This is a genomic window from Endozoicomonas numazuensis, from assembly GCF_000722635.1.
Lineage (GTDB): Bacteria > Pseudomonadota > Gammaproteobacteria > Pseudomonadales > Endozoicomonadaceae > Endozoicomonas_A > Endozoicomonas_A numazuensis.
The window spans coordinates 283385-465244 of sequence record NZ_JOKH01000005.1; the positions used below are offsets into that span (position 1 = coordinate 283385).

The 181860-nt window shown below is 46.4% G+C and carries 154 protein-coding genes, 2 tRNA genes, 1 rRNA gene, 1 pseudogene and 1 other annotated feature; of the genes and pseudogenes, 78 read left to right on the top strand and 80 right to left on the bottom strand.

Going from position 1 to position 181860, the window contains the following annotated elements; translation table 11 throughout:
* Window positions 1-263: recombinase family protein (locus tag GZ78_RS31065; RefSeq protein WP_201772768.1), on the bottom strand; the 263-nt coding region annotated here is incomplete at its 3' end.
* Between the two features lie 456 nt (window positions 264-719).
* Between GZ78_RS31065 and GZ78_RS20190 the strand changes: the two genes are divergently transcribed.
* The 7 genes from GZ78_RS20190 to GZ78_RS20220 all read left to right on the top strand — a co-directional run bounded on the left by GZ78_RS20190 (window position 720) and on the right by GZ78_RS20220 (window position 5575).
* Window positions 720-1517 (top strand): hypothetical protein, encoded by a 798-nt coding sequence (locus GZ78_RS20190; RefSeq protein ID WP_034840147.1) that lies wholly within the window; start codon window positions 720-722, stop codon window positions 1515-1517.
* A 129-nt stretch (window positions 1518-1646) separates the two neighbouring features.
* Window positions 1647-3113: a protein adenylyltransferase SelO gene (locus GZ78_RS20195; protein ID WP_236631629.1), complete on the top strand. Its 1467-nt coding sequence runs from the start codon at window positions 1647-1649 to the stop codon at window positions 3111-3113.
* Between the two features lie 182 nt (window positions 3114-3295).
* Window positions 3296-3568, top strand: coding sequence for an oxidative damage protection protein (locus GZ78_RS20200; RefSeq protein WP_034840534.1), 273 nt, complete (start codon window positions 3296-3298; stop codon window positions 3566-3568).
* A gap of 192 nt (window positions 3569-3760) precedes the next feature.
* Window positions 3761-3979, top strand: coding sequence for a hypothetical protein (locus GZ78_RS20205; RefSeq protein WP_034840148.1), 219 nt, complete (start codon window positions 3761-3763; stop codon window positions 3977-3979).
* 169 nt (window positions 3980-4148) lie between these two features.
* A tRNA-Phe gene (locus GZ78_RS20210) sits at window positions 4149-4224 on the top strand.
* Between the two features lie 44 nt (window positions 4225-4268).
* Window positions 4269-4344, top strand: a tRNA-Phe gene (locus GZ78_RS20215).
* A 292-nt stretch (window positions 4345-4636) separates the two neighbouring features.
* Complete coding sequence (locus GZ78_RS20220; RefSeq protein ID WP_051786380.1) at window positions 4637-5575, top strand: NotI family restriction endonuclease; 939 nt, start codon at window positions 4637-4639, stop codon at window positions 5573-5575.
* 55 nt (window positions 5576-5630) lie between these two features.
* Here the strand turns inward: GZ78_RS20220 and GZ78_RS20225 are convergent, their stop codons facing one another.
* Window positions 5631-6878 carry a DNA cytosine methyltransferase gene (locus tag GZ78_RS20225; protein ID WP_152558849.1) on the bottom strand — a complete coding sequence of 416 codons (1248 nt, stop codon included), beginning with the start codon at window positions 6876-6878 and terminating at the stop codon, window positions 5631-5633.
* A gap of 516 nt (window positions 6879-7394) precedes the next feature.
* Here GZ78_RS20225 and GZ78_RS20235 point away from each other — a divergent pair.
* Window positions 7395-7583: a DUF2986 domain-containing protein gene (locus tag GZ78_RS20235; protein WP_034840152.1), complete on the top strand. Its 189-nt coding sequence runs from the start codon at window positions 7395-7397 to the stop codon at window positions 7581-7583.
* 21 nt (window positions 7584-7604) lie between these two features.
* Here GZ78_RS20235 and GZ78_RS20240 read toward each other — a convergent pair whose 3' ends face one another.
* Window positions 7605-8264, bottom strand: a complete 660-nt coding sequence (locus tag GZ78_RS20240; protein ID WP_034840154.1) for an XRE family transcriptional regulator — start codon at window positions 8262-8264, stop codon at window positions 7605-7607.
* Window positions 8265-8646: 382 nt separating this feature from the next.
* Window positions 8647-10194, bottom strand: a complete 1548-nt coding sequence (locus tag GZ78_RS20245; RefSeq protein ID WP_051786381.1) for a coiled-coil domain-containing protein — start codon at window positions 10192-10194, stop codon at window positions 8647-8649.
* Between the two features lie 782 nt (window positions 10195-10976).
* Between GZ78_RS20245 and GZ78_RS20255 the strand changes: the two genes are divergently transcribed.
* From GZ78_RS20255 to GZ78_RS20295, 9 genes are all read left to right on the top strand, one after another.
* On the top strand, window positions 10977-12746 hold the full coding sequence (locus GZ78_RS20255; protein WP_034840543.1) for a DEAD/DEAH box helicase: 1770 nt from the start codon (window positions 10977-10979) through the stop codon (window positions 12744-12746).
* Between the two features lie 70 nt (window positions 12747-12816).
* Complete coding sequence (locus GZ78_RS20260) at window positions 12817-13401, top strand: YceI family protein (RefSeq protein WP_034840158.1); 585 nt, start codon at window positions 12817-12819, stop codon at window positions 13399-13401.
* Between the two features lie 479 nt (window positions 13402-13880).
* Window positions 13881-15611 carry an ABC-F family ATP-binding cassette domain-containing protein gene (locus tag GZ78_RS20265; protein ID WP_034840159.1) on the top strand — a complete coding sequence of 577 codons (1731 nt, stop codon included), beginning with the start codon at window positions 13881-13883 and terminating at the stop codon, window positions 15609-15611.
* 226 nt (window positions 15612-15837) lie between these two features.
* Entirely contained in the window at window positions 15838-16650 is an 813-nt protein-coding gene (locus GZ78_RS20270) for a formate/nitrite transporter family protein (RefSeq protein WP_034840161.1), read from the top strand.
* An 18-nt stretch (window positions 16651-16668) separates the two neighbouring features.
* Complete coding sequence (locus GZ78_RS27745; protein ID WP_051786383.1) at window positions 16669-17697, top strand: hypothetical protein; 1029 nt, start codon at window positions 16669-16671, stop codon at window positions 17695-17697.
* Between the two features lie 104 nt (window positions 17698-17801).
* Window positions 17802-18146, top strand: a complete 345-nt coding sequence (locus GZ78_RS20280) for a hypothetical protein (RefSeq protein WP_152558850.1) — start codon at window positions 17802-17804, stop codon at window positions 18144-18146.
* Window positions 18147-18411: 265 nt separating this feature from the next.
* Window positions 18412-19632, top strand: coding sequence for an NAD(P)/FAD-dependent oxidoreductase (locus tag GZ78_RS20285; RefSeq protein WP_034840164.1), 1221 nt, complete (start codon window positions 18412-18414; stop codon window positions 19630-19632).
* 93 nt (window positions 19633-19725) lie between these two features.
* On the top strand, window positions 19726-20046 hold the full coding sequence (locus GZ78_RS20290; RefSeq protein ID WP_034840166.1) for a 2Fe-2S iron-sulfur cluster-binding protein: 321 nt from the start codon (window positions 19726-19728) through the stop codon (window positions 20044-20046).
* Between the two features lie 122 nt (window positions 20047-20168).
* Window positions 20169-22190 (top strand): coiled-coil domain-containing protein, encoded by a 2022-nt coding sequence (locus tag GZ78_RS20295; RefSeq protein ID WP_152558851.1) that lies wholly within the window; start codon window positions 20169-20171, stop codon window positions 22188-22190.
* Window positions 22191-22197: 7 nt separating this feature from the next.
* On the opposite strand, the gene GZ78_RS20300 is transcribed toward GZ78_RS20295, so the two are convergent.
* Window positions 22198-22455, bottom strand: a complete 258-nt coding sequence (locus GZ78_RS20300; RefSeq protein WP_201772769.1) for a hypothetical protein — start codon at window positions 22453-22455, stop codon at window positions 22198-22200.
* A 332-nt stretch (window positions 22456-22787) separates the two neighbouring features.
* Between GZ78_RS20300 and GZ78_RS20305 the strand changes: the two genes are divergently transcribed.
* Together GZ78_RS20305 and GZ78_RS20310 are read left to right on the top strand one after the other, a co-directional pair.
* Window positions 22788-22997, top strand: coding sequence for an EndoU domain-containing protein (locus GZ78_RS20305; protein WP_152558852.1), 210 nt, complete (start codon window positions 22788-22790; stop codon window positions 22995-22997).
* A 40-nt stretch (window positions 22998-23037) separates the two neighbouring features.
* On the top strand, window positions 23038-23475 hold the full coding sequence (locus tag GZ78_RS20310) for a hypothetical protein (RefSeq protein ID WP_034840172.1): 438 nt from the start codon (window positions 23038-23040) through the stop codon (window positions 23473-23475).
* 111 nt (window positions 23476-23586) lie between these two features.
* Here the strand turns inward: GZ78_RS20310 and GZ78_RS20315 are convergent, their stop codons facing one another.
* Complete coding sequence (locus GZ78_RS20315; RefSeq protein WP_051785764.1) at window positions 23587-25221, bottom strand: IS1182 family transposase; 1635 nt, start codon at window positions 25219-25221, stop codon at window positions 23587-23589.
* Window positions 25222-25349: 128 nt separating this feature from the next.
* On the opposite strand from GZ78_RS20315, the gene GZ78_RS20320 reads away from it, so the two are divergent.
* Together GZ78_RS20320 and GZ78_RS20325 are read left to right on the top strand one after the other, a co-directional pair.
* Window positions 25350-25751: a hypothetical protein gene (locus tag GZ78_RS20320; protein ID WP_152558854.1), complete on the top strand. Its 402-nt coding sequence runs from the start codon at window positions 25350-25352 to the stop codon at window positions 25749-25751.
* Window positions 25748-26305 carry an Imm42 family immunity protein gene (locus tag GZ78_RS20325; RefSeq protein WP_034840174.1) on the top strand — a complete coding sequence of 186 codons (558 nt, stop codon included), beginning with the start codon at window positions 25748-25750 and terminating at the stop codon, window positions 26303-26305. The genes GZ78_RS20320 and GZ78_RS20325 overlap by 4 nt, the downstream gene beginning before the upstream one ends.
* 24 nt (window positions 26306-26329) lie before the next feature.
* Here GZ78_RS20325 and GZ78_RS20330 read toward each other — a convergent pair.
* Window positions 26330-26691: pseudogene (locus GZ78_RS20330) on the bottom strand (GMC oxidoreductase).
* A 28-nt stretch (window positions 26692-26719) separates the two neighbouring features.
* Here GZ78_RS20330 and GZ78_RS20335 point away from each other — a divergent pair.
* Window positions 26720-27193, top strand: a complete 474-nt coding sequence (locus tag GZ78_RS20335; protein ID WP_034840178.1) for a hypothetical protein — start codon at window positions 26720-26722, stop codon at window positions 27191-27193.
* A gap of 45 nt (window positions 27194-27238) precedes the next feature.
* On the opposite strand, the gene GZ78_RS20340 is transcribed toward GZ78_RS20335, so the two are convergent.
* Both GZ78_RS20340 and GZ78_RS20345 read right to left on the bottom strand, forming a co-directional pair.
* Entirely contained in the window at window positions 27239-28843 is a 1605-nt protein-coding gene (locus GZ78_RS20340) for a GMC family oxidoreductase (protein WP_034840179.1), read from the bottom strand.
* Between the two features lie 59 nt (window positions 28844-28902).
* Entirely contained in the window at window positions 28903-30687 is a 1785-nt protein-coding gene (locus GZ78_RS20345; RefSeq protein ID WP_051786384.1) for an alkyl/aryl-sulfatase, read from the bottom strand.
* A gap of 124 nt (window positions 30688-30811) precedes the next feature.
* Between GZ78_RS20345 and GZ78_RS20350 the strand changes: the two genes are divergently transcribed.
* Together GZ78_RS20350 and GZ78_RS20360 are read left to right on the top strand one after the other, a co-directional pair.
* On the top strand, window positions 30812-31732 hold the full coding sequence (locus tag GZ78_RS20350) for a LysR family transcriptional regulator (RefSeq protein ID WP_152558855.1): 921 nt from the start codon (window positions 30812-30814) through the stop codon (window positions 31730-31732).
* Window positions 31733-32311: 579 nt separating this feature from the next.
* On the top strand, window positions 32312-32647 hold the full coding sequence (locus GZ78_RS20360; RefSeq protein ID WP_034840184.1) for a hypothetical protein: 336 nt from the start codon (window positions 32312-32314) through the stop codon (window positions 32645-32647).
* 529 nt (window positions 32648-33176) lie between these two features.
* On the opposite strand, the gene GZ78_RS20365 is transcribed toward GZ78_RS20360, so the two are convergent.
* The 3 genes from GZ78_RS20365 to GZ78_RS20375 all read right to left on the bottom strand — a co-directional run bounded on the left by GZ78_RS20365 (window position 33177) and on the right by GZ78_RS20375 (window position 35591).
* Complete coding sequence (locus GZ78_RS20365; RefSeq protein WP_152558856.1) at window positions 33177-33863, bottom strand: hypothetical protein; 687 nt, start codon at window positions 33861-33863, stop codon at window positions 33177-33179.
* Window positions 33864-34348: 485 nt separating this feature from the next.
* Complete coding sequence (locus tag GZ78_RS20370) at window positions 34349-34594, bottom strand: hypothetical protein (protein WP_034840187.1); 246 nt, start codon at window positions 34592-34594, stop codon at window positions 34349-34351.
* Window positions 34595-34682: 88 nt separating this feature from the next.
* Window positions 34683-35591, bottom strand: a complete 909-nt coding sequence (locus tag GZ78_RS20375; protein ID WP_034840189.1) for a DMT family transporter — start codon at window positions 35589-35591, stop codon at window positions 34683-34685.
* A gap of 163 nt (window positions 35592-35754) precedes the next feature.
* Here GZ78_RS20375 and GZ78_RS20380 point away from each other — a divergent pair, with 163 nt between their 5' ends.
* Window positions 35755-36639: a GMC family oxidoreductase gene (locus GZ78_RS20380; protein ID WP_269078784.1), complete on the top strand. Its 885-nt coding sequence runs from the start codon at window positions 35755-35757 to the stop codon at window positions 36637-36639.
* A 40-nt stretch (window positions 36640-36679) separates the two neighbouring features.
* Here GZ78_RS20380 and GZ78_RS20385 read toward each other — a convergent pair whose 3' ends face one another.
* From GZ78_RS20385 to rrf, 4 genes are all read right to left on the bottom strand, one after another.
* A complete protein-coding gene (locus GZ78_RS20385) occupies window positions 36680-39046 on the bottom strand; it encodes a hypothetical protein (RefSeq protein ID WP_152558857.1) in 2367 nt (788 codons plus the stop codon).
* Between the two features lie 50 nt (window positions 39047-39096).
* Window positions 39097-41115 carry a hypothetical protein gene (locus GZ78_RS20390; protein ID WP_034840192.1) on the bottom strand — a complete coding sequence of 673 codons (2019 nt, stop codon included), beginning with the start codon at window positions 41113-41115 and terminating at the stop codon, window positions 39097-39099.
* A gap of 325 nt (window positions 41116-41440) precedes the next feature.
* On the bottom strand, window positions 41441-42274 hold the full coding sequence (locus tag GZ78_RS20400) for a hypothetical protein (RefSeq protein WP_034840193.1): 834 nt from the start codon (window positions 42272-42274) through the stop codon (window positions 41441-41443).
* Between the two features lie 663 nt (window positions 42275-42937).
* Window positions 42938-43053, bottom strand: a 5S ribosomal RNA gene (gene rrf, locus GZ78_RS20410).
* Between the two features lie 230 nt (window positions 43054-43283).
* Window positions 43284-46726 (bottom strand) — a sequence feature (most likely nonfunctional fraction of RNA operon).
* Window positions 46727-47445: 719 nt separating this feature from the next.
* On the opposite strand from rrf, the gene GZ78_RS20420 reads away from it, so the two are divergent.
* Together GZ78_RS20420 and GZ78_RS20425 are read left to right on the top strand one after the other, a co-directional pair.
* On the top strand, window positions 47446-48015 hold the full coding sequence (locus tag GZ78_RS20420) for a PhnA domain-containing protein (protein ID WP_034840196.1): 570 nt from the start codon (window positions 47446-47448) through the stop codon (window positions 48013-48015).
* A gap of 191 nt (window positions 48016-48206) precedes the next feature.
* Window positions 48207-49169: a hypothetical protein gene (locus GZ78_RS20425; protein ID WP_152558858.1), complete on the top strand. Its 963-nt coding sequence runs from the start codon at window positions 48207-48209 to the stop codon at window positions 49167-49169.
* 91 nt (window positions 49170-49260) lie between these two features.
* Here GZ78_RS20425 and GZ78_RS20430 read toward each other — a convergent pair whose 3' ends face one another.
* From GZ78_RS20430 to GZ78_RS20475, 10 genes are all read right to left on the bottom strand, one after another.
* The gene (locus GZ78_RS20430) at window positions 49261-49686 is read right to left on the bottom strand and encodes a F0F1 ATP synthase subunit epsilon (RefSeq protein WP_034840200.1); all 426 of its coding nucleotides are present in this window, start codon (window positions 49684-49686) and stop codon (window positions 49261-49263) included.
* Window positions 49687-49746: 60 nt separating this feature from the next.
* Window positions 49747-51123 carry a F0F1 ATP synthase subunit beta gene (gene atpD / locus GZ78_RS20435; protein ID WP_034840201.1) on the bottom strand — a complete coding sequence of 459 codons (1377 nt, stop codon included), beginning with the start codon at window positions 51121-51123 and terminating at the stop codon, window positions 49747-49749.
* A 42-nt stretch (window positions 51124-51165) separates the two neighbouring features.
* Complete coding sequence (gene atpG / locus GZ78_RS20440; RefSeq protein ID WP_034840202.1) at window positions 51166-52026, bottom strand: F0F1 ATP synthase subunit gamma; 861 nt, start codon at window positions 52024-52026, stop codon at window positions 51166-51168.
* Window positions 52027-52086: 60 nt separating this feature from the next.
* Window positions 52087-53628, bottom strand: coding sequence for a F0F1 ATP synthase subunit alpha (gene atpA, locus GZ78_RS20445; protein WP_034840203.1), 1542 nt, complete (start codon window positions 53626-53628; stop codon window positions 52087-52089).
* A gap of 23 nt (window positions 53629-53651) precedes the next feature.
* Entirely contained in the window at window positions 53652-54185 is a 534-nt protein-coding gene (locus tag GZ78_RS20450; RefSeq protein WP_034840204.1) for a F0F1 ATP synthase subunit delta, read from the bottom strand.
* Between the two features lie 12 nt (window positions 54186-54197).
* Window positions 54198-54668 carry a F0F1 ATP synthase subunit B gene (locus GZ78_RS20455; protein ID WP_034840206.1) on the bottom strand — a complete coding sequence of 157 codons (471 nt, stop codon included), beginning with the start codon at window positions 54666-54668 and terminating at the stop codon, window positions 54198-54200.
* 190 nt (window positions 54669-54858) lie between these two features.
* Window positions 54859-55113, bottom strand: coding sequence for a F0F1 ATP synthase subunit C (gene atpE, locus GZ78_RS20460; protein WP_034840208.1), 255 nt, complete (start codon window positions 55111-55113; stop codon window positions 54859-54861).
* A 172-nt stretch (window positions 55114-55285) separates the two neighbouring features.
* Complete coding sequence (gene atpB, locus GZ78_RS20465) at window positions 55286-56167, bottom strand: F0F1 ATP synthase subunit A (RefSeq protein ID WP_034840210.1); 882 nt, start codon at window positions 56165-56167, stop codon at window positions 55286-55288.
* Window positions 56168-56221: 54 nt separating this feature from the next.
* Complete coding sequence (locus tag GZ78_RS20470; protein ID WP_051786410.1) at window positions 56222-56617, bottom strand: ATP synthase subunit I; 396 nt, start codon at window positions 56615-56617, stop codon at window positions 56222-56224.
* 324 nt (window positions 56618-56941) lie between these two features.
* Entirely contained in the window at window positions 56942-57844 is a 903-nt protein-coding gene (locus GZ78_RS20475; protein ID WP_034840214.1) for a LysR substrate-binding domain-containing protein, read from the bottom strand.
* A gap of 196 nt (window positions 57845-58040) precedes the next feature.
* Between GZ78_RS20475 and GZ78_RS29605 the strand changes: the two genes are divergently transcribed.
* Window positions 58041-58196 (top strand): hypothetical protein, encoded by a 156-nt coding sequence (locus GZ78_RS29605; protein WP_161787444.1) that lies wholly within the window; start codon window positions 58041-58043, stop codon window positions 58194-58196.
* 1099 nt (window positions 58197-59295) lie between these two features.
* Here GZ78_RS29605 and GZ78_RS20480 read toward each other — a convergent pair.
* The 6 genes from GZ78_RS20480 to GZ78_RS20500 form a co-directional block, all read right to left on the bottom strand.
* Window positions 59296-61227, bottom strand: a complete 1932-nt coding sequence (locus GZ78_RS20480; RefSeq protein WP_034840215.1) for a hypothetical protein — start codon at window positions 61225-61227, stop codon at window positions 59296-59298.
* Window positions 61228-61296: 69 nt separating this feature from the next.
* Entirely contained in the window at window positions 61297-63141 is a 1845-nt protein-coding gene (locus GZ78_RS20485; protein WP_161787445.1) for a DUF3604 domain-containing protein, read from the bottom strand.
* Between the two features lie 232 nt (window positions 63142-63373).
* Window positions 63374-63547 carry a hypothetical protein gene (locus GZ78_RS29610; RefSeq protein WP_161787446.1) on the bottom strand — a complete coding sequence of 58 codons (174 nt, stop codon included), beginning with the start codon at window positions 63545-63547 and terminating at the stop codon, window positions 63374-63376.
* A 117-nt stretch (window positions 63548-63664) separates the two neighbouring features.
* Window positions 63665-65638 carry a bifunctional 2',3'-cyclic-nucleotide 2'-phosphodiesterase/3'-nucleotidase gene (locus GZ78_RS20490; protein ID WP_034840221.1) on the bottom strand — a complete coding sequence of 658 codons (1974 nt, stop codon included), beginning with the start codon at window positions 65636-65638 and terminating at the stop codon, window positions 63665-63667.
* Window positions 65639-66070: 432 nt separating this feature from the next.
* Entirely contained in the window at window positions 66071-67711 is a 1641-nt protein-coding gene (locus tag GZ78_RS20495; protein WP_034840224.1) for a phosphoethanolamine transferase, read from the bottom strand.
* 9 nt (window positions 67712-67720) lie between these two features.
* Window positions 67721-68086 (bottom strand): diacylglycerol kinase, encoded by a 366-nt coding sequence (locus tag GZ78_RS20500; protein WP_034840226.1) that lies wholly within the window; start codon window positions 68084-68086, stop codon window positions 67721-67723.
* Between the two features lie 228 nt (window positions 68087-68314).
* On the opposite strand from GZ78_RS20500, the gene cptA reads away from it, so the two are divergent.
* Window positions 68315-70030: a phosphoethanolamine transferase CptA gene (gene cptA, locus GZ78_RS20505; RefSeq protein WP_034840229.1), complete on the top strand. Its 1716-nt coding sequence runs from the start codon at window positions 68315-68317 to the stop codon at window positions 70028-70030.
* Window positions 70031-70466: 436 nt separating this feature from the next.
* On the opposite strand, the gene GZ78_RS20515 is transcribed toward cptA, so the two are convergent.
* From GZ78_RS20515 to rsmG, 4 genes are all read right to left on the bottom strand, one after another.
* Window positions 70467-70952 (bottom strand): hypothetical protein, encoded by a 486-nt coding sequence (locus GZ78_RS20515; protein ID WP_034840233.1) that lies wholly within the window; start codon window positions 70950-70952, stop codon window positions 70467-70469.
* 488 nt (window positions 70953-71440) lie between these two features.
* Window positions 71441-72343 carry a ParB/RepB/Spo0J family partition protein gene (locus GZ78_RS20520; RefSeq protein ID WP_034840235.1) on the bottom strand — a complete coding sequence of 301 codons (903 nt, stop codon included), beginning with the start codon at window positions 72341-72343 and terminating at the stop codon, window positions 71441-71443.
* The gene (locus tag GZ78_RS20525) at window positions 72343-73149 is read right to left on the bottom strand and encodes a ParA family protein (RefSeq protein ID WP_034840556.1); all 807 of its coding nucleotides are present in this window, start codon (window positions 73147-73149) and stop codon (window positions 72343-72345) included. Before GZ78_RS20525 ends, GZ78_RS20520 begins: the two co-directional genes overlap by 1 nt.
* A 52-nt stretch (window positions 73150-73201) precedes the next feature.
* A complete protein-coding gene (gene rsmG / locus GZ78_RS20530) occupies window positions 73202-73846 on the bottom strand; it encodes a 16S rRNA (guanine(527)-N(7))-methyltransferase RsmG (RefSeq protein WP_034840237.1) in 645 nt (214 codons plus the stop codon).
* Window positions 73847-73998: 152 nt separating this feature from the next.
* Here rsmG and GZ78_RS20535 point away from each other — a divergent pair, with 152 nt between their 5' ends.
* Window positions 73999-74310: a hypothetical protein gene (locus tag GZ78_RS20535; RefSeq protein ID WP_034840240.1), complete on the top strand. Its 312-nt coding sequence runs from the start codon at window positions 73999-74001 to the stop codon at window positions 74308-74310.
* A 28-nt stretch (window positions 74311-74338) separates the two neighbouring features.
* Here GZ78_RS20535 and mnmG read toward each other — a convergent pair whose 3' ends face one another.
* On the bottom strand, window positions 74339-76213 hold the full coding sequence (gene mnmG / locus GZ78_RS20540; RefSeq protein ID WP_034840558.1) for a tRNA uridine-5-carboxymethylaminomethyl(34) synthesis enzyme MnmG: 1875 nt from the start codon (window positions 76211-76213) through the stop codon (window positions 74339-74341).
* Window positions 76214-77049: 836 nt separating this feature from the next.
* Between mnmG and GZ78_RS20545 the strand changes: the two genes are divergently transcribed.
* From GZ78_RS20545 to GZ78_RS27750, 4 genes are all read left to right on the top strand, one after another.
* On the top strand, window positions 77050-78063 hold the full coding sequence (locus tag GZ78_RS20545) for a Fe(3+) ABC transporter substrate-binding protein (protein WP_034840242.1): 1014 nt from the start codon (window positions 77050-77052) through the stop codon (window positions 78061-78063).
* Between the two features lie 128 nt (window positions 78064-78191).
* Window positions 78192-79919, top strand: coding sequence for an ABC transporter permease (locus GZ78_RS20550; RefSeq protein ID WP_081869963.1), 1728 nt, complete (start codon window positions 78192-78194; stop codon window positions 79917-79919).
* Window positions 79916-80974: an ABC transporter ATP-binding protein gene (locus GZ78_RS20555; RefSeq protein ID WP_034840245.1), complete on the top strand. Its 1059-nt coding sequence runs from the start codon at window positions 79916-79918 to the stop codon at window positions 80972-80974. The genes GZ78_RS20550 and GZ78_RS20555 overlap by 4 nt, the downstream gene beginning before the upstream one ends.
* A 72-nt stretch (window positions 80975-81046) precedes the next feature.
* Entirely contained in the window at window positions 81047-81484 is a 438-nt protein-coding gene (locus GZ78_RS27750; RefSeq protein WP_051786386.1) for a DUF1499 domain-containing protein, read from the top strand.
* 199 nt (window positions 81485-81683) lie between these two features.
* Here the strand turns inward: GZ78_RS27750 and mnmE are convergent, their stop codons facing one another.
* A complete protein-coding gene (gene mnmE / locus GZ78_RS20565; RefSeq protein ID WP_034840247.1) occupies window positions 81684-83060 on the bottom strand; it encodes a tRNA uridine-5-carboxymethylaminomethyl(34) synthesis GTPase MnmE in 1377 nt (458 codons plus the stop codon).
* Between the two features lie 169 nt (window positions 83061-83229).
* Between mnmE and GZ78_RS20570 the strand changes: the two genes are divergently transcribed.
* The gene (locus GZ78_RS20570) at window positions 83230-83604 is read left to right on the top strand and encodes a hypothetical protein (protein ID WP_034840250.1); all 375 of its coding nucleotides are present in this window, start codon (window positions 83230-83232) and stop codon (window positions 83602-83604) included.
* Window positions 83605-83681: 77 nt separating this feature from the next.
* Here the strand turns inward: GZ78_RS20570 and yidC are convergent, their stop codons facing one another.
* From yidC to rpmH, 4 genes are read right to left on the bottom strand one after another with little or no spacing between them, the layout of a single operon-like run.
* Window positions 83682-85361, bottom strand: coding sequence for a membrane protein insertase YidC (gene yidC, locus GZ78_RS20575; RefSeq protein WP_034840252.1), 1680 nt, complete (start codon window positions 85359-85361; stop codon window positions 83682-83684).
* The gene (yidD, locus tag GZ78_RS28500) at window positions 85337-85801 is read right to left on the bottom strand and encodes a membrane protein insertion efficiency factor YidD (protein ID WP_330217626.1); all 465 of its coding nucleotides are present in this window, start codon (window positions 85799-85801) and stop codon (window positions 85337-85339) included. Before yidD ends, yidC begins: the two co-directional genes overlap by 25 nt.
* A 12-nt stretch (window positions 85802-85813) precedes the next feature.
* On the bottom strand, window positions 85814-86200 hold the full coding sequence (gene rnpA / locus GZ78_RS20590) for a ribonuclease P protein component (RefSeq protein WP_034840260.1): 387 nt from the start codon (window positions 86198-86200) through the stop codon (window positions 85814-85816).
* A 13-nt stretch (window positions 86201-86213) separates the two neighbouring features.
* Window positions 86214-86348, bottom strand: a complete 135-nt coding sequence (gene rpmH, locus GZ78_RS20595) for a 50S ribosomal protein L34 (protein WP_034840262.1) — start codon at window positions 86346-86348, stop codon at window positions 86214-86216.
* 845 nt (window positions 86349-87193) lie between these two features.
* Here rpmH and dnaA point away from each other — a divergent pair.
* From dnaA to gyrB, 4 genes are all read left to right on the top strand, one after another.
* Window positions 87194-88756: a chromosomal replication initiator protein DnaA gene (dnaA, locus tag GZ78_RS20600; protein WP_034840265.1), complete on the top strand. Its 1563-nt coding sequence runs from the start codon at window positions 87194-87196 to the stop codon at window positions 88754-88756.
* Between the two features lie 84 nt (window positions 88757-88840).
* Entirely contained in the window at window positions 88841-89944 is a 1104-nt protein-coding gene (gene dnaN, locus GZ78_RS20605; protein WP_034840268.1) for a DNA polymerase III subunit beta, read from the top strand.
* Window positions 89945-90062: 118 nt separating this feature from the next.
* Window positions 90063-91217 carry a DNA replication/repair protein RecF gene (recF, locus tag GZ78_RS20610; protein WP_034840270.1) on the top strand — a complete coding sequence of 385 codons (1155 nt, stop codon included), beginning with the start codon at window positions 90063-90065 and terminating at the stop codon, window positions 91215-91217.
* Complete coding sequence (gene gyrB / locus GZ78_RS20615) at window positions 91210-93624, top strand: DNA topoisomerase (ATP-hydrolyzing) subunit B (RefSeq protein ID WP_034840273.1); 2415 nt, start codon at window positions 91210-91212, stop codon at window positions 93622-93624. Before recF ends, gyrB begins: the two co-directional genes overlap by 8 nt.
* Window positions 93625-93879: 255 nt before the next feature.
* Here gyrB and GZ78_RS20625 read toward each other — a convergent pair whose 3' ends face one another.
* The gene (locus tag GZ78_RS20625; protein WP_034840278.1) at window positions 93880-94170 is read right to left on the bottom strand and encodes a hypothetical protein; all 291 of its coding nucleotides are present in this window, start codon (window positions 94168-94170) and stop codon (window positions 93880-93882) included.
* A 263-nt stretch (window positions 94171-94433) separates the two neighbouring features.
* Between GZ78_RS20625 and lpcA the strand changes: the two genes are divergently transcribed.
* On the top strand, window positions 94434-95012 hold the full coding sequence (gene lpcA, locus GZ78_RS20630; protein ID WP_034840566.1) for a D-sedoheptulose 7-phosphate isomerase: 579 nt from the start codon (window positions 94434-94436) through the stop codon (window positions 95010-95012).
* A 55-nt stretch (window positions 95013-95067) separates the two neighbouring features.
* Here lpcA and GZ78_RS20635 read toward each other — a convergent pair whose 3' ends face one another.
* The 4 genes from GZ78_RS20635 to glyQ form a co-directional block, all read right to left on the bottom strand.
* On the bottom strand, window positions 95068-95808 hold the full coding sequence (locus GZ78_RS20635; protein ID WP_034840281.1) for a lysophospholipid acyltransferase family protein: 741 nt from the start codon (window positions 95806-95808) through the stop codon (window positions 95068-95070).
* 66 nt (window positions 95809-95874) lie between these two features.
* Window positions 95875-96420, bottom strand: coding sequence for a D-glycero-beta-D-manno-heptose 1,7-bisphosphate 7-phosphatase (gmhB, locus tag GZ78_RS20640; RefSeq protein WP_034840283.1), 546 nt, complete (start codon window positions 96418-96420; stop codon window positions 95875-95877).
* Between the two features lie 339 nt (window positions 96421-96759).
* A complete protein-coding gene (gene glyS, locus GZ78_RS20645; protein WP_034840285.1) occupies window positions 96760-98859 on the bottom strand; it encodes a glycine--tRNA ligase subunit beta in 2100 nt (699 codons plus the stop codon).
* Window positions 98859-99824 carry a glycine--tRNA ligase subunit alpha gene (gene glyQ, locus GZ78_RS20650; protein WP_034840287.1) on the bottom strand — a complete coding sequence of 322 codons (966 nt, stop codon included), beginning with the start codon at window positions 99822-99824 and terminating at the stop codon, window positions 98859-98861. Before glyQ ends, glyS begins: the two co-directional genes overlap by 1 nt.
* A gap of 506 nt (window positions 99825-100330) precedes the next feature.
* Here glyQ and GZ78_RS20655 point away from each other — a divergent pair.
* Window positions 100331-104914, top strand: a complete 4584-nt coding sequence (locus GZ78_RS20655) for a hypothetical protein (protein WP_034840289.1) — start codon at window positions 100331-100333, stop codon at window positions 104912-104914.
* A gap of 41 nt (window positions 104915-104955) precedes the next feature.
* Here the strand turns inward: GZ78_RS20655 and GZ78_RS20660 are convergent, their stop codons facing one another.
* From GZ78_RS20660 to GZ78_RS20685, 6 genes are all read right to left on the bottom strand, one after another.
* The gene (locus GZ78_RS20660; RefSeq protein WP_034840292.1) at window positions 104956-106404 is read right to left on the bottom strand and encodes a TrkH family potassium uptake protein; all 1449 of its coding nucleotides are present in this window, start codon (window positions 106402-106404) and stop codon (window positions 104956-104958) included.
* A 220-nt stretch (window positions 106405-106624) separates the two neighbouring features.
* Window positions 106625-107998 carry a Trk system potassium transporter TrkA gene (trkA, locus tag GZ78_RS20665; protein ID WP_034840294.1) on the bottom strand — a complete coding sequence of 458 codons (1374 nt, stop codon included), beginning with the start codon at window positions 107996-107998 and terminating at the stop codon, window positions 106625-106627.
* On the bottom strand, window positions 107995-109398 hold the full coding sequence (gene rsmB, locus GZ78_RS20670) for a 16S rRNA (cytosine(967)-C(5))-methyltransferase RsmB (protein WP_081869964.1): 1404 nt from the start codon (window positions 109396-109398) through the stop codon (window positions 107995-107997). Before rsmB ends, trkA begins: the two co-directional genes overlap by 4 nt.
* Window positions 109398-110363: a methionyl-tRNA formyltransferase gene (fmt, locus tag GZ78_RS20675; RefSeq protein WP_034840297.1), complete on the bottom strand. Its 966-nt coding sequence runs from the start codon at window positions 110361-110363 to the stop codon at window positions 109398-109400. Before fmt ends, rsmB begins: the two co-directional genes overlap by 1 nt.
* A 148-nt stretch (window positions 110364-110511) precedes the next feature.
* The gene (gene def, locus GZ78_RS20680) at window positions 110512-111021 is read right to left on the bottom strand and encodes a peptide deformylase (protein WP_034840300.1); all 510 of its coding nucleotides are present in this window, start codon (window positions 111019-111021) and stop codon (window positions 110512-110514) included.
* 284 nt (window positions 111022-111305) lie between these two features.
* Window positions 111306-111722 carry a hypothetical protein gene (locus GZ78_RS20685; protein WP_034840302.1) on the bottom strand — a complete coding sequence of 139 codons (417 nt, stop codon included), beginning with the start codon at window positions 111720-111722 and terminating at the stop codon, window positions 111306-111308.
* Between the two features lie 374 nt (window positions 111723-112096).
* On the opposite strand from GZ78_RS20685, the gene GZ78_RS20690 reads away from it, so the two are divergent.
* From GZ78_RS20690 to GZ78_RS20725, 8 genes are all read left to right on the top strand, one after another.
* Window positions 112097-113125, top strand: coding sequence for a LysM peptidoglycan-binding domain-containing protein (locus GZ78_RS20690; protein WP_034840305.1), 1029 nt, complete (start codon window positions 112097-112099; stop codon window positions 113123-113125).
* A gap of 6 nt (window positions 113126-113131) precedes the next feature.
* The gene (gene dprA / locus GZ78_RS20695) at window positions 113132-114262 is read left to right on the top strand and encodes a DNA-processing protein DprA (RefSeq protein ID WP_051786387.1); all 1131 of its coding nucleotides are present in this window, start codon (window positions 113132-113134) and stop codon (window positions 114260-114262) included.
* Between the two features lie 147 nt (window positions 114263-114409).
* Window positions 114410-114895 carry a 5-(carboxyamino)imidazole ribonucleotide mutase gene (gene purE / locus GZ78_RS20700; RefSeq protein WP_034840308.1) on the top strand — a complete coding sequence of 162 codons (486 nt, stop codon included), beginning with the start codon at window positions 114410-114412 and terminating at the stop codon, window positions 114893-114895.
* A 4-nt stretch (window positions 114896-114899) separates the two neighbouring features.
* The gene (locus tag GZ78_RS20705; RefSeq protein WP_034840311.1) at window positions 114900-116039 is read left to right on the top strand and encodes a 5-(carboxyamino)imidazole ribonucleotide synthase; all 1140 of its coding nucleotides are present in this window, start codon (window positions 114900-114902) and stop codon (window positions 116037-116039) included.
* Between the two features lie 237 nt (window positions 116040-116276).
* On the top strand, window positions 116277-116822 hold the full coding sequence (locus GZ78_RS20710) for an L-threonylcarbamoyladenylate synthase (RefSeq protein WP_034840314.1): 546 nt from the start codon (window positions 116277-116279) through the stop codon (window positions 116820-116822).
* A gap of 54 nt (window positions 116823-116876) precedes the next feature.
* Window positions 116877-117845, top strand: a complete 969-nt coding sequence (gene hemF / locus GZ78_RS20715; RefSeq protein WP_081869965.1) for an oxygen-dependent coproporphyrinogen oxidase — start codon at window positions 116877-116879, stop codon at window positions 117843-117845.
* A gap of 16 nt (window positions 117846-117861) precedes the next feature.
* A complete protein-coding gene (gene aroE / locus GZ78_RS20720) occupies window positions 117862-118698 on the top strand; it encodes a shikimate dehydrogenase (protein WP_034840317.1) in 837 nt (278 codons plus the stop codon).
* Window positions 118699-118878: 180 nt separating this feature from the next.
* Window positions 118879-119523 (top strand): YiiX/YebB-like N1pC/P60 family cysteine hydrolase, encoded by a 645-nt coding sequence (locus GZ78_RS20725; RefSeq protein WP_161787447.1) that lies wholly within the window; start codon window positions 118879-118881, stop codon window positions 119521-119523.
* 12 nt (window positions 119524-119535) lie between these two features.
* Here the strand turns inward: GZ78_RS20725 and speB are convergent, their stop codons facing one another.
* The 12 genes from speB to GZ78_RS20785 all read right to left on the bottom strand — a co-directional run bounded on the left by speB (window position 119536) and on the right by GZ78_RS20785 (window position 133258).
* A complete protein-coding gene (speB, locus tag GZ78_RS20730; RefSeq protein WP_034840320.1) occupies window positions 119536-120462 on the bottom strand; it encodes an agmatinase in 927 nt (308 codons plus the stop codon).
* A 4-nt stretch (window positions 120463-120466) separates the two neighbouring features.
* The gene (locus tag GZ78_RS20735; protein WP_034840321.1) at window positions 120467-121396 is read right to left on the bottom strand and encodes an adenosylmethionine decarboxylase; all 930 of its coding nucleotides are present in this window, start codon (window positions 121394-121396) and stop codon (window positions 120467-120469) included.
* Window positions 121396-123372, bottom strand: coding sequence for a biosynthetic arginine decarboxylase (gene speA, locus GZ78_RS20740; RefSeq protein WP_081869966.1), 1977 nt, complete (start codon window positions 123370-123372; stop codon window positions 121396-121398). The genes GZ78_RS20735 and speA overlap by 1 nt, the downstream gene beginning before the upstream one ends.
* On the bottom strand, window positions 123365-124243 hold the full coding sequence (gene speE, locus GZ78_RS20745; RefSeq protein WP_034840579.1) for a polyamine aminopropyltransferase: 879 nt from the start codon (window positions 124241-124243) through the stop codon (window positions 123365-123367). Before speE ends, speA begins: the two co-directional genes overlap by 8 nt.
* A gap of 630 nt (window positions 124244-124873) precedes the next feature.
* Entirely contained in the window at window positions 124874-125878 is a 1005-nt protein-coding gene (gene oppF / locus GZ78_RS20750; protein WP_034840322.1) for a murein tripeptide/oligopeptide ABC transporter ATP binding protein OppF, read from the bottom strand.
* Window positions 125875-126855 carry an ABC transporter ATP-binding protein gene (gene oppD / locus GZ78_RS20755; RefSeq protein ID WP_051786388.1) on the bottom strand — a complete coding sequence of 327 codons (981 nt, stop codon included), beginning with the start codon at window positions 126853-126855 and terminating at the stop codon, window positions 125875-125877. The genes oppF and oppD overlap by 4 nt, the downstream gene beginning before the upstream one ends.
* 12 nt (window positions 126856-126867) lie before the next feature.
* Window positions 126868-127788 carry an oligopeptide ABC transporter permease OppC gene (gene oppC, locus GZ78_RS20760; RefSeq protein WP_034840323.1) on the bottom strand — a complete coding sequence of 307 codons (921 nt, stop codon included), beginning with the start codon at window positions 127786-127788 and terminating at the stop codon, window positions 126868-126870.
* A 42-nt stretch (window positions 127789-127830) separates the two neighbouring features.
* Entirely contained in the window at window positions 127831-128757 is a 927-nt protein-coding gene (gene oppB, locus GZ78_RS20765; protein ID WP_034840584.1) for an oligopeptide ABC transporter permease OppB, read from the bottom strand.
* A gap of 157 nt (window positions 128758-128914) precedes the next feature.
* Window positions 128915-130555 (bottom strand): ABC transporter substrate-binding protein, encoded by a 1641-nt coding sequence (locus GZ78_RS20770; RefSeq protein WP_051786389.1) that lies wholly within the window; start codon window positions 130553-130555, stop codon window positions 128915-128917.
* A 716-nt stretch (window positions 130556-131271) separates the two neighbouring features.
* Window positions 131272-131862, bottom strand: a complete 591-nt coding sequence (locus GZ78_RS20775) for a YhgN family NAAT transporter (protein ID WP_407919814.1) — start codon at window positions 131860-131862, stop codon at window positions 131272-131274.
* Between the two features lie 172 nt (window positions 131863-132034).
* A complete protein-coding gene (locus GZ78_RS20780; RefSeq protein WP_034840330.1) occupies window positions 132035-132262 on the bottom strand; it encodes a hypothetical protein in 228 nt (75 codons plus the stop codon).
* Between the two features lie 441 nt (window positions 132263-132703).
* A complete protein-coding gene (locus GZ78_RS20785; RefSeq protein WP_034840335.1) occupies window positions 132704-133258 on the bottom strand; it encodes a gamma carbonic anhydrase family protein in 555 nt (184 codons plus the stop codon).
* Window positions 133259-133456: 198 nt separating this feature from the next.
* Between GZ78_RS20785 and prlC the strand changes: the two genes are divergently transcribed.
* Complete coding sequence (gene prlC / locus GZ78_RS20790) at window positions 133457-135505, top strand: oligopeptidase A (RefSeq protein WP_034840338.1); 2049 nt, start codon at window positions 133457-133459, stop codon at window positions 135503-135505.
* A 394-nt stretch (window positions 135506-135899) separates the two neighbouring features.
* Window positions 135900-136169 (top strand): YheV family putative zinc ribbon protein, encoded by a 270-nt coding sequence (locus tag GZ78_RS20795; RefSeq protein ID WP_236631630.1) that lies wholly within the window; start codon window positions 135900-135902, stop codon window positions 136167-136169.
* Window positions 136170-136365: 196 nt separating this feature from the next.
* Here GZ78_RS20795 and GZ78_RS20800 read toward each other — a convergent pair whose 3' ends face one another.
* The gene (locus GZ78_RS20800) at window positions 136366-137016 is read right to left on the bottom strand and encodes a hypothetical protein (protein ID WP_152558860.1); all 651 of its coding nucleotides are present in this window, start codon (window positions 137014-137016) and stop codon (window positions 136366-136368) included.
* Window positions 137017-138379: 1363 nt separating this feature from the next.
* Between GZ78_RS20800 and coxB the strand changes: the two genes are divergently transcribed.
* The 4 genes from coxB to GZ78_RS20820 are packed head-to-tail and all read left to right on the top strand — an operon-like array spanning window position 138380 to window position 142629.
* Window positions 138380-139543, top strand: coding sequence for a cytochrome c oxidase subunit II (gene coxB / locus GZ78_RS20805; RefSeq protein WP_152558861.1), 1164 nt, complete (start codon window positions 138380-138382; stop codon window positions 139541-139543).
* 11 nt (window positions 139544-139554) lie between these two features.
* On the top strand, window positions 139555-141153 hold the full coding sequence (gene ctaD / locus GZ78_RS20810; protein WP_034840341.1) for a cytochrome c oxidase subunit I: 1599 nt from the start codon (window positions 139555-139557) through the stop codon (window positions 141151-141153).
* On the top strand, window positions 141153-141722 hold the full coding sequence (locus GZ78_RS20815; protein WP_034840345.1) for a cytochrome c oxidase assembly protein: 570 nt from the start codon (window positions 141153-141155) through the stop codon (window positions 141720-141722). Before ctaD ends, GZ78_RS20815 begins: the two co-directional genes overlap by 1 nt.
* A gap of 10 nt (window positions 141723-141732) precedes the next feature.
* The gene (locus GZ78_RS20820) at window positions 141733-142629 is read left to right on the top strand and encodes a cytochrome c oxidase subunit 3 (RefSeq protein ID WP_034840348.1); all 897 of its coding nucleotides are present in this window, start codon (window positions 141733-141735) and stop codon (window positions 142627-142629) included.
* Between the two features lie 49 nt (window positions 142630-142678).
* On the opposite strand, the gene GZ78_RS20825 is transcribed toward GZ78_RS20820, so the two are convergent.
* On the bottom strand, window positions 142679-142894 hold the full coding sequence (locus tag GZ78_RS20825) for a twin transmembrane helix small protein (RefSeq protein WP_034840351.1): 216 nt from the start codon (window positions 142892-142894) through the stop codon (window positions 142679-142681).
* Window positions 142895-142954: 60 nt separating this feature from the next.
* On the opposite strand from GZ78_RS20825, the gene GZ78_RS20830 reads away from it, so the two are divergent.
* From GZ78_RS20830 to GZ78_RS20855, 6 genes are all read left to right on the top strand, one after another.
* Entirely contained in the window at window positions 142955-143716 is a 762-nt protein-coding gene (locus GZ78_RS20830) for an SURF1 family protein (RefSeq protein WP_034840354.1), read from the top strand.
* The gene (locus GZ78_RS20835) at window positions 143717-144346 is read left to right on the top strand and encodes a hypothetical protein (protein ID WP_034840357.1); all 630 of its coding nucleotides are present in this window, start codon (window positions 143717-143719) and stop codon (window positions 144344-144346) included. It abuts the gene before it with no gap.
* Between the two features lie 33 nt (window positions 144347-144379).
* A complete protein-coding gene (locus GZ78_RS20840; protein ID WP_051786392.1) occupies window positions 144380-145471 on the top strand; it encodes a COX15/CtaA family protein in 1092 nt (363 codons plus the stop codon).
* The gene (gene cyoE / locus GZ78_RS20845; RefSeq protein ID WP_034840360.1) at window positions 145468-146379 is read left to right on the top strand and encodes a heme o synthase; all 912 of its coding nucleotides are present in this window, start codon (window positions 145468-145470) and stop codon (window positions 146377-146379) included. Before GZ78_RS20840 ends, cyoE begins: the two co-directional genes overlap by 4 nt.
* 51 nt (window positions 146380-146430) lie before the next feature.
* Entirely contained in the window at window positions 146431-147093 is a 663-nt protein-coding gene (locus GZ78_RS20850; RefSeq protein WP_081869967.1) for an SCO family protein, read from the top strand.
* A 179-nt stretch (window positions 147094-147272) separates the two neighbouring features.
* Entirely contained in the window at window positions 147273-148568 is a 1296-nt protein-coding gene (locus tag GZ78_RS20855; RefSeq protein WP_034840366.1) for a MipA/OmpV family protein, read from the top strand.
* Window positions 148569-148641: 73 nt separating this feature from the next.
* Here GZ78_RS20855 and znuB read toward each other — a convergent pair whose 3' ends face one another.
* The 3 genes from znuB to GZ78_RS20870 form a co-directional block, all read right to left on the bottom strand.
* Window positions 148642-149424, bottom strand: coding sequence for a zinc ABC transporter permease subunit ZnuB (znuB, locus tag GZ78_RS20860; RefSeq protein WP_034840368.1), 783 nt, complete (start codon window positions 149422-149424; stop codon window positions 148642-148644).
* Window positions 149417-150178, bottom strand: coding sequence for a zinc ABC transporter ATP-binding protein ZnuC (znuC, locus tag GZ78_RS20865; protein WP_034840598.1), 762 nt, complete (start codon window positions 150176-150178; stop codon window positions 149417-149419). The genes znuB and znuC overlap by 8 nt, the downstream gene beginning before the upstream one ends.
* A gap of 128 nt (window positions 150179-150306) precedes the next feature.
* Window positions 150307-150786, bottom strand: coding sequence for a Fur family transcriptional regulator (locus tag GZ78_RS20870; RefSeq protein ID WP_034840370.1), 480 nt, complete (start codon window positions 150784-150786; stop codon window positions 150307-150309).
* Between the two features lie 188 nt (window positions 150787-150974).
* Here GZ78_RS20870 and GZ78_RS27755 point away from each other — a divergent pair, with 188 nt between their 5' ends.
* On the top strand, window positions 150975-151874 hold the full coding sequence (locus GZ78_RS27755; protein ID WP_051786393.1) for a CFI-box-CTERM domain-containing protein: 900 nt from the start codon (window positions 150975-150977) through the stop codon (window positions 151872-151874).
* 45 nt (window positions 151875-151919) lie between these two features.
* Here the strand turns inward: GZ78_RS27755 and GZ78_RS27760 are convergent, their stop codons facing one another.
* Window positions 151920-152330 carry a DUF2782 domain-containing protein gene (locus GZ78_RS27760; protein ID WP_051786394.1) on the bottom strand — a complete coding sequence of 137 codons (411 nt, stop codon included), beginning with the start codon at window positions 152328-152330 and terminating at the stop codon, window positions 151920-151922.
* Between the two features lie 203 nt (window positions 152331-152533).
* Between GZ78_RS27760 and polA the strand changes: the two genes are divergently transcribed.
* Window positions 152534-155272, top strand: coding sequence for a DNA polymerase I (gene polA, locus GZ78_RS20885; RefSeq protein ID WP_034840372.1), 2739 nt, complete (start codon window positions 152534-152536; stop codon window positions 155270-155272).
* 1667 nt (window positions 155273-156939) lie between these two features.
* On the opposite strand, the gene yihA is transcribed toward polA, so the two are convergent.
* Window positions 156940-157578 (bottom strand): ribosome biogenesis GTP-binding protein YihA/YsxC, encoded by a 639-nt coding sequence (gene yihA, locus GZ78_RS20890; protein WP_034840375.1) that lies wholly within the window; start codon window positions 157576-157578, stop codon window positions 156940-156942.
* A gap of 438 nt (window positions 157579-158016) precedes the next feature.
* Here yihA and GZ78_RS20895 point away from each other — a divergent pair, with 438 nt between their 5' ends.
* The 7 genes from GZ78_RS20895 to GZ78_RS20925 all read left to right on the top strand — a co-directional run bounded on the left by GZ78_RS20895 (window position 158017) and on the right by GZ78_RS20925 (window position 163114).
* Window positions 158017-158622 (top strand): c-type cytochrome, encoded by a 606-nt coding sequence (locus GZ78_RS20895; protein ID WP_034840378.1) that lies wholly within the window; start codon window positions 158017-158019, stop codon window positions 158620-158622.
* 402 nt (window positions 158623-159024) lie between these two features.
* A complete protein-coding gene (locus GZ78_RS20900) occupies window positions 159025-159723 on the top strand; it encodes a thiol:disulfide interchange protein DsbA/DsbL (RefSeq protein ID WP_051786395.1) in 699 nt (232 codons plus the stop codon).
* Between the two features lie 68 nt (window positions 159724-159791).
* On the top strand, window positions 159792-160655 hold the full coding sequence (locus tag GZ78_RS20905; protein WP_034840381.1) for an endonuclease/exonuclease/phosphatase family protein: 864 nt from the start codon (window positions 159792-159794) through the stop codon (window positions 160653-160655).
* 313 nt (window positions 160656-160968) lie between these two features.
* Window positions 160969-161568: an adenylyltransferase/cytidyltransferase family protein gene (locus GZ78_RS20910; RefSeq protein WP_051786396.1), complete on the top strand. Its 600-nt coding sequence runs from the start codon at window positions 160969-160971 to the stop codon at window positions 161566-161568.
* Between the two features lie 8 nt (window positions 161569-161576).
* Entirely contained in the window at window positions 161577-162191 is a 615-nt protein-coding gene (locus GZ78_RS20915) for an NUDIX domain-containing protein (protein ID WP_034840384.1), read from the top strand.
* Entirely contained in the window at window positions 162181-162762 is a 582-nt protein-coding gene (locus GZ78_RS20920) for a hypothetical protein (RefSeq protein ID WP_034840387.1), read from the top strand. The genes GZ78_RS20915 and GZ78_RS20920 overlap by 11 nt, the downstream gene beginning before the upstream one ends.
* Before the next feature lie 10 nt (window positions 162763-162772).
* Window positions 162773-163114, top strand: coding sequence for a hypothetical protein (locus tag GZ78_RS20925; RefSeq protein WP_051786397.1), 342 nt, complete (start codon window positions 162773-162775; stop codon window positions 163112-163114).
* A 5-nt stretch (window positions 163115-163119) separates the two neighbouring features.
* Here the strand turns inward: GZ78_RS20925 and GZ78_RS20930 are convergent, their stop codons facing one another.
* On the bottom strand, window positions 163120-163728 hold the full coding sequence (locus GZ78_RS20930; RefSeq protein ID WP_051786398.1) for a peptide deformylase: 609 nt from the start codon (window positions 163726-163728) through the stop codon (window positions 163120-163122).
* Window positions 163729-163901: 173 nt separating this feature from the next.
* On the opposite strand from GZ78_RS20930, the gene purU reads away from it, so the two are divergent.
* Both purU and GZ78_RS20940 read left to right on the top strand, forming a co-directional pair.
* Complete coding sequence (gene purU, locus GZ78_RS20935; RefSeq protein ID WP_236631631.1) at window positions 163902-164756, top strand: formyltetrahydrofolate deformylase; 855 nt, start codon at window positions 163902-163904, stop codon at window positions 164754-164756.
* A gap of 79 nt (window positions 164757-164835) precedes the next feature.
* Window positions 164836-165102, top strand: coding sequence for a hypothetical protein (locus GZ78_RS20940; protein WP_034840390.1), 267 nt, complete (start codon window positions 164836-164838; stop codon window positions 165100-165102).
* Between the two features lie 111 nt (window positions 165103-165213).
* On the opposite strand, the gene znuA is transcribed toward GZ78_RS20940, so the two are convergent.
* A complete protein-coding gene (gene znuA / locus GZ78_RS20945; protein ID WP_034840617.1) occupies window positions 165214-166143 on the bottom strand; it encodes a zinc ABC transporter substrate-binding protein ZnuA in 930 nt (309 codons plus the stop codon).
* Window positions 166144-166822: 679 nt separating this feature from the next.
* Between znuA and GZ78_RS20950 the strand changes: the two genes are divergently transcribed.
* Window positions 166823-168103: a hypothetical protein gene (locus tag GZ78_RS20950; RefSeq protein ID WP_034840393.1), complete on the top strand. Its 1281-nt coding sequence runs from the start codon at window positions 166823-166825 to the stop codon at window positions 168101-168103.
* 581 nt (window positions 168104-168684) lie between these two features.
* Here GZ78_RS20950 and GZ78_RS20955 read toward each other — a convergent pair.
* The 3 genes from GZ78_RS20955 to GZ78_RS27765 all read right to left on the bottom strand — a co-directional run bounded on the left by GZ78_RS20955 (window position 168685) and on the right by GZ78_RS27765 (window position 171536).
* The gene (locus GZ78_RS20955; RefSeq protein WP_034840396.1) at window positions 168685-168864 is read right to left on the bottom strand and encodes a hypothetical protein; all 180 of its coding nucleotides are present in this window, start codon (window positions 168862-168864) and stop codon (window positions 168685-168687) included.
* A gap of 237 nt (window positions 168865-169101) precedes the next feature.
* The gene (locus GZ78_RS20965) at window positions 169102-169953 is read right to left on the bottom strand and encodes a MurR/RpiR family transcriptional regulator (RefSeq protein ID WP_051786400.1); all 852 of its coding nucleotides are present in this window, start codon (window positions 169951-169953) and stop codon (window positions 169102-169104) included.
* 185 nt (window positions 169954-170138) lie between these two features.
* On the bottom strand, window positions 170139-171536 hold the full coding sequence (locus tag GZ78_RS27765) for an EAL domain-containing protein (protein ID WP_051786401.1): 1398 nt from the start codon (window positions 171534-171536) through the stop codon (window positions 170139-170141).
* Window positions 171537-171774: 238 nt separating this feature from the next.
* On the opposite strand from GZ78_RS27765, the gene uvrD reads away from it, so the two are divergent.
* Complete coding sequence (uvrD, locus tag GZ78_RS20975) at window positions 171775-173940, top strand: DNA helicase II (protein ID WP_034840401.1); 2166 nt, start codon at window positions 171775-171777, stop codon at window positions 173938-173940.
* A gap of 182 nt (window positions 173941-174122) precedes the next feature.
* On the opposite strand, the gene GZ78_RS29615 is transcribed toward uvrD, so the two are convergent.
* Window positions 174123-174275 (bottom strand): hypothetical protein, encoded by a 153-nt coding sequence (locus GZ78_RS29615; protein WP_161787448.1) that lies wholly within the window; start codon window positions 174273-174275, stop codon window positions 174123-174125.
* Between the two features lie 513 nt (window positions 174276-174788).
* Here GZ78_RS29615 and GZ78_RS20980 point away from each other — a divergent pair.
* A complete protein-coding gene (locus GZ78_RS20980; RefSeq protein WP_034840404.1) occupies window positions 174789-175904 on the top strand; it encodes a TRAP transporter substrate-binding protein in 1116 nt (371 codons plus the stop codon).
* A 45-nt stretch (window positions 175905-175949) separates the two neighbouring features.
* Here GZ78_RS20980 and murI read toward each other — a convergent pair whose 3' ends face one another.
* Window positions 175950-176747: a glutamate racemase gene (murI, locus tag GZ78_RS20985; RefSeq protein WP_034840406.1), complete on the bottom strand. Its 798-nt coding sequence runs from the start codon at window positions 176745-176747 to the stop codon at window positions 175950-175952.
* Between the two features lie 401 nt (window positions 176748-177148).
* Here murI and cdd point away from each other — a divergent pair, with 401 nt between their 5' ends.
* Together cdd and GZ78_RS20995 are read left to right on the top strand one after the other, a co-directional pair.
* Window positions 177149-178057 carry a cytidine deaminase gene (gene cdd / locus GZ78_RS20990; protein ID WP_051786190.1) on the top strand — a complete coding sequence of 303 codons (909 nt, stop codon included), beginning with the start codon at window positions 177149-177151 and terminating at the stop codon, window positions 178055-178057.
* Window positions 178058-178194: 137 nt separating this feature from the next.
* A complete protein-coding gene (locus GZ78_RS20995; RefSeq protein ID WP_034837254.1) occupies window positions 178195-178470 on the top strand; it encodes a hypothetical protein in 276 nt (91 codons plus the stop codon).
* On the opposite strand, the gene GZ78_RS21000 is transcribed toward GZ78_RS20995, so the two are convergent.
* Entirely contained in the window at window positions 178467-179846 is a 1380-nt protein-coding gene (locus tag GZ78_RS21000) for a hypothetical protein (RefSeq protein ID WP_236631568.1), read from the bottom strand. The two genes, GZ78_RS20995 and GZ78_RS21000, sit on opposite strands and share 4 nt — an antisense overlap.
* 209 nt (window positions 179847-180055) lie before the next feature.
* Here GZ78_RS21000 and GZ78_RS21005 point away from each other — a divergent pair, with 209 nt between their 5' ends.
* On the top strand, window positions 180056-181315 hold the full coding sequence (locus GZ78_RS21005) for an FAD-dependent monooxygenase (RefSeq protein WP_081869905.1): 1260 nt from the start codon (window positions 180056-180058) through the stop codon (window positions 181313-181315).
* The last annotated feature ends 545 nt before the right edge of the window (window positions 181316-181860 follow it).

Here is a 181860-nt window from a genome sequence, read left to right on the forward strand (position 1 = left end):
TGGTTCAGACCTTTCTTCCGGTAGTTCATGCCGGAGCCAAGATCACGGATCACTTGCGTTCGCCAGCCCTTGGCAGAGCAATAAGCCTCCAGTAGTTCTTGCTGTCTATCCAGATCGGCTTTTTGATCGTGGCTGGATACACGGCAGTAGCAAAGTGTAGGTGCAGCTTCGTTGCTGAATCCCATGAGTTCAGCCACGTCATAATACCGTGTACCGCCTTTGGTCTTTCTGGCTGGGAGCAACTCACCCGTGCTCTCCCACATTCTCAATCCACTTTCTCAATGTTGAGTGGTCAGTACCCAGCAAGCGAGCGGCTTCACCAATCTTAACTAATCTCTTATCCATGATGATAGATTGTGGTAGATAATAGTAGATTAATTAATACTGTTTCGAACCCTTTTTTATTCACTTCGACGTCTGAAAATCATTTCAGGCGTCAACTGTCTATCTACTCCAGATCAAAATATGAAACCTGAGCTACTTTATTAAAAGTAAACCTTCAGGCCGCTTTAAATTATGAGTGACCTCTCTCCTCTTAAAGTTATTCCGAGAATATAATCATGTTTCATCTCCCTTCATGGTATCGTGGTTTTCTTTTCATTCTCATCTTTACGACTAGCCAGCTTTTCGCAGACCCTTCGGGGAACTACAAACATTCTTGTAAAGACAGCAAGTTCGATGCAAACAGCACTCTGCTTACGGCCAACTGCACTTGCCAAATGGGAGATTGTGATCCTGACTTTGGTGGTGACTGGTATCGTGAAAATCATTTCTATCTAGCCACCTGTACACATCCGGTAGATAACCTTACTGTTGGAAACTCTTCCAGCGATACTTGTATGGGAACACCTGGTAATCGATGCTTCTCAGGTTATTTAGTCTGTAACAATAAAGACTGGAAGGTCTTTCATCCTCAGGAGTGCTCTGCTCAGGACTGTGATGAACCTGAATGCAGAATCAGCCAATACGAGCCAGATGGCCAGATCATGCATACTGCCTGTCGCTTTCAAGGCCCCTGGGGAGGAATCATGGGCCAGTCCCGTCAACGCACTCTTTCAGACTGCATAGGAGAAATGAAAAACGTATACGGTGAAATTTCCTGCTCAGGAGACCGGCCACTATACAACTCTGAAAAGACAGGTATTCTTGAGCAAGAAGTCGGTGTGATGGTTTGCAAGGATCATTCAATCTGCGTACTCAGTCAAAAAGGTTCTATGTTTTGTTCAGATACGTCCATCTGTGCTCATGGTAAAGATGTCGCTTGCCATACAAAGGATCAGGCAATCTGTAAAGCCTTGGGTGAAGTGACAGGGCCCTTTTATTCTGCCCAGAAGGAAGAAATTCTGAATCAAGAAACCGGCGTTATGGTTTGCAGGGGTGACTCTGAATGCCGCTTGAGTCATTCAGGAGAAATGTACTGTGCTGATAATGCACTGTGCAACTACGGTAGCAAGGTCACCTGTTATGATAGTGATGACGCCAGTTGCGAACAACCAAAGGAGAAAGCAGAGCTTTAAAGGGATTCTTCCTCAAGCCTGCCATACAAGTCCATTTCCTAGTAAAATGCTCAGGTATTCTTAACCGACGAAATGCCGCTCTGTAGAAGGGTGGCATTTCCGGCCTCTGGCTGTATGGAAAATACCTGAATGATAACAAGCCTGGATCAGCTCAATTTTAATAACCGCTTTGGCTCACTGCCAGAGGCCTTCTATACCCGCCTTCAGGCTACACCGCTGGAAAATCCCAAGTTGGTAGCTGTCAGCCAAAAAGCCGCTGATTTACTGGATTTGGAATTGAACGACTCCAGCACAGAGCAATTAACCCTCGTCGGAGGAGGCTCGAAAGTTTTAGAAGGTACCGATCCTCTGGCCATGATCTACTCTGGACATCAGTTTGGCAGCTATAACCCGCAACTGGGCGATGGTCGAGGTTTGCTGCTGGGAGAAATCACCAATAATAAAGGTGAAAGTTGGGATCTTCATTTAAAAGGGGCAGGCACCACACCCTATTCCCGATTTGGCGATGGTCGGGCTGTGCTGCGCTCCTGTATTCGTGAATACCTGGCCTCTGAAACCTTATTTCATTTGAACATTCCTACGACCAGAGCTTTATGTGTAGTCACCAGTGACACCCCTGTTTACCGTGAAACTGAAGAGCGCGGCTCTACCTTGCTAAGACTGGCAAAAACTCATATTCGTTTCGGGCACTTTGAATATTTCTGCTATACGAAACAACAGGATGCCCTTGAAGCCTTGGCTGAATTCACGATCCAACATTACTTTCCCGAACTGGCCGATCAAAACGACAGATACTGTTTATTCTTCAAAGCCGTCGTTGAAAAAACCGCAAACATGATTGCACTCTGGCAAGCCAACGGCTTTGCTCATGGGGTGATGAACACCGACAACATGAGCATCCTTGGTGAAACCTTTGATTACGGCCCCTATGGTTTTCAGGACGATTTCAACTGGAACTATATTTGTAATCATTCTGACCATTCCGGCCGCTATGCCTTCAGCCAGCAGCCCGACATAGGCTATTGGAACTGTGGCAGACTGGCACAGGCTCTGGTACCGCTGGTCGACGATGTATCTGCTCTGCAAACAACACTCGACACCTACCCCACTCTTTACTCAGCCAAATACCTTTCATTGATGAGTGAAAGACTGGGGCTGCGGAAAGAAGAGCCTGAAGATTCAGAGCTGATCAAGGATCTTCTGCAATTGCTCCATGAACAACATGTGGACTACACCCTGTTTTTCCGAGCATTGTCGGATTACACCGTTGGCCAGATATCATCAAAATTAACTGCGTTGTGCAGCGAGCCCAACTCTCTCAAAAACTGGCTGCAACGCTATGATGAGAGACTTCGTCGCAATCTTGAACCGGATCTTCAGCGCCAACAAAAAATGAAACAGGTCAATCCCAAGTACATTCTGCGAAACTATCTCGCACAAAATGCGATCGAGAAAGCAGAAAAAGGGGATTACAGTGAAATTGAACAACTCATGACAGTACTGCAGTCACCTTATGATGAGCACCCTGATCTGGAACACTATGCTCAAAAACCTCCAGAGTGGGGTAAAAAGCTGGAAGTCAGCTGCTCGTCCTGACTTATCGTTTCCTATACCGATTGGATTTCAAGATGCTACCAGGCGACAAGTGTTCGAAGCCCTGTGAGCCTACAAGTAGTTGGTGATCAGGGTGAGCGAACGCTGGCAACAACGTAGCATCTTGAAAGGCCATGGGTATATACCATGCCACCACATTGCTGATTTATAGAAAGGGGATATTTATGGCCCGTACCGTACATTGCGTAAAACTCAAGAAAGATGCCGAAGGTCTCACTGTACCACCTCTGCCTGGCCCAAAAGGCCAGTGGGTGTATGAAAATGTTTCACAAGCCGCCTGGACAGAGTGGCAGACTCATCAGACCCGTCTGATTAACGAAAAACACCTCAACCTTCTGGATCCGGACACCCGTAAATACCTGACAGAGCAAATGGACAAATTCTTTGCCGGTGAAGAGTACGACGCTGCGGAAGGTTTTGTACCTGAACAGAAGTAGCCTCAAACAAACGCCGGAAACACCTGCTTAAAGCTTCCGGCGTCCTTAGGCCCATACCCAAAATATCCACAAAGATTTCCCACTGGAAAACCTCCCTGTGCAGCTAATTCATTATTGAAGCTGCATAAATATAGCCGAGACCAAAAACCTCCCTTTATAATAAGCACAACTATCCCTTAGTAGTCTGAATTCATGAACATCAAAGATATTTCCATTTCAAACAACAAAAAGAAGCAGATTCTCTCTGCCATCAGTAACCACTCCGTCCTTTTCCAGGAAGAAAGTGGCGACATTGTTGTCAATACCAAGGCCTACCAGACCTATAAGGAAGAGAAGGGACAAGCGCCGATAGAAGAAATAACTGGACTAGAGTCCCTGGAGGATCTGGCTGACTATATCGTTTTTCAATGAATGCGCACTTTCTGATCACTTCATTGCATTCATAAACGATTGATCCAAGCGGCTTTTTTCATTGAAAAAGTGAAAAATCGATAGACCTGACTTGACTCCGAGAGATGAAATCCGTTTAATACGCCTCGCACGCACTCTCACGTAAAAAACACATGATGAGTCACGAGATGCCTGGATAGCTCAGTTGGTAGAGCAGCGGATTGAAAATCCGCGTGTCGATGGTTCGATTCCGTCTCTAGGCACCATTTTTTAATGGTACAAATCGTGGTTTTAAACGTGCAAAAATTTAGCCTGGATAGCTCAGTTGGTAGAGCAGCGGATTGAAAATCCGCGTGTCGATGGTTCGATTCCGTCTCTAGGCACCATATATATAAAGGCCTCGAAGGATTTTTTCCTCCAAGGCCTTTTCGTTCTACGGGCGTATGACGGGCAGAGACAACAAACTTTGCAGTACGCTCACCACTTCATCCCCAGAGCAAAATTATCCGCCTACTTTTTCTCATATTCGTATCAAAAAAAACCTACAGAACCATAGAGTCTTTTCCTACGGTCTGAAGTGACAGGGCTGGTTACATTTTCACCACACCCTCTTACCTATAGACCTTGTCTCTCTATACCAGTTAGCCTTAAGTCCCGTTTATCTATCTGGTTCGAAACATGCGAGCAGAAAAAAGAGACATTATAGAAATCTTCGGCCATGCTCCGGATGATGCATCACAGGAAGCTCAACAATTCTGGAATACCTCTACATGCCCATTTACCAAAACCAAATGTACAAAGAGCAATCATGAGAACACCATTATTTATGGTGTATGCAGTGTTTCCAATGGTGTGAAAAAAGACGATCCGGGTGTAATTGTTTGCCCTAAGCGATTATACCGGGACAATTATCAGGTACTTCAGGATGCCATTGATTGTGTTTGGAAGGAGTACAATACATCTCTTGTGGTTGGCGGAAGCCAAGAAGAGCTTATCCATAAAGCCTCTAGTCAAAATAGCCCCGCTATTGCTCTTGGTCAGGGGTCTGGTAGTGAGGTTTCGACCAAAACCGCAAACGGTAACCTATCAATGGACTGGGTTATACAACGTTACCTTAATGAGCATGGTCGCATCACTCCGGCTGATTATATTGGCATAGAAGTTCAGAGTATTGATATCACTGGGAACTACAAGGATGCTTGGTATGCATATAATGGCATGCATCATGGGAAAGAAGTTGACCATATTCCCAACTCTGGCCACGGTCTTAACTGGGCAAATGTTCATAAAAGACTAATTCCCCAGATCATTCGAAAAGGCCAAATATATAAAAAATCAAAAAGATGTTCAGGTTTTTTCTTCATTCTCCCTGAAATAGTTTTCTCAAAATTCGAAGAGCTACTGGGTGAAATAGACCACCAGCAATCCGCAAGCAAAAACAATTTATCCATTCTGACATACAAGCTAGATAAAGAAACCGGCGAAGGGTATATCAGACCAATATCACTGACTAAAGTCACCCATTATCGTTTAGATGATATTATTAAGGCCTTCAGTTCAACTGAAAGCTCAAAGCCTGCACTTGAACTTGACGAGAAATTAATGAGAATAAAATAAGGTGATTGGCAGCATGTGCTAATCATGCTGCCAGAACTGTTTTCATAAGTGCCATTTAGAATGCCAAAGCTTCTTGAAACCCTTTCATATGACTAATTCGGCTAGAATCTAGCTGCTTACCAAGCCTGTCAGCTTCCAAAAGATTCCTTATGCCCAGCCCAATACTTTCTGCAAATATAGGAGGAACAGCATTTCCTACCTGTTTATATTGGTCTGCAAGATTCCCAAAAAATTTACATTTATCTGGGAAGGACTGGATTCTCGCTGCTTCTCTAACACTTAAAACCCTATCTTGTGTCGGATGAATAAATCTTCCCCAATGGGGGTCACATTTAGTCAATATGGTACTTCCAATTCCATCTAACTCTAAGCGCCCATACCTTTGTGTATGATCTGACCGTTTCGCTCTCTTCATTCCTGCAGGCAACAAATCATGAGGTATATCTCTCCATGAGCCTCCTTGAGGAATGTAGGGTAATCGCTGAAGATTTGCCTTTCCCAAGCCTGCACATTGGTGGTTGAAAAGTATTTTTTGCCCCTTTCTGAGTTTATTTTGATAAGCTGTTTCTGGAGTTTGACAATAATCCATTTCTTGATTGCCTCCACGATTCAATATCTCAGGCAAATCACTGATAGCATCAGAAACGGATACAAAACCATCCTCGGCATTCTCGAAATTATGCTTTTGATAGACTAGAGACTGCTTATCTAGAGAAGTAGCAAAGTTTGCTCTGCCCTTGATATCAAAAAACGGTTCAGGAAACATGCTTAATGCAGGGGTATTTATTCGATTGGCAAGAAAGATAGTTCGCCACCGCATCTGTGGAACGCCAAAGTGAGGTGCATACAAGATTCGAATATCAGCGTTATACCCGAGGCTTTTCAAACTCTTGAGTATGGAACGAACCGTATCTCCATTTTCAAATGAAATCATTCCCGGCACATTCTCGATTAGCACCGTCTTGGGATTAAATTCCTCAACAAAACGCAAGTAATCCAAGAACAAATGATTCCTTTTATCATCCTTCGATCTAATAGGAGCATTGACACTAAATCCTTGGCAAGGAGGTCCACCCGCAATTAAGTCAAGCTCTCCCTGCTGTAGACCTAAAGATTTTCTAATTTTATGAGGATCTAGCTCCGTAATACTTTCTATCGAAACTTCAGTTCGAGGATGGTTATATTTTAATGATTCAGAAAATACTTCAGACACTTCATTAGCAAATAAAATGTCGAAACCAGCCAGCTCTAAGCCTGTACTCAGTCCACCCGCTCCTGCAAAAAGATCTATAGCTGTCAGCACAGTCTACCTCGAAAACACTGTATACAAGAACAGTATTTTAGCATAATAAGTTTAACCCAAGCCCCGCATTTTACTAGAGTTGGCATAAGACTCCGAGTACTGCCATAACGTGCATTATCCCTATAAAAAAGGAATAAAAACCTACCAACTAACGTGCTGATATGTGAATGCCGCCCATACATCCCATAATGCTTTAATATTTACCATATCCTTCATCTATGCTGACTACAACAAACACCTATAATAGCCTGTATTTCCAATACCACACCGCCGACTTCTCCATCTGTGAAGACATTCCAGATTAGCCCTCGAACTAACCAATGTGCTCAAGTACATATTCTTTCTTTGGTTACTATCCAAGGAGATAATCGTGCAAATCACAACCAACCCACACAGGCTCAATAGTCTGTCACTGCCCACTAAAATTCAACACAATCTGAGAGGGATAGTCATAGATGGACTCAGTGACCAATACGGCGCCGCAATATGGCATGAACCCGACTCTGAGATGGCATCATGAACCGCCGCAAGAAAGGCAACCAGATTTTAAAGACTAAGGCCAAAAGAGCTAAAGCCAAGCTGGCTCCCAAAAGCAACAAAACCAAGTACATCAGTAAAGCTGATCGTGCCAGGTTAGAAGCAGAAGCCAGTCAACATTCATCTATCAATGCAGAAGTTTCTGAAACAGACACTGATCAGCTTTGAGAAAAGGGTCATTCAGGGCAGTTAAACTGCCCTGGCACACCAGACAACCTTGCCCACAACCGGGTTTTCTTCCCGCTTCTTCAAATCCATGCTCCAGCTGGGATACTCAGGATTATCACTGCTTATTTTCAGCTCATGCTGCACCTGCCTGACTCGCTTAGCCATCAGACCGTCTTCAGTCTGAATAAGGTATACCGCTTCACTCTGAACTGACTTCCGAGACATATCCACCAGCACCTGATCACCCTCCTGAAAAGTGGGCAGCATACTGTCACCACTGATGGTAACAAACGCCAGGTTTTCACCAGAAACGCCTAATTGCCGACTCAGAAAAGCTTTATTGAAGGCAAAATAGTCGCTCACTTCTTCACCTTGAACAACTGCCCCCAATCCAGCACTGGCCTGTACATCAAACATGGGAGCAAAAACTATGTCTTTGCTCTCAGAAGAGTTAGATATTTGCCCGCTGTCGTTTTGGTCGCCCGTCAGCAGCCAGTTAAGGTCAACTCTGAATTCGTCATACAGACTTTCCAGATAAGCCATAGAAGGTCGACTGGTACCACGACAGATTTTATAGATATGAGAGGAAGATTTGCCTGTCATTTCGGCAAACTGCTTTTTGTTTCCCTGTGTCAGACGATCCACAATCAACTGAAAACGACGCGCGAAAGCGTTTGCCATACTTTGTTGTATCCTGGATGTGAATAAAGCATCGATTATACAGCAGCGGGTTTAATACTAGCCCGGAAATTTCATAAAGTGTCGAGCTTCTCGCTCTGCTATTTTTTCGGCTGACACATTTTTCCGACATATTCATGCTTATTGCATGGATCTGTTGGAAAAATGCTGTCATGGCGGGAAAAGAGCTAGCGAAAAGCCGACGAGCGATGTTCGTTTCTTTTCGTATACATCAGAAAGCGAACATCTCAGTATTTCAGCAGTCTTTTCCCTGATTAGAGCGGCTTTATGAATTTTCCGGGCTAGGAGGCTGTCAAAGACAGATAAGAAAAGAGCGGCCAAAACAGCCGCTCTTTTCTCTTTTTGACTAAAGTGACCGATTCACTCAGCAGGTGGTTGCCGCTTCAGCGGGTTTTTCTTCTGACTGAATCTGTCTTGAGGCTTTTTTCAGAGCTTCCTGAGCAAATTTTTCAGCCTTTTCTTCCTCTTCAGCGATTCTCATTATCTCGCGCTTGAGATAGAAGCCGGCCAGGCAAAGCATTACACCTGTTACAGACGCAATCAGTGCCAGAGAACCAAACCAGAGAAGCGCAATCACGCCCACCATTTTACGACTGACGTCAGTGGGTGACTCCTTACCATACGCGTACATGGCCAAACGATAAACCTGATTCTGGTTGATCAGACGATTGATTTCAGACTGAATATTTCGCTGATCGTTACGCAATAAAAATACCTTGTCTTCTATATCTACAACCTGAGTATTAATGACGCCCAACTCCTGCTGCTTGCCTTCAACGTACCCTGACAGCTCTTTCTCCTGATTCAGCTTGATGCTCATATAGCGTGAACGACTGTTCTCGGCACTGGCTACAACATCATTCTGAAGCTTCACGTTAGCCGCTTCACGACTCACAATTTCCTGCTTCTTGCTTTCAATACGCTCGTTGATATCAGCAATTCGACCTTCATACTTATTGTTGGTGAACTCGATCTGCTGCTTCATCTGATCTTCCATGTTCGCCTGCTTGGTCAGGGCATCCCCTCCCAGATAGCCTGTAGTAATCTGATCAACTTGTTTGTTCTTATCTGCGATCAGCTTACGGTATTTGCTATCAACAGCAGCACGGGTCAGGAAGTTAGCATCATCCAGCTCTCGAGCCATTTCTGCTTTCAGCGATGCTAACTCATCCAGTAACCGATCTTTTTCAGTTCGGCTATCTGACAGGTTATCCAGCAACAAAGCGGAGAAACGATCTTCAATGCCTTGGCGCTCAATATTCCAGTCTGCATAGTAGCCATCTCGCTGCTCTATCAGATCCTGAATTTCTGTATCCAGTTCTTCCCGGAAAGAATAATCAATACCTGACAGAATAGACTCGGTCTTGGCATTGACCGAATTGATACGGGTTCTGAATGACTCATCAATAGACAGCTGCTGCGACTCAACTTCCTGAGTTAAATCATCTTCTGTAAATACCTGAACCCGTTCCTGCCTTCTATTTAGCAGCGCTATTTCAGACTCAATATTTTCTATATCATTTTTACGGGTATCAATGGCGTAATTGAGGTTGGAAAAATTCCGTTCAAAGCCATTCAGCATGGTTTCAAAGGTGATCAGGCAGAGAAAAGCCACAAAGAAAAGGAACAAGCCTCGCCAGAGCACATTCTTCACCGCCATAAAGGCAAACGTCAGAGGGATCTTGCAGAGCTCGACCACAGCAATGAGCAGAAAAGGTAATCCAGCCACCAGCACGGAGGAATAGTTTCCAATCAGACTGCCCGAATCCTGGTTCAAATAGGAATCATTGGCTGAAATGGAGACAACAATGGAAATGGTTAAACCGATCAGTACGGCAATGACTTCAACAGTCCAAGCCAGACGAATCAAGAAATTTGCGTAGTTCTCATTATACTTCTTGGAAAAGTTCATTTTCTGAACAGCCCTGATTTTTATTGTTAAAATATCTTCCTTAATCTGACTGGGTTAGAAGTGGCTTACATCGCTGCAAATCGACATCTCTCACTCAGCAGTCCGCCCATTGTAACGGCTATCCTACTGATTTAAAGCCGGCTTTTTTTATCAAACCGTTTTTTTTATCAAATAGGTGTCGTGTGAACCTGTTACTACTTAAGTCGCTTGCAACACAAGGGATGACTGTAGACAGAAGAGATGGAACTTTTTTCAGGAAAATAAGACCAAGCCTGCAGAATGCTCGCCATAAGGAAGTGGAATTATGTACCAGACAATCTCATACCCCTGCCATGCAGACTCGAGTAAAAGCTCATTGATTGACCCGGCGAAAAAGCCCTCAACAACCTCCTCTCGTGAGAGTGCGGTGTTAAAACTCAGGCACAAGCTCATAAAGTGTGCGAAGTTGTCAGAGGAGCTGGAAAGCCTGACAGCCGAAGTCCTCTCAACTAAACCAACAACATAGGCTCAGCAAAAAGAGCAGAAAGACTACTTGCACACAGTCAGTGTCATGAAAAATGACTTAAGAGTTCATTCACGTTAGATCCAAAAACAGCTAAAGACTGCTATACCCATTGGATTTCAAGATGCTACTAGGCGACAAGTGAGCGAAGCCCTGTGAGCCTACAAGTAGTAGGTGATCAGGGTGAGCGAACGCTGGCAACAACGTAGCATCTTGAAAGGCGATGGGTATATAGCCATCAATGGTTCAGCCTTTCGCGGCTGGCAGATATAATCAGCCAATGACTTTCCAGCTACGCCCTTATCAAAAAGAAGCTGTCTCCAGTGTGATACAGCATTTTCGCAACAGTGATGACCCTGCTCTCGTGGTTTTGCCCACAGGTGCGGGCAAAAGTCTTGTGATCAGTGAATTGGGGCGTATCGCCCGAGGTCGTGTGCTGGTACTGGCCCATGTCAAAGAGCTGGTTGAGCAAAACCACGCCAAGTATGAAAGCTATGAACTGAAAGCCTCTATTTTCAGTGCTGGACTGGGCAGGAAAGAAGCCTCTGAGCAGGTTGTATTCGGCAGTATCCAATCCGTCGTTAGAAACCTGGATCAGTTTGATGACAACAACTTCACCCTGCTGGTCATTGATGAGTGTCATCGGGTTTCTCTGGAGAAAACCTCCAGTTACCACAAGGTCATTGGACACCTTCAAGCGCTCAATCCAGGGCTAAAAATACTGGGACTGACGGCAACGCCCTATCGCCTGGGTATGGGTTGGCTCTATCAACGTTATCTACCCGATGACAAGAAAGGCACCCAAAGAACAACAGAAAAGCGTTTTTTCAAAAGCTGTATTTATGAACTACCGCTGTCATACATGATAAAAAATGGTTATCTGACACCAGCAACATTGGTCGATGCGCCTGTTGTTTTCTACGACTTTAGTCTTTTATCAAGAGACCGTTTTGGTCGCTACAGTGAGGCTGATCTGAACAAGTTGCTGAAGGGTAAGGGGCGAGCGACACAGCAGATCATTACCCAGGTATTAAAAGAGTCGGAAGACAGAAAAAGTGTCATGATTTTTGCGTCTACCGTGGATCATGCCCGGGAAATCATGGGTTATCTGCCAGAATCTGAATCCGCTTTGATCATTGGTGATACGGCTACTCAGGACCGGGACAATCTGATTCAGGCTTTCAAGGCCCAAAAAATTAAATATCTGGTTAACGTTTCCGTTTTGACCACAGGCTTCGATGCACCTCATGTTGATTTGATCGCCATTCTTCGCCCTACTGAGTCGGTCAGCCTTTATCAACAAATCGTAGGTCGGGGGCTTCGTCTGGCAGATGACAAGAAAGATTGTCTGGTCATGGATTTTGCCGGTAACCGCTATAACCTGTTCAGTCCGGAGATAGGCAGTCCAAAGCCGGATTCAAAATCAGTCCCTGTCACAGTCCCCTGCCCGGCCTGCGGTCATGAAAACAGCTTCTGGGGCATTGTAGACAGTGATGGCGATCTGGTTGAGCACTATGGCCGCCGTTGTCAGGGAATAGAAGAGTTCGAAGGTGAAATCGTTCAGTGTGACTTTCGCTATCGGTTCAAAGAGTGCCAGGAATGCGGTGCCGAAAACGATATTGCCGCCCGAAAGTGTCATCAATGCAGCAAAGCGCTCATTGATCCGGATAAAAAACTGCGCGACGCTCTTAACCTTAAAGATTGCATGGTTCTGCGCTGCTCAGGTATGACGTTGGAATCTGACGCCAAAGGAAATACCTCCAGAATCAAGATCACTTACTACGACGAAGACGGTGCTGCCGTTAATGAGTTTTTCCGTCTGGACACTCCTGCCCAACAAGGTGCTTTTTACCATCACTTTGGCAAACATGCGCTGATTAACCGGGCTGAACCTTTCAGGGCAAAATCTGTGGACGCTGTTATCAGTCAACGAAAGAAATTTCGAAAACCGGACTTTGTGGTTGCTCAAAAAGAGAAACATTACTGGTCGGTCATCGATAAACTCTTCGACTATGAAGGTAATTACCGAAAGGCCTATGAGGCAGAATAAGCATTTTGTTACTTAATGTTTTCCTTCAAGATGAGGCTTCAACTGACTACCCAACCAGGGAGTAATCATTTTGAATGAGCTCAAAAAAATAGTTGTTGCTTCAGTACTGTCAGTTTCAACCACAGGACTTTCAGTGCAGGCCAGGGCTGATGATTACACCATTGATACCAGAGGGATCCATTCCTTCATAAATTTTAAAGTCAATCTACTTGGCTATAACTGGTTGCATGGCAACTTTACAAACTTTGGCGGTGACTTCACTTTTGATGGAGAAGATCCGTCAAAATCCAGGATGGATGTTATTATCAAAACGGCTTCTATCGACAGTCACCATACTGAACTGGACAAACATCTGCGTAGCAGTGAGTTTCTGGATGTCAGCACTTTTCCTGAAGCCCATTTTGTCAGTACTCACATTGAGTCCACTGATGGAAACAATGCCAGGATTTATGGCGACTTCACCCTGAAGGGCATTACCAAAGAAGTCATCATTGATGCCGTCAAGGAGAATGAGGACAAAGATACATCAGGTCACTATCGAACTGAGTTTAGTGGTACGACTACTCTCTCCCTGAAAGACTTCAAAGTGGTAAATCTGGGCCCGGTATCTCCGACTATAGATATCACTCTGGAGGTTGAAGGTATTCGTCAGTAACTCATGCTATACCCATTGGATTTCAAGATGCTACTAGGCGACAAGTGAGCGAAGCCCTGTGAGCCTACAAGTAGTAGGTGATCAGGGTGAGCGAACGCTGGCAACAACGTAGCATCTTGAAAAACGATGGGTATATGTCCCTAAACATATTTCTATTGGCGACCATGAAGGTAATTACCGAGAGGTCTATGAGTCTTAATAAGACTTGTGTCGTTCATTGGTTTACTTCAAGATGAAACGTCAATCTGTCATCAATCTATTGAAACAAGAGGAGGACCCACTTTATGTGTGAATTAAATTTTGCACACTTCTTTGGGCATAAAGGCCGCTCAAGCTTTACCGGTATCGTGCTGCGATAACCCTGCTTGAGCGGAATAAAAGACTGAAAAAGCACTAGAGTTCATTCCCTCTGGCTTACCAGGTTATCGTCAGCAATGTATGACGAAGGCATGCCTATGCCTGTAAATCTTGAGTAAGCAATGAGCACTTTACTATCTGCACAATCTATCTCCTATGATCTGACTTCCGGCCCACTGCTGGAGGCGCTTTCGTTCACCCTGAAAAAAGGCGATCGAATAGGTCTGATTGGCCACAACGGTTGTGGGAAAAGTACCTTATTAAAACTTCTGACCGGACAATTGTCTGCCCGTTCCGGGTCAATAGCCCTGTCGAAGCAATGCATTATGGCTGCTATTGAGCAGCATCTTCCGGATTCTGTTTGCCAGCTCACGTTGATTGATGTCATCAAGGCTCAGTTGCCAGAAGCCACCCGGGAAGATGATGCCTGGAAAGCAGAGCTTCAACTTTCGGAAGTCGGCTTTTCAGAACAAGACTGGTCATTACGAGCGGCCACTCTCAGTGGTGGCGAGCACACCCGGCTGATGCTGGCGCGGGCCCTGATTCTGGAACCCGATCTGTTGGTGCTGGATGAACCCAGCAACCACCTGGATTTACCGACTCTCCTCTGGCTCGAACAGTTTCTGAAACAGTGGCAAGGCAGCTTTGTACTGGTCTCTCACGATCAGAGATTACTGGATCAGGTGACCAACACTACCTGGATTCTCCGCGCAGGCCAGATACATTGTTTCCGACTTCCCTGCTCTCAGGCCAGACAGGCCCTGGAAGATCAGGATGAAGCGGATCGCCTGAAACGCCTGTCAGAACAGAAAGAGATCGACCGTATCGAAAGCAGTGCCAAACGGCTGGCTCACTGGGGCAAGGTATACGACAACGAAGATCTTGCTCGCAAAGCCAAAAGTATGGAGAAACGCATCGATCGTTTAAAAGATCAGCAAACCGATCAGCCAGCCATCTCACCCTGGCAGTTGAAGCTCAACGGTGAAGCCTTGAGAGCAAATCGATTGCTTGCTTTGAATAATCTGGATGTAAAACCTGCGATTGATGCCAAAACACTGTTCTCACTCCTGGAAAAGCAGGTCAAAAGCGGTGATCGGATAGCCATTATCGGACGAAATGGCTGTGGCAAATCCTCACTGATTCGTCAGCTCTGGTCGAGCTTTCATAATCACGGAAACGAAGCCATTCATCTGCATCCTCGCTGCCGACCCGGCTATTACGACCAGTCTCTTCAACAGCTCAAGGATGAAGACAATCTGATAGAAGCATTGCGTCAGTTTGCTCCATTACCTGATGAACAGCGGAAAATGGCTCTGATCAGTGCAGGATACGCCTATGACCGACACGACCAGAAAGTTTCTCAACTGAGTGGTGGTGAGCGTTCAAGGCTCCTGTTTATAGGTCTGTCTCTGGCTCAATACCATTTGTTGATGCTGGACGAGCCCACTAACCATCTTGATCTGGAAGGTAAAGATGAGCTGGCTGAAACACTGCAAGCCTTTGCCGGTGGCTTCCTGATGGTCAGTCATGATCGAGACCTGATAGAGAAAAGCTGTAATCGCTTCTGGCTGATCCATCAAGGCAAGCTGGAAGAATTTCATGACCCTGAGCAGGCTTATTCGACACTGATAGCTTCAGCATCAGATGTCGTTCAATCCTCTCAGAGGATTTCTTTTTCTGAGGAACAGACAAATCACTCGAAAGATGAAGAATCTCTTCTGGAACGATTGATAGAGCTGGAGACAAAACTTCAGGATGATCTGGCCAGAAAACCCAGACACCAGAAGCCTGAGAAACAACAGTCCTGGCAACAGGAAATCAGTCAGATTCAGCACCAGTTGAATCTGAATTAACCCTATGCGCCAGCGAACCGGCTGGCGCTTTTTTTCATCTTTGGTGCATTTTCATAAACAAACGCACCGAAGCACTTTCTTTCTCTACAATTTAATTCTTCCAGAATTAACCACCCAGCAAACAATTAACTTATTAAAAATCAGTAAGTTAAAAGAAAAATTAAAAGTTAGGCATCTTTTTTGCGTTTCAGGACTCGTCGAATAAGAAAAACAGCGAGAAGGAACTATGGCTTATATCGAACCCAATGAGTTTGTCACAAAAATGGTGGACTCTGGCGAATCCAAGGTCTTCATGTCGACCAAAGACACGTTTATCAGAGCCTTCATGGCAGGGGCTATTCTGGGTCTGGCCGCTATCTTCGCCATTACAGTCACTATCAAGACTGGCTCGCCACTGGTCGGAGCTCTGCTGTTCCCGATTGGTTTTATCATGCTGTACCTCATGAAGTTTGACTTGCTGACCGGTGTTTTCACTCTGGTACCTCTGGCGTTAATTGATAAACGACCCGGTGTGAATATGAACGGACTGCTCAGAAACTGGGGACTGGTTTTTCTGGGTAATTTCGCCGGCGCCCTGACCACCGCTTTTTTTGTGTCGTTTATTTTGACCTATGGCTACAGCATTGATGGCGGCGCAATTGCAGCGAAAGTCTCAGCTATTGGTGAGTCGAGAACGCTGGGTTATCAGGAACATGGTCTGGCAGGCTGGCTAACCATTTTTGTGCGGGGAATGCTGTGCAACTGGATGGTTTCCATGGGCGTTGTCGGCGCCATGATCTCAACCTCTGCAGGTGCCAAGATGGTAGCTATGTGGATGCCCATTATGCTGTTTTTCTTTATGGGCTTTGAGCATTCTATTGTCAATATGTTCCTCTTCCCCTTCTCCATGATCATGGGTGGTGAGTTTACTGTAATGGATTACCTGATCTGGAATGAGCTGCCGACCGCTCTGGGTAATCTGGCAGGAGGTTTTCTCCTGGTTGGCCTGCCATTGTATCTGACTCATGTCAGAACCAGCCCAGAACGCGAACTGGCTTAAAGTAGCGGAATATAAATCATGAATAAGCTGGAAATGACAGAAGCTATTGTGCTAGCCAAAGCTGAGAAACAACTGACCTGGGAGCAACTTGGGAACGACTTGAGTTGCTCTCCAGTTTGGCTGGCATACACTTGTCTGGGTATGAACAGTGCGCCAGAGGATAAAGCTCTGGCTATTGCGGAATACCTGGGGCTGGGTGCTGAAGTGGCAGAAGCTCTAAAAACTTACCGGGAAAATTATTTTTACCCTTTAAAGCTTGATCAACAAAGTCTGAAAGTCGAGTCGGGCGTTTCTATTATCAGTCTTGCTCTTAGCTACCATAATGGACAACCTCTCTACCTCTTTGCCAGTTCATCTACCAAAGATGAAAAATTTGCTCCCGCGCCAGTAAAAATGATCAGTTTGAGTGCTGACGGTAAACGGGCAGAGCGCCCGGATGAAGCACCATTTGCCAAAGTCCTCCAATTTGCCAGCCTCGACTGGGAAGCGAATGGAGCTCCAACGGGTAAAGGGTTAAAAGCTGACATTACCTACCTTTCGGCAGAAACCTTACCAGATATCAACGGAACTCTAGTTGGACACATGCATCATAACCACATTGGAGTCTTCCATGATTCCTACCTTGTCAGCGCCAATGTTGAAGAATGGATTAGAAATCTGGGTGGAGCAGAAAAGCTGTCACAGGCTAATTTTGGCCCAGAGAAATATAACGAGCTGTTTGAAAAATCAAGCCAGGATCAACTAACCCCTCCCATACTTCCCCTTCATAGCCAGATCACACGCATTGTAAACTTCGTCTACACCGAGGCGGCAAATATGCGGCCCAACTATTACAGTATTTACAGCCGTATCGTGAGCCCAATGATTGTAAAGGAAAAGCCCTCACCTAAAACGTTATGGTATGATCCATGCCAATGGCTATTTGCTATTGGCATGGTGTCATCTCACACCTTAAGTCAAAAAATCAGTTTCTTGACATATCCTGAAGAGATTTCTGCACTTTTACTGCAAATAGAAGAACAACACTGTCGTAGAATAAGAATATGATCTGGATTGTCGCTCTCATTGCTCTGATAATTATTGGTAACTTCATCTGGCTTTTACCTCCCAGGTCAGAAAGACGACGCATGAAGCTCAGGAACAAAGCAATCATGTCAGGCCTCACCTGCCGGGAAATCAAAGACAAAGATCTTTTGCCGGAGGCTGCCGATTATGAACAGGGACCCTGGCTTGAGTATTCCATTGTGTCTCTCACTGAAGACGATGACCCCACCATTGTTCTGGAAAAATCAGCCAATAATCACTGGCCAGAAAACAATGCCGTTAGCTCTGTAATACTTTCTAAACTCCCCCATTCCGCTGTCAGGGTGACCTTCAGGACTGGCTGTATAGCCGTACTCTGGAATGAAGATGGTGAACTGGAAGATGTTCAAAGCATTACTGATTTTCTGGTCAGCATTGCTGTCACAGAAGCTAAGCCTCAACCCCAGACATAAACATCTTCTGGTAAAACTTTTGCTAACGCTATTCGACGAGAAACCCAAAATCAGACATTCCGTTTATCGATAAGCGGGATGTTGCTTAAGAGCCTTTATGAGCTGCATTTTCGTGGTAAATCGTGCCTTTCAGCACTATTCGGGTTAAGGTACTGAACTTAAACAGCAATGAATAACAGGATTTTTTCATCCATCGTCCGGATGCAAAATTCACAATAAAAAAGCTGAAAACAAACACCAGAAGGAAATCAGTTCAGGATCCCTTATGAGTGAAGTCTGTGTCATCATTGGTGCCAGCCATGCCGCTGCGCAACTTTCAGCCAGCCTGAGAACCGAAGGTTGGGAAGGCGAAATTCTGGTTATTGGCGATGAAGCCTATCTTCCCTATCACCGCCCTCCTCTTTCAAAGACCTTTCTTTCCGGTGAAAAAACCATTGAGCAAATCCAGATTCGTCCAGCTGCTTTCTATGAAAAGCAGAATATCCAATTCAAGCTGAATACCCGGGTCGAAGCCATTGATCGGGAAAAGAAGTCCCTGACTCTCAATACCGGAGAAACGATTCAATACAGTAAATTAGCCTTATGCACAGGCTCTCGTCCAAGAATACTGCCATTAGAAGGAAGTCAGCTACCTGGCGTACATTATCTCAGGGCAGCGTCAGACATTGAGGGTATTCAATCCAATATTGCGTCAGGTAAAAAAGCGGTAATTGTTGGGGGTGGATATATTGGTCTGGAAACCGCTGCGGTACTCAGAACACTGGGTCTTGAGGTTACCATACTGGAAATGATGGACCGGGTTTTACAACGGGTCACCGCTCCGGAGATTTCAGCCTTTTATCACCGGATACACACCGAAGAAGGTGTGACAATCAAAACGGGCACTGCAATAAAAGCCATTGAAGGCAACGGCAAAGTAGAGAGTGTTATCTTAGATGACCAAAGTCGTCTTGAAGCCGATCTGGTTATTATAGGGGCTGGTATTGTGCCTAATGTGGAGCTCGCAGAAAAAGCAGGTCTGGAAGTCGATAACGGTATTCTGGTGAATGAGCTGGCTACAACATCGGACTCTGATATTGTGGCAGCCGGGGACTGCACCAACTTCCCAAACCCTCTCTTTAACAAGCGAATGCGTCTGGAATCGGTACCCAATGCGATGGAACAGTCCAGAAGTGCGGCGGCCTCTATCTGTGGGAAAGAAAAAGTCTATGCAGCTCAGCCCTGGTTCTGGTCTGACCAGTACGATATGAAACTACAAATTGCCGGTCTTAGCGAAGGCTACGAACAAGTTGTTATTCGGGGAGACTATGAACAGGGCAGAAGCTTTGTTGCCTGGTACCTGAAAGCAGGAAAAGTACTGGCTGCGGATTGTGTCAATCGTGGCAAAGAGTTCATGACTGCCAAAAAGCTGATCCAGTCAGGCGTCACAGTCGATGCCAGTAAACTGGCAGACGACGCCATTGACCCTAAAGAATTACTGCAATAACCAGCCAAGCGTATGTCTTCTTATGAGGGTGCTGCCAAAAAACCAAATGAGCGGCATTCTCATGATAAAGCGCTGATAGAGTGAGGATATCCGATGCCAATCATCAATTACGTAACCCATGACGGTAATCAGTTCGAAGCTGACGTTGATGTCGGTAAAACAGTTATGGAAGGCGCTACAGAGAATATGATCGACGGTATTCTCGCAGAGTGTGGGGGTGCCTGCTCCTGTGCTACCTGTCATTGTTATGTTGATGAGAAGTGGGGCCAGATCACTGGTACCGCCGATGGCATTGAAAAAGAAATGCTGGAAGTGGTCAATGAGCCCAAAGAAACCAGCCGTTTAAGCTGCCAAATGACCGTTACTGACGAGATGGACGGTCTGGTAGTCCACCTTCCAGAATCTCAGTACTGATTTTTTATATGGGCCCGGGAGACAATCCCAGGCTCTCATTTTTCATGCAGTGAGCATCCATCCTTGAGGCCCATTGAATCTGATCTACTCTGTAGGTTTTTTCTCAGATTCGATGGGTTTCAGTGCATCAAATTTTCACACACTCGTTCTACTTTCTGGTGATGACCTGCCTGACTCTGTTGTTGACATGCTCGGGTCAATTTGCGAATGCTTCTGAACAGCAGCCACCTGATTTTAAAAAGATTGAACATACGCTTCTGGACTATTTGATTGAAGAGAGTCTGGTTGAAGAAAAAGCGCCTTGGTTGGAAGAGTTCAGGGCGATCACTTCAAAAGGCAGTGTGGGGCAGCCTTTACTCTCTGATCTTGAAGATCTGGTTCACAGCTATTCAGCCCGATCCGATATTTTTGAGACGATTGCCCCACTCTATCTCATGCTCCTGTCTCCAGCTGACCTTTTTCGGGGCATTGATTTCTTTTCTCAATTAAAAGAGTTAGCAGCCCCCGTTCCTGACAGCATTTTCGCCTACCTTAATACGTTGTTTCAGGAAGAAGCCTGGTTATTGAGAACGCTTGATCAGTATCTTGTGCAGGAGGTGGCGGACTTTCCTGAAGAACAGGCTCTTCAATGGTTCCATGAAAAACTGCTGGAACAGAGACAGGTACTGTATGAGGGTATAACTACGCTGGAGCAGACATCTCATAGTGAAAATAAAGGCGCTCTACGCCACTTTCTAGTGGCGCTGTTAATGATCAGGCAGCCTTTTCTACGCTGGCCCGCAGCAGATCGTTACTTGTCAGATCAGCAAACGATCAGTCCAGATCACCTACGAACGCTAACGCTTTATCGTTCATTATTGCGACTCAGGTTTGCACCTCATGAAAAGGGTGCTAACCATGAAACGGATCGTAATTTCCTGGGTATGAAGCTGTTTGCATCGGCGGGTGAAATGCCAACACTTCAGGACGAGGTGGATCGTTTTCTGGAAAGGCTTGAGAGCATTGAGCAGAAGCAGGCTTCATGGAAAGAGCACTATGAAGCGATAAAGGATCAGCAACAGCACGTTCTTGAACAGTGCGAGGAACAGTCGAAGCTTCATGATGAACTCGATCAGCGTTGCAAAGAGGTCATAAGGGTCAACAATCAGCAGATTAACACCTGTAACGACGAATATGACCGAAATCATGCTCCTGGAATCAATGAATGCAACCAGCAAAATAAAAAGACAGCCGAAATAAACCGGATTGTAAGCCACAGAAATAAAGTCAAGGCAGAACGAAAAAACCTGATGTTTGACTGGTGGCAGCGTTGCAGTGGCTGGAATTACCCATGCCCCAATGGTCGGGCTCGAATCTGCTACCCCTTTGATATCCCCAATCACGGTTGCTGGCAATGGGCCGTCACGGAGCAATTGTGGCTGGATGAACACGGCGGATGGAAGACAGAGTACAATACCTGGCAATCAGAAGTCAGTTATTGGAGCCAAGTCTGTGACCAACGACGTAATGCACTGAGTACCTGGAAATCCCGATGTCTGGGCTTGGAATCGTCAGCCTCAAAACAAAATGCCCAATGTCGTGACGAGAAAAGTGTCTCGCAGGCATTATTGAAAGACTGCCAGAGTCGATTAAGTGATCTTTCAAAACAGAAGACAGAGCTGAATGAAGAAAAAGCAGACCTGAACAAAGACTATGAAACTTATCTTCAAGAAAAAAGCGATCTCAGAGCGCGCATAGTCACCCTGCAGGACGAGCTCGAGAGCATCCAGCCGGTAGAGGGACATTGTCGTGCTGATGACTGCCTGAAGCTGGGTTTTCCACAGGCGGAGTGGGATGATTTTGCCAATGTTGCCGGTGAAGTCTATTTGGCTATGGCGGGGCCAGGGGGTAAGCTGAAGGCTGCTTCAGCACTGCTCAGGAAAGTTATACAGACTGGGGGAAGGAAAATATTCCCACATACAGCCGACATACTGAATAAAAATCTGGGAAGAAATCTACCCCCTCGGGAGTGGGGTAGGGCACTTGAAAAGCTGAAAAATTGGGAACGGTTGCCACCAAAGCACCATGGAAAAATTTACGACAATGGAGACTATGCAGACGATGCAGGTAAAATACTGGGAAATATTGATGATTTCGTAAGATAGAGTACTATCACTGCGGTGGCACTTGGCCGGAAGACACCACTTTATATTGTTTATTTTCACCAACTCCTCGCTCCGACACCCAGCCTTCAGACAGATAAGACTGGTAATACTCGTCAAACTCAGCTTCTGTGTCAAATGAATAACCACGCCCATCAATGTTATCAAGAAGCTCTGTCCAGACAGCGATAGAACCAGATTCATGGTAGGTAATCTGGGAGACCTCCCAAGAGAAATAATCCCCAACTTCAGAGTTATTGAATTTCATATATTCGCCAATCCGGGGAATAGTCTGACATTCTATTACTTTCGTCAGCTGAGCCCACCGAGTTTTACTCGCCAGCCAGATACTGAACTCAATTCTATACATGCACTATCTCTAAACCAAAGGAAATCAACAAAGCCAGAATAAAAGGTGACATAGAAAGATCAAAACCTCCATTAAAAGAGCAAATAACTTTATGGTCCTGGTTCAGTCACTGCCATTCAGTGGCTGATGCGGTTGCTAAACTCAAACCCATCAACCTGCCATCATGGCGCAAAATTGAAATAAGGATTGATCATATTATATCTGGCCACCAGAAAGGCGGTGCCAGAATCATGAAAGGCTCAAACAAAAGTCTATTTCCTGAAACCATGTCAAGAGATGAAATTGAGAGAACCATCCGGCAGGCTTACCGGTACGGTAAACGTATCGAAACCCTGAAATCTGATGGTGATCGGATTCTCGTGCACGGCAATGGCATTGATATATGGATCGACAAAGCAACCAAGGCTATTACGACAGCATACCCGAAAATGAGAAATTAATATGAGCAGAATTTTAATATGTACAAAGCCAAGCTCTTATATGAGATTCAGTGACTTGACAACAGGTATCATTTTATTTGACCTTTCAGGTTATCAATTTCCTAGTAAAAACTGGGACGATTTCGTTGTTACTATTATGGGGTGGTGGCTTCGTGCAATTATTGACCTGAAAACAGGAGCTTCCAGAAAGGAAGAGCTGTATTTCATGGATGGTCCCTATTTAGTCACTGTGGAAAAACGGAATACATCCATGTGCAGTCTTTTTTTTATGGAAAGGGATATTGCCGTTTTAAAAACTGTTGACCTATATCCGCTCGATGACCTGGCAGACAGCCTGCTCTCTGCAGCACAACAGGTTTACTCAACTTGCCTGGAGCATCAGTGGCAAGACGAAGACAAGGATGTCAAATACCTGAAAGAGCGTATAGACCAGCTGTCAGAGCTATACCCTGACCTTGGAACTGAATGTCAGGCTTAGTCAGTTTACCCGAAAAACGGCCAATACTATGACGAGAAAATTCGGTTCTTTTACCTGTTTGCTGATCATTTCAGCCCCTCCTGCCTGAGAGGGTGTCTTAAAAGCCAAAATTCAAACCCAGTGAGGCGCTTTGCTCGGTGTAGAATGACACTTCATTGGGACTCTTTCCCAGCTGTCCATTTTTTCTATAAATGGGTGACACTTCTCAAACAACGCCCAGAGAAGCCAGTTGTACCATAAAATAGCGTAAATATTGGCCTTTACAGCCCTACTCAAGTTGTAAGCCAGCAAGTGCAAACCAAATTCCAGTTTAACCTTTTCCAGCCCCTTGCGACGGAAGCGGTTTAATCCCTGTACATCCCGTAAATAGGCAAACACAGGTTCAACCATCGCCTTCCTTTTGCTGAAAGACTTTTTGGCTTTCGGATGCTGCATAACCTGCCTCAGTGCATCTTTAGCATCATCCATTGCATAGCGCTTTATGCGCCGCCCCTTCTTATTGCTCGTGCATTTATCTTTGAGAAGGCAGCCTTCGCAAGGCCCATTGCCATATATCTTCTGCTCCTTTGTGCGAGCGCTCCCTTTTATCTTACCAATGGGAGTCAACTCTTTTCCTGCAGGGCAACGATAAACGTCATTGGTTTCATCGTAATAAAAATGTCCCTTCTGGAACTTTTTGGATTCTTTGGGTTTGCCTGGTTCTTTACCCTCAGGGCATAGCAGGCTGATATCGTGCTCCAGACTGGTTGCAATGACTTCATCATTAAAATAACCAGCATCCAATAGCATTTCATCGACTGGTTTACCCGTGATCTGCATTGACTGATCAAGCATTGGATTTACGACAGTAGTTTCATTGGTAGGGTCTACAGCCTGAGCCAGTACCACCCGCTTGTTATTAGCTAATACGGATGGCTTGTAACTCGTTGTGTACCCTCGCCCCCGTTTCATCTTTTGGACAACAGCTTCAGGCTCTGTAGGGCTTACGACAGCACTTTCTGACTTACCGTTCTTCTTTCGCTTCGCGTTGCGTTCAACGACTGCTTCGAGAGCACTGCTGGCCATCTCCAGATTCTTTTGGCTTTCAGGGCAATCTGGATGGTTGTCAGCTTGCGTTTGTGCTGCTTCATGCACCTGTTGCGCAGCTTCCTGCTTCATCAGGTTGTAATTTGAGCAAGCGGCTTCTATAACGGTCCCATCACCAGCCAGACAACTTCCATCGGAGTCTGTTTTTTTGAGAACGGCTCGTGTCAGGCTTTCAAAGAAAGCACCGGTCATGGACTCGCTGTGCATATTGATGAAGCGACCAATAATGGCATGGTCTGGAAAAATCCCTCCGGTAACCCACATACAGCCAAGATCGACACGGGCTAATCGTTCCAGAGTTCTCAACGAGGTAATGCCTTGCATAATGCCATAGAGAATCAAACCCATCATATTACGGGGTGAATAAGGAGGACGTCCTTCTAATGCATACCTTTGCTCAAAATCAGACCAGTCCTGTTCATCAAGAAGGGATGCAACGGTAAAAGGTGTTTTTTGACCGGTTAGTTCAAGGTGCTCTTTCAGGTTAGTGTTGCCAAGAGTGATTGCGTTGGGGTCAGGAGCAACAAAACGTCGTTTGCCTGTTTTGTTGGCTGATCTTTTGGATTCATCCTGTTTTTTGTGATCAGAACTACTGGCTGTACCTGAAAAAATATCGAGCTGTGGAGCAGTATTAATTTTTATTTGAGTTCTTGTCGTCATGCTGAAGCCGGTAAAGCTACTTGAATATACAGATTACCGGCTTGTAGTAGGTTTTGCGACACCCTCCTGAGGTAGAGGGACATTGTCGTGCTGATGACTGCCTGAAGCTGGGTTTTCCACAGGCGGAGTTGAATGATTTTGCCAATGTTGCCGGTGAAGTCTATTTGGCTATGGCGGGGCCAGGGGGTAAGCTGAAGGCTGGGAAGAAAATTGTTGAGCTGGTCAATAAACTACCTCGATACACAGGAATTAAACCTAAATATCATGTAAATAAAGCTCATGTTAAAGGTAGCAAAGAATTTAACACCAACAAGACTCCATTGCCTGATGATGCAGCTGATGTATACAAAAGATCAGTACCTGATGATCCAGTTAATGCAAGGCATTGGTATGGTTTAAACAAAAATGGTGTTATCTATAGATTCTCAAATGCAAATGATGGAACAATGCACTTTAGTGGAAGAAGTGATTCTGGTAACGGAATCAGAAGTATCACAAAGTATGCAGAGCAACGTTTGAGGGATTTATGATGACAATTGTTGGAAATAGTTCAATCTTTTCGATTGAATGGAGCTTAACTAAAAAATGTTGTGATGGAAATCAGTATGCAAATTTTTGCTTTTGGGTGAATAATCAAAAACTAGGAAACTTTGAAGAGGAAGTTATATTATCCTCAACGATAAAATATCTAGAAATCTTTTTGGATAATTGTTCAAACCGAACTATAAATTTTCTATCCGGGCTTACTAAAGAAGAAATTTTTGGCTATATATATGATGGAGTTATGCATACTCTCCCTTCAGGGGAAAATAAACTTCATGAATCTATTGCACGAGCTGAACCTGAAAAAATCGAAGACTATAGATACCTTAGTCAATTACGTAAAATTTTTCACTTAGATGATGTGGGTGGTTCAGCTTTTTGGGATAAGTATAATGTTATCCTGTTTAACGATTTGTATTTGAAGGTTCAACGTATAATCTGGAGAAATCTAAGTGATATGAGCTTGCATGAATTTACAATCCCAGAGCACTATTTTGATGATGTCGCCAGAATGTTTTTGTATGAATCAAATCGAATTTGAGAGATTGACAATCCCCAGCAACATTTATGCAGAAGCATCTAGTAAAACCCACTCAGCAGCTCGTTCGGCAATCATCACGCAGGCAGCATTGGTGTTTCCGGATACCAATGTAGACATGACAGAAGCATCTGCCACCCGCAACTTCTCACCCCATGCACTTTCAACTTAGATGAAAAAACCGCTTCAGGATCACTGCCCATTTTGCAGGTGCCTACCGGATGGTAAACACTGATGGCATGGGTGCGAATGTAATCCAGAATCTCGTCATCACTCTGAACATGTCCGCCAGGCAGACTTTCTCCTGTGATATGTTCAGCATGAAGTCTATTTTCTTGAAAAAAGAACCAATGATGGTAGGGGAGTTCGTTTAAATATGGATCATACATTCAAAACTTTTCTTGATTGAGGGATGGTATGAGTAATTTCATTGAGGTGGTTTTTGAAAATATAGATAAAAAATCTGTTAAACCATTGATAAAATTATTAGGTGATAGATCTTATAAAATTATTGCCATAAACTGTACTGAAGATATCAAAAACATGAAAAAAGATGAGATATCGAATGAGGCTCTTAATCATTTTTTAGAACTAAACTGCGATGCCAGTATCTCAATTAATGCAGAAGCACTTGTATTAGAAGAACTAGTCTTACCTGAAGTATTCATACGAGTAGTGAAATATGAAAGTAAATACGATATTGATTTCAGTTTTAATTCTAATGAAATTGAAAATATAAGTATCTCAACTTTTATTAATGAGTTACATGAATGTGCGAAAAATCTTTCTTATAGATATTGTGTAGAAAACGTCTACGGGGGTATGGAACCAGCCTCAGACGAAAAGACTCGCTTTTTCACCGGTTCTAAACCAGGTCCTTTAATGCCCTGAACAACTATTGTTAAATTCTTGACCCACTACCGCAACAATAATCGATCAAGAAGCATCCTTTAGAGCCCACTCAGCAGCCCGTTCGGCAATCATCACGCAGGCAGCGTTCGTGTTTCCGGATATCAGAGTTGGCATGACAGAAGCATCTGCCACCCGCAACTTACTCACCCCATGCACTTTCAACTTTGAAGAAACAACCGCGTCAGGGTCCTTACCCATTTTGCAGGTGCCTACCGGATGGTAAACACTGATGGCATGAGTGCGAATGTAATCCAGAATCTCGTCATCACTCTGAACATGTCTGCCAGGCAGACTTTCTCTTGTGATATGTTCAGCCACTGGCTGCTGGGCGAAGATCTTCCGCTGCCATTTCACGGCCTCAATCATGGTTTTACGATCATGCTCCGTACTCAGATAATTGGCTCTGATTTCAGGATGGTTCAGCGGGTCACCATTGATAATATTCACTGAGCCCCGACTTTCCGGCCTGAGCTGGCAAGCCGTCGAAGTAATGGCTGGAGTTTTCGACGGCACGACCTGACCTTTTGCATTGGTCGTTCCGGAAGCCGGGGCAAAGTGAATCTGAAGATCAGGACGAAGCTGATCTGGTGTGCTTTTTACAAAGGCCAGGCTATGAGCCGCAGCCATGGACAAAAATCCCTGCCTTTTAGTGACATAACGGAACAGTTCACGGATAAAGTTCAGAGGTTTCAGATTGTCATTGGCGGTTCCAATGGCTCCTACGTCTGTTACTACATCGACTGTCAGGTGATCCTGAAGGTTCTGACCCACCCCCTTGAGTGCATGCTTTACTGAAACACCGGCCTTTTTCAGCACTGCCTCAGGACCAATACCCGACAACTGAAGTATTTGGGGGCTGTTAATAGAGCCCGCACTTAAGATCACTTCTTTACTGGCAGAAAAATTCAGGGTCTGCCCTTTTCGTGTACATCGAACCCCCTGAACTTCATGACCTTTAATCTCCAGAGCCTCTACCTGAACCCGGGTCAAAACCGTCAGGTTCTTCCTGCTCAGGGCAGGTGTCAGAAAACTTCTGGAACAGCTGGCTCTGCGCCCTTTCTCATCAATATTAAACTGTCCATAACCAATACCTTCCTGCGCTTCGCCATTAAAATCCAGATTCTCAGTGAGTCCGGCTTTCATGGCTGACTGGCAGTAAAGTTCTGTCAGTGGGTGATGGAAAGTACCGCCTCTTACAGAAAGCTCTCCATCTGTCCCGTGGTATGCGTCCCTTCCACGACTGTTTCGCTCACTGACTTTGAAGTAGGGCAGCACCTCGTCGTAAGACCAGCCTTCACAAGGCTCACTCCACCGATCGAAGTCTTCTTTCTGACCCCGGATATAAATCATGCCGTTAATAGCACTGCATCCTCCCAGCACTTTTCCTCGAGGCCAGGATATACGACGATTGTCTAACTGAGCTTCTGGCTGGGTGCTGTAACCCCAACCCAGAGAAGGAATGGACATTGCCTGCGTGAACCCCAGAGGCAAGTGAATCATTGGATTCGAATCCTTACCCCCAGCTTCCACCAACAGCACCTGAAAACGTCCACAAGCACTGAGGCGATTTGCTAGTACGCAACCGGCACTGCCTCCTCCCACTACGATAAAGTCATACTGCCGCTGCATACTCACCCCACTCTCACATCAACACTCAAATCAGCACTCGACTCAATCAACAATATCTCTCAGTGCAAACTCACCGGGATTTTGTCCCAGGGAATCGCCCGGTCAAAACCAGCAAAGAATTGAGTTGCAGCTTTCTGGTCACCCGAGATACTCAGAGCTTTAACCGCCACCAGCTGATCTACGGTTCTCATGCCTAAAGTCAGCCCCAACAAAGGCCTCTTGGCTGCTTTCACAGTAAAATCAACTTTCTCTGGTACCTGGTTGTGAAACTGTACGACACTTCTCCTCAGTTCCAGTGCATACTTTTCACCGGATGGCAGTTCAAAAGCACCGGTAATTTCCAGCTCGGCTGTTTTGACAGGATCAACCCTAACGGCCATGTGCTGCAGAACAACGCTGGCTGGCATTGCCGCCATAACACCACTGGAGCGGGTATTTAAGGGCCTTGGAGCCTTACCTTCCATTTCAAGAGCAGAGCTGAGGTAGAAGTTTCTCCAGTTCACATTGATCTGATCGAACGCCAATGGACGGAATGCCTTAGCCTTCAACTGACGTGCCGTCATATCGTCTTTGTTCAGTGTGATCAGGTAGCTGGTGACTTCTGCAACCCAGCGGAAATCACCGTCATCAAATGCTTTCTCAGCACTTTTCAAGACAGCCTCTCTACCGCCCATGGCTTCCACATAACGTTTAGCTCTCTCTTGGGGGGGTAATGGATCGAGAGTTGCCGGGTCGCCGTTAAACCAACCCAAATACTGGTTGTATATGGCTCTTACCGAGTGTTTTACAGTTCCGTAAAACTCCTGAAGATCGGGATTATCACGAAGATGAGGAGGTAACTGATCGATCACCGTGACAATTTCATCCGGGGTATACCCCTTATTGATGTAACGAACAGTCTGATCATGCACATATTGGATAGCATCACGGTAAGCGGTCAGTGTATTAGCAACCTTCTCTTTCCCGACAATAGCCCGGCCATGACTACGAACCAGAATTTCAGCCGGATACTGTCTCAGTTGATCAATGGATCTTACCCATTCCACAGGGTCACGCATTACGTCCCCCCGAATGGTATAAATGTTAGGAAAGCTCTCACCTTGTAGAACTTCTGCTGTATGCAGTATTTTTTTCTCGGGGAACCAGAGCGCTATTTCGTCTTTGGCTTCGCTGGGTACATGGATCATTTCCACTGTCATTCCAGCAATTGTTTCTACACGACGATCATCAACTAAATCGGTTGGGGGAAGAAATCGGGTTTCACCGGTCAACAACGCAGGACCAATACCAGTATTTACGACACCTTCAGGGCCCTTATCCAGATAGTTTCCATACATAAAGAAAGCACGGCTGGCAGTGATGGGAACCAGCATGCCTGCCTGCTGCGACAGGTTTTTGGTCAGATCCTTATGGGCAAAGATGCGAACTTTGCCGGAGACAGCATCTTCCGGGTTAATAAAGCCTGGTCCGCCATTGATATGATCACCATGATGATGGGTGTAAACCAGGGCTTTAACAGGAGCGTCGGTGACTTTACGAAAGGCCTTCATAACTTGTTTGGCGGAACCTACTGTACTCAGTACGTCGACAATAATGACACCATCCTCACCTTCGATCATGACACTGTTAGCAATGTCGTAACCAATCGCTTTATAAACACCTTCTGCGATTTTATCGACGCGCTGCGCCATGGTCTGTGAATGAGCAGTCAGCTTGGGGTGGACCGTTTTACTGGGCTTATCGTAGGCCAGATTTTCAGCGGAGACTGAACCGGAATAGACTGCCATGAGCGTATATAATGGGGATACCAATAGACAACCAATAACAGCTTTGAACTTCTTCATTATTCTTATTAGCTCCGTGCTATGCGTGAAGCGAGTCTACCACCGAAAACCTTGTTTTTGGGTTCGATAAAAGGAACAATAAGTTCCATATTTCGAACAATCATTGAGTGATCGCTGTCTCTCCATGAAACATCTCAACGCTACAGCCATATTCCAGAAAGTCGCCCAACTCGGTAGTTTTTCCCAGGCTGCTAATGCTCTGGGCATTGCCAAATCCTCTGTTAGCAGAGCCATTGTCCACCTGGAAAAAGAATGTGGAGTCGCTCTGCTCTATAGAAACTCCCGACGGTTCAGCCTGACGGAAGAAGGGGCAAGATTGCTCAGCCACTGTGACGTGATTGTGTCGGAATATGAAACGGCAATGGCTGAGATCAATCAGGTGGCTAACCAGGCCAGAGGATTGGTCAGAGTCAGCATCCCAACAGCCATTGGCCAGACCATGATTGCACCGGAACTGCCCAGCTTTCTTGCTCAACACCCAGAACTTTCGATTGATATGGATCTTAGCCATACCTCGATCAGTCAATTGGAGAGCGGTATTGATCTTGCCATTATTTTTGGCTCCTTACCCGACAGTGGCATGGTAGCTACCAAGCTGGCGGATATTTCAGTGATGACCTGTGCATCGCCTGAATATCTGGAAAAAAAGGGTATTCCTGCTCATCCGCAAGACCTTGCAGATCATGAATTGCTGCTCATGAATTTGCCCAATGTCCAGAAGCAGAGTCATTGGCTTTTTAATGACAATGCCGGTCAAAGTCATCTGGTTCCAGTTTCAGGCAAACTGACTTTAAACGACACCATTGCCTTGAAAAACGTCATGCTTAACCATGGAGGTATTGTTGCTCTTCCACCTTATGTTATTGCTGATGAATTGGCTCAGGGTAAAGTAGTCAGAGTGTTGGCAAACTACGAATTACCAAGAACACCTCTTTTTGCGGTCTTTCACGATCGGGCAAGAACCCCTCCCAAAGTGCGGATGTTTCTTGATTTCATTAAACAGCAGGTGCATCAATCATTAATAAACCCGGAGGAAGTCGCGTAATCCGGCCTATATCTCAAAGAGGTGAGACTCATAGAGAAGGAGCGAGTGTGGGTAATGGGTTACATCAGATCAAAAACTTCATAGCCGTTAATCGGTCGTTTAGGATTCGTCGGGCATAATTGTGACGCTTATCCTAAAACGGATATCGATACTATTTCTTGGAAAACAAAGCAGAGCTCCCTCTTGATTGTCATGCTCTGCAAGGTAGTCACAGATGTCAGACAAATTGCTTTCTCTTCCCCAAGTTCTTACATGTATTTCGAGAAGATCAACAAAAGAAAAGGACTTTCCGAGCCCCGTCAGACTCCCTTTCAGCAATAATGCATACTGGTTCAAATCAGATATAGAAAGTTGGCTGACAAAGCAAAACCGTGCAGCTTCCTGACGCTTTTTCTGAGGGAGGGTTAACGCCCTCTCAATCACGGTACAAACCTCCTTTTATTTCGTCAGTCAGTTTCCTTCTTACGGTACTTTTACTGACTCGTATGAAATCCTGTTCTAATCAGAAATCGGCAATTTCTTACAGTATTACCTCGCCTTAGTCGGCAGTATAAAGGTATCAATTCTGGAGGCAATACAATGCTGATGACACTTGAAAACCTGCTTGGTCAATTACCTGAATGGATGACTCTTCTGGTCCTGATTGCAGTGGTCTTGCCTCTTATCTTATTGCCAGCAGTTTTTCTGGGTCTTCTGGGTGCCAGTCACAAGAAGAAGGCCAGGGCTTATCTTCGCTTCATGTACCTGTTTTTGCCCTGGCTCCCCTTTGCTGCGCTGGCAGGCTTGTACATCATGAGTGTTGCCAATATCACTCTCGGATTGATCACAGGCTTAGCATTTGTTGCGGTACGTCTCTACTTTGTATTTGCCAATGCCAATAACAATGGTCTGAACGCCAGCCTGCGAGCGGCCTGATAAACCAGCTTACAGGAAACCTTCTGGTATCAGTCAGATCCAAAATCACTGATGCCAGGAAGCCTGTGCTGAACTCAAACCACACAAGGTCGAACGCTTTGTAAGAAAGCAACTGGATAGAACGATCAAAGATTACTCATCAGTGGTCTTGAGAGCAGGACTTAGCAATGGTTTTGCAAACTGCTGTCGATACCTGCCTGTTTTTGACAGAGAGCCTGCGAATATATAGAGAATCTGATCATCCGATCGTTAGGCTCAAGAGTGCTTCTCGAATTATTTATTCAGGGAGCGAGTGGGGATTGTCCGCCTATTTTCAGTACTCCATCTGCATCAGGCAGAGAACCCTTGTCTCCAGACTTTTTGAATGATTCCAAAAAATTCAGGCAAGATGAATCAAGCCTCACTAAACCTTCGGTCGTAGAGGGTAAATGATTCCGCTCGTATTTCTTTAATATCTTCCCAAAGCGGATTGACGGGCACATAGTATTTACAATCCTTTAACTCTTTCAGTAACGCCTTCAGTTGCTGCTTATTTTCTACTATATAGAAGATCTCTGTCAGATATATAGAAGGTCTCTGTCAGACAACCTACAGCCGTAGAAATAATAACCGTCATTGGAAAATTAGTTTTCAAATCGAATACCGGGTTCTGATTGTCAGCACCGTGATGAAAAAGCGGGTTCTTGTCAGGATGTCGCTTAACCGACCAATTAAGGGTTTTGAGGAACTGCTTTTCTCGCTCAGTCATGTTGCCATACTGCGGATTCATGCCCTTCAAGAATACCTTTCTGCTGGCCGCACCTTCTTCCAGAATCGTATAACTGGGCGAAGTCTCTCCAACCGAAGAGCCTCTTCGTCCTTTTTCAAAATAAACCTGCAAGCGATGCTGGACCACTTCATGGCTAACCATGGGAATAGGGACTTTATCTTCCCCTCCCAAATCAACCGTTTCAAAGGAGAAATAAAGAAAGCCAAGGTCATAGTCTGGCATCAGATCAATCACCTGGAAGGGCGCATAATCAGTCCCTTCTTTCATTTCGATCAGATAATCCCCCTCATGTAGCGTCCCTCTAAACTGATAATTCTCTTTAAAACCCTCCGGTCTGGCGGTGAAATAGACAGAGCCATCTTCTTTCCAATCCATATTCTCCAACACAGCTTGCTCCGAATGGCCAAAATAAAGTTCCGAGAGCTCTGTCAGCCGAGCTTTAGTCACAACAAGAGGCACCGCTTCTTGAGTCCGTTAGCTGACTCACTGGTCTCAACGGGAGTTTCCAATAGTCACCCTGCTTCAATGCAGGGGGAGAAGGTATTGAGAATGTACCAGAACTTCTTCTGCGTTCACGGCTGTCTGTATCAGAACCTGACATCCTCCTCTGCCCATCATAGGCATGAGGTCTGCTGTCGTCAGTGTCATCGTCCTGTCTGGAAACGACAATCAGTGGGCTTGGTATTTCAGGTTGGGTATTGGCACGCCTTCGTTGAATAGGTGTACCGGGGGCGGAACTGGAATGAGGTATTTGAAGATAGGACGGACACAGTCGCTCTGTGGACTTCGATCTGGTAATTCGAGGTCCTGAGTCGCTGCTATCATCACTTTTCGCCTGTGGGCTCTGAAAAGAAGGTAGCTTTAAAAAGTCACCTCCCTGTTTGCAAGAAAGCCAGCTCAAAGGCTGCCTTGCAGATCAACAACTGCGCTTATCAGCTGTGCTGAGAAACCGTCCTTTCTCCCATCGATTTGCCATCTTCTGGAGCCAGAAGGCTAATGCCCGTTTTCATAACCAGATCAACAGGAATCAAAGCAACACAAACGGCGGCAATGCCAAACCAGCAAGCAGCCTTCGCTGTGTACTTGGCGGCAGTAGCAATGTTGCTGTGAACAGCCGCTCGGTCTGCTTCGTAGGATTTGCCATACCCCATCGCTGAATAAAGTCCTTGTACATCCATAGTGTGTCTCCTTTTGTGTGTTAGCCACCCCACTCTATCTGAGGAGACTCACAGACTCAGAGACTGACTGACAAGTCAGATAGTTTCTCTAACAGGATTCAGCTCTGACAGCCGGCCGTTGCTTGAGTGGCCACTTAAAGAAGATAATGAGATTACCCAACGCAACCAATACAAAACCAAAAATAGCCATAGAACTCCATTGATAGCCTTCAAATATCGTAGATAAAGTAAGAGCTACGGCTGGAAACAGAACGGTGGCATAAGCGGCCCTGTCAGCACCAATTCGACTCACCAGAAGCAAATAACTGGTGAACACGACCACTGAGCCCGGAATAGCCAGATACAAAAGCGCTGCTATATATTCAGAACGCCAGTCGAGAACAAATGGAATTCCCTGTAAATAGGTCACCAGTGTCAGAACCAAAACGCCATAGAGCATTCCCCATGCATTGGTACTGGGTGGCTTAAGCCCCTTATTCTGATGACGAATAGAAATCATATTACCCATTGAAAAGAAGACTGTTCCCAACATCGCCAGTAAAACACCTTTTAAAGTGTTTTCCCCATCACTCCCTGATGAGAACTCTGGCCAGAACATAGCAGAAATACCGATCAGTCCGACTATTGAACCAGTCACTACTTTTAAGCTTGGCTTCTTCTTATAAAACAACCAGTTAGCTACACAGTTTGTGACAGTGGCTACTGAGAAAACAACGGAACTCAAGCCGCTGTTGATGTACTGAATAGATGAATAGAAACAGTAAAAGTTAAAGCAAAACAGGCAGCCCCCCTGTAAAAGGGTATAGAAATGATCCTTCCGATCCAGCTTCTGCAGATTACGAGTCAGACCCAAGATGACAAACAGCACTAACCCAGCAATGGCAAAGCGATAAATAATGGAGACAGGGACAGGTACTTCACCCAACTGAAAGGTAATGGCTATCCAGGTAGACCCCCAGATCATAACCGTCAGGGCATATAACGCAATATTGTACATTGTCTATCTCTCAGGCAGCGAAGGCCCGTTCATCCAAGTTTCTTTTTGGTAGGGGCAAAGAAGCAATTCTAGTCTAATGCGAACAAGAGTCTATCTATAGTCTTCTCCAATATGAAATGAGCCTCACGCTTTTGGATCTATCAGAGAATCACTGTTTCAATCAATATTTGAACGAGAAGTGATCTTAAGTGCGGGCTCTATTAACAGCCCCCAAATACTTCTGTTGTCGGGTATTGGTCCTGAGACAGTGCTGAAAAAAGCCGGTGTTTCAGTAAAGCATGCACTCAAGGGGGTGGGTCAGAACCTTCAGGATCACCTGACAGTCGATGTAGTAACAGACGTAGGAGCCATTGGAACCGCCAATGACAACCTGAAACCTCTGAACTTTATCCGTGAACTGTTCCGTTATGTCACTAAAAGGCAGGGATTTTTGTCCATGGCTGCGGCTCATAGCCTGGCCTTTGTAAAAAGCACACCAGATCAGCTTCGTCCTGATCTTCAGATTCACTTTGCCCCGGCTTCCGGAACAACCAATGCAAAAGGTCAGGTCGTGCCGTCGAAAACTGCAGCCATTACTTCGACGGCTTGCCAGCTCAGGCCGGAAAGTCGGGGCTCAGTGAATATTATCAATGGTGACCCGCTGAACCATCCTGAAATCAGAGCCAATTATCTGAGTACGGAGCATGATCGCAAAACCATGATTGAGGCCGTGAAATGGCAGCGGAAGATCTTCGCCCAGCAGCCAGTGGCTGAACATATCACAAGAGAAAGTCTGCCTGGCAGACATGTTCAGAGTGATGACGAGATTCTGGATTACATTCGCACTCATGCCATAAGTGTTTACCATCCGCTAGGCACCTGCAAAATGGGTCATGACTCTGAATCTGTGGTGACTCCTCGGCTGAGAGTGCAGGGCATTGATAAGTTGAGAGTGGCTGATGCTTCTATTATGCCAAGCCTGATATCAGGCAATACCAATGCGGCCTGTGTGATGATTGCTGAGCGTGCTGCTGAGTGGATATTGCAGGATGCCAGAAATGGAGATTAAAGGGGTTTAGTTTTCCCCTTTAATCTCGACAAGAAAACATTTACTGAACGAATTTAATCGTAAAATCCCTGATCACTTCATTCAGAAAATACTGAAGATAACTGCTATTCAAACTGTCCCTATGCTTCTTGAGAAAGGCAATAGAGTGATCGCCGCCTTCCTTATCCATAGTGAGCGGTAAATAATCCGTAGCCTGCTCACGTTGCTTGATATGGTTGAATATCAGCCTCAGTCTGGCGATGTCGGCTTCATCTTCACCCAAGCCTTGAATAAAGACTTCCTGGTCAATTTCGCTGCCTTGGCTCAGCGCATCAATAGAAGACAAAAGTTGTTTGATAGCCTGTGACGGCTCTATCCCGGTTTCAATCATCTGGGTGATCAGTTCATTCGAGCTGTACTGGTCTATCAGACTTTGGGTAAATGTCTGAATCCAGACCGGGTTAGCCTCCAGGCTCACAATGCTCTCGGCGATCTCGCTGGGGTTACTGGAACGATAGAAGGCTTTGATTTCTTCCCTTTCAGCAAGACTGAGCAGGGTTCGCTTCAAATAAGGTTGATGCTCAACCGTTTCCTGAAAAGGCAGCTTGCCCATGGAAATCGTGCTGAACATACTGTGGTCGCCCGTTGAGCCAACAATGCTGTTGGCAAAGAACGTCAGAGCTTCCAGTTGCTGTTGGGGCAGCGGATATGGATTAATAATCGTGATCGTACGACCCTTCTTTTGATCATTATCGTAGACGAAGTCCTGCCAGCCATTATCTGTGCTCCAAAGTTTCACAGTGGCAATATTGGCTTGTTTCAGCCCCTGAACCATTTCACTGTTCTGCAAATCGTCTGTAGAAATAGGCATTACGAAGGTCAGTTTGGCCTCAGAGCGAGCCAATCCAATGGACTGAATAAAGGATAATTGCCCTGGCAATCGCTTCATGTAGCCCAGGTAGTAATCAGACTTCTCAGCAATTGCGTGAATCGCTTCAGACTGGATCGCTTTGCCAGTCAGGGCTTCCAGTAAGTCCGGACTGACTGTTAGCAAGTCATTGAGCCAGGATGATGGACTTTCATGTCGGCTGTACAAGGGTTTTTCAGCCAGTGATTTATCGTGAATAAAGCCTATGTCATACAAGCCAAAGCCAAATCTGGGTACATATTCGCATACAGTAAAGTGCGTTGTTGGGCTACAGGTGTTGTGACGAGTCATTACTGACAAGAGTGCTTCGTCGGTGTACTGTGCCTGAATCAGTTCAGGGTCATCTTCTCTCTTCTTCAAAAACTCTGTGAGCACCTGAAGCATGCTTGAGGTGTAGAGGTCTGTTTTCTTGGGCTCTCCCTGTATCTGCTCTTCATATAAAATCAGTTCTTCCAGGCTGACATTGGCAAAGTCCAACCGGTTGGCTCGTCGGCAGGTATCACTGTTGCAGGACATCAAACGATCCGGATCGTTTATAATTTCCCCAATATAAAAGCCATTGTTGTTAATCAGCCACGGGTCTGAATCGAAGATATCTGGAGGCGCTGCCAGAAACAGGGTAAAGCCGCTGTTATCGATGATTTTTTTAACTTCTGAGATATTCGAGTAGGTAGGACTGTGCAGAACTGACTCCTCTGCCTCGGCTATAGAGGAGCTGAATGAATCTGTTTGATTCAGATAGCAGGTGCCATTGTAGGAAGCAGCTTCGTCATCATCTTGCTCGTCTGAAACCGTACCTTCCGAGTTTGTATTTAACAAGATGTCTTGCTGAGCTTCATTGATGCCAGCGTGAATCTCAAAGATTTCTGAACTCTCGGAAGTGCTTGAGTAAGAGACACTTCCCAGTGTTAATTCTTCTTGATTGCATAAGGTTGTTTCCTCATCACCCTCCAGGTCTGCAACGGTTTCAGTCAAATTATCATCTGAAAAGTCGTATTCATAATTAATAGTGGGTCGAATGGCCCAGTGGCGCTGATAATCGCCCTGGAAAATTTCGGTTAACTTGGCAATGTCATCCTCATAAACCTCGGCCATAACGTCTACCTTCAGTGCCGGGTCATAATCTTGCACAAGCTGGGAAACCTTGTGAATGTAGGAGTAATCGCCCAGACCGTCGGGCAGTTTATTGGTGAATAATAAAGCATGATGTTGGTTGGATACTCTGCTGTGCAGCGGTAAATTAGCGAGCATCAGCTTGAAGGTTTCGGCTTGCAGTGGGTTCCTGAAATGCTTGCCCAGCAACATGACCGGGGTTTGCTGTGGACGTTGAGGCAAATCCTTTGAACAGAAGCGATCTGTGGGCAAATGTGTTCCTACTATTTTGAGAAACTCATACTTATCCATCGAGTCGCCGAACATGACTTCTGTAGCAATGACAGAGACCGTCATAAACGCGCTGCACAAACAAATGAGTAAGGCTTTTGCTGATAGAGTTTTCATGGCATACATCCTTGTAATGACCTGTTTTCCTTTAGAACCTGACCTGGTATTCAGAGTTCCCTGTCAATCACTGTTTGGGGAAGACCGACCAGAGCATCAGCCATTGTTTCGAGTGTCTGATGCATGATATTTTGCAGAACCGGGTTGTTGATTTGTTCTGCCAGCTTTTTCAACAGCTCCAGCTGGCTTTTGCGTTCAGATAAGTTGTCGCTTAAGTGGTCGGCTTGCTCGTGCCAGTTCAGGTCATGCTCAATGATGACTCTGGTGGCAATAACATCCAGATACGATGGGGTCAGCCCTTTGATCTGGTTCAGAGCACCAGCCAAGCCCAGTTGGTTGCATAAACTGTCAAACTCTTTGAGGGCCTGGGTTGCTGGAGTGGTAGAGCCTGTCAGGCTTTGCACCATCAGCTGGAACAGACCTGACGAATCCAGCTTATCGACCAATGCTTTGTTAAATTCGAACACTCTTTCTGGCTGTTCCCGCAGAGTGCGAGCCGCTTTTCCCTGCCTTTGTGGAGCGAGCGCTTGATAGTAGTCCTGAATAAGAGGTGTCCCTTCAGCCTGTTTTGCCAAGTCATCAGTAATGCGGCTGTGGAACCAGATTAACTCTTGGTTAACCAGCTTGTTCATTTGCAGAGCCTGGAAAAGACTGCTGTTGCCGGTTGTTCCCACCAGAACATCCGAGAAATACATCAAGGCAAGGCTGTTCTCATGAGCCAGTGGGTAAGGGCTCAAAATATCGATACTGACGCCGGGTGTTGTAGAGGATAAATGGATGAGTGTAAAATCGTCGGAATCCTTGTCCCAGAAGCAAACTCTACTGATTCCGGCTTTTAGCAGAGACTCCTTTACCAGAGGATCCGTCAGTGCATCATAAGACAGAGGCATAACAAACTTGAGGCCTTCCGCTGAATCTACCGAGTGTATTGCCGCATGGATCAGATTTAGCTTCGCAGTAATGTCATGCTGGTACGCAAAGAAATATTGCCCTGGCTGTTCAAAGAAAGCCTTTTGTTTTTCAGTGTCGTCAGTATGAGTCAAACGCTGGAGAAACTTCGGGTTGATGGATTGAACCAGCTGCTCGGCTATGGCTGTTAACCCCTTAGCCAGCAGTTTATCGACAGCAGGGTCGCGGTAGATGCCAACGTTGTTATCACTGAAACCAAATCTCAGGGAGTTAAAGGTGCAGTCTTTGAACAGCGAGTTAACACTGCAAGAATTTTCAGCCCTCAGTTCTCTCAGGATGGCTGAACCATCATCACTGTCAGAATACTCAAGCTCCTGGCTTAGGTAAGACTGAAGTTCATTGATAGGTGTCTGATCACCATAGCCGGTGTTCCAATAATCCCAGTCCCCAATAAAGTCAAAGCGACTAAGCTCGAGCAAGCTGCTGCTGTAGGTATCCAGCTTGTTGCGGTGATCGATCATCTTTTGTCGCTGGTCCTCAAGAGAGACCTTGAGTTTGGTAATGCTACTGAAGTCCAGACCATCCGAGTCAAAGTGCAAGGTACAGGGTAGATAAAAGACCTTTTCGGGAGAGACTGCCTGAGCCTCCACGTAAAAATCCATTAGATCCGAGCTGGAAATAAAAAAGGAGAAGCGGCTTTTCTCAACCAGATTTAACAGGTTGTTCTTGAGCCCACTCACGCCCTCGTCATCAAAAATCGAATTGTCTGATGTATCGATCCAGAGGTAATCCTCACCCAACTGGTCAGCAAAGACCTGCACAGCCTTATTTTTAGTCTCCTTATCACTGAAAAACGCAATCTTGATTGAATCGAGTCCCAGCTGGTGTTTAATGATTTGCTTCAGTTTGACCAGGTAGGTTATATCACCAAGGCCAAAAGGTGCTGATGTTACAAGCAGTATATCGCCAGACTCATTGATCGGGGCTGTATTGAGAGATTGCATGGCCAGAAACAGGCTGTAGGCTGCTTGTTGACCCGGTGTATGGAGTAACTCGTCCACATCGGCGACACTGGCTGGTGGGCAGAACAGGGTCATACTGAAAGTGGCAGCCATAAACAGCTGCCTGAAAGAACAGGACTGGAACATATTCAGAGTCATAGTACTTCCTTTTACTATCTGACGAGGTCATTAATACTACTACTTGGACATTAAGTCAGCGGATGAGTTCCTCATCCAGTAAAAGGAAAATAGGGGTCTGAGCCCTGATGATCAGGCCTTAGGAGCCTGTTCGGACTTATGCTTTTGTCTTAAGTCCAACAGGCTTCTTGGTTAATACTGAGACTCAGGCAGGTGGACGACCAGACCGTGCATTTCTTCTGTCACGGTCATTTGGCAGCTTAAACGGCTGGTCTCTTTTGGATTATTGACGATTTCCAGCATTTCACTCTCTCAGGCTCATTTTGGGATTAGAAAATACTGCTATTTACCAGATTGAGTTCGGATAACAGTAACCGTTTCTGGGGTGTTTACCTTCTACAGGCCTGCTCAGGACAGTCTGATCATAATAGTCCCAGGTTCGGCACTCTCCACACCTCAATACCCCGTTGCAGTTTTTGATCTCTGCCGAACAATTCTGGATAGAGCTCAAGGAGGCTGCCACCTTGTTCCTGCCTTTTTTAATATCAGTACTGCTCCAGCCACAAGGGGTTTTATCACAACGGCAACTCAGCTTTGTTCCTTTGAGTAATTTACAGTTTCTGCAGGATGAACCCAGCTCATGAAATGAAAGAAAGCTATCCAAGGAGCAGAACAAAAGACCTCCGGAGTACAATACCTTGTCTGACTCCTCACAGCTTTCCAATGGCAGCGTTGCTTTATAGCTTGAATCCCAGAACCAACCATCGATCTTGCAGCTACATTCCAGAATCCCATCCTCAATCGAGCAGGGTTCACAGTAATTTCGATAACTGCCTAATGGAAGGCCATCAGCAGGATCTATGGAATCTGAAAACTCCTCTTCCAGATCATCTTCAACGACAGGATCATCAGGAATAAAGCTCAAATCCGTCTCGCAATGCAAAATACCTTTTTTTACCGATACGATATTAAGACTGCATAAAGAAAGATCCAAAGAACGCTTGTAGAACTTTTTATCCGGTGCCTCACAGGAACAGATCAGACGATTATCTTCAAGACGACACTCTTTACAATTTTTTTGATAATCCCCTTTAGGCCAGCCCGATTGATAAAAAGGAACTTCAAGCATCGCCCAGCTGAAAGAAGGAAGAATCAAGAGCAGAAGTATTAAGTGACGCATGATCGGTCCCTGATCATTTTTTAGTATTACAACATCCTGTATTTATTCAGTGTAAGTCAATTTTTAACGACGTCAGTATCCAACTCTCTTAACTTTGAATTTGATGAAGAGTCAGTTCTGATCAAGCTGGAAAGCTGGAAAGCTGGAAAGCTGGAAAGCTGGAAAGCTGGAAAGCTGGAAAGGCAATTTTTGTTGGTCGTGTTTTTTTGTCCAGTTTTTCTTTTATTCTTTTTTCTGGCTCCCATTTGCCTGCGTGGAAACCTATGTCATTTCGCAGAATGATGGGTATGGGTTCCCACGCTGGAGCATGGGAGCCAGAGATGCCATTTGAACCTCGTTCCTACGCTCCAGCGTGGGAATGCATACGCTACAAAAATCAGACTTTGCAGTATGATAGATGGGTACGGGTTCCCACGCTGGAGCATGGGAACCAGAGACCCCCAAGCTGTGTGACATAAACCTCGTTCCTACGCTCCAGCGTGGGAATGCATACGCTACAAAAATCAGACTTTGCAGCATGATAGATGGGGTTGGGTTCCCACGCTGGAGCATGGGAACCAGAGAAACTCACGTTAAAGTACGTAAGCATCAGGGTATTTTTATAATCTGCAGACGCAAAAAAAAGCCCGACCAGTTTCCTGATCGGGCTTTATCTTATTCAATGCCTGGCGATGACCTACTCTCACATGGGGAAACCCCACACTACCATCGGCGATGTATCGTTTCACTACTGAGTTCGGGATGGGATCAGGTGGTTCCAATACTCTATGGTCACCAGGCAAAACTGGTTTGAACCGAAGGTTCAAAAGCTGTAAGGCTTTAAAGCTGTAAGGCTTTAAAGCTGTAAGGCTGTAAAGTTCGCTTTGAACTCGATTCTGGAATCCTGTACTTAATCAGCTGTTTTCTTGCTGTACACTCTTTATGTATGGCTTGTCTTAAAACCTTAAAGCTTTACAGCCTTAAAACTTTAAAACCCGCAGCTTCGCTGCATAAATCGCTTTGGCGTTATATGGTCAAGCCTCTCGAGTCATTAGTACTGGTTAGCTCAACGCCTCACAACGCTTACACACCCAGCCTATCAACGTCGTAGTCTTCAACGTCTCTTATGGAGCCTCAGGGCTCAGGGAAGTCTCATCTTGAAGGGGGCTTCCCGCTTAGATGCTTTCAGCGGTTATCCCGTCCGAACGTAGCTACCGGGCAATGCGTCTGGCGACACAACCCGAACACCAGTGGTTCGTCCACTCCGGTCCTCTCGTACTAGGAGCAGCTCTCCTCAAACTTCCAACGTCCACGGCAGATAGGGACCGAACTGTCTCACGACGTTCTAAACCCAGCTCGCGTACCACTTTAAATGGCGAACAGCCATACCCTTGGGACCGGCTTCAGCCCCAGGATGTGATGAGCCGACATCGAGGTGCCAAACACCGCCGTCGATGTGAACTCTTGGGCGGTATCAGCCTGTTATCCCCGGAGTACCTTTTATCCGTTGAGCGATGGCCCTTCCATTCAGAACCACCGGATCACTATGACCTACTTTCGTACCTGCTCGACATGTACGTCTCGCAGTCAAGCTGGCTTGTACCATTACACTAACCGCACGATGTCCGACCGTGCTTAGCCAACCTTCGTGCTCCTCCGTTACTCTTTGGGAGGAGACCGCCCCAGTCAAACTACCCACCACACAATGTCCTCGATCCCGATCAGGGACCTGAGTTAGAACCTCAATATTGCCAGGGTGGTATTTCAAGGTTGGCTCCATGCAAACTAGCGTTCACACTTCAAAGCCTCCCACCTATCCTACACAAGCAACATCAAGATCCACTGTGAAGCTGTAGTAAAGGTTCACGGGGTCTTTCCGTCTAGCCGCGGATACACTGCATCTTAACAGCGATTTCAATTTCACTGAGTCTTGGGTGGAGACAGCGTGGCCATCGTTACGCCATTCGTGCAGGTCGGAACTTACCCGACAAGGAATTTCGCTACCTTAGGACCGTTATAGTTACGGCCGCCGTTTACCGGGGCTTCGATCAAGAGCTTCTCCGAAGATAACCCCATCAATTAACCTTCCGGCACCGGGCAGGCGTCACACCGTATACGTCCACTTACGTGTTAGCACAGTGCTGTGTTTTTAATAAACAGTCGCAGCCACCTGGTATCTTCGACCGCCATCAGCTTACGGAGCATTAGCCCATAAAGAGCTGTCCGATCACCAATAGCGGCGCACCTTCTCCCGAAGTTACGGTGCCATTTTGCCTAGTTCCTTCACCCAAGTTCTCTCAAGCGCCTTGGTATTCTCTACCTGACCACCTGTGTCGGTTTCGGGTACGGTCCCTTTTGACCTGAAGCTTAGAAGTTTTTCCTGGAAGCATGGCATCAACCACTTCCTGACCGTAGTCAGTTCGTCATCAGTTCTCGGCATTCTCTTTGAAAGAGGGAACCGGATTTACCTGATTCCCTTGCCTACCACCTTAAACCCGGATAACCATCACCGGGCTGGCCTAGCCTTCTCCGTCACTCCATCGCAGTCAAAAGGGGTACAGGAATATTAACCTGTTTCCCATCGATTACGTCTTTCGACCTCACCTTAGGGGCCGACTCACCCTGCGCCGATTAGCGTTGCGCAGGAACCCTTGGTCTTCCGGCGAGGGAGGATCTCACTCCCTTTATCGTTACTCATGTCAGCATTCGCACTTCTGATACCTCCAGCCCACCTCCCAGTTGACCTTCAACGGCTTACAGAACGCTCCTCTACCGCTCAACACAAAGTGTTGAACCCGTAGCTTCGGTGAATAGTTTGAGCCCCGTTACATCTTCCGCGCGAGCCGACTCGACCAGTGAGCTATTACGCTTTCTTTAAAGGGTGGCTGCTTCTAAGCCAACCTCCTGGCTGTCTGGGCCTTCTCACATCGTTTCCCACTTAACTATTACTTTGGGACCTTAGCTGACGGTCTGGGTTGTTTCCCTTTCCACGACGGACGTTAGCACCCGCCGTGTGTCTCCCGTGATTGCACTCATTGGTATTCGGAGTTTGCATGGGGTTGGTAAGTCGGGATGACCCCCTAGCCCAAACAGTGCTCTACCCCCAATGGTGAGACACGAGGCGCTACCTAAATAGCTTTCGAGGAGAACCAGCTATCTCCGGGCTTGATTAGCCTTTCACTCCTATCCACAAGTCATCCCCTGGCTTTTCAACGACAGTGGGTTCGGTCCTCCAATCAGTGTTACCTGATCTTCAACCTGCTCATGGATAGATCGCCCGGTTTCGGGTCTATTCACTGCGACTCTTTGTCTCGTTAAAGACTTTACGCCCTATTAAGACTCGCTTTCGCTACGGCTTCCCTATTCGGTTAACCTTGCCACAGAAAATAAGTCGCTGACCCATTATACAAAAGGTACGCAGTCACAGAACATTCTCTTAAAAGAGAGTTTCTGCTCCCACTGCTTGTACGTACACGGTTTCAGGATCTATTTCACTCCCCTCAACGGGGTTCTTTTCGCCTTTCCCTCACGGTACTGGTTCACTATCGGTCAGTCAGGAGTATTTAGCCTTGGAGGATGGTCCCCCCTTGTCCGAAGACGGTTCAGTCAAGATTTCTCGTGTCCCGACCTACTCGATTTCACACTAAACGGGTTTTCGTGTACGGGGCTATCACCCACTATGGCGGCACTTTCCAGAGCCTTCCACTAACGCCGTAAATTGCTTAAGGGCTAATCCCCGTTCGCTCGCCGCTACTAGGGGAATCTCAATTGATTTCTTTTCCTCCGGGTACTTAGATGTTTCAGTTCCCCGGGTTCGCCTCCTAAACCCTATGTATTCAGGTAAAGGATACTCACTTGTGTGAGTGGGTTTCCCCATTCGGACATTCCTGGATCAGGGCCTGTTTATCGGCTCCCCAAGACTTTTCGCAGATTACCACGTCCTTCATCGCCTCTGACTGCCAAGGCATCCACCGTGTACGCTTAGTCACTTGACCATATAACCCAAANTGCACGGTATTAACGTACAACCTTTCCTCCTCGCTGAAAGTGCTTTACAACCCTAGAGCCTTCTTCACACACGCGGCATGGCTGCATCAGGCTTTCGCCCATTGTGCAATATTCCCCACTGCTGCCTCCCGTAGGAGTCTGGGCCGTGTCTCAGTCCCAGTGTGGCTGATCATCCTCTCAGATCAGCTACGGATCGTCGCCTTGGTAGGCCTTTACCCCACCAACAAGCTAATCCGACGCAGGCTCATCCAGTAGCGCAAGGTCCGAAGATCCCCTGCTTTCCCCCTTAGGGCGTATGCGGTATTAATCCGGATTTCTCCGGGCTATCCCCCACTACTGGGCAGATTCCTACGTGTTACGCACCCGTCCGCCGCTCGTCAGCAACTAGCAAGCTAGTTCTGTTACCGCTCGACTTGCATGTGTTAGGCCTGCCGCCAGCGTTCAATCTGAGCCATGATCAAACTCTTCAGTTTAAATCGTGTTGTTTAGCCGAAGCCAAACTGCTCAATCTTACAATTAAACGTCACATTTATTTAACTCTCTGTGAGAGAGCTGAATTAACGAGTATGTTCACTTGCTTGATCAGCATTTTAAATCATTCAAAAGCGCTCTCTATTGAGAACAACTTTTGTTGACTGATGCCATTCGCACAAGCGCCCACACGAATTGTCTGATAATTTGTTAAAGAACTGGATTAGAACCGGAAGGTTTTAATCGGCTGAATCAGCACTCGCTCAATGTGAGTCGCCGTTCAGCGAGGCGCTCATCTTACCGTGGCGCCGGTCGTTGTCAAGCGATCATTTCATGGAAGGGAAATAAAGGTCTTGAAAACATCGCTGAACATTCTATCCAGAAGATAAAAACCTCGTTCAGCGAGATGTGCATAACTGCACTCACCAGGACATCTGCTAACAACTGCAATATACTGCTCTTGCAATAACAACCTGGCTACCGAGCCGGTACATCTCTACCCCGATCGATGGACATAGGTTACTCCTACCCCCCCCTTCCAGAAATATCGGATAACACCTATTTTCGTGCGACAGATACCTTGAAGACCTTGCTACTCACGGTCTTCAGGAAATATAGAAGTCTGCTGTGATAATTTTCTGGAATTAGTCACCCTATATAAAAGGGGGCATAATCTCTGACCACTTCCTTCCTTGTTAAACCAGTACTTATATATGTCGATTGAAAACACTCTGCATCAACGCAGTAACTCCAAGTGCGAGCTCTGCTCTTCTAATGATGAGCTATCCATTTACGCCGTTCCAGATTCACCAGAATCTTCTGCTGTAAGCCATGTATTAGTCTGCAGAACCTGCCTCAGTCAGATTAACCAGCCTGAAAATATCGATACCAAGCATTGGCGTTGTCTGAATGACAGCATGTGGAGCCAGGTTCCTGCTGTTCAGGTGATGGCATGGCGCATACTCAATCAGCTTGCATCTGAACCCTGGGCCCAGGATCTACTGGATATGATGTATCTGGAAGATGATATTAAGACATGGGCAGAGGCGGGCGTTTCCGATGAAGAAGATTCAACTCCAACATTGGATAGTAATGGCACCCGTCTGGAAGCTGGGGATACTGTAACCTTGATCAAAGATCTGGATGTTAAAGGAGCAGGGTTCACAGCCAAACGTGGAACGACTGTCAAAAACATATCTTTGACCAACAACCCAGAGCATATAGAAGGCAGAGTCAACGGTGTAAGAATTGTTCTGGTTAGCAAGTTCCTTAAGAAATCCTGATTGACCAATGACAGCTATAGCTCTGCATGGGCTATAGCTTGACTATTATTAATACCATCATCACAAGGTATGTGACTATGGCCGGGGGCGTCACGACAGGTGGATTTCCAACAAACTATTCATTGGGTCGAAAGAGCCCATCAGAAATAAGGTGAAGAGTTTAGAAAAAACAGAAGGGAAAAAAGATCGCAATGGATAGAATGAACCCAAAGGATGAAAGAGCCATTGGCTATAAACAAAGCTCACCTCCCCCTCAACGTAAAAAGCCTCACAAGCTACAAGGGAGAGGCCTGGAATCTATTCAGGAAGATGTTGAACTTAAAGTCAGCCAAGAGCAGTCCACAACACAGCCACGTTTGGGGAGCCCATCTCCTAAACCCCGAAGAGCCAAAAAAGTAGAGACAAGACAGTTTCTTAATCCTGAGAAAGGTCGCATTCTACTGAGGCACAGAAGCCTTGGTGAAGTCATAGCATTGCTGACACCTGTTCCTCTGCCAGAAAGAGGCTACGTTGAGTCAGAAGTTATTGACGATCGAAGAGAAGCCATGTTCACAGTACTCTCTATGGCATCCAGTATTCAGATACTTCAGCAGAAAGGAAAAAGCAGTAAAGTTAAAAGTACACAATTGCTGTCCAAGGCTGAAATACAGAATTTAGTAGCAAAACTTTTCGATAAACGTTCAGATGCAAAAGAAATGAAACAAGACCTGCATTTACACAAAGTCCCTGATCGTTTGTTCAAAGATATCAGCCATAATCTTGCCCACTGCGACAGCCCTGAAATGCTTTCTGTGCTGATAGCTACTGCCATTCAGTTACTTAAAAAACAACTGCCACCAACTGATGCTAATCATGAAGTCCTGGCTTATATCTTTCTGTATCTATGCGTCATTACGGGCCAGAACCCTGAGACTATTGATGTATCTCAACCACTGGATGATGAAGATTTCATGAAAAGCATCATACCCCAAATCTACAATCGCGATCAGAGTCCTCCTAAAGGTGCTCACCCCATGCTGACACAACATCTAAATAACGCAAAAGAAGTGTTAACAACTAAAAAAACTGATTTGAGTGGCACTATGCCTTTATCCGAAGCAAATGAGTGGTTAACAGACGAAAATATTGAAGACGATCCGTCAGATTGGGATTAAGACTTACAAATGAAGTTCTGTTGGAAGCAGCTTCCCTTGAGACATAAAAAAACCCGGAATAATCCGGGTTTTTTTATAAGACGCAAGTTGCTTATTTACCAAGCTTCTTACGAATAGCCTGCAGAGTACGCAACTGGGCAGCGGCTTCCGCCAACTGCGTTGCTGCACGGGAGTAATCAAACTCACCGCTCTGGTTGGTCAGTTCCTGTTCAGCCAGTTTCTTGGCTTCTTCAGCAGCTAGCTCATCCATATCGTCTGCACGCAGGGCCGTGTCAGCCAATACCTTTACCTGGTTAGGCTGAACTTCCAGAAATCCACCCGAGATATAAAACACCTCTTCCTCACCACCTTGGGTGATCAGGCGGATTGGGCCTGGATTCAGATCCGTCAGCAGAGGCGCGTGGCCAGGTGCAATACCCAGGTCACCCAGAGAGCCGGTAGCAATAATCATTTCTACCAGCCCGGAGAAAATCTCCTCCTCGGCGCTAACGATATCACAGTGAACTGTGATCGCCATTTGTGTCACCTCCTTTCAGGAGAGACGCCCTGCTTTATATAAAGCAGAACGCCCCGGGCATTACATGGACTTGGCTTTCTCGATGGCTTCATCGATGCCACCTACCATGTAGAACGCCTGCTCTGGCATGTGATCGTATTCACCTGCCAGAATTCCCTTGAAGGCACCGATGGTGTCTTTCAGGGAAACGTATTTACCAGGCGCGCCGGTGAATACTTCCGCTACGAAGAACGGCTGAGACAGGAAACGTTCGATCTTACGCGCACGAGTTACGGTTTGCTTGTCTGTTTCAGACAGTTCGTCCATACCCAGAATCGCGATAATGTCTTTCAATTCCTTGTAACGCTGCAATACCGTCTGCACACCACGAGCTACGTCGTAATGATCCTGACCAATTACCAGTGGATCCAGCTGACGAGAGGTGGAGTCCAGAGGGTCAATCGCAGGGTAAATACCCTTGGAAGCGATATCACGGCTCAGTACTACGGTAGCATCCAAGTGAGAGAACGTGGTTGCAGGAGAAGGGTCAGTCAAGTCATCCGCTGGTACGTATACCGCCTGGATAGAAGTGATGGAACCTTTCTTGGTGGAGGTGATACGCTCCTGCAGAACGCCCATCTCTTCAGCCAGAGTCGGCTGGTAACCTACTGCAGATGGCATACGACCCAGCAGAGCAGATACTTCAGTACCCGCCAGGGTGTAACGATAGATGTTGTCGATGAACAACAGTACATCACGACCTTCGTCACGGAACTGCTCAGCCATAGTCAGACCCGTCAGCGCTACACGCAGACGGTTTCCTGGTGGCTCATTCATTTGGCCGTAAACCAGAGATACTTTGTCGATTACGTTGGAATCGGTCATCTCGTGGTAGAAGTCGTTACCCTCACGAGTACGCTCCCCTACACCCGCAAACACAGAAAAACCGGAGTGCTCGATCGCGATGTTACGGATCAGCTCCATCATGTTTACGGTTTTACCTACACCCGCACCACCAAACAGACCGACCTTACCACCTTTTGCAAAGGGGCAAACCAGATCGATTACCTTGATGCCGGTTTCCAGCAGCTCGTTAGAAGCAGACTGCTCAGCATAAGAAGGTGGCTTACGGTGGATAGATGCACGCTCTTCTTCACCGATGGGACCCTTTTCATCAATAGGGTTACCCAGAACGTCCATAATACGACCCAAAGTCTTGGTACCTACTGGTACCTGAATGGGCTCGTTGGTGTTGCTAACTGCCAGACCACGGGATACACCTTCAGTGGAACCCATGGCGATAGTACGAACGATACCGTCACCCAGCTGCTGCTGAACTTCCAGTACCAGTTCTTTGCCTTCGACGTTCAAAGCGTCGTAGACTCTGGGAACACTCTCCCTGGGGAATTCGACGTCAACGACGGCGCCGATGATTTGTAAGATACGACCGCTACTCATAGCCTTTCCTCTACCCTTTAATCTTTTATACAGCCGCCCTATTCATACCGCTGCAGCGCCACTGACGATTTCGGACAGTTCCTGTGTGATTGCTGCCTGACGGGCCTTGTTGTATACCAACTGAAGCTCATCGATCAGGTTGCCGGCGTTATCGGTTGCATTCTTCATTGCAATCATTCGCGCGGCTTGCTCACAGGCGTTATTCTCAACTACTGCCTGGAATACCTGGGATTCGATATACCTGACCAACAGGCCATCCAGCAACTGCTTGGCGTCAGGTTCGTAAATGTAGTCCCAGGGTCTTTTCAGTGACTCATCTTCATCTGGAACCAGAGGCAACAACTGCAATACCTCAGGGGACTGGGTCATGGTGTTGACGAAGCGGTTATGAACAACGTACAAGCGGTCAATTTCACCGTTTTCGTACTTGTCCAGCATCACCTTTACACCACCGATCAGATCAGCAATGTTAGGCGAGTCACCAATATGGGTTGTGGCTGCCACGACGTTCCCGCCGTAACTACGGAAAAATCCAACTGCTTTGCTGCCGATCAGGCAAAGATCTATCTCAGCATCCTGATCTTTCCATTGAGTCATGCTTTCAATGGTTTTTTTGAACAGGTTGATGTTCAGACCTCCACAGAGGCCCCGATCCGTGGAAACGATGATAAAACCGACTCGCTTCACCTCACGTTCTGACATGAAGGTGTGCTTGTACTCGGCATTGGCATGAGCAACGTGCCCCACTACCTGGCGAATACGTTCAGCATAAGGACGGCTGGTTTCTCTCCGTTCCTGAGCTTTGCGCATTTTACTCGCCGCCACCATCTCCATGGCGCTGGTGATCTTCTGCGTACCTTTAATGGACGATATCTGCGTCCGGATCTCTTTTGCGCCTGCCATTGTGTTTCCTCAGCTACCGGTGACGGCTACCGAGGCAGGCAGCCGTCAACCATGAGCCTGTTACCAGGACTGGGTGGCCTTGAACTTTTCAATGGCCACTTTGATACCCTCTTCAATTTCACCGTTGTAATCTCCAGATTCATTGATGCGAGCCATCAGCTCACTGAATTCAGAGTTAACAAAGCTCAGCAGGGCAGCTTCAAAGTCCAGGATCTTGTTCAGCTCAACGCCTTCCAGGTAGCCTTTTTCAGCGGCATAGATGACAACACCCATCTCGGCAACGGACATTGGTGCGTACTGTTTCTGTTTCATCAGTTCAGTAACACGCTGACCATGCTCAAGCTGCTTACGGGTAGCTTCATCCAGATCAGAAGCAAACTGGGCAAAGGCTTGCAGCTCACGATACTGAGCCAGAGCCAGACGGATACCACCGCCCAGTTTCTTGATGATCTTGGTCTGGGCTGCACCACCTACACGGGATACAGAAATACCGGCATTCATCGCAGGACGAATACCCGCATTGAACAGATCGGTTTCCAGGAAGATCTGACCGTCAGTAATAGAAATTACGTTGGTCGGTACGAATGCAGATACGTCACCTGCCTGGGTTTCGATGATTGGCAGAGCCGTTAAAGAACCGGTCTGACCTTTCACTTCACCATTCGTCAGCTTTTCAATGTGCTCAGCGTTTACACGAGAAGCACGCTCCAGCAGACGGGAATGCAGGTAGAAAACGTCCCCTGGGTAAGCTTCACGACCTGGTGGACGACGAAGCAGCAGGGAGATTTGACGATAAGCCCAAGCCTGTTTGGTCAAATCATCGTAAACAATCAGGGCGTCTTCACCCAGATCGCGGAAGTATTCGCCCATAGAGCAACCAGCAAACGGTGCCAGGAACTGCATTGCAGCTGGGTCAGAAGCACCCGCAGCAACAATGATGGTGTGTTCCATTGCGCCGTGCTCTTCCAGCTTGCGTACTACGTTGGCAATAGAAGATTGCTTCTGACCAATCGCTACGTACACACACTTGATGCCAGTACCTTTCTGGTTGATGATCGCGTCGATGGCCAGAGCGGTTTTACCGGTCTGACGGTCACCGATGATCAGCTCACGCTGACCACGACCAACTGGAACCATTGCGTCGACGGACTTGTAACCTGTTTGAATCGGCTCGTCTACAGACTGACGAGCGATAACGCCTGGCGCTACTTTTTCGATTGGGGAGGTTTCGGTAGCTTCAACAGGACCTTTGCCGTCGATGGGGTTACCCAGCGCGTCGACAACTCGTCCCAGCAACTGCCTGCCAACAGGAACTTCAAGAATTCGACCGGTACATTGAACAGTCTGACCTTCTGCCAACTGCCCATAGTCACCTAATACAACAGCGCCGACGGAGTCTTGCTCCAGGTTCAACGCCATACCATATACACCGCCGGGGAATTTTATCATTTCCCCGTACATAACGTCCGCAAGACCGTGTATACGTACAATACCGTCAGTTACACTGACGATGGAGCCCTCATTGCGGGCTTCACTGGACACATCAAGCTGCTTTATGCGGCTCTTGATGATGTCACTGACCTCGGAAGGATTCAGTTGCATAGCTTACCTGCCAAACCTTGTAACTATGAAATCATCGCATCGGCAAGCTTAGTCAAGCGTGAGCGGACACTACCGTCGATAACGAGGTCTCCAGCTTTCACGATGACGCCACCGATCAGGTAGTTATCTACCTGTGTATGCATTCGTACTGAGCGACCAAGACGTTTTTCAACCTTCTTCGCGATCTTATCCTGCTGTTCATCCGACAGCGGGAAAGCCGAAGTAACGACTACATCCTGATAACTCTGATCTTGTGCCTTCATCTGCTCGAAGATCGCGTCGATCTGGGGAAGCAGAAAAATGCGTTTTTTATTCGTAAGGATCCGAATGTAATTCTCGACTTCAACCGTAAGGCTGCCTTCGCACAGTTTGATAAAGGCGTCTGCCTTCATGTCCCCGGTTGTGGACGGGTCTTTCAACATCCTGCCCACAGCCTCACGCCTGGACACGCTCGCACATAAAGTTAGCATCTGAGACCACTCACACAGCTGGTCATTTTCTTTTGCTAACTTAAAGGCGGCCTTGGCATAGGGACGGGCACATGTGGTTAATTCCATGGTCTATCCCCTTTAGAGTTCCGCAACCAGGTCATCAACCAGACGGCTGTTAGCAGACTCATCCAGGTTTTCACCCAAAATACGCTCAGCACCCGCTACAGCAAGAGCTGCCACCTGAGTACGCAGAACTTCACGTGCTCTGTTGGCTTCCTGCTCAATGTCAGCCTGTGCAGCAACCTTAATGCGATCAGCTTCTTCGCGGGCCTGCTCTTTAGCTTCATCAACGATCTGTGCAGAACGCTTGTTAGCCAGTTCAATGATTTCCTGCGCCTTTTCACGGGCTTCACGCAGTTCTTCAAGAACTTTTTCCTGAGCCAGTTCCAGCTCTTTCTGACCACGAGCTGCAGCGTCCAGTCCGTCAGCGATTTGTTTCTTACGGTCATTAAGGGCCTGCATGATGGGTGGCCATACATACTTCATGCAGAACCAGACAAAGACAGCAAAAGCGATTGTCTGACCAATGATAGTTGCATTGATATTCATGCGAACTCCAAATGCTCCAGTTGTTTTGTTTCAAACCCGACAGTACAGTCTTATACGACTATGAATAATCAGTGCGATTACTGAACCGGGTTTTGCTTCGGCTTTTGTTCCGACTCTGGCTACTTATAAAACACTACTCAATAAGTAACCGGCCGTACTGCAACACCTAGCCGGGCACTAAACTGCAGCTTTACTGCACCAAGGCTACGAACGGGTTAGCGAAGGTGAAGAACAGAGCGATACCCACGCCGATCATGGTTACAGCGTCAAGCAGACCAGCAACGATGAACATTTTAACCTGCAGCATTGGTACCATTTCAGGCTGACGAGCAGCACCTTCCAGGAACTTTCCGCCCAGCAGACCAAAACCAATAGCAGTACCCAGTGCACCAAAACCAATCAGTAGAGCTACTGCAACTGCGGTCAGACCAACTACCAGATCCATATTTCCTCCCGACCTATGTCGATTTTTTTAGATAAAATCAGTAAGTTTTGCTTTGATCCGGGTTGCAGTTTCTCCTTTCGACAACGCTGCAACCCAAATTTGTAAAACGCTTTTTTGATGAAGGCTGTCGTTTAATTCAGCCTTCATCTATAGCCTTTCGGCCATCAAACGATCAGTGATCTTCGTGAGCCAGACTCAGGTAAACAATGGTCAGCATCATAAAGATAAATGCCTGCAGTGTGACTACCAGAATGTGGAAAACGGCCCAACCAAAGTGCAATGGCAACTGAGCATAGCCCACCAGAGCGATCAGGATGAAGATCAGTTCACCTGCATACATGTTACCGAAGAGACGCAGAGCCAGAGAAATAGGCTTGGCAATAAGGGTAACAAATTCCAGCAGGAAGTTGATTGGAATCAGGACAGCCTGAATCATCTTGTTAGGGCTGTTAAACGGATGCAGGGTCAGCTCACCGATGAATCCGCCAATGCCTTTCACCTTGATGGAGTAGAAAATTATCAACATGAAGACAGACAGGGACAGACCCAGAGTAATGTTCGGATCCGTACTAGGTACGATCTTCATGTATGGGATACCCACGGCTGTCGCCAGACCAGGAATCCAATCTACAGGAACAAGGTCCATCAGGTTCATAAAGAAGACCCAACAGAAGATAGTCAACGCCAGAGGGGCGATCAGATCATTCTTGCCGTGGAACGTATCTTTCACGCTACCTTCGACAAACTCAACAACCATCTCAACAAGATTCTGCATACCACCAGGTATGCCTGTAGATGCTCGTTTGGCAACCATGCGGAAAATAGTGATGAACACTACACCCAGCAAAACAGACCAGAACAAACTGTCTACATGAAACGCCCAGAAGCCCATTTCTTTAGCTTCAACAGCGGTTTTAGCAAAGGTCCAGGTGTCTTCCGACAGAACACCCAACTCATTACCGTAATTATCGACACGTTCAAAACCTGCTGGCAGCTTACCGTATGTAAGGTTCTGCAGGTGGTGACCTATGTACTCAGATGCAGTAGTCGCCATGAATTTTCCCGTACACCATCATCATTGTATAAATCCTTCGTCAGCAAACCAGCTTTAGCTCTTAATGAGCAAGGGGGTCAGCCAGTTTACCGCCTGAATCAAAGCAAATGCACCGAATAACGCCAAAGGTTCGATTGACGGCATCAGTGTAAAAATCAGAACGAACGCCAGGACTGTTAACGCAAACTTCCCAGCTTCACCCTGATAAAAAGACCTGGCTATTTTCTGTGCTGCACTGGCTCCCCGATAACGAAATGCTTTCCAGACCAGAAAAGCATTGGGGATACTGCATGCCAAACCACCTGACAGAGCGGATATAGCGTAAGACTTACTCAGAGGTAACAAAAGCAACGACAGACATACTGTAGCCAACAGCTGGGCAACGACAACTCGATGCATACGAGGTTGTTGCAAATGCGGGTATTTCTCCCGACTCCCAGATCTTAACATTACATCTCTTTTTTGTTTCCACGTCCTTACAAAAGACATGGATTCCAGTACTTGGCCTGAAAACTCTCTCCAGACCTGATAAGTCTTTATCCGCCCCCCCTCAGAAACTAGCAGGGGTTTCAGCCTTTGCGGTGTGTGAAGTACGGTGAAACATCAGATGACAAAACTTCACACAGCTGAAAATCTTAGAACTTTTTTCACCCTCCGGCGCGCGCAAGTATACTAGTGACATGCACCTACGTTCAACTAATATCTTAAGGGGTAGCGCTTATACGACTGCGGAATACGAATATCACGCGGCCTCTAAACAATTACACCTAATAGTTAACTGTTTAAAGGTTTGTCATCCCAGCCCAAAATAAATTCAGAGACTTTCTTGATCACTCCGCTTCGATATTTTTTCCTGTTCAGTAACAGGTAAAAATGGCGATTCAGTGTCAAATCTGCCACACCGATTGTCGATAGCAGGCCCGCTTTTTTGGCTCGCCACACTGCCAGGTTTGAAATACAGCCAATACCCAGCCCTTCCATAACGGCCTGCTTGACCGCTTCTGCCCGATTCAGACTCATAATAACGTTGGGTGTACACAAACGAGTTGCCAACACTTCATCAAACAACTCTCGTGTACCTGAACCAGGTTCCCTGAGTATCCACTCTTCTTCTTTAAGGGCTTGAAGACCAACTGTCTTCCCGGCCATTGGATGGTCAGGATGACAGATAATCACCAACTCATCTTCACGCCAAGGAACCACTTCAATATCCGGATGCAGACAACTGCCTTCTACCACGGCGAGGTCAATCTCCATCGCCAGCAATCTTTGCTGGATGCTCCGTGTATTATCAACAGCCAGTTCAGCTCTGATATGGGGGAACTCCCTGAAAAAATCCCCCAATATACGGGGCATCAGGTTGTTACCGATGGTAGAACTCGCATGAATCTTCAGAGTTCCCTGTTCGTAGCAGCTATCTTCTATAAACTGGGTTTCAATCTCGTGGGCTCGATCAATCAGCTCAGCAGCCATTGGCAGCAATGCTCGCCCAGAGTCGTTCAATGTCATTGAGGCACCAGCGTGCCTATCAAACAAAGGTCCTAAATGTTTTTCAAGCTCGGAAAGAGCCATACTGGCAGCAGGTTGTGAAATAAACAGGGATTCTGCCGCCGCAGTGACTCTACCGGACTGGGCGACCGCCTTGAAGATTTCAAGCTGTCTCAATGTGATATGCATCTACTGCTCCGATATCAATTGCCAACTCAAAAAGGACGGAACGACCTCAGGTGGCATAAATTAAGGACAATTGAAACCAATCTCAAGAGACATAAACCAATCTTATATCTCTCGCATAGATAATTGATTTTTAATTATAAAGCTAATTTCTCATACTCCTCCCATCTCGTTAAAACATTAAGTATCAGGAGTTAGTATGAGCGAACAAAGCATCAAGACCTGGGTGGAATTGAAGAAAATGACCCCAGCCTTTAAGGAAGTACTTCGCTATAAGCACATTGTAAAGAAGACCACCTCATCTCTCGATAACCTGGAGGATTTCTGCAAAGAAGCCGACAAGGTTCTGAAATAAGCTCACCCCTTTTAGTTAACATGCTATCGAAGACCCATAAGACCTCCTTATAAGACTCTCTTGATTTATTGATTATCCAGAGGGTAAAGCGACTCCATATAATGAAATCACCATCACCAGACCAGTAAAACAAACCATCGCAAGAATCTTTTAAACCCGTACACAAAAAGATTCATGTGATGATCATTAGATCAGGAGTGGCTATGCACAGCGAATATGATGATCCAGCTGTAAGACATTGGGTCGATCTTAAAAAACAAACTTCCGTTCTTGAAAGAATTGTAAGCTGCAAACAAAAAAGGAAGCATACATCAACACTCGATAGTCTCGGAGCTTTTTTTCGAGAAGCTGATAAGCATCTAAAGTAATACCGTCTTGAAAAAGTTACCGAGTTTTGTCCACCCTCCCGACCTCATGAAGGACAAAATCCGATAGCTTTTTCCAGGCTAAATAGTGTGCGACAAGGTATTAGGCTACTTATTAGTAGCCCTTTTTTTATTATTAGCATTTTAATGTCGATAAATTCAGCCCAGCTTATAGTGTGTTTCAAAACAAAAACAGTTATACCTTTCTGTCATTTCTTTCTTCTTATAAATCCACTTAAAGGCTGATAGACAGGGCTCTTGCTCATATTAATGCAGCTGACCCATAAAGTAAGCTTATAAGAGTATGTAGTTTTATTGATTATCCAGGCAGACATTCATCTCCCTATAATCGACTCACCATCATCAGATCAGCAACAACGCCATGCACTTTACTGCTTTCTAATTCCGACAATGAAAGCTTGATAAGTGCAACAGAGATTTAGAGTCATCATTGACTCAACAATTTAAAATATTAAATATATTTGTTATTAAAAACAGAAAAAAGGTCAACTCTAAACGCTTAAAGCGTCTAAGCAGTGAAAGTGCTATCGAATGTTGTCTATTGAGACCCATCATCATTATCAAGACAAAATTCGATAGCTTTTTCTAAGCTGACCAGTGTGCGACAAGGTATTAGGCTGCCCCTGGCAGCCGTTTTTTTATCTACCCTCTTAATTACTCACTTCAAATCTGCGAACTCATTCAGAGTTAATTAGCATTTCTTATGCTTGGATTTAGATAGGCAAATACAACATCAATGCAACAAAGTTGAGAAGCAATATCTGCCATAACGTTCCAGACTGAATCATTGCGGCATCAGAAGTAGGAGTAGTTGAAGGAGTAGGCATTAAATAATGGATTTGTTCCTCATTTAATGAGCTCAGTTGAGACATCGCCAGCAGATACACAGGTTGGTTATTTGCCAGGATAGCCGCTTCTTTTAATCCTTGCAGAGACTTTCTCCTCCTGGGAAAAAACTCTGTTAACTCTCGCTGAAAATAGTCAACGGCACGATTATATTCCTCAGAGATAATGACGACAGCTGCAGTTGGCTCAGTTCCACTCGCTTGAACCGGTTGATAAGTGACTCCTGACCTTCCCATCTCCATATAAAGCTCGCCAATATATTCGAGTAATGGCTTCACTACCAAGGGAACACCATGATCCCAGTGCATATTCAGGTATTGAGACTCAACGGCCAAAACTGTTCTTAGCGCACCACTCAAATCTTGCTTGTGTCTCAGCTCTTCCGCTTTCAACTGTTCAACCATAATAGGTATGGCATCGCTGTTCATAGGAGAAAGATGGAGACTCGTATCTGTGAGCAACTGCTGTAGCTGATTTCTGAAAGTTTCCGCAACTGCATATTGCTGCTGAGTTAAAGCATTCCAGCTCTTCATGAAATAAAAAGCGGTTTTCCCCCAGCCAGACATCTGATTATCCGAAGTAGCTTGCTGGCTCAACGTCCTTAAATGAGCACTCTCTTGGGGTAGTTCCAACATCAGATAAGTTTGTTCGAAAGCCAAATAAGTTCGCATAACTCGAGTATCTGCATCGGTTGTGCCTGATTTAGCCTGAAGATTTGAAATTCTCTGGTACAGATCACTCGAATCACTCCAGGCTTCATCATAAAGACCTGCCTGCAAGAGAGCATACACACGCCATAAATGTTCATGAAAAGCGAGTGATGAATCACTCAATCTCAAATCTGTTGCTCTCCGAAGTGACTTATTCCAAGCCGACTGATTTATAGCATAGACATTCACCCAATCTCCTCTGGCAAAATAATAATGAGTGGGCATATGAGATAAATGCACAGAACTGGTGTTCTTCCCAGACTCATTCAATGACTGTAACCAAAAAGCAGATTTTTGAGCAGCAGGCATTGTTCTGGCCAGATGCGGACTTTCAGAAGCATGTGTCAGGTAATGATGTAAACCAGGATGGTTCGCCAGCTCAGTTCTCTCTAATAGAGCACTCATTTCATTAATCACTGAAATTTCCAGCGGATAATCCCTCACGCTCTGCCGGGTAGCTAAATGAGCAAGACTCCTGAAAACCAGAATTTCTGACTCAAGTTGGTCATTATCTGTAACTTGCTGATCAAGATACTGGTAGAACAGCTGAACGTTTGAGCCCGACTCAAAAGGCGGCTTGCTGCGACTGTTATCAGCATTACTGAATAATTTTTGTGCTGCCGTTATAAGTATCCGCTCTGATGTACTGAAGGTTTCTGTAGCATTGTTTTTTGCTTCATTCAGCCTGGCCAGTGTGCTGTCTCCTGCATCAAAGTCACGCGTAAACCAAAGAATCTGGTAGCTGCACATGAGCTCTCCCCAGATGGCCATGACAAAATCCTGTCCATTATGATCTTGCTGAAGATGTTGAGCATTTCTGAATGCAGCCCTGGCTTCAGGGTATTCGAAGGCATGAAGAAGCTTCAGACCTGTTATAAAAGAAGATCGGGCTGTCTCAATGACAGGTTCAGACAAGGAAAAAGAGATTTCTCCCAGATCTTTTCCTCCCTGCCAAGGGCCATATACTTGACCATTGTCGTAGCTGTAGGGCGTTGACGATCTTTTCGTGTAGACATCAGCATTTAAAGATTGACAGGAAAAGAAAAAGATAGCCAAAAGCGCAAAGTAAAAGCTCTTAAAGAGATTCATAACGATAGGGCTCCATTTCGTCAGAGCTCTATCACTATAGATCAGAATTTCACTTTGCTTTAATACCTTCTAAGAAGGGGTATACCAGATCGGGGAAGACCAGGCTCTTTCCTGAATTATGGGCTGATGATCAGGGGAACAACAACCTTCAAGACCTTCATCAATTGTTTCGGGCTTGCTGCAATCGACTTTGCTGGCACTGCAAATGTACTGGCTCCAGCGGCAGCTTGGGTTCTCAATGACCCGTGTATAGTAAAATGCACTCTGCTCAGGATTAAATTCCGGATCCTGCCATACCGTACAAAGGCTGGCGTAGCCCTCCCCCTTTCTTTCACATGTATTCAGATCAACCGAGGCTCCATTGTCAGGATTACCTGCCACCTCGAATACTTTTTCCCGGCTCTGGCCTTTATTATCAATCCAGCCTTTAATAACCTGAACACGTTGTAACGAAGTCCCAGGGCTATTTTTTGTACCCGGATCCTTCAGTGCAGAAATAGCAAAAGAGGGTGCTTTTTCACTGATAGTGAGGTCTCCCCCCATAGGAACGCCCCTTGTGTACCCCTCCTTTATAAAGTCATGGCTCTTACAAAGGTTTTCAGGGTAATCATGCCCCCCAAAGAATCGAACTGAAATTCTTGGCCCGCTGGTGCCATACGCTTCTCTGCGTTGCATTGCAGCAAACAATGACTCCCGGGTATTTTCTTCCGCCCAGAGAACAGCCAAACCACCCGGGTTAAATTCCAGAGCATCAGGTAATCCTGCTTTTACTTTATCTTTGTTGGGACTGCCCGCACCGCCATGCCCAATAAAATTATCCTCATCTGTAGCACCTGGAGCCCCCAAATGAGTATCGGTACTGGCAATCATGCCGAATTTAAAGGGGTTTTCTCCCAGCTTTTTTTCCTGCTGTAAGCCTTCAACCAAAACCTGTCGTAGAAACCCTCCATTAGACTTTGGAGCTTCTTTCATAAAACTGAACGTTCTACCGGAAAACTGGTTATAGGGAAGCTGTTCAAAATTACAAAGCTCGTCAGCATTCCCCAAAGGAGCATCCTGACTAAAGTAACACTCGGAACTGCCTTTATGCTGCATCACTTCCACAAGCTTTTCATAGGATGCCCTGAGTTTTGCATCTTCTGATGTGATCGGTGTTCCATCCTTTATTACGGTTGGGAACATCAGACCATTACTCAGGTTAGAATTATGGGGAATCGTCAAGGCGTCACAACCGGATTCATTCGAGCGACACTCTTCTTCAAGAGATTGAAACAGCTGTTCAGCGGAAGGTCCGTCGATATAACTGACTGGCAACTCAGGCACCTGACTGTTTTTGAAGATAACATTGCGATGGATGTTTTGACTGTCTGGAGCACCTGTCCACTCATAGCCAATAAACGAGGTAAATTGGCAACGGTCATTTGCACTTTCTGCAGCTGCTTGTATTTGCTGCCATGGACCTATGGCGGCCTTACGACATAGCTCACCATTTTCACCACAGAAACCCAGTCGTTTTCCTTCGGACATACCGACCAGATTAAAAAGAAAATAGCCGCCACGGGGAAAGTCCCTCAGCATCCAGCACTGCCAGGATGAATAGAGTTCACTGTCAGGATTATTACAGACACTCACCTCACCCAGAAGTTCTGCATGATCACTGACCATGGCAAAATCCAGAGGTCTGCTTAATTGCAGATACCGTAGTGCTTTTCCGTTCTCATCCCAGGGCTGAACCCCCAGCTTTTTACCACGTGCAAATTCATAAGCCTGTTCCGGAGTCGTTCGAGTATCCTGGGTACTGGCATCCAGGGAATATCGGGAGTGAATATGGGTATCACCAAAAAAAGCGGTTCGTAAAGGATTGTAATCTTCACAAACCACTGAACGATTGGAAAAAGCGGTGGATGCTGTCATACATAAAATTACAGCAAGTAGTGATCGCACATATTTAAACGACATAGGTTTATTTTTTATTGTTCTTGTGAGGCTCAGTAGATCAACTATTTAAAGCGCATGCAACAATTAGCTGCTCAAAGAGATCCAGATCAGTCTTATAGTCAGAAGAGTCACAACCCAGCGAAATATAGATGTAAAAGAAAAGTCGGGCAGATAGCGCCATCACAGACCCCAACGCACACTGCGCCAGTCAAACACTGGTATTACTAAAAAACTGCACCACTCCATGAACGGGCACAATAGCTGCTACAGGGATCAAACCTGGCATCAGCGTAATCAGTAAGACTCCTCCTACCCCAAGCACCGCAGTTACCGCCGAAGTTAAAAAAGCAGCCAGGATCAAAAGGAGGTGGGTGAATTCCATACAGCGTTCTCATAAATCAGCCATGAGTGAAAGATATTCACACACAAAAGGGACAACAAATTGTTGCCCCTTTTATACCATAGCTAAGTCGTTAACTTTAAAGGTAATAGACAGCTATCAACGACGCTTCTGAGACAGATCAATCTGGTAGACAGCAAAGCCAGCCTTATTCGTTCCAGACTTATCCATCTTATAAACGGAGTTTTTCTGAATGAACGCCTCTGCTTTTTTGCTTGGAGACGTTTCAACCACCACATTCAAGTCCACCTTGCTATCGATCGGTGCGATGCTCCAGTTGTTAGTAGCACTGGGAACAACCTGACCTTTTTCTTTGGTCGTTCGGCTGATGTAATCCGCCAGTACCTGGCGGTTTTCGTCAGGAGAAGCAAAGGCAATAAACTTCTCGCCGGTACCTGCAAAGTTGCCACCACCAAACGCACGATAATTATTGGTGGCCAGAATAAATGGTTGATCGTCTTTTACCGGTTTTCCATTCAGTGTCAGCTCAGTTATACGACGTGAGTCAGGGTTAATCAGCTGACCATCACTATTAAAACGTGCTGGCTGTGTTACATCAATCTGATACTCAACCCCTTCAACCACATCGAAATTAAAGGTACGGAAACCGTTCCAGTTGATTAAATGCTGTTGCTCAGTACTGGAAGGATCAATCTGGTTAAACTGCCCGGCAGCCATCTCCAGATAATCTTTCAGTTCTTTGCCCGTCATCTTCAAGGCAACCAGAGTATTGGGGTACAGATAAAGATCAGCAGCATTACTGAAAGTCAGGGTTCCGGCTTCTACTTCGGTATAGCCATTCGGGTCATCTTTACGACCACCGGCCTTGAAAGGGGCTGCTGCTGAAATTACAGGAATATCGTCCAGATCCGGATCGCCCTGAATAAAGCGCTTAACGTAGGCAATTTGGGCATCATTGACGATTTGAACGGTCGGATCATCCTGAACCAGAGCCAGGAAGCTGTACATACTGTCAGAAGCTTTACCAATCGGCTGGTTCACAAAATCACGAGTCCCTTTGTGCTCTGCTTTTACTGCTTTGAGTACAGCTTCGTCAGACTTGGCAAGAGACTGATTGTTAGCACGATCAAAAATTGGACGACTGACCGCCTTTCCATTTATCACTTCCCACTGACCTTGACTGTCATCCAGTACCAGATCAACCACACCCAGATGATCACCCCAGCGACCCGGCATAACAGAAGGCACACCATTAATAGTGCCTTTTTCCAGGTCCACTCCCTTCAGACTGGCAAAAGTATCACTGGGGAAGACGGCATGAGAGTGGCCAAACATGATCGCATCAATACCTTCAACTTGCGTGAGGTAATAAACCGAGTTCTCAGCCATGGTCTTGTAGGGTTCCTGACTCACACCGGAATGAGGGATAGCGATGATGACTTCAGCACCCTCTTTCTTCATCTGGGGTATCAACTCTTTTGCTGTTTCGGTGATATCTTTGGCAATCACCTTGCCTTCCAGATTCTTTTTGTCCCACTGCATAATTTGCGGAGGTACAAATCCGATGTAACCCACTTTTACTGTTTGCAGCTTACCTTCGGTATCCGTGAACTGTTGCTCTTTAATCAGATAAGGTTTGAAAAGATGCTTACCGGTTCTGGCGTCATAAATATTGGCACTGACATAAGGGAAGTTGGCACCACTGATCGCTTTGTCCAGGAAATCGAGACCATAGTTAAACTCATGGTTACCAATATTGCCGACATCATAATCCATCAGGTTCATGGCTTTATAGACGGGGTGGACATCGCCTTTTGCTAATCCTTTATCTGCCATGTAATCACCCATAGGTGACCCCTGGATCAGATCGCCATTATCCACCAGGATACTGTTTTCAACTTCAGAACGAGCCTCACGGATCAGAGTTGCAACACGAGCATAACCAAACTGATTAGTTGCCTGCCCCTTGTAGTAGTCGAAATCCATGATATTAGTGTGAATATCGGTGGTTTCGAGCACTCTCAGCTCAACAGTGGCCGCCTGCGAGAGACCGCTCAGTGAAGCTAGACCTGCAAAAACAGCTGTAAAAAGAATCGTTCTCTTCAAACGCATGGAAGACCCTGATGCTGTGGATGATATCTGGCAGCGAAGTTTATATTTGTTATCCCCATCTTAATATCAGGGTATTTCGCAAAATAACCCAATATCACGTAATCCCGAAAACCTTACCTTGAAGATAACTATGAACGATAAAAGAACCGATATTTAGAGGGGACAACCTATTTTCCAAGCCAGACGGGTTAGACTTATGCAGGGAAGCTCTACTCTCCTAGCCGGTGTTTATCGATTTAACCAAAGCAGCTGTTTAAAAAGCAGTCAAGATGAGCTCACCTCCAACCTCAACCTCCAACCTCAACCTCAACCTCCAACCTCAAGCTCCAGCTTGCTTTCGCCCGATGACTGATTTGAATTTAGTCATCGGGTTATAAGCCGTATTTCAATTCAGGTACCGCTCTGAATGATATTATTACACGACCAGACTCATTAGCGGCAAGTACTAAATAAGTCTCTTTTTGGGTCTCTGGCTTCTGTCTGAATGTCCATAATCCCTAACATTGAATCAAATATATTATCTTGGGAAAACTGGCCGTTCTCAGCTTTTTTTCTTAAACACTGCATATCAATCCCTTTTTTTTCAAAGAATCCCTCAGAAAACCATGCGAGCATAGGGACATGAGTTTGTTGCTCTGGTGCAAACTTATATGGAGTACCGTGCAAGTAGAGACCACTTTCTCCCAAAGACTCACCATGATCAGAAATAAAGAACAGAGCAACATTGTAACGATGCTCATAAGATTTAAGCTTCTTTATCGTTTCTGATAAAACATAATCTGTATATCGAATTGTGTTATCGTATGTGTTAACTATCTGTTCACTGGAGCAATTTTCTATATCACTACGATCACAAACAGGCTGAAAAAATGTCATTTCCTTGGGATAACGCTGATAGTATGTTGGTCCATGACTGCCAATTAAATGGAGAACGGCAAACTGATCTCCGTCCATATTTTTATCAATATGTTTTTCAAGCTCATTTAATAATTCCATATCATAACAAGTGCTTCCATTGCATTGATCATCAACCACATCATGATCTACTTCTATATTTTCTATGTTTCTGGCTACGCCTTTATCGCCTCCGTCATTCTCTAACCACAAAAGAGAAACACCAGCACGCTTCATGATATCTAACAAGTTATCCTGACTATTAGCACGAGACTTACTATAGTCATCTTTCTGAAGTTGTGAAAACATACAAGGTACAGAAACTGCTGTTGCGGTGCCACAAGAAGAAACATTTTTAAAGGGAATCAGGTCATACTTCTTGGTAAAAGGATTAGTAGGTCTTGAATACCCTAGCACTTCAAAGTTTTCAGCTCTGGCTGTTTCCCCCAACATGAAAACAAAGAGTGTTGGTTTTACATCCTTTTCTTTATCTTTAATATAAGCATCTAATCCAATCTCTTTATAAGCACCCGGGCGTGATAAATAGTTTTCATTAACGTATTTAAAACCACTATTTATATATTGAGTAGGTATTATCATTTTTACTAGATATGCGTTGTTTCGACCTACAGAGCTATAGTCTTTATAGCAAAAGAAGGCGATGATTAGAACACCTATTAAAGAAAAAGATAAAATTAACAACTTTGAAAAAATGAACTTTATCAGTCTATCTCCAACTGTCAGCTTGGTCTTAAAAAGAATAATCGATGGAATAATACCAATTAAAAAGATCCAAGCAATGGAGTAAAAACTGATATAAGATGTAGATTCAATTAAGTTAGTCTCCGCTACATTTTCAACCATGCCACTATCAAAATAAACACCATAATTTACTGTGCCGTATAGAACAACACTACTAGTAACTATAAGAAAAATAAAAACAGCTTTCGTAATATAAGGCCAACTTAAAAGGTTAAATAGAAAACTCAATACAAAGAAAAAGAAAAAAGGAACTGATATAAGAAATAGAAGGCTATAGCTCTCTAATCCACCCAGTATTTCCTTGATCCTAAAAAGGACTGGGAAGTTAAATACCAATGCATAATAGAGTGCAATAACAATAGCTACAGAATTATAACTGTATTTTTTTTTAAAGAAACTTTGAACAAACTCTCGCATGAGGCACCATTAAAGAAATCTATAAAGAACAGTCAGCCAGGTTAATGCTGCTAGAATAAGCGCAGACATCACAGCTGCTGATCCCATATCTTTTGCTCTTCCGCTGAGTTCATTCCAGTCACTCCCAGTCCTATCTACAACCGCTTCTATTGCTGAATTTAACAGTTCAGTGATAATAATAATGATCAAACTGCCAATGAGAGCCAGCATTTCAAATCGATTTAAAGGAAGGTAAGAAGCTATTCCAAAACCAATGATAAGAAGAATAATCTCTTGTCGAAATGCAGCTTCATTTTTCCATGCAGCCCTAAAGCCTTTTATCGAGTACATGGATGCATATAAAATTCGAGTAAAGCCTGTTTTTCCGGGCTTCATAGATTAACCTTTTTTAAGCACTAAATTATAAAGTGCTTTGATACTAGTTAGATGCTTTTATCTTGTCGCCCTCGGATTTCACTGATTTAAAAATAAAAACCTCCGGAGTATGTAGATTTATTTTATTATTTAATCACTCTTTTTTAATTTTCTTAATTTTATATTAATTTTCCAGTGATATAAGTCTATATATCTGACATACAAGAACCCTTACTATTATCTTTGCACATGAATACGATAATTAATTTTCAGCGAAAGCATCCGCTGCTTTCCATTTATCTTTTTTTGGTTTACTTCTCGCTGGTTCCCCAGATATTAGTCGCCATAACCTCGTTTTCCGGTATAACAGGGATTCGAGATACACTACTGATGACCACAATCTGGCTCGTCCCTTTTGTTATCTGGCCACGGCAGACAGCGATAATCAGTGCTTTTCTTGGATTTCTATTAGGTTTTCTCTCTTTAGGAAGTTTGGGTTACTGGCTCATTTACAAGCAGGAAATGTCACAAAGCGTTTTCTTTATAGTCCTGGAATCCAATGTTCAGGAGATGAGTGAATTCATCAGCTCCTACATGCGTTGGTGGTACCCACTGGTATTCATAGCCTACCTTATCCCACCTTTGATCTTTTGGTCTTGCCTTCGAAAACTGGACTTTCAAATAGGCCCAAAGCTACGCAGCATTATAGTTGCTTCTGCTTTTCTGGTCATAGTCACACCAGTTATCACTACAACTATGAATAAGGACCTGAAGGCAGGTATTCGACATTTGGGAGACCGGTTAGAACCTACAACTCCATGGAATATGGTTATCGGTTATCTGAAGTACCGGGATCAGCTGGCTGATATGCAGAAATTGCTCAATGAAGCCGACAAGCTCCCTCCACTTGATCATTTAACTGAATCGAACAGCAGCCAACCCAAAACAGTTGTACTGGTGATAGGTGAATCAGAAAATCGCCAGCGTATGAGCCTCTATGGTTATCCTCGCAAGACCACGCCATTATTAGATGAAATGTATGAAAAGCAACCAGACTCCCTTTATGTATTCAGAGACGTAGTCACACCTCGTCCTTACACTATTGAAGCACTGCAACTCATTCTTTCGTTTGGCGACTCTACACATCCTGAAGCAGCGACAAACGCCCCCAACCTGTTAATGATGATGAAGCAGGCAGGTTATCACATCACCTGGATTACCAATCAGCAGACCCAGACAAAGCGCAACACCATGCTGACCACTTTATCTCAAATGGCTGATAAACAGATTTATCTAAACAATAACCGTCGCCAGGATACAGATCATCATGATGAAGTAGTACTGACTCCCTTTGAAAATGCGCTAAAAAGTCATGCCGGCGAGAAGAAAATGATCGTGGTACATCTTATTGGCAGCCATAGAAAGTATAATTATCGGTATCCAAAAAGTTATGAAGTTTATACTGATCGCAATCAGATGCCGGATTGGGTACCAGAAGAGGACGTTGACCCCTATAACAACTATGACAATTCTGTCCGTTACAATGACATGATTGTTTCATCACTTATTCAGGATTTGGACCATGTTGGTGAATCAGCCTCCCTTCTATATCTGTCAGATCATGGAGAGGAGGTCTACGATACCGCTGACGCTATTTTCTCGGGTAGAAATGAAGCGGATCCGACTCCTGCAATGTATACCGTTCCCTTTTTAATCTGGGTAAATGATAAATACAAAACGCAGCAAGATACCAGCCATTGGGAGCAATATCTGGATCGCCCCTATTCATCAACTGATCTGATCTACACCTGGGCTGACCTTGTTGGTCTTGACTTTGATCAAAAGGATACGAGTCGAAGTATTCTCTCTGAAAACTTTCATCCCTCTCCCAGATGGATTGGAGACCCTCTCATGCCAAAAAGTCTTCGAACTTTTGACTCAATATCGAATCAGGATCAACCGTAAAATATCAACAGAAGAGAAGATGAATCATCTTTGCTGGGACCAGTATCAGCTTTAGATTTAACTGATAATTTTAAAGTGGGCAGTGGCTGACTACCAATGTACCTTATATTTCGTACGGAAAGAACTTCTGTGATGCAGAATAGCAAGGGCATCGATTCCCATCACCTGGGTTTGTCTGACCAAAAATGGCAATAGCTCTAATACAAAGGAACGCAGAGACTTCATGAAGAAGGTGCTGAAGCTTATTCCCAGCAAAAGCCTGTTCCGACTCGGACAGGATATGCTTCGGCGAACTGAAGCATAAATGATCAAAAAATAAGCAAATTAGTTTTGTAATACTGTTAAAAGGTTTGTCCCGTACATAGACTTCATGCATTACCTGTTCTGCTACTGCTATTTCTTTATTATCTTGCTCGGATAGCTGATCTATCATCAGTTATCCGATGAGTGCCAACCACTCTAGTTGTTGATTAGCCAGCATGCTTTCTAACTCTTTAATCAACGACTCTTCATTATCAAACAAAACAAGCCCTTTATTAATCTTCAATAAATGCAAGGCTACAGCCTTCGATGCGCTATCAATATCGATATTATATGATCCATCAATACCTGAAAGATAAGATCTGATCAGGTTTAAAACTCTGTCCTCTACTCTGAAAAAAGCAGTTTGTGGCTTATAAAAATTAGCGATTAAACCAAGGGCCTGGATAGCATCTTGAAGGTGATTAGGCTTTACAAACCAACTGAGTAGTTGATCAGGATCTTCATTAAACAGTGTCTGATAGAAAACATAGTCTGCATTCACTATGTGGGAGAAAACTCTGGCCCGTTGAGGACTGCCCTCAAACAGAAGGTTGGCTAACCGACTGTGATTTTTTGCTTGGCTCTGAATCTTGCTGCCAAAAAATCGCCTGAAGTCCATCTTTATACCCCTGTCTGGTGTTCCCAGATCTATTTATTATGGATTTTTATTCAAGGCCGCTAACAGCATACGTTAGATTTTACTGAAAGTAGAAGGATTTATTTAAAATAAAATTATCTCTTAATTCATCAGCTTAAAATTTGATTCGAATAAGCCGTCATATCATTCACAAAACCTTAGAAAATGACATTTATTTTAAAATATAAATAGATATTAAGCAGAAAAGATCAATAAGTAACGCCATATGGAATCGAATATTTCTGGCTTACTGGACAGATGTCCTGCAAGGCGTAACGGCGGGAGCATAGCCAGTGCAACGAAGTCACGACTGCATGGATGCAGGAAGTAGGGCAACGCAGGAGCAGTTGCCGAGAGTGCCTGAGCAATGAGTCTGAAAATATGATTTCATAGGGTTGGGTACTTATAGCCTGACTACCCTTTCATGGTTTCATTGAAGAAACAGGGTAGCCAGTCTTAAAAATCAGAACTCATTGAATATGGGCCAGAACCCCGTCCAACTCATCCAGGCTGTTATAGGAAATAACCAGCTTTCCTTTGCCTTTAGCACTATGGGTAATCGCGACCTTGGCTCCAATTCGATCGGAAAGGTCGTCTTCAAGACGCTTGATATCAGGGTCAATTTTCTTCTGGGTCTTTTTCTTACCCTGCTCTTTTTCCTGAATCATTCGACGGATAAGTGCTTCCGTCTGGCGAACAGAGAGTCCTTTAGACACAACGGTTCTTGCAGCTTCAAGCTGTTCCATATCAGAGAGAGGCAATAAGGCACGAGCATGCCCCATTTCCAGGTCACCATACTCCAACATTTTTTTTACATCGGGGCTTAAAGACATCAAACGTAAGGTGTTTGCAACAGCCGTTCTTGATTTTCCAACGGCTTCAGCCACTTCCTGCTGGGTCAGTTCAAACTCTTTCTGGAGTCTGGACAGTGCGATCGCTTCTTCAATGGGATTAAGGTCTTCCCGTTGAATATTCTCAATCAGAGCCATAGCTATGGCCGCTTCGTCCGGCACGTCTCGAATCAGAGCTGGCACTTCAGACAGACCGGCAATTTGTGCAGCTCTCCAGCGGCGCTCTCCGGCAATAATTTCATAACGGTTCTGCGACAGTGGGCGAACGATGATGGGTTGCATCACCCCCTGGGCTTTTATGCTTTCAGCCAGCTCTTCCAGAGCATCTGGATGCATGTCCCGACGCGGCTGATACTTTCCCCGAACCACAAATTCGACGGGAATTTCTTTCAGTTCCTTGTCCTGAATCGCTTCACCCTCAGGTGTTCCTGTTGGATTAGTCAATTCATCGGATACCGATGAAGAAAGGTTTGCACCTCCCATCAACGCACTTAAATTGGTGCCAAGACGTTTTTTAGCCATCAGGTCCCTGTCTTCCTTTCAGTCTTGAGCTCTCGAACACTTTTTTCGTGTCTGCGAACCAGCTCACCGGCCAGTGCCAGATAAGCAACAGCCCCTCGGGAGGTTCGATCATAAGCCAGCACTGGCTTGCCATGACTTGGGGCCTCAGCCAAACGCACATTGCGTGGAATAACGGTACGATACACCTGGTCACCAAAATGACCAATCAATTGTCTGGAAACTTCATTGGTCAAACCAATGCGGGGGTCATACATAGTCCTGAGCAGACCTTCAATGTGCAACTTAGGATTAATCGTTTGTCTGATACCCGTAATGGTTTCCATCAATGCAGTTAAACCTTCCAGTGCATAATATTCGCACTGCATGGGAATAATGACACCTTCCGCTGCAGCCAGGGCATTGAGTGTCAGCATATTAAGCGACGGAGGACAATCAATCAGAATAAAATCATATCGATCACTGACAGCAGCCAGGGCATTTCTCAGCCGGGTCTCCTTGGCCTCCAACGACATAAGTTCAACTTCTGCTGCAGTCAGGTCGGCATTCGTTGGAACCACATCATAACCCGCTTCTTCAGTGCTCTGAATAGCCTGATCGATGGTGCACCGCCCGGTCAGAACATGATACGACGAATACTCCAGATCATGTTTATTGATACCGCTACCCGTGGTGGCATTCCCCTGAGGATCTATATCAATCAGTAGCACCTTTCGTTTGGTGGCTACCAGGGAGGCGGACAGGTTGATGCAGGAAGTGGTCTTCCCTACTCCACCTTTTTGGTTCGTTACCGCAAGAATTTTTCCCACTGCCAATTGCTACCGTATCGTCGTTGTGTTTGTTAAAAGCTGTCTGTTTAAATTACACGTCTGCCTTCAGGATAACCAGATGCCTCTGTGCTTCACAACCCGGGACATCCAGAGCATGACTTTCCAACATGGATATTTCCGGCCTTGTTTGCTTGAGGTCGACCAGTTCCTGCTCAGGAAAAAGGCCCTTCATCGCCAGGAACTTGCCATCTTCCCTGATCAGATGACGGGTCCCATTGATCATATCAACCAGAGAACTGAAAGCTCTGGACATGATAACGTCAAAAGGCTGCTCTGCCTCAAATGATTCTACCCGGCAATTCGCTACAGTGACATTAGCAAGGCCCAACTCAGTTTTGGCCTGAGTCATAAAACGAGTTTTCTTACCGTTGCTGTCTAGCAATGTAAATTGTTTTTTTGGATTCAGGATAGCCATAGGAATCCCCGGCAGGCCAGGTCCTGAGCCTACATCCATCAGATAACCCCCTTCCATGAAGGGCGCAATACTCAAACTGTCGAGTATATGGCGAGACACCATTTCCAACGGATCGCGAACTGCTGTCAGATTATAGGCTTTATTCCACTTGGCAAGTAGCTCTACATAACGCGTCAGCAAGTCTGCCTGACTATCAGTCAATGACAGAGATTGCGCAGCTGCGCCCTCGCAGATGCGTTCACGTAAGGACAGAAATGACATCAAGAAACAGTCCGGATAGGGTACATGGATTAAGAGTCTCACAGCTTGCTGGATAGTGTATTGCAAATAGCGGATTCAGTCGAATTCAGAACTTGGGAATCAGACGGTATTTTTCGTAGCCACGTTGATAAAAAAGCAGTATCAATAGAGTTATGAAAAAAATAATCAAACGACTTTCTAAGACTATTGTCAGCAGACTTAAGTCAGGGATAAAGATTTTGTTTGGGGATATTTCAGCCTCTGGTCTTTCAATCAGGGAACAAACTCAGCTCATCACCGACTTTTCTGCCTCTGTCATCGATACCCAAAAGCCAGCCTTAAAGACGGCATCTAAAAAGCAATATTTTTTACACAAAGGTAGATTAGCCTCTCGCCAAAGACTAAAAACAAAGCGCCAGGCCTTACGTGATAAAGCTTTGCTAGCGTCTCAAAAGATTCGGCACAGGCCTGGCTTTTTGAGATAGAAAGCCAAGCCGTGTGATCTTATCTGGATCAGGCTACCATCGAACGTTTTTTAAGATGAATCAGCAATAGTGATACAGCGGCAGGCGTCATCCCCTGAATTCTGGAAGCACGGCCCAGAGTTTCAGGCCTGTTGTCGGTCAACTTCTGCTTCAATTCGTTAGACAAACCTTCGATGGAGCTGTAATCCAGCCTTTCAGGAATCTTTGTTCCCTCATAACGTCGCAGTCTATCAATCTCTTCTGTCTGCCGATTGATATAACCTTCATATTTTGTGGCAATCTCAACTTGCTCACACACCTGAGCATTTTCTTCTGGCTCACCTGAGAGCGCAGCAACATCTTCATACGTCAATTCAGGACGACGAAGCAGCTCCTGAAGGCTGTATTCACGACTGATCGGGTTAGAAAGCTTACCCTCTATTTTGGCTGAAGCTTCTGTTTTTGGATGAATGTACGTTGTCCGAAGACGTTCATTTTCCTTTTCAATAAGCTCTTTCTTTTCACAAAAGGCTGCCCAGCGCACATCATCCACCAGGCCCAGTTCACGGCCTTTTTCCGTCAGACGCAGGTCAGCATTATCTTCACGCAGAATCAAACGGTATTCAGCGCGGCTGGTGAACATTCGGTAAGGTTCACTGGTGCCATTGGTAATCAGATCATCAACCAGAACGCCTATGTAGGCTTCATCTCTGCGAGGACACCAGCTGTCTTTACCCTGAGCTCTCAGGCCCGCATTTAAACCTGCCAACAGCCCTTGTGCCGCAGCTTCTTCATAACCTGTTGTGCCATTAATTTGTCCAGCAAAGAACAAACCGTCGATGGCTTTGGTTTCCAATGAGTACTTCAGACCTCTTGGATCAAAATAATCGTACTCGATGGCATAACCCGGACGGGTAATATGAGCATTTTCCAGACCACGAATAGATCGCACCAGATCTACCTGAACATCGAAAGGAAGACTGGTAGAAATACCGTTGGGATAAAGCTCATTGGTATTCAACCCTTCAGGCTCAAGAAACACCTGATGAGAATTTTTATCCGCGAAGCGAGTGATTTTGTCTTCAATGGAAGGACAATATCTTGGACCAATACCCTCAATAACCCCTGTAAACATGGGTGAACGATCAAGACCGCCACGAATGATTTCATGTGTCTGTTCGTTGGTATGTGTGATGTAACAAGACACCTGACGAGGGTGTTGATCCACGGACCCCAGATAAGACATGACCGGGATGGGGGTGTCGCCCGGTTGTTTTTCCATGACTGAGAAATCAACAGAACGAGCATCAATACGGGCAGGTGTTCCGGTTTTCAGACGCTCAACAGCCAGATCCAGACCCCTTAGCCGGTTAGCCAGAGCAATGGAAGGAGGATCTCCTGCCCGGCCACCGCTGTGATTCTCCAGGCCAATATGAATTTTACCGCCAAGGAAGGTACCTGCGGTCAAAACCACATTATTGGACAGAAAACGAACGCCCATATTGGTGACAACACCGTTCACCTGACCTTGTTCGACAATCAGGTCGTCTGCAGATTGTTGAAATATCCACAGATTGTCCTGATTTTCCAAAATATTCCTGATGGCTTCTTTATAAAGCGCCCGGTCGGCCTGAGCTCGAGTGGCTCTGACAGCGGGGCCTTTACGAGCATTTAATACCCGAAACTGGATACCGGACAAATCTGTTGCCAGTCCCATTGCACCACCAAGGGCATCCACTTCTTTAACCAGATGACTCTTACCAATCCCACCAATAGCCGGATTACAGGACATCATCCCCAGAGTTTCGATGTTGTGGGTCAACAAAAGTGTTTTAACACCCATGCGTGCAGAAGCCAAGGCTGCCTCTGTACCCGCATGGCCGCCACCTATCACTATCACATCAAACCGGGTTGGAAAGTCCACTGCCAAGGTCACATTACCTGTATTCGTTCATAGGTCGATTAGAAAAGAGCGCGGATTATACATCAGCTCTCCCGTTCACAACATGCATCCTTTTCATCACAGAGGTTTTTCAACCTCTCTAACCGCTGCCTCGTAGCTTAAAGGGGCTTTGACAAAGGGTTTAGTCGTAAAGCCCGAATTTTTCTATGTCCCTCTACTACATCCTTCAGGGTCGTTACTTGTGAATAACAGTAAATACAATTGCCATCGCTAACGTAGTGTTTATTAGATGTTTTTATTGTATATAGTGTGAGTACTTTCTGTGGATAAGCAATAAAACTCTTTATATATCATTGTTTTATAAAATGAATAAGTCTGTCAGTCTGCTGTTGGAATCCTCCGGTTAAGGTGTTCTTTAGCTGTGGATAAAACAGCCTTTATCCACAGCATGAATTCATCAAGATCTTATCCCTATATCTATGAATAGCTTCTCAATGTAGCTTTCCACAGCTCAGATTTTGCAGATTTCCCTGACTGAAAGTGTGATGAGAGCTGTGTTTGCAAAGTATTTAGACTTATAAAAACTTATTTTTTATCCACAAGCGGATATATGAAATTGTGGCTATGGGTATGCCCACTCTCATATACCTGTGGTTGAGAAATTCATGTTGATCAGGCACTTAAAAAATAAGAGTCCAGCTAGATGCTTTGGTAGATAGGAAAGGTGAGTGAATAGAACTAAATAATTAGTACTTATGTACTTAAATAACTGGCGATCAGAAGGGATTTCTGTAGAATACGCGAATGATAATGTTTCTTGTTTAGATTGATGTTATAAAAATCAACGGTTGTCGCTCATGTTAAAAAAAACCCTTATCGCACTCTCCGCTACTAGCCTTATGGCTGCATCTGCAATTGCTCAGGCTGCAGAAGTAGTAAACGTATACTCTTACCGCCAACCCTTTCTGGTTGAACCTCTGTTTGCAGATTTCACTAAAGACACAGGCATTAAAGTGAATGTTGTTTTTGCTAAGAAAGGTCTGAGTGAACGTCTGGAGCGCGAAGGCAAACTGAGTCCTGCTGATCTTGTTTTAACTACTGACATCAGCCGACTGATGAATCTGGTCGAGAAAGATCTTAGCCAACCGGTAAAAAGCCAATCCATTAATAAAGACATTCCAGTCCAGTACCGAGATCCGGATGGAGAATGGTTTGCTCTGACCAAGCGTGTCAGAAACATTTACAGCACCAAGCGCACTGGTAAGCCAGAAAGCATTACTTACGATGACCTGGCTGATCCTAAGTACAAGGGCAAAATTTGTACCCGCAGTGGCAAAAATGCTTATAACGTTGGTCTGGTAGCTTCCTATGTTGCTCACAATGGAGAAAAAGCTACCCGTGAATGGCTGGAAGGGTTCAAGGAAAACCTGGCTCGTCGTCCTCAAGGTAATGACCGCGCTCAGGTTAAAGCCATAAAAGAAGGCGTTTGTGATCTGTCCATCGGTAACAGCTACTACTACGGCGCCATGATGGCCAATGATGAACAGCGGCCATGGGCTGAGTCTGTCTACATCAACTTCCCGGATCAGAAAGGCAATGGCTCACATGTAAACGTCAGCGGCATGGTTCTGACCAAATATGCACCGAACAAAGACAATGCGGTCAAACTGATGGAATTTTTGGCTGGCGATAAAGCTCAGGCCACTTATGCTGAAGTCAACATGGAATACCCGGTAAATCCTGAGGTTCCTGTCTCCAAGATAGTGGCTTCGTGGGGTGAGTTTAAATCTGACGACCTGCCTGTCTATAAGCTGGCAGAGAACTACGCTACAGCTCAGAAACTGTTGGACGAAGTACGTTTTGATCTGTAATTGAATTGAGCTCTGTCATGGTCAGTCCATGCAGTTTGAAAAAGACATGCAAATTCTACTGATATTCATTCCGGTTTCTGTAGAATTCGCTGCTTGGCAGAGCTCAGCAGATACTTAAACAGACTTTCATGAAACATGCGCCTACAGCTATAGAATCTTCCATAGCACTGGAAAATGACCATACTCCACTCTCTTCAGAACGTGGCGGTACAAGGTCGTTTTCGCGTCAAGGCCTTTCAATATACTGGAGAGCTGGCAGCTGGTTGCTGGCTCTTCTGCTTTTCACACCAGTATTGGCTCTGGTCTATGAAGCATCAGCCCCTACAGGTGAGATTTTCTCTCATCTGCGAAATACCGTGCTGGGTACGTACATTCTTAATACGGTATTGCTGATCTCTGGTGTTGGAATTCTGGGTTTGATTCTTGCCCTTCCCGCAGCCTGGGTAATGGCAAACTGTGAAATTCCCGGTAAACGTTATCTGCAATGGCTTCTGGTACTCCCCTTGGCCATGCCTTCGTATATCGTCGCCTATATTTACACCGATCTGCTTGAATTCGCCGGGCCTATCCAAAGGTTGTTAAGAGACCTGACCGGTTGGAAAAGTGCTGCTGATTATTATTTCCCTGATATTCGCAGTCTGGGAGGTGCCGTTATTATTCTGGCCCTGGTGCTTTATCCCTATCTTTATCTTCTGGCCAGAACTGCTTTTCTTGAGCACTCTCAAAGTCAGATACTGGCTAGCCGATTACTCGGCTGTTCGCCGGTTTCCAGTTTTCTCAGAGTCTCCGTTCCCATGGCAAGACCCGCCATTATTACCGGACTGGCATTAATGGGCATTGAAACCCTGGGAGACTTTGCCACTGTCGATTACTTTGCAGTCCCTACTTTAACGACAGCTGTCTATGATACCTGGCTGGGTTATGGCAGTTTAAATGCTGCCGCTAAACTCTCTGCCATTATGCTGGTTGTAGTAATGCTACTGATCTCATTAGAAAAATACAGTCGCAGAAGACAGCAGCTCTACCAAAAAAATACGGGACAGGATCATAAAAAAGCCAGCCCTCTAATGGGCTGGAAAAAAATACTGGCTCTTTTCTGGTGCTGGATGCTGGTCATCCTTGGGTTTCTTTTACCCGCTATGGTTTTACTGGATTATGTTTTTAAATATTTCAGTGAATCCTGGAATGTTGAATTACTGACATACAGTCTAAATAGTTTGAAAGTCTCTCTGGGTGCTGCAACATTTGCGACAATGATTGCTCTGTTTTTGGGGTTGTATCAACGACTGCAGAAAAGTCGTTTGGCCAGTATTCCTTCCCGTCTGGTATCAACAGGCTACGCCTTACCGGGAAATGTTCTGGCAATCGGTGTTCTGACCCCATTAACACTGTCCGATCACGGGCTGAATGGTATTATTATGGCCTTTGAATATCCGCCTGTCGGTCTGATTTTCAGCGGTTCTATTTTTGCCATTATTTTCGCTTACACTGTGCGTTTTTCAGCAGTCGCTGTAGGTAGCGTCGAGTCCAGTCTGGGAAGAGTTTCTCCCTCTCTTGATATGGCCAGTAGAACGCTGGGATGTAAGCCTTCAGAAATGGTCAGGCGAGTCCACATTCCCATGGTTAGAAAGGGTTTGTTGACTGGCTTTCTGCTGGTTTTCATAGAGTCCATGAAAGAGCTTCCGGCAGCGCTTCTATTAAGACCTTTTGGTTTCGAGTCACTGGCAACCTGGGTGTTTCAGTTTGTTTCTGATGAAAAACTGGAGCAGGCGGCATTAGCTGCTTTGATACTGGTTCTGGCCGGACTGGTCCCCCTGATACTTCTGAACCGATCACTGGAGGCAGAACAAAAATGATAGCCCTGGATATTGCAGGCCTGAGCTGCCGCTATGAACAGACGAGCGTACTTTCTAACCTCAGTCTTCAGGTTGAAGAAGGAGAGATTGTTTGCCTGTTGGGTAGGAGTGGATGTGGTAAAACAACGCTTCTGAAAGCTATTTCAGGGTTACTCCAACCTTCGGCTGGTAGCATTTCTTTACATGGTCAGAAAGTCAGTTCAGCTCATGGTAGTTTCCCCCCCGAACAGCGCGGAATAGGCATGATCTTTCAGGATTATGCTTTATTTCCACATCTAACCGTTTTTCACAATATTGCTTTTGGTCTAAAAGATTTGTCTCGCAGAGATATTCGCAAACGTGTTGATGAAATGCTGGAGCTGGTTAACCTGTCTGGCCTTGATAAGCGCTACCCTCATGAACTTTCCGGTGGTCAGCAACAACGAGTAGCTATTGCCAGAGCATTAGCCAATAACCCTTCATTGCTGTTATTGGACGAGCCTTTTTCCAACATCGATAGTCAGGTCAGACAAAGACTGGTAAGGGAGATTCGGGACATTCTAAAGCAACAGAAAGTTGCGGGTCTTTTTGTCACCCATAGCCGGGATGAAGGTTTTGCTTTTGCCGATTCTGTTGCCATCATGCATGAAGGAAACATTCTACAAAGAGGTCATTCCTTCGATGTTTACAATCGGCCTGCTAATCGTTTTGTAGCGGAATTTATGGGGTCAGGTAATCTCCTCCCCTGCGAAGTGATTAACAACCGTACTGTTTCAACACCAGTAGGTATCGTGGAATCATCCAGTGAGATTTCAGCAAATCCGGGACAGTCTGCAGAGCTCTTTATTCGCCCACAAATGTTATCCATAGAAAAATGTCAGTGTAAAAACCCTGTTGATCCTGCTCAGATCAAGAGCCAGCAATTTATGGGCACCAGTTTGAGGACAGAAGTAAAACTGAAGGAAAGTGTTCTGGTTGTGGAAAACTCAACCCCATTCCCCGTCAGTACTCCTGTGGATATCTCGGTACAACCTCATGAACTGGTATTGTTCGATCAACAAGGCCACTCACTTTGAAGTGGCCTTTCCGCCCTTATCCAGATCGTTCATACTGACCAACCTTAATATTAAAGCCAAGGCGATTACAGGATGTTGGATTTCCTTTTCACGGCCATTGATGACCGGGTCATTGATTTCGAAACGCTGAAACTTCACGAAAAACCTAACCAGTACCTCGTGCTACCAGAAGGTGAGTTCGCCGCAGCTCCTCACCAGAGCAGTCCTGTTCTGAACGTTAGTATCGAGGAGTTGAAGAAACAGTTTTCAGAGATTGTGGAAAATCAGGATAAGGTTGAAGTCCTGCGTACCAGTGATGATGGTCAACAAGTCGATTATGTTCAGCGAACGGCTTTTATGGGCTACCCAGACACGATTACGGTTCGCTTTTACAGTCAGGGAGAAGATAGCAGTACACTGGCCATCTATTCCCGTTCAAGCTATGGCTACTCTGATTTGGGAGCAAATCAGGAACGAATTTCTCTCTGGCTGGACAGTCTTAAGAGCTCTTTGGCAACGCCTGACCAGTAAAAGTCATCCCGGAAGTCATTATTTATGTCCTGTCTTCGGGATTATCTAATTATTAGCGGTCTACTTTTTCTCGGGTGAACGCTTTCTCCAGTACACAGGAGAAAGCGCTATAAAAGCAATCAGTCGTATGATGCACAGATACAGGCTGTGATGGGTTCAGGGTTTATGCCGCGTCGAAACAGACCCCTGAAAAAGCAGATTACTTTCCTATACAGAATGAAGAGAAAATCCTGCCCAACAGATCATCGCTGGAGAAATCTCCGGTGATCTCACCCAGTGCTTTTTGGGCATGGCGCAGATCTTCTGCCAAAAGCTCTCCTGCTCCCATGTATTCAAGCTGCTTTTGACCGTTATCCAGAAACTCTTCCGCTCTGCGTAATGCATCAAGATGACGACGACGAGCAGAAAAACCTCCTTCCATTGCTCCCTCATAACCCATACAGGCCTTCAGATGCTCTCTGAGCGCGTCCAGGCCATGTTCTCTCATTGCACACGCCCTGATTAGGGGAACGCCTTCAGCGTCCTCTACGCCTGCCTGTTCGCCTGTGAGGTCAATCTTGTTACGAATGACAGTCAGCTTCTCTCTGGAGGGTAAACGATCCACAAATTCAGGCCAGATATCATGAGGGTCTGTTGCATCAGTGGTTGATCCATCCACCATCAGAAGAACCCGATCTGCATCCTCAATTTCCCTGAAGGCTCTTTCTACGCCAATTTGCTCGACTTTATCGTCAGTCTCACGCAGACCGGCCGTATCGATAACGTGTAAAGGCATCCCATCAATATTGATATGCTCTCTCAGCACATCCCGAGTGGTACCGGCAATATCGGTAACAATGGCAGAGTCTCTCCCGGACAGGGCATTCAGAAGGCTGGACTTACCCGCATTGGGACGACCAGCAATGACAACGGTCATCCCTTCATGCTGAATAGCCCCCTGCCCCGCTTCTTTCATAACCTGTGACAAATTACAGATTATGGTTTTAAGATCTCCCGCCACTTTACCATCAGCGAGAAAGTCGATCTCTTCCTCAGGGAAGTCGATGGCGGCTTCAACATAAATTCTCAGTTCGATCAGAGACTCTACCAGGTCATTCACCCTTTTGGAGAAGGCACCTTGCAACGATCGAAGGGCTGATCTCGCAGCCTGTTCTGAAGTACTGTCGATCAGATCCGCTATGGCTTCAGCCTGAGCCAAATCCATCTTGTCATTTAAAAAGGCTCGTTCAGAAAACTCACCGGGGTTTGCGAGCCTGATGCCCAAGGCATTAATTCTTTTCAGCAGCATATCCAGAATCACCGGACCGCCATGCCCCTGGAACTCTATAACATCCTCTCCAGTGAATGAGTTTGGATTCGGGAAATAGAGAGCCAGACCTTCATCCAGAACCTGATCCAGCTCATCATAGAAAGGACCGTAATGGGCATACCGAGGTTTTGGCTCCATTTTCAGAATGTCTCTGGCGACCCTTAAAGCTTCAGGACCGGAAACTCTGATGATACCTACCCCGCCTCTACCGGGAGCGGTAGCTTGGGCTGCAATGGTGTCTTTATGGAGATTACTGAGATCGGACATAAGCCAGGTCGGAGATAACAAATGGGTGACGTAGTCTAATCCAAGGAAGAAGCTGGCGCCATGGCCGTTAAGAAGCTGATACGTCAGTATTACCAACAGGTTGGTCAGTCAAAGTCTGTGAATAGAAAGGTACAGTCTCCTCTCAAGTCATTTAACGGGGGACTTCTCTATGAGCCTGAACATCAGTATGCCAAGCCTTGCGACCATTGGATCAAACATTGCAGCCCTTCCAGGAAAAATTGCCGAAGGCATTTGCAGCTTTGGACGTATGGTGAGAAGAAATACGACAGGAAGACTTTTAGAAAGCACCGTAAACCGGGCGATCCGAGACGGTTCCCATGAGAAGATTGTCTCAACACCTACTAAAAAAACCGTAGGTGAAAGAGGCACTACTGTGGTCAAAGGTAAGACTCACTACAATCTAACAAATGCAAAAGGTGAAGTGGTTCGCTCTCGAGGATTTAGTGAATACTGCCTGGATATGGCTCTCAAGCCTGTCATGAAGGTTTTGATGAACAGTGAAAATCCTGCAACATCTTTGTAATACATCATGCTGGGGTAATACTCAGCTATAAAAAAAACGGACCATAATTGGTCCGTTTTTTTTGAGAGAAGTCAGACTCAGGTGTCTTCTTTCTCGATCTTTTTGGTAATGAAGTACTGCTGAATGATAGACAACGTGTTGTTTGTCACCCAGTACAGTACCAGTCCTGCAGGGAACCACAGGAAGAATACCGTAAAGATCAGGGGCATCAGCTTCATCACCTTAGCCTGTACAGGATCAGGTGGTGTTGGGTTCAACATCTGCTGAATAAACATGGAAGCACCCATGATCAGAGGCAGAATGAAGTAAGGGTCCATCTGAGACAGATCCTGAATCCAACCCAGCCATGGCGCCTGACGCAGATCGACGGATTCCTGCAGCACCCAATAGAGGGCTATGAACACAGGCATTTGTACAAGAATGGGTAGACAGCCACCCATTGGGTTAACTTTCTCCTTCTTGTACATCTCCATCATCGACTGAGACATCTTCTGGCGATCGTCACCGTACTTTTCTTTCAGCTCCTGCATCTTCGGCCCCAGCTTGCGCATTTTAGCCATAGAGCGGAAGCTAGCCTGGTTCAGCGGGTAGAATACCGCTTTCACACAGACAGTCAGCAGGATGATCGACCAACCCCAGTTGCCCACCAGAGAGTGGATAAACTGTAACAGCATGAACAGAGGCTGAGCCAGGAACCAGAGGATACCGAAATCCATGGTCAACTGGAGGCCTTCTGCCAGGTTTTTCAGAGCAGGTTGATCTTTAGGACCAGAGTACAGAGTTGCGCCAATTATTACTTTTTCACCAGGATTTGCTACCAGTGGGTCGTTATAGAAACCCACCATGTAGAACTCATTGTTACGTGAGACCTGAGTGTAGTAAGTATGAGGCTGGTTCTGACTGGGTACCCAAGCACTTACAAAGTAGTGCTGTAGAATCGCCGCATAACCGCCATTCACTTTCTCTTTGAAAGCTTCTTTCTGGAAGTCGTCAAAAGCCAGTTTCTTATAGGGCTCGTCACTAGAACGAACAGCAGCTCCCAAGTAAGTATTCATGGGAGCACTGGAGTTCACAGAACTGGGATCTTCAGAGCCATCACGCTTTAGCTGAGCGTAAAAGGTATCCCGCCATACTTTGTTACTGTTGTTGTCGATCTCATAGGCCATTTCGACCTCATAAGTACCACGCTCAAAGGTATAGCTTTTGGTTACCTGAACATCGCCAGTTGTTCGGGTCAGCTTAACGGTCAGCTGATCCTGACCGGTTGGCAATGTGTAGTGGGTCTGCTCTGTACTGTAGAGTGGTCTCTGATTCTGGTCATTGGTAGGACCGTCAGTAGAAATCAAACCGCTTTGAGCCGTATAGACACAAGTTACTTCACCCGGTGTACAGTCGGGTTTATTAACCAGCAGTTGAAAAGGAGTAGCTTTCTCTCCTTCTTCAGGCAACCAGGCAGGATATTTGGGAAGACTGAGCCCAATAATGTCACCACCGGCCGGGTCAATCTGAACGTCCAGAGTATCTGTTTTAACGCTGATCAGTTGAGCGGAGGTCTGAACCTTGGCATCCAGAATTTCTGGAGAGGAAGATGATGACGTGATAGTGGGTAAATCAGAACCACTTTGAGAAGTGGAGACATTAGCCACAACAGCATCGCTGGCCGGCCTGGTCTGATTGTAATCTTCATTCCATTGCTGAAGTGTCAGTACACCAACAACGGCTATAGCACCTATCAAGAGTGTTCTTTGCAGATCCATGATGTCCGAGCCAAAGAGTCTTGGTGATGAATATGATCGTCTGATGTCCGGTGTTGCTTGTCAGAGGGAGCTGGCACCGGATCAAAACCTCCTGGATGCCAGGGATGGCAACGCAGCAGTCGTTTCAAGGTCAGATAACTGCCTTTCAGAAAACCATGATGTTCGAGTGATTCCTGAGCATAGCTGGAACAGCTGGGATAAAAGCGACAATGCCTGGCCATAATCGGGCTCAAGCAATAACGATATACCTTGATCAGTCCCATGGCTATGCGTTTGGGCAAAAGCATGAAAAAGTTCATAACAGGTCGGATCATGTCGGCTTTACTCTGTCTGTACCGAATCGACAGGAAACAGATCGGCTGATTTGTGTGAGACAGTATGACTGGCCTTCTGAAGAGTGACTGGAGGCAATAACTACCTCCACTGTCACGCAGCTCCATAGAACGCCTGCTTCAGGCTATGGCTTCCATTTTGGAAACCTTCCGCTCATTCCTACGTCTGGCTAGTTTAAACCATTGGTTGGTGAGCAGTTTATTGATATCGCAGTCTTCAAGCTCACCTAGACCTTTTCTGGCCAAAACAACAATATCCAGGTTTCCCAATTCGTCCTGATGGAGACGAAAGGTTTCCCGGATATGCCGTTTGACTCGATTACGGCCGGTAGCTTTACGGATATTTTTTTTGGCAATCACCAACCCCAACCGGGGATGGTCAAGCTTACTCTCACAAGCCAGTATCAACAAATGCCGACTACTGACCTTGATATCCGTATGGTCAAAAACCTGCTTAAAATCAGCTGCTGAGCAAAGTCGCACATCGCGACCAAATGTGAAGCTCACCTGTCAATCCAAATCAGGCTGCCAGACGCTTGCGACCTTTAGCACGACGTCGGTTGATAACCGCACGACCGTTCTTGGTAGCCATGCGAGCACGGAAACCGTGAGAACGCTTACGCTTCAAATTGCTGGGCTGAAATGTTCTTTTCATGACGTTTCTCGTTTTATCGATTTACAAAAAGACGGGCATTCTAAGTAATTGAGCCATTAGCGTCAATTTGCATTTGTCAAGAGTTTGCCACTGAGGCTAAAGGCTTAATCCCTAGGGGGGTGGCAGCTTTCTGCAGATATTCATAATAGCCAGTGTGAAATGACATTTTTATAGGGGAAATTACTTTCGTCCATTTGGCAGAAAAAAAATTGAAGACTTTGTTTTTTAAACAGCATTGGCGAATGGAAATTTTTCTAAGAGACCGATCAATATGAAAAAAATATATAGTACATATGTACTTGAGTAATGTTGTTTTGTTTATGTAATAAATATTAAGGAGTCCTTTTTGTGTGGATAAGTGCCATAAAGCCAGTAAGGCTCTGGTCTGGTCCTTGTGTGTGATTGTGTAGAAAATGAGCGATTATGCTGTTTCTTAGCTGCAGACAGCTTGTGTATAACTTGGCACTTTATACACAGCAAGAAAAGGCATGCTAGTTATGCACAGCTCACCAAGAATCCTTAAGCCTTTATTAACACAGCCTTTTCCACATTATTTTTTCATAAAGAAGCCGCTGGTTTTTAAGCGGTTTTGATTGATAACTAACTGATCTTTAAAGAAAATATTGACTCTTCGGGTTGAAGATGAAGAAATTTAAGGTGTGGATAACTTTTCTCTGAAAGGATACAATTAAAGCTGTTTTTTTGCTTATTCTTCCCATGTTTCTTCAGTATTCTGCTGTGGAAGAATACGTGTTTCTGGACAGATTCTGTTTCCTGCCTTTAGTGAAGTCGACCAGCAGGCAGGCTGACTGACTTCCATTTCACCCATTTTCAGGAGAGCGCCTGTGCCTTTAGAGCTCTGGCAAAAGTGTGTGGACTTGCTTCAAGATGAACTGTCCTCACAGCAGTTCAATACCTGGATTCGCCCATTGAAAGTGATGGGTGATGAGCACGATCTTTGCCTGCTGGCTCCTAATCGTTTTGTTGCGGACTGGGTGAAAGAGAAGTTTCTGCCCCGCGTTGAAGAGATTCTTGATGAACTCACCGATGGCCAGTCTCCTGCAGTAGCACTGGCAGTATCTAACCGACGTCCTCAGTCTCTCAGTCGCCGAGTTTCAGCGCCTGTGAGCAGACCTGTTCGTACAGAGACGGCAAAGCCTGCTGGTGAAGAAGAAAAGGTTGTGACCGGGCTGGTATCGAGTCTCAGTCAGGCTGCAGGTTCCTCTTCCAGCCACCATGAACCATCACGGATGGTTGAGCCACCTGTTCTTCAGAAGAAAGTTAATCCTCTAAAAGTAAAAGAGGATACTGTAAGCAGTCATCAGCCTGTTGAAAAAGAAAAACCTTCAGCAGGTCGACAAATAGAAGTCGAAGGTTCAATAAAACATAACAGTTCACTGAATGCCCACTTTACCTTTGATACTTTTGTAGAAGGTAAATCAAACCAATTGGCACTCGCAGCTGCTCGTCAAGTAGCTGAAAATCCGGGTGCTGCATACAATCCGTTATTTTTATACGGCGGTGTTGGTCTAGGTAAAACACACCTTATGCATGCTGTGGGTAATTCACTTGTTCGTCAAAATCGTAATGCCAGAGTCGTATATCTGCATTCTGAACGCTTTGTTGCCGACATGGTTAAAGCACTGCAATTAAACGCGATTAATGATTTCAAACGGTATTATCGTTCGGTCGATGCATTACTGATTGATGACATTCAGTTCTTTGCCGGTAAAGAGCGTTCTCAGGAAGAATTTTTTCATACCTTCAATGCTTTGCTTGAAGGAGGTCAGCAAATGATCCTGACCTGTGATCGATACCCAAAGGAAATCAATGGTGTTGAAGAACGATTAAAATCTCGTTTTGGCTGGGGTCTGACTGTAGCAGTTGAGCCTCCAGAATTAGAAACTCGAGTAGCCATATTAATGAAGAAGGCAGAGCAGCAAAAAGTGGATTTACCCCATGAAGCTGCCTTTTTTATAGCCCAGCGTATTCGATCCAATGTTCGTGAACTTGAAGGCGCCTTGAAAAGAGTGATTGCCAGTGCCCACTTCATGGGGCGCAAGATTGATATTGATCTGATCAGGGAATCTTTGAAGGATCTGCTCGCTTTGCAGGATAAGCAGGTCAGTATTGATAATATTCAACGAACAGTGGCAGAGTACTACAAGATCAAAGTAGCGGATATTCTGTCCAAACGCCGTAGTCGTTCAGTAGCCCGTCCCAGACAGATTGCCATGGCTCTTTCCAAAGAACTGACGAGTCATAGTTTGCCTGAAATAGGCGATGCGTATGGAGGACGAGATCATACTACTGTGCTTCATGCCTGTCGGAAGGTTAAAGAGCTGGTGGGTGAGGATGGTGAAATCCGTGACGACTACAAAAACCTTTTGAGATCCCTGACTAGCTGAGCACCTTCAGCTGGCAGATATTTAATGAATTCAGGAAGAAAGTCGCAGGGACTTCCTTCCAGGTAGCCAAGAGAAAGGAAAGCGATGAAATTTACCATTAATCGGGAAGCATTGCTCAAGCCACTGCAACTGGTGGCTGGCGTTGTTGAGCGCAGACAGACACTACCTGTATTGTCCAACGTCCTGATGGTGGTGGACGGTGATCAGCTCTCTCTGACAGGTACTGACCTGGAGGTAGAGCTGGTTGGTAGAGTCACACTGGATGAAGTCTCTGAGGGAGGGGAAATCACTGTCCCGGCCCGTAAACTGATGGATATCTGTAAATCTCTTCCGGAAAACGCACTGATTGAATTTTCCCAAGATGAGCAGCGTGTCAAACTCAAAGCAGGCCGTTCTCGCTTTACCCTGTCGACATTACCTGCCAATGAATTTCCAAGCATTGAGGAAGAAGCGGGGTCTATGACGTTCACTATTGGTCAGACCCGCTTGCGTCGACTGATTGATCGTACTGGATTTGCAATGGCGCAGCAGGATGTTCGCTATTACCTGAACGGAATGCTGATTGAAGTAAGCCAGAACACATTGCGCTCTGTTGCCACTGACGGCCACCGCTTGGCTATGTGTACTGTTGATGCTGACATTAATCAGCAGGATCGTCACCAGGTTATTGTGCCTCGTAAAGGTATTCTGGAGATGGCTCGTCTTTTGACTGAAGGCGATGAAATGGTACACATCTCTATTGGTGCCAATCACATCAGGGCTAAAACCGGCGACTTTATGTTCACTTCCAAATTGGTGGACGGTAAATTCCCGGATTATGATCGTGTTGTTCCTCGTGGTGGTGACAAGATTATTATTGGTGATCGCCAGGAGCTGCGTCAGGCGTTTCAGCGTGCTTCTATTCTTTCCAATGAAAAGTACCGAGGCATTCGTCTGATTCTTTCTGATGGTATGTTGAAGGTTATGGCGAATAACCCAGAACAGGAAGAAGCAGAAGAAGAGATCAATCTGGCGTACCATGGTGAAACCATGGAGATTGGCTTTAACGTCAGCTACTTGCTGGATGTTCTGTCAGTTATCTCTGGTGAATCCGTTAAAATTACGCTTTCAGATACAAACAGCAGTGCCCTACTGGAAGAATCTGATACCAGTGACTCGACTTATGTTGTTATGCCAATGAGACTTTGATGAAGGTTTTGTTACCATCATTTAAGGCTTTTTCTGCTCAGAGAGGTTTTTTATCACTGAAAAGCCTCTCATCAAACGCTTTAGTGAATACTGTCATCATTGAGAGTCCTATAGACAAATGACTATTCACAAGCTGATGATCAAGGATGTCAGGAACCTGGCATCCGCTACCTTCTCCCCTTCTCCAGATATCAATATCCTCTATGGATTGAATGGCAGTGGAAAGACCAGTGTTTTGGAGTCCATTCATTTATTGGGTTTGGCAAGATCTTTCCGAAGTGCCAGACTCAAACCGGTTATTCGTCATAAACAGGGAAAGTGTACTGTTTTTGCACAAATTCAATCTAATAATGAGCGACTGATTCCTGTAGGAGTTTCTCGAGATATAGAAGAAGAAAATTTTCAAATTCGAGTAGCGGGAGAAAGTTTAAAGTCTACCTCTGAACTCGCAAGACTCTTGCCTTTACAGATTATTAACCCCGACACCTTTAAACTCTTGGAAGGCTCTCCCAAGCAGAGAAGACAGTTTCTCGATTGGGGAGTGTTTCACGTGAAACATAATGAATTCTTACCACTATGGAAGAGGACTCAAAAAGCACTTAAACAGCGGAACAGTTTGCTTCGACATGGTAAAATAACGGGTTCTTCCTTGTCATCCCAATTATCAGTCTGGGATGCGGAGCTGGTTAGAGCTGCGGAGGCAGTAGATCAACTCAGAAAGCAGTACTTTGATCAACTGACACCAGTTTTCCAGGATGTTCTAAGTAAATTGACCTCTCTGCCTGAGATCAAAATCAGCTATAACAGAGGTTGGGATAAAGAGCGGTCTCTGGCAGAAGTCCTAAAAGAAAATGCTGTTCGAGATCTTCAGACCGGATACACACAGTCAGGACCACAACGTGCAGATATCAGAGTTAGGCTGGAAGGAAGCAATGCCGTCGATATTTTATCTCGTGGTCAGCTAAAGTTAGTAGTTTGTGCATTAAAGCTGGCACAGGGTTATCTCTTTTCTAAAGCGAATAACAGTCAGTGCATTTTCCTTGTGGATGATTTGCCTTCAGAACTGGATGCCCCCCACAGAAAGTCTATGTGCAGGATATTACAGAATATGCAAAGTCAGGTATTTATTACCTGTGTTGAGCCGGGTGCACTAGTGGATTGCTGGGAGCCTGAAATTGATCTTAAAGTGTTTCACGTGAAACAGGGATCTGTGAACTTGGAATCTGGGCGTGAGATTCGCCAGACTGAACCGCTGGAGAAAGAGTATGAGTGAACAAAATTACGATGCGTCCAATATTAAAGTACTGAAAGGTCTGGATGCAGTGCGTAAGCGCCCAGGGATGTACATAGGCGATACGGATGATGGGACAGGCCTTCATCACATGGTATTCGAGGTTGTCGATAACTCGATCGATGAGGCTTTGGCTGATTATTGTGATGAAATTGCAGTGATTATCCATCCGGATGAGTCTATAACTGTTCGTGATAATGGACGTGGTATTCCAGTAGACATTCATGAAGAAGAAGGTGTGTCTGCTGCTGAAGTTATCATGACGGTACTCCATGCAGGTGGTAAGTTTGATGACAACACTTATAAGGTATCTGGCGGTCTGCACGGTGTGGGGGTATCAGTGGTTAACGCTCTATCTAAAGAGCTTAAACTAACGATCCGAAGAAATGGCGAGGTTCATCAACAGATATACTCTCACGGTGTGCCACAAGAACCGATGAAAGTTATTGGTGAAACAGAAAAGAGCGGTACAGAGGTTCATTTCGTCCCTTCAGAAGAGACTTTCACTAATATCCAGTTCAGCTATGACATCCTTGCTAAAAGGTTGAGAGAGCTCTCCTTTTTGAACTCAGGGGTGTTCATTCGTCTGATTGATGAACGTACGGGTAAAGAAGATGAGTTCCGCTACGACGGTGGTTTAAGTGCTTTTGTTGAGTACTTGAATACGAATAAAACCAATATCAATAAAGTCTTTCACTTCACCAAGGTCAGAGAAGATGGCATTGGCGTCGAAGTCGCACTTCAATGGAATGATGGTTTCCAGGAAAACATTTACTGCTTTACCAATAACATTCCTCAGCGTGATGGTGGAACACACTTGGCAGGGTTCAGAGCTGCTCTTACACGAAACCTGAATAATTATATTGAGCGTGAAGGGTTTGCAAAAAACCAGAAAGTTTCTACTTCTGGTGATGATGCTCGTGAAGGATTGACTGCGATTGTTTCGGTAAAAGTGCCCGATCCAAAATTCTCATCCCAGACCAAAGATAAGCTGGTTTCTTCCGAAGTGAAGACTGCAGTTGAGCAGGAGATGAGTAGCTATCTGGCAGACTACCTGATGGAAAACCCTCAGGAGGCCCGAGCCGTAGTCAATAAAATGCTGGATGCTGCAAGGGCTCGAGAAGCTGCTCGTAAAGCTCGTGAGATGACTCGCAGAAAAGGTGCTTTGGATATAGCAGGGTTACCGGGGAAGCTTGCAGACTGTCAGGAAAAAGATCCGGCGTTGTCTGAACTCTACATAGTGGAGGGTGACTCTGCAGGAGGTTCTGCCAAGCAAGGCAGAAACCGTAAGACCCAGGCTATCCTGCCTCTGAAAGGTAAGATTCTGAACGTAGAAAAAGCCCGCTTCGACAAGATGCTTTCCTCTCAGGAAGTGGGTACTCTGATCACGGCTATGGGCTGTGGAATTGGTCGTACAGAGTTCAATATTGAGAAACTGCGCTACCACAACATCATCATCATGACCGATGCTGACGTCGACGGTTCTCACATCCGTACACTGCTGCTGACCTTCTTCTTCCGTCAGATGCCAGAGTTGATTGAAAATGGCTACATCTATATTGCTCAGCCTCCTCTCTACAAAGTGAAAAAAGGTAAGCAAGAGCAATACCTGAAAGACGATGTTGCTTTGGATGAATATCTGACTCAATCTGCTTTGGAAAATGCCACCCTGCATGTTAACGAAAACGCTCCTGGAATCGGTGATGAAGCCTTAGAAAATCTTGTCAAAGAGTACAGAAAGGTCATTGCTACTATTGATAGACTGTCTCGGGTTTACCCCTCTGAAATCATGAAAGAGATGATTTATATGGGGGCGGTTGCTAAAGAAGATTTGAAAGATCAGTCAAAAATGCAGGTTTGGCTTGATTCTCTGAATGACCAAATCCAGGAATTGAAATTAGCTGGCCGAAGCATGAGCCTTGAGCTCTTTGAAGACCGTGAGCACCAGGTTTGGATCCCTAAAGTCACTATCATTTCTCATGGTGTTCCTACTGAATACACATGGAATGTCGACTTCTTCGGTTCTGGTGATTACGGTTCAATAAAAGCACTAGGTTCTAAGTTACAGGGCTTGCTCGAAGAGTCTGCATTCATTCAGAAAGGTGAACGCAAGAAAGCTGTGACGACCTTTGAAGAAGGGCTCGAATGGCTCATGACTGAGTCCACTAAACGCCATAATATTCAGCGTTATAAGGGATTGGGTGAGATGAACCCTGAGCAGCTTTGGGAAACCACAATGGATCCTGATGTTCGTAGAATGCTGAAGGTAACTATTGAAGATGCTATTGGTGCGGATCAGATCTTTAATACCTTGATGGGTGACCAGGTTGAACCGCGTAGAGACTTTATTGAGTCTAATGCATTGAATGTAGCCAACCTCGACGTTTAAACCCTGTAGAGATCAGAGCTGCTTGATAAAAGTAGCTCTGATCTCAATTTCATTAATCCTCTTTAGGATACATAAAGGTATTGTGAACCCATAAAGCGTCCGCTAAACATTTGTAAGTTCCCTGCCAGCTGTCCCCCTCCCTGATGTTGACTGTAATTTTATCCTGACCACGTTCATCCTCTGTAATAGAGACGTTTCTCACATAGAGCTGAATATCCTTTTTAAGGTCATCGGGAACCATGAAGTCTTCGAGTCTTAAGTTGTAGGTGGGCTTGGTTGTTTGATGAGTTCGACTGAAAACTTTAGTTGCAGAAGCCCCTTTGAGGCTGAATGAATAAGTCCAGTCACTGTCATCATTGCCAGGTCGCTTCGTTTATCCAACTGACACTTACTGGTATCCAGAACGCCTCTGAACTCACTACCGTGAGTGTAAGCATTCTCTACCCACTTAAAGACTTCTCCTGCTTCTGTGGATGATGTTGAAAAGAGCCCGAGGGCAAGAGTAGAGCTGGAAAACAGGACTGAAAGAGGTCTTTGTAAAAACATAATGCAGAACCTGGGAAGTATGAGATTGATCAATTAAGAGGAATGACAGTTAAACTCTTTTTGGGGTGGTGTTGGTTGAATGAGGGGCTAGATTGAATGAGCTCAGTATAGTTCTTGTTCTTATAACAACACAAAAAAGTAATTAAATTAGCTATAACATGAAACAGAATTTTTAATCATTTCGTATTCCACGGGCAGTGCTGTCTATGGCGACCTGTCTTCATGCAGTATACTTGGGGCTTCTGATTCGACAGTTGATAGACATGTACCACTCAGTAATTCGTGCAGAACTCGAAGAAGCCCAGCAAGTTCTGGAGCGCTTTCTTAATGATGACACCTGTATTGATGCTATAGATAAGGCTGCGAGGCTGTTGGCGGAATCCTTTAAGCAAGGGGGAAAGGTGATTTCTTGCGGTAATGGGGGTTCTCATTGCGATGCTATGCACTTTGCTGAAGAGCTAACAGGACGCTATCGCGACAATCGTCCTGCCTATCCTGCTATCGCTATCTCAGATGTCAGTCACATGTCCTGTGTCTCTAATGATTATGGCTATGAGTATGTATTCTCACGTTATCTGGAAGGCGTTGGTTTTGAAGGAGATGTACTGTTTGGCCTCAGTACCAGTGGTAACTCAGGCAATATTCTGAAAGCGATAGAGGCTGCCCGCCAGAAAGGAATGAAAGTGATTCTGTTGACAGGCAAGGATGGCGGAAAAATGGATGGCCTGGCGGATGTAGAAATCCGGGTTCCACACTTTGGCTATGCAGATCGGATTCAGGAAATTCACATCAAAGCTATTCATATCATGATTCAACTGATTGAAAAGCACATGGCTGATTGATGAGTACCTGAAGGTCATTCATCACCTTTTTACAGGTGATGAATGATGTATTTTACTAGGCGACTTTATGCTTGTTGTTCACGTCATCCAAAGTGTTGGAAATCCAACCCCGGGTTTCGTTATTAATCTCCAGAGCAGTCCTGTCTTTGGTTTCTACTACTGGGCCAATATGAAGCTGGATGACTCCCGGCTTTTTCAGAAAACGATCCATCGGCCAGCAAACAGCAGCATTGTGAGCAATGGGTAGTACTTTCACATCAGCCTTTCGAGCCAGATTGACTCCACCTCTTGAGAACTTGCCCAGCTTGCCATTAGGATTACGGGTTCCTTCCGGGAAAATCAGTACCCATCTCCCTTCATGCAGTGCAGTGGTACCCTGCTCTACTACATCATTTAAAGCGGCTCTGGGGTCATCACGGTTAATAGCAATAGGTTTAATCAGCCTGAAAGCCCAGCCAAAGAATGGAATGTTAAGCAGTTCTTTTTTGATAACCTGAGCTTGAGGACTGAATTGAGTCTGGAGGAAAAAGGTTTCCCAGGTACTTTGGTGATTACTAATGATGACGCAAGGTGTATCCGGAATATTCTCTTTGCCATGAATTTCATAGCGAATACCACAAATAAACCTGGCCAGTCCCATGGCAATAACCGCCCAGTACTTTACCAATACTTTATGGCGTGTATTCATGGGCACAAAGGGAACAACAAAAACCAGTACAGTGGACCAGAGAACAGTAAAGGTAGCCAGCAGAAAATAAAATAACGCTGTTCTTATGGATTGCACGACGAATGACATTTATAACCTATCTTGTTTATCCTTGAATACCAACCCGCTATTGATAAGGGGTAGAGGTCAGCATTGTTATGACTGTTCACCGAGAATAAAGTTAGTAAATGCTGTCAGGTCTTCAAATACAGGCACATTGTCGAGACCTTCACCTTTATTCAGTGTTCTGATGCCTTTTCCCGTTTTCACCAGGGCTACCTTACACCCCATAGCTTGTCCTGCCTGAAGATCTCTCAGTGAGTCTCCTACAACCCAGGCAGATTCAGCAGGTAAATTCAGGGTTTCTTCAATCTGTTCTATCATGCCTGGCAAAGGTTTTCTGCACCGGCATTGATCATCTGGGCCATGAGGGCAGAACTTAATGCAGTCGATCTTGCCACCTTCAGCGGCAATCAGGTCCAGCATTTTTTGATGCATAGCTCTCAGTGTATCTTCAGTAAAGTAACCCCGGGCCAGGCCTGACTGGTTCGTTGCTATCGCAATGGGGTAACCTGCCCTGCTAAGCCTGGCTATTGCCTTAATACTGCCAGGCAGAGGAATCCATTCATCTACCGTTCGAATGTAATTATCGGAGTCTTCATTAATGACTCCATCTCGGTCAAGAATGATCAATTTGCTCATAATTTTCAAAAGGCAGGTTGGTACCCAAGGTATTGGAAAAGTATTTTGCTACTGTTTGGTTCGCTGAGAAACAAAATAATTTTCTGGAAGATAAAAAAAGTGCGGCATAAAAGCCGCACTCACTGTATCAAGCTTTGATCAGGATTTCTGTAAAAAAGACAGACCTGAACGCAACCTGGGAGGCTAACCGAGAATAGCGTCCGAGCATAAAATTCAGTAGAACGAGTCAGCTTTTTCACTGAATTTGTGCGAATAGTTGACCTATTTAAGCAAATTCAGTGGAAAAGATGGCCGTTCTTTCTGGATTTTAGGCCGGGCTGTCTATTCTCGGTCAGCCTCCTAGAGTAAAGAAATATCTGCAACATGAAGGAACAGGCTGCGTAGTTGCTTCAAAAGAGCATAGCGGTTCAAGCGAACCTGCTCATCTTCAGCATTAACCAATACTTCATCAAAGAAGCGGTCAACGGAGTCCTTCAGGGGAGCCAGACTTTCCATGGCTACAGAGTATTGCCTTTGTTCCAGAATGGGCGCGACTTTCTCTTTGCTGTCTGCCAGAGCGCTAGCCAGAGATTTTTCTGCCGCTTCTGTCATCAACGCAGGATCAACGGAGTCCGGAATAACCAGATCACCGGCTTTAGCCAATATGTTAGATACACGCTTGTTCGCTGCTGACAGGGTTTCGGCTTCAGCCATTTGACTAAAGCTGTTCACTGCCTTAACGCGCTGATCAAAGTCGAATGGACGAGAAGGTTTCAAGGCCTTAACAGACAGGAAGACCTCAACAGGAATCTGTTCGTCCTGATACCAGGAACGGAAGCGCTCCAGCATGAAATCCAGAACGGTTTCTGTCAGCCCTTTCTTGTTGGCTGATGACTCTTCAGCGGGCAGTTGCACACCTTGTGATTTATAACCTTCGATAGACTGGTTAATCAGGTCACGCAGGTCCAGATCCAGCTTCTTCTCAACAATAATGCGAAGCACGCCCAAGGTCGCTCTTCTCAGAGCAAATGGATCTTTGTTACCTGATGGCGGCTGATTGATGCCAAAGATACCGGTAATAGTATCAATCTTGTCTGCAATGGCTACGGCACAACCTGTCAGGTTCGATGGCAGCTCATCGCCGGCAAAGCGAGGCATGTACTGTTCATTCAAAGCAAGGCAAACCTCTTCAGGTTCACCATCATTTGCTCCGTAGTACTGCCCCATAATGCCCTGCAGTTCCGGGAATTCCAGAACCATTTCTGAAGTCAGATCTGATTTGCAGAGTTCTCCGGCTCGCACAGCCAGCTGTTCCTGACCACCTTCCTGTTTAGCGATGAAACCAGCCAGTTTTGCAATTCGGTCGGTCTTATTGAACAGCGATCCCAATTGAGCCTGGAAGATGATGGGTTTCAGAGTCTCCCTGCGTGCGTCAAGACTGGTTTTTTTGTCGGTATCGAAGAAAAATTTGGCATCTGCCAGACGAGGTCTAATTACCCGTTCATTACCGGATACTACATGTTCGGGTTGCAGACTTTCAATATTGGAAATGGTTATAAAATGGGGAAGAAGATTTCCTTCGTTAGACACTACGTGGAAATACTTCTGGTGCTCTTTCATGGATGAGATCAGCGCTTCAGCAGGTACTTCCAGAAATTCATCGTCAAAACGGCCTGACAGAGCCACCGGCCACTCGTTCAAAGCGGTCACTTCATCCAGCAGATCGACATCAATGACGGCTTCGCCACCTAATCCGGTAGCGACGTCTGTTACTTGCTTTTTGATGAGGTTGCGACGTTCTTCAAAAAGCGCCATAACCTTACCCTGCTCTCTCAGTAGGTTCTGATAATCTGCTGGCTGGTTGATGGTCAGAGGCTGATTGGCATGGAATCGGTGACCACGAGTCTGATTACCTGACTTCAGCCCCAGAATTTCGCAATCGACGACTTCTTCTCCCATCAGCATGACAAGCCAATGAACAGGACGTACAAACTCAGTACGACGAGCTCCCCAGCGCATACGCTTGGGTATAGGCAATTCATTCAGGGATTGGCTGATAATCTCTGGCAGCAGCTGGGTTGTCTCGGAGCCTTGTTGAACGGCACGGTATACCAGCCAGGCACCTTTATCGGTTTCCAGAGTTTCCAGCTGATCGACGGTCACACCGTTAGAGCGGGCAAAACCTTCAGCGGCTTTTGTTGCTTTACCTTCTGCGTCAAAAGCGGCCTTTACGGCAGGGCCACGGCGCTCCATCTGTTGATCTGGCTGGGCGGTTTCCAGTCCCTTTATCAGCAGAGCCAGACGACGAGGAGCAGCAAATGCTTCAAAGCTGTCAAAAGACAGTTGAGCACTTTTCAGACGATCAACAATACCTTGAGTAAAGGCATTGGAAAGCTTTTTCAGAGCTTTTGGTGGCAGTTCTTCGGTACCCAGCTCGACCAGGAAATCTTTCTGACTCATCACTTCTTCTCCTGTGTCTTGCTTTCTTCCAGGCTGGCCAATACTTCTGCACGAATATCGTCGCTTGCCATTGGGAAGCCCAGCTTATGACGTACATCGAAGTAAGCTTTGGCTACGGCTCTGGCCAGAGTTCTGACTCTTAGAATAAAGCGCTGGCGCTCTGTGACAGAGATGGCATGACGGGCATCCAGCAGATTGAACGTATGTGATGCTTTCAATACATATTCATAGGCTGGAAGCGGTAGATCTGCTTCAACCAGACGTTTGGACTCACCTTCGTAAAAATCAAACTGGTGGAACAGTTCTTTGGTATCAGCGTGCTCAAAATTGAAAGTAGACATCTCTACTTCCTGCTGATGGAAAACATCGCCGTAAGTTACTGTGCCTTGAGGGCCTTCAGTCCAGGTCAGGTCATATACGTTATCAACGCCCTGGATATACATGGCCAGACGTTCAAGACCGTAAGTGATTTCGCCTGTGACCGGATAACATTCTATCCCGCCTACCTGTTGGAAGTAGGTGAACTGAGTAACTTCCATACCATTCATCCAGACTTCCCAGCCAAGGCCCCAGGCTCCCAGAGTTGGGGATTCCCAGTTATCTTCCACAAAGCGAAGATCGTGAACCAGCGGGTCTATACCCAGCTCTTTGAGAGAGTCGAGATAAAGTTCCTGAATATTGTCTGGAGACGGTTTCATTACAACCTGAAACTGATAGTAATGCTGAAGACGGTTTGGATTCTCTCCGTAGCGACCATCAGTGGGTCGTCGGCTTGGCTGAACATAGGCCGCGTTCCAGTTTTCTGGGCCTATAGCACGGAGAAAAGTGGCAGGGTGAAAGGTGCCTGCACCCACTTCCATGTCCAGTGGCTGCAAAATGACACAGCCCTGGCGAGCCCAGAACTGCTGAAGGGCCAAAATCAGGCCCTGAAATGTTTTGATATCAGGCGTGCTTTGAGAAGTCACAGTACTACCTCATGGAGGCTCAAAATTAGGCTTTATTCCTCTATCCCGGCTGCCAATAGCTACGACAATTCAGGAGGCCGAGCTATTTATTCTCGGTCAGCCTCCCTGATCCGGGTGCTTGCAATACCACTGACAGCTTGAGCATGAAACAGCCCACTGTGCATTAAGAGCGATGGCATTTTCTATAAACAGCCGCGGATTATACCGTTTTGGCTGTGGGGCGGATACCGTTGAAACTCTCTGAAAGTGTCCGTTGTGTATAAGGCTGCCGAAGAAGGGGAAGTCTTTGTTGGGGACTATCAATAGAATTTGAAGAAAATGTGGATAAGCTGTTAGTAGTTGTGCATAACTTTGTTGCTAACTGCTCAGGCTCAATTCATAAAGCAAAATTACAAATCAAAACAATATAGCCGTTCAAAAAAGAAACCTTGATCAAAACCTGAACTATTTTCCTTGGAGTGAGATGAATCTGAACTAAATATTGTTCCTGTAACAGATATTGATATATGACTCTAAGAACTTTATGGATACAACTGGGTTTGCTTGGATGCTCTACTCTGCCTGCTCTCCTCATGAGCAGTGTGAATGGCGCTGATCACAATTACATTGAAGTCAGTATTGGTGAAGGTGAAATTGAAAGCTGTTATACCTGTGATCTTGTGTTCGACAAAGAGGCTGTATTATCAAAGCAAGCAATAATATCTGATATCGGTGATGAAGATCCTGAGGATTCAAGTGATCTGGTTTTTCCCGTCTCAAGCACTCATGTTGCGGAGTGTCGTCCTGGTACTGTTCATCAAAAATCAGATTATCAATTTCATTTCAGAGCCTCTTTATCCATTGTAAATGTTGATTCACAAAGTAACGTTGAATGGTTAGCCAAGGCGTTCAGGTATGCTGTTGTTTTCTGGCTGACAAAACCCTTCAGTCAGTGGTTGGCAGTAATTAAAGAGGCTCAACCAGAAGGCTTTAGTCAGTATGACCCAAAAAAGTGGAGTAACAGAGAGATTCCTGAGAGGGCAGGGTCTGTCCCGAAAAGTAAATACCTACTGAAATCGATTCTACCCAAGCAACGACATTTTTTACCTGGAATGCCAGGCCTTTCAGGGGGATCTTTGATGGGAGGCGGCTTTCTTATTCAGGATGAACTTTATCAACCTTCGGCTCCTGTTGTTGAGAACCTGCCCACTGAACTTCTGGTTATTGATTTTACTCACAATGCCCAGATTCAGGCTGTTCTGATTGAAGTGCTGGATCTGCTTTCTGTGTTGGGCGATTCCGCTCTGACAGAAGTGGGGCTTGATCTTTCATATTTTGAAGGCATGGCGCTGGGTGAGCTCATGCACTATCGAAATTTGTTAAGGGATTATCTGGAAAGGCTTGAGCAAAACGGATTGCTGGAAGAGGTTGCGAATACTCCTTCTGCCGTTGTTTTCAGAGAGTTTGTGTTAATGATATTGGCTGACCTGGATGAATTTCAAAGAATCCAGTCAGTGAGAGTTAATAATCCAAACCCTCCAGTAACCAGTCGTCCTCAGTCTTTGGCGGGAGAAATTCTTTCCAGGCTCCGGTATCTAAGATCGGGTGAGTCAAGTAAAAAACTGAAGCTTGCAATTATGCAAGCCTACATAGCTGAAGTAGAGAAATACCGACCGAGCATTGAGAAAAAGATTGAACAGGAAGTGGCTGATTTTAGGGAGAGTGAACGTTTCCAGAGAATGACACGCGAAGAGAGAAAGCTTCATATAGAAAAGAAAAAACAGGAAGTACTGGGGCACTTGATTGATCTGGAAAAAGGTTCTTCCTATTGGGAGAGAACCATGAGGCTGATTTTATCAAACAGACTGGATGTTCTGACGGCAGATCTTGCTGACGTAGATGGAGAGCCTGTTGATATGGATGGAAAAGAAAAGAGCACTTCAGCTCCTCCTCCGGGTAATGATGATGAAGTTGAGGAAGATAATAAAGAAGAACAACCGGATGAAGAGCCTGATACTACAGGAAATCATGATCACTCTTCTGATGGCAATCGGGATCCGCATGGTGATGGAGCGACAGAAGAATTATCCGCCTCAGGACATGGCGGTTTTCTGATACAGAACCCTTTATATACATCATTTCTGGCTGATCTTTTTTCCAGTTACCACCTGATTGAAGAAGGTTCTCAAGATACGTTTATAGCCAGTCTTATATTCATTCTTGGATCAGGTACAGAGAACTTCCAACAAAAACATGAAGAACTTCGTAAGCGTCTGATCAAGCTATTTAAAGAGGAAGTAGCTTACAGCCATCTCCAGCAAGACTGGGAAACTCTAGGGTTGGATGAGCTGATAAAACTCATTCTGGATCATGGTCGTTATGCTTATCTGACTCAGGAAGTCATGAAACTGTACACAGAGCAGGACGCTGAACAGATGTTATCTGCGGCTGAAGATTTAAATATGGGCAGACAATCAATACAGGTTTCGGTAACTGATCCACAACAATCAGACGGTCTGGTGATCAATTTTTCTCATAACCGGGTCCTTTACGATGAGCGATCAACTTTTATCAGTTTGTTAAGAGAGCGACTTGAACGACTTGAGTTGCATACTCGGATAATGTCTCTGACCCGATCAAAAAAACTTTCTTTTTCTGAAGTCGAGATTCGCCGATGGAGAGAACAATGTGCGAGAGATGGTCAGCGGCTGCCGATCATTTTCAGATACCTGGTAGAGGGACAGGCAGCTGAAAGTTATGTTCTTGGGGATACCGCTAACCTGATCAGTGATGTCAAAAAGCGTTTTCCGAAGATCGATATTACCGGTCTGGAAGCTGAAAAAAAGAAAGCATCAGGTGCCAGAAAGTTGCAGCTGGAGAGACAGATTGCAGAGCTAAGATCTGAGTCGGCTAGAAATGCAGGTATTGAGACTTCAGCCAAAGTGGCCAGTGTCTGCGAATTACCCGAAATCCTTGACCCTCAGCTGCCTGGTCTGGAGGTCCTTCTTTATATGGTTTTGAATCAGGACTCTCCCAATTCGCTCAGAGGCGCTGTTTTTGGCACTGACCGTTTGTTAGGGCGAGACAATCTTTTGGGTTTCCTAATGCCGGAAGGATGGATGATCAGCCCCTCCAACCGGGAGGATACTATCGAATCGGCAACACCTGTGGTGGTCGAGCTCACCTCGAGTGGTCGATTAAAGCTGCTCTTTCATAAAGAGTTTGATACCTGGGTGGTTCCTGACAGTAAAAAGCAGCTGGATGGAGTGTTTACCGTCAGCATGGAGTATGAATTCCAGATTACCGGTCAGCAGCTAAAACTTGAGTACAGTGGTTTTAGTTATACAGGTCATGTTCGTGATGATGTTCTTGAAGAGGGCCGTGAAGAGCTTGAAAGAAAGATGAAAGAGCGTTCTGCGAATTTCAGAGAGAGAATGATTCAACGAGTAGGAGCCAGCGATAAAAAGCCAGGAGAGCTCCAACAACGTTTTGACCGGGAGCAGCTGGGCGATAGTAAAAAAACAGTAGAGTGGTCTGAGGAGAGAGTCAGAGCCATTAATAAAATGTGGCAGGAAATCAATGCTCAAATGATTGAAATAGAGCAGGCAAATTTAAGAAGTTGGTCAAGATTCCAGGAGTATTACAGACGTCTTGAAAGCATGATGGCCAGTGTTGAGTGGGAGTACAAGAAACTTCTGGATGCAGAAAAACATCACTATGAAAACACAGTAAAGCAGTTTGTCCCCGAGTCTCTGGCTGCCAGAGAGTATGCCCAGGTTCATCAGCAAGCTGAGCACTACAGAGAGCGATTAATAGAACTGGAAAAACAGTTAGCGAGAATGAAATCCGTTTCTCGACAGACAGAAGAAGAGCTCGGGCAGGAAAGAGTTCGTTATCTTCAGGCGTCAGAAGAACTGGAAGCTATATCCTACGATGTTGATATCAGAGGGGCTTTATACAAACAGGCCAGGGCTTTACCTCCTTTAGAGCAGGAAAATCTCCTCCACCTGTTTGAATCGGTCAAGCTGATGGTCAGCCATGCCACATTAACGGTGACTGAAAAACTCAGTCAACTGTCACAGGAAAAGATACGCCATTTGAGTACTCCATCGAAGCCTTCAGCTTTGAATCGCAATGGATCTCAGAGTCAGGAAGACCTTTTGCAAACGTCTCAAAAGAAAGTTTCTGAAGAGGGTAGAAGAAGTCATGGTCTGAGAAGAAATGCGAGATACAGATCTGAAGGAGCTATTAACTGGTTGGGGGTTAAAACGTCACAAGATTCATCACCGTCTTCCACACCCGGTAGAAGGGTGTCGGATTATCTGAAGCCCCCTGCCTGGCTCGGAAAAATGTGGAGAGCGATCAGTCGACCTGACCTGGATATGAACATGAGTGGTCCCAGAGAGTTCAGCCGAGACGGTACGATGCGGGATTACTCCAGAGGTCGAGCAAACGATCGATTGACTGACTATCCAGTAGTAGACTCAGTTTTCCCTCCTAACATACTGGTTTCGTCACCTGACTCGGAACAGAACTCCAACGGTCAACATGGCAGTGGAGAGTTACTGGGCCTGCTTGATTCAGAAACCCCTCCGGGAAATCTGCTGCCTTTTCCTCAGCCGGGCTTTCACTCTCAACTTTCAATGCTTGAAGGGCTACGGGTTCAAAGAGACTTTCATGAGCACACGTTAAGTGCTTCTGAGACTATTAGGTATCGAGTTGATCATAGAAGGAGTGATAGTCAGCTTGAGATTCAGCTGCTGAGAGTATCCAGGTCGCCTGTTCAATTGAGTGAGAGCGTACGGGTCTATCTCTCGGCTTATGCTCAAGATCCACGATTCATTCGTCTGATCAGTGGCTATGTTGAGACAGATTTTCACGGAGATCTAAGAAGCTTTGCAGAAGATCTGAAACTCTATGTTCTCAACCTCCCTCTTATAGAAAGCTCTGCATTGGAGCCCACTGCTCTTGAACAACAAGTTGCTAATTTATTGAATCAATTCATAGATTCTATGGGTGAAGAGAGTCTGGCAAACGCTCTGACCAGGATTCTCGGAGAGCAGATTCTGAAAGATTTACAGAGAATATTCCCTTCGGCTACTGATGTTTGATGATGGTGGCAGTCTGGATTTGAAGCCAGACTGCACTCTTTTCAGTATTTCCAGAATGTGGGTGTAAACAATACCAGCAGCGTGAAGATTTCCAGACGACCCAGCAGCATGGCAAAGCAGAGAATCCATTTTGCAGTATCAGGAAGGGAGTCGTAATTTTCAGCGGCTTCGCCCAAAGCAGGTCCCAGATTATTCATGCTGGAAGCTACGGTCGAAAATGCAGTAGTCAGATCTACCCCCGTTGCCATCACTGCCAGTATTAAGACGGCAAACAGGAATACATAGGTGGCAAAGAATCCCCAGACTGCTTCACCGACCCGGCTATGGACGGCTTTTCCTCCCAACTTGATCGAGAAAATAGCATTGGGATGAACCAGACGACGAAGTTCTCTCATCCCCTGTTTGAAGATCAGTAGAACACGGATCACTTTCATCCCGCCGGCCGTGGACCCTGCACAGCCCCCTGCAAAGCTGGTCATAAACAGTAGCAGTGGCAGGAAGGTTGGCCAGGCTGAGAAGCCGCTGGTGGCGTAACCTGTTGTGGTTGCAACAGAAACCACTTCAAAAATACCGTGATCCAGCGAGTCAGCGAGATCATAGGTTCCGGAGAAGTAGAGACCAGCCACTGTGATGAATGAGACGACCAGTAGAATGAGCAGGTAAGCTCGAACTTCAGGGTCTTTCCAGTAATGATGAGTGGATTTATTGCGCCAGGCAAAAAAGTGAAGAGCGAAGTTGATGCCAGCAACCAGCATGAAAAAGGTGGCAGTGGCATTAATCAATGGTGAATCAAAATAGCCAATACTGGCATCATGGGTTGAGAAACCACCAATGGCTATTGTCGAAAAGCTGTGGCTTACGGCATCAAAAAGATTCATCCCCGCTAACCAATAGCCCAGGGCGCAAACTGCAGTGAGTGTGAGATAAAGCAGCCAGAGTGCTTTGGCCGTTTCTTTGATTCGGGGAGTCAGTTTGTTGTCTTTAATAGGACCCGGCGTTTCTGTCCGGTAAAGCTGCATTCCCCCTACTCCCAGCATGGGCATAATGGCAACAGCGAGAACAATGATCCCCATACCACCCAGCCACTGGAGTTGCTGGCGGTAAAAGAGAATCGACTTGGGCAGGTCATCAATGCCTGTGAGTATTGTTGCTCCGGTAGTCGTCAGGCCTGACATGGACTCAAAAACAGCATCGGTCACACTGAGAGCCGGATCTGTCATCAACAGCAGAGGTAGAGCACCCATCCCCCCAAGCACAACCCAGAAAAGAACAGTAATGATGAAACCGTCGCGGGTACGCAAGTCTGCTTTGATCCTTCTGAAGGGAAACCAGAAAAAGAAACCGATCAGGAATGTCAGGAAAAAAGTATATAAAAACAGTGAAACTTCAGCTTCTCCATAAATTAAAGCCACCGCCAAAGGCGGAAGGCTGGAGAAACTGAACAGCATCAAAAGAATACCCAGGACAGGTAAAACGACAGAAAACTGCATAAGCCCCTGTTTTTCTAGTTATACAGACAACGGCCATGCTGTCTGATTTGGTTATCGTTATGTGCGTGAGGTCGGAGGCCAAGCGGTCTACTCTTGGTCAGTCCTGATACTAATGCACCAATCCTTCCCCCGGATGATGCAACAGTACTTCAAGTCAGCGGTGTATTTTTTCAGTAGCGGGAAAAAAGAAACGGCTGACTTTATTTTCGAAATGTATCCTTTAAAAGAAGCCCAGTCCAACCTGAAAGAGTTGTTCTACTTCATGAATACGTTTTTTATTGGTCAGGAACAGGATGATATGGTCTCCGGATTCTATACGAGTTGTGTCGTGGGCTATCAACACTTCATCGTTTCTGACAATGGCTCCGATGGTTGTTCCAGGAGGCAGCTCAACCTGTTGAACGGTTTTACCAACTACCCTGGATGAATTTTCATCACCATGGGCAATCGCTTCAATGGCTTCTGCTGCACCCCGTCGGAGCGAGTGCACATTCACGACATCACCACGGCGAACGTGCTTGAGCAGACTGCCAATCGTGGCCTGTTGCGGAGAAATCGCAATATCAATCTCACCCCCCTGAACCAGATCTACGTAAGCAGGGTTATTGATCAGAGCCATAACTTTTCTGGCCCCCAGTCGCTTCGCCAACATGGCAGCCATAACGTTGGCTTCATCATCGTTGGTCAGGGCACAGAAAATATCCGTTTCTTCAATATTTTCAGAAATCAGCAATTCTTTATCGGACGCATTGCCATTAAAAACCATGGCTTTTATCAGCGTTTCTGACAGGAACTGACAACGCTCCATATTTTGCTCAATGATTTTTACCTTGAAATCATTTTCAGCCGATTGAGCCAGACGCAAACCAATGTTACCGCCACCAGCAATAATGATGCGCTTGTAATCATCATCCAGTCTCTGCAGTTCGCTCATGACAGCCCGGATATGACAACGGTCAGCAATGAAAAAGACTTCATCGTCTGCCTCAATCACTGTTGTGCCTTTGGGCATAATAGCTTTGCCTCTACGGAAGATGGCAGCTACACGGGTATCAACATTGGGCATGTGTTCACGGAGGTAACGGAGCTCCTGACCCACCAGTGGACCACCGTAATAGGCTTTCATGGCCACCAGCTGAGCACGGCCGTCGGCGAAGTCCAGAACCTGGAGTGCGCCAGGACGCTCAAGGAGTCGTCGAATGTAATTCGTGACCACCTGTTCGGGGCTGATTAATACGTCGATAGGCAGTGCATCATCACCGAACAGATTTTCTTTGTTCAGATAAGCCGCCTGACGAATCCGGGCAATCTTGGAAGGTGTGTGGAACATGGTATAGGCAATTTGGCAGGCGACCATGTTAACTTCATCACTGTTGGTCACCGCTACCAGCATATCAGCATCATCAGCACCCGCCTGTTTAAGTACAGATGGGAAAGAGGCCATGCCCTGAATAGTCCGGATATCAATGCGGTCCTGCAATTCTCTCAGGCGCTCACCATTGGTATCGACAACCGTGATGTCGTTCTCTTCATTGGCCAGATTTTCTGCCAGGGTTCCGCCCACTTGTCCGGCACCGAGAATGATGATCTTCATAGATTTTCCTGTTTGCTCTTTATGGGCTGATGGCTCTTTATGGGCTGATGGCTCTTATTGGCAGTGGAAAGTTCATTATCAATAGTTGGCGCTTTAGTATCGTTTTCCACTTTCTTCAGCAGGCTATAGAAAAAACCGTCTCCTGAGCCGGGCAAAATCTGTCGGCCAAAGCCTGTATCCAGTCCCCATTCGCCGGCAAGGGGTTGAAGTCTGGCGTCTTCGCATTGATCGAGGAAGGCTGAAATCTGCTTGCTGTTCTCTGCGGGCATAATAGAGCAGGTTGCATACAGCAGTGTGCCACCGGGCTTGAGCAATGACCACATAGTATTAAGAATCTTGCCTTGAAGTTCGGCAAGAGCATCAATGTCTTCGGGCTTGCGAAGTAACTTAATATCAGGGTGACGGCGAATAACGCCTGTCGCTGAGCAAGGAGCATCCAGCAGAATGTGATCGTACTTCTGTCCATCCCACCATTGTTCAGGTTGTGTGCCATCTCCTGTCATCAGTCTGGCTTTGAGGCCAATACGATCCAGATTTTCCTGCACACGAACCAGACGCTTTTCATCAACATCCAGAGCATCCAGTTCAATACCAGGATTCATTTCCAACAGCTGACAGGTTTTACCGCCTGGCGCACAGCAAGCATCCAGAACCCGATCTCCTTCTTTAACCGAGAGAAGATTGCCAGACAGCTGAGCAGATTCATCCTGCACACTGACTACGCCGTCGAAAAAACCAGGGAGCTGATCGACCGAGGTGGCTCTGGCCAAAGTGATCCCTTGTGGGGATACCAAAGAAGAGGAAGCCTGAATACAGTCGTCCAGCAATTTTTTAAGGTAGCGATCACGCTTGATATGCTGCTCATTGACCCTCAGGGTCATAGGCGGAGATTGATTATTGGCTCGAGTGATATCCTGCCAATGATCCGGCCAGGCTTTGCGAATCTTGCCAATCAACCACTGTGGATGGGCGGTAAGACAAATGTCGTCTGAGTCGGACAGTGCGTTCAGCTCTTCTTCCTGACGCTGTGCAGATCGCAGTACACCATTTACCAGGCCTCGGGCCCAGGCTTTGCCCAGTGTTCGAGTCACCTGAACAGTTTCACCAATCGCGGCATGGGCTGGAATACGGGTGTAAAACAGCTGATAGAGCCCTACCAGAATCAGACTGTGAATCGTCTGTTCTTTCGCCTTCAGTGGCTTATCCATCAGAAAGCTAAGCCAGCTATCCAGACGAAAATAGTAACGTAATGTGCCATAGCAGAGCTCTGCCAGAAGTGGCTGATCTTTTTGACGCAACCCCTCCTGATATTCAGGAAGAACCTGATTCAGAGACTCACCGGAGACAACACGGTTGATGACTTTGGCGGCAGCCAGTCGAACGGATGATTGTTTAGCCATCAGCTGAATTTTTTCCCGGGTACAAACATATCCCTGCGGCTGTTTAGCAGGTCCTGCACTGACATGGCACGGCTGCCAGATAACTGCACATTAGTCAGACGGAGGATGCCTTCTGCAGTAGCAATATCCAGACCTGACTTGTCTGCCTTAATCAGGGTACCTGGAGCCTCATCGCTGTTACCTTCCACTCGCTCAGCTTCCCATACCCGAATAGCATTGTCTTCAAGCTCTGTTGTAGCCACTGGCCAGGGATTAAAAGCACGTACCAGGCAATCCAGTTTTTCCGCAGGCTGGGTCCAGTCTATTCGAGCTTCTTCCTTACTCATCTTATGGGCATAACAAGCGCAGCTGTCATCCTGTTTTTCTGCAGTGATAGTGCCTTTGGCAATCGCATCAATGGCTTCGATCAGGGCGGGCTGACCCACTTCGATAAGACGGTCATGCAAGTCGGAAGATTTGTCGGTTATGTGGATGGGGCAGCAGGCTTTAATCAGCATATCACCCGTATCCAGCCCTTTATCCATCTGCATGATGGTAACGCCGGACTCCTCATCCCCTGCCGCAATCGCACGCTGGATAGGAGCGGCTCCTCGCCATCTGGGCAAAATAGAACCGTGCACATTGATACAACCATATGTTGGAATATCCAGAACACTCTGAGGCAGAATCAAACCATAGGCTACCACAATCATAAGGTCTGGCTTCAGTGCAGCCAGTTGTTCCCGGGCTTCCTCATCCTTTTTAAGGGACAGTGGCTGAAACACCGGAATATCATGTTGCAGAGCCAGCTCTTTCACAGGGCTTGGCTTGAGCTTGCGGCCCCGTCCAGCCGGCCTGTCTGGCTGTGTATACACTGCAACCACTTCATGATGGTTGTCTTGCACAGCCTGACTGTCCAGAACCGCTTGGAGGTGGGCACTGGCAAATTCCGGAGTTCCGGCAAAGACAATACGAAGGCTTTTCATTGGGTTTTCTACAGGCTCGACAGAACGATGGGGATGGCGGCGATGATAGATAAAGTAAGGGGCTGAGTAAATCAGCCATATGCGAAAGTCAGGTTAATGTGTCTCCTGGAAGAGTTGCTTTGACCTCTTCCAGGAGCCTGCAAAAGACTTAAGCTGTCGCTAAGCGTCTGTTTTTTACCAGCTTCTTACGGATTCGTTCCTGTTTAAGGCGAGACAAGTAATCCACAAACAGTTTGCCGTTCAGGTGGTCCAGTTCATGTTGAACACAGACCGCAGGCAGAGCATCCAGATCTTTTGAGTATTCGTTGCCATCTCTGTCCAGTGCAGTCAGGCGAATCTGAGCCGGGCGATCCAGCAGCTCAAAGAATCCGGGGACAGACAGGCAGCCTTCAGACAGGTCGGTCAGCTCATCGGTCAACGGCTCAAACGATGGGTTGATCAAAACCAGTGGCTCAGAACCATCGTCGGAAAAGTCCATCACTACAATTCGCAGATGGATATCGACCTGAGTGGCAGCCAGACCAACACCCTTGGAGTCGTACATGGTTTCCAGCATGTCGTCCACGATTTTACGAATATCGTCGTTTACTTCAGCCACTGGCTCAGCAATGGTGCGAAGTCTTTCGTCAGGGTATTGGAGGATTTCCAGAAGCGCCATTCAAATTCTCAAGCTTATTGTCTGTAAAAATTCAGCTTTAGCTACGTGAACTCAAAGCTGTTTTGTCCGATTAAAAATTAATTTTAAATTTCTTTTAGGTATATAGGTAGTTTTAAGTGCGAACGTTCCATTTTCAAGTGTTTTATTTTTAAAATCGTGATTGATTCAAGTAACGATATCTGTGTTTAAAGCGGTGATATGGGGATAAATGATTAGATTGACGTGTATTTACAAAGCAAAGAGGTCATTCGAAATAGATAGGACAAAGCAATGGGTTTCGAATACTACGGCCGCTTAAGCTTTGGCCAGGACTTTGTCGCTTCCAGAACAGCAGTAATGTCACAGTGTTCCGGCCCTCCGGCATGGCGAATTAATGTATAGGCCAAGTGGCAGGCTGACTGTTTTGGGTAGCCTTTTTTCATCAGTGATCTCACGATCATGCGGCTTACCTGGTGCTGAATAAAAAGGCGGGCTTTGTGCTGTTTATGGTAATGAGACTCTGTATACACAGGCCTGTCGGTGACCCATTGAATGAAACTGGCTTTCTGATCTTTCATGCGAATCATCATTTTTTTAATGATCCGGGCTGAAATTTTTCTGGAGTACCCTTTTTTTTCCAGTTCATCCGATGCCCACTGGAATATCTGCCGGTTGGATTCTGACTGTTGAATGGGATGGTTTCTTTCTGAAGTGATTTCCATGATTTTGCCAGTGCCTGATGACTAAGACTGATATCGGCAGGCATAATTTAATCTTTCTTACTGTTCTCCTTCAGGCAATCAGCCGTCTTTCATGATTTTCTCAAAGTTCCAGGGTAGGCAAAAATCAAGTAGTTGGATAGTGTACAGGTTTGGTCAGGGAGTACAGAAAGGTGGTGGCTGGTCGAGAACAATAATTGATCAGTCTTATCCCTGATGAGGCGACAAAGCAGCCTGGAGCCCAAAAGAAATAGAGGATAAGTCACAATTCTGTGGGTGGATTCTCTTCATGTTGAAGAGTTGGATTGCTCCAAGACAGGGCCAGTTGGTAAACTGCTGGAATAAAACCAACAACAAGCGCAAGGGATCGGGAACCAATGAGAAGCATAGTACTGGGCGTTCTTCTGCTCTGTCTGTCGTCAGTAGGGATCGCTTACGAGAGTCCGATCAAGTCTGATTCTCCCCAGGATTACCTGGTAAAGAAAGGGGATACACTCTGGGAAATTTCCAATCGTTTCCTGAAAAGCCCATGGCTTTGGCCTGAAATCTGGCACGCCAACCCCCAGATCCATAACCCCCATCTGATTTTCCCCGGCGATCTGGTTAGCCTGGTTTACATCGATGGTCGTCCAAGACTGACTATTGTTCGTCGTGGTGAAAGTGGCAGAACCATCAAGCTCAGCCCCAAGGTGAGAACCTTACCTGCTGAATCGGCTATTCCTGCAATTCCACTCAGTGCTATTGACGCTTTTCTCAAGAACAGTCGGGTTTTTGCCTCCAAGCAGGAGCTGAATGGAGCTCCCTATGTATTTGCTTCCAGACAAGAGCGAATCATTACCGGTGCTGGAGACAAGGTTTACGCCCGTGGACGGATCGGATCTCTGGATAAGAATCTGGATATTCTTCGTGCCGGAGAAGTTCTGACGGATCCTGACAGCGGTGAGATGCTTGGCATTATTGGTCATGAAGTCGCAGATGCCTCTCTGCAGAAAGTGGATAATGGTATTGCCAGCCTGAGTATCAAAGCCAGTCAGCAGGAAGTCAGACCTGGTGACAAAGTAGTGCCAGCAGACTCTTTCAGTCTTCAAACCACCTTTTTCCCCAGAGCACCCGATGCTCCTGTGGAAGGAAAAATTGTTTCAGTGGTTGAAGGCGTACAGAAAGTCGGTCAGTTCAACAGCGTGATTGTTAATCGTGGTATCCGCGAAGGTCTGCGCCAGGGCGATATTCTCAATGCCTATAAGAATCTGATGGTCAAAGATCAGGTGAGTGGTGAAATGATCAAGCTTCCTCCTGAAAAGGCCGGCATGATCATGATTTATCGTCCTTTTGAAAAAGTAAGCTATGGTATTGTGCTGACTGCCTATGAAGAAATAGGTGTAGGAGATACTCTGAAAAGCCCTTGAGGTTCAATGACTCAGCAAACCTGTGATTCCAACTGGCAGCAGCTACGAAAATGGCTGCTGCTTTCGTTTCAGCCCGGTCTCGGTGCTGTACGGTTTAATGCGCTGATTCGAGAGTTTGGTTCAGCAGACGCTATCCTGTCTGCTTCTTATCATGCGCTCAGAGCAGGGCTGCCGGAAAAGCTGGCAGCGCAATTATCATCCAATCCTGAGACTCCGGAGATTGTTGATCGGTTGAACTATTGCCGACAATGGCTGGAATCCAGTAAAGCTCATCATATTATTACCCTTCAATCTTCGCAGTATCCTGTTGCTCTCAAAGAATTAAGTGACCCCCCTCCCCTGCTTTATGTGGTCGGTAATATTGATTTATTAAATGAACCTCAGCTGGCAGTCGTTGGCAGTCGCAGGCCAACTCCTCAGGCTCGGCGTCTAGCTCAGGAGTTAGCCAGAGATCTTTCCAGAAAAGGATTGATTATCACCAGTGGCATGGCTTTGGGTATTGATGCAGCCGCTCATCAGGGGGTGTTGGGCAGTTATGGCAGTACGATAGCCGTACTGGGAACCGGAGTAGATGTCATTTACCCCAGAAGTCATGGTGATCTCTACCAGGCTATAGCCATGCAAGGGGCTGTCGTCAGTGAGTTTCCGTTGGGAACGACGCCCAACCCCGGGAATTTTCCAAGAAGAAATCGCATCATCAGTGGTTTGTCATCAGGCGTATTGGTGGTTGAAGCTGCACTGAACAGTGGTTCTCTCATTTCGGCCAGGCTAGCTGCAGAGCAAGGACGTGAGGTATTTGCGGTACCGGGGTCGGTTTTAAATCCTCTCAGTCGGGGCTGCCATAAACTGATTCGGGAAGGTGCAGTGCTGGTGGAGTCGGCAGAGGATATTCTCATTGAGCTGCAAAACTATCTCAGACCTTTTGTGGAATCTTCAGACGAACCTGAGACAATCAGCTCCGACTTATCTGGCGTGCAGAGAGTCATTCTGGAGAGCCTGAATGGTGAAGCTGTCAGTGTGGACCTGATCTGTCAGATATCGGGACTTTCGTTTGATGAAGTCTCTGTCATTCTGACTGAAATGGAGCTGGAGGGTTTTATCGAATCGGTTCCAGGCGGTTATACCAGAACAGGGTGACGCATTTTTGCGCAAAAAATAATCATTTACCTTCTTCTTCAAAGATTATTACAAGATTTTTTAATGCTTATTCGCTCAATCGTACAAGTCTTCTTATAATCTATCCGAATCATCTACCAAGAATCACACGGCTTACAGGAGTTTGAGATGGAAGTCGGCATTATTATGGGGTCGAAGTCAGACTGGCCAACGATGAAACTGGCGGCAGAAATGCTGGATCGGTTTGGGGTCAGCTATGAAACCAAAGTTGTTTCAGCACACCGGACTCCCCAGCTGTTGGCGGACTATGCCACAAGTGCAAAAGAGCGAGGTCTCAAGGTCATTATTGCAGGTGCGGGTGGCGCAGCCCATCTGCCTGGCATGGCTGCAGCATTTACCAGTTTGCCTGTTTTGGGGGTACCGGTTCAGTCTAAAGCTCTGAAAGGTATGGATTCATTGCTGTCCATTGCTCAGATGCCCAAGGGAATTGCTGTGGGTACTCTGGCTATTGGCGAAGCCGGTGCCGCTAATGCGGGTATTCTGGCGGCACAGATCATCGGGACGCACGATGAATCGGTCATGGCTAAAGTAGAAGCTTTCCGTAAAGAGCAAACCGACACTGTTTTGGCTAATCCCAATCCGGCTGAGGATTAATCTGATGCATGTTTTAGTGCTGGGGGCAGGCCAGTTGGCTCGAATGATGTCACTGGCTGGTGCACCACTGAACATTAAAATCTCTGCGTATGATGTTGGCAGCGAATCAGTGGTCCATCCTCTGACTCAAATAAAAATGAGTGGCGATTTGGAATCGGCTATCAGGCAAGCCGATGTCATTACCGCAGAGTTTGAGCACATTCCTCTTGATATTCTGGCTATCTGTGAGAAGAGCGGCAAGTTCCTCCCTTCTACAGAAGCTATAAAGTCTGGCGGCGATCGGCGTATCGAGAAAAAATTGCTGGACGATGCGGGCGTAAAAAACGCCAGATATTGTGTCATTCATTCTTATGAAGATTTTCAGAAAGCGATTGAGCTTGTGGGTGTCCCCATGGTGCTCAAGAGTGCACTGGGCGGCTATGACGGCAAAGGTCAGTGGCGTTTAAAAGAAGCTGATCAGGCTGATGCTATCTGGGCAGAAATGGCTGAATGCATCAGTGCTACTGAAAATCAGGCTATTGTGGCCGAAGAGTTTGTACCTTTTGGTCGTGAAGTCTCTCTGGTTGGAGCCCGAAGTAAGGATGGAGCCTTAGCAGTCTATCCGCTGGCAGAAAATGTACACACTAACGGGGTGTTGAGTCTTTCTACTGCAATTACCGATCAGGCATTGCAGGAGCAGGCAAAACAGATGTTCAGTGCGGTCGCTGAGAGTCTGGATTATGTCGGTGTATTGGCACTGGAGTTCTTTGATGTGAATGGCCATTTACTGGTCAATGAGATTGCTCCAAGAGTGCACAACTCCGGGCACTGGACCCAGCAAGGCTCTGAAATCTGCCAGTTTGAAAATCATCTGCGTGCTATCTGTGGAATGCCTCTGGGCAGTACCCGACTTATCCGTGAAACCACCATGATCAACATCCTGGGTGAAGACTCTCTTCCAGAAGCGGTGATGGCGATGGAGGGATGTCATATTCACTGGTACGGCAAAGATAAGCGATCCGGCCGAAAGATGGGCCACATCAATGTGTGTGGCGAGAGCACTGACAGTGTGCAGAGTAAGCTCTGTGCTCTGGCAAAGGTGCTCGATCAAGTGGCTTACCCTGCACTGCATGAGTTTGCTGAGAAGTCATCGATAAAGACTTGAGTCATTCTTTTGGAGCCTGACCGAGGATAGCGCTCGAGCATAAAATTCAGTAGAACGAGTCAGCTTTTTCGTTGGATTTGTGCGAATAGTTGATCTATTTAAGCAAATTCAACGGATAAGATGGCCGCTCTTTCTGGATTTCAGGCCGAGCTGTCTATTCTTGGTCAGGCTCCTTCTAGCGGCGGTTACACAGCCTTGCTAGAATCCGCTACTCGCTGATCAAGTTGATGAAACTCTATGTCTAAAGTTCAGGCTGTTATCGAACAGGGCGGTGTCATAGCCTACCCTACGGAAGCGGTCTGGGGGCTCGGATGTGACCCCTGGAATCGGGAAGCTGTTTATCAGGTGCTGGATATCAAGCATCGCCCTGTTGAAAAAGGGTTGATACTGGTAGCTTCATCTCAGCAGCAGATTGCACCCCTGCTTTCCGGTTTGACCGAGACTCAGCTTGAAACCCTGTCAGCCAGCTGGCCAGGACCTTATACCTGGCTGCTGCCTGATCCTGACAAATGGACGCCGGACTGGGTTCGTGGAAAATTCGACACGGTAGCGGTCAGGATCAGTGCCCACCCAGTGGTTAAAATGCTCTGTGAACAGGCAGGGCATCCGCTGGTATCTACTTCTGCCAATCGAGCAGGAGAACCTCCTTTGATGACAGAGCAGCAGGTTCAGGAACAGATGGGAAACCAGGTGTCACTGATTGTTTCCGGTGAAACAGGCCCACAGGCTGAACCCTCTGAAATTCGTGATCTTCAGACAGGACAAGTGATACGAGCTGGTTGATCCCAGCTCTGTTAAACTTGCCTTCTTTTTTATCCAGCCAGCCCAGGGAATATTATGGTGACCGACGCCCATACTGGAAAATCCAATCATCCAGCAAACAGCAGCGAACCGGTAGACAGCCATGAACAGGTAGAGCGAGTCAGGCAATACCTGTTGTCATTGCAGGACGCTATCTGTAACGCCCTGGAAAAAGAAGACGGTGATACTGTTTTTCGTGAAGAATCCTGGGAATACCATGGTGGCGGTGGTGGCCGTGCCCGGGTGATCGAAGGCGGTTCGTTGTTTGAAAAAGGTGGCGTTAACTTCTCTTATGTGAAAGGCGATAAACTGCCTCCTTCTGCCACAGCCAAGAGGCCAGAGCTGGAAGGGCGCAGTTTTCAGGCCATGGGTGTTTCTCTGGTAATTCATCCGAGAAACCCTTTTGTTCCCACTTCCCATGCCAATGTTCGTTTGCTGATTGCTGAGAAAGAAGGTGCTGATCCGGTCTGGTGGTTTGGTGGTGGCTATGACCTGACACCTTATTATGGGTTTGAAGAAGACTGTAAACACTGGCATCAGGTCGCCAAGTCAGCCTGCGAGCCTTTTGGTGAAGAAGTTTACCCCCGCTACAAGAAGTGGTGTGACGATTACTTCTTCCTGAAACATCGGAATGAGCCTCGCGGTATAGGTGGTTTGTTTTACGATGATCTGAACGAATGGCCATTTGAGCGGTGCTTCGAGTTTATGCAGAGTGTAGGTAATAGCTATATTGAAGCCTACCTGCCTATTGTCCAGAAACGTAAAGGCACTGAGTACACTGAACAGAATCGTTATTTTCAGGAGTACCGACGTGGCCGTTATGTTGAATTTAATCTGGTTTACGACCGTGGCACATTATTCGGTCTGCAATCCGGTGGGCGCACCGAGTCTATCCTGATGTCTCTGCCTCCTGTTGTACGCTGGGATTACAATTGGCACCCGGAAGATGGGACAGAAGAAGCCCGTCTGTACAATGAATTCCTGAAACCCAGAGAGTGGTTCTAATAAGATAGGAAAAAGAATGGCTATACCTGTTGATCATTACGCTGTGATGGGAAATCCCATTGAACACAGCAAGTCGCCCAGAATTCATGCCATGTTTGCAGAGTCCGTCGGACATAAGCTGAGCTATAACACTCAGCTGGTTCCGGTGAATGACTTTGAAGAAGCGGTAACACGCTTCTTTGATAATGGAGGCTACCTTGGTTTGAGTGTGACCGTGCCTTTCAAAGAACAGGCCTGGACGTTATCCGTTGTTCGGACGGCAAGAGCTGAGAAAGCAGGTGCAGTCAACACCCTCTGGATGGATGAGCAAGGTGATCTGAACGGTGACAATACCGATGGCCTGGGGCTGGTTCAGGATCTGGCGGTTAACAACGGTGTTTCAATCAAAGGGGCTCGGGTCTTGATTCTGGGGGCTGGTGGAGCGGTACGAGGTGTTCTGGAACCTATCCTTTCGCAGGAACCATCTGAGCTGGTGATTGCCAATCGTACTGTCAGCAAGGCCGAGACGCTGGCCGGTCTGTTTCCAGAGAAACCTGTGAAAGCTTGTGGTTTTTCTGAGTTGGAAGGAAGCTTTGATATTATCATCAACGGCACATCCGCCAGTTTGCACGGAGACCTACCTCCTGTTCCTGTCACAGTGATTGCATCTGCGACCTGCTGCTACGACATGATGTATTCAGCCTCTCATACCGTATTCAATCAGTGGGCGTTGGATCATGGTGCTGGAAAAGTCATAGATGGTCTGGGTATGCTGGTAGAACAAGCTGCAGAGCAGTTTGCGATCTGGAGAGGTGTTCGTCCTGAGACTACTCCTGTTCTTGAAATGCTTAGAAAAGAGCTCCCTGGTAGCTGAAGTACTTGGAAATCTCAGGGCTCTTTCTGAAAGAGCTCTGAGTGTAAGGGCGAACCATCGGTGTCAGGCTCAAGATTCTGCTATTTTCCTTGTTGTTTAACGATTTAAAATGAACATTCAGGGAACGGTTCTTCAACACCGGAAGACAGATTCAATATTATGATAGAGCAGCCAAACTCCTTGCCCGTACTAGATCTGCAAAAAGGTGATCTCCTGTTTCAACTTCGAAAAGGGGGCGAACTGGAGTGGATCATCAGCAGACTGTTTGCCGGATACAACGGTATGGCCCTGAATCATGTCGCCATTGCTACGGGTAGAGAGGAGCTGGTTGAAGCGGTCATGCCAAAGGTTCAGAAGATAGCCCTGACTCAATTTATCGATAAGTCTGTCTGTGATGGGCTGGGTCGTCCCTGTATTCTGGTAGCTCGCCTAAAGTCACCTTGGCAATCGCTGGTTGATGATGCGTTAGCCTTCACAGACGATCAATTGCATATTCGTTATAACAGTGACTTTTCTCCAGACAGTCAGGCTCACTCAGATATCAGAAGCCGAGCCTGGTATTGCAGTGCTCTGGTTCTGGAAGCTTTTCGCAAAGCTAATGAGGGAGAGCCTATCTTTCCGGAAACACCCATGGGATTTCGTGATCTGGAAACCGGAGAAATATTCCCCTATTGGACAGAGTTTTATCAGAAGATGGGTCAACCTGTTCCTGAAGGTCAGCCGGGTTCTCACCCTGCCCTGCTCTCATGTTCAGATAAACTGGATGTCATCAGAGTGATGGGGCAGCTGCCAGCCAGACAAGCTGCAAATGAGCAGCTTGCCTGAATGGGAATAATATCAGGTGGTTTTAGATTTGGACGCCTGTAAATAAAGCATCTCAAGTGCAATGGTGGCGCCTGCTAGAGCCGTAATATCGGCGTGATCGTATGCAGGGGCTACTTCAACTACATCCATCCCGACAATATCCAGCCCTTGAAGACCTCGCAGTAGATGCAAAGCTCTATCAGAGGTTAACCCCCCACAGACCGGTGTTCCGGTGCCTGGCGCATAAGCTGGATCGAGACAGTCGATATCAAAGGTCAGATAAATACGACGATCACCTACTGTGTCACGAATTTTTTCGACGATCTCTGCCACAGGAGCACTGTTCACGTAACTGGCATCCAGAACATTGAACGGTGTGTTCTTGTGGTCGTAAGTCGTCCGAATACCAATCTGGGTTGAAGCAGAGGCATCGATCAGCCCTTCAATTTGGGCGTGATGGAACATGGTGCCATGGTCGAACTTTCCGCCCAGATCATAGTCATCGGTATGGGCATCAAAATGAACCAGTGCCAGAGGGCCATAATGCTTGGCGTGTGCTCTCAACAAAGGCAGACTGATAAAGTGATCCCCCCCCAATGTCAGCATTCGCTTGCCAGCAGATAACAGTTGATCAGCATGCTGGAAAAGGGTATCGCTCATATCCTGGGCGTTACCGCATTCAAACACCAGATCGCCGCAGTCCGCTACAGAGAGATGATCCTTCAGATTGAAGAACCAGGGCCAGCGTTTGCCTTCCCAGGCCAGGTTCACAGAAGCCTTGCGAATGGCTTCCGGACCAAAGCGACTGCCACTGCGACCGGTAGTGGCGAGATCAAAAGGAATACCGGTAATGATCAGGTCAGCGCTGGACTGAGCAGGATCAAAATCCAGAGGCTGTCGCAGAAAGCCGAAGGCGTTAGCGTAGAGGGAATGGTCTTCCCTTTTTGTCAGCGTAGTCATGATCTTATCCTGTCAGTTCCACGGCTTGTACCGAGCGCTGCTCTTTGTGCTGATAATGATTGAAACTCATATCATAACCACACTTGAGAGGCAGAAGGCACTCTGTCAGACAACTGAATTCACCATTTTCACGCAGAGGTGCAGGTGCATTAAAGCCAATCAGGTCCCAGCTGCCCGGGCGAAGCGCTTCCAGAAGCTTTTCCAGAATAGCCGTATCTTCCAGATTCAGGTTGGTTTCAAAGCTCACATAAGAGCTTTCTTCCTGAGGTGTGATATGGAAAGTGGCATAGCGGTCTCCCTTAATGGCATTCAGGGAGTATCCGAACGGCTCAAATAACCAGTCGCTCAGTTCAAAGCCGGGCAGAATCTCGTCCAGTCTTAGCAGTTTGCGTATACCTTCAATGGTTTGCCCTTCGCCGCGCAAGTACTGAGCACCTTCACCTTTGATGTGGTACATCAATAATTCGCTGGTTTGATCATTGGCTGCAGGTTGATAAGGGCGATCCAGATGGAAGATATAATTATGGTGGCTGTCCAGACTACCGAGAAGGAATGCCGTTCCCTTGAGCTCAGACTGAATCCGATCCATATCTTCCTGAAAAGAAGTTTTCTGCAGATGTGACTGGTATTCATTCTTGCGTTGGAAACTGGCAAACAGAATATGTTCGTCGGCTACGTGTTCCAGAAAATACAGAAAGGCATCGGCCAGAGTTGTGGTTCCGCAGGTCAGCATCAGAAAGCGGTCTTCCCAGACAAACAGACTGGACTCGGACAGCAGGTAGGCATCGCAATAGTCATTGCTCAGGGTTGTAAGAATTTCCGCTTGAGCTTTGGCTACTACTCCTGACCAGAATTCTTTACCCCGGCTACGCAGGGAGCCTGCTTCAGCCGCTGTAATGACTTCCACTTTTTTTTCAGAGCCTTCGAAGAACATCACAGCTCATTTCCTCCCAGGTGTTCAAGGTAGGTGTAGCCCTTCAGGCCCGCTTCCAGCTCTTCCAACACAGAGGCTCGGCTGGATTCTGGCAGGTACTCTTCCACCAGTTTTTGATAAGTTTGCAGGAAGCTTTCCGGTTTCAGATTCACGTATTTCAGAACATCTTCTACGGTATCGCCAGGCTGAAAATCAAACATTTCAATCAACCCGAGATCTGTGACACGCACAGATACCGTATCAGTGTCGCCAAATAGGTTGTGCATATCGCCAAGAATTTCCTGATAAGCGCCCACCAGGAAAATTCCGATCATATAAGGTTTGTCCGGGTGCCACTCAGGTACCGGTAGAGTGGTTTCTATGCCTTGACCCTCAACATACTGATCAATGGTGCCATCGGAATCACAAGTAATATCCAGCATAACCGCGCGTTTTTCCGGTGGACGGTTCAGACCAGACAGTGGCAGTACCGGGAATACCTGATCAATACCCCAGGCATCAGGCAGAGACTGAAACAGTGAGAAGTTGACGTAAAATTTATCGGCCAGCTTTTCGCTCAGCTCATCAATCAGAGGCCTGTGAGAACGATTTTTGTGAGACAGTCTCTTGGACAGTTCGAAGCAGATTCGCAGGTTGATGCATTCTGCCCAGGCTCTCTGCTCCAGGTCCAGTAAGCCCATTCCAAACTGGGTATGAGCTTCTGAAAGGTCACTCTGGGTGTCATGGAACAGTTCTACCAGTGCTCGTTGTTCAACACCTTTGACCAGATCTTTCCAGGAGTGCCACATATTATGCAACAGCTGTGGTGAGTCTTTGCTCGGTGCAACAGGCTCTTCTGGCTCATAGCTTTCAACACCCACGACGTCGGTGATCAGAACCGCATGGTGCGCTGTCAGATTTCTACCGGATTCGGAAATGATTCTTGGAACCGGAATTTTCTGCTCTGCACAGAGGTCTCCCAAGGTATAGACGATGTTGTTCGCATATTCCTGAAGACTGTAGTTCATGGAACAGGTGCTCTGGCTACGAGTACCTTCGTAGTCCACAGCCAGGCCGCCACCTACGTCCAGGCAATGGATAGGTGCACCCAGGCGATACAGCTCCGCGTACACTCTTGCACACTCACTAATGCCCTTGCGGATATCGCGAATATTCGACATCTGGGAACCCAGATGGAAATGAAGCAGCTGTAGACAGTCGATATTATTGCTGTCTTTGAGCCGCTTGATAACGTTCAGCACTTGGCTGGCAGAAAGACCAAACTTGGATTTTTCTCCACCACTGGCCTGCCACTTCCCTTTTCCCTGGGAAGCGAGGCGTACACGGAGGCCAAGTCTTGGGGTAACACCTAACTCTTTGGCCTCTTTCAGAATCATTTCAAGTTCGGTGATCTTTTCCAGAACGATATAGACCTGATGCCCGAGTTTTTCACCGATCAGCGCCAGACGAATGTATTCCCTGTCTTTGTAACCGTTGCAAACAATTACAGAGCTGGCTCGGCTCGCCATGGCCATTACAGCAAGCAACTCGGGCTTACTGCCACACTCAAGACCCAGTTGGCGATCCTGTCTGGCAGCCTGACTTTCCAGAATTTCTTCAACGACGGCTCGCTGTTGATTCACCTTGATGGGATAAACCGCCAGGTAATCGTTGCGGTATCCGTATTCACCAATGGCCTGATTAAAGGCATCACAAAGCGTATTTACCCGGTCATGCAGAATTTCTGGAAAACGGACCAGTATTGGCAGAGAAGCCCCTTTTCGAACCAGCTGGGCCGCAATATTATTCAGGCTGACAGCGGGCCTGCCTTTAGGCAGATAAACGACAGCACCATTGTCATTGATGTCGAAATAACCTTGGCTCCAATAGCGGGCATTGTAGGTGGAGCGAGATTCTTCCACGCTCCATCCGCTTTCGATGGGATCTTCTGGTGAGCCTTTAGCGCCTGAAAAGCTGGGTATTACTGGATTAGTCATTGACCTTCTGTATCGCCTGTTCTACGTATCTGGGCAGAGCAAAAGCTGCCTTGTGGATAGCGGGAGAGTAGTAACGGGTTTCGATACCGCAAGCATTGAATCGCTCCGTTACCGTTTCCAGAGACACATTGCGGGCCTCAGGGTTATCTGAACCCCAGGCAAAGGTCATGATTCCACCCACATAAGTCGGTACTGCGGCACTGTAGAAGTAGCAGTCTTCCATATAGTGGCCAAGACGGCGGGTGGTGGTTTCTACTTCATCCAGTTGCATGAAGCAGACGCCGTTTTGAGCTACAAAAATACCGCCTTCTTTCAGTAGACGTTTGCAACCTGCGTAGAAGTCAGAGGAAAACAGAACTTCACCGGGACCAATCGGGTCTGTGCAGTCAGAAATGATGACGTCAAAACGGCTGTCCGGTGTTTTTTTACTGTCGCTGACAAAGTTGATACCGTCGTCGATCACCAGATGGGTGCGAGGATCTTCATAAGCGCCTGCAGAGTGGTTAGGTAACCACTTTTTGCACATATCGACCACGGCGCCATCGATTTCTACCATGGTGACGTGCTCAACATTCTGGTGCTTCAGCACTTCACGCAGAATGCCACCGTCACCGCCACCGATAATCAGCACACGCTTGGCGTTGCCGTGAGTCAGAATAGGCACATGAGTCATCATTTCGTGATAGATGAACTCGTCTTTTTCAGTCGTTTGTATAACACCATCCAGTGCCATCATACGACCAAACATTTTGTTGTTGAAAATGACCAGATGCTGATGTTCGGTTTTCTGCTCAAACAGCATTTCATCCACCGAAAAGCTCTGGCCGTAGCCATCATAAAGGGTCTCAAGGTATGTGTTGTCTTTCAGCATGATGCCTTTCCTTCTAAAACCGACCTTCCATAACGGGAAGATCCAACCAGCCAGTTGCCAGGACAGGATATAAAGAGTCTGGAAATGATAACCAGCAGTGATCAGAAACCTTTTATAAAGGTGATTCACTCTGGCGGGAGGCTCGACCCCTGATTACATTCAGGAACAGATATACAGAATCCAGGTGCCCGGAGGGAGAGAATGATGTGCTGAGGCCAAAGGGCTGGCAGCAGAGTGGCATAGACAGTTTTACGCTATTGGCATTTGTCAATGTTGTGCTCCTAAATCTGTATATACCGTGTGTCTATTGTGGCGGACAATGCCGCCCAGTCAGCACACGGTTCAGGCCTTGAGAACCATATGTTCCTCAGTTCTTGGGTCGTTTTCAGCCCGATATTGTCTACAGGGAAGATCATTCGGGCGAGCGTATTTGAGTGCGCGAATTAAACCCTCGAAATGCCCAGATGACAACCCCTGAAGCAGAATTAATCAGGATCATTCAGAGGTGCACTACGGGTTCGCAGTTTTTGAGTCTTGATGGTCTGGAAAGTTCATTAACACTGCGTCTGGAAGACTGGGAAAGTGATAGAAGGAGGACGCTCATCTGCCGGTAGACAGATGAGCTGATGATCAGGCCTTGGGACAGGCGGCAAAATGCTGATCGCCGACATCCATCAGGTAGGGGCGGTTTTGAGCACAGCTGGCTTCTGCTATTGGACAACGGGTTCTGAAAACACAGCCACTGGGCGGACTGATGGGAGATGGCAGCTCGCCTTCCAGCAGTTCGATTACCTTGGCTTTTTCCAGTTCAGGGTCAGGAATAGGAACCGCTGAAAGAAGAGCCTTTGTATAGGGATGACGTGGGTCATCGTACATAGGTTCAGCTTTAGCCGTTTCTACTTCATTACCCAGATACATGACCAATACCCGGTCACTGATATGTTTCACCACACTCAGGTCGTGGGCAATGAAAATCAGTGACAATCCCATTTCTTGCTGGAGTTCTTTCAGCAGGTTGACCACCTGAGCCTGGATAGACACATCCAGAGCACTCACGGGTTCATCACAAATCACCAGTTTGGGCTTGAGAATCAATGCCCGGGCAATACCAATACGCTGACACTGACCACCAGAAAACTCATGGGGATAACGGTTGATGACGTTGGGCAATAAGCCTACTTTGGCCATCATTTCACGAACCTTGGAAAGTACCTCGTCTTTCGACAGCTCTGGATAATAGTTGCGTAGAGGCTCGGCAATAATATCGCCTACGGTCATTCTCGGATTCAATGACGCCAGCGGATCCTGAAAGATCATCTGGATATCTTTCCGGATATTTCTCATGGCCTTTTCCGACAGCCCGGCAATGTTGCCATCCTGCCAGAGGATTTCACCTTCAGTAGCCTTTACCAGGCCAATGATGGAACGGGCCAGGGTGGACTTTCCGCAGCCGGATTCACCCACTACACCGAGAGTTTCTCCTTCGTATAGATCAAAGCTGACACCGTCAACGGCTTTTAATACCGGGGACTTTTCCCAGGGCCAGCTTCTGGCTTTGTGGATAGGGAAGTGTACCTTGATGTCACGCACTTTCAGAATAGGCTGAGGGCTTTCTATAGCTGGCTGAGGGCTCATGCTGCATCCTCCCTGATGTTGTCTGGTGTCCAGAAACAGGCTTTTTGACGAGCGTTACCGAAGTTTTCCAGAGGCGGAGCTTCCTGACGGCAACGTTGCATGACATGAGGGCAGCGTTCCTGGAAAGGACAGCCCTGTGGCAAATTAAGCAAGTTGGGAGGGTTGCCCGGGATGGTAGGCAGTATCTCGCCTCCCGTGTCCAGGCGAGGAATAGCCTCAAGCAAACCTCGGGAGTATGGATGACGAGGATCATAAAAGACCTCGTTGGTGGTGCCATATTCCATGGTACGACCCGCGTACATGACCAATACTTTGTCACAGATACCGGCGACGACACCCAGGTCGTGGGTGATCATTATGATGGCCGTGTTGAACTCACTTTTCAGTTCATTCAGCAACTCCATAATCTGGGCCTGAACGGTTACGTCCAGAGCCGTCGTTGGCTCATCTGCAATCAGCAATTTGGGACGGCACAACAAAGCCATAGCGATCATAACCCGCTGGCGCATGCCCCCTGAAAATTCATGGGGATACATGTTCATCCGCTTACGGGCTTCTGGCATTTTAACCGCATCCAGCATCTTTACAGATTCTTCAAAGGCTTCTTTTTTACTCATACCTTTGTGCAGCTGCAGAACTTCCATCAGCTGAGGCCCTACTTTCATATAGGGGTTCAGTGAGGTCATGGGGTCCTGGAAGATCATGGAGACCTGCTCTGCCCGGATACGATTCAGCTCGTTTTCACTCAGGCCCAGAATATCCTGGCCTTCAAACTTGGCTGACCCCTCAATGATGCCATTTTTTGCCAGCAGCCCCATGAGAGCAAAAGCCGTCTGACTTTTACCCGAGCCGGACTCTCCTACCAGGCCCAGTGTTTCACCGGCCCTCAGAGAGAAAGTCATATTGTTTACTGCAGTGACATCCCCGTCGGGTGTCGTAAATTTAACCCGAAGGTTATCTACATCTAAAAGATTCATATGGCCTCCGGATTAGCGATCTTTGGGGTCGAGTGCATCACGCAGCCCGTCACCAATAAAGTTGAAACAGAATAGAGTGACCACCAGGAAGGACGTCGGGAACGCCAGTTGCCATATGGCCACTTCCATGGAGGTCGCACCTTCATTCACAAGTGCACCCCAGCTGGTCATGGGTTCCTGTACACCCAGCCCCAGGAAGCTCAGGAATGATTCAAACAGAATCATGCCCGGTACCAGCAGAGAGGCATAAACGACAACGATACCCAGCAAGTTTGGGATCAGGTGGCGGAAAACAATCTGGGTAGAGCTGGCGCCACTGATCACAGCCGCTTCGATAAATTCTTTACTTTTCAGACTCAGAGTCTGGCCTCTAACGATACGAGCCATATCCAGCCAGGAGACCGCTCCAATGGCGATAAAAATCAGCAGGATGGAACGTCCGAAGAAAGTGATCATCAGAATGACCAGAAACATAAAAGGGAAAGACTGAAGAATTTCCAGCGCTCGCATCATAAGGTTATCAACGCGACCACCCAGAAAGCCTGCCATGGAACCATAGATCGTTCCGATGATGACAGCAACCAGTGCACCCAGTGCTCCTACCATGAAAGAGATACGACCACCTTCAAGGGTACGGACAAAGAGATCCCGGCCCAGGTGATCTGTACCAAAGAAATGGCCGGTTTCCATAGAAGGCGGTGCAGCCATGTTAGCCCAGTCAATTTCATCGTAAGTAAACTGACTGACCATAGGGCCAAATACAATCAGCAAGGTCACTGCTACCAGAACGACCATGCTGGCGACAGCTGCCTTATTACTCAGGAAGCGTCGACGGGCATCTGCCCAGAGGCTACGTCCTTCAATCTCCAATCGTTCGTTGGAAAGCTGGTCAGAGAAATTCTCCACAGCCTTGTGGCTTTCTTCTTTCACCATTTTATTCACAGTGCCTGTTTTTAACGAGATCGACGCCATGATTTAACTCCCTACCCTGATTTTTGGATCGATCAGCCCATAAAGGATATCGACGACAGCGGTGAACAGGATGGTCAGTGATCCAATGATGATAGTCAGTCCCAGTACCAGGGAGTAGTCCCTGTTCAGAGCACCGTTAACAAAGTGCTGGCCAATGCCGGGCAGGCCAAACACTGTTTCAATAACAACGGAGCCAGTGATAATGCCTACGAATGCCGGGCCAAGATAAGAAACAACGGGCAGCAGCGCAGGCTTCAGGGCGTGTTTGAAAATAATGTGTCGTCTTGGCAGCCCCTTGGCCCGAGCAGTACGGATAAAGTTACTGTTCAGAGTTTCAATCATACTGGAGCGCATGATACGGGCGACGGCGGCTACATAAAGTATGGCCATGGCGGCAACAGGAAGCACCATGTTCTGCCAGCTGCCATCGTTCCAGCCACCCGCAGGCAGCCATTTCAGGCTGATGGAAAAAATCAGCACCATCAGCGGAGCAATAACAAAGGAAGGAAGTACAACACCGACCATAGAGAAGGTCATAACGGTGTAGTCGATCCAGGAATTCTGTCTCAAGGCTGCCAGAGTTCCAAGGCCAACGCCCATTAAAACAGTGACAAGAAATGCCAGCGAGCCAATAGTAATAGAAACAGGAAAACTCTGGGCAACCAGTTCGTTAACTGTGTAGTCCTTGTACTTGAAAGACGGTCCCAGATCGCCCTGCAGAAGGTCTTTCAGGTAATAGGCAAATTGTTGCCAGAGTGGCTTGTCGAGGTGATATTTGGCTTCCAGGTTGGCCAGAATTTCCGGTGGCATATTGAAATCACCGGTAAAAGGGCTGCCTGGCGCCATTTGCATGAGAAAGAACGACAACAGAACGAGAATGAACAGTGTCGGAATGGCAACGCCAATGCGTTTGAGAATAAAAGTAAACATAGGTACACCGTTAATTAGATGTGTCCCCTCAACAACTCGTTCCCAGGCTTCAGCATGGGAATGCATAACCCTATAAAGTCAGGTTCTGCACTATCGAAGTTCAGTATGGGTTCCCATGCAGGAGCATGGGAACCAGGGGCTTTCTACACCAGAGGGATTAATGCTTCTTGATAAACAGATCTCTGGTGTAAACGTTGTCCTCAACATTGCTCATCGGGTAACCGCCTACGTAAGGTTTAACCAGTCGACTGGTGACGTATTGATAGATAGGAGCTACAGGCATCTCGTCAGCCAGAATCTTTTCGGCTTCAGTGTAAAGATGAGAGCGCTCTTCATCGCTGGTCACAACTCTGGATTCGGACATCAGCTTGTCGTACATCTGGTTAACAAACTGGGAATCATTCTGGCCATGAGTTGAAGTGTTCAGGTCCAGCATGGTGGAGGCTTCATTGTAGTCGCCAATCCAGCCAGCACGAGCCACATCGAACTTGCCGTCGTTACGGGAATCGAGGAAAGTTTTCCATTCCTGATTGACCAGAGTGACCTTCACACCCAGAGGCTTCCACATTTGAGCGATGGCGATAGCTACTTTCTTGTGGGCTTCATCCGTGTTGTACAGCAGGTCAAATTTCAGAGGCTTGTCTGGGCCGTAACCCGCTTCAGACAGAAGACGCTTGGCTTCAGCGTTACGTTCACCCTGAGTCATTTTGCTGTAGTCAGTGGTAGGAGGTACGAAGCCACTGACGGTTTCTGGAGTGAAGGTATAAGCAGGCTTTTCACCCTGACCTTTAACGTATTTGCTGATGGCGTCACGGTTGATGGCATAAGACAGAGCTTTACGAACGCGTGCATCATCAAACGGTTTACGTTTGGTGTTGAAGGTATAGTAGTAGGTACCCAGATAAGGTGTCACTTTCACTTCATTCGGGATTTGCTTCTTCAGCGATTTGAAGTGCTCAACTGGAATGAGATTAGTCATATCCACCTCATCAGCCTTATAGCGATTCAATTCTGAAGTAGTGCTGACGATAGGCAGATAGGTCACTTTATTGATGACTGTTTCCTTGTCGTTCCAGTAGTTGCTATTACGCTCCAGAACGATTTTTTCGTTAACACGCCAATCAGCCAGTTTGTAAGCACCGTTGGAGACCATGTTGCCTGGACGGGTCCAGTGGTCACCAAACTTTTCAACAATTTTCTGTGGTACCGGGAAGGTGGTCTGGTGAGCCAGCATCTTGATGAAATAAGGAACAGGCTTTTCCAGAGTGACCTGGAAAGTTTTGTCATCAATCGCTTTTACGCCCAGGCTATCAGCAGGCTTTTTGCCTTTGACAATGGCAGAAGCGTTTACGATGGTTGGGATTTCCATGAACCAGGCATAACGGGAAGCCGTTTCAGGATCCACTGCGCGCTGAAAAGCGAAAACGAAATCACCGGCTGTTACCGGGTCTCCGTTGGACCACTGAGCGGTGTCACGAATTTTAAATGTAAATACTTTATTGTCTTCAGAGACAGTCCAGCTTTCAGCCTGACCTGGGATAGTGTTGCCGTCTGCGTCTTGGGTAACCAGACCTTCAAAGAGATCTTTGGTTACGCTGGAGCCAGGAACGCCCTCTACTTTCTGGGGATCGATGGAAGCGGGCTCTGCACCGTTGCCGCGAACCAGCTCCTGGGCTTGTGCCAGTTGTGTACCTGCTGGAACAATCGCAGCGTTTGCGTTGGTGACGGCCATGATGCTGGCTGCCAGTGTCAAAGCCGGAATGCCGGCAAGCTTCAGAGCCTTGAATGGCTTCTTCATATTGTTATCCCCTTCATTCGATGACCGGCCTGTTAGCGGTCAACGCATAATTCTGGTTGGAGTTATGGTCATGGGCGGGAGCTGCTGGGAGCCTGATCGAGAATAGGGTTCGAGCGATCTATTCTTGGTCGAGCTCCTTTGTCTGGCAGATCTGCCAGTGCAAGACGAGTAATACACGATCCTGTGCATTGCCGCTTTATCACACCCTGTTTGATGATCTAAACCTGAGTAAAAAATCATGACCAGGGACTGCTTATATTTATTGTACGCTTGTCGTCAATTCCGCCGGGTACTGCCTGATCCCGAATGTAAATCCTGAATACGGAAGTCTTCACCGTTCACTGCTATAAAATCTTCGGATTCTTTGTTTTTGATAAGGAAAAACCGAATCGCAATGAGCGGGTCACTGAATATAACTAAAAGTTGTTATAAGGATCAAGAAGGTTTTTGAACAAAAGTACGTAAAGCCCGCATCGTCCGAACAGGTTAACTCTTTGAAAACGTTATAAAAACAGGTAAATCAGCTGATTTATTTCTAGAGGGTAGTGATGGGCGCTATTGGGCGATATGAGGCAGCTTGTTTATGCTGGTGAAGTTATAACGGTTATTTGGGCTTTTTGGCGATAAGTATTTCTTATGCAAGATATAGGTTGTGACTTATTTTGCAGGTTGTACTTTTGGAGGCTGCCATGTAACAGCCTCCAAATAGACGAGACTCAGCCCAGATAGTTGGCGATGCCGTCCATAAACATCTGCACGGAAAGCATGACCAGGATCATCCCCATCAGACGCTCAATCGCAAATACACCACGGTTACCCAATACTCTCATGAATTGGCCTGAGCAAAGCAGGATAGCTGCAGAAGTACCCCAGGCAATCAGCAGTGCTGTAACCAGTTTACTCTGCTCACCCGGATGCTGATTACCCAGTAGAATCAAGGTGGCCAGAATGGATGGGCCTGCAATCAGAGGCGTAGCCAGAGGAACAATAAAAGGCTCACCATCGGGGGTATCACCCATAATACCGCCACCACGACTGGGAGGGAAAATCATCTTGATTGCGATAATAAACAGGATTATCGCCCCGGCAATACTGACGGCTTCCTGTCTCAGATGCAGAGTGCGTAGCATGGCATCACCCAGAAACAGGAAGATCACCAGAATCAGCAGAGCAATCAGCATCTCTCGCATCAGGATTTTGGCCCGACGTCTGGGAGGAACCGTTTTAAGAACAGAGATAAATATGGGCATATTGCCGAGCGGATCCATAATTAGGAACAGCAATATGGCTGTGGAGTAGATTTCCATCAGTGCAGCTCAGACTCGAAAAATTAGAATTTAAAGGATTGAGCGGGCTTATATCATCTGATCTTTAAAAAACCAATTGAGACTTATTCTTCAGTATACGAGGCACCACCTATTTACCAGGAAGCAAAGTGTGATGATATGGGCGTGGGGAGATGCCTGATTGCAAAGTGTTTCAGATAACGAAGTTTTTCTGGGCAACTAACAATGCCAGCCTGGCCTGTTTGTCTTTAACGTATCCTGAGCTTTGTTCGGCGGTTTGAGCGCTGAGATTCTCATGAAACTTCTCAGCCTGTTTTTCAGCATTGTAAATTTCTTGATTATCCAGCTGGCTGTCAGCCACCCAATTGGTTTGGGTCTGGTGGGTAGCGGAAGTGTCGATGGGTTTGATGGCATTACTCATTATTAAACTCCCAAAATCATCTACTGATCTTGGAAGACTAGGTCTGGAGATCCCGAATGTCTGTAATACTATCGTTTTATATTCTTTAATTTTATAAAAAATACTTTTCTAATTCTATTTGGTGTTAATAAAGAAACTGAATTACGCATATTAATAATGTGCAGAAACCACTGGTTAGGATTTGTCTTGAAATAACTTCCCGATAAAAATAGAACGTCCGTTCACTCTGAGCCTGTCGAAGGTTGGCGGCTATGGGCTTTGACAGGCTCAGCCCAAACGGGGGCTGGTCAAATAAGGAAGTTATTTACGGACTATTCCTTAGGGCCTGTTGATATTTTGTTTTGCGGCTCAGTGTTTTTTGAGTCACCTTCCCCAAACCCTGAGCGCGAAAACAAAATCACAAAAGCTTCTAACCCGGAAATTTCATAAATTGGAATGGCTTTATGAATTTTCAGGATTCAGTGTCAGGTATTCGTCTTTCAGTTTCACGTAGTTGCCTGCACCATAGGAAAAGAAGGCCTTTTCTTTTTCACTGACCGGGCGAACTTTCTGGGCTGGGTTGCCTTTGTAAACATACCCACTTTCCAGTCGTTTACCTGGAGGAACCAGACAGCCTGCTGCAACAATCACTTCCTCCTCGACAATGGCTCCATCCATCACGACCGCTCCAATACCTATCAAACAGCGATTGTGAATGGTGCAGCCATGCAAAGTAACCTTGTGGCCGACAGTGACTTCATCACCAATGATCAGGGGGTAACCGTCAGGATTAAAAGAGCTGGCATGGGTGATATGCAGGACAGAACCATCCTGTATACTGGTGCGTGAGCCGATACGTATGCGGTGCATATCTCCTCGAACAACCGCCATAGGCCATACTGAGCTGTCTTCTCCAATCTCTACGTCACCCAGTACCAGAGCGGTTTCATCAACAAATACTCGGTCACCCAGTTTTGGGGTATGGCCCCTGAAGGCTCTGATGGAACGGCTACTCATAGTGTCAATCGCTCTGTTCTTTGTTGTCTGGCCAGGAGATCAAAGGCTTCTGTAGATGAGCCCTGTTTAAAAGGACTCCATAGCTTTCTGGTCACCCGGTGCGGGCTACACATATTTTTCAAGTATTGCATTGTCCTTGAAAACCGATAATCCTGCACCCATAGACATAATAAGAACTAACAGAAGAGCACCTGAACTATGAGTAACCCACTGCTGGAAATCTGTGAACTGCCTCCCTTTGCCAAAATCAAACCGGAGCATGTGAAGCCAGCTGTTGAGTCGATCATTTTTGAAAGTGAGCAGGCGGTAGAGGCTTTACTGTCTGACAAGACTCAAACGTTCAGCTGGAACACGCTGCAAGAGCCAATGGACAGCCTGGGAGACAGGTTGAGTCAGGCGTGGTCTCCTGTTGGGCATATGAATGCAGTCGTTAACACCGACGAGTTGAGAGATGCTTATAATGCCTGCCTTCCTCTACTTTCTGAGTACTCAACTCGTCTGGGACAGAATCAGAATCTCTACCAGGCTTATCTGAAACTTTCTCAGTCCCCCGAGTTCCAAACCCTGGATAAAGCTCAACAGAAAGTCATTACCGATAATCTTCGTGACTTCAAGCTGGCGGGTGTTGCCCTGCCGGAAGAAAAGAAAGTGCGTTACGGTGACATTCAGAAACGTCTTTCTGAACTGACAAGCAAGTTCTCTGACAATGTGCTGGACGCCACCATGGCCTGGTCCAAGTTGGTTACGGATGAATCAGAGCTGGCCGGGTTGCCTGAATCGGCACTGGCAGGAGCGAGACAGCTGGCAGAGTCTAAAGGTCACAGTGAGGGTTGGATGCTCAACCTGGATTTCCCCAGCTACTTTCCTGTGATTACCTATGCAGACAACCGTAAATTGCGAGAAGAGGTTTATACCGCATTCAGTACCCGGGCATCAGATCAGGGTCCCAATGCCGGTGAATTTGATAACTCAGACAATATTAATGAAATCCTGACGTTACGCCAGGAGCTGGCTGAGCTGCTGGATTTCAACAACTATGCAGAATACTCCCTGGCCACCAAAATGGCAGATACCACGGATAAAGTGATGGAGTTTCTGGAAGATCTGGCCCACAAAAGTAAGCCTCAGGCTGAAAAAGAACTGAACGAACTGAAAGCGTTTGCCAAAGAAGAGCATGGGGCTGAAGACCTGCAAGCGTGGGACATTGGTTACTATGGCGAGAAACTCAGGCAGCAGCGTTATGCTATTTCTCAGGAAGAATTGCGCCCCTGGTTCCCGTCAGAGAAAGCAGTCAGTGGTATGTTCTCTGTCGTTGAGCGTCTGTTTGGCATCTCTTTTGAGAAAGTGACTGATGTTGAAACCTGGCACAAAGATGTCAGTTTCTTTAATGTGGTTCGCGAAGGGGGAGTGATAGGTCGCTTCTATCTGGACCTGTTTGCCCGCGAACATAAGCGCGGTGGTGCTTGGATGGATGAGTGCCGGGTACGTCGCAAGATCGGGAATAAAATCCAGCTGCCTGTGGCCTACCTGACGTGTAACTTCACTCCCCCTGTTGGTGATCAGCCTGCTCTGTTGACTCACGATGAAGTCGTGACCCTGTTCCACGAGTTTGGTCATGGTCTGCACCACATGCTGACTCAGGTTGATTATTCTGCGGTATCCGGCATCAATGGTGTTGCATGGGATGCCGTAGAATTACCCAGTCAGTTTTTGGAAAACTGGTGCTGGGAAGAAGAAGGCCTGGCTTTGATCTCCGGTCATTTTGAAACCGGTGAACCTCTGCCCAAAGACAAACTGGATAAATTGCTGGCTGCTAAAAATTTCCAGTCCGCGATGATGATGGTTCGTCAGCTGGAATTTTCACTGTTCGATTTTAAACTGCACAAAAACTCTCCATTTAGCGGGAGTGACGGGAAAACAGTTCAGGAGATTCTGGATGACGTTCGTAGCCAGGTATCGGTAGTTACTCCTCCAGCCTTCAATCGCTTCCAGCACGGGTTCAGCCATATCTTTGCCGGTGGTTATGCGGCGGGCTACTACAGCTATAAATGGGCTGAAGTACTGTCTGCGGATGCATTTTCCCGATTTGAAGAAGAAGGAATTTTCAATAGCCAGACCGGTGAGTCCTTCCTTCATGAAATTCTGGAGAAAGGCGGTTCTTCTGAGCCTATGGAACTGTTTGTGAATTTCCGGGGCCGAGAGCCAGAAGTCGATGCCCTGCTGCGTCACTCAGGTATTTCTGCCTGAACATAAGGGGGGGAGTCAAAGGCTCTTTTATAGTTGAAGCCATTAAGCCCCGGGGTTATCAGCCCTGAGGGCTTTTTTGTTTTAAGGCCCATAGGAGTCTGTCGGACTTAAGACAATTTCGGCTTGAAATCCAGAAAGAGCGGCCATCTTTTCCGTTGAATTTGCTTAAATAGGTCAACTATTCGCACAAATTCAACGAAAAAGTTGACTCGTTTTACTGAATTTTATGCTCGGACGCTATTCTCGGTCAGCCTCCTAGTGCTCGAAAAGAGAGTCTGAGTTATATTGCGCCCTTGATGAATGCCTTGAAGTTGGAACTTTGCTCAGCGAAAGGAGGCACTCGATTTTTCGCAAAAATTGCTCTGTAGAATATCAGATAAAGAGAGCATCTAGTTTGAGTCTTATTGAAGTTATGACAACCAAAAGATTTATTGCCGGAGCTGTTTGCCCATCCTGTGGTCATCAGGATTCCGTGAGAATGTACAGTGAGAGTGGTGAGAACTATCGCGAATGCGTCGATTGCGGATTTTCAGATGAGATGGAAAAAGACCCTTCTCTTGCGGGGAAACCTCCAGTGACGAGGGTCTCCCCAGAAGATGAGAAGTCGAATGATGATGCTAACAAGGACAACGGTGTTCAGATCGTACGTATACTGGATCAATAGCCTTGATTTCGAAAACAGATATTGTCAAAAACCTTTTGGGTTGTGGTGCTTTGCTTAAGCAAAGCGCCTGGGCTTCATGGGCCTGACAAGCGTATTTTCAAAAGTCCTTTGCATTAACGTCTACTTCAATAGGTCAATGACTTCAATGGGTTAATGACTTCAATGGGTCAATGACTTCAATCGCCAGCGATCAGGTTCAGGCTGCTGACGTAAACTTCAGTTCAATGCTCATACGACTTGAGAGGCAATTCCATTTTGAGCAGGTGGATACCCATTGTTCTGGATTTCGGTTATTGACGAAGTCTTTGAACATGCGATCGTTATAAATTTCCTGCGAACGCATCACTTGTTTTACGGTTTGCTCAACGATCTTGTCCAGCTCATTACCAAATTCTTCACCCAGAATGGCATGAATAATCAAGTTGGCCCATGTCATATTCATGGTGATCAGCGTGCCCCCCGTTTTGGATAGATAGCTGTCGTTTACTTCTTCGATCAGTCGGTGAGCAAAGTAGGCCTTATCCAGCAGATCAAACAATCCCACATTATTCTGGGATTGCAGAACAGGTGCCAGAAAGTTCTCTTCAGCGATGCTCAGGAAAGGGGATATAAAGCTCTCGATGCCCAGTTCCAATGAAGCCTGGTCCAGCGCTTCAAGAAAATTGGGTACATGATCAATGTATTCATCTGCAAATTTCAGCAGCGTTTCACAGGCCATGTCTTCGGGCAGTTCAATAGTATGGTGCAACTGTTCCAGTTGCTGACAGACAAGCGACTGAAGATGGCTTGAGCCTTCTTCATGCTTTCGGGCGCAATCGATCAGATTGCTAATAGCCTGCACGTCCATGATTGTCTCCGTTGCGGTTGATATTAGAATGGGTACTGCAACGTCTTTGTGAAGGTGATAAAAGACCATAGTGCTAACTAGAACACAAGCTTTTTTAAATACTCCTTTTTCATAATATGAAGATCTTTTATTCATTAAAGTTAAAATAAAAAAAGACTGTAAAACCCGATAAAAATGAAAAAGTGCAAGCGATTGTGCAGTCAAAAAAATGACGCACTATATATGCTTAAAAAGCTGATTCTGATGAGTGTTCTTGAATGGGTCGTGAAGGGTTTATTAAGAAGCTAAATGGATGTTCCAATCCGTGATAGGAGTCACAAAGCTATAGGCAAGCATTAGAAAAATTTAAAGTGAAGCCTGACTGGTTGTTTTTTAATTAAATGAACAGAGCTCTACTGTCGATTGACTCTTCTATTAATACTCCAGATTATGAGTAATTAAAATTTCCCTATCTTTATTTAAACGACAAGTGACAGTTTAATTCAAGATATTTTTTACAAGACTCTTTTCATTTCCTGCAATCATGTTGTTTAATGAGGTTCTGGGACTATACTCATTGAGCGATTATTGTCAGACTTAATTGTCATGCAATGTGTCTCAAGGGTATTGGTATTTGCAGGGTGTTCCTGTGTTGTGGGTTTTGCAGGTTGGGTCCGAAGTAGTATGACGTTGTCAGTTACTTAACGGTCGCTTGCGATTGAATATTGGCACTTTAGGCTTCCGAAGGCAGCTATAAGCTGGGTTATTTCTTTTTCTCCAAGACATAAAAGAAATAACAGGCAAACAGCTGGTTGGAAGGTCTGTTCGTTAAGTGCGCTGAGGTTTTTCAGGCAAGATGCTGTGACAGCTCCTGTCCATTAGGGACAAATATGGACGATGGGAGCTAAAGACAATAAATCAAGTCAGTAAGCGCTGTTCTGGTATGCAGATAAATCTGCCCAGATCCTTTCGGTTACTGCTCCAACACCTCTGAAAGCAAGGCTATGGGTCTGCTCAATAATAATAAGAAGTCTCCGCCTGGTCTGGGCGGACAGTCAGGGGATGTAAGGGAATGATGCAGCACGCACTAGCTCTCTTTCTTTTGATAAAAGCTGCCGTAAGCTGGACGAAAAGCATGAGCGGTAAATATCGCCCACCCCGGATGTTACAAGTGGCGAGGTTCCGATATGGCAGCATTTTTCAAATAAGTCGGTCATTATTGTTATGGCTGAGATCAAGCAACGTCTTGATTTCTTTAACTCGCCTAAATTTCAGAAAACGACTTTCTACGCAGAAAGGCGTTGGTCAATCTTTCTCATGGTTGTTGGCCAGCCTCTCAGGTTTTCTGATTCCCTCTCGCGTTTTTGCTGATTGGGAAGTCAATATGACGGAGGGAGTCACCGCCGTCAGCAAATCCATTTATGATCTCCACATGGCCATATTTATTATATGTGTCGTGATAGGGATAGTTGTATTTGGTGTAATGTTTTACTCCATCTTGATGCACCGTAAATCAAGAGGAGTAAAGCCGCATCCATTTCATGAAAGCACGTTGGTTGAAATACTGTGGACGACCATCCCATTTTTAATTCTGGTGGGTATGGCTATTCCAGCAACAAAAACATTGATTGATATTTATGATACTGACGAAGCTGAAATTGATATCAAGATTACGGGCTATCAATGGAAGTGGCAGTATGAATATCTGGGTGAAGAAGTCTCCTTCTTTAGTAATCTGAAAACGCCTTCAGAACAGATTTATAACATTCGCAGTAAAGATCCCAATTACCTTCTCGAAGTAGACGAACCTCTGGTATTACCTACTGGTAAAAAAGTCCGGTTCCTGGTCACGGCTGCAGATGTTATTCACTCCTGGTGGGTTCCTGCATTTGCGGTAAAACGGGATGCTATTCCAGGCTTTATTAACGAAGCCTGGACCAAGATAGACCGCCCCGGGATTTATCGTGGTCAGTGTGCAGAACTTTGTGGAAAGGACCATGGCTTTATGCCAATTGTGGTCGATGTCAGAACACCTGAAGATTACGCAACATGGCTAAATGAGAAAAAGGAAGCGGCTGCCAAAGAGCGAGAGCTGACCAGTAAAGACTGGACGATGGCTGAACTGATGGAGCGAGGTAAAAAGACTTACGAAAGAGTCTGTGCGGCCTGTCATCAGGTGAATGGTGCTGGTATGCCTCCGATCTTCCCTGCCCTCAAAGGCTCGAAGATGGCCATCGAGAAAGATCAGATTAAAGCTCATATCGATATTGTGGTGAACGGTAAAAAAGGCACCGCCATGCAGGCCTTTGCTGCTCAGTTAAGTGAAGTGGATATAGCCGCTGTTATTACCTACGAAAGAAACGCGTGGGGTAATAATACCGGTGATCTGATTACACCCAAGCAGATACTGGAATACAAGCAAACTGGGCAGTACTTATCCAACGAAGAGCACAAGGCAGCAGACACTGAAAGCTCAGGTAAGTCCCCAGTTGATAGTCAAACGACGGTTAACAAGCCGACATTAAACCCACATCAGGCTGGACTGTGAGGAATGCAACCATGACTGCTGTGACAGACACGACTAACGGAAAATCAAACGAGCATCATGATCATCACGGTCCCGCCAAGGGACTGATGCGCTGGGTGCTGACTACGAACCATAAAGATATAGGCACCATGTATCTCTGGTTCAGTTTTATTATGTTCCTGACCGGTGGTGCGATGGCGATGGTCATTCGGGCAGAACTGTTCCAGCCGGGTATGCAGATTGTAGACCCCGGGTTTTTCAATCAGATGACGACCATGCATGGTCTCATTATGGTGTTCGGTGCGGTCATGCCTGCCTTTGTCGGGCTGGCCAACTGGATGATTCCTTTGATGATTGGCGCGCCAGATATGGCTCTGCCAAGGATGAATAACTGGAGCTTCTGGATTCTGCCTTTTGCTGCAGTGATGCTGGTCAGCACACTGTTTATGGAAGGGGGCGGTCCTAACTTTGGTTGGACATTCTATGCGCCTCTATCCACCACGTATGCGCCACCGTCCACTACTTTCTTTATCTTTGCCATCCATATGCTGGGGATCTCGTCAATCATGGGGGCGATTAATATTATCGCCACTATATTGAACCTGCGGGCTCCTGGCATGACCATGATGAAGATGCCTCTGTTCGTATGGACATGGCTGATTACAGCTTATTTGCTGATAGCGGTTATGCCAGTGTTGGCAGGCGCTGTAACCATGATGCTGATGGACATTCACTTTGGCACCAGCTTCTTTAATGCCGGTGGCGGCGGTGACCCCGTTCTGTTCCAACACATTTTCTGGTTCTTCGGGCATCCGGAAGTGTACATCATGATTCTGCCTTCCTTCGGGATCGTTTCAGCCATACTGCCGACATTTGCCAGAAAACCTCTGTTTGGTTACACCTCAATGGTGTATGCCACTGCAAGTATTGCATTTCTGTCGTTTATCGTATGGGCGCACCATATGTTTACTGTAGGTATTCCGCTGGTGGGCGAACTGTTCTTCATGTACGCCACCCTGCTGATTGCTGTGCCGACCGGTGTAAAAGTCTTTAACTGGGTCACTACGATGTTCAGGGGGGCTATGACCTTTGAAACGCCCATGCTGTTCAGTATTGCTTTTGTGGTGCTGTTTACGATTGGTGGTTTTTCAGGGTTGATGCTGGCTATTGCGCCTGCAGACTTCCAGTACCATGACACTTATTTTGTAGTTGCTCATTTCCACTATGTACTGGTACCCGGAGCGATATTTGCCATTTTTGCTGCGGTTTATTACTGGTTGCCCAAGTGGACAGGTCATATGTATGACGAGACGTTGGGCAAGACACACTTCTGGATGTCATTTATTGGCATGAATCTGACCTTCTTCCCCATGCACTTTGTTGGGCTGGCAGGAATGCCTCGTCGTATTCCTGATTACGCTCTGCAGTTTGCGGACTTTAACATGATTGCCAGTATGGGCGGGTTTATGTTCGGAACCACCCAGTTGCTGTTCTTGTTTATCGTAATCAAGTGCATCAGAGGTGGGGAAAAAGCCAAAGATGAAAGTTGGGAAGGCGCAGAAGGCCTGGAATGGAGTTTGCCCTCGCCAATGCCTTATCACACCTTCACTACACCACCGGATGTGAAGTAATGAGTGAGAAGGATGACGGCCCGGTCGATCTGTCGCGCCGAACTGTACTCAAAACGGGTCTGGTAGCTGGCGGAATGTTTGGCTTCGGTTTTGCCATGGTCCCGATTTACAACGTGTTTTGTAAGGTCACAGGACTCAACGGTAAAACCGACCCAAATCCTTACCAGTACGACGCAGAAACGGCTGAAGTGGATACCAGCCGAAAGATTAAAGTGCAGTTTGTGGCTACAAAAAATGCAGGGATGAGTTGGGACTTTAAGCCCAATGTTACGGAAGTGACAGTGCATCCTGGTCAGGTGGGGCAATTGGAGTTTTTTGCTCGCAACCCCACCGGAGAACGAATGATTGGTCAGGCCATCCCCAGCGTCTCGCCCTTTCAGGCCACTAACTATTTGCACAAAGTGGAATGTTTCTGCTTCACCACCCAGACTTTGGAAGCAGGTCAAGAAAAAATCATGCCGCTGAGAATTATTGTGGATCAGGCATTACCCCGGCATATCACCAAACTGACACTGTCGTACACCCTGTTTGACGTGACGACAATGGGAGAGAGGACATTGCCGTCCTGAGGAGATTCTGATGGCTCAAGAAGGTGAAGGTACCTATTATGTTCCGGCTCAGAGTAAGTGGCCGATCATTGCTTCGATAGGCCTTTTTACCATGCTGTTGGGTGCAGGCATGATGATGAATGACATGTCTGCCGGGGTAAAAGACTCGTTTGCTCATTATGTGTTTTTCGGTGGCTCCCTGATCATGGCCTATATGCTGTTTGGCTGGTTCAGTAATGTCATTGAGGAGTCTCAAAAGGGGCTCTACAGTGCTCAGATGGACCGTAGCTTCCGTTGGGGGATGGGGTGGTTCATCTTTTCGGAGGTCATGTTCTTTGCAGCATTCTTCGGAACGTTGTTCTATGTCCGTTATTTTGCTGTGCCCTGGCTCGCTGGTGAGGGTGACGGTGCTTCAACTCACGAACATCTCTGGCCTGAATTTGAAGCAGCCTGGCCACTGATGTCCAACCCGGATAATGAAACCTTCCCGGGTGCCAAGGCATTGATTGACCCATTTCATTTACCTCTAATCAACACACTGTTGCTGGTCGCATCCAGTATTACTCTGACCATTGCTCATCATGCGCTCAGAAAGGCTGAGAGAACCAAAGTTAAAATTTGGATGATCCTCACCCTGATTTTGGGCTTTGCGTTTCTCTACTTTCAATTTGAAGAGTATGCCGAAGCCTATAACGAACTTGGACTCACTCTGAGTGCGGGTATCTATGGCTCAACGTTCTTTATACTGACCGGTTTTCACGGAGCTCATGTCACCCTTGGGGCGACCATGTTGTTGATTATGCTGGTGCGTATTTATAAAGGGCATTTTGAGCCGGAGAATCACTTTGCTTTTGAGGCATCCAGTTGGTATTGGCACTTTGTGGATGTGGTCTGGATTGGTCTGTTTATTTTTGTCTATTTGATATGAAAAGTGTCCGTCACTTCCAGGTGGAAGTGGCGGGAACCGATATCAAAGTTTAGCGATACAGCCAGGGAGCATTACTGTGGATGTCTCCAAATAGCCAGGCCGCCACAATGATTAGCATGATCAAAGCGGTCAAGCCAACCCGGGCGGTGAGGGAGTTAGCCAGTTTGGAAGAACTGCCCTCGCCTTTCAGTAAAAAATACAGACCTCTGCCCAGGCAGAACAGCACTGCTAGAAAAAGAAGAACAATAATAATTTTTAACCACATATAAAGCTCCCTGCTGATCGTTTTAGACCAGAATAACAGTGGAGTTTGGTAGAGCACCAGATGTTGAAGTATAGCCAGTTTAGTTATCGACCCTTTATGCGCTATCGCGTTAAGTTGTCGCTGTTGGTGGTGCTGCTTTTACCTCTTTTAATCAAACTGGGGTTCTGGCAGTTGTCCCGATATCAGGAGAAGCTTGAGCTTGAGCAGACCCTGTCTGAGCGACAAACCATGTCGGCACTCGGCCTGACCGATGTCAGTCGTTACGCTGATTCCATGTATCTTCCAGTAAGTATCCGTGGTCGTTTTTTTTCCACTCGTGCTTTTTTCCTTGATAACCAGGTCCATGAAGGTCGGGCTGGTTATGACCTGATTATGCCTTTCAAGACAGATGACAACCGGTGGCTTCTGATTAACAGAGGCTGGATGCCTGCTGAAGGTAGAGAAAAACTGCCAGATATATTGACCCCAGAAGGGGAAATCGAGTTAACAGGAAAGCTGTATCGCTTATTGGGGACACCTTTCATGCTAGGAGAGGATGTCTGGAAAAAAGATTGGCCCAAGCGTATCCAGGCCATCAACTTTGAACGAATGGGGAAAGCGGTGGAACAGTCCCTTCCCTTCTACATCCTGAGACTGGCAGAGCATCAGCCTGGGGCTTATCAGGTTCGTCCTCTGGCGATGAAAACAACCTCTCAGAAGCATCTTGGTTACGCTATTCAATGGTTTTTAATGGCGCTGGTGTTGCTTGGACTCTATCTCTGGCAGATGAGATCTCACAGAGAGCCGGAACCGATATCAGCGACAGGCAGAGGAGAAAAATAAATGGGACAGGACATTGCCACTCAGACGGCAAATAAAAACGCCAGCCATGATAAAAGAAACAAAGGTCGCTGGCAGCTGACTCTGGTTATCCTCATGCCTGCATTGGCTATGGGACTGGCCTGGTATTTTTATTTTTTTGGCGCACAGTTTGTACCGGATGGGCGCACCAATAAAGGTGAGTTACTTCTACCGCCTGTCAGCTTTGAAAGCATGGCCCTTGAGAAAAATAAGGCGTTGTTTGATCTGAAAGCACTGGAGGGGCGTTGGGGAATTTTAGTGTTTGGCAGTGAGTCCTGCTCTGATCAGGCTTGTAAGGATGCTCTTTATCAAACCCGGCAAGCTCATCTTGCATTGGGTCGCGAGAGTGATCGGGTTATACGACTCTTTATCACGCCCTCATCAAACCCTGAGTTGAACCAGAGCGTCTTGAGTGAACACCCTGATTTAATCTGGTTAGGCAGTACAAAAGAGTCGGTGTTAAAAGCATTAGACAACAAAGAGTGGCCTGCTAATGGTTTTTATATCGTCGATCCCCTGGGCAACATCATGATGAAGTATCAGCCAGGGCAGTACGGTGGGGACTTATTAAAGGATTTAAGGAAGTTATTAAAAGTTTCCAATATCGGCTGATATTGAATCGCTTGACCTTGAAAGGTGTGTTCTATGACAACTGCATCGATAACAAAAAAAATAAGCCGCACGAAGGAACAAAGAGCGGGATTTTATCTCTCCCTGTTTGCAACTTTACTGGCCGCAGTCGTTGTCGGATTGGGCGCTTATACAAGACTGGTGCATGCAGGGCTGGGTTGCCCTGACTGGCCTGGTTGCTATGGTTTTCTGACGGTGCCTGAAACGGCTCAGGAAATTGCCGTGGCCGAAACGCTCTTTCCCAATGCCCCCGTGGAAGTAGATAAAGGCTGGGCTGAAATGGTGCATCGTTACGTAGCAGGATCTTTGTTGATACTGGTATTGATGATCGCCATTCAAGCTTTTCGCAACAGAAAAGAGCCTGGGCAACCGGTGAAACTGCCTCTGTTCATTTTGGGGCTGATTATCCTACAGGCTGCCTTTGGGATGTGGACTGTGACATTAAAGCTCTGGCCTCAGATTGTGACGGCTCATCTTCTGGGAGGCTTTGCTACGTTCAGTTTACTGTTTTTACTGACCCTTCGTTTATCAGGATTGAACTGGACAACATTATCCCCCTCTAAACAGAAAGACCGATTGCAAAGGTTAGCCGTTGCCGGGCTGTTGGTGGTGATTTTGCAAATTACTCTGGGAGGCTGGATCAGTTCCAACTATGCCGCATTAGCTTGTCCTGACTTTCCTATGTGTCAGGGGCAATGGCTGCCTGCTGCAGACTTTGCTGACGGCTTGAATTTCAGCCAGTCCATTGGCCCGAATTATCTGGGTGGAAAAATGGACTCTGAAGCCCGGACTGCTATACATCTTTTACACAGATTAGGGGCACTGGTCACCACGTTGCTGCTACTGATTTTATTTTTTCAGGTGCTTCGATATGGAAAGACTCAGTCGTCTAATAGTCAAAGCAGTTTGAGAATGCTTGCTACCGTGATGCTGCTGGCTCTGTTGGTTCAAGTCACTTTGGGTATCAGTAATATTCTGGGCAGTCTTCCACTTTCGGTGGCCGTAGCCCATAACCTGGGAGGAGCTGTTTTGCTGTTGACGCTGGTCGCTCTCAATTTCCGTCTGGCCAGGCACTTATCTGAAGGATTCAGTGAGGTTCAAACATGAGTAAGACTTTTCAAAATAATGGCTCCATACAGGAAACGGCCCACTGGCGTGACTATCTTGAGCTGACCAAGCCCAGGGTTGTCGCCCTGATGGTTCTGACCGTTGTTATCGGCATGTGCCTGGCAACGCCGGGTATGGTGCCGCTGGACATTTTGATCTTCGGCAATCTGGGGGTCGCCCTCTCTGCTGCCTCTGCCGCAGTGATTAATCATGTAGTAGATCGACAGATTGATACCGTTATGGCCAGAACCCATAAAAGGCCTGTAGCTACGGGACGTGTGGAGCCTCTACAAGCGTTATTGTTTGCGTTGGCACTGGGTGTGTCAGGCATGGGTATTCTGGTTTTTCTGGTAAACCCTTTAACCGCCTGGCTGACTCTGGCCTCTCTGATTGGCTATGCAGTGATTTATACCTTGATCCTGAAGCGAGCGACTCCTCAAAATATTGTGATTGGTGGTATTGCAGGTGCCTCCCCTCCCCTGTTGGGATGGACGGCAGTGACCGGACACTTTGAAGGGCACGCCTTGCTTCTGGTTCTGATTATTTTTGCCTGGACGCCTCCCCATTTTTGGGCTTTGGCCATCCATCGCAAGGATGAATATGCCAAGGCTGATATTCCCATGTTGCCCGTTACTCACGGAGAGGCTTACACCAAGCTGCATATTCTGCTTTATACCGTAATCATGATCATAGCCAGCGTGCTACCGTTCCTGACGGGCATGAGTGGCATTATTTATCTGGCGGGTGCGCTTATTCTCGGAGGACGGTTTTTGTATTGGGCCATCGCTCTCCTGCGTGAAAGCAGGCCACATGCCGCCATTAAGACATTCAGGTATTCAATTACCTATTTGATGTTGCTCTTTGTTGTGCTGCTGGTGGATCATTATGCGTTCTATTTGTGGCTTTAACGAATTTAGAGTACTGACCATTTAGGAGCGTAAGGCTCCAGAGGATTTTTCATGTCATCCAGGATGAGAGGCAGTGTGAACAAAACAGTATTGATTCTGGTGGCCGTTATCGCGGCCGTCGTTGGACTGACATTCCACAAATATATGAATAAGCCCTCGCTGACTCTGGAACAGTTGCAGCAGATGGGAACCGTTGTTTTCGACAAGCCCCGCTCCTTTGAATTAAAAGGGATGGTGGATAACAAAGGACAACCCTTCACCAAGGCAAATCTTGAAGGGAAATGGTCTCTGGTGTACTTCGGGTATACCTTTTGCCCCGATATTTGCCCGACTACGTTGGGTCAATTGAATCAGATGGATAAGCTGCTGAAGAAAGATAATCCAGAAATGGCAGAGAAAATGAACTATCTCATGGTGACGGTTGATCCGCGCAGGGATACGGTAGAAAAACTCAACGGCTATGTTCCCCATTTTAATCCTGACTTTGTCGGTGTGACCGGTAATCAAAAAGATATCCATAACCTGACAGTTCAATTGAACATTCCCTATACGCCAGTCACTGACCCAGAGGATGAATATTATCTTGTGGATCATGGGGCGAATCTTGCGATTATCAATCCAAGAGGGGATTACCATGGCTTTATTCGCCCACCTTTGGACTCTGACAAGCTGGCACGAGTAATGGTGGCTGTAGATGAGCTGTATCAGGACTAAATAGGGCCTATTGAAAGTCTTTTGCTGCCTGGCTTTCAAGCAGCAAGGCCTTTCCACTATCGTGCGTTATTATCCCTGATCTGGATGTTATAAACCCTTTTCTGAACAGAGAGTTCATAAGTCATTCATAAAAGAGCCTTGATACTCTGTAGCCGTTAAAACTAACGTACAGAATTTCCATGCATGCAGAGTTCAAGCTGAAAACGTCTCTTCTCCTGATCGTATTTTTTCTATTTGCTGGCCGGGTATGGGCCTCTGAATGGGGCATTGGTGTTTCTTTTCGCCACGGCACCATTCCTTATGTCACAGACAAGGCTGATACTGTTCGTACAACCATCCCAAGCATTTATTACGAGGATGATTATCTGTTTCTCAGAGATTCCACCTGGGGTATCAAGCTATATAACGATGAGCAATGGGGTGTTCGCTTTATTGGTCGCAGAAGGTTCGTCAATATTCCGAGATCCGTGCAGAATCAGTATCAGGAAGACGCTTTTGACTGGGGCTTTCAGTTTCTCCTGAATTCAGGAGAAGCCCGGAACTGGCGTTTTGAATTACTGACCGAATCACAAAAACGACGTCAGCTCTACGCTGGTCATGACTGGCGATTCAATGTTGGGAACTTGCAGCTTTCCAGCGAATTGGGGTTACGTCTAAAGTCGAGTCAATACAACAGCTATTACTATGGGCTGAGTGGCTATGGTGGTCAGAATCTGTCTGCAGGCGCTGAAGTTCAGGCTGGCATTGATTTTCGCTACCCGCTCTTTGGTGGACTGAATCTGATAGGTGGGTTGGAATGGATTTATCTGGAGCCAACCGCTGCCAAAAGTCGTTCACTGGGCAGTCATCACTATGGTGCGGTCCGGTTAGGTGTTGCCTATTTCAGTGAGTCTACAACGACAGTATTGCCGGCTTTTCAAAAAGGATCTTATTTGAGAGTGTCTCATGGCTGGGCAACCCCTTCGGATATGAATCAGATTCTTAGAGGCAATTCCGAGAGTGATCCATACAACAATCAGCTAACCTCGGTTTTTTATGGTCATCCTTTAACTCAGGGCTGGCTTGGATTGCCTATTGATGTCTTTCTGACAGGAGGCCTTGCCTATCACTACAACTCCAGTGTGCAGGATCCGGCCATTGAGAGTGTGATGGCTATCAAGGCCTATTATAATTTTGATTGGCCTGTTCGCTGGCGTCTGGGAGCTGCTGAAGGTTTGTCCTATGTCAGTCGAGTGACGTACATTGAAAAGGCCGAGATGGATAAGAAAGGCAACAACGCCAGTAAGCTGATGAACTATCTGGACTTAAGTCTTGATGTAAATATTGGCGATGTTTTTGGCCATGATGGGTGGAAATCAGTCTGGTTAGGTTGGAGCATGCATCATCGTTCTTCCATCTTTAAGTTGGCTTCCCAGTTTGGGCGTATCAAAGGTGGCAGTAATTACAACACGCTTTATCTGCAGTGGGACTTTTGAGATGAGTCACCTGAAAGCAATGAATGTTGAGCTTCTGAGAAGAGAGTCAGGGCCATAGGAACGGCCCTGTATTTCAGTTGCGTTTGAAATTCAGACTCAAAATAAAAATCAGGAAGCTGCAGACAACGACGGAAGGCCCGGCAGGAGTGTCCAGCTGCCAGGAAGCTGCCAGTCCTCCTGCAACACTCAGTAAGCCAATAATGCCTGCGGTAACAGCCATTTGCTCCGGAGTTCGGGAGAATCTCTGGGCTGTTGCAGCCGGTATGATCATCAATGAAGTGATCAACAGTACACCGACAATTTTCATGGCTACAGCAATAACGAGAGCCATCATTAATGTCAGAATGAATTTGGTGCGCCGGACCGGAAATCCTTCAACCTGTGCCAGTTCAGCATGGATCGTCATGGCCAGAAGTGGTCTCCACAGACAGGCCAGAGTGATGAGCACCAGCGCGCCGCCACCCAATATCCAGAACAAGTCTTCTGGCGATGTAGCCAGAATGTCACCAAACAGATAGGACATCATGTCGATACGGACATTCTCGGCAAAGCTGACAGCGACAAGCCCCAGTGAAAGACTGCTGTGTGCAAGTATTCCCAGCAGTGTATCCGACGCCATTTTTTGCCTTTCCTGTAGAGAAACCAGAAGAAGGGCAAGAAACAGAGAGCAGACAATAATTGCCAGATTCAAATCAATATCGAGCAACAGTCCCAGAGCAACACCCAGCAGGGCCGAATGGGAAAGTGTGTCGCCAAAGTAGGCCATTTTTCGCCAGACAACGAAGCATCCTAATGGGCCCGCTACGATGGCAACACCCGATCCAGCCAGCATGGCAGTGAGGAGCAATTCAGGCATGGGGGCTCCCCTTGTCGTGCTTGTGGATGACGTGACCATCGACGCCGTGTTCATGATCGTGATGATGGGTATAGACAGCCAGCTCCTCAGATTCTCCACCAAAGAGTTTCAGATAAGCCGGGTGTTGTCGCACCTGATGGGGATGACCAGAACAGCAGACATGTTGATTGAGGCAGACAACCCGGTCGGTAGAGGCCATGACCAGGTGGAGGTCGTGTGAGACCATTAAAACGGAGCAGCCCTGTTCATTCCTGAGTTCGGTAATCAGATGGTAGAGCTCTTTCTGACCATTGACGTCTACGCCCTGAACCGGTTCGTCCAGAACCAGTAAATGAGGTCTGTGCAACAGAGCCCTGGCCAGTAGTGTTCTTTGTAGCTCTCCACCCGAAAGTGTATGAACAGGGGATTGCATAACGTGAGCCACGCCGGTTCTTTCAAGGGCTGACATAATCTGCTGCTCTGGTTGTCCGGTCAGGGAAAGAAAGCGTTTAACGCTCAGGGGCATGCTTTCGTCAACGTGCAGCTTTTGAGGCATGTAGCCGATTCTTAGCCCGGACTTCATAGTACGGTCACCAGAATCAGGTATTTGAAGTCCGAGCACCACTCTGACCAGGGTTGTTTTACCAGCCCCGTTTGGGCCGATAAGCGTCACAATTTCACCGGGCCTGACGTCCAGGGAAATACCGGTGAGTACTTCTCGCTCCCGAAAAGCAATGTGTACGTCGTTAAGCCTGATCAATGACTCTTCAGACATCTTTGTATTAAGATCCTTTTTTGTTGCAGTGTAACGGCTGAAGGCTTTCTTTAGGCTGAAGGCTCTCTTTAGGCTGGAGGCTCTCTTTAGGCTGGAGGCTCTGCCAGTAAATTTGTCTGAACTCATATTTACCCCTGTGCTTCCTGACAAATTGAGCACAAGCCGGTGAGCTCTATAGCAGCATCTGTAATCTTGAAACCCTGATCTGTGGCACAGGAAGCAATGGACTGATTGATGGCCTGATGGTCTATTTCCTGTGTCACCCGACAGTTCTGGCAGATAAGAAAACAGCTGTTATGTTTTTTGCCGGGATGAGGGCATCCAATAAAAGCATTAAGGGAGGATAGACGGTGAATGAGGCCCTGCTCTAATAAGAAATCAAGAGCGCGATAAACGGTGGGTGGTTGAGCAACCCGCTCTTCCTGCTTTGCCAGTTCAGCAAGAATATCATATGCGCCTATGGGCTGATGACTTTGCCAGACCAGTTCCAGTACTTTCTCTCGGAGATAAGTCAGTCTGGCGCCCTTTTGCTGACAGAGCGTTCGTGCTTCCTGCAAGGCTTCTGAAATACAAAGATGATGGTCGTGAGGCTGGTTGACACTGGTCATGACAAAGAAAGGTAGCAAGTGAAAGATGTTATATCATAACCGAATCGCTGATGGGTTTATATTGAATCCGGGGCTTTTGAGAGATTGAGTTAAAGCAGTTGCTTGAGAACTAGGCAGTAAGCAAGATAAAATTTTGAGCATTCAGGCTGTATAAGAACAACAATAAAACCTGCCAGAGGTGCATGTGTATGGATACTATTTTTGAAATTCCCCGGGACATGATTCTGAAAAAAGATAAGGCGGGTGTTTGTCGGGCCATGAGTCTGGCATGGCTGAATGAGATGATGAAGAACCAGATTCCGGATGGCGATTGGGTCAGCAAGAAAAATGTTTCAACATGGGCTGACCTTCAGAAGAAATACCGAAAGAATCCCGACAACTCTCCCATTATCAAAAGACTGAATCTTAACGAAGACTTCATTTTTGGTAGTTATGATGATGGCTGGGAAGAAAAAGTCATGTCCAGTTCCACCGTGTTTGACCTGAATAACGTAGGAAATGGCGCTTACTATATGAGCATTTCTTACAGCAGGGATTCAGGACAGCATGGTATTGGTTTTTTCTTCAACTCAACTTATCACTATGCATTAAATCAAAATGAAGGAATGCTCAGAGAAGGTGCTTCTAAATGCACAAAAAAGAAGTTTATTGATAATGTTTTACGGATAGAAAAAGAGTATGCCGAGAAGGAGTTGGATGCGAGAGTTCAATCCCAGCGTCTTTACACCATCAGTAGGGAAGAGGCTAAAAAAAGTAAAGGTATTCTGGGAAGCTGCTATCTGACAACGGCTACCTGCCAGTCACTGGGGTTGGGAGATCGCTGCTATGAACTGGAAACGCTCAGAAGCTATCGGGACGAATGGCTCGCCGCTCAAGAGCAAGGCCAGAATGAGATCGACTTTTATTACAAGACGGCACCGGGTGTCGTAGAAAAAATCAATCAGTCTGATCATGCCGAAACGATTTATCGTCAGATTTATGAGGAGTTGGTTGAACCTTCAGTGAGCGCCATCGAAGCGGGTCATCATGAACGTGCCAGAGAGCTTTATAAAAAAGTCTCTCTGAAGTTATTCAATCAGTATCAGTAAAGTTGCGACCATCCCTCACCATAATGAGAGATGGAACATAACGATCTACTTCCATTGAAAAATTGTCCAGGACGGAATCAGCATGCCGGGCTTGCTGGGATCTATGAAGTTGCCCATATTATCAGCCGCCACCAGATAATACGGCTTGCCAACTTTAGGGATTACCTGAATACCATAAAGGAAACCATTAATGCGGTATTCCTTGATGGTTTCATTCGAACCGGGACGAATGACAACCGTGGTGTCGTCCCTTCTCTCCAGATCTTCTGGACGAAGATTTTTGGGGATCTTCTCAAAATCTTCCTTGCTGATAGTCGCCGAATCAGATTGGGCGGCTTTGGGAGGTTTTTCCAGAGCGGCTTCGGGTGAGTTTGAAGGAGCTGGAGTACTGGTACAGCCGGCAAGAAAGAAAGATATAAATGCAGCAAGAACCAGTGAACCTGTTATTGACTTCATAGCGTGCCTCAAGGAATAACCATGTGTCCGGCAAGAAAAAGAGATTAGAATAGCAGTCTACTCCAATATTCAGGAAGCTGATCAAGAATAGGGCTGCATAGTTAAGCTCTCTCCATGGTCAACGACCAGGCTGTAGCTGCCAGTGTTCATCAATTCAACGTCTGAATGCTACGGCTACCCATTAACCAGAGATCGATTCAGCAATGTCAGATCAAGCCAGTACGCCCCTTGTGCTCGTAGATGGATCTTCTTACCTCTATCGGGCTTTTCATGCTTCAGAGCGAGCCAACCTGAGAACCTTAGACGGGCGTCCAACAGGGGCGATCCGTGTGATGACCAATATGCTGAAGAGTTTGCTGAGGGAATATCCGGGCAGCCCGGTTGCGGTTGTCTTTGATGCCAAGGGTAAAAACTTCCGGCACGACATGTACGAAGACTACAAGGCGACGCGTAAGCCAATGCCTGATGATCTTCGCTCGCAAGTTCAGCCTATTCACGCCATTGTTCGTGCTTTGGGTATGCCGTTGTTGATGATCGATGCTGTTGAAGCCGACGATGTGATCGGGACATTGGCAAAAGAAGCGACTGAGAAAAAAATTGATACAGTCATCTCAACCGGCGACAAAGATATCGCCCAGCTGGTATCAGAACATGTCACTCTTATCGACACCATGAATGACTCTCGCACCGATCTGGCTGGTGTTGTCGATAAGTTTGGTATTCCTGCCCATCTGATTATTGATTACCTGGCTCTCATGGGAGATTCCAGTGACAATATTCCCGGCATGCCCGGGGTTGGACAAAAAACAGCGCTGGCTCTCTTACAGGGGATTGGCAGCATTGATGAGATTGCCAGGCGTTTGGACGAAGTCGCTGCTCTGGGATTCAGGGGCAGCAAGAATTTTGCTCCCAAGTTTGAAGAGCACAAGGATATTGTGCTGCTCTCCAGAGACCTGGCCACTATCAAAACCGATGTTGAACTCCCCGTTGCGATTGAAGACCTTAAAGCCGAGCCAATCGATAAGGAAGCTCTGCTGACTCTGTATAAAGAATATGAGTTCCGTTCCATGGTGACTGAACTGGAACAAGGAATGGGAGGGGAGTCAGAATCTGAGCCAGCCAGACCCGCGATCAATGCTGAGTACGAAACTGTTTTGGATCAGGACGGCTTTAATCGCTGGCTTAAACGCCTGGATGATGCAGAACTGTTTGCCTTTGATACCGAAACGACCAGTCTTGATTACATGGAAGCGGAGCTGGTGGGACTGTCTTTCGCTGTAGAAGCAGGTAAAGCTGCGTATGTTCCAGTGGCTCATGATTATGTGGGAGCACCGGATCAACTGGACAGAAACTGGGTACTTGAACAGATCAAACCACTGTTAGAGAACCCCGAAAAGAAAAAGGTTGGTCAGAACCTGAAATATGATAAGAGTGTATTGGCCAACTATGACATCAGTCTGGAAGGGATTGACTGGGATACGATGCTCGAGTCGTATGTTTTGAATTCTACGGCAACCCGCCATGATATGGACAGCCTGGCCCAGAAATACCTCGATCATCAATGCATTTCTTTTGAAGAGATTGCAGGTAAAGGTAAAAAGCAGCTTACCTTTAATCAGATTGATCTTGAAATTGCCGCTCCCTATGCCGCTGAAGATGCTGATATTACTCTGAGGCTGCATGAGACTCTTGCCCCTCAACTGGAGAAAGAGTCGTCTCTGTATTCTGTCTTCCGTGATATTGAAATGCCACTGGTTGGCATTATGTCTCGTATGGAAAGGCGAGGAGCCAAGGTGAATGGAAGCCTGCTGGCTCAGCAGAGTATGGAAATCGGCAAGCGCCTGCACGAATTGGAAAAACAAGCGCATGATGCTGCAGGTGAACCTTTTAATCTGGCATCTCCCAAACAGCTACAGGTAATTCTGTTTGAAAAGCTGGGCTTGCCGGTCATCAAGAAAACCCCAAAAGGACAACCTTCCACAGCTGAAGAAGTACTTCAGGAGCTGGCTTTGGATTATCCGTTGCCAAAGCTTCTGATTGAACATCGTGGTCTCAGTAAGTTGAAATCAACTTACACAGATAAGTTACCCCAGATGATCAATCCGGTCACTGGACGCATTCATACCTCTTATCACCAGGCTGTGACGGCCACAGGTCGATTGTCCTCTTCCGATCCTAACCTTCAGAACATTCCCATTCGTACTGAGGAAGGACGCAAGGTACGTCAGGCCTTTGTAGCGCCTGAAGGGTATCAGTTGATTGCGGCTGACTACTCTCAGATCGAGCTGAGAATCATGGCGCATCTTTCTGATGATGCAGGTCTGCTGGACGCTTTTGCCAAGGGGCTGGATATTCACAAAGCCACTGCCGCAGAAGTTTTTGGTGTTGCATTGGAAGAGGTCACTACCGACCAGCGAAGAAGTGCAAAGGCGATTAACTTTGGTCTGATTTATGGAATGTCCTCTTTCGGACTGGCCAAACAGCTGGGCATTTCCAGAAAGTCGGCACAAGAGTACATTGACCTTTATTTCGATCGTTACCCGGGTGTTCTTCATTACATGGATCGAACTAAAGAGTCTGCAAAGGAAAAAGGGTATGTGGAGACTCTGTTTGGACGGAGACTTTATCTTCCTGAAATCAATGCTCGAAATGGTATGCGCCGCCAGGCTGCTGAACGGACTGCTATCAATGCCCCTATGCAGGGAACGGCTGCTGACATCATTAAGAGAGCAATGGCTGATGTAGATCAGTGGCTTACTGAGAGTGATCTTGATGCCAGAATGATTTTGCAGGTGCACGATGAATTGATTTTGGAAGTTTCTGAAGAACAGCTTGAAGTCGTTAAAGCGGGGATCGTGGAAAAAATGTCGCTGGCTGCAGAACTTAAGGTTCCGCTACTGGTTGAAGCTGGCACAGGATATAACTGGGACGAAGCTCACTAGGAGGCTGACCGAGAATAGTGGTCGAGAATAAAATTCAGTAGAACGAGGCCATTTTTTCGAGGTATTTGTGCGAATAGTGGGCTTATTCAATAAAATTCATCGGAAAAAGGGGCTGTTCTTTCTGGATTTTAGGCCGACCTGTCTATTCTCGGACAGGCTCCTAGGAGGCTGACCGAGAATAGCGTCCGAGCATAAAATTCAGTAGAACGAGTCAGCTTTTTCACTGAATTTGTGCGAATAGTTGACCTATTTAAGCAAATTCAGTGGAAAAGATGGCCGTTCTTTCTGGATTTTAGGCCGGGCTGTCTATTCTCGGTCAGCCTCCTAGCATGGAGTAGGTCCGTGGTAAGTCCCTCAGGTTCTGAGAATAGCTAAGAAAACGTCAGGGTTTCCCCTGGCGTTTTTTGAAAACACTCAATCGTAATCCAGACCTGAACAATACTTCTCTCTGGAAGCATTAAACCACCGCTTTGGAAGCTCAAGTGTTACTGCTTGGTTCTTACGACCGTTCCGATATCAAGACCGGACACTATTATGCTTCGCTCATAGCTGTTTAGTGTTGGCTTCCTGCCTGACTAAGACTAGCCTTTTCAAGAGAACGCAAAGTTGTCTTTTGTAGACTTGCCGTTACCGTTTATTTAAAAGATGCAGTTTTGTTTCATTGTGGAACTCAACGTGAAAGGACTGATTTTCAGAACGTCGAAAATTTTTTATATTTTTTTTCACGTCAGTGGGAACTTTTTCAGATTTTGGTTGTCTCAGTATATGTAGGGAGGCAAAAACCTTTCTACAGACTCCTTGTGTGTTTAGTGTTGGCAAAACTTCAGCGCTGTGTTCCCCGACACAGGCTGTAACGAACCGGTAACCGTTCCCCCTTGGTGACCGGTTTTTTTTTTGCCTGAAAGTCAGCCAGAAAAATATGGAATAAATTACATCTTCTGGGAACTTTCTAAGATTTTGGTTGTCTCAGTTTATGTAGGGAGGCGAGAACCTTTCTACAGACTCCTTGTGTGTTTAGTGTGGCAATAATTTCAGAGCAGTGTCCGCGACACAGTCTGCGAAGAGCCGGTAACCCCTCCCTTGGTGACCGGTTTTTTTTGTCTCTAAAAAATTTTCTTTCCAGTGGTTGCTCACCAGCAACTTCCTGACAAAAAAATCTTTAGGCGGGAACTTTTTCTGGAGTGTGTTGTCTCAATCTATGTAGGGAGGCGAAAACCTTTCTACAGATTCCTTGTGTGTTTAGAGTTGGCTAAAAAGCAGATTTGTGTTCCCCGACACAAACTGCAATCAACCGGTTACCATCCCCCTTGGTAACCGGTTTTTTTTTACCTGAAAATTATTTTTTGTTAAACGACAGTGCTTTTTGTTTTGTCACTTATGGCGGTTAGAAGTCTGTACTGTAAGTTTTTCTATCTGGGTCGATAGTCTAATTTGGACGCAATGGTAAGGCGGTGATCTAGAGAATGGATGGAACTTACCGGAATATTGGCTGTCTTATGTTATGTGAGGGAATTACCTCCCCCGTATTCTCTCGCAGCACTCCTTGTGTGTTTAGTGTTAACAAACTCCGTACCTCCATATGACGGAGCTTGGTGCCCCAGCTATCTCCCCCCGATGGCTGGGGCTTTTTTATGCACAGGGTTTTCTCGACGAGACAGGTACCTCTGTTATTCCTCTTCCTGCTCCTCCAGTGGCTCATCCTCTACCAGTAACCAGGTATCAAGGCGTTGCGCCAGCTGGTCGACCCCGGTTTTTTTCAAAGCGGAAAACAACTGCATCGAAATTTGCGGATAGTCTGAGAGTTCGTTGCGTAGATTATTCAAAGCCTGTTTGGCAACGCCTGATTTCAGTTTGTCGCTCTTGGTCAATAGAATGTGCAGAGGCATTTCGGAGTTGATGCTCCACTGGACCATCATTCGGTCGAACTCTTTCAGTGGGTGACGTATATCCACCAGCAGCACGAGCCCCACCAATGAGCCTCGGTTGTTCAAATAATCATTCAGATGCTTCTGCCATTCAATTTTCATGGCTTCCGGCACTTTGGCATATCCATAGCCAGGAAGGTCAACCAGATGAATGTTGTCTTCAATATTGAAGTAATTCATCAGTTGGGTGCGTCCGGGGGTTTTACTGGTACGAGCAATCTTTGAGCCGGTCAGGGTGTTCAGTGCACTGGATTTGCCCGCGTTGGAACGACCCGCAAAAGCGACTTCCCTGCCATTATCAGGAGGACATAGTTTTAGCTTTGGGGCACTGGTCAGAAACTTGGCCTTGCGATAGTTCAAACCGCTTTTGGGTTCACTCATGTGTCAGACCTGTCAGGAAGTTTCCCTGTCCGGGAACTTCTAATAAGAAATGAAAAGTTGGCGCAATTTTGCTTGACTTGTAAGCGGAATGGAATAGCACCGTGGCATTCGCCGATAATTGGCAGCCGGGCATCTTGAGCCAATTGTTTCAGAAAAAAAAATCGTTTGTCTGACAGTAGCGAATTTACTGGGCTCGACGGCCTACCGGAAAAGAGCATTACAGTATATACTAGCTTTCGTTTTGAGGCATATGCAGCCATTTTAAGCCACCTTTTTCAGAATAAGGACCGAGCACAGGTCGAAAAAACTAGCTGAATATAGAGGACGTTTGTAAAGACAGAGCCGTATACGGCTTTACAAACAGATGCTGAACAGCTGACTGGGAAGGTTGGGATAATAACAGTCACTCATGGCAAGTGCCGTAGCTGGGTCAGGTTAATGAAAAAAGTTATTTTCGGTCTGGTAGTGTCTTTGGGGGTATCAGGGGTAGCGTTTGCGAAGGGGGATGCAAATGCTGGACAAGCCAAAGTGGCAACCTGTACCGCCTGCCATGGAGCAACAGGTGTAAGCCTGGTGCCCAATTACCCCAATTTGGCAGGACAAGGGCAACGCTATCTGGTTAAACAGATTACTGAGATTAAAGCCGGAAACCGTAGTGTTCCGGAGATGACGCCTTTTGTAGGCTCGCTGACAAAACAGGATATTGAAGATATCGCTGCTTTTTACGCCAGTCAGCCTGCGCCACAGGGGGTTGCTGATCCTAAACTGGTAGCGCTGGGTGAACAGCTGTATCGTTTTGGTGATCAGAAGAAAGGTATTCCTGCTTGCAGTGCATGCCATTCCCCAAGCGGTCAGGGCAACTCTTTGGCTGGCTTCCCACAGATCAGTGGGCAGCACGCTCAGTATACAGCCAAGCAGCTCCGTGATTTCCGTGAAGGTGATCGAGAGAATGATGGCGATACCAAAGTGATGAGAACCATCGCTGAAAAACTGAGCAATAAAGAAGTAGATGCTCTGGCTAGTTACATCAGTGGTCTGCGCTAACAGTCACGACTGTTAAAGCAAAGCTGGTTTGTGAACAGCCCGCTATGAGCAAGAAAACGGTTTGCAACGAACAGTTGCAAGCCGTTTTTTTATGTCTGATAAAAATAGATAAATATTCTCCACTGTGAAAAATATTTTGCTACGTTGACTTTGCATGCTTGAGGGGGTGAAAAATACTCCCCTTAGTTCGTGAAGGGGACATTTGCTTTCAAAGCTTTTACATTTTCGAAATGTCTGTCAAATGTCCGATATTTAGTGAGAGTTTGCTTTAAAAATACCTTATCTTTCAGGTTCATTGCGGTGGTATGACAGATAGGGTTGCTCCTGCTTGGACTCACTGCCTAGACTTCTGTTAACTTGTCACTCAAATAGATCACTATAAAAGCCTTGGAGTGTATTTAAATGCCAAAACAACTTAAATTTTTATGGTTGGCTCTGGTTCTGCCATTAATGGCGCAGGCTGCAACTGTTCAGGATAAATATAAAGAAGGTCAGGATTACCGGGTTCTGTCCAGCCAGGTGCAAACTGCAGCCAAGAAAGATCAAATCGAAGTAGCTGAAGTCTTCTGGTACGGTTGTCCGCACTGTTACACCCTTGAGCCTATTGTTGATCGTTGGAAACCTTCTCTGGAAAAGGATACTCGTTTTGTGCGTGTGCCAGGGTATTTTGGTCCCAACATATGGAAAACACATGCTCAGCTTTACTACACCCTGGTAACTATGATTCCTGATGAGAAAAAGTTGCATGAAATACACGACAGTATTTTCTCTGAAGTTCAGAATCGGAATAACCGCCTTGGCGACGTAGATGCTATGGGCGATTTCCTAAAGAAACGCTACGGTATTGATCCCAAGCAGTTTGCCAGCTTCTATAATTCGTTCGGGGTACTGAATCTGATGAATCAGGGTGGAGCGAAAGTCAGGGGTTATCAGCTGACCGGTGTTCCAGCTTTGGTGGTTGATGGCCGATATGTTATTGAACCCAAGGTAGGGTTGGATAACATGCCAGCGGTTGCTGATTTTCTGATCAAGAAAGTGCGTGAAGAGCGTGCAGCCAAAGCTAAGCCTCAGGTTAAGGAAGAGTCAAAGGCGAAAAGCTGAATATCAGCCGGACCCTTTTAACCGGATGGATGCTGGACTAACCAGCATCCAGAATTCAGGTTCCACTGATGCCAATTAGAACTTTGAAGGGGGCCTTGTCTTCTCGTTTGAACAGGGACACAGCTCCAAGATCCGTTCACTGCAGTGAACTGGTCTATAAACCGAGTTCTCAGAAGCCCGGACGTATTCGTCTACTGAGCTTTAATATTCAAGTAGGTATCAATACCCAACAATATCGTCACTATCTCACTCGTAGCTGGCAACATCTGTTGCCTAATTCCAGGCGTTCAAGAACGCTCGATCAGATTGCCGCAGCCCTTCCAGATTTTGATTTGGTCGCATTACAGGAAGCCGATGGAGGCAGCCTTAGAACCGGTTTTATCAATCAGACCGAATATCTGGCTCAGAAATGCCAATTTCCCTACTGGTACCAACAGTTGAATCGAAATCTCGGCAAGCTGGCACAGCACAGCAATGGGCTATTAAGCCGCTTTAAACCTACCATTCTTGAAGATCATAAGCTGCCAGGGCTGATTCCCGGAAGAGGAGCCATCGTAGCTCAGTTTGGTGACCCACAGGATCCTTTAGTGGTCGTTATGATGCATCTGGCTCTCAGTCAGAGGGCCAGAAATATTCAGCTTTCTTATATCAGGGATCTGGTCAGTGCTTACAACCATGTGGTTCTGATGGGCGATATGAATACTCACGCCGATCAACTGTTAAACAACTCACCTCTGAGCGAGACCAACTTGCATGCGGTTCACACTGAACTGAATACTTTTCCCAGTTGGCGCCCCAGTCGTTCATTGGATCATATTTTGGTCAGTCGTACATTGAAGGTGCATCAGGTTGGTGTACTGAACCTGCCCATTTCAGATCATCTGCCAGTAGCTGTGGAAGTAGAAGTGCCTGAGAGCGTGCATCTGGAATAACTTTTAGTAACAGTGCATTCCTGTCTATAAAAAAGGTCTGGCACCGAGGGGGAAGGAGGAGGGGTGATACCAGACCTTATGAAAATACCAACCAGAAATCTGTTTGAGAGAAAGTCTTCACTTCCAACAAACGGGTAAGTCATTAACAGGGACTGATCATACAGATTGTTAAGATGAATAGTATTAGTAATTAACAGGTTAAATATAAGTACTCAAACTAACCTCTTGCCTCTGTTCTGTCATTCAGACGCTCTGTGCTTTTCCCCACTCTTCACTCTTCTGGTACTCTGGAGTGATTGATTCCGGTATCTGAATGAAAATCCAGCTGCCCACTGACACTGACAACATTATGACTGCCAAGAAAATAGGTATATTAGGTTCTGCTTTTAACCCGCCAACACTGGGGCATCTGGATGTACTGGAGCAGGCTCAGGAAGAGTTTGACCTGATACTGCTGGTGCCCAGTGCAGCTCATGCTTTTTCCAAACAGATGTTACCGTTTTATCATAGAGTGGCGATGTGCCAGCAACTGGTGAAGTCGGTACAACTCCCCCATTGCCAGCTTGAAGTCTCAGAAATCGAAAAAAAAATGCTGTCGCATAATCCTGAACAGCCAGTGTATACCTTTGATCTTCTGGAATTATTAGAGCAGCAATATCCCGGATATGCGCTGGGTTTTATCAGAGGGCCTGATAATGCAGATCCTGAGACATGGAGACGTTTCTACCGGTCCCAAGATATTGAAAATCGGTGGCAGATATTTACGGCTACTGAACGACAGAATATTCGAAGCTCTCAGGCAAGAGAGCTGTTAGTTTCAGGAAATTCTGACGATAACAACAATGAAGGTGTGGCGGCACTGCTGTTACCTTCGGTTTATGAATACATTCTTCAGCATCAATTATATCAATAAGGTGTGTTATGAAATTATCCGGCTTGGGAGCCGAAGACGTTCGGATTGAAAGTGAAGAGCGAGCCTGGTCTGGATTCCTCAAACTATGCCGATATAAAGTCAGACATGCCCTTTTTCAGGGGGGGTGGAGTAAGACGTTAGATCGGGAAGTGGTTCTTCGAGTCCCGTCTGTAGGGGTGCTGCTTTTTGACCCTGCTCTGAATAAAGTCGTGTTGGTGGAACAGTTTCGTGTTGGCCCCTTGGTGAGTGACGACGACCCCTGGTTATTGGAAATTGTTGCAGGCATTTCTGAGCCCGGTGAGTCCCTGGAGTCAGTTGCTATCAGAGAAGTGAAAGAGGAAGCCGATTGTGAAGTGAAGCATCTTTTGCCGGTCTCGAATTTCTATGTCAGTCCGGGGGCAACCAATGAACGCCTGATGCTCTACTGCGGCATTGTTGATGCTTCTTCGGCTGGTGGGGTTTACGGGTTAGCAGAAGAAGGTGAAGATATCAGAGTGCATGTGTTGGCAGCAGAAGAAGCCTGGCAGATGGTTGAAGATGGTCGTATTTCCAATGCCCCGGCTATCATTGCCCTGCAATGGTTAAAGCTGAACCATGGAGAACTTAAAGATTATGCTCAATAAAACCGGGTCTGGACTCTTAACGCTTGTTCTGACTCTGTTGCTGGTTCTGACTGGGTGCCAGTACACAGGTTTCAATGACGCTGGAGGTCTGGGTGGCACCGCAGCTTCTTCAGGACTTTACAGGGAAGGACTTCCTGGAACTGCCAACTGGGCTGTTTTACCTTTCGTCAATTATAGTGAAGCTACCAGTGTGACTACTCAGGTAGAAAGAATTCTGATGGTTCAGTTGCCTTCACGCGGCATTGAAAACGTCCGTTTGTATCCTGAGTCAGAAGTGACTACTGCTTCAAAATCACTTGAAGGTGCTCATCGCTATAAGAACGGTAAGCAGTGGGCCATGCAGAATGACATCAGCTTTGCGGTTGCCGGGGAAATTTTTGAGTGGTATTACGATGACAGTGGCAGACCTCAGGTCTCCATGGGTATGGCGGTCATTGATATTCGTAATGGTGAAGTGATCTGGAGCGTTAACGGTTCAAGTGAAGGTCTTCAGGGCGATGATCTGTTTGATATCAGTCGGGGTCTCATGTCTGATCTGCTACAGTCTTTACCTATAAACCGGCGGATATAGGAGCAGCAGGATGCTATACGCACTCAAGGATGAGAAAGGCAACATTCAGGCAGTTTCAGACAAACAGCTCTCTGAGGAATGGGTGTTTGTTAATCTGGAAGATGAAGCGGTACACGCTTTCCTGCATCGCAATCCGGCCATTGGTGGTAAAGTCATGCAGGCAGCGGATGCGGACTTTATTCGAGTGCTGGAAGATGTGATTGACCTGCTCATTGATAAGCAGATCATTCAGTTTACAGAGCTTCCGGATCCGGTTCAGAACAAATTGTTGAACCGTCGCCGTTACCGTGAAGAGTTGCGTGGACAAGACGATACCACGCATCTTATTGATGGTGGTGATGAGATTTTTTAGTCCTGTTACCGATCAGTAGACATCTGGCCACGAGGTGTTTTATGTGCATTCGCAGTCGGCCAGTTTTCTGCCCATTGTTCCTGGTGCTCAATGGACTGATTAGGAATAATCAGGCTTTTATCTTCTACTCTCATAGGGAATAGCTTCCCGTTAAGATGATCCAGCTCATGCTGCATCACACGGGCTGTAAAGCCTGTCAGACTCCTTTCCTGCCGCTCTCCAAACTCATTATACCCAGCAACAGTAATACTGTTTGGACGTTCTATCCAGGCTCTCATGCCTGGTACGGAAAGACAGGCCTCCCAGGTCCAGCAGGTCGTTTTGCTGAAGTGGGTAATTTGTGGGTTGATCCAGAATTCAAAAGGAATATCGGGAGCCTGTGGATATCTGGACCGGTTGATTTCAGAGATGCCGACACTGAGAACTCGGGCAGACCAGCCTATTTGAGGGGCAGCAAGGCCTACACCCTGAGTGCTTACCTGCTTTTGCTTGAGGACCTCAAGGTTGTGTTGAAAGTCATCTGAAGCTATTTCTCCAACAACGACCTGAGGTTGTTCCTGAAACAACAAAGGGTGTCCCATCAACAATACGTCAGGGTTTTTATTCAATCTCATAGCAAATAGATCCCCGGATAAAAATGGCCTTCATGGGTTATAGCCTATAACAGTTGTTGCAAGATAGTCTGAAGAGCTGTGTGCCCCAGCCTGACAGTGTTTATAATGCAAAGATTCAGGAAGTAAGGCACTATTTGCCATAGCTTAAGAGAGTGCCATAGCGTAAGAAAACTATGATAAGAACCTATCGTCTTTTGATTTCATGCCCGGATGCCAGTGGCATTGTAGCCTCTGTCAGTCACTTTATTGCCAGTCATGGTGGCTGGATTCTGGAAGCAAACCATCATTCGGATCCCATTAGTGGCCGCTTTTACATGCGTAATGAGATAAAAGCGGACAGTTTGCCTTTTGAGCTGGATACTTTCAGGGAACACTTTCAAGCGCTGGCGGAAGACTTGTCACTGGATTGGACAATGACTGATTCGGGGGCTCCTCATAAAGTGGCCCTGCTGGCCAGCAAACAAGCGCACTGTCTTTCAGATCTTCTGTATCGCTGGAGAAGTGGTGATCTGAATATGGATATCCCCTGTGTTATCTCTAACCATGATGATTTGAGAAGCTATGTCGAATGGCATGATATTCCTTATTACCATGTTCCTGTGGATAAGAATGATAAGGAAGCCGCTTATCAGCAAATGACAGATCTGCTGGAGGAGCACTGTGTTGATACTGTTGTTCTGGCTCGTTATATGCAGATTATTCCCCCTGCTTTGTGTCAAACGTTTCAAAACCGGCTGATTAATATCCACCACAGCTTTCTACCCTCTTTTGTGGGAGCCAGACCTTATCACCAGGCTTACACCCGGGGAGTAAAGCTGGTGGGGGCGACCTGTCACTATGTAACGGAAGAGCTGGATGCAGGGCCGATCATTGAGCAGGATGTGATCAGGGTGGGTCATAATCATTTGCCTGATGAGATGGTGAGGCTTGGAAAGGATGTTGAAAAAACGGTTCTTGCCCGCGGCCTGCGCTACCATCTTGAAGATCGGGTGATTGTTGACGAAGGTAAGACCATTATCCTTGAATAATGACTCAACCTGTGGATAACCTGTTAAAAGGTGTGGAAAAAGCTGTCATTGAGGTGTGAATAAAACGCAAGGAGGCGTTATGAAACTGGAAAAGTGTCCCTGTTGTCTGGGTCAAGCCGATTTGGCAAGCATGATGGTGGGAGACATGGAAATGTGGCAAGTGACTTGCTCCAGCTGTGGTTTGTCCACAGAGCTGGATGATGATCGGGCATTTTCAGAAGAGCGCTGGAACAAGCGGCTGGAACATTCAAAGTTGAAAATGTGGGTCACCTTATTGGCCTCCTTTCTGCCTTTCCTGGCTGTAGCTGCATTTCTTGGCGGAAGTTTCATGGGACTTCGGCTATAGGGCTCGTCTATTCTCGGCCATGCTCAGCAACACTGATAATGCGAAACCAATAAATCGCCAGTATCGACTGAGCATTTCCACCCTTTCAAGCTGATAGGTATTGAACAGTCGTTACTTCTTCAGGCAGCTGATGATGGTATCTGTCAAATTATTCATGAACTGGATATAGCCATCAGGGCTGACAGTAATATCAGTAGCCAGAGGATCAAGTACAGCGACGCTGGCATCAGTGCCACCGATGATTCGGTCAATGTAGGCAGGCTGGAATTGAGGCTCACGGAAAACACAGCTATTACCTGCTTTCTTCAGTTTGTCTTGTAATCGGGTCAGATGCTTTGCACCAGGCTGTTGTTCCGGGTTGATGGTGAAATAGTCCACAACATTCAGTTTGTAATGCTTTTGCAGGTATCCATAAGCATCATGAAAAACAAACATCGGCTGAGAATGGTAGTTGGTTAGCTTGGTGATATTACGTTTGTCTGCTGCCTGAACTGCTTTCTTGAACGCTTTGTAATTTTCTTGGTATTGCTTTTTATGGTCTGGATCCAGCTTGCTCAGTTTTTCTGACATGGTCTTTGCCATAGCAATGGCATTTTCAGGACTTAGCCAGATGTGAGCATCATACTCGCCGTGATGATGGTCGCTATCACCAGCATGATCATGAACTTCTTCCTTTCCTTCACTGCTCTTCAAAAGCTTCAGCCTACTTTCTTGCATTAAAGGTACAGAGGTGGCTTTTTTGGACCCTGACAGGGTTTTATCCAGGAATGTTTCCATATCAGGACCTACCCAGAAAATCATATCGGCTTCATAAAGCTTTCTGGCATCAGAGGGTTTCATGCTGTGACTGTGAGGAGAAGCCCCCGGTGGCAGCAGTACGTCTACTACAGTGACTCCTTCCGTGATAGATGTAGCAATCAGCTGCAAAGGTTTTATGGAGGCTAATACTTTAGGAGGTTCTTTGCTCCAGGCTGGCTGAGTTATAGAGAGTAACAGGCCAACCAGCCAGATTATTATCTTTGGTTTTTTCGAGAGGGTCATAGAGGGCAACTGCATCAATATGTGAAGGGAACGTTATATTATAACTATCCTGATAGTGAATGCCTGAGTTTTTGTAACAAATTGATTTGTTAGCCTGACTTGTTGCCAGAATGCATCAAGCAGAGGATAGAGCCGTTCAAAGATTGGGGGTTCAGCTGCTCAGGTTTTCTCTCAAATCAGAACGGGATGCAGTGGATTCGATCCAGCACAATGGGGTGCTCTCACAGAACAGGCACAAAGAGCGATTATTGACGATGTGGTATAACTGACTTCTTTTCTGGACTCCATTTCTCCCAAAACTTGTCAAAAAGCATTTATCGTTTGATAGATAGCTCAGACTCCCAGACATTTCTATCAGGGCTGAAAGATAAAATGGCCAGGCTGGAATCCCTGAGTCTAAAACTGGCAAGCCTTGACAGGACTGATCATGATCAACAGAAGGGAAATTAACCAGGAGAGCAGTAACTCCTGGCGCATTAGTCAAAGCCTGAGTCTGTATTTCTGCGATAGCATAGCCAGAGTAATGCTGCCGGAAGGGTAGTGTTTAAGGTGAAGTGCAGAGCCATAAGCTATATTTTTTATGAGTGGTACTGGTTCGGAAACTGCCTTTTTATCCTGGGCTGGCCTGGCCTGTTTCATTAAGGTGCAGCCCCTTGATCCTGCTATGGAAAGCTGAAAAATGAAAATAGCGCAGAGTGCCTTGCAGCTGGCAAAAGTTCTACTTAGCCCTTCCTGGCTTAAGGGCAAAATCCGTCTATGGAAGCATCGCCTGATTAGAGTTGTATGGCTCAAGTTTGGTTATATCGCCAAGAGCAGCAGGCAGAGTCCGGTAGAAAAAACCTTCAGCTTTAACGATCCAGGCAAGACCAAGGAAGTCAAGCTGCTCCGCCCTCATTTCAACTGTGAGCTGCCTGGGCTCTCCTTCAGGATGTTTCTGCAAGAGTTGGATACAACGGATCCCGAACTTTGGTTAGACAGGGTTTTTGCTGACAACCGTTCCCGATTGCTGCGCTTTCGCCCGGACCAGAAACAAACAGAAGCATTTCTGATTCAGCTTGAGAACGTATTTAAAACATTGCCGGATCTTAATCAACGTAAACAAAAACTTAAGGCGCTTGAGATGATCAAGCAGTTTAACCGTGACTCGCCTGGACTTTGTGTGGATTCGGCAGAACCCTCGGTGCTGGCTTTTAACCTTGCCCTGCGGTTGTGTGACCCTGGCTTGTTAACTGCACAGGTTCGTTTACCGATCGCAAGTGATCCAGGCTTTTCTGGAACTAACTTATGTGGGCCAACAGCCACAATGTCCCTGTTTTGCCACCAAAAGCCTGAACTTTTCACACGTTTTACTCTGGATCTGGCGACCAGGGGCATGGCAAAGGCTGATGGTTTTTCTCTCAAAGTTCCCACAATTATGAGGGCTGTGCCAGAGTACCTGGGTGCACTTAACCCATTTGAACGGATTCTGCTGGGCAGCTTTATTTCCACTCAGGCAGGTTTTGGCAAATTCAAGGGGGTCTATCCCGTACAGCTGAAAAAATGGCTTCATAGACTGGGCTGGAAAGGAGCGAAGCAGGTGTTTTTTACAGGAGGGGAGCCCGGGCGCATTAAAAACCGTCATAAGTTAGCCAACAGCATTAAAGAATCCTGTGATAAAAGCCCGATTATTCTCTTTGGTGATAGTGGGGTTGTTATCCATAGCCTGCCTGGAAATGAGAATAGCAACCACTATACGACTGAACCCGAAAATCTGACGAAATCCGGAAGCCTCCATTTTACCGCTGTTCTTGCCTGCAAAATCCTTGATGAAGAAAGAGTGAGACTGACAGTCAACAACTATGGAAGGATTTATGATTTACACATCAGTAAGACAGACCTTGCCCGGTTCACTGAGCAAATCATCAGTCTTGACGGCAAAGAGAATAATCAAAAAATAATGCCACGAAATCCACAAGGGTAAACCGTCAGGCTGTTTTGTCTCTGTACCTATATACCCATCGCCTTTCAAGATGCTACGTTGTTGCCAGCGTTCGCTCACCCTGATCACCTACTACTTGTTGTAGGCTCACAGGGCTTCGCTCACTTGTCGCCTAGGAGGCTGACCGAGAATAGCGTCCGAGCATAAAATTCAGTAGAACGAGTCAGCTTTTTCACTGAATTTGTGCGAATAGTTGACCTATTTAAGCAAATTCAGTGGAAAAGATGGCCGTTCTTTCTGGATTTTAGGCCGGGCTGTCTATTCTCGGTCAGCCTCCTAGTAGCATCTTTAAATCCAATGGGTATAGAGATTTGACCATTGAGATGTTGGCAGAGTTGATCACCACTGGTCAGCTTCCTATAAGCTGACAACTGAGGATGGCCATTGTTTTCATATTAAACAACCCGTCTCGATCACCAGCTCTATGGACTTGGATCCGCCTGAATATACGGATAACAGGAAGTTAGGAGATATCAGGGTTGGATTGGGAAAAGCAACGGAAAGTAATCTTTATAATGGGTAGGAAAATTTCAGCCCCTTGATAAGGGGCTGGAAAATAGACTTTAGACATCACCCCAATAGCTATCGCCAAAGAAAGAGCTGAGTTTTTTGGTTTCTTCTCTGTCTTCCAGGGCTCTTCTGATCTTCAGTGCGCGCTTTGAACCTTTGTTAGGCAAATCGTCTCGATGAATTACTTCTGCTTGAAGAAAATCTTTTTTGAGTTGTTTGTCTTTGTTGGACATGCCAGCACCCCTTTATTTTTTATTGTTATTTATGATGCTTCCTGACAATTACGACCTTATGAAAAATGTCCGGTTGAGGCAAGAGATAATAACGTCAAAGCCTGTGGGATATATCTTACAAAAGCTGTTTTTAGCGAGGGTTTGCCCTAATTTTGTGCAAAAGCGTACGGCCTGGCTATTCTTCTCGATTTATTAGCAAAATCGTCGTAAACTCTCGCCCGGTAGGACGGGGAGCAGTCAAGTATTGACTCGACTATTACTGAGGCCATGTTTTATTTTCTTCAGCTGACGACTGAGTTCGGGTTCTTTAAGCATGGCCACACCGGTAGTCAGAACATCTATGACAACGAGATGAGCAATTCTGGAAGTCAGAGGAGTGAAGAGCTCTGTATTTTCCTCTGCAGCAACGGCCATTGGTAAGGTACATAATTTGGCTAAAGGAGTATTTTCAGGACAAATGCCAATGACTGTTGCACCATGCTTTCTTGCCAGCTTAACGCTTTGCAATAGTTCTTTTGAGCGTCCCGATTGTGAAATGGCAACCACCACATCGCTCTCGGTCATGGTCGATGCAGAAATCAACTGAATATGAGGGTCTGCACAGGCCGTTGTTGAGGGTTGAATGCGGATAAATTTGTGCCTGGCATCTTCAGCGACAGCACCAGACGCACCAAAGCCATAAAACTCGATTCGTTTGGCTGATGCCAAAATTTCTATCGCTTGCTGTAACTGCTCTGTATTCAGAAGGTCTCTGACGTTCAGTAGCTCCCTGACCGTACCATTAAATACCTTATGGGCAATATCACCAGTAGAGTCCTTGCGGTCGAGTTTGAGCTCGGCAAAGCGAGAACCGCTGCCCAGACTCTGTGCCAGCCTCAGCTTGAACTCTTGATAGCCATTACAACCGATTGCACGACAAAATCTCACAACAGTGGGTTCGCTGACCGAAGCCTGGCGGGCTAATTCGGCAATACTGAAGTTCACACAGCGGGATGGGTCTGTCAGTACCAGATCAGCTACTTTTTTTTCTGAGCGACGTAAAGCACCATACCCTTGTTTCAAAGCTTTTATAGGGTCATTGGAAAGCATCTTTTGAATATCTTATTTTCTTTTTTATCGTAAAAAGATCAGGCTACAGAGTCTGCTTTTTGAACAGCCAGTCTGGTAGACAGGGTCTGTGGGAGACTTTGAAATCTGAAATAACGTCCTGCTCCCGGGGCTTTTCGAAACCCTCTTTTTGTAGTTTTACTACATGGAGCGGCGACCTGTACAGGTTAAATTGAGATACCTTTGAGAAGTATCGGGGTGAGCTCGGTGCTCGAAAGGGCTGGGCAAATGAAATTGCCTTGCACTTCATCACAGTGATAAGAGCGTAAAAGCGCCAGTGTCTGTGCATCTTCTACGCCTTCTGCAACCATGCTCATACCCAGCTTGTGAGCCATAGTAATGGATGACTCGGTAATAGCCTGACATTTCTTATCGGTCGCCAGATTTAATATCAGACTGCGATCTATCTTCAGAGTATCCAGGGGTAGTTCGCTCAGAGAGTAGTGGGTGGCATAGCCTGAACCAAAGTCGTCCAGACTGATCTTTATGCCTAACTGTTTGAACGTATTCAGCTTTTCCACTGCACGATTCATCGAAGTAATGGGTTGAGACTCTGTCAGTTCGAACTCCAGGTGTGTAGTTTTTATACCGGTCTGTTTCAGAGTGGCGGTTACTGCGTCGTGCAAGTCTTCATTCATTAGCTGAGAAACAGAAAGGTTTACTGATACCTGTAAATCTATTCCCTGCTTCTGCCATTGCTGCAGCTGTTGGCAGGCTGCAGTGAGAACCAGATGACCCAGCTCATGTATCAGGCCAAGTTCTTCAGCTAGAGAGATGATCTGTTCTGGCTCGATATAGCCCTGTTCCTGATGATGCCAGCGAACCAGAGCTTCTACTTTGATAATTTTCTGATGTTTGAACTGGTACCTTGGTTGGTAATGAACCTCAAGGCTATGATTTCGTATGGCGACTGCCAAATCCTTTTTGAGGTGGGTTGAATCTATTTTGCTTATACCGTCCGTGTTTTCAGATCTGAGTAAGGAAGCGCTGAAAATAAGACCCAAAGCCAAAAACCAGCCAATAAACCAGAGAGGATCCAACATTTCCTGGTTGAGTAGGAAGAAGCCTGAAAATGGTATTATCAGCCCCAGACTGTAAGCAATAGCATTGATCGCTTTGCCAGAAAAAGCATGGCTGGCAAAGGCAGAAAGGGACACAAGAATAAGTGGAATGATAAAGAGTTGTTGAGTGGTCAGTAGAGACAGTGTCCAAACAGGTGCCAGACCGGTAAAGAGGCCGAGTCCCAATGCCTTGAGAATCATGTTGTCAGCCGTTCTGATCCACTTGAAACTCAGCCAGGAAGGAGGGGTTGTCAGCAAGCTGAACAGTGCAAAGCAGGTTGCCCACTCCAGTAAGTGCAAAGGAATAAGGCTGGCCGGGAAAGCATAAAACATCCCTATCAGACAAATCAGGGAAGCTGCTACTACCTGTTTGTAGCCTTTTACAGAGCTTCTGGAGGCAGAAGATACCCATGGCTCGGTATCCGTCGTTTTCAGTGTATAGGCAGGCACTTCCCGGGCCGGAAAGCGAATATGTTTCTTCTGCTCTTGACTGTGAATACCCATCAGCACTTCTTTACTGGGTTCAAACGATGCCTATTCTGGGTGTTGTTGTGAAGACTATCAAGTGACTGAGTCACAGTTTAAATACTCCTTACCAACAGGATTCGTTACACTGTCTGACACTGAAAAACAGTCATGAGCGAAGCAAAATATTGTTCATGGCAAAGATTGCACAATGTGTCAGCTCCTGATTGAGCAGCCGGGCGGCATAGTTATCATTTAGCTGGAAAGAATTCTGTCTATGGACGTAACCCCTATCATTGACTCCCTGAACGATGCCCAGCGCCAGGCGGTCACCAGTCCTCCTGGTTCACTGTTGGTTCTGGCGGGCGCTGGCAGTGGTAAAACCCGGGTACTGGTACACCGTATCGCCTGGTTAATTCAGGTGGATGGCATGTCACCCTATTCCATTTTGGCAGTGACGTTTACCAACAAAGCAGCTGCAGAGATGCGAAGCCGTATAGAAGAACTACTGGGAATTCCGCCCCGAGGCATGTGGGTGGGGACTTTCCACGGTTTGGCCCATCGCTTGTTAAGAGCGCATTATCAAGATGCCGGATTGCCTGAGAATTTTCAGATTCTCGACAGTGATGATCAGCTTCGGGTTATCAAACGGCTGATGAGAGCAATGAGTCTGGATGAGCAGAAGTGGCCACCCCGACAGGCTCAGTGGTATATCAATGGTAAGAAAGACGAAGGACTTAGACCTGATTACATAGATCCTGGCTATGATCCCTTTGAGAGAACGATGCTGGATGTTTACCGGGCTTATCACGACTACTGTAATCAGGTAGGCGTTGTTGATTTCGGTGAGTTGCTGTTACGTTCACACGAACTCTGGCTGAAAAGGCCGGACATCCTCAAGCATTATCAGGAGCGCTTTCGTTACATTCTGGTCGATGAATTTCAGGATACTAACGCCATCCAGTATGCCTGGTTGCGGATTCTGACCGGCGATCAGGACAAGATGATGATTGTTGGCGATGACGACCAATCCATCTATGGATGGCGTGGAGCCCGCATCGAAAACATACGACAGTTTTCAAAAGATTTTCCAAAAGCTGAAACCATCCGTCTCGAGCAAAACTACCGCTCAACCAGCAATATTCTGCGGGCTGCGAATGCTGTTATTGCCAACAATCCGGACAGATTAGGTAAAGAGCTCTGGACCGATGGTAATGAAGGCGAACCTATTCAGCTGTATGCCGGCTTTAATGAGATGGACGAGGCGCGGTTTATTTCAGATAGAATTCGTGAAGCCTCAGAACAGGGTATGGCTCGCAGTGATATGGCTGTGCTTTATCGTTCCAATGCCCAATCCCGCATCCTTGAAGAAGCCATGCTCAGAGCTTCTATTCCCTACCGGATTTATGGGGGGCAGCGTTTCTTCGAACGAGCAGAAATCAAAAATGCCCTGGCCTACTTCAGGCTGGTCAGCTCACCTAATGACGACACCTCTCTGGAAAGGGTTATCAATATTCCTACCCGGGGAATTGGTGAAAAAACCGTTGAAAAACTCCGGGAAACTGCCAGAACACAAGGTGTCAGTTTATGGGCAGCCATCAAGAGCGTGGTTGCTGCCAGTGCAATCGGCGGGAAAGCAGGTCGTTCTCTGGGGGAATTTGTTGAGTTGATAGAAAGCCTGAGTGCTTTGGGTGATGACCTGGATCTGGGCGAGCTGGCTGATCATGTCATATCCGTCTCTGGTCTTATAGATCATCATCAGAAAGAGAAAGGGGAGAAAGGCCGGGCCCGAGTGGAAAACTTGGAAGAGCTGGTCACAGCCTGCAGTGAGTTCGACATTGAAGACATGGATCTGGATGAAGAGACTGAGGCAGTGTCTCCCCTGGATGCGTTTCTGGCGCATGCCGCTCTGGAAGCAGGAGAAAGTCAGGCCGATCAGTTCACTGACAGTGTGCAGATGATGACCCTGCACTCCGCCAAAGGCTTGGAATTTCCTTTAGTTTTTCTTGTGGGGCTGGAAGAAGGGTTATTCCCTCACAAGATGTCATTGGAAGAGGGTAACCTGGAGGAAGAAAGACGTCTCTGTTATGTCGGTATTACCCGGGCCATGGAAAAGCTCTACCTCACTTATGCTGAAAATCGCCGACTCTACGGCAATGACACCATGAACCGCCCTTCCCGTTTTATTCGGGAAATTCCGGGAGAGCTTCTGCAGGAAGTGCGTCTGGGTGGGTCTATTACCCGTCCGGTTTCTGTTCGACAGGCTCCGGCATCGTCTGATCATGGTCTTACATTGGGTCAGCGTGTCCATCATGATGTTTTTGGTGAAGGCATTGTGTTGAACTACGAGGGAGAAGGTGGTCAGGCCAGAGTTCAGGTCAACTTTGACACAGAAGGCACCAAATGGCTCATGATGGCCTATGCCAACCTGAGTCCGTTATAAGCAGATCGCCTTGCTGGGTTTATGAAGCAGAGCATTTCCTCAGAATTCTGAAAAAATGCTTGGAACTTTAGTAAAGCCACCCTGTCTAATCCTTTGCACTGAGTGTTTATTCAGTTTCTAAAGGATTAGTACAGGGAGGTGAAAGTTATGTATGGAGTCTCATCGTCTACCGGATCTCCATCCTATTCCGGATCAGCCCCACCACCGCCTCCGAGACGATCATCTCTTGGGGCAGCCCAACCTCCTGTTCCGCCACCGGTTCCACCCAGGAATAGAGGTCGAAAAAAAGCCGAACCCCAAGCTGCCAGTTTTAGTTTTGGTAATCTTCTGTCCATGGGCATTGGTGGCTTTGGGGCAGCCTGCAGCAGTTACCTTCTTTTCTCATTAGCTTGCGTTCCTATGGGCGCTTTAGTTCTGGCTTTTAGCTTGCCTCCTTTGTTTCTTGGTTTTACCTGTTCTGCATTCTTCAGGGGACTGTTTGGGCCGGTATAAAGCTCGATACTACTTATCTAAAAAGCTACTTTTTAAATACAAAAGTGTTCAGAAATTAAAACAGTCGAGTCATTCGATGATTAATTTGCCGCTTTAAAGTAGAAGAAAATAATTTCTTTACTGCATTGCTTTGGCTTTCAAACGTTATACGGTGGCTATTTTTTAGCAAACCAAATCTCCCAATAATTACTGCAGCCATCTTTTGAAAGAATGAAGGTTTGAGTAATAGCAGGTTGTACCGGCTTCAATAACTCCCTACTATCGTTCTACGACAGGGTTGCGTCAGGTATCGACTGATCTTGTTTTGAAAGCTTCACTCACATAATAAAAACAACAACAAAGAACAGGTAGGGTTCATGAAACGCCGTAACTTTCTTGCATCCATCGGATTGGCTGCAACAGCATCTCTTCTTGCTGGCTGTGGTGAGCCAGAATCTTCTGCTACATCAACTTCTGCAGTGCCAGCCGAGCCTGCTAAATCAACTTACGAATGGAAAATGGTAACCTCCTGGCCTAAGAACTTTCCTGGTCTGGGCATGGGACCTGAGCGTTTTTCAAAGCTGGTCGACGAAATGAGCGACGGCCGTCTGACAGTTAAAGTCTATGGTGGTGGTGAACTGGTTCCTCCGTTGGAGGTGTTTGACGCAGTTTCTAATGGCACAGCCGACATGGGTCACAGTGGTGCTTATTACTGGAAAGGAAAAGAACCTGCGGCTCAGTTTTTTGCCACGGTTCCTTTTGGGCTGAATGCTCAGGAGATTAGCAGCTGGATTCACTATGGTGGTGGTCAGGAACTCTGGGATGATTTGTACAAACCTTTTAACCTCAAACCCTTTGCAGGGGGCAATAGCGGGGTTCAAATGGCGGGCTGGTTCAATAAAGAAATCAACTCTCTGGAAGATCTGAAAGGCTTGAAGATGCGTATTCCCGGGATGGGAGGCGAAGTGTTCAAGCGTTTGGGGGGAGTGCCTGTTAATTTACCGGGAGGGGAAATCTTTACTGCACTTCAGACCGGCACTATTGATGCTACTGAGTGGGTAGGCCCCTACAACGATCTGGCGTTTGGACTCTATAAAGCGGCTAAATACTACTATTATCCTGGCTGGCATGAGCCTGGCACCATGCTTGAGTTCACTGTGAACCTGGAGAAGTGGAATGCTTTGCCTGCTGACTTGCAAGCCATTGTCACCACGGCGGCCCGTGCAGTGAATCAGGATATGATTGATGAATACACGGCTCGTAATAATGCAGCGCTTAAGCAGCTGGTGGAAGAACATGGTGTGCAGCTGAAGAAGCTCCCGGATGATGTGCTCAAACAACTGAAAACTATTTCTGAAGAAGTTGTGGCTGAAACCCGTGGTGACAGCGAGCAGGCAAAACGTATCTATGAGTCTTACGATGCTTTTCGCAAGCAGTCGGTGGAATATCACAACATTTCAGAAGTGGCTTATTATCAGGCTAGAGAACTTTGAGTCCACAGCCTGGCCGAGCGAGTTCCCGGTCAGGCCTCTGATTTTTCAGGTATCCAGACAGGTTATTTCTGAAAAGTTCATGGCTTTGAGGGCTGGAAGTAATGATGTCATGGACTGGTCAGAGCCAGTATAAAGAAAGCGGTGCTCAACAGGCCCCTCATGATGAGCATGATGCACCTCCAGCAGTGCGGCCACTCTGCGGGCAATCGCTTCACCTGAATCAATCCAGGTAACAGGTGCTGGTACAACGGAATTCAGAAGCTCCTGTACCAATGGAAAATGCGTGCAACCCAGAACAATGCAGTCTGGCCAACGGTTGCCATTGAACAGAGGTTTTATAATCTTTTTCAGATCAGCAGGGTTTATTTTTTCACCGCGCAGATGCTGCTCAGCAAGATGGACAAGCTCACTACTGCCTACCCGTATCACATCACAATCACCTGCAAATTCATGAATCAGCTGGTGGGTATAATCCCTTTCAATAGTACCAGGTGTTGCCAGAAGGCCTATGCAGCGCTTTTGTGAACTCTGACTGGCGGTTTTGATAGCCGGCACGACTCCGACAATAGGAATATCCAGCAATTGGCGAGCTTTGGGCAGTGATATAGTGCTGGCAGTATTGCAGGCAATAATGGCAAGGGCTGGCTGAAATCTTTCCACCAGTCTTGTCAGGCAATGCAGGGTTCGGTCTACGACGTCATTCTCTGGTTTGGGGCCATAAGGAAAGCCTTCACTGTCAGAGCAGTAAATCACAGAAAGAAACGGTAGTTTCTCTCTGATTTCCTGGTAAATGCTGAGACCTCCAACTCCGGAGTCGAATATGACGATAGGCTTTTGCTGCATGAGATGAATAATAGTGCCAGTAGACAGAACATAGACAGCATAGACTAGGAGGCTGAACGAGAATAGACAGCCCGGCCTAAAATCCAGAAAGAACGGCCATCTTTTCCACTGAATTTGCTTAAATAGGTCAACTATTCGCACAAATTCAGTGAAAAAGCTGACTCGTTCTACTGAATTTTATGCTCGGACGCTATTCTTGGTCAGCCTCCTAGAGCGTTTGCAGCTCTTTGCAAATAGCTGTCTGCAGAGGAGAAAAGAAAACAATCGTTCAGCTTACTCATTTAACTTACTCATTTAAGAGGTATCGGTCGAAGAAAATGAGGTAAGCGCAATTTCTGGGTGGACAGAAATTCATATTGAGGTATGGTTGCTTTCCATACATCATTGCTGCGGTAAAAGCGATGCAAATCACTTCAGACTTTAATCAAAAAATCGCCGAATTCCCCGCCTCTGCTGCCCTTGTTCTCGAGAATATTCCTGCACAATTGGGTAAGCTCGACGCTGCTCAGGTTGAAGAATTAAAAGCGGCCATGAGCCTCTCTTTGGAAGAGCTCATGATTCAGTTATTACCGGTGGCTGCTTCCTTGAGTGTTGCCGAAATCTCGGACTTTCGGGTCGGTGTGGTAGCAGAAGGATTATCAGGGTCTCTCTATCTGGGAGCCAACCTGGAATTTACCGGGCAACCTTTGAAAACGACAGTACATGCAGAGCAGTTTGCCGTAGTTAATGCCTGGCATCGTGGTGAACAAGGTCTGAAACGCCTGGTAGTGAATGAAGCTCCATGCGGCCACTGTCGACAGTTTCTGAATGAGTTGTGCAGAGTCGATCAGCTACAAGTCATTGTTTACAACAATTCAAAGGGAGAGGCTCGGCACTATACGATAGGTGAATTACTGCCTGATCGTTTTGGACCTGCTGATTTGGGGATGGAAGACGGTGCTTTGATGTGTGATCTTAGCTACCCGTTGGAACTGCCCGCTGAGCTGGAAGGTGACGAGCTGGCAGAAGTCGCTCTGTTTGCTGCTTCCAAAAGCTATGCTCCTGTCTGCCAAAGCCGTGCCGGAATTGCTCTCAGATTAAAAAGTGGACGTATCGTGACGGGTCGCTACGGCGCCAATGCTGCTTTTAATCCTGGCGTTACAGCAATGGAGTCCGCTGCCGTAAACTGGCGTCTGGCCTTGCTTCACAACACAGAAGACGCTATCGAAGAAGCCGTTATGGTAGAGCAACCCAGCAAGTCTTCCCAAAAAGAGCTGGCCGCTTCTTTCCTTAATAAATACGGCATCTCACTGCGTTATATCCAGCTCTGATACAGAGCGGGAGGTCTATAGACTGATGAGTTTTCCCTGTGTGAGATCAATGGACGAACAGGGCCTTTCCGCATTCTTGGTGATGACCGGTTTTTAGCTGTAAACCGGTTATATAGCTCAGCAAGGAAGCCAAGCCATTGAAGATCAATCCATCTTCTACCTCTACTTCCCTGGATTATGGAGAGAATCCAAACAAAAGCTCCGGTGATCAGGATAAAGGTGCTCAACAGGGAGACGATGAGTATCAGCCTATTGTCCCTCATGAAGAGGGAGGGCCGGAGTCAGCCCGTAATCTGCGATCCAGAAAAACCTCAAAAAAGCGCAAGAAGAAGCAGAGTAAAGCTCGAAAGCTTGCCGAGCGTTGGGCCCGGCAAAAAGAAGAGAACGAGAATGAGGAAGATTCAGAGATCTAGATGTCATCAATGTTAATGAATGTGTCCCGCTCTCTGGAAGACATCCCTTTCGGGAGCTGACCCTTGCTTCCCGGATCTGGATTGACGACGATTTCTTCGCCATCGTCTGGTATCCAGGAGTTTGTATCAAAAGTGTTGACGGTTGTCTCTGTTACAGTTGGTTCCTGATTAGGAACAACAGTGGCTTCTGGTGGTGCTGGTGGATTGGGTGGTGATTGTCTTGTCCCTTCAGCTTCTCCGCCCACAACGTCCAGCAATTGCCTGCCATTTCTCCGGCCTTGAACCGCATCACGCGTCAGAAGAGCGTTCCCTGTTCTTTCCTGGTCAGATCTTGCCTGGGCATCCAGCTCTTCGGCTTCATCATCCGTTGGTACCTGGTAATAACGAGTGTCGTCATCTTCAAACTCGTTTTTGTCTGCAGGAGGCGTTATGGAATAATCCGTTTCTCTTTCCGGTGGATCATTGTCGCCACTGCCTGAGCCAGTCCCAATTCCACCATTGCCGATATTACTGAACTGAAAGCCTGTTTTAGCAAGAGGAACAGATGTATAGGCGATCTTTTTTCCTTTACCACCCTTGCCCCCTTTTCTTTTTTTACCGTCCATAGGCTCATCAGAGGAATAAGGGTCACTGATAATGGCTGCTTTTCCATGTCCTGAATAGACAAGCCAAGCGTATTGACTCAGAGGTATACAGTGGCTGCTGCCCCAGCAGAGGCTTGTGTCAGGCAAAGTTGGAAGCAGAACTATGTCAGGAAGTATGAGGTATTTATTCACCTCCAAGGGTTCGAGCATTCCGCCTGGGAACGCTTCTGTCTCTACTATACCGATAGGGTTTTCATTCAGATGTTTGATCAGATTCACCACCAGTTGGAGGACTTCCGGCATTAATGAGATGGCAGGGATCAGGAATGATTGATAGGGTTCTGAAAACGCTAAATGGCTGAATTCAGAAAGAATGAACTGCTTCCCCTGGAAAGAAAATTTTAGTGAATCGTCTTGAGAGTCAAACACCAGTCTGACTTTGTTGAGTGTAAGTACATCAAGATGATTCAGATAGATCTTCTCTAATGTAGATGTTGTTTCGGAAACGCTTTCAGTGGTTTTAAATGAAGTGACGAAAGTACCGTTTGAGACTTCAATAACCTCAACCCTGGAAGCGCCAAGGGTAGAAACATTCAATTGAAAAGGAGTTTTTGTCTCATTACGAGGGAGAGGCTCAGGTAGATTTAACCCCGCACCAAGCCATTGTCTTATAGAAATTTCGAATACTTGTTCAGGTAGATTGTTTAAGCCCATTGTTTTGGGGTGACTATAAGAAGACGCTGAATACAGGGATGTGTCCTGGAATTGTCCTGCTTCGCTGTAAATTGACACAAGGAGAGGGACTATCGGAAAAAACCGATACTGCATTTGAATACTCGCTCAAGAAATTTTATTAGTGATGACACTGTATTTAGCACTGGTTGATCGATATGCAAGAAGACTATTCGTCATTCCCTTGATCTGGAGAGTTGAGCATTCCTTAGCCCTGTGGTCATATAGGCCGGTTATTCGCAGAGAGTGGGCTGATGGGAAGTCAGGCTATGGTGAAATCAGAAAACTACGATGTATTAGTGGTCGGCGCAGGCATGATAGGTGCCGCAATTGCTTGTGCTATGGGTCTCAAAGGTATTCGTGTTGCGGTTTTTGATCGAGCTTTGCCGTCAGCTTTCGAACCTGATCAGCTACCGGATTTGAGGGTATCGGCCCTGAGTTATGCGTCGGAGCAGATTTTGAAGAACCTGGGGGCCTGGCCATACATGGAAGCCATGAGAATGTGCCCTTATCGGCGCATGGCAGTCTGGGAGAAACTGCACTTTCCACCTGGAAGAGAGCTGGATAAACGTCCTAATCAAACAGTGTTCAACGCGGCTGATATCCAACATAGTCAGTTAGGATTCATCGTAGAAAATCGGGTTACCCAGCTTGGGCTTTTGAAAAGGCTTGAAGAGATTGAGTCGGTATCCGTGTTTGCACCTGCAACCATTGCCAGTATGAACTTCAAGGGTGATACGCCTGAAGTAGTGCTGGACGATGGAAGAAAATTTTCGGCCGACCTGCTCATTGGTGCTGATGGCGCCCAGTCCAGGGTAAGAAGTCAGGCCAACATACGTTTGAATACCCGTGAGTACGAGCAGCAGTGTCTGGTTGCTACAGTTGAGATTGAGGGGGGCTTGCAGGACATTACCTGGCAGGCTTTTACTGCAACAGGGCCAGAAGCTTTTTTGCCGCTGCCTGATATCAACGGCAAAAGTTATGCATCCATCGTCTGGTATAACCTGCCAGAGAATGTTCAGAAACTGATGAAGCTCTCGGACAGTGAGTTTCTGGAAGAATTATCCACGACGTTCCCGAAAGAGTTACCGCCATTGGTGAAGCTGCATGAAAGAGGCTTTTTCCCTCTGGCCCGTCGTCATGCCATGAACTATTTCACCAATGGTGTCGTATTGGCGGGTGATTCAGCACACACCATTAACCCTTTGGCTGGTCAGGGAGTCAACCTGGGCTTTCAGGATGTTGCCTGGTTGTCAGAAATATTGATTAACGCTTTTCAAGCTGGAGAAGCACCAGGTAGCCAGGACGTGTTAATGCGATATGAAAAAGCCCGTCGCCGAGACAATCAGTTGATGATGAGTGCCATGGATGCTTTTTACCATGTTTTCAGTAATGACAGTGCTCCGCTCAAAGTACTAAGGAATATGGCTTTAGGGATAGCGGGTAAATCGACGCCTGCTGTTAAAGAAGTCATGAAGTTCGCTATGGGGATTTCAGGCCAACAAGCCGAGCTGGCGAAGCGTCACTGATCGTTTCAACAGGCCACAGAGCTTCTGTCTCTGTGGCTCCTCTCCTCTTTAATCAGTCTGCTGCTTTTTTATGACAGACTCCGATATGACTGAATGATGTCTGCCATGGAAAATAGGCGGAGACTTCGGCGTTAGTTCGAAGCAACACAAGTACTCGAAACCCATTTATTTGTCGCGTTCAGCGGCTGAGTGAGGGCTCAGGACAAGGCGCAACCGTGAAGGAATATCAATATCTTTCAATCGGTTGGAACGCGCTAATGAGCCCTCTCTCAGTCGCCCGGGGGGTGCCCCATAAAGCGGCCATCAGGGCACCTGCTCCTTGCGTTGCTCTAGCTCCTGCATCCATGCAGTCGTGACAGCGTTAGTCTTGATTGACATAGGAAAGCTATGCCTGCACAAGACTGCCTTGCATCTGACCGCTTTATGGAGCACTGAACCACCAGAAGGGTTTGTGTAAGAAACCCTTCACCAGAAATCATACTCCCCAGAAGCAACTCGCAGAACGTTGGTGCCGCAATTGATGATAGCGCGCCTGTGAGAAATGT

Bases quoted from the DNA above. Each gene is read 5' to 3' on its own strand.
- GZ78_RS20895 (WP_034840378.1), top strand. From the start codon at position 158,017: ATGAAAAAAGTTATTTTCGGTCTGGTAGTGTCTTTGGGGGTATCAGGG.
- GZ78_RS20735 (WP_034840321.1), bottom strand. From the start codon at position 121,396: ATGTTCTTCGAAGGCTCTGAAAAAAAAGTGGAAGTCATTACAGCGGCT.
- GZ78_RS20545 (WP_034840242.1), top strand. From the start codon at position 77,050: ATGTTAAAAAAAACCCTTATCGCACTCTCCGCTACTAGCCTTATGGCT.
- GZ78_RS20625 (WP_034840278.1), bottom strand. From the start codon at position 94,170: ATGTTTTTACAAAGACCTCTTTCAGTCCTGTTTTCCAGCTCTACTCTT.
- znuA (WP_034840617.1), bottom strand. From the start codon at position 166,143: ATGACCCTCTCGAAAAAACCAAAGATAATAATCTGGCTGGTTGGCCTG.
- GZ78_RS20430 (WP_034840200.1), bottom strand. From the start codon at position 49,686: ATGGCGATCACAGTTCACTGTGATATCGTTAGCGCCGAGGAGGAGATT.
- GZ78_RS20840 (WP_051786392.1), top strand. From the start codon at position 144,380: ATGACAACTGCATCGATAACAAAAAAAATAAGCCGCACGAAGGAACAA.
- GZ78_RS20310 (WP_034840172.1), top strand. From the start codon at position 23,038: ATGAGATTCAGTGACTTGACAACAGGTATCATTTTATTTGACCTTTCA.
- murI (WP_034840406.1), bottom strand. From the start codon at position 176,747: ATGCAGCAAAAGCCTATCGTCATATTCGACTCCGGAGTTGGAGGTCTC.
- purE (WP_034840308.1), top strand. From the start codon at position 114,410: ATGGAAGTCGGCATTATTATGGGGTCGAAGTCAGACTGGCCAACGATG.
- yihA (WP_034840375.1), bottom strand. From the start codon at position 157,578: ATGAGTGAACCCAAAAGCGGTTTGAACTATCGCAAGGCCAAGTTTCTG.
- GZ78_RS20870 (WP_034840370.1), bottom strand. From the start codon at position 150,786: ATGACCAGTGTCAACCAGCCTCACGACCATCATCTTTGTATTTCAGAA.
- speE (WP_034840579.1), bottom strand. From the start codon at position 124,243: ATGCTGAAAGACAACACATACCTTGAGACCCTTTATGATGGCTACGGC.
- oppC (WP_034840323.1), bottom strand. From the start codon at position 127,788: ATGGTGAAAGAAGAAAGCCACAAGGCTGTGGAGAATTTCTCTGACCAG.
- oppB (WP_034840584.1), bottom strand. From the start codon at position 128,757: ATGTTTACTTTTATTCTCAAACGCATTGGCGTTGCCATTCCGACACTG.
- rsmG (WP_034840237.1), bottom strand. From the start codon at position 73,846: ATGTCATTTCTGTCCTTACGTGAACGCATCTGCGAGGGCGCAGCTGCG.
- polA (WP_034840372.1), top strand. From the start codon at position 152,534: ATGTCAGATCAAGCCAGTACGCCCCTTGTGCTCGTAGATGGATCTTCT.
- GZ78_RS20925 (WP_051786397.1), top strand. From the start codon at position 162,773: ATGCTATACGCACTCAAGGATGAGAAAGGCAACATTCAGGCAGTTTCA.
- fmt (WP_034840297.1), bottom strand. From the start codon at position 110,363: ATGAAAAGCCTTCGTATTGTCTTTGCCGGAACTCCGGAATTTGCCAGT.
- GZ78_RS20920 (WP_034840387.1), top strand. From the start codon at position 162,181: ATGCTCAATAAAACCGGGTCTGGACTCTTAACGCTTGTTCTGACTCTG.
- GZ78_RS20515 (WP_034840233.1), bottom strand. From the start codon at position 70,952: ATGGACTTCAGGCGATTTTTTGGCAGCAAGATTCAGAGCCAAGCAAAA.
- GZ78_RS20900 (WP_051786395.1), top strand. From the start codon at position 159,025: ATGCCAAAACAACTTAAATTTTTATGGTTGGCTCTGGTTCTGCCATTA.
- GZ78_RS20280 (WP_152558850.1), top strand. From the start codon at position 17,802: ATGTCAGGCCTCACCTGCCGGGAAATCAAAGACAAAGATCTTTTGCCG.
- GZ78_RS20360 (WP_034840184.1), top strand. From the start codon at position 32,312: ATGCTGATGACACTTGAAAACCTGCTTGGTCAATTACCTGAATGGATG.
- GZ78_RS20470 (WP_051786410.1), bottom strand. From the start codon at position 56,617: ATGTTAAGATCTGGGAGTCGGGAGAAATACCCGCATTTGCAACAACCT.
- GZ78_RS20425 (WP_152558858.1), top strand. From the start codon at position 48,207: ATGGATAGAATGAACCCAAAGGATGAAAGAGCCATTGGCTATAAACAA.
- GZ78_RS20950 (WP_034840393.1), top strand. From the start codon at position 166,823: ATGAAAATAGCGCAGAGTGCCTTGCAGCTGGCAAAAGTTCTACTTAGC.
- GZ78_RS20490 (WP_034840221.1), bottom strand. From the start codon at position 65,638: ATGCGTTTGAAGAGAACGATTCTTTTTACAGCTGTTTTTGCAGGTCTA.
- GZ78_RS20455 (WP_034840206.1), bottom strand. From the start codon at position 54,668: ATGAATATCAATGCAACTATCATTGGTCAGACAATCGCTTTTGCTGTC.
- GZ78_RS20285 (WP_034840164.1), top strand. From the start codon at position 18,412: ATGAGTGAAGTCTGTGTCATCATTGGTGCCAGCCATGCCGCTGCGCAA.
- atpD (WP_034840201.1), bottom strand. From the start codon at position 51,123: ATGAGTAGCGGTCGTATCTTACAAATCATCGGCGCCGTCGTTGACGTC.
- cptA (WP_034840229.1), top strand. From the start codon at position 68,315: ATGAATACGATAATTAATTTTCAGCGAAAGCATCCGCTGCTTTCCATT.
- atpG (WP_034840202.1), bottom strand. From the start codon at position 52,026: ATGGCAGGCGCAAAAGAGATCCGGACGCAGATATCGTCCATTAAAGGT.
- GZ78_RS20265 (WP_034840159.1), top strand. From the start codon at position 13,881: ATGAGCACTTTACTATCTGCACAATCTATCTCCTATGATCTGACTTCC.
- yidD (WP_330217626.1), bottom strand. From the start codon at position 85,801: ATGGAGCTGCGTGACAGTGGAGGTAGTTATTGCCTCCAGTCACTCTTC.
- cyoE (WP_034840360.1), top strand. From the start codon at position 145,468: ATGAGTAAGACTTTTCAAAATAATGGCTCCATACAGGAAACGGCCCAC.
- GZ78_RS20240 (WP_034840154.1), bottom strand. From the start codon at position 8,264: ATGGCAAACGCTTTCGCGCGTCGTTTTCAGTTGATTGTGGATCGTCTG.
- oppF (WP_034840322.1), bottom strand. From the start codon at position 125,878: ATGAGCCCTCAGCCAGCTATAGAAAGCCCTCAGCCTATTCTGAAAGTG.
- dnaN (WP_034840268.1), top strand. From the start codon at position 88,841: ATGAAATTTACCATTAATCGGGAAGCATTGCTCAAGCCACTGCAACTG.
- cdd (WP_051786190.1), top strand. From the start codon at position 177,149: ATGCAAATCACTTCAGACTTTAATCAAAAAATCGCCGAATTCCCCGCC.
- rpmH (WP_034840262.1), bottom strand. From the start codon at position 86,348: ATGAAAAGAACATTTCAGCCCAGCAATTTGAAGCGTAAGCGTTCTCAC.
- GZ78_RS20390 (WP_034840192.1), bottom strand. From the start codon at position 41,115: ATGACTCTGAATATGTTCCAGTCCTGTTCTTTCAGGCAGCTGTTTATG.
- GZ78_RS20385 (WP_152558857.1), bottom strand. From the start codon at position 39,046: ATGAAAACTCTATCAGCAAAAGCCTTACTCATTTGTTTGTGCAGCGCG.
- GZ78_RS29605 (WP_161787444.1), top strand. From the start codon at position 58,041: ATGAGCGAACAAAGCATCAAGACCTGGGTGGAATTGAAGAAAATGACC.
- GZ78_RS20705 (WP_034840311.1), top strand. From the start codon at position 114,900: ATGCATGTTTTAGTGCTGGGGGCAGGCCAGTTGGCTCGAATGATGTCA.
- GZ78_RS20200 (WP_034840534.1), top strand. From the start codon at position 3,296: ATGGCCCGTACCGTACATTGCGTAAAACTCAAGAAAGATGCCGAAGGT.
- GZ78_RS20345 (WP_051786384.1), bottom strand. From the start codon at position 30,687: ATGAAGAAGTTCAAAGCTGTTATTGGTTGTCTATTGGTATCCCCATTA.
- yidC (WP_034840252.1), bottom strand. From the start codon at position 85,361: ATGGATCTGCAAAGAACACTCTTGATAGGTGCTATAGCCGTTGTTGGT.
- GZ78_RS20835 (WP_034840357.1), top strand. From the start codon at position 143,717: ATGGGACAGGACATTGCCACTCAGACGGCAAATAAAAACGCCAGCCAT.
- GZ78_RS20820 (WP_034840348.1), top strand. From the start codon at position 141,733: ATGGCTCAAGAAGGTGAAGGTACCTATTATGTTCCGGCTCAGAGTAAG.
- GZ78_RS20855 (WP_034840366.1), top strand. From the start codon at position 147,273: ATGCATGCAGAGTTCAAGCTGAAAACGTCTCTTCTCCTGATCGTATTT.
- GZ78_RS20420 (WP_034840196.1), top strand. From the start codon at position 47,446: ATGTCGATTGAAAACACTCTGCATCAACGCAGTAACTCCAAGTGCGAG.
- GZ78_RS20915 (WP_034840384.1), top strand. From the start codon at position 161,577: ATGAAATTATCCGGCTTGGGAGCCGAAGACGTTCGGATTGAAAGTGAA.
- GZ78_RS20290 (WP_034840166.1), top strand. From the start codon at position 19,726: ATGCCAATCATCAATTACGTAACCCATGACGGTAATCAGTTCGAAGCT.
- GZ78_RS29610 (WP_161787446.1), bottom strand. From the start codon at position 63,547: ATGGAATTCACCCACCTCCTTTTGATCCTGGCTGCTTTTTTAACTTCG.
- GZ78_RS20930 (WP_051786398.1), bottom strand. From the start codon at position 163,728: ATGAGATTGAATAAAAACCCTGACGTATTGTTGATGGGACACCCTTTG.
- uvrD (WP_034840401.1), top strand. From the start codon at position 171,775: ATGGACGTAACCCCTATCATTGACTCCCTGAACGATGCCCAGCGCCAG.
- GZ78_RS20220 (WP_051786380.1), top strand. From the start codon at position 4,637: ATGCGAGCAGAAAAAAGAGACATTATAGAAATCTTCGGCCATGCTCCG.
- GZ78_RS20190 (WP_034840147.1), top strand. From the start codon at position 720: ATGGGAGATTGTGATCCTGACTTTGGTGGTGACTGGTATCGTGAAAAT.
- GZ78_RS20450 (WP_034840204.1), bottom strand. From the start codon at position 54,185: ATGGAATTAACCACATGTGCCCGTCCCTATGCCAAGGCCGCCTTTAAG.
- GZ78_RS20710 (WP_034840314.1), top strand. From the start codon at position 116,277: ATGTCTAAAGTTCAGGCTGTTATCGAACAGGGCGGTGTCATAGCCTAC.
- GZ78_RS20555 (WP_034840245.1), top strand. From the start codon at position 79,916: ATGATAGCCCTGGATATTGCAGGCCTGAGCTGCCGCTATGAACAGACG.
- GZ78_RS20305 (WP_152558852.1), top strand. From the start codon at position 22,788: ATGAAAGGCTCAAACAAAAGTCTATTTCCTGAAACCATGTCAAGAGAT.
- GZ78_RS20690 (WP_034840305.1), top strand. From the start codon at position 112,097: ATGAGAAGCATAGTACTGGGCGTTCTTCTGCTCTGTCTGTCGTCAGTA.
- GZ78_RS20300 (WP_201772769.1), bottom strand. From the start codon at position 22,455: ATGAAATTCAATAACTCTGAAGTTGGGGATTATTTCTCTTGGGAGGTC.
- GZ78_RS20195 (WP_236631629.1), top strand. From the start codon at position 1,647: ATGATAACAAGCCTGGATCAGCTCAATTTTAATAACCGCTTTGGCTCA.
- GZ78_RS20335 (WP_034840178.1), top strand. From the start codon at position 26,720: ATGAGTAATTTCATTGAGGTGGTTTTTGAAAATATAGATAAAAAATCT.
- GZ78_RS20775 (WP_407919814.1), bottom strand. From the start codon at position 131,862: ATGGAAATCTACTCCACAGCCATATTGCTGTTCCTAATTATGGATCCG.
- GZ78_RS20375 (WP_034840189.1), bottom strand. From the start codon at position 35,591: ATGTACAATATTGCGTTATATGCCCTGACGGTTATGATCTGGGGGTCT.
- GZ78_RS20830 (WP_034840354.1), top strand. From the start codon at position 142,955: ATGTTGAAGTATAGCCAGTTTAGTTATCGACCCTTTATGCGCTATCGC.
- GZ78_RS20495 (WP_034840224.1), bottom strand. From the start codon at position 67,711: ATGCGAGAGTTTGTTCAAAGTTTCTTTAAAAAAAAATACAGTTATAAT.
- GZ78_RS20940 (WP_034840390.1), top strand. From the start codon at position 164,836: ATGAAACTGGAAAAGTGTCCCTGTTGTCTGGGTCAAGCCGATTTGGCA.
- GZ78_RS20570 (WP_034840250.1), top strand. From the start codon at position 83,230: ATGAGCCTGAACATCAGTATGCCAAGCCTTGCGACCATTGGATCAAAC.
- GZ78_RS20850 (WP_081869967.1), top strand. From the start codon at position 146,431: ATGTCATCCAGGATGAGAGGCAGTGTGAACAAAACAGTATTGATTCTG.
- rsmB (WP_081869964.1), bottom strand. From the start codon at position 109,398: ATGGCTAAACAATCATCCGTTCGACTGGCTGCCGCCAAAGTCATCAAC.
- GZ78_RS20800 (WP_152558860.1), bottom strand. From the start codon at position 137,016: ATGGACGTGCAGGCTATTAGCAATCTGATCGATTGCGCCCGAAAGCAT.
- def (WP_034840300.1), bottom strand. From the start codon at position 111,021: ATGGCGCTTCTGGAAATCCTCCAATACCCTGACGAAAGACTTCGCACC.
- recF (WP_034840270.1), top strand. From the start codon at position 90,063: ATGACTATTCACAAGCTGATGATCAAGGATGTCAGGAACCTGGCATCC.
- GZ78_RS20955 (WP_034840396.1), bottom strand. From the start codon at position 168,864: ATGTCCAACAAAGACAAACAACTCAAAAAAGATTTTCTTCAAGCAGAA.
- gyrB (WP_034840273.1), top strand. From the start codon at position 91,210: ATGAGTGAACAAAATTACGATGCGTCCAATATTAAAGTACTGAAAGGT.
- GZ78_RS20980 (WP_034840404.1), top strand. From the start codon at position 174,789: ATGAAACGCCGTAACTTTCTTGCATCCATCGGATTGGCTGCAACAGCA.
- GZ78_RS20910 (WP_051786396.1), top strand. From the start codon at position 160,969: ATGAAAATCCAGCTGCCCACTGACACTGACAACATTATGACTGCCAAG.
- GZ78_RS20520 (WP_034840235.1), bottom strand. From the start codon at position 72,343: ATGGCTAAAAAACGTCTTGGCACCAATTTAAGTGCGTTGATGGGAGGT.
- glyS (WP_034840285.1), bottom strand. From the start codon at position 98,859: ATGAGTCAGAAAGATTTCCTGGTCGAGCTGGGTACCGAAGAACTGCCA.
- mnmE (WP_034840247.1), bottom strand. From the start codon at position 83,060: ATGTCCGATCTCAGTAATCTCCATAAAGACACCATTGCAGCCCAAGCT.
- GZ78_RS20905 (WP_034840381.1), top strand. From the start codon at position 159,792: ATGCCAATTAGAACTTTGAAGGGGGCCTTGTCTTCTCGTTTGAACAGG.
- GZ78_RS20270 (WP_034840161.1), top strand. From the start codon at position 15,838: ATGGCTTATATCGAACCCAATGAGTTTGTCACAAAAATGGTGGACTCT.
- GZ78_RS20770 (WP_051786389.1), bottom strand. From the start codon at position 130,555: ATGAAGAAGCCATTCAAGGCTCTGAAGCTTGCCGGCATTCCGGCTTTG.
- trkA (WP_034840294.1), bottom strand. From the start codon at position 107,998: ATGAAGATCATCATTCTCGGTGCCGGACAAGTGGGCGGAACCCTGGCA.
- GZ78_RS20475 (WP_034840214.1), bottom strand. From the start codon at position 57,844: ATGCATATCACATTGAGACAGCTTGAAATCTTCAAGGCGGTCGCCCAG.
- GZ78_RS20205 (WP_034840148.1), top strand. From the start codon at position 3,761: ATGAACATCAAAGATATTTCCATTTCAAACAACAAAAAGAAGCAGATT.
- GZ78_RS20400 (WP_034840193.1), bottom strand. From the start codon at position 42,274: ATGCGTCACTTAATACTTCTGCTCTTGATTCTTCCTTCTTTCAGCTGG.
- GZ78_RS20325 (WP_034840174.1), top strand. From the start codon at position 25,748: ATGATGACAATTGTTGGAAATAGTTCAATCTTTTCGATTGAATGGAGC.
- GZ78_RS20370 (WP_034840187.1), bottom strand. From the start codon at position 34,594: ATGGATGTACAAGGACTTTATTCAGCGATGGGGTATGGCAAATCCTAC.
- GZ78_RS20785 (WP_034840335.1), bottom strand. From the start codon at position 133,258: ATGAGTAGCCGTTCCATCAGAGCCTTCAGGGGCCATACCCCAAAACTG.
- GZ78_RS27750 (WP_051786386.1), top strand. From the start codon at position 81,047: ATGTTGGATTTCCTTTTCACGGCCATTGATGACCGGGTCATTGATTTC.
- GZ78_RS27745 (WP_051786383.1), top strand. From the start codon at position 16,669: ATGAATAAGCTGGAAATGACAGAAGCTATTGTGCTAGCCAAAGCTGAG.
- GZ78_RS20235 (WP_034840152.1), top strand. From the start codon at position 7,395: ATGAACCGCCGCAAGAAAGGCAACCAGATTTTAAAGACTAAGGCCAAA.
- GZ78_RS20245 (WP_051786381.1), bottom strand. From the start codon at position 10,194: ATGAACTTTTCCAAGAAGTATAATGAGAACTACGCAAATTTCTTGATT.
- ctaD (WP_034840341.1), top strand. From the start codon at position 139,555: ATGACTGCTGTGACAGACACGACTAACGGAAAATCAAACGAGCATCAT.
- coxB (WP_152558861.1), top strand. From the start codon at position 138,380: ATGACGGAGGGAGTCACCGCCGTCAGCAAATCCATTTATGATCTCCAC.
- atpB (WP_034840210.1), bottom strand. From the start codon at position 56,167: ATGGCGACTACTGCATCTGAGTACATAGGTCACCACCTGCAGAACCTT.
- purU (WP_236631631.1), top strand. From the start codon at position 163,902: ATGATAAGAACCTATCGTCTTTTGATTTCATGCCCGGATGCCAGTGGC.
- GZ78_RS20780 (WP_034840330.1), bottom strand. From the start codon at position 132,262: ATGAGTAATGCCATCAAACCCATCGACACTTCCGCTACCCACCAGACC.
- GZ78_RS20660 (WP_034840292.1), bottom strand. From the start codon at position 106,404: ATGCAGTTTTCTGTCGTTTTACCTGTCCTGGGTATTCTTTTGATGCTG.
- GZ78_RS20500 (WP_034840226.1), bottom strand. From the start codon at position 68,086: ATGAAGCCCGGAAAAACAGGCTTTACTCGAATTTTATATGCATCCATG.
- GZ78_RS27755 (WP_051786393.1), top strand. From the start codon at position 150,975: ATGGATACTATTTTTGAAATTCCCCGGGACATGATTCTGAAAAAAGAT.
- gmhB (WP_034840283.1), bottom strand. From the start codon at position 96,420: ATGAGCAAATTGATCATTCTTGACCGAGATGGAGTCATTAATGAAGAC.
- znuC (WP_034840598.1), bottom strand. From the start codon at position 150,178: ATGTCTGAAGAGTCATTGATCAGGCTTAACGACGTACACATTGCTTTT.
- znuB (WP_034840368.1), bottom strand. From the start codon at position 149,424: ATGCCTGAATTGCTCCTCACTGCCATGCTGGCTGGATCGGGTGTTGCC.
- GZ78_RS20655 (WP_034840289.1), top strand. From the start codon at position 100,331: ATGACTCTAAGAACTTTATGGATACAACTGGGTTTGCTTGGATGCTCT.
- GZ78_RS27760 (WP_051786394.1), bottom strand. From the start codon at position 152,330: ATGAAGTCAATAACAGGTTCACTGGTTCTTGCTGCATTTATATCTTTC.
- GZ78_RS20635 (WP_034840281.1), bottom strand. From the start codon at position 95,808: ATGTCATTCGTCGTGCAATCCATAAGAACAGCGTTATTTTATTTTCTG.
- speA (WP_081869966.1), bottom strand. From the start codon at position 123,372: ATGACTAATCCAGTAATACCCAGCTTTTCAGGCGCTAAAGGCTCACCA.
- dprA (WP_051786387.1), top strand. From the start codon at position 113,132: ATGACTCAGCAAACCTGTGATTCCAACTGGCAGCAGCTACGAAAATGG.
- GZ78_RS20815 (WP_034840345.1), top strand. From the start codon at position 141,153: ATGAGTGAGAAGGATGACGGCCCGGTCGATCTGTCGCGCCGAACTGTA.
- GZ78_RS20315 (WP_051785764.1), bottom strand. From the start codon at position 25,221: ATGACGACAAGAACTCAAATAAAAATTAATACTGCTCCACAGCTCGAT.
- atpE (WP_034840208.1), bottom strand. From the start codon at position 55,113: ATGGATCTGGTAGTTGGTCTGACCGCAGTTGCAGTAGCTCTACTGATT.
- GZ78_RS20480 (WP_034840215.1), bottom strand. From the start codon at position 61,227: ATGAATCTCTTTAAGAGCTTTTACTTTGCGCTTTTGGCTATCTTTTTC.
- speB (WP_034840320.1), bottom strand. From the start codon at position 120,462: ATGACTACGCTGACAAAAAGGGAAGACCATTCCCTCTACGCTAACGCC.
- GZ78_RS21005 (WP_081869905.1), top strand. From the start codon at position 180,056: ATGGTGAAATCAGAAAACTACGATGTATTAGTGGTCGGCGCAGGCATG.
- GZ78_RS29615 (WP_161787448.1), bottom strand. From the start codon at position 174,275: ATGGACAGAAGATTACCAAAACTAAAACTGGCAGCTTGGGGTTCGGCT.
- GZ78_RS20485 (WP_161787445.1), bottom strand. From the start codon at position 63,141: ATGACAGCATCCACCGCTTTTTCCAATCGTTCAGTGGTTTGTGAAGAT.
- GZ78_RS20340 (WP_034840179.1), bottom strand. From the start codon at position 28,843: ATGCAGCGGCAGTATGACTTTATCGTAGTGGGAGGAGGCAGTGCCGGT.
- GZ78_RS27765 (WP_051786401.1), bottom strand. From the start codon at position 171,536: ATGGGTATTCACAGTCAAGAGCAGAAGAAACATATTCGCTTTCCGGCC.
- GZ78_RS20535 (WP_034840240.1), top strand. From the start codon at position 73,999: ATGAAAAAAATAATCAAACGACTTTCTAAGACTATTGTCAGCAGACTT.
- GZ78_RS20965 (WP_051786400.1), bottom strand. From the start codon at position 169,953: ATGCTTTCCAATGACCCTATAAAAGCTTTGAAACAAGGGTATGGTGCT.
- aroE (WP_034840317.1), top strand. From the start codon at position 117,862: ATGGCTATACCTGTTGATCATTACGCTGTGATGGGAAATCCCATTGAA.
- lpcA (WP_034840566.1), top strand. From the start codon at position 94,434: ATGTACCACTCAGTAATTCGTGCAGAACTCGAAGAAGCCCAGCAAGTT.
- GZ78_RS20825 (WP_034840351.1), bottom strand. From the start codon at position 142,894: ATGTGGTTAAAAATTATTATTGTTCTTCTTTTTCTAGCAGTGCTGTTC.
- hemF (WP_081869965.1), top strand. From the start codon at position 116,877: ATGGTGACCGACGCCCATACTGGAAAATCCAATCATCCAGCAAACAGC.
- oppD (WP_051786388.1), bottom strand. From the start codon at position 126,855: ATGAATCTTTTAGATGTAGATAACCTTCGGGTTAAATTTACGACACCC.
- GZ78_RS20350 (WP_152558855.1), top strand. From the start codon at position 30,812: ATGAAACATCTCAACGCTACAGCCATATTCCAGAAAGTCGCCCAACTC.
- GZ78_RS20255 (WP_034840543.1), top strand. From the start codon at position 10,977: ATGACTTTCCAGCTACGCCCTTATCAAAAAGAAGCTGTCTCCAGTGTG.
- atpA (WP_034840203.1), bottom strand. From the start codon at position 53,628: ATGCAACTGAATCCTTCCGAGGTCAGTGACATCATCAAGAGCCGCATA.
- prlC (WP_034840338.1), top strand. From the start codon at position 133,457: ATGAGTAACCCACTGCTGGAAATCTGTGAACTGCCTCCCTTTGCCAAA.
- GZ78_RS20685 (WP_034840302.1), bottom strand. From the start codon at position 111,722: ATGGAAATCACTTCAGAAAGAAACCATCCCATTCAACAGTCAGAATCC.
- GZ78_RS20550 (WP_081869963.1), top strand. From the start codon at position 78,192: ATGAAACATGCGCCTACAGCTATAGAATCTTCCATAGCACTGGAAAAT.